This is a genomic window from Mesoterricola sp. JemC181 (assembly GCF_055384585.1).
This window is the reverse complement of the sequence record NZ_AP045076.1, coordinates 2,885,009-3,106,916: the sequence shown is the minus strand read 5'-3', so window position 1 is coordinate 3,106,916 and position 221,908 is coordinate 2,885,009. Positions and strand designations below refer to the sequence as shown.

Annotated in this window: 199 protein-coding genes, 2 tRNA genes, 3 pseudogenes and 2 riboswitches (2 of these 206 cut by a window edge); of the genes and pseudogenes, 106 read left to right on the top strand and 98 right to left on the bottom strand. The window is 68.9% G+C overall.

Annotation, left to right across the window (positions count from 1 at the left end; all coding sequences use genetic code 11):
* Positions 1–583 carry the 3' portion of a caspase family protein gene (locus ACZ5MC_RS13655; protein WP_464516043.1) on the top strand. Its footprint begins 926 nt before the window's first position, so 583 of the gene's 1,509 nt are visible here — the last part of the coding sequence; the start codon falls outside the window, past its left edge; its stop codon occupies positions 581–583.
* A gap of 121 nt (positions 584–704) precedes the next feature.
* Positions 705–1,094 carry a YybH family protein gene (locus tag ACZ5MC_RS13650; RefSeq protein ID WP_306601056.1) on the top strand — a complete coding sequence of 130 codons (390 nt, stop codon included), beginning with the start codon at positions 705–707 and terminating at the stop codon, positions 1,092–1,094.
* A 362-nt stretch (positions 1,095–1,456) separates the two neighbouring features.
* Here ACZ5MC_RS13650 and ACZ5MC_RS13645 read toward each other — a convergent pair whose 3' ends face one another.
* On the bottom strand, positions 1,457–2,317 hold the full coding sequence (locus ACZ5MC_RS13645; protein WP_464516042.1) for a hypothetical protein: 861 nt from the start codon (positions 2,315–2,317) through the stop codon (positions 1,457–1,459).
* Between the two features lie 510 nt (positions 2,318–2,827).
* Between ACZ5MC_RS13645 and ACZ5MC_RS13640 the strand changes: the two genes are divergently transcribed.
* Positions 2,828–3,259 (top strand): hypothetical protein, encoded by a 432-nt coding sequence (locus ACZ5MC_RS13640; protein WP_464516041.1) that lies wholly within the window; start codon positions 2,828–2,830, stop codon positions 3,257–3,259.
* Between the two features lie 196 nt (positions 3,260–3,455).
* Positions 3,456–4,289 (top strand): diguanylate cyclase, encoded by an 834-nt coding sequence (locus tag ACZ5MC_RS13635; protein WP_464516040.1) that lies wholly within the window; start codon positions 3,456–3,458, stop codon positions 4,287–4,289.
* 41 nt (positions 4,290–4,330) lie between these two features.
* Here ACZ5MC_RS13635 and ACZ5MC_RS13630 read toward each other — a convergent pair whose 3' ends face one another.
* Entirely contained in the window at positions 4,331–5,182 is an 852-nt protein-coding gene (locus ACZ5MC_RS13630) for a class I SAM-dependent methyltransferase (RefSeq protein ID WP_464516039.1), read from the bottom strand.
* A gap of 346 nt (positions 5,183–5,528) precedes the next feature.
* Between ACZ5MC_RS13630 and ACZ5MC_RS13625 the strand changes: the two genes are divergently transcribed.
* The 3 genes from ACZ5MC_RS13625 (at position 5,529) to ACZ5MC_RS13615 (ending at position 7,010) form a co-directional block, all read left to right on the top strand.
* Positions 5,529–5,960 (top strand): helix-turn-helix domain-containing protein, encoded by a 432-nt coding sequence (locus ACZ5MC_RS13625; RefSeq protein ID WP_464516038.1) that lies wholly within the window; start codon positions 5,529–5,531, stop codon positions 5,958–5,960.
* Between the two features lie 320 nt (positions 5,961–6,280).
* A complete protein-coding gene (locus ACZ5MC_RS13620; protein ID WP_464516037.1) occupies positions 6,281–6,700 on the top strand; it encodes a hypothetical protein in 420 nt (139 codons plus the stop codon).
* Complete coding sequence (locus ACZ5MC_RS13615) at positions 6,693–7,010, top strand: transcriptional regulator (protein WP_464516036.1); 318 nt, start codon at positions 6,693–6,695, stop codon at positions 7,008–7,010. Before ACZ5MC_RS13620 ends, ACZ5MC_RS13615 begins: the two co-directional genes overlap by 8 nt.
* Before the next feature lie 39 nt (positions 7,011–7,049).
* On the opposite strand, the gene ACZ5MC_RS13610 is transcribed toward ACZ5MC_RS13615, so the two are convergent.
* Positions 7,050–7,766, bottom strand: coding sequence for a cytochrome b/b6 domain-containing protein (locus ACZ5MC_RS13610; protein WP_464516035.1), 717 nt, complete (start codon positions 7,764–7,766; stop codon positions 7,050–7,052).
* Between the two features lie 158 nt (positions 7,767–7,924).
* On the opposite strand from ACZ5MC_RS13610, the gene ACZ5MC_RS13605 reads away from it, so the two are divergent.
* From ACZ5MC_RS13605 to ribB, 7 genes are all read left to right on the top strand, one after another.
* Positions 7,925–8,485 (top strand): helix-turn-helix transcriptional regulator, encoded by a 561-nt coding sequence (locus ACZ5MC_RS13605; RefSeq protein WP_464516034.1) that lies wholly within the window; start codon positions 7,925–7,927, stop codon positions 8,483–8,485.
* Between the two features lie 173 nt (positions 8,486–8,658).
* Positions 8,659–10,395: a sigma-54 interaction domain-containing protein gene (locus ACZ5MC_RS13600; RefSeq protein ID WP_464516033.1), complete on the top strand. Its 1,737-nt coding sequence runs from the start codon at positions 8,659–8,661 to the stop codon at positions 10,393–10,395.
* A 315-nt stretch (positions 10,396–10,710) separates the two neighbouring features.
* Positions 10,711–11,811: a sigma-54 interaction domain-containing protein gene (locus ACZ5MC_RS13595; RefSeq protein ID WP_464516032.1), complete on the top strand. Its 1,101-nt coding sequence runs from the start codon at positions 10,711–10,713 to the stop codon at positions 11,809–11,811.
* 149 nt (positions 11,812–11,960) lie between these two features.
* Complete coding sequence (locus tag ACZ5MC_RS13590; RefSeq protein ID WP_464516031.1) at positions 11,961–13,979, top strand: fibronectin type III domain-containing protein; 2,019 nt, start codon at positions 11,961–11,963, stop codon at positions 13,977–13,979.
* 97 nt (positions 13,980–14,076) lie between these two features.
* Complete coding sequence (locus ACZ5MC_RS13585) at positions 14,077–16,101, top strand: M1 family aminopeptidase (RefSeq protein WP_464516030.1); 2,025 nt, start codon at positions 14,077–14,079, stop codon at positions 16,099–16,101.
* A 231-nt stretch (positions 16,102–16,332) separates the two neighbouring features.
* Positions 16,333–17,064 carry an SAM-dependent methyltransferase gene (locus ACZ5MC_RS13580; RefSeq protein WP_306601040.1) on the top strand — a complete coding sequence of 244 codons (732 nt, stop codon included), beginning with the start codon at positions 16,333–16,335 and terminating at the stop codon, positions 17,062–17,064.
* A gap of 86 nt (positions 17,065–17,150) precedes the next feature.
* Positions 17,151–17,301, top strand: a riboswitch (FMN riboswitch).
* 3 nt (positions 17,302–17,304) lie between these two features.
* Positions 17,305–17,928, top strand: a complete 624-nt coding sequence (gene ribB, locus ACZ5MC_RS13575) for a 3,4-dihydroxy-2-butanone-4-phosphate synthase (RefSeq protein WP_306601039.1) — start codon at positions 17,305–17,307, stop codon at positions 17,926–17,928.
* A gap of 2 nt (positions 17,929–17,930) precedes the next feature.
* Here ribB and ACZ5MC_RS13570 read toward each other — a convergent pair whose 3' ends face one another.
* From ACZ5MC_RS13570 to ACZ5MC_RS13560, 3 genes are all read right to left on the bottom strand, one after another.
* Entirely contained in the window at positions 17,931–18,695 is a 765-nt protein-coding gene (locus tag ACZ5MC_RS13570) for a hypothetical protein (RefSeq protein ID WP_306601038.1), read from the bottom strand.
* A 3-nt stretch (positions 18,696–18,698) separates the two neighbouring features.
* Positions 18,699–20,273, bottom strand: a complete 1,575-nt coding sequence (locus ACZ5MC_RS13565; protein ID WP_306601037.1) for a methyl-accepting chemotaxis protein — start codon at positions 20,271–20,273, stop codon at positions 18,699–18,701.
* Positions 20,274–20,348: 75 nt separating this feature from the next.
* The gene (locus tag ACZ5MC_RS13560; RefSeq protein ID WP_306601036.1) at positions 20,349–20,561 is read right to left on the bottom strand and encodes a hypothetical protein; all 213 of its coding nucleotides are present in this window, start codon (positions 20,559–20,561) and stop codon (positions 20,349–20,351) included.
* Between the two features lie 518 nt (positions 20,562–21,079).
* Here ACZ5MC_RS13560 and ACZ5MC_RS13555 point away from each other — a divergent pair.
* Together ACZ5MC_RS13555 and ACZ5MC_RS13550 are read left to right on the top strand one after the other, a co-directional pair.
* Positions 21,080–21,739 (top strand): hypothetical protein, encoded by a 660-nt coding sequence (locus tag ACZ5MC_RS13555; protein WP_464516029.1) that lies wholly within the window; start codon positions 21,080–21,082, stop codon positions 21,737–21,739.
* Between the two features lie 4 nt (positions 21,740–21,743).
* Positions 21,744–24,776: a diguanylate cyclase gene (locus ACZ5MC_RS13550; RefSeq protein ID WP_464516028.1), complete on the top strand. Its 3,033-nt coding sequence runs from the start codon at positions 21,744–21,746 to the stop codon at positions 24,774–24,776.
* Between the two features lie 39 nt (positions 24,777–24,815).
* Here ACZ5MC_RS13550 and ACZ5MC_RS13545 read toward each other — a convergent pair whose 3' ends face one another.
* Positions 24,816–27,521, bottom strand: a complete 2,706-nt coding sequence (locus tag ACZ5MC_RS13545; protein ID WP_464516027.1) for a PAS domain S-box protein — start codon at positions 27,519–27,521, stop codon at positions 24,816–24,818.
* A gap of 166 nt (positions 27,522–27,687) precedes the next feature.
* Positions 27,688–29,610: a sensor histidine kinase gene (locus ACZ5MC_RS13540; protein ID WP_464516026.1), complete on the bottom strand. Its 1,923-nt coding sequence runs from the start codon at positions 29,608–29,610 to the stop codon at positions 27,688–27,690.
* Between the two features lie 181 nt (positions 29,611–29,791).
* Here ACZ5MC_RS13540 and ACZ5MC_RS13535 point away from each other — a divergent pair, with 181 nt between their 5' ends.
* On the top strand, positions 29,792–30,067 hold the full coding sequence (locus ACZ5MC_RS13535) for a hypothetical protein (RefSeq protein WP_306601031.1): 276 nt from the start codon (positions 29,792–29,794) through the stop codon (positions 30,065–30,067).
* On the opposite strand, the gene ACZ5MC_RS13530 is transcribed toward ACZ5MC_RS13535, so the two are convergent.
* The 3 genes from ACZ5MC_RS13530 to ACZ5MC_RS13520 all read right to left on the bottom strand — a co-directional run bounded on the left by ACZ5MC_RS13530 (position 30,060) and on the right by ACZ5MC_RS13520 (position 35,727).
* Positions 30,060–33,221, bottom strand: coding sequence for a serine/threonine-protein kinase (locus ACZ5MC_RS13530; protein WP_306601030.1), 3,162 nt, complete (start codon positions 33,219–33,221; stop codon positions 30,060–30,062). The genes ACZ5MC_RS13535 and ACZ5MC_RS13530 overlap by 8 nt on opposite strands.
* A gap of 53 nt (positions 33,222–33,274) precedes the next feature.
* Positions 33,275–35,155 (bottom strand): sensor histidine kinase, encoded by a 1,881-nt coding sequence (locus ACZ5MC_RS13525; RefSeq protein WP_464516025.1) that lies wholly within the window; start codon positions 35,153–35,155, stop codon positions 33,275–33,277.
* A 230-nt stretch (positions 35,156–35,385) separates the two neighbouring features.
* Positions 35,386–35,727, bottom strand: a complete 342-nt coding sequence (locus tag ACZ5MC_RS13520; protein WP_306601028.1) for a hypothetical protein — start codon at positions 35,725–35,727, stop codon at positions 35,386–35,388.
* 218 nt (positions 35,728–35,945) lie between these two features.
* Here ACZ5MC_RS13520 and ACZ5MC_RS13515 point away from each other — a divergent pair, with 218 nt between their 5' ends.
* From ACZ5MC_RS13515 to ACZ5MC_RS13490, 6 genes are all read left to right on the top strand, one after another.
* The gene (locus tag ACZ5MC_RS13515) at positions 35,946–36,587 is read left to right on the top strand and encodes a hypothetical protein (RefSeq protein WP_464516024.1); all 642 of its coding nucleotides are present in this window, start codon (positions 35,946–35,948) and stop codon (positions 36,585–36,587) included.
* 26 nt (positions 36,588–36,613) lie between these two features.
* Positions 36,614–37,120, top strand: a complete 507-nt coding sequence (locus ACZ5MC_RS13510; protein WP_306601026.1) for a hypothetical protein — start codon at positions 36,614–36,616, stop codon at positions 37,118–37,120.
* An 18-nt stretch (positions 37,121–37,138) separates the two neighbouring features.
* Positions 37,139–38,131 (top strand): sensor histidine kinase, encoded by a 993-nt coding sequence (locus tag ACZ5MC_RS13505; RefSeq protein ID WP_306601025.1) that lies wholly within the window; start codon positions 37,139–37,141, stop codon positions 38,129–38,131.
* On the top strand, positions 38,122–38,877 hold the full coding sequence (locus tag ACZ5MC_RS13500) for a LytR/AlgR family response regulator transcription factor (protein ID WP_306601024.1): 756 nt from the start codon (positions 38,122–38,124) through the stop codon (positions 38,875–38,877). The genes ACZ5MC_RS13505 and ACZ5MC_RS13500 overlap by 10 nt, the downstream gene beginning before the upstream one ends.
* A gap of 114 nt (positions 38,878–38,991) precedes the next feature.
* Positions 38,992–39,165 carry a hypothetical protein gene (locus ACZ5MC_RS13495; protein ID WP_306601023.1) on the top strand — a complete coding sequence of 58 codons (174 nt, stop codon included), beginning with the start codon at positions 38,992–38,994 and terminating at the stop codon, positions 39,163–39,165.
* A 93-nt stretch (positions 39,166–39,258) separates the two neighbouring features.
* Positions 39,259–40,641 carry a lipopolysaccharide biosynthesis protein gene (locus ACZ5MC_RS13490; RefSeq protein ID WP_464516023.1) on the top strand — a complete coding sequence of 461 codons (1,383 nt, stop codon included), beginning with the start codon at positions 39,259–39,261 and terminating at the stop codon, positions 40,639–40,641.
* Here ACZ5MC_RS13490 and ACZ5MC_RS13485 read toward each other — a convergent pair.
* Positions 40,627–42,831: a rhamnan synthesis F family protein gene (locus ACZ5MC_RS13485; protein ID WP_464516022.1), complete on the bottom strand. Its 2,205-nt coding sequence runs from the start codon at positions 42,829–42,831 to the stop codon at positions 40,627–40,629. The genes ACZ5MC_RS13490 and ACZ5MC_RS13485 overlap by 15 nt on opposite strands.
* Positions 42,828–43,754, bottom strand: coding sequence for a 2OG-Fe(II) oxygenase (locus tag ACZ5MC_RS13480; RefSeq protein ID WP_464516021.1), 927 nt, complete (start codon positions 43,752–43,754; stop codon positions 42,828–42,830). The genes ACZ5MC_RS13485 and ACZ5MC_RS13480 overlap by 4 nt, the downstream gene beginning before the upstream one ends.
* Here ACZ5MC_RS13480 and ACZ5MC_RS13475 point away from each other — a divergent pair.
* Entirely contained in the window at positions 43,753–44,586 is an 834-nt protein-coding gene (locus tag ACZ5MC_RS13475) for an alpha/beta fold hydrolase (protein ID WP_464516020.1), read from the top strand. The genes ACZ5MC_RS13480 and ACZ5MC_RS13475 overlap by 2 nt on opposite strands.
* On the opposite strand, the gene ACZ5MC_RS13470 is transcribed toward ACZ5MC_RS13475, so the two are convergent.
* The 4 genes from ACZ5MC_RS13470 to ACZ5MC_RS13455 all read right to left on the bottom strand — a co-directional run bounded on the left by ACZ5MC_RS13470 (position 44,556) and on the right by ACZ5MC_RS13455 (position 47,498).
* A complete protein-coding gene (locus tag ACZ5MC_RS13470; protein WP_306601018.1) occupies positions 44,556–45,245 on the bottom strand; it encodes a hypothetical protein in 690 nt (229 codons plus the stop codon). The two genes, ACZ5MC_RS13475 and ACZ5MC_RS13470, sit on opposite strands and share 31 nt — an antisense overlap.
* Positions 45,246–45,298: 53 nt before the next feature.
* Positions 45,299–45,760, bottom strand: coding sequence for a VOC family protein (locus ACZ5MC_RS13465; RefSeq protein WP_306601017.1), 462 nt, complete (start codon positions 45,758–45,760; stop codon positions 45,299–45,301).
* A 149-nt stretch (positions 45,761–45,909) separates the two neighbouring features.
* Positions 45,910–46,623: a class I SAM-dependent methyltransferase gene (locus ACZ5MC_RS13460; protein ID WP_464516019.1), complete on the bottom strand. Its 714-nt coding sequence runs from the start codon at positions 46,621–46,623 to the stop codon at positions 45,910–45,912.
* 2 nt (positions 46,624–46,625) lie between these two features.
* On the bottom strand, positions 46,626–47,498 hold the full coding sequence (locus ACZ5MC_RS13455) for a tetratricopeptide repeat protein (protein WP_306601015.1): 873 nt from the start codon (positions 47,496–47,498) through the stop codon (positions 46,626–46,628).
* Positions 47,499–47,738: 240 nt separating this feature from the next.
* On the opposite strand from ACZ5MC_RS13455, the gene ACZ5MC_RS13450 reads away from it, so the two are divergent.
* Together ACZ5MC_RS13450 and ACZ5MC_RS13445 are read left to right on the top strand one after the other, a co-directional pair.
* A complete protein-coding gene (locus ACZ5MC_RS13450; protein ID WP_464516018.1) occupies positions 47,739–48,509 on the top strand; it encodes a hypothetical protein in 771 nt (256 codons plus the stop codon).
* Positions 48,510–48,598: 89 nt separating this feature from the next.
* Positions 48,599–49,288 carry a YkgJ family cysteine cluster protein gene (locus tag ACZ5MC_RS13445; RefSeq protein ID WP_464516017.1) on the top strand — a complete coding sequence of 230 codons (690 nt, stop codon included), beginning with the start codon at positions 48,599–48,601 and terminating at the stop codon, positions 49,286–49,288.
* A gap of 48 nt (positions 49,289–49,336) precedes the next feature.
* On the opposite strand, the gene ACZ5MC_RS13440 is transcribed toward ACZ5MC_RS13445, so the two are convergent.
* Entirely contained in the window at positions 49,337–51,229 is a 1,893-nt protein-coding gene (locus tag ACZ5MC_RS13440; RefSeq protein ID WP_464516016.1) for a hypothetical protein, read from the bottom strand.
* 151 nt (positions 51,230–51,380) lie between these two features.
* Here ACZ5MC_RS13440 and ACZ5MC_RS13435 point away from each other — a divergent pair, with 151 nt between their 5' ends.
* Both ACZ5MC_RS13435 and ACZ5MC_RS13430 read left to right on the top strand, forming a co-directional pair.
* Positions 51,381–52,310 carry an ion channel gene (locus ACZ5MC_RS13435; RefSeq protein WP_464516015.1) on the top strand — a complete coding sequence of 310 codons (930 nt, stop codon included), beginning with the start codon at positions 51,381–51,383 and terminating at the stop codon, positions 52,308–52,310.
* Between the two features lie 149 nt (positions 52,311–52,459).
* Complete coding sequence (locus ACZ5MC_RS13430) at positions 52,460–52,663, top strand: hypothetical protein (RefSeq protein WP_306601010.1); 204 nt, start codon at positions 52,460–52,462, stop codon at positions 52,661–52,663.
* Here ACZ5MC_RS13430 and ACZ5MC_RS13425 read toward each other — a convergent pair.
* Together ACZ5MC_RS13425 and ACZ5MC_RS13420 are read right to left on the bottom strand one after the other, a co-directional pair.
* Positions 52,656–53,081: a hypothetical protein gene (locus ACZ5MC_RS13425; protein ID WP_306601009.1), complete on the bottom strand. Its 426-nt coding sequence runs from the start codon at positions 53,079–53,081 to the stop codon at positions 52,656–52,658. The two genes, ACZ5MC_RS13430 and ACZ5MC_RS13425, sit on opposite strands and share 8 nt — an antisense overlap.
* Positions 53,082–53,133: 52 nt before the next feature.
* Positions 53,134–54,432: an EAL domain-containing response regulator gene (locus ACZ5MC_RS13420; RefSeq protein ID WP_306601008.1), complete on the bottom strand. Its 1,299-nt coding sequence runs from the start codon at positions 54,430–54,432 to the stop codon at positions 53,134–53,136.
* Between the two features lie 223 nt (positions 54,433–54,655).
* On the opposite strand from ACZ5MC_RS13420, the gene ACZ5MC_RS13415 reads away from it, so the two are divergent.
* From ACZ5MC_RS13415 to ACZ5MC_RS13385, 7 genes are all read left to right on the top strand, one after another.
* The gene (locus ACZ5MC_RS13415) at positions 54,656–54,844 is read left to right on the top strand and encodes a hypothetical protein (protein WP_464516014.1); all 189 of its coding nucleotides are present in this window, start codon (positions 54,656–54,658) and stop codon (positions 54,842–54,844) included.
* 50 nt (positions 54,845–54,894) lie between these two features.
* Positions 54,895–55,500: a carbonic anhydrase gene (locus ACZ5MC_RS13410; protein ID WP_306601006.1), complete on the top strand. Its 606-nt coding sequence runs from the start codon at positions 54,895–54,897 to the stop codon at positions 55,498–55,500.
* 70 nt (positions 55,501–55,570) lie between these two features.
* Positions 55,571–57,385, top strand: coding sequence for a sensor domain-containing diguanylate cyclase (locus ACZ5MC_RS13405; protein WP_464516013.1), 1,815 nt, complete (start codon positions 55,571–55,573; stop codon positions 57,383–57,385).
* A 30-nt stretch (positions 57,386–57,415) separates the two neighbouring features.
* Positions 57,416–58,552 (top strand): alkaline phosphatase family protein, encoded by a 1,137-nt coding sequence (locus tag ACZ5MC_RS13400; protein WP_464516012.1) that lies wholly within the window; start codon positions 57,416–57,418, stop codon positions 58,550–58,552.
* A 115-nt stretch (positions 58,553–58,667) separates the two neighbouring features.
* On the top strand, positions 58,668–59,099 hold the full coding sequence (gene tnpA / locus ACZ5MC_RS13395) for an IS200/IS605 family transposase (protein WP_306600627.1): 432 nt from the start codon (positions 58,668–58,670) through the stop codon (positions 59,097–59,099).
* A gap of 237 nt (positions 59,100–59,336) precedes the next feature.
* Positions 59,337–60,371, top strand: coding sequence for an IS630 family transposase (locus ACZ5MC_RS13390; protein ID WP_464516011.1), 1,035 nt, complete (start codon positions 59,337–59,339; stop codon positions 60,369–60,371).
* Between the two features lie 220 nt (positions 60,372–60,591).
* Positions 60,592–61,011: a GxxExxY protein gene (locus ACZ5MC_RS13385; RefSeq protein WP_306598196.1), complete on the top strand. Its 420-nt coding sequence runs from the start codon at positions 60,592–60,594 to the stop codon at positions 61,009–61,011.
* A 58-nt stretch (positions 61,012–61,069) separates the two neighbouring features.
* Here ACZ5MC_RS13385 and ACZ5MC_RS13380 read toward each other — a convergent pair whose 3' ends face one another.
* Positions 61,070–61,567 (bottom strand): protein-tyrosine phosphatase family protein, encoded by a 498-nt coding sequence (locus ACZ5MC_RS13380; RefSeq protein ID WP_306601002.1) that lies wholly within the window; start codon positions 61,565–61,567, stop codon positions 61,070–61,072.
* A 277-nt stretch (positions 61,568–61,844) separates the two neighbouring features.
* Between ACZ5MC_RS13380 and ACZ5MC_RS13375 the strand changes: the two genes are divergently transcribed.
* Together ACZ5MC_RS13375 and ACZ5MC_RS13370 are read left to right on the top strand one after the other, a co-directional pair.
* Positions 61,845–64,403, top strand: a complete 2,559-nt coding sequence (locus ACZ5MC_RS13375) for an ATP-binding protein (protein WP_464516010.1) — start codon at positions 61,845–61,847, stop codon at positions 64,401–64,403.
* A 12-nt stretch (positions 64,404–64,415) separates the two neighbouring features.
* Positions 64,416–65,015, top strand: a complete 600-nt coding sequence (locus ACZ5MC_RS13370; RefSeq protein ID WP_464516009.1) for an FMN-binding negative transcriptional regulator — start codon at positions 64,416–64,418, stop codon at positions 65,013–65,015.
* On the opposite strand, the gene ACZ5MC_RS13365 is transcribed toward ACZ5MC_RS13370, so the two are convergent.
* Both ACZ5MC_RS13365 and ACZ5MC_RS13360 read right to left on the bottom strand, forming a co-directional pair.
* Positions 65,012–66,460: a Kelch repeat-containing protein gene (locus ACZ5MC_RS13365; protein ID WP_464516008.1), complete on the bottom strand. Its 1,449-nt coding sequence runs from the start codon at positions 66,458–66,460 to the stop codon at positions 65,012–65,014. The genes ACZ5MC_RS13370 and ACZ5MC_RS13365 overlap by 4 nt on opposite strands.
* Positions 66,461–66,468: 8 nt before the next feature.
* Positions 66,469–67,575, bottom strand: a complete 1,107-nt coding sequence (locus tag ACZ5MC_RS13360) for a M20/M25/M40 family metallo-hydrolase (protein WP_464516007.1) — start codon at positions 67,573–67,575, stop codon at positions 66,469–66,471.
* A gap of 113 nt (positions 67,576–67,688) precedes the next feature.
* Here ACZ5MC_RS13360 and ACZ5MC_RS13355 point away from each other — a divergent pair, with 113 nt between their 5' ends.
* The 3 genes from ACZ5MC_RS13355 to ACZ5MC_RS13345 all read left to right on the top strand — a co-directional run bounded on the left by ACZ5MC_RS13355 (position 67,689) and on the right by ACZ5MC_RS13345 (position 70,206).
* Complete coding sequence (locus ACZ5MC_RS13355) at positions 67,689–68,402, top strand: carbonic anhydrase (protein WP_306600998.1); 714 nt, start codon at positions 67,689–67,691, stop codon at positions 68,400–68,402.
* A gap of 123 nt (positions 68,403–68,525) precedes the next feature.
* A complete protein-coding gene (locus ACZ5MC_RS13350; RefSeq protein WP_464516006.1) occupies positions 68,526–69,566 on the top strand; it encodes an IS630 family transposase in 1,041 nt (346 codons plus the stop codon).
* Positions 69,567–69,786: 220 nt separating this feature from the next.
* The gene (locus tag ACZ5MC_RS13345; protein ID WP_306598196.1) at positions 69,787–70,206 is read left to right on the top strand and encodes a GxxExxY protein; all 420 of its coding nucleotides are present in this window, start codon (positions 69,787–69,789) and stop codon (positions 70,204–70,206) included.
* Positions 70,207–70,340: 134 nt separating this feature from the next.
* Here ACZ5MC_RS13345 and ACZ5MC_RS13340 read toward each other — a convergent pair whose 3' ends face one another.
* Positions 70,341–70,646, bottom strand: coding sequence for a hypothetical protein (locus ACZ5MC_RS13340; protein WP_306600996.1), 306 nt, complete (start codon positions 70,644–70,646; stop codon positions 70,341–70,343).
* The gene (locus ACZ5MC_RS13335; RefSeq protein WP_306600995.1) at positions 70,643–71,224 is read right to left on the bottom strand and encodes a DNA-3-methyladenine glycosylase I; all 582 of its coding nucleotides are present in this window, start codon (positions 71,222–71,224) and stop codon (positions 70,643–70,645) included. Before ACZ5MC_RS13335 ends, ACZ5MC_RS13340 begins: the two co-directional genes overlap by 4 nt.
* A gap of 129 nt (positions 71,225–71,353) precedes the next feature.
* Between ACZ5MC_RS13335 and ACZ5MC_RS13330 the strand changes: the two genes are divergently transcribed.
* Positions 71,354–71,857: an outer membrane beta-barrel protein gene (locus ACZ5MC_RS13330; protein WP_306600994.1), complete on the top strand. Its 504-nt coding sequence runs from the start codon at positions 71,354–71,356 to the stop codon at positions 71,855–71,857.
* On the opposite strand, the gene ACZ5MC_RS13325 is transcribed toward ACZ5MC_RS13330, so the two are convergent.
* The 6 genes from ACZ5MC_RS13325 to ACZ5MC_RS13300 form a co-directional block, all read right to left on the bottom strand.
* Positions 71,854–72,993: a glycoside hydrolase family 64 protein gene (locus tag ACZ5MC_RS13325; protein WP_464516005.1), complete on the bottom strand. Its 1,140-nt coding sequence runs from the start codon at positions 72,991–72,993 to the stop codon at positions 71,854–71,856. The two genes, ACZ5MC_RS13330 and ACZ5MC_RS13325, sit on opposite strands and share 4 nt — an antisense overlap.
* Positions 72,994–73,084: 91 nt before the next feature.
* Positions 73,085–74,911 (bottom strand): mechanosensitive ion channel domain-containing protein, encoded by a 1,827-nt coding sequence (locus ACZ5MC_RS13320; protein ID WP_306600991.1) that lies wholly within the window; start codon positions 74,909–74,911, stop codon positions 73,085–73,087.
* 54 nt (positions 74,912–74,965) lie between these two features.
* The gene (locus ACZ5MC_RS13315; RefSeq protein ID WP_464516004.1) at positions 74,966–75,601 is read right to left on the bottom strand and encodes an HAD family hydrolase; all 636 of its coding nucleotides are present in this window, start codon (positions 75,599–75,601) and stop codon (positions 74,966–74,968) included.
* 8 nt (positions 75,602–75,609) lie between these two features.
* Complete coding sequence (locus ACZ5MC_RS13310; RefSeq protein WP_306600988.1) at positions 75,610–77,433, bottom strand: TRAP transporter large permease; 1,824 nt, start codon at positions 77,431–77,433, stop codon at positions 75,610–75,612.
* Entirely contained in the window at positions 77,430–78,422 is a 993-nt protein-coding gene (locus ACZ5MC_RS13305) for a TRAP transporter substrate-binding protein (RefSeq protein ID WP_464516003.1), read from the bottom strand. The genes ACZ5MC_RS13310 and ACZ5MC_RS13305 overlap by 4 nt, the downstream gene beginning before the upstream one ends.
* Positions 78,419–79,339, bottom strand: a complete 921-nt coding sequence (locus ACZ5MC_RS13300) for a TRAP transporter TatT component family protein (protein WP_464516002.1) — start codon at positions 79,337–79,339, stop codon at positions 78,419–78,421. The genes ACZ5MC_RS13305 and ACZ5MC_RS13300 overlap by 4 nt, the downstream gene beginning before the upstream one ends.
* Before the next feature lie 155 nt (positions 79,340–79,494).
* Here ACZ5MC_RS13300 and ACZ5MC_RS13295 point away from each other — a divergent pair, with 155 nt between their 5' ends.
* Genes ACZ5MC_RS13295 through ACZ5MC_RS13285 form a run of 3 tightly spaced genes read left to right on the top strand, consistent with a single transcriptional unit; the run spans position 79,495 to position 82,594 of the window.
* Entirely contained in the window at positions 79,495–79,893 is a 399-nt protein-coding gene (locus tag ACZ5MC_RS13295; protein ID WP_464516001.1) for a GntR family transcriptional regulator, read from the top strand.
* Positions 79,894–79,922: 29 nt separating this feature from the next.
* Positions 79,923–80,765, top strand: coding sequence for an ABC transporter ATP-binding protein (locus ACZ5MC_RS13290; RefSeq protein WP_464516000.1), 843 nt, complete (start codon positions 79,923–79,925; stop codon positions 80,763–80,765).
* Entirely contained in the window at positions 80,762–82,594 is a 1,833-nt protein-coding gene (locus ACZ5MC_RS13285) for a PQQ-binding-like beta-propeller repeat protein (protein WP_464515999.1), read from the top strand. Before ACZ5MC_RS13290 ends, ACZ5MC_RS13285 begins: the two co-directional genes overlap by 4 nt.
* Here ACZ5MC_RS13285 and ACZ5MC_RS13280 read toward each other — a convergent pair.
* Complete coding sequence (locus ACZ5MC_RS13280; RefSeq protein ID WP_306600982.1) at positions 82,591–83,316, bottom strand: OB-fold nucleic acid binding domain-containing protein; 726 nt, start codon at positions 83,314–83,316, stop codon at positions 82,591–82,593. The two genes, ACZ5MC_RS13285 and ACZ5MC_RS13280, sit on opposite strands and share 4 nt — an antisense overlap.
* Before the next feature lie 131 nt (positions 83,317–83,447).
* Here ACZ5MC_RS13280 and ACZ5MC_RS13275 point away from each other — a divergent pair, with 131 nt between their 5' ends.
* Entirely contained in the window at positions 83,448–83,798 is a 351-nt protein-coding gene (locus ACZ5MC_RS13275; RefSeq protein ID WP_306600981.1) for a response regulator, read from the top strand.
* Position 83,799: 1 nt separating this feature from the next.
* Here ACZ5MC_RS13275 and ACZ5MC_RS13270 read toward each other — a convergent pair whose 3' ends face one another.
* Positions 83,800–84,576: a GNAT family N-acetyltransferase gene (locus tag ACZ5MC_RS13270; protein WP_306600980.1), complete on the bottom strand. Its 777-nt coding sequence runs from the start codon at positions 84,574–84,576 to the stop codon at positions 83,800–83,802.
* 144 nt (positions 84,577–84,720) lie between these two features.
* On the opposite strand from ACZ5MC_RS13270, the gene ACZ5MC_RS13265 reads away from it, so the two are divergent.
* Positions 84,721–85,122, top strand: coding sequence for a hypothetical protein (locus ACZ5MC_RS13265; protein ID WP_464515998.1), 402 nt, complete (start codon positions 84,721–84,723; stop codon positions 85,120–85,122).
* Here ACZ5MC_RS13265 and ACZ5MC_RS13260 read toward each other — a convergent pair whose 3' ends face one another.
* A complete protein-coding gene (locus ACZ5MC_RS13260; protein ID WP_464515997.1) occupies positions 85,123–86,250 on the bottom strand; it encodes a glycosyltransferase in 1,128 nt (375 codons plus the stop codon).
* 52 nt (positions 86,251–86,302) lie between these two features.
* Positions 86,303–86,644, bottom strand: a complete 342-nt coding sequence (locus ACZ5MC_RS13255; RefSeq protein ID WP_306600977.1) for a hypothetical protein — start codon at positions 86,642–86,644, stop codon at positions 86,303–86,305.
* 121 nt (positions 86,645–86,765) lie between these two features.
* Here ACZ5MC_RS13255 and ACZ5MC_RS13250 point away from each other — a divergent pair, with 121 nt between their 5' ends.
* The 4 genes and pseudogenes from ACZ5MC_RS13250 to ACZ5MC_RS13235 form a co-directional block, all read left to right on the top strand.
* On the top strand, positions 86,766–87,167 hold the full coding sequence (locus ACZ5MC_RS13250; protein ID WP_306600976.1) for a thiol-disulfide oxidoreductase DCC family protein: 402 nt from the start codon (positions 86,766–86,768) through the stop codon (positions 87,165–87,167).
* A 51-nt stretch (positions 87,168–87,218) separates the two neighbouring features.
* Positions 87,219–87,920: a hypothetical protein gene (locus ACZ5MC_RS13245; protein WP_464515996.1), complete on the top strand. Its 702-nt coding sequence runs from the start codon at positions 87,219–87,221 to the stop codon at positions 87,918–87,920.
* Between the two features lie 102 nt (positions 87,921–88,022).
* Positions 88,023–88,991 carry an SRPBCC domain-containing protein gene (locus tag ACZ5MC_RS13240; RefSeq protein WP_464515995.1) on the top strand — a complete coding sequence of 323 codons (969 nt, stop codon included), beginning with the start codon at positions 88,023–88,025 and terminating at the stop codon, positions 88,989–88,991.
* Between the two features lie 341 nt (positions 88,992–89,332).
* Positions 89,333–90,412 (top strand): annotated as a pseudogene (locus ACZ5MC_RS13235) (IS110 family RNA-guided transposase); the annotation flags it as partial.
* A 562-nt stretch (positions 90,413–90,974) separates the two neighbouring features.
* Here ACZ5MC_RS13235 and ACZ5MC_RS13230 read toward each other — a convergent pair.
* From ACZ5MC_RS13230 to ACZ5MC_RS13220, 3 genes are all read right to left on the bottom strand, one after another.
* Positions 90,975–91,280, bottom strand: coding sequence for a carboxymuconolactone decarboxylase family protein (locus tag ACZ5MC_RS13230; protein ID WP_306600972.1), 306 nt, complete (start codon positions 91,278–91,280; stop codon positions 90,975–90,977).
* A gap of 37 nt (positions 91,281–91,317) precedes the next feature.
* Positions 91,318–92,355 (bottom strand): helix-turn-helix transcriptional regulator, encoded by a 1,038-nt coding sequence (locus ACZ5MC_RS13225; RefSeq protein WP_306600971.1) that lies wholly within the window; start codon positions 92,353–92,355, stop codon positions 91,318–91,320.
* A gap of 66 nt (positions 92,356–92,421) precedes the next feature.
* Entirely contained in the window at positions 92,422–94,005 is a 1,584-nt protein-coding gene (locus ACZ5MC_RS13220) for a methyl-accepting chemotaxis protein (RefSeq protein ID WP_306600970.1), read from the bottom strand.
* A 223-nt stretch (positions 94,006–94,228) separates the two neighbouring features.
* Here ACZ5MC_RS13220 and ACZ5MC_RS13215 point away from each other — a divergent pair, with 223 nt between their 5' ends.
* A complete protein-coding gene (locus ACZ5MC_RS13215) occupies positions 94,229–95,536 on the top strand; it encodes a dicarboxylate/amino acid:cation symporter (protein ID WP_306600969.1) in 1,308 nt (435 codons plus the stop codon).
* Positions 95,537–95,645: 109 nt separating this feature from the next.
* Entirely contained in the window at positions 95,646–96,260 is a 615-nt protein-coding gene (locus ACZ5MC_RS13210) for a PAS domain-containing protein (RefSeq protein WP_306600968.1), read from the top strand.
* Here ACZ5MC_RS13210 and ACZ5MC_RS13205 read toward each other — a convergent pair.
* The 4 genes from ACZ5MC_RS13205 to ACZ5MC_RS13190 form a co-directional block, all read right to left on the bottom strand.
* Positions 96,246–96,995, bottom strand: coding sequence for a phosphatase PAP2 family protein (locus ACZ5MC_RS13205; RefSeq protein ID WP_464515994.1), 750 nt, complete (start codon positions 96,993–96,995; stop codon positions 96,246–96,248). The two genes, ACZ5MC_RS13210 and ACZ5MC_RS13205, sit on opposite strands and share 15 nt — an antisense overlap.
* Before the next feature lie 24 nt (positions 96,996–97,019).
* Positions 97,020–97,913, bottom strand: coding sequence for a hypothetical protein (locus tag ACZ5MC_RS13200; RefSeq protein ID WP_306600966.1), 894 nt, complete (start codon positions 97,911–97,913; stop codon positions 97,020–97,022).
* Positions 97,914–97,972: 59 nt separating this feature from the next.
* Positions 97,973–99,634 (bottom strand): AMP-binding protein, encoded by a 1,662-nt coding sequence (locus tag ACZ5MC_RS13195; RefSeq protein ID WP_373432567.1) that lies wholly within the window; start codon positions 99,632–99,634, stop codon positions 97,973–97,975.
* Positions 99,635–99,714: 80 nt separating this feature from the next.
* Positions 99,715–100,269, bottom strand: a complete 555-nt coding sequence (locus tag ACZ5MC_RS13190; RefSeq protein WP_306600964.1) for an XRE family transcriptional regulator — start codon at positions 100,267–100,269, stop codon at positions 99,715–99,717.
* A 192-nt stretch (positions 100,270–100,461) separates the two neighbouring features.
* Between ACZ5MC_RS13190 and ACZ5MC_RS13185 the strand changes: the two genes are divergently transcribed.
* The 14 genes from ACZ5MC_RS13185 (at position 100,462) to ACZ5MC_RS13120 (ending at position 110,907) form a co-directional block, all read left to right on the top strand.
* On the top strand, positions 100,462–101,010 hold the full coding sequence (locus tag ACZ5MC_RS13185; RefSeq protein WP_306600963.1) for a hypothetical protein: 549 nt from the start codon (positions 100,462–100,464) through the stop codon (positions 101,008–101,010).
* Between the two features lie 10 nt (positions 101,011–101,020).
* Positions 101,021–101,560, top strand: a complete 540-nt coding sequence (locus tag ACZ5MC_RS13180) for a hypothetical protein (protein ID WP_306600962.1) — start codon at positions 101,021–101,023, stop codon at positions 101,558–101,560.
* 43 nt (positions 101,561–101,603) lie between these two features.
* On the top strand, positions 101,604–103,952 hold the full coding sequence (locus ACZ5MC_RS13175) for a collagen-like triple helix repeat-containing protein (protein ID WP_306600961.1): 2,349 nt from the start codon (positions 101,604–101,606) through the stop codon (positions 103,950–103,952).
* Positions 103,953–104,175: 223 nt separating this feature from the next.
* Positions 104,176–105,006, top strand: coding sequence for a serine hydrolase (locus ACZ5MC_RS13170; protein WP_306600960.1), 831 nt, complete (start codon positions 104,176–104,178; stop codon positions 105,004–105,006).
* Between the two features lie 103 nt (positions 105,007–105,109).
* Entirely contained in the window at positions 105,110–105,610 is a 501-nt protein-coding gene (rpiB, locus tag ACZ5MC_RS13165; protein ID WP_306600959.1) for a ribose 5-phosphate isomerase B, read from the top strand.
* A 127-nt stretch (positions 105,611–105,737) separates the two neighbouring features.
* Complete coding sequence (gene deoC / locus ACZ5MC_RS13160; RefSeq protein ID WP_464517788.1) at positions 105,738–106,385, top strand: deoxyribose-phosphate aldolase; 648 nt, start codon at positions 105,738–105,740, stop codon at positions 106,383–106,385.
* Between the two features lies 1 nt (position 106,386).
* Positions 106,387–107,028, top strand: coding sequence for a BMC domain-containing protein (locus tag ACZ5MC_RS13155; RefSeq protein WP_306600957.1), 642 nt, complete (start codon positions 106,387–106,389; stop codon positions 107,026–107,028).
* Positions 107,029–107,058: 30 nt separating this feature from the next.
* Positions 107,059–107,349 (top strand): ethanolamine utilization microcompartment protein EutM, encoded by a 291-nt coding sequence (gene eutM / locus ACZ5MC_RS13150; protein ID WP_306600956.1) that lies wholly within the window; start codon positions 107,059–107,061, stop codon positions 107,347–107,349.
* A gap of 18 nt (positions 107,350–107,367) precedes the next feature.
* Positions 107,368–107,658 carry a EutN/CcmL family microcompartment protein gene (locus ACZ5MC_RS13145; protein ID WP_306600954.1) on the top strand — a complete coding sequence of 97 codons (291 nt, stop codon included), beginning with the start codon at positions 107,368–107,370 and terminating at the stop codon, positions 107,656–107,658.
* A gap of 17 nt (positions 107,659–107,675) precedes the next feature.
* Positions 107,676–109,061: an aldehyde dehydrogenase family protein gene (locus ACZ5MC_RS13140; RefSeq protein WP_464515993.1), complete on the top strand. Its 1,386-nt coding sequence runs from the start codon at positions 107,676–107,678 to the stop codon at positions 109,059–109,061.
* A gap of 19 nt (positions 109,062–109,080) precedes the next feature.
* Positions 109,081–109,677 (top strand): BMC domain-containing protein, encoded by a 597-nt coding sequence (locus tag ACZ5MC_RS13135; RefSeq protein WP_464515992.1) that lies wholly within the window; start codon positions 109,081–109,083, stop codon positions 109,675–109,677.
* Positions 109,668–109,928, top strand: a complete 261-nt coding sequence (locus ACZ5MC_RS13130) for a EutN/CcmL family microcompartment protein (protein WP_306600951.1) — start codon at positions 109,668–109,670, stop codon at positions 109,926–109,928. Before ACZ5MC_RS13135 ends, ACZ5MC_RS13130 begins: the two co-directional genes overlap by 10 nt.
* A gap of 10 nt (positions 109,929–109,938) precedes the next feature.
* Entirely contained in the window at positions 109,939–110,208 is a 270-nt protein-coding gene (locus ACZ5MC_RS13125; RefSeq protein ID WP_306600950.1) for a EutN/CcmL family microcompartment protein, read from the top strand.
* An 81-nt stretch (positions 110,209–110,289) separates the two neighbouring features.
* Complete coding sequence (locus ACZ5MC_RS13120) at positions 110,290–110,907, top strand: fused DSP-PTPase phosphatase/NAD kinase-like protein (protein ID WP_306600949.1); 618 nt, start codon at positions 110,290–110,292, stop codon at positions 110,905–110,907.
* On the opposite strand, the gene dmeF is transcribed toward ACZ5MC_RS13120, so the two are convergent.
* Both dmeF and ACZ5MC_RS13110 read right to left on the bottom strand, forming a co-directional pair.
* Positions 110,888–111,799, bottom strand: coding sequence for a CDF family Co(II)/Ni(II) efflux transporter DmeF (gene dmeF / locus ACZ5MC_RS13115; protein ID WP_306600948.1), 912 nt, complete (start codon positions 111,797–111,799; stop codon positions 110,888–110,890). The two genes, ACZ5MC_RS13120 and dmeF, sit on opposite strands and share 20 nt — an antisense overlap.
* Positions 111,800–111,802: 3 nt before the next feature.
* A complete protein-coding gene (locus ACZ5MC_RS13110; protein WP_306600947.1) occupies positions 111,803–112,297 on the bottom strand; it encodes a ferritin in 495 nt (164 codons plus the stop codon).
* A 217-nt stretch (positions 112,298–112,514) separates the two neighbouring features.
* On the opposite strand from ACZ5MC_RS13110, the gene ACZ5MC_RS13105 reads away from it, so the two are divergent.
* The 3 genes from ACZ5MC_RS13105 to ACZ5MC_RS13095 all read left to right on the top strand — a co-directional run bounded on the left by ACZ5MC_RS13105 (position 112,515) and on the right by ACZ5MC_RS13095 (position 113,598).
* A complete protein-coding gene (locus ACZ5MC_RS13105; protein ID WP_306600946.1) occupies positions 112,515–112,958 on the top strand; it encodes a hypothetical protein in 444 nt (147 codons plus the stop codon).
* 86 nt (positions 112,959–113,044) lie between these two features.
* A complete protein-coding gene (locus ACZ5MC_RS13100; protein WP_306600945.1) occupies positions 113,045–113,266 on the top strand; it encodes a VF530 family protein in 222 nt (73 codons plus the stop codon).
* Positions 113,267–113,283: 17 nt separating this feature from the next.
* Positions 113,284–113,598, top strand: a complete 315-nt coding sequence (locus ACZ5MC_RS13095) for a DUF134 domain-containing protein (protein ID WP_464515991.1) — start codon at positions 113,284–113,286, stop codon at positions 113,596–113,598.
* A 266-nt stretch (positions 113,599–113,864) separates the two neighbouring features.
* Here ACZ5MC_RS13095 and thiE read toward each other — a convergent pair whose 3' ends face one another.
* From thiE to ACZ5MC_RS13065, 6 genes are all read right to left on the bottom strand, one after another.
* Complete coding sequence (gene thiE / locus ACZ5MC_RS13090; protein WP_306600943.1) at positions 113,865–114,476, bottom strand: thiamine phosphate synthase; 612 nt, start codon at positions 114,474–114,476, stop codon at positions 113,865–113,867.
* Entirely contained in the window at positions 114,473–115,279 is an 807-nt protein-coding gene (gene thiM / locus ACZ5MC_RS13085; RefSeq protein ID WP_306600942.1) for a hydroxyethylthiazole kinase, read from the bottom strand. Before thiM ends, thiE begins: the two co-directional genes overlap by 4 nt.
* Before the next feature lie 14 nt (positions 115,280–115,293).
* A complete protein-coding gene (locus ACZ5MC_RS13080; RefSeq protein ID WP_306600941.1) occupies positions 115,294–116,265 on the bottom strand; it encodes a thiopeptide-type bacteriocin biosynthesis protein in 972 nt (323 codons plus the stop codon).
* Positions 116,266–116,425: 160 nt separating this feature from the next.
* Positions 116,426–117,022, bottom strand: a complete 597-nt coding sequence (locus ACZ5MC_RS13075) for a class I SAM-dependent DNA methyltransferase (RefSeq protein WP_306600940.1) — start codon at positions 117,020–117,022, stop codon at positions 116,426–116,428.
* A 22-nt stretch (positions 117,023–117,044) separates the two neighbouring features.
* Positions 117,045–117,515: a PaaI family thioesterase gene (locus ACZ5MC_RS13070; RefSeq protein WP_464515990.1), complete on the bottom strand. Its 471-nt coding sequence runs from the start codon at positions 117,513–117,515 to the stop codon at positions 117,045–117,047.
* A gap of 370 nt (positions 117,516–117,885) precedes the next feature.
* Positions 117,886–118,260, bottom strand: coding sequence for a NifB/NifX family molybdenum-iron cluster-binding protein (locus ACZ5MC_RS13065; RefSeq protein ID WP_464515989.1), 375 nt, complete (start codon positions 118,258–118,260; stop codon positions 117,886–117,888).
* 165 nt (positions 118,261–118,425) lie between these two features.
* Here ACZ5MC_RS13065 and ACZ5MC_RS13060 point away from each other — a divergent pair, with 165 nt between their 5' ends.
* The 3 genes from ACZ5MC_RS13060 to ACZ5MC_RS13050 all read left to right on the top strand — a co-directional run bounded on the left by ACZ5MC_RS13060 (position 118,426) and on the right by ACZ5MC_RS13050 (position 124,476).
* Positions 118,426–119,916: a glutamine synthetase family protein gene (locus tag ACZ5MC_RS13060; protein ID WP_464515988.1), complete on the top strand. Its 1,491-nt coding sequence runs from the start codon at positions 118,426–118,428 to the stop codon at positions 119,914–119,916.
* Positions 119,917–119,982: 66 nt separating this feature from the next.
* Positions 119,983–121,032, top strand: coding sequence for a TlpA family protein disulfide reductase (locus ACZ5MC_RS13055; RefSeq protein ID WP_464515987.1), 1,050 nt, complete (start codon positions 119,983–119,985; stop codon positions 121,030–121,032).
* A 393-nt stretch (positions 121,033–121,425) separates the two neighbouring features.
* Positions 121,426–124,476: a carboxypeptidase regulatory-like domain-containing protein gene (locus tag ACZ5MC_RS13050; RefSeq protein WP_464515986.1), complete on the top strand. Its 3,051-nt coding sequence runs from the start codon at positions 121,426–121,428 to the stop codon at positions 124,474–124,476.
* A gap of 34 nt (positions 124,477–124,510) precedes the next feature.
* Here ACZ5MC_RS13050 and ACZ5MC_RS13045 read toward each other — a convergent pair whose 3' ends face one another.
* Positions 124,511–125,578: a hypothetical protein gene (locus ACZ5MC_RS13045; RefSeq protein ID WP_464515985.1), complete on the bottom strand. Its 1,068-nt coding sequence runs from the start codon at positions 125,576–125,578 to the stop codon at positions 124,511–124,513.
* Between the two features lie 13 nt (positions 125,579–125,591).
* On the bottom strand, positions 125,592–127,583 hold the full coding sequence (locus ACZ5MC_RS13040; protein WP_464515984.1) for a TonB-dependent receptor plug domain-containing protein: 1,992 nt from the start codon (positions 127,581–127,583) through the stop codon (positions 125,592–125,594).
* A gap of 640 nt (positions 127,584–128,223) precedes the next feature.
* On the opposite strand from ACZ5MC_RS13040, the gene ACZ5MC_RS13035 reads away from it, so the two are divergent.
* Positions 128,224–129,084, top strand: coding sequence for a DUF3034 family protein (locus ACZ5MC_RS13035; RefSeq protein WP_464515983.1), 861 nt, complete (start codon positions 128,224–128,226; stop codon positions 129,082–129,084).
* A gap of 2 nt (positions 129,085–129,086) precedes the next feature.
* Here the strand turns inward: ACZ5MC_RS13035 and ACZ5MC_RS13030 are convergent, their stop codons facing one another.
* Positions 129,087–130,955, bottom strand: a complete 1,869-nt coding sequence (locus ACZ5MC_RS13030; RefSeq protein ID WP_464515982.1) for a sigma-54-dependent Fis family transcriptional regulator — start codon at positions 130,953–130,955, stop codon at positions 129,087–129,089.
* A 432-nt stretch (positions 130,956–131,387) separates the two neighbouring features.
* On the opposite strand from ACZ5MC_RS13030, the gene ACZ5MC_RS13025 reads away from it, so the two are divergent.
* From ACZ5MC_RS13025 to ACZ5MC_RS12970, 12 genes are read left to right on the top strand one after another with little or no spacing between them, the layout of a single operon-like run.
* Positions 131,388–131,864, top strand: coding sequence for a 4Fe-4S dicluster domain-containing protein (locus tag ACZ5MC_RS13025; RefSeq protein ID WP_306600929.1), 477 nt, complete (start codon positions 131,388–131,390; stop codon positions 131,862–131,864).
* A 2-nt stretch (positions 131,865–131,866) separates the two neighbouring features.
* Complete coding sequence (locus ACZ5MC_RS13020) at positions 131,867–133,672, top strand: aldehyde ferredoxin oxidoreductase family protein (RefSeq protein ID WP_306600928.1); 1,806 nt, start codon at positions 131,867–131,869, stop codon at positions 133,670–133,672.
* Positions 133,672–133,944, top strand: a complete 273-nt coding sequence (locus ACZ5MC_RS13015; RefSeq protein WP_464515981.1) for a MoaD/ThiS family protein — start codon at positions 133,672–133,674, stop codon at positions 133,942–133,944. Before ACZ5MC_RS13020 ends, ACZ5MC_RS13015 begins: the two co-directional genes overlap by 1 nt.
* Before the next feature lie 25 nt (positions 133,945–133,969).
* Positions 133,970–136,900 carry a proton-conducting transporter transmembrane domain-containing protein gene (locus ACZ5MC_RS13010; protein ID WP_464515980.1) on the top strand — a complete coding sequence of 977 codons (2,931 nt, stop codon included), beginning with the start codon at positions 133,970–133,972 and terminating at the stop codon, positions 136,898–136,900.
* Positions 136,888–137,346 (top strand): NADH-quinone oxidoreductase subunit B family protein, encoded by a 459-nt coding sequence (locus ACZ5MC_RS13005; protein ID WP_306600925.1) that lies wholly within the window; start codon positions 136,888–136,890, stop codon positions 137,344–137,346. The genes ACZ5MC_RS13010 and ACZ5MC_RS13005 overlap by 13 nt, the downstream gene beginning before the upstream one ends.
* Complete coding sequence (locus ACZ5MC_RS13000) at positions 137,343–138,230, top strand: respiratory chain complex I subunit 1 family protein (RefSeq protein WP_306600924.1); 888 nt, start codon at positions 137,343–137,345, stop codon at positions 138,228–138,230. Before ACZ5MC_RS13005 ends, ACZ5MC_RS13000 begins: the two co-directional genes overlap by 4 nt.
* Entirely contained in the window at positions 138,230–138,742 is a 513-nt protein-coding gene (locus tag ACZ5MC_RS12995) for a 4Fe-4S dicluster domain-containing protein (RefSeq protein ID WP_306600923.1), read from the top strand. Before ACZ5MC_RS13000 ends, ACZ5MC_RS12995 begins: the two co-directional genes overlap by 1 nt.
* Positions 138,739–139,137 carry an NADH-quinone oxidoreductase subunit C gene (locus ACZ5MC_RS12990; protein ID WP_306600922.1) on the top strand — a complete coding sequence of 133 codons (399 nt, stop codon included), beginning with the start codon at positions 138,739–138,741 and terminating at the stop codon, positions 139,135–139,137. Before ACZ5MC_RS12995 ends, ACZ5MC_RS12990 begins: the two co-directional genes overlap by 4 nt.
* Positions 139,134–140,210, top strand: coding sequence for a hydrogenase large subunit (locus ACZ5MC_RS12985; protein ID WP_306600921.1), 1,077 nt, complete (start codon positions 139,134–139,136; stop codon positions 140,208–140,210). Before ACZ5MC_RS12990 ends, ACZ5MC_RS12985 begins: the two co-directional genes overlap by 4 nt.
* Before the next feature lies 1 nt (position 140,211).
* Positions 140,212–140,553, top strand: coding sequence for a hydrogenase maturation nickel metallochaperone HypA (hypA, locus tag ACZ5MC_RS12980; protein WP_306600920.1), 342 nt, complete (start codon positions 140,212–140,214; stop codon positions 140,551–140,553).
* A 21-nt stretch (positions 140,554–140,574) separates the two neighbouring features.
* The gene (locus ACZ5MC_RS12975; RefSeq protein WP_306600919.1) at positions 140,575–140,793 is read left to right on the top strand and encodes a hypothetical protein; all 219 of its coding nucleotides are present in this window, start codon (positions 140,575–140,577) and stop codon (positions 140,791–140,793) included.
* 8 nt (positions 140,794–140,801) lie between these two features.
* Positions 140,802–141,785 (top strand): DUF6976 family protein, encoded by a 984-nt coding sequence (locus ACZ5MC_RS12970; protein ID WP_464515979.1) that lies wholly within the window; start codon positions 140,802–140,804, stop codon positions 141,783–141,785.
* 652 nt (positions 141,786–142,437) lie between these two features.
* Here the strand turns inward: ACZ5MC_RS12970 and ACZ5MC_RS12965 are convergent.
* Complete coding sequence (locus ACZ5MC_RS12965; protein WP_464517787.1) at positions 142,438–142,806, bottom strand: GxxExxY protein; 369 nt, start codon at positions 142,804–142,806, stop codon at positions 142,438–142,440.
* Positions 142,807–143,077: 271 nt separating this feature from the next.
* A pseudogene (locus tag ACZ5MC_RS12960) lies at positions 143,078–143,803 on the bottom strand (IS630 family transposase); the annotation flags it as partial.
* 273 nt (positions 143,804–144,076) lie between these two features.
* Here ACZ5MC_RS12960 and ACZ5MC_RS12955 point away from each other — a divergent pair.
* Together ACZ5MC_RS12955 and istB are read left to right on the top strand one after the other, a co-directional pair.
* The gene (locus ACZ5MC_RS12955; protein WP_464515978.1) at positions 144,077–145,498 is read left to right on the top strand and encodes a Mu transposase domain-containing protein; all 1,422 of its coding nucleotides are present in this window, start codon (positions 144,077–144,079) and stop codon (positions 145,496–145,498) included.
* The gene (gene istB, locus ACZ5MC_RS12950) at positions 145,495–146,271 is read left to right on the top strand and encodes an IS21-like element helper ATPase IstB (RefSeq protein ID WP_306599781.1); all 777 of its coding nucleotides are present in this window, start codon (positions 145,495–145,497) and stop codon (positions 146,269–146,271) included. Before ACZ5MC_RS12955 ends, istB begins: the two co-directional genes overlap by 4 nt.
* 379 nt (positions 146,272–146,650) lie before the next feature.
* Here istB and ACZ5MC_RS12945 read toward each other — a convergent pair whose 3' ends face one another.
* Positions 146,651–147,106 carry a helix-turn-helix domain-containing protein gene (locus ACZ5MC_RS12945; RefSeq protein WP_464517786.1) on the bottom strand — a complete coding sequence of 152 codons (456 nt, stop codon included), beginning with the start codon at positions 147,104–147,106 and terminating at the stop codon, positions 146,651–146,653.
* Between the two features lie 123 nt (positions 147,107–147,229).
* The gene (locus ACZ5MC_RS12940) at positions 147,230–147,706 is read right to left on the bottom strand and encodes a hypothetical protein (RefSeq protein ID WP_306600916.1); all 477 of its coding nucleotides are present in this window, start codon (positions 147,704–147,706) and stop codon (positions 147,230–147,232) included.
* Between the two features lie 374 nt (positions 147,707–148,080).
* Here ACZ5MC_RS12940 and ACZ5MC_RS12935 point away from each other — a divergent pair, with 374 nt between their 5' ends.
* Positions 148,081–150,231, top strand: coding sequence for an immunoglobulin domain-containing protein (locus ACZ5MC_RS12935; protein ID WP_464515977.1), 2,151 nt, complete (start codon positions 148,081–148,083; stop codon positions 150,229–150,231).
* Between the two features lie 46 nt (positions 150,232–150,277).
* Here the strand turns inward: ACZ5MC_RS12935 and pepT are convergent, their stop codons facing one another.
* Positions 150,278–151,561 carry a peptidase T gene (gene pepT / locus ACZ5MC_RS12930; RefSeq protein WP_306600914.1) on the bottom strand — a complete coding sequence of 428 codons (1,284 nt, stop codon included), beginning with the start codon at positions 151,559–151,561 and terminating at the stop codon, positions 150,278–150,280.
* Between the two features lie 200 nt (positions 151,562–151,761).
* Between pepT and ACZ5MC_RS12925 the strand changes: the two genes are divergently transcribed.
* Positions 151,762–153,078, top strand: a complete 1,317-nt coding sequence (locus ACZ5MC_RS12925) for a M48 family metallopeptidase (RefSeq protein WP_464515976.1) — start codon at positions 151,762–151,764, stop codon at positions 153,076–153,078.
* A gap of 7 nt (positions 153,079–153,085) precedes the next feature.
* Here the strand turns inward: ACZ5MC_RS12925 and ACZ5MC_RS12920 are convergent, their stop codons facing one another.
* Genes ACZ5MC_RS12920 through ACZ5MC_RS12910 form a run of 3 tightly spaced genes read right to left on the bottom strand, consistent with a single transcriptional unit; the run spans position 153,086 to position 155,162 of the window.
* A complete protein-coding gene (locus ACZ5MC_RS12920; RefSeq protein WP_306600912.1) occupies positions 153,086–154,258 on the bottom strand; it encodes an MFS transporter in 1,173 nt (390 codons plus the stop codon).
* 44 nt (positions 154,259–154,302) lie between these two features.
* The gene (locus tag ACZ5MC_RS12915) at positions 154,303–154,698 is read right to left on the bottom strand and encodes a DUF1801 domain-containing protein (RefSeq protein WP_464515975.1); all 396 of its coding nucleotides are present in this window, start codon (positions 154,696–154,698) and stop codon (positions 154,303–154,305) included.
* A gap of 26 nt (positions 154,699–154,724) precedes the next feature.
* Positions 154,725–155,162 (bottom strand): SRPBCC domain-containing protein, encoded by a 438-nt coding sequence (locus ACZ5MC_RS12910; RefSeq protein ID WP_464515974.1) that lies wholly within the window; start codon positions 155,160–155,162, stop codon positions 154,725–154,727.
* A 523-nt stretch (positions 155,163–155,685) separates the two neighbouring features.
* Here ACZ5MC_RS12910 and tnpA (ACZ5MC_RS12905) point away from each other — a divergent pair.
* Entirely contained in the window at positions 155,686–156,117 is a 432-nt protein-coding gene (tnpA, locus tag ACZ5MC_RS12905; protein ID WP_306600627.1) for an IS200/IS605 family transposase, read from the top strand.
* Positions 156,118–156,340: 223 nt separating this feature from the next.
* Here the strand turns inward: tnpA (ACZ5MC_RS12905) and ACZ5MC_RS12900 are convergent, their stop codons facing one another.
* The 4 genes from ACZ5MC_RS12900 to ACZ5MC_RS12885 form a co-directional block, all read right to left on the bottom strand.
* Positions 156,341–156,808: a CoA-binding protein gene (locus ACZ5MC_RS12900; protein WP_464515973.1), complete on the bottom strand. Its 468-nt coding sequence runs from the start codon at positions 156,806–156,808 to the stop codon at positions 156,341–156,343.
* 40 nt (positions 156,809–156,848) lie between these two features.
* Positions 156,849–158,573, bottom strand: a complete 1,725-nt coding sequence (locus ACZ5MC_RS12895; RefSeq protein WP_306600908.1) for a sensor histidine kinase — start codon at positions 158,571–158,573, stop codon at positions 156,849–156,851.
* Between the two features lie 100 nt (positions 158,574–158,673).
* Positions 158,674–160,719, bottom strand: coding sequence for a diguanylate cyclase domain-containing protein (locus tag ACZ5MC_RS12890; protein ID WP_464515972.1), 2,046 nt, complete (start codon positions 160,717–160,719; stop codon positions 158,674–158,676).
* Positions 160,720–160,818: 99 nt separating this feature from the next.
* On the bottom strand, positions 160,819–162,039 hold the full coding sequence (locus tag ACZ5MC_RS12885) for a chloride channel protein (protein WP_306600906.1): 1,221 nt from the start codon (positions 162,037–162,039) through the stop codon (positions 160,819–160,821).
* A gap of 16 nt (positions 162,040–162,055) precedes the next feature.
* Positions 162,056–162,119, bottom strand: a riboswitch (Fluoride riboswitch).
* Positions 162,120–162,220: 101 nt separating this feature from the next.
* Here ACZ5MC_RS12885 and ACZ5MC_RS12880 point away from each other — a divergent pair.
* From ACZ5MC_RS12880 to ACZ5MC_RS12870, 3 genes are read left to right on the top strand one after another with little or no spacing between them, the layout of a single operon-like run.
* Positions 162,221–162,958 (top strand): hypothetical protein, encoded by a 738-nt coding sequence (locus tag ACZ5MC_RS12880; protein WP_464515971.1) that lies wholly within the window; start codon positions 162,221–162,223, stop codon positions 162,956–162,958.
* A complete protein-coding gene (gene chrA / locus ACZ5MC_RS12875) occupies positions 162,955–164,052 on the top strand; it encodes a chromate efflux transporter (RefSeq protein WP_306600904.1) in 1,098 nt (365 codons plus the stop codon). The genes ACZ5MC_RS12880 and chrA overlap by 4 nt, the downstream gene beginning before the upstream one ends.
* Positions 164,053–164,105: 53 nt before the next feature.
* Entirely contained in the window at positions 164,106–164,330 is a 225-nt protein-coding gene (locus tag ACZ5MC_RS12870) for a hypothetical protein (protein WP_464515970.1), read from the top strand.
* On the opposite strand, the gene ACZ5MC_RS12865 is transcribed toward ACZ5MC_RS12870, so the two are convergent.
* Positions 164,327–165,097, bottom strand: a complete 771-nt coding sequence (locus ACZ5MC_RS12865; RefSeq protein ID WP_464515969.1) for a sensor histidine kinase — start codon at positions 165,095–165,097, stop codon at positions 164,327–164,329. The two genes, ACZ5MC_RS12870 and ACZ5MC_RS12865, sit on opposite strands and share 4 nt — an antisense overlap.
* A gap of 619 nt (positions 165,098–165,716) precedes the next feature.
* Between ACZ5MC_RS12865 and ACZ5MC_RS12860 the strand changes: the two genes are divergently transcribed.
* Positions 165,717–169,586, top strand: a complete 3,870-nt coding sequence (locus ACZ5MC_RS12860) for a PAS domain S-box protein (RefSeq protein WP_464515968.1) — start codon at positions 165,717–165,719, stop codon at positions 169,584–169,586.
* An 8-nt stretch (positions 169,587–169,594) separates the two neighbouring features.
* On the opposite strand, the gene ACZ5MC_RS12855 is transcribed toward ACZ5MC_RS12860, so the two are convergent.
* From ACZ5MC_RS12855 to ACZ5MC_RS12810, 10 genes are all read right to left on the bottom strand, one after another.
* Entirely contained in the window at positions 169,595–170,497 is a 903-nt protein-coding gene (locus tag ACZ5MC_RS12855; RefSeq protein ID WP_464515967.1) for a DUF2231 domain-containing protein, read from the bottom strand.
* Between the two features lie 3 nt (positions 170,498–170,500).
* The gene (locus ACZ5MC_RS12850; RefSeq protein ID WP_464515966.1) at positions 170,501–171,283 is read right to left on the bottom strand and encodes a DUF5777 family beta-barrel protein; all 783 of its coding nucleotides are present in this window, start codon (positions 171,281–171,283) and stop codon (positions 170,501–170,503) included.
* Between the two features lie 8 nt (positions 171,284–171,291).
* Positions 171,292–171,645 (bottom strand): c-type cytochrome, encoded by a 354-nt coding sequence (locus ACZ5MC_RS12845; protein WP_306600898.1) that lies wholly within the window; start codon positions 171,643–171,645, stop codon positions 171,292–171,294.
* 20 nt (positions 171,646–171,665) lie between these two features.
* A complete protein-coding gene (locus ACZ5MC_RS12840) occupies positions 171,666–175,628 on the bottom strand; it encodes a CxxxxCH/CxxCH domain c-type cytochrome (protein WP_464515965.1) in 3,963 nt (1,320 codons plus the stop codon).
* A 138-nt stretch (positions 175,629–175,766) separates the two neighbouring features.
* Positions 175,767–176,456: an ABC transporter ATP-binding protein gene (locus ACZ5MC_RS12835; protein WP_306600896.1), complete on the bottom strand. Its 690-nt coding sequence runs from the start codon at positions 176,454–176,456 to the stop codon at positions 175,767–175,769.
* Positions 176,453–177,637, bottom strand: coding sequence for an ABC transporter permease (locus ACZ5MC_RS12830; protein ID WP_464515964.1), 1,185 nt, complete (start codon positions 177,635–177,637; stop codon positions 176,453–176,455). Before ACZ5MC_RS12830 ends, ACZ5MC_RS12835 begins: the two co-directional genes overlap by 4 nt.
* Positions 177,634–178,248, bottom strand: a complete 615-nt coding sequence (locus ACZ5MC_RS12825; RefSeq protein WP_306600894.1) for a hypothetical protein — start codon at positions 178,246–178,248, stop codon at positions 177,634–177,636. Before ACZ5MC_RS12825 ends, ACZ5MC_RS12830 begins: the two co-directional genes overlap by 4 nt.
* A gap of 10 nt (positions 178,249–178,258) precedes the next feature.
* Positions 178,259–178,660, bottom strand: coding sequence for a FixH family protein (locus ACZ5MC_RS12820; protein WP_306600893.1), 402 nt, complete (start codon positions 178,658–178,660; stop codon positions 178,259–178,261).
* Between the two features lie 21 nt (positions 178,661–178,681).
* A complete protein-coding gene (locus ACZ5MC_RS12815; RefSeq protein ID WP_306600892.1) occupies positions 178,682–180,298 on the bottom strand; it encodes a type 1 periplasmic-binding domain-containing protein in 1,617 nt (538 codons plus the stop codon).
* A 104-nt stretch (positions 180,299–180,402) separates the two neighbouring features.
* On the bottom strand, positions 180,403–181,110 hold the full coding sequence (locus ACZ5MC_RS12810; protein ID WP_306600891.1) for a response regulator: 708 nt from the start codon (positions 181,108–181,110) through the stop codon (positions 180,403–180,405).
* Positions 181,111–181,441: 331 nt separating this feature from the next.
* Between ACZ5MC_RS12810 and ACZ5MC_RS12805 the strand changes: the two genes are divergently transcribed.
* From ACZ5MC_RS12805 to ACZ5MC_RS12790, 4 genes are all read left to right on the top strand, one after another.
* A complete protein-coding gene (locus tag ACZ5MC_RS12805) occupies positions 181,442–184,957 on the top strand; it encodes a multicopper oxidase domain-containing protein (protein WP_306600890.1) in 3,516 nt (1,171 codons plus the stop codon).
* 79 nt (positions 184,958–185,036) lie between these two features.
* The gene (locus ACZ5MC_RS12800; protein ID WP_306600889.1) at positions 185,037–185,720 is read left to right on the top strand and encodes an FKBP-type peptidyl-prolyl cis-trans isomerase; all 684 of its coding nucleotides are present in this window, start codon (positions 185,037–185,039) and stop codon (positions 185,718–185,720) included.
* A 109-nt stretch (positions 185,721–185,829) separates the two neighbouring features.
* Positions 185,830–188,730: a PocR ligand-binding domain-containing protein gene (locus tag ACZ5MC_RS12795; protein WP_464515963.1), complete on the top strand. Its 2,901-nt coding sequence runs from the start codon at positions 185,830–185,832 to the stop codon at positions 188,728–188,730.
* Between the two features lie 161 nt (positions 188,731–188,891).
* Positions 188,892–189,554 (top strand): response regulator, encoded by a 663-nt coding sequence (locus ACZ5MC_RS12790; RefSeq protein WP_464515962.1) that lies wholly within the window; start codon positions 188,892–188,894, stop codon positions 189,552–189,554.
* Here the strand turns inward: ACZ5MC_RS12790 and ACZ5MC_RS12785 are convergent.
* The 12 genes from ACZ5MC_RS12785 to ACZ5MC_RS12730 all read right to left on the bottom strand — a co-directional run bounded on the left by ACZ5MC_RS12785 (position 189,551) and on the right by ACZ5MC_RS12730 (position 205,396).
* Positions 189,551–191,353, bottom strand: coding sequence for a PAS domain-containing sensor histidine kinase (locus ACZ5MC_RS12785; protein WP_464515961.1), 1,803 nt, complete (start codon positions 191,351–191,353; stop codon positions 189,551–189,553). The two genes, ACZ5MC_RS12790 and ACZ5MC_RS12785, sit on opposite strands and share 4 nt — an antisense overlap.
* The gene (locus ACZ5MC_RS12780) at positions 191,350–193,635 is read right to left on the bottom strand and encodes a serine/threonine-protein kinase (RefSeq protein ID WP_464515960.1); all 2,286 of its coding nucleotides are present in this window, start codon (positions 193,633–193,635) and stop codon (positions 191,350–191,352) included. Before ACZ5MC_RS12780 ends, ACZ5MC_RS12785 begins: the two co-directional genes overlap by 4 nt.
* A 342-nt stretch (positions 193,636–193,977) precedes the next feature.
* Positions 193,978–194,868, bottom strand: coding sequence for a UbiA family prenyltransferase (locus tag ACZ5MC_RS12775; protein ID WP_306600884.1), 891 nt, complete (start codon positions 194,866–194,868; stop codon positions 193,978–193,980).
* Positions 194,868–195,644, bottom strand: a complete 777-nt coding sequence (locus tag ACZ5MC_RS12770; protein ID WP_306600883.1) for a DUF116 domain-containing protein — start codon at positions 195,642–195,644, stop codon at positions 194,868–194,870. Before ACZ5MC_RS12770 ends, ACZ5MC_RS12775 begins: the two co-directional genes overlap by 1 nt.
* Before the next feature lie 7 nt (positions 195,645–195,651).
* Positions 195,652–197,124, bottom strand: coding sequence for an MlaD family protein (locus ACZ5MC_RS12765; RefSeq protein WP_464515959.1), 1,473 nt, complete (start codon positions 197,122–197,124; stop codon positions 195,652–195,654).
* Positions 197,121–197,918 carry an ABC transporter ATP-binding protein gene (locus tag ACZ5MC_RS12760; protein WP_306600881.1) on the bottom strand — a complete coding sequence of 266 codons (798 nt, stop codon included), beginning with the start codon at positions 197,916–197,918 and terminating at the stop codon, positions 197,121–197,123. Before ACZ5MC_RS12760 ends, ACZ5MC_RS12765 begins: the two co-directional genes overlap by 4 nt.
* 7 nt (positions 197,919–197,925) lie before the next feature.
* Positions 197,926–198,702, bottom strand: coding sequence for an MlaE family ABC transporter permease (locus ACZ5MC_RS12755; RefSeq protein WP_306600880.1), 777 nt, complete (start codon positions 198,700–198,702; stop codon positions 197,926–197,928).
* 61 nt (positions 198,703–198,763) lie between these two features.
* A complete protein-coding gene (glmU, locus tag ACZ5MC_RS12750) occupies positions 198,764–200,164 on the bottom strand; it encodes a bifunctional UDP-N-acetylglucosamine diphosphorylase/glucosamine-1-phosphate N-acetyltransferase GlmU (RefSeq protein ID WP_464515958.1) in 1,401 nt (466 codons plus the stop codon).
* 9 nt (positions 200,165–200,173) lie between these two features.
* A complete protein-coding gene (locus ACZ5MC_RS12745) occupies positions 200,174–202,006 on the bottom strand; it encodes a PAS domain-containing protein (protein WP_464515957.1) in 1,833 nt (610 codons plus the stop codon).
* On the bottom strand, positions 202,003–203,091 hold the full coding sequence (locus tag ACZ5MC_RS12740) for a PdxA family dehydrogenase (protein WP_464515956.1): 1,089 nt from the start codon (positions 203,089–203,091) through the stop codon (positions 202,003–202,005). The genes ACZ5MC_RS12745 and ACZ5MC_RS12740 overlap by 4 nt, the downstream gene beginning before the upstream one ends.
* A gap of 2 nt (positions 203,092–203,093) precedes the next feature.
* Positions 203,094–203,579, bottom strand: coding sequence for an Hfq-like protein (locus ACZ5MC_RS12735; RefSeq protein ID WP_306600876.1), 486 nt, complete (start codon positions 203,577–203,579; stop codon positions 203,094–203,096).
* A gap of 146 nt (positions 203,580–203,725) precedes the next feature.
* On the bottom strand, positions 203,726–205,396 hold the full coding sequence (locus tag ACZ5MC_RS12730; RefSeq protein WP_306600875.1) for a two-component system sensor histidine kinase NtrB: 1,671 nt from the start codon (positions 205,394–205,396) through the stop codon (positions 203,726–203,728).
* Positions 205,397–205,473: 77 nt separating this feature from the next.
* Between ACZ5MC_RS12730 and ACZ5MC_RS12725 the strand changes: the two genes are divergently transcribed.
* On the top strand, positions 205,474–205,914 hold the full coding sequence (locus ACZ5MC_RS12725) for a Fur family transcriptional regulator (RefSeq protein ID WP_306600874.1): 441 nt from the start codon (positions 205,474–205,476) through the stop codon (positions 205,912–205,914).
* 36 nt (positions 205,915–205,950) lie between these two features.
* Positions 205,951–206,025: transfer RNA gene (locus ACZ5MC_RS12720), tRNA-Gly, on the top strand.
* A gap of 105 nt (positions 206,026–206,130) precedes the next feature.
* On the opposite strand, the gene ACZ5MC_RS12715 is transcribed toward ACZ5MC_RS12720, so the two are convergent.
* Positions 206,131–206,277 (bottom strand): hypothetical protein, encoded by a 147-nt coding sequence (locus ACZ5MC_RS12715; protein WP_306600873.1) that lies wholly within the window; start codon positions 206,275–206,277, stop codon positions 206,131–206,133.
* Positions 206,278–206,800: 523 nt separating this feature from the next.
* On the bottom strand, positions 206,801–207,049 hold the full coding sequence (locus ACZ5MC_RS12710) for a hypothetical protein (RefSeq protein WP_306600872.1): 249 nt from the start codon (positions 207,047–207,049) through the stop codon (positions 206,801–206,803).
* Positions 207,050–207,238: 189 nt separating this feature from the next.
* On the opposite strand from ACZ5MC_RS12710, the gene ACZ5MC_RS12705 reads away from it, so the two are divergent.
* From ACZ5MC_RS12705 to ACZ5MC_RS12690, 4 genes are all read left to right on the top strand, one after another.
* Positions 207,239–209,263 carry a PocR ligand-binding domain-containing protein gene (locus tag ACZ5MC_RS12705; RefSeq protein WP_306600871.1) on the top strand — a complete coding sequence of 675 codons (2,025 nt, stop codon included), beginning with the start codon at positions 207,239–207,241 and terminating at the stop codon, positions 209,261–209,263.
* Positions 209,264–209,315: 52 nt separating this feature from the next.
* A tRNA-Cys gene (locus tag ACZ5MC_RS12700) sits at positions 209,316–209,390 on the top strand.
* A 193-nt stretch (positions 209,391–209,583) separates the two neighbouring features.
* Entirely contained in the window at positions 209,584–210,015 is a 432-nt protein-coding gene (locus tag ACZ5MC_RS12695) for a DUF1801 domain-containing protein (protein ID WP_464515955.1), read from the top strand.
* Between the two features lie 149 nt (positions 210,016–210,164).
* On the top strand, positions 210,165–212,675 hold the full coding sequence (locus ACZ5MC_RS12690) for a CHASE domain-containing protein (RefSeq protein WP_464515954.1): 2,511 nt from the start codon (positions 210,165–210,167) through the stop codon (positions 212,673–212,675).
* Between the two features lie 144 nt (positions 212,676–212,819).
* On the opposite strand, the gene ACZ5MC_RS12685 is transcribed toward ACZ5MC_RS12690, so the two are convergent.
* The 8 genes and pseudogenes from ACZ5MC_RS12685 to ACZ5MC_RS12650 all read right to left on the bottom strand — a co-directional run bounded on the left by ACZ5MC_RS12685 (position 212,820) and on the right by ACZ5MC_RS12650 (position 219,855).
* On the bottom strand, positions 212,820–213,239 hold the full coding sequence (locus tag ACZ5MC_RS12685; protein WP_464515953.1) for a GxxExxY protein: 420 nt from the start codon (positions 213,237–213,239) through the stop codon (positions 212,820–212,822).
* A gap of 220 nt (positions 213,240–213,459) precedes the next feature.
* Positions 213,460–214,500, bottom strand: a pseudogene (locus ACZ5MC_RS12680) (IS630 family transposase).
* 129 nt (positions 214,501–214,629) lie between these two features.
* The gene (locus ACZ5MC_RS12675; protein ID WP_464515952.1) at positions 214,630–215,640 is read right to left on the bottom strand and encodes an alpha/beta hydrolase family protein; all 1,011 of its coding nucleotides are present in this window, start codon (positions 215,638–215,640) and stop codon (positions 214,630–214,632) included.
* Positions 215,641–215,673: 33 nt separating this feature from the next.
* Positions 215,674–216,537, bottom strand: coding sequence for an efflux RND transporter periplasmic adaptor subunit (locus ACZ5MC_RS12670; protein WP_306600844.1), 864 nt, complete (start codon positions 216,535–216,537; stop codon positions 215,674–215,676).
* Positions 216,538–216,551: 14 nt separating this feature from the next.
* Positions 216,552–217,214, bottom strand: coding sequence for an ABC transporter ATP-binding protein (locus ACZ5MC_RS12665; RefSeq protein WP_306600843.1), 663 nt, complete (start codon positions 217,212–217,214; stop codon positions 216,552–216,554).
* Positions 217,215–217,217: 3 nt separating this feature from the next.
* On the bottom strand, positions 217,218–218,345 hold the full coding sequence (locus ACZ5MC_RS12660; protein ID WP_306600842.1) for an ABC transporter permease: 1,128 nt from the start codon (positions 218,343–218,345) through the stop codon (positions 217,218–217,220).
* An 83-nt stretch (positions 218,346–218,428) separates the two neighbouring features.
* Positions 218,429–219,049, bottom strand: coding sequence for a TetR/AcrR family transcriptional regulator (locus tag ACZ5MC_RS12655; RefSeq protein ID WP_306600841.1), 621 nt, complete (start codon positions 219,047–219,049; stop codon positions 218,429–218,431).
* A gap of 89 nt (positions 219,050–219,138) precedes the next feature.
* Positions 219,139–219,855 carry a DUF6515 family protein gene (locus ACZ5MC_RS12650; protein WP_306600840.1) on the bottom strand — a complete coding sequence of 239 codons (717 nt, stop codon included), beginning with the start codon at positions 219,853–219,855 and terminating at the stop codon, positions 219,139–219,141.
* A gap of 153 nt (positions 219,856–220,008) precedes the next feature.
* Between ACZ5MC_RS12650 and dinB the strand changes: the two genes are divergently transcribed.
* Both dinB and ric read left to right on the top strand, forming a co-directional pair.
* Positions 220,009–221,142 carry a DNA polymerase IV gene (dinB, locus tag ACZ5MC_RS12645; RefSeq protein WP_306600839.1) on the top strand — a complete coding sequence of 378 codons (1,134 nt, stop codon included), beginning with the start codon at positions 220,009–220,011 and terminating at the stop codon, positions 221,140–221,142.
* A gap of 72 nt (positions 221,143–221,214) precedes the next feature.
* A protein-coding gene (gene ric, locus ACZ5MC_RS12640) for an iron-sulfur cluster repair di-iron protein (protein ID WP_306600838.1) crosses the window boundary here: on the top strand, positions 221,215–221,908 show its 5' portion. The gene runs 29 nt beyond the window's last position; 694 of the gene's 723 nt are visible here — the first part of the coding sequence; its start codon is at positions 221,215–221,217; its stop codon lies off the right edge, out of view.

The following is a 221,908-nucleotide window of genomic DNA, read 5'->3' as shown; positions in this document are numbered from 1 at the left end:
CCGGCTTTACCCGGCCAGCTATGACCTGGATACGAGGCGCCTGCCGGTGGACCTGAAGATCGAACCCTGGGCCGCCTCCCACGTGCGCCAGACCAAGGGAATCCTCGAACTGGATCGGGCCCGGGCCCGGGCCTTCTGCGCCGAGGGGGTGGAGTTGCCCTTGGTGGCGCGCTTCGGGGTGGTGTCCGGGAAGCTGGGCCCGACGGTGGTGTCCGTGCTGGCCGCCGCCGGCAGCGAGCCGGTCCGGGGACCGCTGAAAGGCCGGTTGTGCTTCTTCCGTCCCAAACACCTGATCATGGGCGCGGCAGCGACCTACGAGGTGGAAATCGGGGGGCGGCTGGTCGGGGTTCTCCGCCCCGGAGAATCGTTCACACTGCGTATGCCTCCGGGCCAGGTGAAGGTGCAGGCCTTCTCGGTCCAGTCCCGGTCGCGCGGGCTCCCGTACCTGCTGGACGTGGAGGTGGTGGCCGACCGGACCGTACACGTGATCGCGGATCTGGGGGAGGTTGCGATCGTGCCGCCGCCCAAGGGCGAGGCCGCGACCCAGGCCCTGAAAAACCTGGGGGAGAAAGACCTGGATTGAAGGAGCCGGTGCAGGATCCGGGCCTACCCAGGCCAAGGCCATCGAAACCGCCGGCAGGCGGCGAAGGGGATGGCGGTGGGGCGCGTGGATAGGCGATACCCTTGACAAGGGAGTCAAGTCCATGCACGAACTCGAAGCAATCATTCACGCCGCCGATGATGCCATCAACCGGGAGGACCTGGACGCCGTGATGGCTTTCTATGCCGAGGATGCGACCCTCGTGGTCCGTCCCGGCTTGAACGCCACCGGCAAGGACCAGATCCGGAAGGCCTTCACGGCCATCGCGGAGCATTTCAACCACAGCCTGCATGTCACTCAGGACAAGCTGGTGGTCATCGAGGGCGGGGCCACGGCGCTGGTTCTAGGCAAGGCCGAGCTCCGCGCCAAGGACCCCTCGGGGGCCCAGGTCCTCATCGCACGGGAGGCCACCTACGTGTTCACGCGGGATGGGAGCGGTGCCTGGCGATGCGCGGTGGACAACTCATACGGTACCGGCCTGCTCATGGCCTGAGCGGGGAGTGGGGCGATCTTCCGTGACGCCCGGATTCCGGCCGTGATCCCGGCGTGGCGGCTTCGAACCCAAGGGCAGACACCCCTGAGAGGGTGTCTGCTAAAAGGAAGGCCCCGCGACGGCGTCCAGAGGCCCGATTATCGAGCGCAAGGCCCGCAGGAAGTATAAGTCATACTTTCAAGGGTCTTGCACACGAGAAGCGGGCCTCTGGGCGCCGCCCTACGGGTGATGGCAGCGGCCACGGCAGTCCAGCGTTCCACTCGTCGACCGATTACCCGAATCGCTCTCCTCGCGGTCCTTGTCCTGCCATGGCCGGTGCCATCATCGCGGGGCCTTCCTTTTAGCAGACACCCTCTGAGGTCCTACTTGAAGGTCACCTGTTCGGGGGAAGAGAGGGAGAACGTGACCGTCTGGTGCGCGGGAATGCGGATCACCGTCTCGGCGGTTCCGGCGGCCAGGGCGGTTCCGGCCACGGCACCCGCCGCCGCGCCGCCCAGGGCGTGGTCCCCCTGGTGGTTCTTGCCCGTAAGCAGCCCCACCAGGGCGCCCAGAGCCGCCGTGCCGCCGATGAACTTGGCGTCCCGCTTGCCGCGGCTGTCGCCCACGACCATGTAGGTGCCCGCATCCACCACGTCGTTGCCCACCGTGGTCAGCCGGATGCCCAGACCGCCGGTTCCGCTCGATAGACGGCCGGCGGGCAGGCTCTGGGCCACCACCCCGCTGACGGCCGTGCCCGAAGGCCAAACCACGGTGTTCCCAACCTGGACGGCCTCCGCCAGGGTGCCCGACCAGGGATCGCCCGGCTGGTTTCGGTCCGTGGTCAGTTCGGCGCCCACCGTGACGGTGAGGCGCGCGCCGGCCGGAACCTCGATCATGGCGTGGCGGGGGCGCTCCTGGGCCGGGATGGAGGCCGCGGTGTCCGCGTCCCTGCGGCGGTCCGCTGCGTGCCGCCGGGCCTCCGCCAGTTGACGGTCCAGGGCCCGCAGGTGCGCCGCGGAAATCTGGTTGACGGCTTCCTGGTTCCCCGTGGTGACGTTCTTGCCATCCTTCATGTCGCTGACCTGCTTCTCCAGGGCGGCGACCCGGTCCTCCGCCGCCTTGGTCTGAAGCTGCGCCGCCACCTGGGCCTGGACGGCGGCATCGCTGGCCTTGGGTTGGCAGGAGATTCCGGCCACCAGAAGCAGGGCCAAGGAGGTGGGAAGTGGAACGTGGGAAAGGGTCATGACTTCTCCTGGGGCAGGGGGTGGCTGACGGGTCCGGGTGGCCCGGAAAGGGGGAACGACGCACCAACTGGGCCAAACTGTAACTATTTATAAAATTGGTTTTATGGTTGAACTTTCCGGTCCTGTCCGGCCTGTTGCCATCACTTTGAAGGCATTCCCCCCCGTAAAGGAGGAGCGCCAGGGCCATTGCACGCGCGGTCCTTCCATAGGCATCTCCGTGGCCACGGGTTCCCTGCCGGAGAGGGTGCGCGGCGGCCTTGTCCTCCGTGTTGGAGGTCCCGGAGGCGGTCCGCCTCACGCCTCCCGGGTCGTACCTTGGCCGTCGCCCCGGACAGGTGATTGTGATGGAAAGTGCGCTTCCATTTTGATGAGGAAGCCGCCCGGCAGGAGAAATTGTGAATTTAAATATCTTAAATAATAGGTCTTAAGCAATGGCTCAGGATTTGCTGAACGGTGGAGTCCCCCCGCCAGACGTCCTGGAACCCAGGGGTGGCACCCCAGGAGACCCCTATGAGAATCACCCGAACGGCATTGACGACCCTTGTCCTGACCCTTTCCCCCGCTGCGGTCTTCGCTGCGACCGGGCTTTTCACCCACGCCACCGCCATGAATGTTTCCCCGGACATTCCGGCGGCACAAGGCAAGGTCAAGTTCAGCAAGACGGATGATGGAAACATCGCCATCCATCTCTCGGTCAAGTACCTGGCGGATCCCCAGAAACTGAACCCGCCCGCGGCCATCTATGTGGTCTGGGTGGGCCAGGGAAAGGATGCCGTGCCGCAGAACGTCGGAGCCCTCAAGGTCGAAAAGGACCGTGAAGGCACCCTCAAGTCGGTAACCCCGCTCCACGCGTTCCAGCTGTTCGTCACGGCCGAGGCCAATGGCCAGGTCCAGGAGCCCGTGGGAACCAAGCTGCTCTGGATCGACTACAACTCCGACTAGACAACCTGGATCGCCCTCTCCCGGAGCAAGCGGCGCCGAAGAGGCCGTTCCGGGGGAAGTGCACCCCATACCCTGGCCTTCATCCTGCCGATGCCCGGGAACCCCTTCGGGTTTCTCCTGCGGGCAGGATGGACTCACGGAGGGTGGGGAGCCCTGCCGCGACGTTCCATCAAGAACCCCTGTGGAGGCCACGCCGATGGACCCGATCGAATCCCACCCCAAGCCCGGCAAGACTCTGGATCGCCTGCTTGACCAGAACGAGCGCGTCAAGGACCTGGTTGAAGGCTGTGCCGAGGACCTGACCTCCGTCAACACGTCTCTCAAATTGGAACTCGCTGACCATGACCCGGGGCATGGAATAAAACAGGCCCTCGTGCAGAGCGAAGTCATTGAAGAGAAGGTGCACGAAGCGTCCGAACAGCTGGCAGACGTCAACCTGGCCTTGAAGGAAGAGGTGGCCGACCGGGGCATCCTGGAAGAGGAATTGTCCAAGGCCCTGGCGGAAGGGGAAAAGGACCGCCATGCCTCCCTGCATGACCCTTTGACGGGTCTGCCCAACCGCGCCCTGTTCCTGGACCGGCTGGAGCACGGCCTGGCCCAGGCCCATCGCCACACCTGGAACCTGGCGGTGCTGTTTCTGGACCTGGACGATTTCAAGCAGATCAATGACACGTATGGGCACGACATCGGGGATATCGTCCTGAAAATGGTGGCGGACCGCCTCCAGGAACACAGCCGCAGCGACGATACGGTAAGCCGCCACGGAGGTGACGAATTCATGTATCTGCTGATGGCGGTACGGGAGGAGAACGATGCCGTCCTGATTTCCCGGAAATTCATCGAGGCGATCGGGGCTCCGTGCCTGGTGGTCGAAGGCGGCAAAAACATCAGCCTCCGCATCAAGGCAAGCATCGGGATCTCCGTATTCCCGAAAGACGGCCAGACCGCGAAGGAGTTGATCATGAAGGCGGATGCCGCCATGTATGAGGCGAAACGGACGAAGGCGGGCTATTCGCTTTCGGAGTCCTGACGGGTCCGGTCCAGCCGATCGAGGCTGGATCCCGGTCCCCACTACGGCTTGCATCGAGCGGGAAGAGCTTCCGGTTCCAACCACTCCCGCCGGACCTGATCCGGCATGCTGTAGGCGTCCTTCTTCTCCAGGAACATGGTGACGCAATCCAGGTACATGAAAATGGAAAAGGCAAACCAGTCCCGGACGGGCCTGCGGCGCAGGCGGTAGCGGTACCGTGGCGCCAGACCGAGGAGGGACCGGAACTTTTGGAAGTAGTAGTCCTGGGAATATGGAAAGGAAATCCGCAGGTGATGTTCCTTGGCCAGGGCGAAGGCTTGCCTGGTGGGCATGTAGTGGGTGCAGAGCCGGAGGAAATCGGCGTATTTCTCGGTGTACTCCTCAAGGGGGTAGCGGTCGCGACGCCTCCGGTAGAGGCCGAAGCCAAGCCTGCTCATGAACCGAATATAGCCCATCAGGAATTCGAAATTCTGGATCCGGTGGACCCAGGGCAGACCCAGGTGACCTTCCTGGATGTTGGTCCTGAATGGGAACAGGTTGGCGGAGAAGCCTCCTTCGCACAGGACCCGGTAGATCTCGCCGAAGACCAGGCTGGGGTATTCCACGTGCTCCATCACCTGGTTGGTCAGGATCACCTGGAAGAATCCATCGGGGTAGGGCCACGGTCCTGTAGCGGAAATGACGCGTACGAAACCCGCCCAGGGAGCCTCGGGCTGTTGGTGGTTGAGGTAGGCCAAGGTCGTGGCCAGCAGGTCCGGGCCATGGCCATGGTACTCCTCGACATCATGGCCCCAGATCTCGAACCGCTTCTCGGGGTAACGGGCGGTGAGGATCTCATACAGATAGGCCATCAGGTGGCCGTTGCCGCAGCCCAGATCCAGGATCCGGATCACCGGCTCCCGTTCGAAGCGCCCCAGCTCCGTCATCACGATTGCCAAAAGGTGCAGATGGGTGATGGACTCGGGTTTCGGTTCCATGGACAAAAACCCCACTCCCCCGGCGCTGGCGTCCGGGCCAAAGGTGAAACCCCTGAGTTTGAAGCACCGTGGATTTAAGTCTGGAGCTAATCAATAAGTTCAAATTCGGGCTCTGTCAAGGCGCGGCCGCCTGGTCCACGATCTCGCCCTTGCTCGCCCTTTGATGGAAGGCCCGAAGGAGGGTGCTTTCCGCGGCCCAGGTCCAAGGGCATGTATGATTGGTTTCTGAACATTTGGATTATCGACGAGGAAGGGACTCCCCATGCCAAACATCGCTTCTGCTCTCAAAGAGGAAATTGCCAGGGTCGCGAGGAAGGAGATCCGCAAGGAGACGGAGGGACTCAAGAAGGCCGTTGGCCAGTTTCGAGCCGAAATCTCCACCTTGAAGCGGAGGGTCGCGGATCTTGAGAAGGTGGCTGCCCGTCTGAGCAGGACCGCCGGCATTGAGAAACGGGCCAAGGCGGATCCGGCGCCTCGTGTGCGGTTCAGCGCCAAGGGACTGGTCGCCCTCCGGCAGCGCTTGGGCCTGACCGCCGCCGAAATGGGAGCGCTCCTGGGGGTTTCCGCCCAGACCATCTACAACTGGGAAGCGGAGAAATCCAGCCCGCGTCAAAAGCAGCTGGAAGCCTATGCGGGCGTGCGGGGCCTGGGCAAGAGGCAGGTCGCGGCCAGGCTCGCGGCCATGGCAGGGTAGGGGCCGCCTCCGACGGGGCGGGCTTGGGCGGGGGACCCGGCCTGGGGTCCACCCGGGTGACGAACCGGTTCGAGTTTTCTATGGCAATACAATCTGGTTTGTAATACAAACTAGATTGTGTTGCACGGAGCCCCCCCATGGCCACGCCCCATCCCACCCCTTCGTCCGCGCTCCGTGCCGCCTACCGGGACGGTGCCCTGGATTTGGCCTGTGCTGCGGGCTTTGCCGGCCTGATCGCAATGTGGCAATTTCCCTACCCGGGGCACTTGGGCCTTCTTCGACTGCCCCTCGGGGTGCTCGTCGGGGGAGGGGTGGGCAGGATGGTGTTCGCCGTCCTCAGGGCCCGGGTCTTCGAACCGAGGGCGGGCTTCGCCAGGGCCGCCCTGTGGCGGAACCGCTACCCGATGGTGGCTCTGGCAGCCCTGGTGTCGGTGTTCACCCTGGCGGCGGCCCTGCGTGTCCACCGGGTGCTCCTGGTCGGTGCCGGCGAAGCCGAGATGGCGAAGCTGATCACCCGCGTCTTCTACGTGATGTTCCTGCCCCTGCCCCTGTTCCTGACCGGCCTCTTCCTGAAGCTGCGCCGGTTCCTGGGCTACGCCGCCTTCTGCCTCCTCATGATCCTGCTCCACCTTGGGGGCTTCCCGTTCGGGAGTTCCTGGTTCGTCTTCCTGCCGGTCCTGATGGTCCTCACGGGCTGCGGCCTCCTGGCCCGCTTCCTCCGGGAGACCGCCCATGCCTGAGATGCCGCCCTCCCTGGTCGGCCTGGACAAGGCGCTGCACGAGCCCGCGAGGCTTTCCATCGTGGGTTGCCTGTGGATGCTGGAGGAGGCGGACTTCACCTTCCTTTCCCAGCAGGTGGGCCTCACCGTGGGCAACCTCTCCTTCCATCTGGCCAAGCTGGAGGCCGCGGGGCTGGTGCGCATCGAGAAGCGGTTCCAGGGCAAGGTCCCCCGGACGACCGCGGCCCTCACCTCCGAAGGCCGCAGGCTCTTTCGCACCTACCGCAAATCGCTGCTGGCCTTCCTAACCGTGCTTCCGGACGGATCGTGAGGACCCGGGTTCCGGGCAAGGACCTTCCTCACGGGGGGGTCAGTCGTGGTCCTCATGCTCTGCCGGGCCCTGCCGGTCCTTCCCGTCTTCTCCCACCGACAGGGGCGTCGTCGCACCCGGGAGGAGAAGGGTCCGTTTTCGCGTGTCCAGCCCTTTCCAGAGGAGCGTCCCCCCGCCGGCAAGGGCGAGGAGGAAGGCGACCGCGATGAAGGGACGGGAGGAGGGGATGGCCTCGCCCTGGGGCAGGCGGCGCCGGCCATGGACCATGCTCAAGGCGATGGCTTCACGATGGCGGCGGGTGTACCAGGCCAGGCCAAGGACGTGGAGGGCGACCACCGAAAGCATGGCGTAGGCCAGGACGGCATGGACCTCCTCGGCCCATTTCCCGCCGAGGCCCATGGCGATGCCGGTGGCTGCGAGGGCCAGGGGCAGCAGCAGCATGGCAAGGGCCGCATACCCGGCGGCGGGGTTGTGGCCATCCGTCGGCCGGTCCTGGCCCGCCAGGGCTTCCTTCAGATAGCGCGCGAGGCTGGAGGGCCGGAGCGGGAACGAAGCGAACCGGGACGGCCTGGAACCCACGAACCCCCACACGAGCCGCAACAGGATGGCGAGCCCGAGGAGCAGCCCCACGGCGGCGTGGACCGGGAAGACCCTGCCATGTTCCGAACTCGCCACGGCGATGGAGAATGCGCCCAGGAAAAGGCCGGCCATGGCCCAGTGGAGGACCCGGGTCGGCCAGTCCCAGAGCAGGCTCAACGCCTCCTCCTGTCCTGCCTGGGTATCCGGAAGATTGGGGTCGGGTTGGTGCGGCATTCGGGCCTCCATGAGACCCCCAGACTCGGTCACGAGGGGCCGACCCGCCATCCGACGGATGTCGCATCGTCGCCTATACTGTTGAGAATCAAAGGAAAGAAATGTCGAGTCAGACAGAAGGCCGATGGCCCCCCCGGGCCGGTTTCAGCGCCATCCTGGTGGTGATCGCCGGGTTGCTGGTGGCCGATCTGGTCACGGACCGGGCCCAGCATGCCACCGGACCGACCCACCTGCTGGTGGAAGCGATCGCCGCCCTGGCGGCCCTGGGCGCCGCCGGATGGGGGCTGATGGCCCTGAGGACCCGGCGGGAGGAGGTCCGGCGGCTCACCGCGGACCTGGCTGCCACCCGCCGGGAGTCCCGGCATTGGCAGGAGGAGGCCGGAACCCTGGTGCGCGGGCTTTCCCTGGCCATCGACCAGCAGTTCGACCGGTGGGGGTTGAGCCCGGCGGAACGGGAGATCGCCCTGCTTCTGTTGAAGGGGCTTTCCACCCGGGAGATCGGGGAACTGAGAAACACGCGCGAGGCCACGGCGCGCCAGCAGGCCCAGGGGGTCTACCGGAAGGCGGGGCTGGTGGGGCGGGCGGAACTGGCGGCGTTCTTCCTGGAGGATCTGTTGGCGCCGAATGGGGGACTGCCCGCATCCGGACCCCGGGAAACCTGAACCCGGCCGGGTTTAATCAGACGGACCGAGAGACAGGCGCAGCCTTGGGGGTGGTCTTTCCCCATGGGGGGTGAGATTCTGTCTGGCATTATTTCGCCCCGTGAAGTCTCGATGTCGTGATTTTTCACTGCCCCGGAATCCAGGAACCTCATCGAACGCCATGGAGGGAACCGATGAAGAAGCTCCAGGCCCTTCTGAACGACCTCCGGGAGGAACTCGAACGGGAGACGGACGATGCGTCCGAAGCCCACCTGGCTGGGGGTACCCTCATCTCCTCCCGGCGCCTTGTGGTCGCGAAGGATCGGTTGAAACCCATCGTGGACGGCCTCCTGGAGCACCAGCGCGTCCTGGAATCCGTGGAGCAGGTCCGCGCGGAGGAACTGGAGCGGACCCGGAGGATCTCCCAGTTCCAGGCCGCCGAACTCCACGCGATCATCGAGTCCCTGCCCGATGCGGTCCTGGTCGCGACGAAGGACGCCGTGGTCCTGTGCAATTCCTCGGCCCTGAGGATGCTGGGCGTCGAATCCCTGGAGGACCTCCCGGAGGAAGCCCGCCGGGGCTTCCCCTTCCCGTACCGCCGGGCCGCCACCGGGTTGCCCATCCTGCCGGAGGACGCTCCCCTCGCGCGGGCCCTGAAGGGCGAAACGGTCGCCGAGGAGCTGATCCATACCGACCCGCGGACGGGGGCGGAGCGGATCCATCGCAGCTCCGCGGCCCCGGTCGTCCTGGAGGGGGACGTCCTCGGCGCGGTCGCGGTGGACACCGACATCACGGCCATGGTGATGGCCCGGATGGACGTGGAGGCGCTGAACGCGAAGCTCGATCAGCGGGTGCGGGACCGCACCCGGGAGCTGACCGTGGCCAAGGAGGCGCTGGAGCGGGCCCTGGCGGAGGTGGAAGCCCTGAAGGAGCGGCTGGAGGCTGAAAACAGCTACCTCCATTTCGAGGATGACCGGCGGTACAACTTCGGCGAAATGGTCGGCAAGAGCGGTTCGCTGAAGGAGGTCTTCCACAGCATCGACGCGGTCGCCCCCCAGGATACGACCGTGCTCCTGCTGGGTGAGACGGGGACGGGCAAGAGCACCCTCGCACGCGCCATCCACGCCCGGAGCGCGCGCAGGGACCACCCCATGGTCGTGGTGAACTGCACGTCGCTGCCGGGCTCCCTCATCGAGAGCGAGCTGTTCGGCCGCGAGAAAGGGGCCTTCACGGGGGCCCATGCCCAGCAGATCGGGCGCTTCGAATTGGCCGACAAGGGAACGATCTTCCTCGACGAGATCGGGGACCTGCCCTGGGAGCTGCAGGCCAAGCTCCTTCAGGTACTGCAGGAAAAGGAATTCTGCCGCCTTGGCAGCCCGCAGGTGATCAAGGTGGATGTCCGGATCATCGCCGCCACCAACCGCGATCTCCGGGAGGACCTGGCCAGCGGGCGCTTCCGGGAGGACCTCTACTACCGGCTGAGCACCTTCCCCGTGGTCATCCCCCCCCTGCGCCAGCGCAGGGAGGACATCCCGCTCCTGGTTGAGTCGGCCATCCGGAAGTTCAGCCGGGAAACGGGGAAGAAGATCGAGAACATCTCGGCCGCAACCATGAGCAAGCTGGTCAATCATTCCTGGCCCGGGAACATCCGGGAGCTGGAGAACGTCATCGAACGCGCGGTCATCATTTCGCAGGGCTCGACGCTGCAGGTCATGGACACGTTCGAGGCGCTGGCGCAGGAACCCGTCGCGGGCGAGATCCCTCTCAAACCTCTGGTCGAGATGGAGCGGGCCCACATCATCGCGGCCCTCCGCCAGACGCATGGAAGGATCGACGGCAAGGACGGCGCGGCGCTGATCCTGGGCCTGAATCCGAGCACGCTGCGGGGGCGGATGCGCAAGGAGGGCATCCAGCGATTCGAATGGATGTGACAAAGGCACGAATGCCCCTCGGATTCGGTTGAATTTGGCGGAACCCGTCGAATGCGGCGAGGCCGCGGCCCCTCGTCCCGGGCCGGTTTCCGGCCGCAATCCATGCCATTCCAACGAAAAGGCCTTGTTGCGGCTGTTGGCACAGGTCTTGAACAGGAATGCCCCGCTGGCCCGGATCCAGGGGGGCACGCCGACCGGGCGATCCCATGACGACCCTCCAGCATCTTGAGGAGAATTTTCATGTTCGCTCAATATCGAAACTCCGGAACACCCTGCAGCCATGCGCCACGCCCATGCGGCTTCGCGGCCACGACCGTGCTTCGCCGGCGATCGGAGAAGGCCGGCCTGGATCTGCCGCGCCCGGATGATCTCGACCATGCCATGGCCCGCCTGGTGCCCGATCCGATCCAGCTGGCCCTTGGTCTCTTCGCCATGAGCCCCGCGATGGCCGGCATCCTGGACGTCGCCCGGCGCGTGGCCAGAGTGGATTCCACCCTCCTGATCACGGGGGAGACCGGCTCCGGAAAGGAGCAGGTGGCACGATTCATCCACGAGAAATCCCCGCGGGCGGCGGGACCCTTCGTGGCGTTCAATTGCGGCGCCATCAGCGAAGGCCTGTTCGAGAGCGAGCTGTTCGGCCATGCGCGGGGCGCCTTCTCCGGGGCCATCCAGGACCGGCCGGGGCTTTTCGAGGCAGCCGACCATGGAACGATCCTCCTGGACGAGATCGGCGAGATCTCCCTGGCCATGCAGGTCAAGCTCCTGCGGGCGATCCAGGAGCGGGAGATCCGCAGGATGGGCGAAACCCGGACGCGCCCCATCGACGTCAGGATCATGGCGGCCACCAACCGCAATCTGGCGGGCGAGGTCGAGAAGGGCGGCTTCCGGCAGGACCTGTTCTATCGCCTGAAGGTGGTGGAACTGGCCGTACCGGCCCTCCGGGAGCGCCGGGAGGACCTCCTTCCCCTGGCCCTGTTCCTCCTCGCGGGCAGGGCGCTGGCCATGGGCCGGGAGATCAAGGGGATCGAACCCCTGGCGGCCCGTGGACTCGTAAGGTACCCCTGGCCGGGCAATGTCAGGGAACTGGCCAACGCGATGGAACGCTCCATCGCCCTGGGCGTCACGGACCGGGTGGAATACGAGGATCTCCCCGAAGAGATCCGCTCGGCGGCCGATGCCGCCCGTTCCCGGGAAGGCCCGCCGCCCGAGGCCGTGCGGCCCCTTTCCGAATCCATGAAGGACTGCATCCTCGCGGCCCTGGCCTACCATGGAGGCAATCAGGTGCGCACGGCCGAACAGCTCCAGATCGGAACCGCGACCCTGTACCGGAAGCTCAAGAGCTACGGAAGCATCGTCAATGAGCGCGCGGCCAGGACGCCTCACCTGGCCGCCTCCGACCTCCCTTCCGCCTCCTGAGGTCCGGGGGGAAGGCCGTTCCCGCCGGGTGCCGCACCTGGGCCAGCGCGATCGCGTCCAGGGGGCTTCCGGCGCGTTGAATGCTTGTCTTCGGCCAAGAGGAGGGTCAGACTTGGGATATTCCATACATTCAATCCTGGAGAAAACTCATGGCCCGGCCCTCGCTCTGGTTTGTGGTCCTCTTCGGCATGCTCTCACTGCTGGGATTGTCGGGTTGCGGCTCGGGCGGTGGCGGGGGAGGCACGCCGGCCCTGAACGGTCCCACCAGCCTCCAGGTGAGCGGGGACCTGAGCGTCTCGTACTACCTCGAATTCCGCTGGACCGCGCCGGCGAATAAATTCGATGGTTATGAATTCGAACTGGCCCTGGGCAGCGGCTCGTTCACCAAATTGGGATCGGACCTCCTCCCGCCCGCCTGGACCAGTGCCTACGCCACCTTCGATCCCTCCGCGCTGCCGGAGGACTCGGAGGTCCGGTTCCGGATGCGCGCCGTCCTGGGAACGGCCGTTTCTCCTTACAGCAATGTGGTCACTGCTCCCACCGGGCTGATGAAGCCCGTTTTCAACAGCGCCGTCAGCGGTGACGATGGAATCGCCCTGAAGTGGACCAACACCAGTTTCGTGGCGGATGCCCTGACCCTGGAGCGGGGCACGAGCACGAGCTACGGAGGGACCTGCGCCTGGTCCGTGATTCCCGGGGTGCCGTTCGGAGCCACCTCCTACCTGGATACCCAGGCACCCGAGAGCACCTACCTCACGTATCGCGTGACGTACTCCAAGGGGGCCAAGTCCGTGCAGGCGATGAGCTATACCGTGTCCACCAGCCTGAAGGCCCCCACCTCGCTGGCCGCCACGCCGATGGTTGAAGGGGTGAGCCTGACCTGGGAGAACCGCAGCGCGGGCGCGACCGAAGTGGTGGTGGCCAGGGCCAGCGGCGTGACGTCCTCCCCTTCCTACCAGGAAGTCGCCCATCTCGCCCCCACCGCCACCTCCTACCAGGACCTCCTGCTGGCGACCGGCTTCTACACCTACCGGGTCGAGGCCCGCAAGGAGAGCTCCTCGGCGGCCCCCAGCCTTCCTGTGCAGGTGGCGACCCTGCCCAGGCCGGGCTCCCTGTCCCTGCTGGCCCCCACCCTCAAGCCGATGCCCCCTTCGGTGATGGGCGCCATGGATTCCAGCGGGGACTGGATCTTTGCGCAGAATACGAACAACACAACCTTCGGGATCGCCACGCCCTCCGGGACGGGCTGGGTTTCCAACCCCCTGGCCAATGCCTGCTTCCTCGTCGATCCGATGCTCAGGCTGGATTCCCATGATCGTCCCCACACCGTGTATCTCCGGAAGGTCATGCAGGGCAGTGAGGAAGTGGCCATCACGCACGCGTGGTTCGACGGCGCGGCCTGGCAGTCGGAAGAGGTGGCGCGCAGGACCCTCCGTTCCGCAACAGACGGCATCACGTTCACCTTGGACCGGGCGGACGGTCTTCACCTGGTCTGGCTGAAGGATTCCAGCACCCCGATGGGGCTCGAGTACGCCTACAAGGGCGGGGACGGCGCCTGGACCACAGAATCCTTGAACGTGGTCACCCCGGTCCTCACCACCGTCGATTCGTTCCGGCTGACGACCGACGCCAGCGGAGTTCCGTACGTCCTGCTGGGGGCCTGGCAGGACATCTACCTTCTCCAGCGCCAGGGGCCGAACCAGTGGCAAGGGGAACAGGTCCCCGGCGCCACCGCTTCCTTCGGGGTGCAGGCCTCCCTGGATTTCCTGATCAGCTACCGGGGCGACATCCATGTCTTTTTCCTGCGCCGCCACGATCCTTTCGATTTGGCCACCTACGCGGATCTGTGCGATATCCGGAAGGCGGGCGGGGCCTGGACCCCCGTCCAGTCGGTCGCCACCACGGGATTCACGGGCTACAGCCCGTTGAGCTACTTCGCCAAGTCCCTGAAGAGCGACCGGATCGCCGTCCGCTTCCAGAGTTCCGCCGGACAGCAGCTTCTGACCTTGGACCAGGACATCTGGTCGACCATCATCCTGGGGCCGGCCGAATCCAACCGCCCCTATCTCGGTTTCGACCGGAACGACAGGTTCTATCTCTTGCAGAGGCTCGGCTATTCCTGGAGCACGGAGCCTTCCACCTGCGTGCTCTATTCGGAAGCGCCCTAGCCCCGCCAACCGCGGGCTTTCCGCTTCAGGATCTCGATCCGGCGTGAATTCCGGTTCTGTTCCAATGCGCCAAGAACCCATTACATGGGAGAGACCGATGCGGTGGCCAGTCGTTCTGCAGGAAGCGATCCTTTGCGCCGGGCTTTTGCTTGGGGGTTCCCGGCCCCTGGCCGCGGACGGCCTGGACCGGGTCCGGGCCATGGTCCAGGCCGTGCCGGGGGAACCGGGATCCCTCGTCTCCAACCAGGAGATCCTCGTGGGCCAGGGGCGCATCCGTATCGAAAGCGCCGTGATGGTGCCGGTGCGGAGCGGCGCGGTCCAGGTTGGGGTGTATTTCGAAGGCAGGGGAGAACTGGCCTATGGATCCAGGGAGCCCCTGGAGCTGGCGGTGATGAGGACCAATCTGGCCTGGAACACGAAGGTCAAGGCCATCATGGACGGCAACGTGCCGGTGGTCACCATCCCCTTCCGCAGGCTGTTCCTGGCCAGTTTCAACGTGAAGCTTCCGGCCCCAGGGACCGGGGCCGTGCTGGACGATCCTGGAGCGTTCGGGAAGCTCAGGACCCATTTCCGCACTTCAGACCTTCCCCCTCTGGAACATGCCTTCGCCTTTGCCAAAGGCAATGACGATGGGCGTCCATGGGCGATGGCGGTCATGGAAGGGCCGGATGGGTGCTGGCAGTACGCCTTCGATCCCTACCTGGCCGAAACGGAATCGCTCCACGTGCTTCCACGGCCGCGCAAAACGTGGATGGCCCCGGAGGGGGTGGTCGTCTCCAGCCAGCCCCTGGGCTGGTCCTATCGCCAACCGAAAACGGAACCCGTGATCCTGACGGACGTGGGGATCGACCTTCTCACCCACGACAACGAGAACGTGGTGCTCCAGGTCCAGGAGACCTACCGGATCCAGCGCCCGGGAACCCGGATCCTGGCGCTCGATCTCCTGAGCTTCTTCCAGAAGCCGAACCTGAACGCTCCGGAGCTTCGGCCCCTGAAGCTCACGTCCGTTAAGGACGATGCCGGCAAGGCCCTCCCCTTCTCCCACCTCAACCACCGGCTGCTGGTGGAGCTCCCGGCGGCCCTGCCGGCCGGTTCGATGGTGAAGCTGGCCTTCGCCATCGAGGGTGATTTCCTCATCCATCCCAGAGGCGACAATTCCTGGAAGCTGGGAACCTCCGCCTGGTTCCCCCAGTCCGGCCTGGGAGGGGACCTCTACACCGTGCGCTGCCGCATGAAAGTGAAGAAGCCCTTCCTGCCCATCGCGTCGGGCGAGAACTGCGTCCGTCGCGTCGAGGGGGACTACAACCTCCTGGAGACGTCCTTCGATCGGCCGATCTGCTTCTTCGTGGCCCTGGCGGGCAGCTACGCCCTGACGGAGGAAACCCGGGACGGCATCACGCTGCGGGTCGCCAGCTACGACACGGCGGGTTCCAGCGTCCCCCGGATCCTGGGCCTGGCCAGGACCGCCATCCAGTTCTACCAGTCCTTCCTCGGGCCCTTCCCGTTCAAGGAATACACCATCGTCCAGGTCAACTCCTACGGGTACGGGCAGGCGCCGCCCCACCTCATGTTCCTCACCAACGAGGCCTTCGACATCGAGCACAGCCTGCTCCGGGACTGGTCCTCGCAGGACCTGAACCGCCGGTTCCTCCACGAGATTGCCCACGCATACTGGGGCAACGCCGTGCATTTCCCTTCCGAGACCGAACAGTGGCTGAGCGAGGGCTTCGCGGAGATCTGCGCGGGGCTCTTCATGAATGCCTCGCGTGGGGAAGGGGCCTACGCGACCATGGTGGCCCGCTGGAAGTCGGATGGAGAGGAATCCAGCCGACTCTCGAGCATCCCGATGGCCAACCGGCTCTACGACAAGGATTTCCTGGTCTCGTGGCGGACGCGCCAGAATCTCCTCTACGACAAGAGCGCCGCACTGCTGAGCACCATCCGGGAGCAGATCGGGGACCCGCAGTTCCGGCTGTTCCTGAGGGCCTACCAGAGGAACTTCGCCTGGAAGCAAGGCAGCACCCATCATGTGGTCGGAATGCTCAGGTTCCTCACCAAGCGGGACTTCGCTCCGCTTTTTGACGCCTGTTTCTGGGGGGAGGCCCTGCCGGGCAAGAACTGAGCGACCGATCGGTCCGCGGCCCCGTCGCTTCGTCCCGGCATTTCTGTTATCGTGATCCCCGGAGATTGGATGCGTTCCCAGAACACCTTGAACCAGGAGCCGGTGCCGGCCGCTTCGTAGGCGAAGCGGATGGCAGGCGCTTACTTCACGGGGCCTTGATGGTCCCGCGTTCAAGATGCAACTTGGGAGAATCCCATGCTTCAACACCCTCCTTTTCCTTCCATGCCCTTCATGGAATCCTTCGCTCCGCTCCTGCGCCTGTTCAAAGGAATGACGCGCAAAGGACCGGGCAGCGAGGCTTCGACGCTGCGGGCCCTGGCCCTTTGTCCCCTTCCGGAAAGCCCGGTGGTCGCCGACCTGGGCTGCGGATCGGGCGCTTCCGCCCTGGTGCTCGCCCGGGTCCTCCAGGCACCCGTCCTGGCCCTGGACGCGGACGGCACCGCCCTGGACGATCTCTGGGGCCTGGCCCAGGCGAAGGGCCTGTTGCCGCTCATCCAGCCACGCACGGGGGACCTGGCGAACCCCGGAATCGCCCCGGAGAGCCTCGACCTGCTGTGGTCCGAAGGGGCCATCACCCACCTGGGCTGGGCCGTTGGCCTCCGCATCTGGCGGGAGCTGCTTCGCGCGGGCGGCGTCATGGCGATCACCGACGCGACCTGGTTCGAGGACGACCCGCCAGAGGAGGCCCGGCGCGCCTGGTCCGCGTGGTACCCCGCCATGGACACGGAGGCCGGCAGCCTCCGGACCGCCCGGGACCTGGGCCTGAAGGTGCTCGGCCACTTCCGGCTTCCCGCCCGGGACTGGTGGGCCTACTTCGACCAGGTGGAAGCCCAGTGCCGAAGGTGGGAAGGCGACGAAGGCCTCGCCGAGGTCATCGCGGCCAGGCGCAGTGAAAGGGATCTCTACCGCAGGACCGGGCACAGCTACGGCTACGTCTTCTCCGTTCTGCAAAAAAACGGATAGCGGGCCCCGGTCCCGGACGCCGTGGGCATTTGCCTGCAAGGGCAGAGAGGGGTCATACTGCTGGCGTTGCAAGTTCGGCAACGTACCATTTTCTTCAGGGCGGGGTGAAAGTCCCCACCGGCGGTAGGGTCGGGTCCGAGGACCTGCCGAGCCCGCGAGCGCCCGTCAACCACGGGGTCAGCAGATCCGGTCCGAGTCCGGAGCCGACGGTCAAAGTCCGGATGAGAGAAGGAGTGACTCATGCCTTATGGCGACGTTGAAGGTGCCGTCCGTGCGTTCAGGGCGGGCAGGGGGGTCGTCCTCGTGGATGACCCCGGACGCGAGAACGAGGGGGACCTGATCATCCCCGCCGAGATGATCAGCGAACGGATCATGGCCATGATGATCCGCGAGTGCAGCGGGATCGTCTGCCTCTGCATCGAGGAGGACGTGGCGCGCAGGCTCGATCTTCCCCAGATGGTCGAGGTCAACGAAAGCAGGAACGGGACCGCCTTCACGGTCTCCATCGAGGCCAGGGAAGGCGTCACCACGGGCGTCTCGGCCCGCGACCGGGTGGCGACCATCCGCACGGCCATCAGGCCGGAAGCCGTCCCCGGGGACCTGGCAAGGCCCGGCCACGTGTTTCCCCTGCAGGGGCACCCCTCCGGCCTGAAAGGGCGGCAGGGCCACACGGAGGGCTCCATCGCACTGGCCCGCCTGGCGGGCTTCCGGCCCATGGCCGTGCTCTGCGAACTGATGAACCCGGACGGCACCATGATGCGAGGGCCGGAACTGGAACGGTTCGGGCAGGAACACGGCTTCCCCCTCCTGACGGTGGAGGCTCTGGTGGAAGCGACGGATTCCGTGCCGGTTCCGGCGGGGTGAGCTCAATCCCGCGGTCCGGCCGCCGGGAGGGCATAGGCCTGCCGGATCAGGTCGAGGCCGACGTCCAGATCGGCCTCGCCGACGTCCAGCGGGATCCCTAGGATGTCGGAGAGGCGTTCACGGTGGATCCCCAGGCGGGCCGGGCTCGGTTCCTCCGTGAAGAACCTGCCGGCTTCCGAAGGCAGGAAGGTCCGCTTGAGGGGGTTGAGGAATCCGGCCCGATCAACGTCGACGAGAATGGCCCCGGCGATGCATTCCCGGAGGTCGCCGGCGGGAATCAGCGTGAAGGGAGCCATGCGCACGCCGGGCGCCAGGGGCGCGAGGCCGTACAGGTCGGTCCAGATGCGGGCATCCGCCTTGTCGTCGATGCGGAGGAACGCATCGGTCAGGGGCAGGCGGGTTCCGTTCCTCGTGAAGGAGAACGGGGCCGAGGGCGGGATCCGGAGCGCATGGTAGCCCAGGGCCAAGCCCCCCGGCCGGAAGGTGACGGGGGCGGGGCTGCCCTCGGCGAGGTACCCGTAGATGCCCATGGCGAGCATCACCGCCCACGGAGGCGCCTGCCTGAAGGCCACGCCCCCGAAGATGATCGGCATGAACCAGGGGTTCGTCGCCCGGGTTCCAGGGTGGTCCGCGAAGTGCCGCTCCAGGGCGGACCCGCATTTCCTGCGGTCCTCAAGGGAGAAATCGAAGGTGGCGCCGCTTTCCAGGAAAAGCCGCCTGACCGTTCCCGGAAAGGGCTGTTCGATGAAAAAGGACTGCCCGGCCATTCGTCACACCTTGAAACCATGCGCCAGGTCGCGCAGCTTGCTTGAAAGCGAGGCCAGATCGTCGATGGTGCGCTTGGTCTCGCCGATGCTGGCGGCCAGCTGGGTGGCGGCCGAAGCGTTGCGTTCGGTCAGGTTGGCCGTCATGCTCACGGCCTTGTTCACGTCCTCGCTCGCCTTGGCCTGCTCCTCGATGGCCAGCGTGATGGCGACCACCCCGGAGGCCCGCTCCCTGGCATTGTCCCGGATGGCTTCCAGGCCCTGGACCACCTTCTCCACGGAAGCGGATCCTTCCCGCACCCACTGGCCGCTCTCCTCGATGAGCGTGCGGATTTCCTTGGCCGCTCCGGCGCTGCGCTCGGCCAGCTTGCGGATCTCCTCGGCCACGACGGCGAAGCCCTTCCCCTGCTGGCCGGCCTTGGCCGCCTCGATGGCCGCGTTCAGCGAAAGCAGGTTGGTCTGCCGGGCGATGTCCGCGATGACCGTGGTGATGCGGCTCACGCTCTCGGAACTCTGGCGGATCCCGTCCATGGTCTTCGTCGTATCGGCGGCGAGGACGATGGCGCCTTCGGTCACCTTCTGGGACTCGGCCGCCAGGGACGTGGCGATGGCCAGGCGGTCCGAGACCGCCCGGATGGAGGCGGTCACCTCCTCCAGGGCCGAGGCCGAGGACATCATGGCCTCACGCTGCTTGTCCGAACTCCGGCTCAGGTCCAGGGTGGTGTCGTTCAGTTCCCCCGCGGCGGCGGACAGCTCCGTGGTGCCCGAGGCGGCCTGGGCGGAGACGTCCATGATGCCCTGGATCACGGCCCGGAGATCCTTCTCCATGTGGGCCATGGCCCCCAGCAGGCTGTCCGGGTTCCCCGAGTGCCTGATGTTGATCCTGAAATCCCCGGAGGCCATCTGGCGCACGGTGTCCGTGGCGTAGGCGGGGTCGCCTCCCAGCTGCCTGAGGATGCTCCTGGAGAGCCGCGTGGCCACGAGGGTCATCCCCGCCAGGAGGATCCCCCCGATCAGCAGCTGGCGCCAGGCCTGGGACCAGAAGGCCGCCTGGATGTCGTCGGTGAAGAACCCGATGCCGATGGCCCATTTCCAGGGCTTGAACTCGATGAGCCCATTCAGCTTGGGGAACAGTTCCTGCCCGCCCGGCTTGGCGTTCCTGATTTCCATGAAGGCGATCCGCTGGTTCGCGAGCAGCTCCCGGCCCACGACCCCCGAGGGCCGGCCGTCGGGCATCTTGAATCCGGGGTCCACCTTCCCGACCCGCGCCGGATTGACGTGGACCCGCATGATGTCCTTGTCGTCCCGCACGAAGTAGTAGGTGTCCTCGTGACGCAGGGAGAGAAGGACCTCCGTGGCCCTGGCCTTGGCCTGTTCCTCCGTGAGCTCGCCCTTCTGCGCCAGCTCGTGGAAATGGGCGCAGACGTTCTCGGCGGTGTAGAGCAGGGTCGAGATCTGGGAGCGGCGCTCCTGGTTCAGGCTGGAATTGAGGGACGTCAGGCCCAGCAGGGCCAGGACCGCCAGGCTGGCCGATGCGCAACCTACGATCAGCCAAAGGCGTGCAGGGAGGGACAGGTTCATATTCGATCCTTGGATTCTGGGCGGCGGCTAGATATAGCACGCCTCATTGACAAGTAAATTCTTCTTTTGATTTTTTCAGGATTCCAGCGGCCTGGTCCTCGGCACCGCTGACCGGGACTTGTCCCAGGCGGAGAGCAGGGCGCCTCGCCGTTCCTCATTCCAAGCCTTGGCCGCTCCCTGCAGGGCGGAGGAGGCGTCGCCGATGATCCGGTCGTGTTGGGTGATGAGCCAGTGGAGCTCCATTTCGCTGAGCAGGACCGGAACATAAGGCCGGATGGTTCGTTTCATCGATTCTCCAAGCGGGGGGGGACAAGAGGTCCGCATGGCCCATGGGCGAAGGGGCCGCTGAGGGTATGAAGGAAATTCGTGAGGCCTTGAAGCAGACATCCAGATGGCCATTGCCCATCGGGGGGATGGGCATCCGCGTCGGGTCCCTCAAGCGTCCTGCTGGCCATGGCACGGGGCGGTGCACCTGGCCGGGCGGATCCCGGGGAAGCATCTGAATCCGATCTCTCCGCCACGCTTGCTCGCAGGACCAGAAGTGGAAATTATTGCCGACTTGAGCCTGGATTGCAAGCCCTGCATCGATTCTTGAGGAATTTTAAGCGTGGCCGGAATTCCTCCCGGGTATTTTCTCCCGCTGCCTGGGTTATCACCATGAGGTGCTTGGCCGGCAGGGGTGGAGGCCGGGCCGGGTACCGCCGCCCCGGCGGTATTCCTCTGCCTAATTGTTCCATTCGTCACACTTCTGCAACATGTTTCTGGGAGACTGGAAGGGTATCGAATTGAGGTTCTAAATGATGTCCATGCGTATTTTGGGATTGGCCTTCGGGGTCCTGGCCATCGGCCATTGTGCGGGCGAAGTCGTGGTGCTGTTCGGTAGTTCGGTGCTTCGGAATGGAACCCTGCAGTCGACGGCGGTGGGGAGCATCCAGCAGCGGGCCCCGCGGGAGGGCGCGCCGATGGCCGGACGGGCGATGCTGAAGGACGCCGCGGGCAAGGACTTCGAGGTGGCCTGCGAGGTGGAGATGTATGCCCTCGGCGGCGACCGGGGCGATACCGCCTCCTGGCGGGTGGAAGTGCCGGTGGGCACCACCCTCCGGAGCCTGAAGGTGGTCCGCGGAAACCAGGTCCTGGCCCGGCTGGAGACCCCCCTCGACCTCGCGCCGCCGGTCATGGAGTTCGTCGATTCGGCCAACGGGGCCGGTGCGTCCGTCGATTGGGTGCTGCTCCGTCCGGGGAAGTTCGCCGCGTCCTCCATCTGGTTCCGGTGGTCCTGGGATGAGGGCGGGTCCTGGATGAACTCCCCCCGGATCCTCTCCGACGATTCCGGCACGGGGCAGCTGAAGCTGGAGCCGGTCGCGGGCGGCCTTCCCGGTGGCACCCTCCTGGAGTTCTGGGTCCCCCAGGACCTCAGCCTGACCCGGGTCCGTCACCGGATCGCCGGCCGTTTCCGGCCCCTGTAGTCCGATGGGGTTCCAGCCGTTCATCCGCTCCGCGGCATTCCTGCTGGTGGCTTCCCTCGGGCCCCTCCCGGTCCTGGGAGGGGCCCCGGGGGTTCCCCCGGAACAGACGCCCTTCCAGAGCTACGGGAACGGCCAGGGCCTGGAGAACCTCTCCATCTGGTGCCTGGAACAGGATTCCGACGGGTTCCTCTGGGCGGGCACCGAGGACGGCCTGTTTCGTTATGATGTCCAGAAGTTCCAGGCCTTCCGCGGCGAATCGGGCCTCCAGGACGTCTGGGTGCGGGCCCTGTGCGCCGCCGAGGGCCGCCGGCTCTGGATCGGCACGGCCCGGGGGCTGGCCCTGAGGGACCAGGGGAGGATCCAGGCCCTCGGCCCCGGGCAGGGGATCCCCCAGGCGGAGGTCTTCGCCCTGGCCCTGGATTCCCGCTCCCTTCTGTGGGTGGCGACGGAACGCGGACTGTTCCGGCAGCGCCCCGGGCGGATGACCTTCGAACCCGCGCCGGGCTGGCGGGGGGAGGAACCGGCCCGCTGCCTGGGCCGTGCGGGGAACGCCATGTACGTGGGGTCCCAGGAGCGCCTGTTGCGGTACGGCCCGGAAAGCGAGGGGCCCCCGGCGGAGGTGGCGGGACCGTGGCGCGAAAGGCTGGACGCCGTTCTCCAGGACGGCGGGGGACGGTTGTGGGTGCGTTCGCGGAGCGGGCTCTGGATGCGCCCGGGCGAGGCCGGTCCGTTCCAGGACCTGTCGCGGCGCGTGGGGCCGGCCGCCTACGACGGCTGCCTCAAACTGACCCCCGCGGGGACCCTCCTGATTCCGACCGTGGATGACCTGGTGCGCGTCCGGGACGGGCGCTGGGAGCATCTGGGCCAGGCCCGGGGCCTGCCCACGCCCTTCGTCAACCGCGCGCTGGAGGACCGGGAAGGCTGCCTCTGGATCGGCGGCCTGGGCCTCCACCGGACCCTGAGCCGGGAGGCCTGGGGGCAGTACACCTATCAGAACGGCATCGCCGGGGGCGTGGTGTGGTCCATCACCCATGACCGGCAGGGGCGGCTCTGGGCCGGAACGAGCAACGGCCTCTGCGAGACCCGGGACGGGCGATGGGCCCTGGTGCCCGGCACGGCCAACCAGGCCTTCCTCGCCCTGGCGGTGGCGCCGGACGGCGCGCTCTGGATGGGAGGCGCGCCGGCCCGGCTGCGGCGCTGGGTTCCCGGCACCTCCCGGTGGCAGGAATGGCCCCGGCCCTCGTCGACCATCATCAGCCTGGCGTTCGACGACCGGGGCGTGCTGTGGGTGGCGACCCGGCGCCAGGGGCTTTTCCGGGTGGTGGAACGGGGCGCGTCCTTCGCCGTCGAGCCCGTCCCGCTCCCGGGGGCCGTGCCCGGGGAGAAGACGACGGCCCTTTCCATCGGCGCGTCGGGCCGCATCTGGCTGGCCAGTTCGAACGGGCTCCTGGTGCTGGAGGACGGCCGCTGGCGGCGCCTGGGCAAGGCGCAAGGCCTGGTGGACCCGGATGTGCGCGCGGTCTATGAGCGCTCCGGCGGGGACCTCTGGGTCAGCTACCACGATACGCAGGGGCTGAGCCAGTACCGGTACGAACCGGGCCGGCTCGTCCTGGTGAAGCATGTCGACGCGGCGGGCGGCTTCACGGCGCGGAAGGCCTACTTCATGCGCCAGGACACCCTGGGCCGGCTCTGGGTGGGGACGTCCCAGGGGGTCGTCCGGTACGACGGCGTCCGCTTCCAGGAATTCGGGACCATGGATGGCCTCCCCGGGGACGAATGCAACGGCAGCGCCTTTCTCGCCGAGCCGGGCGGGGATGCGTGGGTGGGAACCCTGGGGGGCCTTGCGAGGTTCCACCAGGACAGGTTCGCGGGTTCGGCCCCGCCGCCCGCCGCCTTCGTCCTGTCGGCGACCTACGGAAGGACGCACCTCGCCTTCCCCTTCGAGGGAATCGCGGAGGTCCCCAACCGGGACGCGACCCTCGAATTCCACGTCACGGGACTCACCTACCTCAACGAGGGCAGGGTCCTGAACCAGGTCCGCCTCGTGGGGCTGGAGGACGCCTGGAGGACCACGAAGGTCCGGGAGGTCCGGTACGCCAACCTCCCTCCCGGGGCGTACCGGTTCGAGGTGCGATCGGGCCTGGCCGAGGGATCCTGGGGCCCCGTCGCCTCGTTCACCTTCCGGGTGCTGCCGGCCTGGTACCAGGCCTGGTGGTCCCGCCTCCTGGGGGCGGCGGGCCTTCTGGTCCTGGGCTTTTTCGCGCTGCGTCTGAGGCTGAAGGCCATGCGGGAGCGGAACCGGGACCTGGAGCGGGTCGTGGAGCTGCGCACCGTCGCGCTGGCCGAGGCCAACGAAGCCCTTCAGCAGCTCACGGTAACCGACCCCCTCACCGGCCTCAAGAACCGCCGGTTCCTGGACCTGACCCTGGAGGAGGACCTGGCCCTGGTGCGCCGGGACCACCGTTCCACGCCCGACGGCGGGCGCCTGGGGGGCAACGTGGACATGGTCTTCCTGATGGTGGACATCGACCATTTCAAGGGTGTGAACGACGGCCATGGCCATGCCGCGGGCGATCACGTGCTCCGGCAGGTCCGGGACCGGCTGCAGGAGGTCGCCCGGACTTCCGATACGGTGGTCCGTTGGGGCGGCGAGGAGTTCCTGGTGGTGGCCCGGCGCCTGGACCGTTCCCTGGGCGCCACGCTGGCGGCCCGGATCCTTGAATCCATGCGTTCCAGGCCTTTCGACCTGGGCTCCGGCCTGGAGACCTCCCTCACCTGTTCCGTGGGGTTCTGCCCCTATCCCCTGGTCCCCGCCCATCCCGATGACGTGGCCTGGCCACGGGTCGTGGAGGTCGCGGACCGGTGCCTCTACGCCGCCAAGCAGAGCGGACGGGATGGGTGGGTCGGCCTGCGGGGCCAGTGCGACACCGTCGAGGCCGTCGGCGCGTTCCTGGGGTCTCCGGAAGACCTTGCGGCCCGGGAAGGCCTCGGACTGGCCACCAGCTTCCGGGACGTCGCCGGGCTGCGGTGGAGCTGATGGCCGGGCTCAGAGGGTGTCTGCTGAAAGGAAGGCCTCTCAGACCCCGGGCATCTTCCCGAGCCTGCCCAGGGACTGCTCCAGGTCCTCGAGGCTGAAGGGCTTGGCCAGCATCGCCACGCCCGGGTAGGCGTCCAGCAGTTCCAGGGCCGCCGTGTCGCTCCGGCCCGTGGTGAGGAGGACGGGGATGCCCGGGCGCAGGGCCCGCAGGCGGGGCAGGGTGCCGGAGCCCCCGAGGCCGGGCATGTTCATGTCCAGGATCACCAGGTCGACCTCCAGTCCCTGGACCAGGCCCGCCAGGCCCTCCTCGCCGCAGGCCGCGGACGTGGCCCGGTGGCCCAGCGCCTCCACCACTTCCTGGATGGAGGTCCGGACCAGTTCGTCGTCGTCCACCACCATGATGCGGAGGGGCCCTGCCTCCTCCGCCGGGAAGGGGCCGGGGCCGGCGGCGGGGGCAGGGTGGGGGTCCCCCGCGGGGAACCGCAGGCTGACCAGGGTCCCCGACCCCGGTTGGCTGCGGATGTCCAGTTCCCCCTGGTGGGCCTTGACGGTGCCGTAGACCATGGAGAGGCCGAGCCCGGTCCCCTTGCCCTGGGGCTTGGTGGTGTAGAAGGGCTCCAGGGCCCTGGACAGGACTTCGGGCGTCATCCCGGTGCCATTGTCCTCGATCTGGATCTCGACCCACCGGCCGTCGACGTTGCGGGTCCGGAGGGTCAGGGTGCCGGCGTCGGGCATCGCGTCCCGGGCATTGACGCAGAGGTTCAGGAACGCGTTGGCGATCGCCCCGGCGTCGCCCCGGACGGGGTGGAGGACCGGAGCCAGGTCCCTCTCCACGCGGACCTCGGCCAGGTGCGTGCCTTCCAGGAGCTCGAGCTCCTCGAGCAGGATCGCGTTCAGGTCCAGGCTCCGTTCCTCGGCGGGGGTGGCGCGGGCGAAGGTGAGCAGCCGCCGGACCATCTTCCCGCCCCGGACGGCGGCCTTGGCGATGGTCTCGAGGGTGCGCCGGCCCGGACTGCCGTCGGGCAGGGACTTCAGCCTTGCGGTGGCGAGGCTGAGGATGGCCCCGAGGACGTTGTTCATGTCATGGGCGATTCCCCCCGAGAGGTTGCCCAGGCTCTCCATCTTCCGGGCGTGCGCAAGCTGCTCCTCCAGGGATTCCCGGATCTCCCGGGCGCGCTTGTGCTCGGTGATGTCCTCTTCGAAGGCGATGAAGTTCGTGATGGCGCCGGAAGCGTCCCTCACCGGCGCGAGGGTGGCGCGTTCCAGGTAGGGTTCGCCGTTCCTGCGCAGGCTCGGGATCTCGCCTTCCCACACGCCGCCCTGGACCAGGGCTTCGCGGATCTGGACCAGGGCCTTGAGCGGGGTGGAGGGCGCTTTCAGGAAGAGCGGCGTCTGGCCGAGGACCTCGTCCCGGGAATAGCCGGTGACGTCCGTGAACCGGGGGTTCACGTACTCGATCCTCCACGCGGCGTCCATGATCACGATGCTCAGCGGGCTCTGTTCCACCGCGGTGGAGATCCGCAGGAGGGAGGCCTCGGCCTGCTTGCGCTTGGCGTCGAGGTCCAGATGCTCGAGCGCGAAGGAGACGTCGCTGGCGGCCTCCGCCAGGAGGGCCACCTCGTTGCGGCCGAACCAGCCGCATTCGTTCGCGTAGACCATGAGGACGGCGCAGACCTCGCCGGCCTTCCGGACGGGGAACGCGGCCGCGGCCTTGAACCCGGTCCCGTCCGGGGCGAAATCGTTCTCGATCACGGGACGGCCTTCCCGGAGGGCCAGGGCCGCCGGGCCCGATTCCCCGCCCCCGGGGCCGTCGAGGCAGCCCTGCGCGTCGCCGCAGCGGCTGGCGATCCGGATCTCCCCGTTCGCGGCCCAGCCGATCCAGGCGAAGGCGAAACGGCCCTCCCTGACCAGGGCCTCGCTGATCCGGTCCATCAGGGCTTCCGGGGTGCGGGCCCAGACGATGGCCTGGTTGACGTGGCTCAGGGCGGCGTAGAGCTGGGTCATGCGCTCGAGCTGGCGCGCCTGGGAACGGAGGTCCGTGATGTCCCGGGTCATCGTCAAGGCGCAGGGAACCCCCTCCACCTCGATCGTGCTGGCGGAAACCAGGCCCGTGAGCACGCCGCCGTCCTTGCGCCGGAACTGGGCCTCGAAACCCAGGACCTTCCCGTCCCGGTGCAGGAGCTCCCGGAAGCGCGCCCGGTCCCGGCTGTCCACCCAGATGCCGACCCCGCCGGGCTGGGAGGACCGGCCCAGGATTTCCTCCGTGCCATAGCCCGTGGTCTGCATGAACCCTTCGTTCACCGTCAGGTAGACCCCGTCCGAAAGCCGGGTGATGGTCACGCTGTCCGGGTTCCCGTGGAAGCTCCGGCTGAACTTCTCCTCCGAGGCCCTGAGGGTCTCGGTGGCGAGCTTGCGCCGGGTGATGTCGATGAAATTGACCAGGACCCCGCCGCCGTCGAGGGGTTCCGCCGTGACCTCCAGCCATTGCCTGCGGCCGTCCTTCCCGGCCCAGACGAGTTCCCGGCCCCGCACGGGCCGTCCCGTCCTGAGGGCGACCCGGCCGGGAGCCTCATCCAGGGCCAGGATCGCCCCGCCGTGTTCGAAGAGGCCCGTCTGGCTTCCTTCCAGGCCCTCGGCCAGGAGGGTTTCCCGGTCCAGCCCCAGGATCCGGGAAGCGGCCCGGTTGGCTTCCAGATACCGGCCCTCGGGATCCAGGAGCAGCACGCCCTGGCTCAGGGCGTCCATGAGGGGCGTCCAGCCCGCATGTGCAGAGCGGGCCTGTCCCTCCTGGGGATCAGATAAGCGTGGAGTGAGCACTTCACGTCCTCGGGAAAAGGGGTGGTGATAAGCCGCGAAGTTCCCAGGTCGATTACAAAAGGCCTGGAGGCCCCGGGCTGCTGGCACCAGGGTCTCACTTTGTGTATGGGGATGCCAGACCTTCTTCTGCTTTGGCGGCGGCCCGCGTCTCCCCGCGCTTGCGGAGGGAACAGGGGAATTCGATCCGGAACGCGGTGCCCTCGCCAGGTACGGAATCCACCCGGATGCTCCCGCCGTGGGCGGCCACGATGTTGGCGACCATGGCCAGTCCGAGCCCGGTGCCCTTCCCGCGCGCCTTGGTGGAGAAGAACGGTTCGAAGACCCGCTCCATCACCTCCCGGGTCATGCCGCAGCCGGTGTCCCGGACTTCCAGGCAGACGTTGCCCTCCGAGCGGAAGGTGCGGAACGTGAGCAGGCCGCCTTCCGGCATGGCGTCCCGGGCGTTCATTCCCAGGTTCACCAGGACCTGCTGGATCTTCTGGGGCTCGCCGAACATGACGGGCGACTCGGGGTCCAGGTCCTTCCGGACCTGGATGGACGGTCCGGCGACGGGGCCGAGCAGGGCCACCACGTGCTCCACCGAGACGTTCAGGCTCATCGGCTCGCGTTCGCCGGGGTCGGGGCGGCTGTAGTCCAGCAGCCCGCGCAGGACCTCGCTGCACTTGGCGGCGGCCTCCTCGGCCTGCCGGAGGCGGGGCTGGAGCGCGGGATGATCCTCGTACAAGGTCTGGCAGAGGGCGATCTGGCCCAGGACCACCGCCAGCTGGTTGTTCACGTCATGCATGATGCCCGGAGCCATCATCCCGACCGAATCCACCCGCTGGCTGTGCTCCACCTGGTTGAGCAGGCGGTTGCGCTCCTGGACCGCCCGGCCGGCGACGCGCAGCTGCTGCCCGACCTGTTTGATCTCCCAGACATCGGATTGATAGTCCTCGCTGGACCCGTCGTCGGTGGAGGGCGAACTGGCCTCGAGCGCCAGGTCCCGCATGGGGCGCACGAACCGGCGGTGGACGTCCAGGAGGCTCCAGGCCACGCCCAGCACGATCGCCAGGGCCAGGACGAAGACGGCGATCCGCCGCGGCCGCAGCCCGGGGAAGAGGTCCTCCTCGGGAATCGCGACATGCAGGTTCATCCACGGCTTTCCGGGGACGGCGTACGCGCCGCCGGCCGCGATGAAGGCGCCCACCGGAGCCCGGACCGCGTTGGGGCCGGCCGGCTCCGCTTCCGGGAAGGATGGCGGCACCGGCATCAGCTGGTGGTCGACGCGCGCCCCCGGATCGAGCATTTCGGGAATCCTGGGCGGGACCAGGAGCCGTCCCCCCGCGTCCGACACGACCATGCGGGTGCCCGGGGTCGGCTGGTGGTCCCAGATGAACTGGGTCAGCTCCTCCAGGGAGACGTCCACGCCCACGACGCCTTCCAGCCGGCCGCGCGCGTCCCGGACCGGAACGACGTAGGAGAAGCCGCCGGCCCGGGTCGTGAAGAACCGGTAGGCCTCAGGCGTCCAGGCGGGTGCGCCCAGGGCCGCGCCGAACCGGTACCAGTGGCGTTCCTGGGGCCGGTAGGTCTCCCGGTCATTTCCCTGCCCGGCCACCCATTGCCCTTCCCGCAACAGCAGCCGCCTGGAAACCAGGCCCGCCCGGAAGAGGATCAGGTTCCATTCCCCATCCTTTTTCACGATGCAGGCGGAATCGCCATCCTCCCGGCCCAGGATGAGGTTGGTGACCATGCCTCCCTTCTCGAGGAAGGCGATGACGCTCTGCAGTTTCGCGGGGTCCTCCAGGCTGGCGTGTTCCTGGGCCCACCAGGCGCCCAGGGCGAGGCCGGTGGTTTCCGCACGGGACAGCTCGCGGGCGATGGTCCGTTCCATCTCGGCCAGGGAGGCCCTGGCGCGGGCCTGCACCTGGGTCCTGGGGGAATGGACGAGCCCCCACCACCAGAGTCCCCAGACGGCGGTGGAACACAAGGCGGTAAGGAGGATGGCCTTCCACAGCACCATGCTATTGGGTCGCTGCATCGATCGGTTGCTCCGTTCGGGCCGAAACCCAGGCGAAAGGGGTGGTTATTGCGAGTGAAATGGCGGCAATCTCCCCCATAATACGTGGTTGTTCCCTCCGTTTCGTTTAATTCAAACATGACGCCCGTGGTCCCACTGGCTGGGGACCCGAATTCCTCAACCCCCTTTCCATGGAGAATCCATGCCCACCCGCCCCAAGCTTCTGAAGATCACCCTCACCTACGAGCAGGAAGGCCGGCCCGTGACCGTGGAGGTGGACCCCGCCAAGGCTTCCGCCCTTTTCTGGACGGACCACACGGTCGAGAACCTGCTGGGCAGCTACTACCGCTCCGGCTTGCCCAATCCGACCGGCCAGACTCCTTCCGGCGTGCTGGAGGCCTGGAATACCGCCAAGGCGGACGGCACGCTGCCTGTCGTCATGATCAAGTACCCCGAGTGCGGAACCGGTCCTATCTGAGCCGCTCCAGGCGGGCCCGGGCGGCGGCGGCGACCAGGGGACCGAGTCCGGTGCCGCGCCGGTAGGCCTGCCGGGCGCGCTCCAGGGCCCGGGCCCGCCGGTCCTCCGCGGCCTCCGCCGCGGCCGAGAGAACCTCCAGATCGCCCAGGCGGAGATACCCTTCGCCGTAGGACGGATCGAGCTCCACGGCCTTCCGGGCCGCCCGGAGGCCGGATTCCCGTACGCCGGCCCGGGGGACGGCCGAGGCCCAGGTCGCGTACAGCTCCGCCAGGGCGGCCCAGGTCACCTTGTCGCTGGAGATCCGGAGGTACCGCAGGATGTCGGCCTCGGCCCGCTGGAACAGGGGCATCATCCGGGCCGGCGGCTGGTGCGCGAGCAGCCACCGGATTTCCACCAGGTCGCACAGGGCGCGGAAGAACCGGGGGAAGGGGGCGCGGGGGTTCCGGCGAACGGCCTCGGCGAGGTCGAGCCGGGCGGCGGCCAGTTCGTCCAGGGGGGACCGGCCCTGGGCGAGTTCCGCCTTGGCCAGGGCCAGGTGGCAGCCCGACAGGTCCACGAGGGCGGCCACGAAGTCGCCCTTCACCGCCACGGCCCGCTCGAGGGACACCCTGGCCTGGGCCAGGGCCTTCCGGGGATCCTGCCCGGCGGCCAGCTGATACTCGCCCAGGAGCTTGGCTGCAAGGCCCAGGTAGTAGTGGCCGTCCACCAGGTTGGGGTCCAGCCGGATGGCCTGTTCCAGGGCCGTGATGGCCGTCTCGGCGCTCCGGGAGGGATCCCGGCCGTGGGCCAGTTCCTGCTCGGCCCACTCCTCGTGGGCGGCCCCCAGGCCGACGTGGAAGGTCGCCAGGTCCGGGTACGCCTTGACCGCCCGTTCCATGAGGGTGCGGGCGGCCGTCCAGGACGCGGTGGCGTCCTGGCCCCGCTGGGCCCTGTAGACCATGAGCCGGAGGTGGATGCGGCTCAGGGCGGGCAGGAGCAGGGGATCGTTCGGCGCTGACGCCACCGCCTTTTCCCCCGCCTCGATGGCCTGTTCCCAGGGACCGACGGGGTCGCCCCCGGTGCGCCAGCGCACCAGGGCGGTTTCGCCGAGGGCCGCCATGCGGGTTTCCTGGGCTCCCGGGTAGGCGGGGTCCTGGCGCAGGACCTCGGCGGAGGCGGACAGGGCCCGGTCCAGCTCCTCCGTGGGGTCCTGCCCCTTGTTGTTGAGGGCGCGGGCCCGGCCGAAATGGAACCACGCCTCGAGGGCCTGGGTGCCGAGGCGGGACGGATCCAGGACCTTGGCCCGGTCCAGGGCCGCGAGCCCCCGGGCGAAGGGCACTGCGGCGTCCTCGCCGTGAAGCCAGTGCTTGTCCATGGCCAGCCGCCAGGCGCGCGCTTCGGCGAGGAACAGGTCGGGGTCGCTGGGGGCCATGGCCTGGGCGGACTGGAAGCAGGCGACCGCGGCTTCCAGGAGGCCCCGGAATGCCTCCGGGCGGGCCGTCCCGGCCTGGTCCAGGAGGATGTCCCCTTCGAGGCCCTTGGCCTCGTAGAACCAGGGGGTCTGGCTGAAGGAGGCCCGGGCCCGGGCCAGGGCCTCGTCCAGGCGGCGGCCGTAGAAGGCGAGCAGCGCCAGGGTGTAGTCGGGGGATTCCAGAGCCGCGCTCCGTCCCTGCTCCAGGTTCCTTATGGCCGCGCTCCGCAGGCCCTGGTCGGCGGCCCGGAGCCGGGCCTCGCGGACCGCGGGGTCGGCGACCTTCCGGATCTGGTCCAGCTCGGCCAGGTACTGGTAGCCCAGGATCCGCCCGTGCATGTAGAACGCCTCCGGGGACCGGAAGCCCTTGGCCAGGGCCCTGTCCATGTAGGCCGAAGCCCGGGCGAGGTCGCCCATGGCGAGGTGCCCCCGCGCCAGGGCGTAGCAGGCCGGGCCCGCCATCACGTTGGAGGGGCCGGCGACGTTGGGCTCGAGCTGCGCCATGCGCCAGCGGACCTGGGCCATCTCCTGCTGGATGTCGTGGGCCGGGAGGAGGTGGGCATAGCGCATGAGGGATTCGTAACGTTCCGCCTCCTGGCCGAAGCGCTGGGCCCACCAGGCCTGGGCGGAGGCGGTGCGCCGGGCCTGGACGTTGACGGCCACCAGGGCCAGCACCGCGGCCAGGGCGGCCGCGGTCACGGCCACGAGCGCCTTGTGCTTGCGGGCGAGCTTGCCCGCCTGATAGACGAGGGTGGGCGGATGGGCCAGGATGGGCTCGCCCTCCTTGAACCGCCGCAGGTCCTCGGCCAGGGCCAGGGCGGAGGCGTAGCGCCGCCTGGGCTCCTTCTCCATGCACTTCTCGACGATGGTCGCCAGGTCCCGGGGAAGGGACGGGACGGCTTCGCGCAGGGGGACGGGCGCCTCCTCCAGGGTGGCCTTGAGCCAGGAAAGGCCGGTTCGTCCCGCGAAGGGCGCCTGGCCGGCCAGGAGGGCGTAGAGGGTGGCGCCCATGGCGTAGATGTCGGTCGGGACGCCCACCTGGTCTTCCAGCCCCGCGGCCTGCTCGGGGGCCATGAAGCCGGCGGTGCCGATCACCAGGCCCTGCTGGGTGAGGCCCGTGCTCTCCAGGGACCGGGCCAGGCCGAAATCCAGGATGTAGGGCTTCAGGCCCCGCTCGTCCTCCTCGACCATGATGTTGGCGGGCTTGAGGTCCCGGTGCACGAGGCCCTGGCGGTGGGCGGCGTGGATGGCGGCGGCCACGGTCTCCATCACCGAGGCCAGGTCCGGCAGGCTGAGGTCCTTCCGGGCGGCGGCCAGGGTCCGGCCCTTGATCAGCTGCATGGCGATGAAGGCCTGGCCGTTCAGCTCGCCCACTTCATAGACCTTGCAGACGTTGGGATGGTCGACCTTGGCCTGGTTCTGGGCTTCCTGGATGAACCGGCGCATGCGCCGCGGGTCGTCCCGGGCGAGGAACTTCAGGGCGACCTCCCGCTTGAGGACGAGGTCGAAGGCCCGGTAGATCCGTCCCATCCCGCCCTCGCCCAGGAGCTGGAGGTCCGCGTAATGGGTCCAGGACGCGGGCTGGATGGTGGCGGCGCCCGGGTTCTCGCCGAAGAGGGTGGGCTGCGAGCCGAAGTCCGGGGCCGTTTCCGGACCCCCGACAGGCACTCCGCCTTCCCCGATGTCCCCCCCCTGTGCGTCCACGTTCCGTTCCAGTGTTGAACCCAGTCTACCCTCCGGCCGGAGCAAACATCCATTCAGACCGTTGCCGGCCGGCCCTCCCGCGAGGTCCGCTCCGCGCCCTTGCGCAGCGAGGGCGGCAGCTCGATGCGGAAGGTGGTCCCGGCGCCGGGCTCCGAATCCACCTGGATCCGCCCCCCGTGGCCGGTCACGATGTTGGCGACCATGGCCAGGCCGAGACCGGTGCCCTTCCCGGGCTCCTTGGTGGAGAAGTAGGGCTCGAAGATGCGCCGCTTCACGTCGTCGCCCATGCCGCAGCCCGTGTCCCGCACTTCCAGGCAGGCGTTCCCCTCGGAGGAGAACGTCCGGAAGCTCAGCAGGCCGCCAACGGGCATGGCGTCCCGCGCGTTGATGCCCAGATTCACGATGATCTGCTGGATCTTGACGGGGTCCCCGAACAGCATCGGCAGCTCCGGATCCAGGTCCAGCTCCACCCGGATGCCCTTGCCCAGCACGCCCCGCAGCAGCCCGATGCCGGTCTCCAGGGACGTGTTCAGGTTCATCAGCACGCGCTGGCCCGGATCCGGGCGGCTGTAGTCCAGGAGCCCGCGCAGCACCTCGGCGCATTTGATGGTCGCTCCCTCCGCCGCCCGAAGACGGGGCTGGAGGGCGGGGTGGCCCTCGGACTGGCTCCGGCAGAGCGTGAGCTGGCCGAGCACCACGGCCAGATGGTTGTTCACGTCGTGCACGATGCCCGGCGCCATCATGCCCACCGAATCCATCCGCTGGTTGTGCTCGGCCCGGCTCAGGAGGAGCTCCTTCTCCTGGACGGCCCGGCCCGCGTCGCGCAGCTGCCGGCCCACCTGCTCGAGTTCCCAGATGTCGGAGTGGTAGTCCTTCCCCGGGGCGCTTCCGGACCCGGGCAGGCCCGCCTCGGCCGCAAGCTCGCGCATGGGGCGCACGAGGTGGCGGTGCAGGTCCAGGAGGCTCCAGGCCACACCCAGGACCAGGGCGAGGGCCAGGAGGAAGGTGGCGATCCGCCGGCGGTGAAGGCCGGGGAAGAGGTCCTCCTCGGGAATGGCGACCTGCAGGCGCATCTGCGGCGTTCCCGCGGAGGAATACGCGCCGTCCGCCCTGACGACGGCCGCGCTGGAGCCCGGGCGGCTGTCGCCCGGGGGCGTGGACGGCGTCAGCTGGTGCCTGAACCGGGTCCCCTGGTCGAGCATCTCCGGGGTCCTGGGCGGGACCAGGAGCCGGCCGGACAGGTCCGTCACCATCAAGCGGGCGCCGGGGGTCGGCTGGTGCTCCCAGATCAAGGCCGTCAGCTCCTCCAGGGAGACGTCCACGCCGATGACGCCCTCGAGACGGCCCTGGGAATTGCGGACCGGCACCGTGTAGGTGAACCCTCCGACCATGGAGGTGTAGTAGCGGTAGGCCTCCGGCGTCCAGGCCGGGCGGGCGTGGGCCGCCCCGAACCGGTACCAGTAGCGCTGCCGGGCATCGTAGACCTCGCGGTCATCCGCGGGACCGGGCACCCATTTCCCCGAACGCATCATGAACCGTCTGGGATGCCGGCCCGCCCGGTATAGGACCAGGTTCCATTCGCCGTCCCTCCTCACGACGCAGGCCGAATCGCCGTCCTCCCGGCTGAGGATGAGGTTGGTGATGATCGCTCCCCGTTCCAGGAAGGCGATGACGCCCTGCAGTCGCGCGGGGTCGTCCAGCCGGCCTTCCTCCCGGGACCACCAGGCGCCGAAGGCGAGGCCGGTGGTTTCGGCCCGGTTGAGCTCGCGGCCGATGGTCCGGTCCATCTGCACCAGGGATTGCCGGGCCCGGTCGCGGACCTGGGTCCTCGGAGAATGGACGAGGCCCCACCACCAGAGGCTCCAGATCCCCGCGGCGCACAGGGTCGTGAGGACGATGGCTTTCCACAGCACCATGCTATGAAGGCGGGGCATTGGCTGGCGTCTCCGTTCCGATCGAGTCTTCGGCGCGGAAGGGCCTGGATGTTCAGGAAACCGTCGGCGGAGACTTCCCCAAGGGTAGCAAGTCGGGCAAATGGAACCAGTACTTTATATGGGCCCGGACGCGGCCAGGAGACCTTCAGCTTCGGTCCGGTCCTCGCCTTCGGGGACGCCAGGTACGTGGGGCCCTCAAGGCAGGCCCCGGTCCTTCGGCCATCCAGGGCTCAGGACGGCTTGACCGGCCAGGTGAACCACGCCTCGGCGTCGGCGTCGCAGCAGCGTTCCCAGGACTTGCCTTCGGTGAAGAACTCCTCCCGGTCCCGGTCGCAGGCCTTGAACGCCACCAGGCGGTCCTGGGGCTTGGGCGGCGCGGGCATGTGCATCCAGTGGGTGGGGAAGCAGGGGACGGTGAACCCGTTCCCGTCCTGGTCCCGCAGCCACTTCCCGTCCTGGCAGCGCATGGCGACGGCGAGCATGCCGTCCTCGTCGCCCGGTCCGAAGGACCCGCGTCCGATAAGAATGCTCCCGTCCTTCGGGGCGGTTGCGATGTGCCGCCATTCACTCATGGTCACCTCAAACTACCTGTTCGTCCTATTATGGCCGGAGCTCCGGGTGCATCGGTCACAACGGCCCCATCCCCGTAGGTTTTTTGCCTCCATTCGTCGCGCGATAGGTGGGGTTGGTCCGATCGTTTCCCTCCCGGGGTCATTCTTCGTTCATGGTGATTTGGGCGGGCACCGCCCGGCCTTCCTGGTCCGAAGTCCTCTTCCCGAAAGGAGACCCCATGTTGCGCAGTCCCTTGACCCTCCTTCCCCTTCTCCTGCTGGGGCTCGGCCCCGCCCTGGGGGCCCAGCTGCCCGTCCAGTTCGGGGGGGCCGTCTCGGTGGACGCGCCCCTTTCGGACCTGAGGACGGATCTCAACGACAAAGTGGGGCTCGGCACCAGCTTCCAGGTCACCGTCAGGACCGGGGAGCGCCTGTCGGTGCGCCCCCGCCTGGACCTGGATCTCTTCCGGGTCTCCCGGTACCATCGGCCCTTTTCCAACTACGTGCAGGAGCGCACCTTCTTCTCGGCCGGGGCCGGGGCGGACCTGCTCTACGCCTTCGACGGCACGGCCGGGAATGGCCTCTATTGCCTGGCAGGGGCCGGGGTGCTTCAATGGTTCCAACATTTCACCATTACGGACCATTGGAATCACGACCCGGACGGCAACTACCGCTCGGACACCCGGAAAAACCGCGTGAGCCCCTGGGCCGCCCTGGGCCTGGGCTACCAGGTCAACCGGCACCTGGGCTTCGAAACCCGGGCCGTGCTCTCCCAGTACGATCGTCCCGCGGCCGGCGGCCTCCAGGTCCCCACCGGCGAGGTCCCGACCGAACTCCGCAAGGCCCTCAACGTCCAGTTCGCAGTGACGGGGAGATGGTAATGGTCTTTCAACCCAGGAGAGGCGACATGCTCCTTTCTCGAAGCGTCCTGTTTGCGGTCCTCCTCATGGGGATCCCCCTGCCGGCCCAGGAACCCGCCGGTGGCCGTCCGCCCGAAACGGTGTTCCTCCGGCTCAACCTGGGCGGCGGACAGGCCACCCAGGACGGGGCCCGCCACGGGAACCTGGAGCTGGGCGGCGACCTCCTGCTGTCCGCGAACGCCTCCCAGCGGTACGGGCTGAGGGTCTCCTCCCTGGATCTCGACGTCGGAGGCAGGCACGAGCGCTACCTCTGCACGGGCGTCGTGCTGGAGATGGTGGTGCACCGGTGGCTGCGCATGGAGATCGGCACGGTCGGCTTCATCGGGAGGGGGGACCGGAGCGGGACCAATCCCTTCGGCCTGGTCTCCTTCGTGGGGTACGAGAAGCGGGCCGGCGCCCTCACCTGGTCCATCGGCTACGACTCGAAGTACGTCTTCGGCCGGCCCGCGATCACCGTCAACAATCTCGGCATCGGGGTCGGTGTCCATTTCTAGGAAGACAGGATCGAACCCATGGACTGGAATCCCGACATCCGCCCCTTCCAGGGGGCCTTCCTCCGCTGGGTGCCGAGGGCCGTCCTGCTCGGGGGCATCCCCAGCGCCCTCGCCCAGGCCCTCCTTTCCGGACCGGTGCCCCATTACCTGCTTCTCAGCTTCTGCGTGGGCTCGGTGTGCACCGTGGTCCTGTGGGGGAGCTACGAGGCGCTGAGCCCCTGGATCCTCGCCCATCCACCCCGGCTCGACCCCGGCTGGGCCGCCATCCTCTCGCTGGGCAAGTGGATGCTGGTGTACCTGGTCCTCGTCGGGGTCCTGCTCTTCACGGCCGACCACGTCCTCCACCTCCAGCTTTCGGCCTTCTTCGTCGTGACGATGGGTCTCCTGCTCTCGAGCCTGGTGGTCAGCGTGCGGAGCACGTCGTCCCAGGTGGCCATGGCCCGCGCCCTGGAACAGTCCAGCGCCCGCGCGAACCTGCTGGCGCTCAAGTCCCAGCTCAGCCCGCACACCCTGTTCAACGCCCTGAACGCGGCCGCCTCCCTGGTCTCGAAGGCGCCGAAGGATGCGGAGCGCGCCATCGAACACCTCTCCCTCCTGCTGCGGAAGATCCTGGAGGCCCTGGAGCGGGAGAACTGGACGCTCGGCGAGGAGTTCGACCTGCTCCGCCACCTGCTGGAACTGGAGAAGCTCCGGTTCGGCGCGCGGCTGAATTTCGTCCTCGACCTGCCGGAGGCCAGCCGGGGGCGGTCCATCCCGCCCCTGCTCCTGCTGCCCCTCGTGGAGAACAGCCTCAAGCACGGCTTCCGTCCGAAAGTGGGATCCTGCAGCCTCCACCTGACGGTGGAGGGACCCCTGATCCGCCTGGTGGACGACGGGGTCGGGCGCCAGGCGGGCGCGCCCGAGGGCATCGGCCTGCGCACGGTCCGCCACCGCCTGGAAGCGATGGGCGGTCGGTTACAATGGCCGGACGTGGATTCCGGTTGTGTCGTGGAGCTGAGGCTGTGTCCCTGAACTATGCCCTGATCGAGGATGAACCCCTGGCGCGCTCCCGCGTGCAGGACATGGTGGAGGAGCTCAGGCCGGGCAGCTGCTGCCTGGGCGAGGCCGAGGACGGCATCTCGGGGCTGGCGCTCCTGCGCCGGATCCAGCCGGAGGTGCTCTTCCTGGACATCGAGTTCCCGCCCGCGGGCGCCTTCGGGCTGCTGAGGGCCGCCCGGGCCGAGAACCTGAAGCTTCCGCCCATCGTCTTCGTCACGGCCTACGGCGACCACGCCATCGAGGCCTTCCGCTGGGAGGCCTGGGACTACCTCATGAAGCCGCTGGTCACGGAACGGCTGGAGGAGACCCTGAGGCGGGTGGAAGGCCGCCTCCTGGCCCAGCCCGACGTCGCGGTGCTCCTCCAGGCCATGGAGGCCGTGCGGAAGAAGGAGGCGCCCGAGCGGTTCATCGTCACCCGGAAGGGCCGCCTGCGCGTGCTCGCCTGGAGCGACGTGAGCCACCTGTCCACCGAGAACCGCCTGCTCTTCGCCCACACCGCCGAAGGCCGCTTCCCCCTCGACCGCACCCTGGACGAGCTGGAGGCCATGCTCTCCCCGGCCTTCTTCCGCTGCCACCGGGGGGCCATGGTGGCCGTGGCGGCCATCAGGGAACTGGCCGTCGAGACCGGGGGGGGCGGCGAATTGACCACGTCCGGCGGCGAGCGCATCCCGGTGAGCCGCGAACGCATGCCCGCCCTCCGCCGGTGCCTGAACGGCTGAAGGCTGGCCATCGGCGCCTGGGAACCTCGGCCATCCCTCGCATTCCCTCGCCTCAACACATGGTGCTCCGGGGTTTTTCGGCCTAACTTGGGGAGTCTGGCCACAGGAGGTCCCATGTCTTCCACTACGACGCCCCTGCTGCATATTTCCTTCGACTTTGCGGAAACGCTCCTGCTCCGGCTGGATGCTGCGGCCAAGGCGACCGGCGATCCTTCCTACCTCGAGGCCGCGAAGATCCTCCAGGCCGAGATCGACGCGCAGATCCGGATCGTCCAGCCGGAGCACTGATCTCTGCGCCAGCGGAGGCGGAGGGCATCGCCAGGCCTGGTCCTGGTGCGCGCGTCCCGCTTGACATGGCCGCCTCGATGCCGACGATGAGGCATGCGCTCACCGTCCGCCCCTCCGAGCCTACCTCGCGGCGAGGGGCCTGAGGGTTGGCGGGCGGCCCTGGCCAAGGGCGCAGGCGGGTGGCTGGCCCAGGGCAGGGCCGCGTTCATGGGCCATGGGGAGCTCTTCGGGTCCGTGGCCGCGCTCTCCGGGGGCAGCATCTCCACCTCGCTTCTGGGGGCGCTGGGCGGCCTGCTGGTGGCGCGCTTCCTCGGACCCGAGGAGACCGGCCTGTTCCGGGTCTTCACCCTTCCGATCATGTATCTCACCTTCCTTCAGCTGGGCACGTTCGACGGTATCGGGCGCCAGATCCCCTTTTACGCCGGAACGGACAGGCAGGACAAGGCCGAGGCTGCGGCCTCGGTCGCCGGCGCGTGGAACGCCGGTGTTTCGGGCCTGGCTTCCTTCGTTTTCCTGGTGTTCGCCTTCATGGCCCTTCTCCGGAATGACTTCATCGCCCTGGCGGGGTGGACGTCCCAGGCCGTTCTCTGCTGGAACGTCTATTACGGGGGCTACCTTAACGCGACCTACCGTGCGACCCACCAGTTCGTGGCCATGGCTCGGATCCAGTTCCTTCAGGCGGCGATGGGGTTCGGACTGGTCTTCATCCTGCCGTTCACGGGCATCTACGGCCTCTGCATCCGGGCTGCGCTCCCCGCCATGGCCGGAATCTGGCTCTACCACCGGTTCCGCCCCCTGAAGGTGCCGCTCCGGCTCGGCCGGGCCGCCCTGGAGGAAGTGGTGGGAATGGGCCTTCCCTACAGTTTCTGGAACGCACTCTACACCACCGTCTGGATGGCGACCGAGAGCGTCCTGATCTTCTGGCTGGGCGGGGCGGGCGGGCTCGGCCTGTTCGCCGTGGCCTCGGTTCTGCGGGAAGGCATGCTCATCGTTCCCCAGGCGGTCAACCAGGCCATGACCCCCCGCGTCGTTGCGGCCTATGCGCGTGACGGCAGTGTCAGGCTCGCCTATGCCGGGTCCCTGCCGTTCGCGATCGGACTGACGGTCGTCATGGTGCCCCTGGTCCTCCTGGGCTCGTCCCTGCTGCCCCACCTGGTGCCCCTGGCGATCCCCCGCTACGTGGACGGGATCCCGATCATGAAGGTCTGCCTCTGGTTCTCCGTGATCAAGGCCGGCTCGTTGCCCTTGAACACGCTGTTCGCCACGGGGCGGTCGTGGCCCTATGGCCGGGGCGTCCTGGCCGGGCTGGTGGTGTTCCCGGTCAGCGCCTGCCTGCTCGGGCCGTACCTGGGCGGTACCCTGGCGGTGGTCACGGGGTCCCTCCTGGGGCGTCTCGCGCGGACCCTGGCGGCCTATGCGGAAATCGCCCGGATGATGCGCCAGGAGGCGCGGGATGCGGCGTCAACCGGGAAGTAGCAGGAACTGCATCTCCTCCCGCCGGGTCAACCTCACCAGCTCCCGGTTCTCCCCGCTCTGCAGCGGATGGGCGATCTTCAACCAGGAATAGCCCGAGCCTTCACAGATCCGGAAGAACAGGTGTTCGATCAGATGGGCGAGGGTTTCACCGGTCTGGCCCAGTTCCGGTGCGAAGTCCGTCAGGGTGAGGCCCGCGTCCAGAAGCTTGCGCAGGGACAGGGACCGGCCCCAGAACATGGATCCGGCCGGAAATTCGATCCGGCGCCGGAAGTCCAGTTCCAGGCCGATCCGGCGGTGAAACTGCACCGCCAAGTCGTAATCCGAGGTCAGGGTAGGCTGGGGTCGGATCCATTTCGGGTTCTGGGGTCCGATCATCCCGACGTTCGGCAATTCATGGAATATCTCGAATACGCTGGAAACGATCCCCGCGGATCCCACGAGCGTGTCCAGGAGGTATTTCCGCCAATGCGTGTAGGGCTTGCCGTAGGGTGACCGCTTGCCGTGGATGTGAAGGAAAAATTCATAACGGTCGAAGACGTCCGCACACGTGATGAGCATCGGCGCGATATCGCGCCCGCGGTTCTCGGCGAGCCTCACCTCGATCCGGCCCTGGTTCCAGTCCAGGAAGGCCTTTTCGATACTCCGGCGCTTCACCTCGGTGTCGGTCGTGATGAACAGATCGAAGCCGAAAGGGATGTGCAGCAGGTAGGTCCGGATCTCATCGGCCAGGGTGTCGTAGTACAGGTGGCAGACCACGGCGATCGACGGAGCGGGACGGTCCGTTCCGCCCAGCCACGGCAAGGGGGTGACCAGGGCGCTTTCATGGATCACCGAGTGGTTTGCATCCCGGCGTTGCCGGTACCGGGCCAGGAGCTGGAAGGAGACGCTCCACCAGGCGAGTTTGATGGCGCGGATCACGGCGAGGTGGATCCGGGGATGCCGGATGGCCAGGGCGGGGAAGCGCAACCGGGTAATCCGCGCGTCCAGGCGCCATTGCCGCCGGGTATGGGACCGCTGATAATCCTTGTCCACCTGCCTGACGTAGGGGGCGGGAGGAGGTTTCCCGTCCCGGACCGAGGAAAGCGCTTCGAGGATGAAACCCTTAATGGCCGAATAATCATCCGAGGGGCCGGGGGCGTCCGGGACCGGGGAACCGCAGATGCGCTCGGCGATGGCGGGCAGCTGCCCCTCGAAGGCATGGAAATCCGGGAAGCAGAGGCCCGTTCCGCAACATTCATAAAAGCCCCTGATCTTGTCCAGGGATCCTCCCGCGTAGGAGAAATGCGGCACCCCGTAGGTGTGGGCCAGGATGGCCCCATGCAGGCTGGATCCGAGAAATCCCCGGGACCCGGCGATGGCCGCGACCCTCTGCAACACAGATCCGAGGCCGGTCCCCTGGCGGGCGTACCTGAAATGGAAACGCTTTTCCAATCGGGTCAGGACCATGCCCTCGCCGCCGGTCCTGCCCATCTCCATCAGCACCACCGGGAGGCCCGTCCTCTGCTCCAGCTGCAGGAGCGCCTGCCCGATCGTCCCTACATCCGCACCCGGCGCCGCGTTGGTCTGGAAGCACAGGTACCCCGACTCCGCCAGGTTCGGGGGGACAAGCGAATCCTTCCGGCCGAGAAGCTCCGTCCGGGAATGGATGTGGGCCAAGCCACGCACCAGGTCGGGAAGCACCCGGAGGTTTGCCGGAACCAGGGCGGAGAGCCGCCTGGCCGACACGCGGTCCCGCACCGCGGCAAGGCGGAGCCGGGAGAAGCTGTTGGCAAGGTAGGCCCTGAAATCGGCCTCCAGGGCGAAGGGAACGCCCGCCATCAGGAGCACGAGCCGGGGATCCGGGCGTCGTGTCGGCGACATCAAGTGCGAGAACCCCAGGTTGGAGCCGTTCGGTCCGTAGATGGCAGCCAGGGAGCTGTCGTCATCCCGCACGATGTCACCGCCCCCGATGAAGATCAGATCGAAGGGGTTTTCCGAATCCAGCCGGTCCAGGTCGCCGAGGGGCAGGGTGCCGATCTGGTCGCGGTACAGGGTACCCTCCGGGAGTCCCTGGGGACTGAAGAACGAGCACTCGATGGGCATTCCCCATTCGCTGCCCACTTCCGCGAGGATCCGGCTGAATACCACGGGAAACAGCAGGTCGCCCAGGTTATCCACATCGAATGTGCCGACCTGGGCGATGCGGATCATGGCAAACCCTCCACGCGCCGCTTCACCGCCCGCACAAGCTCGGCCACGAAGGCCAGAGGGGCCATCTCGCCGGTGGAACGCCGGACCTCCGGCGGCGTCCACATCGAACTGGCGGAACCCGGCGAATGGAAGATCACGTTCACGGCGCGGCGGTGGTCGCAGGACACCCGGGGCACCGAATGCCAGGATGCATCGGAACGCACCAGTACCGCGGAATTGCCCACGACCGGGACGATTTCCTGGAACACGTCGGTTTCCAGGGGCGAGCGCAGGATGCGAAGGCCTCCCCCATCCTCGGGGGTCCAGGCCCGGTTGAAGTAGAGCACATGGGTCACCAGCTTCGCGGGCAGGTCAAGGTGCGGCCCCAGCCAGGCCCCAGGCCCATAGTCCGTGATATTGGCCTCCATCACCGCGGCCCTGAGATCCAGCCCAGTCAGGTGCATCATCGCCTGGCGGTATGCGGGTGAGAGAATATCCCCGGCCAGGCCGCGCCAAGCCGGGCTCAGGCTGGCCGCATGGGAAGGACCTTTCCGGCCCATGTGAACCAGGGAGCGGGCGCGGTACCGATAGCCCTTCTCGCCGTCGTAGCCCGCGATGTCCTTGAAATGATCCGTGGGGAAGGAGGCGAGGAGCGCATCGGCATCTCCGGGTTCGAACAACGGTCCGATCGCGGCCCACGAAAAGGGGACCTCCTCCAGGGGATGTCCAGAAATTTTCGGGATGTTCAACATGGCAAGGGTCCTGGATGGTTGGCTCGGTGGACCTGCAAGGGAACCCTTCTGGTGCAAATTTAGCTTTGCAAAGATACGTTTCTTGTTGAATTCGTCAATACAGAACAGCCTTCGGGCGCACGGGCGGTTCTCGGACGGAATGTTGCTGGCCCGTTTGCCGGATACCCTGGTGACCAAAGCGGAGTTCCCCATGCGCCTTCGGTCCCTTCTCCCCCTGGTCCTGGCAACGGGCCTTCTCGCCTCGGTGCCTTCGTTCGTGCGGGAAGGCAAGGGGCCTGGCGTCCTGCTGGTGCACGGGCTGGGCGGGAACCGGGAGGTGTGGGCCGAGGTGGCCTGGGCCCTGGCCAAGGATCACACCGTGGTGCGGGTGGACCTGCCGGGCAGCTCAGGATCCGACGGGCCGGCCGTCGTGGACGGGGCGGCGGCCTTCGAGCCGATCGCCGGGGAACTGGCCGCCCTGGTGCGCCGGGAGCAGCTGGAGCCCTGCCTCATCGTGGGCCACTCCATGGGCGGGCCCCTGTCGGCGCTGGCGGTGCTGCGGGACCCCGGGGCCTTCCGGGGCCTGGTGCTCGTGGACAGTTTCCTGGGGGTGGTGCCGGCGGGCTTTTTCGATGGGGCGGTCAAGGCCCTGGAGGCGGACCCCCGGGGCGCCCTCCAGTCGTTCTTCAAGCCCATGACGTCAGGGGAGGCCCAGGGCGCGCGGGTGCTGGCGGAGGCGCTCCAGGTGCCGGTGCCGGCGATCCAGGCCTACCTGCGGGGCATGACCGTGGATTCCCTGAAGGGACGCCAGGGGAGCCTGAAGCTGCCGGTGGCGCACTTCAAGGCCGGGACCGAGGACCCGGACCCCGCCCGGCGCAAGGCGGCGCTGGCCTTCTTCGGTTTCCAGGACCTGCCCGACTTCCGGACCGTGGCCTTCCCCAAGGCCAGGCACTGGGTCATGTGGGACGAGCCGGCGATGTTCCTGGACGCGCTGCGGGCCTTCGATGCCGGCCTTCACCTGCGCTTGCCGAAGACCTCCAGGTAGTCCCGCACCGCCTCCGGGTCCCCCTCCCGGCGGATGGGACCGAGGAAGTCCTCGTAGCTGTGCTCCGCGAATTCGCCGCCGTGGGACATGTTGGCCAGGATGTAGCCCATGAACTCCTCCTGGCGGTGCTGGATGTACTTCTTGAAGGGGCGGGTGAGGGTTCCCAGGAGGGCGCTGTCCAGGGCCGTCCAGGTCTGCAGGCGGCTCTGGAAGCCCTTGGGGCCGCGCCAGTAGGAGTAGATCACCACCATCTTCGCGCCCACGGCGAAGGGGTTGCCCATGCGCCAGCGCTCCACCCGCCCGTCGATGAGGTAGACCCGCTTGCCGGGCTCCCGGTAGGCGAGGGTCAGGGTTCCCTTGAGCCCCCGGGTGTCGTCCACGATCAGGCCGCTGGAGGGCAGGGGGAAGGCGAAGAGCCGGGGCGCGAACTGGCACTCCCGCCACATGGCCGCCGCCAGCCGCGGGTGGTCGAACAGCTTCTCCATGGTCGACACCCGCACGTCCACCGGGGGGGTGGTCGTCTGGAAGGAGAACTGGGGCTTCCGGAGGATCTCCTCGGCCAGGATCCGGTTCGGCAGCTCCATCCTGTCCAGCGGGACCTGCCCGCAGAGGGAGGCGGTGACCAGGAGCAGGGCGAGGGAGCGGCCAGCGATATCCATCCTTTTACCCTAGCCCGATGGCCGCGCCGTCGCCATGCCGCATTCCGCACCGGTCAGTGGGCGGCCATCATCCGGTGCTGGATCTCCTCCGGCGTCAGGTCCTCCTTGTGGGTGGCGATGTGCCAGACATGGCCGAAGGGGTCCGTCAGGGAGCCGGTCCGGTCGCCGTAGAACATGTCCTCCACCTTGCGGGTCTGGGTGGCCCCGGCCTTGAGGGCCGTCTTGAACACCGCATCCACGTCCTCCACGTAGACCATGAGGGTCACCGGCGTGGCGCCGATGGTCTTGGCGGATAGGGCGTTCATCGACGGGACCTCGTCGGCGAGCATGACCCGGGAATCGCCGATCTGGATCTCGGCATGGGCGATGGTGTTGCCCGGCCCGTCCATGCGGAATTTCTCCGTCGCTCCGAAGGCCTTCTTGTAGAAGGCGATGGCCTGGGATGCGTCATGCACCACCAGGTAGGGGGTCACGGTGTGGTAGCCCTTGGGGATGGGTCGAACCTGGCCTTTCATGGGTCCTCCTTGGAGTGGGGCCGGGCCCTTGCCCAGTTCCCCGTCCTTGGATGCCGGAGGGATCGCTTGCGGGTGGGGTAGGAATCGTGATTTTTCCGGTCATGGTTCACTGTCCGTCCGCACGGTATGGAGGTCACATGACTTCGGCGTCAGGCAGGCGGGGCCCCTTCCACGGGTTTGCGCTTCCACCAGAGGCCCGTCCACTCCGGCAGCACCACCCCGTCCCGGTCCTCGAAGTCGAAGTCCTTGCGGAAGAACCCCCGGGTCAGGGTCCGGGCCTCCTCCAGGGAGCTGAAGCGGAAGTCGGTGCGCAGGACCCGGCGCTGGAACCCCATGGCCTCCCAGTGGGCGTAGAGGGCGGCCAGGCCTTCGCCGGGCGCCCCGGGGGATGGGGTGCCGGTGCCGAGGGTCTCCAGGAGGACGGCGGCGCCGCCGGGGCGCAGGACCCGGAACAGCTCGCCCACCCACTGCCCGGTGCGCTCCGGCCAGTCTGCGGGGTGCCAGGCCACGGCGTGGCCGAAGGCCCAGCCCTCCAGGGCGAGGTCGGCCCAGCCGTCCTCGACCGGGAGGCGGCCGTGCCCGGCCACGGCCAGCGCCACGGCGGGGAAGGGGGCCAGGCCCGGCCGCGCCACCTCCAGCATGGCGGGGCTGGCGTCGAAGGCGCGGAGGGCGGCGGCATGGGGGGCCAGGAGGCGGGTGAGGCGGCCGGTGCCGGCGCCGCATTCCACGATGCGCGCGCCCCGGCAGGGGGCGACGGCCTCCAGGGCGGGCAGGAGCGAACCGGCCTCGTCCTCGCAGGCGACGAGGCGGTCATAGGCGGCCGCGCGCAGGGCGTAGGTCTCCTCGTAATGGTCCCGGAACATGGCTAGGAGGCTGCCGTCTGTTCGGCGACCGTTTCCGCCTGGAGGGCGAGGGTCCGGGGATCCCCGGGATGGCGCTCCAGGATCTGGCGGTAGATCTGGTGGGCGACGTCGTACTCGCCGCCCAGGCGCTGGACCTTGGCCAGGCCCATGAGGGTGGCCTTGTCGAACCCGGAGACCAGGCTCCGCTCGAACATCTCCTGGGCCCGGTCCAGGAGGCCCAGGCGCAGGAAGCAGTCCCCGGCCCGGGTCAGCACCTGCTGGCTGGGGTCCCGGCGCAGGAGCTCCTCCCAGAACGGCCGGGCCTCCTCGAAGCGGCCCAGGCCGCGCAGGCTGTCGGCCAGGCCGAAGATGGCGAAGGTGTTGCCCGGATCATGGGCCAGCGCGAGGCGGTAGCAGGCGGCGGCGCGGTCGAAGGCCTGCGCCTTGCGGTGGATGTTGCCCACCAGGGTCTGGACGTTCACCTGGGCGGGATTCAGCTCCAGCAGGGGCTCCCAGCAGGCCAGCGCCTCGGCGGGCTCGTCGGCCTTGTGGTGGAGGTCCCCCAGGCCCATGAGGGCGAAGCGGTTCCGGGGTTCCAGGGCCAGGGCCCGCCGGTAGTGGGCCACGGCCAGCTCGCGGTGGCGGGACTTCTTGTGGGCGTCGGCCAGGCGGCAGTGGGCTTCCGCGTCCACGGGGCTGGTCACCAGGTAGTGCTCCAGGATCTCGATGACCTTCCCCGTCTCGCCCAGGCCGCGGTAGGCGTCCGCCAGGGAGAGATGGGCGCGCCGGTTGGCCGGGGCGAGCTCCAGCGCCCGCGCGTAGTAGGGCACGGCCGCCTGGTAATCCCGGGCTTTCCGGCGTTCGTCACCGCACTGGAGGAGGTCTTTGGGGTTCATGGGGGACCGGGGAAGGGGCGGAATGCCGCATCCATTGGGGTTGGTTATTGGATTGCCACTAGCATAGTTGATTCCGCGGGCCGGCACTTGACTTGATGCGGGGATGATCGTCTAATTCTGTCCGCTTCGTCGCACCGGTCCCGAAGGGCGCATCCATCCGCACCTTCAACCAGAAATAACATGCGGACGCGTGCAGGCCCACCGGGGATTTCCCAACCCTTCTTTTCCAAGGAGTTCCCCATGAAATTCCGTACCTTCGCCGTGGCCGTCCTCGCGGCCGGATCCTGCTTCGCCGCCAGTCCCTTCGACGGCACCTGGGTTCTGAACCCGGCCCGCAGCGTCTTCACGGGCGACACCTTCACCTACCAGGCCACCCCGGGGGGTGGCATCCACTTCTCCAACGGCAGCACCGCCGAGTTCGACTTCACCCTGGACGGGAAGCCCTGCGCCACGCCCTGGGGCAATCAGGTGACGTGGACCCGGGTCGGGGAGAACGCCTGGAACCGGGAGTGGACCTTCGGCGGCAAGGTGATCCAGAAGGGCCTCACCTCGGTTTCCGGCGACGGGAAGCTCCTGTCCAGCTCCTACACGGAATTCCGCCCCGACGGCTCCAAGGTGGAGTCCTCCGAAGTGTACGAGCGGGTGTCGGGAGGGCCCGGCCTCCCGGGCAAGTGGAAGAACGTCAAGAGCGTGCCCAGCACCGCGACCCTCATCGTGGCGGTTCCGGCCCCGGGCAGGATCCGGTTCGAGATGCCCGAGTACCAGATGACCGAGGAGGGTCCCACGGACGGGACGGCCATCCCGGTGATGGGGCCGACCGTCGCCAAGGGCACGACGGACGCCTGGAGGGTGGTGGACGCCGGCACGTTCAGCTTCGAGTCCCGGATGGGGGGCAAGGTGATGACCCTGGGGACCCTCGGACTGGCGGCGGACGGGAAGTCGCTGACCTTCACGTTCTGGGTGCCCGGCAAGGAGGACGAGAAGGCGACGGCCGTCTACGAGCGGAAGTAGGGGTGTGACGCGCGGTACGCCCCGGATCCGGATGCGCCCGCAGCGGGGCATCCGCCGGGGATTCCGGATACCCTGGCCAGGGAGGCGCGATGGAGGACCCCCGCAGATGGGTCGAGGACCATGTCATGAGGGACGGCGACATGCTGTTCTACGGGAACCTCTACGACGAACTTGCGGAGGCCGGGGCGGACGTCTTCTGGGAGGAACTCAAGCGCGCCGCGGCGCCCTACGCCGCCGGCGGCGGGGACCGCGCCCGCGCGGCCCAGGCGCGGGTGGACGACACCATCCGGACCCTGCTCGCGCGGGACGCGCGGTTCGCCTATCCGGCCCCGTTCTGCCACAAGGGCTGCGCCAACTGCTGCCGCCAGCTGGTGTACTGCACCGGCGAGGAGGCCCGGGAGATCGATGCCCACTGCAGGGAGCACGGCATCCCCATCGACTACGCCAGGATCGAGCGGCAGCTGCGCTACGTGGACTTCGACGCCGCCGGCGACCACACCGGCGCCACCACCTGGGACGACCAGCCCGATGCGGACCGGTCCTGCGTGTTCCTCGGCCCGGACCGGGCCTGCGCGATCTGGCCGGTGCGGCCCCTGGTGTGCCGCGCCCAGCTGGCGGAGGGCACGGACGCGCACTGCAGGCCGCACAACGGCGTCCCGGATCCGGAGGCCGCGGGGATCACCTACGTGGAGGTGAACTACCAGATCAGCGCCATCTTCACCATCCACCGGGACTCGGTGAAGAAGACCATGGGAAGGCTCCTGCTGGATCTGCGCTAGGAGGGTGGCCCGCAAGTCCGGGACACGGACGAATACCTGGCCGGGCTCCTAACGCTTCCTGTCCTCCTCCAGCAGCGCGAAGAGCTTGTCGGTCTTGGTGCGGGGCAGGCGGAGGTTCTGGATGGCGTTGGTCACGCCCACGCCCGCGCGGGAGGCGCCTTCGCGCAGCACCTGGAGGCAGTAGGCGTTCAGGAGGTCCCGGTGGCGGGCCACGGACTCCCGCGTGAGCAGGCGCAGGGCGGGCTTCCGGCCGGGCTCCGCGGGCTCCAGGGGCACCTCGGGCAGGGCCTGGGAGAGGGCGTCGGTGATCCTGGGGAGCCAGCTCCGCAGGTCCGGCACCACGGGCCCGCCCAGGACCAGCAGGGTGTCCATCGTGTCGAAGAACCCCAGCACCTCCTGCATGGCGGTGTCCAGGAGGCCGTCGCCCTGCTTCTGGAGGATGTTCCAGGCGATGGGGACGTTGCGGAACAGGGTGTCGCCCACGTGCAGGTGGATGGACATGGCCACGTGGAGCATGTAGAGGATGCGGAAGTTCTTCACCTCCTCGATGGGGGCCTTCAGGGCCGCGGCGCCCCGCTGGGGGCTGTTGAAGAGCAGGCCGGGGTTGATGCCCAGGACGTCCAGGAAGAAGTGGCGGTTGGCCAGGAGGTGCAGCTGGGCGTCGTTGCCCGCGGTGGACGGGTGGGTGGCGGCGATGAAGGCCAGGAGGTCGTCGAAGTAGGCGTTGTCCCGGAAGGTGGCGTGGGCGATGAGAAACAGGATGTTGCGGATCTTGAGGTCCAGGTCCCCGAAGACCACGGCGCGCTTGTTCTCGGAATACTGCGCCTTCCACCCCAGGAAGATGTCGGCCTTGAGCATCTCCAGGAACCGGAGCACCTCGCGCTCCTGGAGCAGGTTCACGGCGTTGCCCACCTCGACGGCGTTGTAGGTCCTGGGCAGGACGCTGCCGGGGTCGTCCTTCTTCAGGTAGGCCAGGGCCTCGGCGTTGGAGATGCGCCGGGGGAACACGGGCTCGATCTTGCCCAGGCCGAAGGGATAGTTCTGGATGCCCTCCAGGGCATAGGCCCCGTAGATGCTGGAGCCGGCGGTGAGGTCCTGGGCGAAGACGGCCTGCAGGCGCGCGCGGGTCTCCGGGGTGTCCTGCACCCCGAAGAGGTCCAGGTAGTTCGAGGCGAAGCCCAGGCCGAAGGCGGCGGCGGCGTCCAGCAGCTCAAGCCGGGTGGCCTGGGGGATGTCGCGGAAGGGCGGGGCCAGGTCCGGGTCGCGCAGGCACTCCAGGGTGCCGTAGGGGTCGGCCTGGAGGAGGGACCGGAGCACCTGGGCGTAGGCGCCCGGGTCCTGGCGCACGGCTTCGGGGACGAGCCGCAGGTGGTGGTGCTTCACGTGGACCTGGAAGCGGGAGCGGGCCTGTTCGAAGCGCCGCTGGAGGTCCTGGGCGCCCTCGTCTCCCCCGGAATGGTAGAGGATCTCGATCTTCTTCTGCTCCTCGAAGTCCAGGGCCGGCTGGCCGGCCAGGGCCGCCAGGACGACCGCGAGGGTATCCTCCAGCGATCCGAGGGCCGCGTGGTCCAGCAACTCCAGGGTCTTGCCCGGCTCCTCCCCCGCGCAGGCCAGGGCCGCCAGGAAGCGCCGCTCCGGGGCCAGGTCGAAGTGGGGCAGGAACTCCATGACCACCTTCGCGAGGCCGTCGCCGGGGCCCAGGAGGGCCAGGAGCCACCGGCCCTCCTCGCCCGCCGAGGCGAGGGTCCGGGTCACGGCCTTGGGGTTGTGGTTGCGGCCTTGCATGCCGTTGAGGCGCAGCTTGGGGACCTGCTCGCCGAAGGCGGCGGACCGGGCGGGATCGGCCTCCAGGTCCCGGCGCGCCTGGCGGCGGACCTCCTCCAGACGGCGGAGGGCCTCATCCTGGGTCCTGGATTGATCGAGTTCTTCCGGGGTGTTCATCCAATGCGCCTTCCTGCAACGGTGACGGGAGATGCGAACACCCAGGGTAGCAGTGCGGAGGCCTCCGGTCCCTTTTCTGCGGCGCAGGGCTATGTGATCAAAACAGGACCATTTGGCCACGCAGCGGCGGGAAGTGGTAGCCTGGGGCCCCATGACCGCCCCCTCCGCTTTCGACAAGCTCCCGCCTGGCGACGACCTGGGCCTGGGCCTGCGGTCCGGCGCCCGGCGGTGGATGAACAAGGACGGCAGCATCAACGTGCGCCGGGTGGGCCTGCCCTGGTTCCGCCCCTACGAGCTGTACCATCGGCTCATCACCATGGGGGGCGCCCGGTTCCTGGCCCTGCTCTTCCTGGGCTACCTGCTCACCAACCTGGTGTTCGCCGGCGTCTACCTGGCGGTGGGCATGGAGCACTTCATACGGCCCGGGGGGAGCGGATTCGTGGACAGGCTGCTGGACGCCTTCTTCTTCAGCGCCCAGACCCTGACCACCGTGGGTTACGGGCACATCAGCCCGCAGAGCCACCTGGCCAGCGCCGTGGCGGCCCTGGAGTCCCTGCTGGGGCTCCTGAGCTTCGCCCTGGCCACCGGGCTGCTCTACGGCCGCTTCTCCCGCCCCCACGCCCAGATCCGCTTCAGCCGGCATGCCCTGGTGGCCCCCTACCGCGGCGGCAGCGGCTTCATGTTCCGGTTCGTGAACAAGCGCAGCAACCAGCTCATCGAGGTGGAGGCGACCGTGGTCCTCTCGCGGCTGGACCCGGAGACCGGCACGCGGCGCTTCCACACCCTCGCGCTCGAGCGGAGCCGCATCAACCTGTTCCCCGCCAACTGGACGGTGGTGCACCCCATCGATGACGCCAGTCCCCTCGCCGGCATGGACGATGCCGCCCTGCGAAAAATTAATGCGGAATTCATTGTCCTGGTGAAGGCCTTCGATGACACGTTCTCCCAGACCATCTACCAGCGCACGTCCTACACCGCCGAAGAGGTGCTGTGGGGGCCGCCGTTCGCGCCCATGACGCGTCCCGCGGCGGATGGCGCCCTGGAGCTGGACATCGACCTGGTGGACGGGGTGGCGGGCTGATCCTGCCGGGTTGACACGGCACCTCAGGGGCCGATACTACCCGTGCTCCATCCGACGCGGGCCCCCGCCCGCTGAGTCAGCCCCCGGCCACGGGGGTTTCTGTTTTTCGGGACCGTTTGTAGGATTCCGATCCGCCAGGTGAGACTGCCATGAACGAGAAGCGAACATCCTCCGAGACCGTGCGCTGCAACTGGTGCTTCCTCATCAACCCCGGCAGCGGCTGGATCGCCGAGCGCCGGAGGAAGGCGGCCGGACGGTACGCCAACGTGATCTGCAGGAAGTGCGTGAACTTCTTCTTCGGCGGGGTGGTCCCTTCCACCGACATGCGGGGCGTCCGGATCCGGGTCAATTGAGGGATTTCCTGAAGGTGTAGGACCGGATGACCCCGTCCGGGCCCGTCCGGACGTTCAGGTAGCGCGTCCGGGACTGCGGCGCCTGCCGCAGGGCCACAGGCGCCGGCGTGCCGGGGGCGACCCGGGGTCCCTCGAACGCATGGATGAAGCCGTTGCCCGGGCCCATCTGGATGGGGGCGGGCCGGTTCTCGATGTTCTGCGGCGCGGCGGGAGCCGCGGGCGGGACGGGGGCCGAGGCCACGTCCACGATCTCGAAGACATAGGTCGCGCCATCGGCTTCCTGCCGGACCAGGCTGGGCCGGAGGGCGCTGTGCGACAGGAAGGCCTGGATCCCCTTGCCCACGTAAGGATCGATCTCGGGATGGGGACGGGCGCAGGCCAGTCCCAGCAGGGCTAGGGCAGTCAACCATCGGACCATGGGGCGCTCCATTCCCGGGCGCTCGTGCGTCCGTATCCTCAGTGTGCCACGGTCAGGCGCGGGGGACGGCGCGCCGGTCATGGCCGGGCTGGAAGGTATCCAGGTGGGGGCGCTCCTGGCGGCTCCACTCGGGCAGCTGGCCCGCCGGCATGGGCCGCGCCAGGAAGTAGCCCTGGCCGCAGTTGCAGCCCAGGCTCTTGAGGACGTTCCAGCCCTCCTGGGTCTCGATGCCCTCGGCGACGGTGTGCAGCCGCAGGTCGCGGGCCAGCCGGAGGAGGCTCTTGGCCAGGATGGCGTGCTTCTTGGACTTCCCCAGCTCCCGGGTCACGGACATGTCGATCTTGAGTTCGGTGAAGGGGATGCGCTCGAGCTGCTCATAGGTGGCGTAGCCGGTGCCGAAGTCGTCGATGCTCAGGCGGAAGCCGCGCATGCGCAGGCGGGCCAGGTTCGAGAGGGAGTGGCCCAGGTTGGCGGTGCTGGCCGATTCCGTCACCTCCAGCACCATCTTCTCCGGTTCGAGGGAGTGGGCCGAGACCGCGTCGAAGATCCGGTCCGCGAACCCCTCGGTGCTCAGGGAGGACGCCGACAGGTTCACGGAGAAGTCCGGATCGATGCCGTCCTTCTGCCATTGGGCCCGCTTGGCGGCGATGTTCTGGAGGATCTGGAGGGTCAGCTCGGACATGGCCTCCGGGGACTCTTCCAGCTGGGGAAGAAAGCGGCCGGGGCGCAGCAGGCCCAGCTCGGGATGCTGCCAGCGGATCAGCGCCTCCACGCCCTTCATCCGGTTGTCCTGCATGGACACCTGCGGCTGGAAGTAGCACTCGAATTCCTGGTTGCGCATGCCGGTCCGGATGTCCTGCAGGGGCAGGGTCTCGTGGCCGGGGGCCCGGGGGCCCGAGGCGGCCAGGCCCTCCGTGAAGTCCTGGGACGCCAGGAGGTTCACCAGGTCCTGCAGGGTGGCCGGCTTGGACAGGACCCCGACGCAGGGGAAACCGTAGCTCCGGGACATGTGGCGAACGGTCTCGATGATGCCGGTCTCCAGCCCGCTGGTGATCACGAGCTGAGGGGTCAGCCCCAGGCCGGCGATCCGCCCGATCAGGGCCACGCCGTCCATGCGGGGCATCTGCAGGTCGCAGAGGATCAGGTGGAAGTCCGGTTCCTCCGCCAGGATGCCCAGGGCCTCGATGCCGTCGGCGGCCTCGGTCACCTGGGCCGGGCCCAGCTTGCGCACCATGGCGGTGAGCTGCAGCCGCGCCATGCGGCTGTCGTCGATCACCAGCACCTTGCGGTCCTGGATGCACGGGCAGTGCAGGTCGGTGCCGTTGCCCAGGAAGTCCTCAGGTTGCGTCATGGTCGATATCCATTTGGTGAGCGAGGGCCACCGGTTCGTCATCGGACAGATCGTCGGGCCCTGCACCCAGCATAACGATTGTCTGTGCGGCTGTCAGGCTTGGAATTTCAGCAAGTGTACAACCGGAAAGGTCATGAACGCCGGCGCGCCGTGAATAATCCGTGGCCCGGCCCGGGTACCTTCCGTTAAGCTTCTCTCCATCCGTTCGCCTACTGGAGTTCCAATGAGCCGTCGCCACAGGCATACCCCCCGCATCGGCGGCAGCGCCCCCGAACGCCGCAAGACCCTGTTCGACCGCCGCCAGCGCAGCCCCATGTACCGCTTCGTTTATGGACTTACGCTGCTTCCGCTGGGGCGCCTCCTGAACGCGATCTCGGGCGGCCGGGTTCCTGTACGGGCGGGCGACAACTGAAGCTTGCCCCGGGACCTCCACCTGGCCTACCGTGAGGTCGAGGACCGTCCATGCGCTTCCTTCCAGCCCTGTTCGAGAACAACCGCAGGTGGGCCCGCGAGCAGGTGGCGCGGGACCCGGCCTTCTTCTCCCGGCTCTGCGCGCTCCACGCGCCCGAGCACCTGTGGATCGGGTGCGCGGACAGCCGGGTGCCCGCCAACGAGATCGTCGGCCTGGCGCCCGGAGAGCTGTTCGTGCACCGGAACATCGCCAACCTGGTGCTGCCGGAGGACCCCAACTGCCAGGCGGTGCTTCAGTTCGCTGTGGAGGAGCTGGGCGTCTCCCACGTCATGGTCACCGGCCACTACGGCTGCGGCGGCGTCCAGGCAGCCTTCGGCCCCCCCGCCCGGGAGCCCCTGGAAGGCTGGATCCAGCACCTGCGCCGCCTGAGGCGGGCCCACGCCTCCGACCTGGCCGCCCTGCCGGATGACGCCGCGCGCCTGCGGCGGCTCTGCGAGCTCAATGTCATCGCCCAGGTGGCCACCCTCCGCCGCCTGCCGGTCCTGCTCGGCGCCTGGGAGCGGGGCCACCAGGTGACCCTTCACGGCTGGATCTATGACCTGGGGGACGGGTTGATCCGGGATCTCCAGGTGAGTTGCGACGGGCCGGCGGCCTGAATTCTCAATATCGGGCCCGTCCGCACCGATAAATTGGCAACCGAGTACGCTTCATCACTTGGAGCCGATTTTGCTGTTTTCCCGACGGACCCGTTCCCTTCGCACCTACCTGTTCCTGGGCCTGGGTTCCCTGGGCTTGGCCTTCCTCTTGGTTTCCCTGGAGTTGCGGAACTTCGTCCACCCCCAGCTGGTGGAGGAGGTGAATGCCCAGGGGCGGTCGCTGGTGCGGTACCGGGCCCAGCAGGAGCTCCTGGTGGTGCTCCTGGAGCAGGAGGCCGATCTGCGGAGCTTCCTGGGGAGCGGCGACCAGGCCTACCTGGAGGCCTACGCCACGGGGGGACGGAATTCGGAAGAGCCCCTCCGGGCCCTGCGCGGGAACCTGCCCGAGAACGCGGGCCCCGCGGACCGGGGGCAGATGGACCGCCTGGCGTTCCTCATCACCCAGTGGCAGGACAAGGCGGCCGTCCCCCTCATCCGGCAGCGCCTCCAGGGCCCCCTGAAGGACCTCCAAGGCGCCCTGACCCAGGAGAACCGCGCCTTCGGCGCCGTGAAGGCGGCCAGCGCCCAGCTCACCCGGCTCCTGGACGCCAGGGACGAGGAGCGGTTCCAGGGCATCGAGGGCACCCTGGCCTACGCCCGCTGGCTGGGCTACTCCACGGAGACCGGGCTCTTCATCACCGCGCTGTTCTTTGCCCGCTGGCTCCTGCTGAGGGTGTCGGTGCCCCTGGCCGACCTGGCCGAGCAGGCGAGAGCCGGCGACGGCTATTCGGAGCCCGGCGAAAACCAGCCGGTCAAGGAGGTCGAGATCCTGGGCAGGGCCCTCTTCGAGCTCGATGTGCGGAACCGGGAGCGGGAGAGCCTTCTGCGCCGGGAGCATGACGAGGCCCTGGCCACCCGGGCCTTCGAGGAACTCGTGCAGCGCCTGACCCGGGAGGACGACCTGCTGGCGGCCCTCGACCAGGCCCTGGCGCGCCAGGTGCAGTCCAGCGCCCAGCGCATCCTCCTGCATCCGGACGAAGGCCAGGGCCTGGTCCCGGCCCTCCCGGCCATGACCGCGGAGGAGGCGGCCCGCCACCCGGTGCTCGCCGAGGCGGACCACTGCCGCGCCTTCCGGCAGACCACCCCCGTGAGCCTGGCGAGCGATGCCGCCACGGCCTGCGTCTGCCCCCTGGGCGTCCCCCAGCGGGGGGCCTACGCCTGCCTGCCCATGGTGGCCTCGGGGCGGATCCTGGGCCTGGTGAACCTGCAGGCGAGGAACCCGGGGCACTGGACCCCGGAGCGCCTCCGCATCGCCACGGCCCTGGTGGGGGCCGCCACGTCGGCCCTCCAGGGCATCCGCGCCCTGGATCTGGCCCGGGAGCGGGCCCTGCGGGACGGCCTCACAGGCGTGTTCAATCGCCGGTTCCTGGACGAGTTCCTGCCCAAGACCTTCGACCAGTGCCAGCGGAACGGACTGCCGTTCTCGCTGCTCATGATGGACATCGACCATTTCAAGGCCTTCAACGACGAGTTCGGCCACGAAGGCGGGGACCAGGTGCTGCGCCTGTTCGCCCAGTGCCTCCAGGCCCATGTGCGCAGCGGCGACGTGGTGGCCCGCTACGGGGGCGAGGAGTTCGCCATCCTCCTCCCGCACGCCGGGGCGGCGTTCGCGCTGGCCCTGGCGGAGCGCCTGCGGATCATCGTCCAGGCGCTCGAACTGCCGGAAGGGGCCTTTCCCCCGGGGCGGCACATCACCATGAGCGTCGGCCTGGCGAGTTACCCCGAGCACACGCGCAGCCAGGAGGCGCTCATCACCCTGGCGGACCAGGCCCTCTACCAGGCCAAGGGACAGGGCCGGAACCGCACGGTGAGCGCGGGCGCCCTGGGTACCGAGCTGCCTGCCTGACGGACGTGAGGACGAGGTATATTAGTAATCATGAAAATACTCATCTTCCTCCTCCTCGCGGCCTGCCTGGGCCTTTCCGCGGCCGGCCCCGTGCTGGTCATGAGCTTCGACGGGCTGGGGGCCACCCAGTTCACGGCCGAAACCATGCCCCGCTTCTGGGCGCTCAGCCAGAAAGGCCAGCGGGGTGAAGGGCGCCCGCCCTTCCCGGCCACCACCTTCAACGGCCACGCCACCCTGGCCACGGGCTGCTGGCCGGAGCACCACGGCATCGTGGCCAACGGATTCATCGATCCCGAACTGGGGCTGGTCGGCCATTCCGCCCGCGCCACGTACCTCCAGCGGGAGCCGCTGTGGGTGGCCGCCACCCGCAGCGGCGTTCGCACGGCCGTCTATGGCTGGCCCTGCGGCGACGCCCCCTGGCAGGGCGTCGCCCCCTGGCGACTCGAGGCCTACAGGGACGGCGTGCCCGACAGCGCGGCCCTGGACTTCACGGAGAAGGCGCTCCAGGACGGGGCCCTCCTGGTCATGACCTACCTGTCCGGCACCGATGCCGAGGGCCACTACAACGGGCCCGCGAGCCCGGAGGTGCGGCGCAAGCTCGGGACGATCGACGCGGAGATCGCGCCGCGGGTGGAGCGGATGCTGGCCGACCACCCGGGCCTGCGCATCCTCCTCCTGGCCGACCACGGCATGGCGGCCATGGGGCGGCGGATGGACATCCGGCCCCTGCTGGGCCAGCCCGCCACGGTGATCGCCCACGGAGGCAGCGCCTACGCCTACCTGAAGGCCCCGGTGTCGGACGAGGCGATGCGGGCCCTGGCCGCGGCAGGCCTGAAGGCCTGGCGCCGCGCGGACCTGCCGGCGGAGTTCCACCTGGCCGCCAACCCGCGCATCGGCGATCTCATCGTGGAGGGCCCGGCGGGAACCTGGATCGCGTCCGCCACGTCACCGCTGGCGGGCGAGAATGAGAAGATCGGCCGGGTCGGCGCCCATGGGTTCGATGCCGGGACCCCGCTCATGAACACCTGGCTGGTGGCCCTGGGCACCGGCCGGACGACCGCACTGCCTGCCGTTCCCCTCTGGGACATCGCCCCGACCGTGGCCTCATGGCTGGACATCCATTGGGCAAAGCAACCGGACGGACAGGTCGTGGAAGGCCTGCGCTAGCAAAACCAGGAGACCCCCCGGCTCTGCCGGGGTGGCAGTAGAAGTTTGACATTTCAGGGAGTCCATCCTGGAATCTCCGATTGTGAGCCGCCAAGCACACGAAAGGAGGTCCAAGATGGACTCGTCGGAAAGTCTAAGCCACTCCCGGTGGGAGTGTAAGTACCACGTGGTGTTTATCCCAAAATGTCGAAGAAAGACGCTCTACGAGAAGTTACGACCACATCTGGGTGAGGTGTTCCGGCAACTGGCCGCGCAGAAGGAATGCCGGATCGAGGAGGGGCACCTCATGGCCGATCACGTCCATATTCTGATTTCGATTCCGCCAAAGTATGCCGTGGCGCAGGTGATCGGGTTCATCAAGGGTAAGAGCGCGATTCACCTCGCCCGCGTGTATGGGGAGAGGAAGCGCAACTTTGTAGGCCAGAACTTCTGGGCGCGCGGCTACTTCGTATCGACAGTGGGCCGAGATGAGACGGTCGTGCGCGAATACATCCGAAAACAGGAAAAGGAGGACGAGCGATTTGAGCAACTGTCCCTGTTTCGCTGACCAGGCACCTCCAAGGTGCCCATCCTATGATTCGGGGCCGCGTTAGCGACCCCGACCAGCCGCTTTGAGCGGCTCACGTTTTAAACCCCCCGGCTCTGCCGGGGGATGTCTTAGTGTAGGCCGCCAGAAATACCTGTAACGCCAATACAGCTCGTCGCATCCAAGCGGCAGGTGAGAACTTTGGCGCGAGTGGGGCGAGTTGATCTAACTGTGGAGCAATTCAGACGCCTTGAGGAAATGGCGCGGAGCCGGACCTTGCCTGCGCGCAGCGTCCTGCGGGCCAAGATTGTTCTTCATCGAGCTTCTGGCGAGTCCTTTCGTGACATCGGCCAGGCTTTGGGCTGTGATCATCGGACTGCTTGGCAATGCCTCAAGCGATGGGAGGAAGCGGGCTTCGATGGCCTCGAGAGGGAACGCCCAGGTCGAGGCCGGAAGTCTTGGGTGATTGCTTTGAAGGGGCAAGAGGTGCTCCATAAGACGACGCAGCCCGTCAATGCCACGCACTGGAGCCGGGCCTCCATGGCGCAGGCCACCGGGGTGAGCGAGAGCACGGTGGGACGCATTTGGCGTCAGAATGGCCTCAAGCCGCACCGCACCGTTGGTTTCAAGTTAAGCAACGATCCTCATTTCGAAGAGAAGTTGGTGGACATCGTGGCCCTGTATCTGGACCCTCCGGAGCATGCCATCGTGCTGAGCGTAGATGAGAAGAGCCAGATTCAGGCCCTGGACCGGATTCAGCCTGGCCTACCGATGAAGAAGGGTCGCTGCGGCACCATGACGCACGACTACAAGCGCAATGGAACGACCACCCTCTTTGCGGCCATGAACACGCTGGATGGTACGGTGATCTCGGCCACGATGCCACGTCATCGCCATGAGGAGTGGCTGAAGTTCCTCAAGCGGCTTGAGCGGGGTACATCGAAGCGACTCGCTCTGCACATCATTTGCGACAACTACGCCACCCACAAACATCCGGCGGTCAAAAGCTGGTTGAAAGGCCATTCGAGGGTCCACGTTCACTTCACCCCCACCAGTTCATCGTGGTTGAACATGGTGGAGCGATTTTTCCGGGACATCACGGAGAACCGCATCCGAAGGGGTATTTTCAGATCCGTCCCGGAACTCGAAGCAGCGATCCACACCTATATCGCGAGACACAATGCCGCTCCGAAACCATTTGTTTGGACCGCGTCCCCGAACGATATCCTCGCCAAGGTGACACGAGCACGGCAGGCCCTCGCGGCCATTCGGACGGCCTCTGCCAAGGGTTGACGGCGAACCTGCCTTTTTCTTTTCCTCGGTATCCTCGGCCTCCTCGGCGCCTCGGCGATGGCTTTCTCAAGTATCAGTCGGCGCAAAGATTACATGCGCCGAAGCACCCGTCGAAAAGCCCATCGCCGAGGCGCCGAGGAGGCCGAGGATACCGAGGAAAGAATTCTGGCCTGAACGTCCCGGCGTGATTGAGCGCACTCCTGACCCGAAGGAGGAAGTCATGGGTCGGCATTGGGGCGAAGATTGGGGCGACAACTATCCCCATCGAGATATCACCGAAGCCATCATCCTCGCTGCCATCAGGGTGCAGATAGTTCTGGGGCCTGGACTCCTGGAAAATGCCTACAAGGCTTGCCTCGCCCATGAACTCAGGTTGGCCGGACACGAGGCCCTACGCGAGGTTCACCTCGACATCACCTACAAGGAATTGTGCGTCGAGAATGCCTACATCATGGATATCGTGGTGGACCACAAGGTGGTCGTCGAGGCGAAGGCCATTGCGAAGTTTTCGGATGCCGACTTCGCCCAACTGAATAGTTGCCTCCACTTTGCAAATTTCGAAGTGGGCCTGCTGATCAATTTTCATAACTGGCCCCTCAAGGACGGGGGCATCAAGCGACTCGTCAACACCAAGCCCTGAACTGGACCAGAGGCGAAGGGGGGGGACAAGGTGTTACCTGTTCTTCTGGCGGCCTACACTAGATCGTGCCGAGATACTTCCGGACGGCTTCATCCGTGCGGGTGATTCGCATGCCCGCCTGCCTGCATGTCTGCAGGGCCTCGGGTGCCGTCATGCCGCGGTCCAGCACCAGCCAGGGGCAGATGGCCGCGGCGGCCCGGTTGCCGGTGGCGCAGTGGACGAGGACGCGGGAACCGGCGGGCAGTCCCTGGAGGATGGCGCGGATGGAGACGAAGTCCGGGGCCGGCGGCGCCTCGGCAAGGGCATAGCGCATGTAGACCGAGCCCAGTTCCTGGATGCGCTCGTTCTCCAGGATCCCCTCGGGGCCCAGCTCGGCGTCGTTGCGGAAGTCGATGACGTGCGTGATGTGGCGCTGCTTGACCAGCTTGTAGAGGTCGGACGTGGGGGGGCCGTTGAGGATGAAAAGGCCCGGGCGAAGCTCCACCAGGACGGTGCGGGGGGGCTCGGGAGCCGCCAGGGCCGGTTGGAGGAGGAGGGCGAGTGCGAGGGGGAGCATGTGCACCTATGGGGAGCCGAGGGGCTTCGGTTGTCCAGTCCATGCCGGTCCCGGGAGCTGACCTCGGACTGACTGCGCAGGAAAGGTCAGGCGGTTCGCCTGATCTCACCTTTCTTATCGGCGATTCAAGGAGTAAGTTGACGATAATTTTCCCATGAATCCTGGAAACCGAATCGAAATTGAAGTAAATCCGCCTTGCTGCCGAATCAAAAATTGAGACAGCAGGGATTTTGGGAGACGCTCAACCATGATTGCCCGTTGGGGATCGAGGGCCTGGATGCACCGGTGGTTCGTTTGTATCCTCGTCGGGTTTGCGTGCGTCTGCTCGTTTGCTTCTCCGGCTCCGCCCCAGGATGTCCTGATCCTGTATTCCTTCAGCCAGAACCTTCCGGCCCAGGGGAAGATCAACGCGGGCATGGGGAAGGTCATCGCCTCGAGGAGGCTGGAGTACGGCACCTTCCATCCCGAGTACCTCGACATCAACCCGCCCCGGGCCCCCGGCCAGCGCGCGCACCTGCGGGACCTCCTGCTGGAGAAATACGCCGGGATGAAGTTCGGCCTCATCATCACGGTCTTCGACCCGGCCCGGGACTTCCTCGGGCGCGAGGGCCGGGACCTGTCGCCGGGGACCCCGGCCGTGACGCTCTTCGGCCAGGAGGGCGCGGGCGTGGAGGGCCGGGAGACGTTCCAGCTGCCCCTGCGCTTCGAGGTGAAGGGCACCCTGGAGCGCGCCCTGGCGCTGTTCCCGCGCACCCGCCACGTGCTCTTCGTCTCGGGGAACGCCGAGTCGAACCTGCGCGTCGAGGCGCAGGCCCGCAAGGCGTTCGCGGCGTGGGAGGGGCGGATCGACTTCGACTACACCAGCGGCCGGAGCGTGAAGGACGTCCTCGCGCAGGCCGGGCACCTGGCGCCGGACACCCTGATCCTCTTCTCGATCGTGACGTCGGACGTCACGGGGGAATTGTTCGTGCCCACGGATGTGGTGCGGGCCCTGACCAAGGGGGCCAATGCCCCGGTATTCAGCATCCTCTCCAGCTTCCTGGGCGAAGGCGTGGTGGGCGGGGAGATGGTGGACCCGGAGACCGCCGGAGCCCTCCTGGGGCAGGCCGTGGTGGAGATCCAGCAGGGGCGACCCTTGCCGCCCCTGTCCCCCCGCGCCTTCGTGCGGCCCATGTTCGACTGGAACCAGCTCAAGCGCTGGGGGTGCGACCTGTCGAGCCTGCCGCCGGATTCCATCCTCGTGAACCGGCCACCGACCCTGTGGGGCCTTTTCCGGCCCTACGTCATCGTCGCCGGGATCCTCTTCGCCATCCTCACGGCCCTGATCGCGGCCCTGCTCGTGGTCAACCGGAACCGGGCCCGGGCCGAACGCGCCCTCGCCGAAAGCGAGCGGCTCATGCGGGAGGCCCAGGAGGCGGCCCTGGTGGGCACCTACGACTACGACCTCGCCACCGGGGTGATCCGGGTCAGCCCCACCCTTTCGCGCATCCTGGGCCAGGATGAGGCGCAGAAGGATTTCCGCACGTGGCTGGAGCTGGTGGAGCCCAGCCACCGGAGCGCGGTGGCCGCGGGGGTCAGACATGCCGTGGCCACCTTCGAGCCCCTGGAGATGGACTATCCCATCCGCCGGCCGGACGGCGAGGTCCGCTGGCTGCACAGCCGCGCCAGGGCGGAAAAGGGCGAGGGCGGACGCGCATCGCGCCTGCTCGGCACGCTCCTGGACATCACCGCGCACCGCCAGATGCAGGAGGAGCTGGAGCACACCCAGCGCCTGGAGAGCCTGGGGAGCCTCGCCAGCGGCATCGCCCACGACATGAACAATGTCCTGGCCTCCATCCAGGCCGTGGCCCAGACCCTCCTGTTCGTGCACCGCGAGAACGCGGACCTGGCGGGCCCCCTGGGCACGATCGACCGCGCGAGCGACCGCGGCCGGAGCCTGGTCCAGGCGCTCACGAACTTCGCCCGCAAAGGGCTCCGCGAAGCCCGGATCCTGGACCTGAACGATCTGGTGAGGGAGCAGGCCGCGATGCTCCGCCGGACGCTGTTCCAGAAGGTGCAGGTCATGGAGGACCTGGACGCCACGCTCCCGCCCGTGCGGGGGGAATCCGGCACCCTGGGCAGCGCCATCCTGAACCTCTGCGTGAACGCCGGGGACGCCATGCCCGGAGGCGGGACGCTCCTCCTGCGCACCCGCCGCGCCGCCGACGGCGGAGCCCAGCTGGAGGTGGCCGATTCCGGCGAAGGCATGCCGCCGGAGGTGCTGCGCCGGGCCATGGAGCCCTTCTTCACCACCAAGCCCTTCGGGAAGGGGACGGGGCTGGGCCTGTCCATGGTCTTCAACACCGTCAAGGCCCACGGCGGCACCGTGCAGATCCAGAGCCGCGTGGGGCAGGGGACCACCATCCTGATCCACCTCCCGGCGGCCCCGCTGGAGGCCCCCGGGGAGGCGCCCCCGTGCGGTCCCGAGGCCCCGTGCAGGCCTCTGCGGGTCCTCCTGGTGGACGACGACGCGCTGATCCGCGACTCGGTCCCCGCCATGCTCGTCCAGCTCGGGCACCATGTGGAGGTCGCCGGCGGCGGCGCCCAGGCCCTGGCGCGGCTGGCGGGGGGACTCGAGGTGGACCTCGTATTGCTGGACCTCAACATGCCGGTGATGGGGGGCGTGGAGACGCTCGTCAACATCCGCGCGTTCCGGCCGGCGCTTCCCGCCATCCTGGCCACCGGCTACCTGGACGACGCCACCGCGGCGCTGCTGGCGGGGATGCCGGACGTGGCGGTCCTGCCCAAGCCCTACACCATGCCCCAGTTCCAGGCCAAGGCGCGGGACCTGGCCTGATACGCTGGAGCCATGTACCTGCCTCCCCACTTCGAGGAATTCCGGCCCGAGGCCCTCGAGGGCCTCATGCGCCGGCATCCGCTGGCCGCCCTCGTGACCTTGGGTCCCGAAGGCCTCACCGCCGACCACATCCCGCTGCTGGCGGGTCCCGCGGGCACCCTGCGCGGTCACGTGGCACGCGCGAACCCCCTATGGCGGGCCGCCGACGGCGCCGAGGTCCTGGCCATCTTCCAGGGGCCCGGGCACTACGTCAGCCCGGGCTGGTATCCCACCAAGCGCGAGGACGGCAAGGCCGTGCCCACCTGGAACTACCTGGTGGTCCACGCCCATGGCCGGCTCCGCGCCCACGACGACCCCGCCTGGGTCCGCGGCCTCCTGGACGCCCTGACCGCGGAGCACGAGGCGGCGTTCCCGGCCCCCTGGAAGCCCGCGGACGCGCCCGGGGATTACCTGGAAAGCCGGATCGCCGCGGTGGTGGGCATCGAGATCGAGGTGACCCGGCTGGTGGGGAAATGGAAGCTCAGCCAGAACCAGCCGGAGCGGAACCGGGCGGGGGTGGTGGAGGGACTGCGGAAGGACGGGGCGGCGGACCTGACCGGCTGGATGGGCTAGAACACTTCCGCGCTGGCGAGGCTCTTCCCGTCGGCGCCCACGCCACCGGCGATCAGCAGGAGGCCGTTGTTCAAATAGGTGGCGGTGTGCCGGGCCCGGGCCGTGGTCATGGCGCCCAGGCTGGTCACGGCCCCATCGGAGGCCTGGCGGTGTTCGGCGGTGGCCAGGGCATGGCCGGTGCCATCGAACCCGCCGGTGATCAAGGTATAGCCTTCGAACTGGAGGTAGCTGCGCCTATGGCCGTACCTAGGGAAAAGCATCGGCGGCCCCGGGCTGAAGAAGGCCAGGGGCGAGACTGCGGCGTCGAAGGTGTAGATCCCGGCGTTGGCGGTGGCCCCTTCGTCGTTGCGTCCCCCGGCGACCACCTCGCCCCCGCCTTCGATTCCCATTGTGCAATCGGCCAGGGGCAGGTTCAGGGGGCCGCTGGAGTGGAATTTCCGATCGGCCAGATCGAAGTACTCGACGCTGGCCAGGTAAGCGCCGTTGAAACCGCCGACCACGTAGCATTTTTGGTTGCCGGGGGGGCTGGCGGCGTGACGCCCTCTCGGGGTGGCCATCGGGCTTGTGGCTGTGGCGACAAAGGTGTCCGGATCGATCAGTTCAGCGCTGGCCAGCCAGCCGCCAGGCCCCTCGCCACCAGCCACGAGGATGGCCGTGCCGAAGGAGGGGGCGGGGAGGTTGAGCATTGTCGAGGTGTGGAAACGGCGGGGCTCGGTCATGGCGCCGATCGGCTTGAACGTCCCGGTGGTCAAATCGTAGGCTTCGATGGTCGAGAGAATCCGGGTACCGTCATCCCCCCCGAGGAACAGGACGATGCCGGGATTCCAACCGGCGACCTGGGCCGTGTGGTGCGTCCGGGGCGAGAGCATGGGTCCGGTCGGGGTGAAGCTGCCCGTGGCGGGGTCATAGATCTCGGCGGTGGCAAGGACGCTGCCGTTGCATGAACCTCCGGCGACAAGGACCCTGCCGTCGGGAAGGGCCGTGGCGGTGTGGTCCTGCCGCGCGGTGGCCATGGAGCCCGTTGGCGTGAACCCGGGGCGGTTGATCGCGATCGTCAGGGAAGAGGCGGTCTGGAGGGTTGCGAAGGTGTTGTCCGGATCCACATACCTGTACGCCACGACGGTGTAGGAAGTCGCGGGGGAGGACGCGATCGGAGCCCCCGAGATGGTGCCGTTGGCCGAATCCATCACGAGGCCCAGCGGGAGGGTCTTGCCGAGTTCAAGGCTGTAATAGAAGCCGCGACCGGAGCTTCCCCCCACCGGCGTCAAGGGGGTGAGTGCCTTCCCGACCGTTAAAACGACTGGGCCAGGGGAATAGGTGAATGGGTTGGGCGGGCCCAGCTTGTCGCTCTTGTGGCAGGCCACCAGGTGGAAGAGCGAAAGCACCAGGGCGATGACCAGGCCCCTGGGGCAACGCGGGAAAGGAAAAGGCCGGGAGCCGTTCAAGGTACCTCCTAGGCGCTCAGCCTCAGGATCTCCACCATCATCGCCACGGCCCGCTCCATGTCCTCCACGAGGATGTGCTCGTCCGTGGAGTGCTCCTGGCGCGCGCCGATGCCCACCACGGCCATCTCGATGCCGTGGTTGTTGTAGATGGAGGCGTCGGTGAACCCGCACATGAGGGCGGGCTGGGCCTGGATGTCCAGCGTGGCCAGGGCGCGGGTGGCCACGTCCACGGTCCAGGACGTGGCGGGGTCGATGCGGGAGGCCCGGCAGAGGTTGTTCACGGTGATCTCCACCGTCGCGCCGAAGGCCTCCACTTCCCTGCGGATGGCGGCCACGAGCTCGTCGGCGAGGGCCTGGCCCTTGGGGTGGTCGAGGCTGCGGCATTCCGCCATGAAGGTGCAGTGGTCGGGCACGCCGTTGCGGATGAGGCCGCCCTGGATGATGCCCACGTTGGAGGTGGTCTCGGCGTCCAGGCGCCCCAGGCGCAGCGCGGCGATGGCGCGGGAGGCGGCCACGATGGCGTTGACGCCCTTTTCCGGTTCCATGCCGGCGTGGGCGGACTTGCCGGTGACCTTCACGTCGATGGCGAAGTACGAGGGGCCGCCGGTGATGATCGTGTCCAGGGTGTCGTTGTCGAGCAGGAAGCCCCTGGTGGCCGTCAGGCGGCTGTAGTCCAGGTTCTTGACGCCCAGGAGGCCCACTTCCTCCTGGCGGCTGATGGCGATCTCCAGGGGCGGGTGCACCGGCGCCACGCGCAGGGTCTCCAGCAGCTCGGCGATGCCGGCCTTGTCGTCGGCGCCCAGGATGGTGTCCCCCCCGGACCGCACCACGCCGTCGGCCAGCACGGGGCGGATGCCCTTGCCGGGCTTCACGGTGTCGCCGTGGCAGGAGAGGAGGATCGGGGCGCCGGAACTGCCCTTGCCGGGAACCTTGGCGATGAGGTTCCCATAGGCGTCCAGGTCCGCGGCGGCGCCCAGGTCCCGCAGGACCGGCAGGAGCCAGGCCATGAACGCGGCCTCCTCTCCCGATTCGCTGTCGATCCGCACCATCTCCATGAACTGGGAGACCATGCGGTCGGTGTCCATCGCTGCGCCGAAGCGGGTGTTGAGGGCCATGGGCCGCCTCCAGATATCGGGGTATGGAGGTGATGGTAGCAAGGAAGCCTGCGGAAAAGGGTGCTCCCCGGGCCGCGATGGGCTAGATTGTTGAAATCCTCAAGGAGATGCCCATGATCCCCTCCCTTCTGGTCGCCGGCCTCTATTTCGCCCTGCCCGCCCAGCACGCCCCAGCGACCGAGGCCCTCTCGCCCGAGACGGCCCTGGCTGAGCTCAAGGCCGGGAACCAGCGCTTCGTGGAGGGCCGCCGCTCCCGGAGCCTGCGCAGCGCCGAGGACCCGCGGGTGCGCGAGCTCCTGGCCGGGGGCCAGCATCCCCTGGCGGTGATCGTCACCTGCAGCGACAGCCGCCTCGCGGACAACTACATCTTCGACCAGGAACTCGGCCGGCTCTTCACCATCCGCGAGGCCGGCAACAGCCCCGACACGCAGGGCCTCGCCTCCGCGGAGTACGCGGTGGAGCACCTGGGCTGTCCGGTGGTGGTGGTCATGGGCCACACCGCCTGCGGCGCCGTGGCGGCCGTGGCCGAGGCCAACGGCAAGCCGCTGCCCGGCAACCTGTGGATCTTCCAGGCCTCCATGGCCGGGCTCCTGGAGACCACCCCCAGGGGGTCGGACGACGTGAAGAGCCACCTGAAGCGCCTGTCCGCGGTGAACGCCCAGCGCCAGGCCAAGGCCATGGTGGCGCGCAGCGAGATCCTGCGGGAGAAGGTGGCCGAGGGCCACCTGAGGGTCGTGGCGGCGCTCTACGACCTGTCCTCGGGCACCGTGACCTGGCTGCCCGAAGTCCAGGAGGCGCACGCCGCCAAGGGGCGCAAGACGCACTAGTGTAGGCCGCCAGAAATACCTGTAACGCCAATACAGCTCGTCGCATCCAAGCGGCAGGTGAGAACTTTGGCGCAAGTGGGGCGAGTTGATCTAACTGTGGAGCAATTCAGACGCCTTGAGGAAATGGCGCGGAGCCGGACCTTGCCTGCGCGCAGCGTCCTGCGGGCCAAGATTGTTCTTCATCGAGCTTCTGGCGAGTCCTTTCGTGACATCGGCCAGGCTTTGGGCTGTGATCATCGGACTGCTTGGCAATGCCTCAAGCGATGGGAGGAAGCGGGCTTCGATGGCCTCGAGAGGGAACGCCCAGGTCGAGGCCGGAAGTCTTGGGTGATTGCTTTGAAGGGGCAAGAGGTGCTCCATAAGACGACGCAGGAACAGCCCGTCAATGCCACGCACTGGAGCCGGGCCTCCATGGCGCAGGCCACCGGGGTGAGCGAGAGCACGGTGGGACGCATTTGGCGTCAGAATGGCCTCAAGCCGCACCGCACCGTTGGTTTCAAGTTAAGCAACGATCCTCATTTCGAAGAGAAGTTGGTGGACATCGTGGCCCTGTATCTGGACCCTCCGGAGCATGCCATCGTGCTGAGCGTAGATGAGAAGAGCCAGATTCAGGCCCTGGACCGGACTCAGCCTGGCCTACCGATGAAGAAGGGTCGCTGCGGCACCATGACGCACGACTACAAGCGCAATGGAACGACCACCCTCTTTGCGGCCATGAACACGCTGGATGGTACGGTGATCTCGGCCACGATGCCACGTCATCGCCATGAGGAGTGGCTGAAGTTCCTCAAGCGGCTTGAGCGGGGTAAGTCGAAGCGACTCGCTCTGCACATCATTTGCGACAACTACGCCACCCACAAACATCCGGCGGTCAAAAGCTGGTTGAAAGGCCATTCGAGGGTCCACGTTCACTTCACCCCCACCAGTTCATCGTGGTTGAACATGGTGGAGCGATTTTTCCGGGACATCACGGAGAACCGCATCCGAAGGGGTATTTTCAGATCCGTCCCGGAACTCGAAGCAGCGATCCACACCTATATCGCGAGACACAATGCCGCTCCGAAACCATTTGTTTGGACCGCGTCCCCGAACGATATCCTCGCCAAGGTGACACGAGCACGGCAGGCCCTCGCGGCCATTCGGACGGCCTCTGCCAAGGGTTGACGGCGAACCTGCCTTGTTCTTTTCCTCGGTATCCTCGGCCTCCTCGGCGCCTCGGCGATGGCTTTCTCAAGTATCAGTCGGAGCAAAGATTACATGCGCCGAAGCACCCGTCGAAAAGCCCATCGCCGAGGCGCCGAGGAGGCCGAGGATACCGAGGAAAGAATTCTGGCCTGAACGTCCCGGCGTGATTGAGCGCACTCCTGACCCGAAGGAGGAAGTCATGGGTCGGCATTGGGGCGAAGATTGGGGCGACAACTATCCCCATCGAGATATCACCGAAGCCATCATCCTCGCTGCCATCAGGGTGCAGATAGTTCTGGGGCCTGGACTCCTGGAAAATGCCTACAAGGCTTGCCTCGCCCATGAACTCAGGTTGGCCGGACACGAGGCCCTACGCGAGGTTCACCTCGACATCACCTACAAGGAATTGTGCGTCGAGAATGCCTACATCATGGATATCGTGGTGGACCACAAGGTGGTCGTCGAGGCGAAGGCCATTGCGAAGTTTTCGGATGCCGACTTCGCCCAACTGAATAGCTGCCTCCACTTTGCAAATTTCGAAGTGGGCCTGCTGATCAATTTTCATAACTGGCCCCTCAAGGACGGGGGCATCAAGCGACTCGTCAACACCAAGCCCTGAACTGGACCCGAGGCGAAGGGGGGGGGACAAGGTGTTACCTGTTCTTCTGGCGGCCTACACTAGCTCTTGGAACAGAATGCATCGCCGAGGTGACTGAGGTTCGCCGAGGAAGGAAAAGGGGAAAGACTACTCATTCACGGGGCGAGCTGGCGCGTCTGGGCGAGCTCGATGAGCTCCTTGATGCGCAGGGCGTCCTTCTTGCGGTGGCCCGCGCTGGTGAGGGGGTCGGTGCCTCCGGTGGACTCGATGAGGATCTCGGACCAGAACACCCCGGTGTTGATGCGCACGCTGGCCACCCGCAGCAGGTGGATGGTCATCTCGTTGCGCGTGAACCACGAGCGCTTCCACCGGGTCACCGCCGTGTCGGTGACTTCGATGCAGGTGGGGAAGAGGCGGTTCCCCCTGGTCCAGCGGCTGGCCTTGAAGGTCTCGGTTGTCATGGCGCCAGTATACGCCGCCAGCAGGTGTCGACGTGATCATCCACCATGCCCACGGCCTGCATGAACGCGTAGATGATGGTCGGCCCCACGAACTTGAACCCCCGGCGCTTCAGGTCCCGGGAGAGGGCCTCGGCCTCCGGGCTCACGGCGGGGACCTCGGCGAGGGTCCGGCGCCGCTCCACGCGGGGCCTGTCCCCGACGAAGGCCCAGAGGTAGGCGGCGAAGGAGCCGAACTCGGCCTGCACGGCCAGGAAGGCCCGGGCGTTGGCCACGGCGGCGGCCACCTTCAGCCGGTTCCGGACGATGCCGGGATCCCGCAGCTGGGCCTCCAGGCGCTCGGGGCCGTAGGCCGCCACCGCGGCGGGGTCGAAGCCGTCGTAGGCGAGCCGGTACGCCTCCCGCTTGCGCAGGATCGTGGACCAGCTCAGGCCGGCCTGGGCGCCCTCGAGGATGAGCATCTCGAAGAGATGGCGGTCGTCCCGGGACGGCACGCCCCACTCCTCGTCATGGTAGGCCACGTAGGCCGGGTCGGTGCCGCACCAGCCGCAGCGTGGGAGGGGATCGGGAGGAGGTTTCATCTTTTTTGAGATCCTCAAGGAATGACGGGGTTTGATCGCGCGTGCCGAACTTCGGCAACCGCATCGGCGCTCTTGGAATATACAATGCTTCCAGAGCCGTTCCTGTCGGCCAATTCCAGGAGACTTCCCTTGAAAACTTCCGGCTTCTTCCTTGCTACGGTCCTGATTGCGGGCTGCGGTTCCCTGGCTTCGGCGGCGGAACCCGTGTTCGGGGTGCAGGGCGCCCTGGCCTTCCCCGTGAACGACCTCACCAACGTGGCCAACCTGGGGCTCCAGGCGGGCGGTCACGGGCGGTGGGACTTCGGGGGCGGCCACGGCCTCATGGCCCGGGCCGACATCACGGTCTTCGGCTCGAAGGACGGCGCCTCCACCACCAGCTTCGGGGTGGGCGCCGACTACACCTGGCACCCGGACCGGAACCGCCGCGGCGTCTACCTCCTGGGCGGCGTTTCCCTGGTCAGCTACGGCACCTCGCTCCACGGCCATTCCGATTCGAGGAACGGCCTGGGCCTCGACCTGGGCGTGGGCTACGACCTGGACCGGCACGTGGGGATCCAGGCCCGCTACACGACGCACAACATCGACAGCGCCACCCTGGCCACCTTGAATCTGGGCGTGACCTACAGCTTCTAGTCGATCCTGAACCCGACGTCCAGCTCCTCCGGTTCAGCCACGTGGATGAGCGTGGCCTGGTCGTTCACGTCGTCGTAGGCGAAGCCGTAGGCCTTTCCCCCCAGCCCGCGCCGGTGCCAGAATCGCGCGTAGGCGTTGGCCGGGCCCGCGGCGTAGTAGCTTGACGCGTCCCGCCATCTCGAGGGCGTCCCCAGGATGTGGCGGTTGAGCATCGCGGCGAGCTGGGCCCCCAGGACCTTCTCCAGGGCGCTGCCCTGGGCCAGGGGGCCGTCGCAGCGGAAGGCCTCGAGGGTGGTGGGCATGCCCCGGATCAGGTGCCTCTCCGGGTCCCCGGGGCGCGTGAAGACGAGGACGCCGCCGGGCTCCACACGGCCCGTGAAGGTGCCCTGGTCCGGGGTGAGGACGAGGGGTTCGCGGCGGTACCGTTCCCACATCTCCCGGATGTAGCCGTCCAGGTGCCGGCGCAGGGGCCCCTCCGGGGCGTGGCCGGGGGCGCGGATGCGCAGGTCCTGGACGAGGCGGCGGAAGGCCGCGGGGACGGTGGCCTTGAAGTCCCGCATCAGGTCCGAGCGGCTCGCGGCGAGCCCCACGGGGCCCGCGACGGTCCCGTCCCGGTCCCGGGCCCGCAGGGTGAGCGGCAGGCCGAACTGGTCCACGCAGGTGGTGTTGGCATGGAGCCCCGAGCGGTCCAGGGCGAACTCCGCCCAGTCGAAGAGGGTGTGGCGGTTGGGGTCCTCCCCGTTGCCCGGATCCGGCTGCACCAGGCCCCCGGTGGCGGCATCCACCCGCAGCCACAGAGGGGCGCCGATGCTCAGGTAGATGCGCCCGCCGCGCAGGTTGAGGCCCGTGTCCAGGTCCACGGCCCCGGGAAGGGGGAAGGAGTAGGCGCACCAACGCCGGCCGGCCAGGGGAACCGTATTGTCGGCGGGGAGGCACGGATGGAAGGCGCCCGCGCCATCCATGCGCAGGAACCGCCCCGCATCGTCCTGGGCGGTGACGGTGACGTAGACGGGGCGCTCCGCCAGGGGGCCCCGCGTGCGGTTGGAGAAGGTCAGGCGCAGGGGCGTCTGGCCGAAGGCGGGGACCAGGAGGAGGAGCAGGGCCAGGATGGAGGCCCTGCGGGCCGCAGGGTGCATGGGGGCTCATTAAAATGGGCTGAAAAGGGGGCCACGAACAAATCCCCCGAAGGGTGGGCCTGCGGCGGTCCGGAGGCAAGTCCTCTTTTTTCTATACGACCGGTGGCTGGGCCGGTTCCTCCCGCTTGCCGTGCAGCATCTCCACCACGGCCTCGTTCAGCTCCTTGCGCAGGACGTTGCGGTCCTGGGCCCGGGTGATGTAGCGGACCCGGATCTCCACGCCGCTGCCGGCGGGGACGATGCTGATGCTGGGCTCGGCCTTGAGGCCCTGGATGCGGTAGCCGCGGTCGGCCCGTTCCCATTCCTTGAAGGCCTGCGCGGCGTTCTCCCCCGTGCGCGCCTCCACCAGGGCCCGGACGCCGTCCACCATGGGGTAGGGGTCCTTGCCGGCGGGCACGTTCACGTTGAGTTCGTCCCACATCCACTGGCCCGCGGAGGAGAAGTTGAAGTAGTGCCCCTCCATGGCGAAGCTGTTCACGAAGGAGACGACCCGGCCCGTGGGGTGCCCGGCGTCGCTCCAGTTCCCCGTCTCGAGGATCAGGGTGCGCAGGAGGCCGATCTCGATGACCTCGCCGCTGACGCCCCGGATCTCCACCCAGTCGCCCACGTGGATGCCCTTGGGGCCCACCAGGATGAACCACCCGAAGAACGAGATGATGAAGTCCTTCAGGGCCACGGTGAGGCCTGCGCCGGCGAGCCCGAAGAGCGTGGTGAGCTGGCTCGGCGTGCCCAGGATGATGAGGAGGATGGCCAGGACGCCCACCACCTGGGCGGCGAACTTCACCACCTTCAGGTTGCGGCTCACGCGCTTGCGGCCGGCGGTGATCCGGCCGAAGATCGCCTCGAAGATGCGCTCGGCGAACCAGATGAGCACCAGGACCAGGACGATCCAGGCGGCGTGCTGGAGGACGGCGTGGGCCGCGGCGCGCTGGTCCAGGCGCACCAGGCTGCCCCAGTCCTGGTAGACCCGCGCCAGTTCCTTCTCGTCCTGGTAGCGCTTGCCCAGGTCCGCCAGGGTGCGCTGCGTCTCGGTGAAGTACTTGAGCGTCATGAGCGTGGCCCGGGCCGTCTCCCGGGAGGTGCCGGCGGCCCCGGCGGCGCCCCGCTCGTTGAGGGCGAAGCCCTTGGCCTGCTTGCGGGCGGATTCCCGGTCCTCCTTTTCCTGGGCGACGTCCTTTTCCAGGGCCTGCTGGCGCGCGCTGAGCTCCTCGGTCTTGGCCAGGGCGTTCCCGCGGGCCTGGGCCAGGAGTCCGGCCTTCCTGCGCAGCCGGTTCCAGGTGTCCAGGCGCTGCAGGAGGCTGCCGGGCTGGAAGCGCGCCGGGGCCCCGGCGGCCTCGTCTTCGGCGGCTTCCTCCTTGGCTGTGAACGAGGCCTTGAGGCGGCGGATCCGGGCGACGGGGTCGGCGCCGAGCTTCTCGAGCATGGCCCCGGTGGCGTCCAGTTCGTCCTTGTCCAGCTCGAGCTGGGCCTTGGCCACCTCCAACTGGTCCTCCAGGTCGTCCTTGTCCTGTTCCCGGGCCGCGGCCACGGCCTTGGTGAGCCGGGCGACGTTCCGCCCGCCCTCGTCCACGGCCCGTTCCTGCTTGTCCTTGGTCGCCTGGAGCTCGCGCACGGCGGGGGTGGGCGGAGGCGCGGCGTAGGCGGCCTGGCGCAGGGCGTCGTTGAAGGCCAGATCCACTTCATGGTCGGCCAGGCGTTCCGCGTCGCGGGCGAACTGCTTCTCCTCCGGGGAGAAGGCGAAGGCGGCCAGGCGCCGGGCGGTGAGGTTGGGCTCCTGGTCCACCTGGGCCTCGGCCCCCTTGGGCAGGGGCTTGGGGGGCGGCGCGGCGTCCGGGCCCCGGGTCTGGTAGAGTCCCGCGCCCACCGCTCCGGCCAGGATCAGGAAGACGACGACCGGGACGAGTCTGCGCAGGTTCATGGGTGGCCTTGGAGAGAGGTTCCCCTCCATCTTAGTCGCGTTCGGGCCCGCGCATCAGGACGCCAGGTGCGACGCCAGCTCCTGGAGGTTCTCCACGGCCAGGTCCCAGGCCTCGCCGCCGGGGGTGCCGAAGCCGTACCGGCACAGGCACCGCTTGACCCCTGCGCGCCTCCCGGCCTCCAGGTCGGTGTGGTGGTCCCCCGCGATCCAGGAGCCCTCCGCCCCGCTCCCGCAGCGCTCCAGGGCCAGGAGCAGGGGCCTCGGGTCGGGCTTGAGGTCCGGGCAGTCGCCCCCCGCGACCACCGCGCCGAACAGGCCGAGGACCCCCAGGCCCTCCAGGATGGGCAGCGTGAACTCCCGGGGCTTGTTGGTGACCACGGCCAGGCGGAACCCCCCGGCACGCACGGCCTCGAGGGCGGCCTGGACCCCGGGGTAGAGCCGGGTGGCATCCAGGAGGTGCCGTCCGTAGTGGCCCCGGTTCAGCTCCAGGGCCTCCTCCAGGCGCCCGGGGCATTCGGGGAGGGACCGGGTCAGCAGCTTCCGGACCCCGTCCCCAACGAAGCCGGCCACCTGGGCCGGTTCCAGGGGCGGCAGGCCCAGGTCCACGCGGGTGAGGTTGACCCCGGTGGCCAGATCGGCCCTGGAGTCCACCAGGGTCCCGTCGAGATCGAAGAGTACGGCGCGCGGCATTCCCCACTCTACCCTTTGCCGGCCCATCGCGGGAGGGTCAGGGAGAGTTCCGGCGCGTAGGTGACGAGCAGGAGGCCGATGCCGAGGATGAGGAGGAAGGGCAGGACGGTGCGGTAGAGGCGGGGCAGGGGGATCCCGAAGCGGCTGGAGGAAAGGAAGAGGTTGAGGCCCACCGGGGGCAGGAGGAAGCCCACCTCGAGGTTGGCGAGGAAGAGGATGCCCAGGTGCACGGGGTGGATGCCGTACAGCGCGCCCATGGGCGCGATGATGGGGGCCAGCACGATGATGGCGGAGTAGATCTCCAGCACGCTTCCCAGCACCAGGAGAAGGACGTTCAGCGCCAGGAGGAAGACGAAGCGGGAATGCACGTGGGCGCGGGTCCAGGCCAGGAGCGCGTCCGGCACCTGGGCGTCCACCAGGTAGCTGGTGAGCCCCATGGCCACGCTCAGGAGGATCAGCACGGCGCCCATGAGGGCCGAGGCCTTGAGCAGCACCCGGGGCAGGTCCCGGGCGGGGTGGAGGTCCCTCGTGATGAAGCACTCCGCGACGATGGTGTACGCCAGGGCCCCCGCGGCGGTCTCCAGCATCGTGGCGCGGCCGCTGGCGAAGAGGCCGATGATCACCAGGGGCAGGAGCAGCTCCCACTTGGCCTTCCAGGTGGCGGCCAGGGCCTCGCTCCAGGTGAAGGCGGAGCGCGGGCCCTCGACCTTCCTCCCCACCCAGATGCCATAGCCCGCGGTGAGCGCGATGAGCAGGAGCCCGGGCACCAGCCCGGCCAGGTACAGCCGGTCCGCGGGCACCACCGTGTCCCGGCTGCTGGCGACGACGCTGTAGAGGATCACCGGGAGGCTCGGGGGCAGCAGCAGGCCGAGCGCGCCCGAGGCCGTCACGAGGCCCAGCGAGAAGCCTTCGGAGTAGCCGTCCTTCCGGAGCATCGGGTACACCAGTCCGCCGAGCGCGATGATGGTCACGCCGGAGCCGCCGGTGAAGGTGGTGAACAGGGCGCACACCATGGCCACCATCACCGCCATGCCCCCCGGCAGGAAGCCCAGCCAGGCCCGGAAGAACCGCACCAGCCGTTCCGAGGCGCCGCTCTCGGCCAGCACGTAGCCCGCCCCGGCCAGCAGCGGGATCGCCGGGAGGGTGGGGGAGGCCACGAGCCGGTAGATCTCGGCCGAGACCGCCGCCACGGGCGTGCCCTGCGCGAAGAAGAGGCAGATGGCCACGCCGCCCAGGGCCACGAAGACCGGCGTCCCCACCAGGAGCGAGGCCAGGATGGCCGCCGCCGCGATCCAGGCCTTCGAGGCCGCCTGGGGGGGCAGGAGGCCCGCGGCGAAGGCGAGGGGAACGGCCGCCAGGGCCGCGGCGCGGCCCCGCCAGGTGCCGTGGGCCCGGTAGGCGAAGGTCAGCGCCATGGCCGCAAGGGCCAGGGGCATGATGGCCTCCGGGGCCCACTCGGGGATGCCGATGGAGAGCATCCGCGGGTCGAGACGGTTGGCCAGCACCACCTGGGCCGACGCGTAGGCCAGCAGGGCGGCCACGGCCGCGGAGACGGCCCCGGCGGCCCAGTGCGCCGCCCGGCCCAGGCGGCCCTGCCCCAGCCACTGGGAGGTGGAGAGGGTGAGGTGCTCGCCCTGGCCGGTGGCGGCCAGGGCCCCCACGAAGGTGAGCCAGAGGGTCAGGACCTGCACCAGGTCCGCGGCCCCCGGCACGTGGAAGCCGCCCAGGCTCCGCCCCGCGGTGTCCACCAGGGGCAGGAGGCACAGCGCCAGGAAGCTGGCCACCAGGACGATGCCTTCGCCGGCGAGGAGCAGCTTCTTGAGGATCCTCATCGGTGGGCGCGCCGATAGGCGTCCCGGTCCTTCAGGGCCTCGTCGTAGGCCTGGGCCGGCACGAACTCGCCGCGAACCTTCCCGGCGGCGCCCGCCACCATCTTCCGCCACAGCTCCCGGCCGTGGGCGTCCACCGGAACGATCTTCACCCCTGCGCCCCGCAGGGCCTGCAGGTCCCGTTCCTCGGTGGCGCGCATGTCGGCCCTCAGGCGGTTCCCGGCGTCCTGGGCGGCCTTGAGCAGGGCGGGGCGGACGTCCGCGGGGACGCGGTCCCACGCCGCCTTCGTGACCACGGTCCCGGCCATGATGATGGCCCACTTCAGGTCGGTCATGTGGGGCGCCTGCTCGTAGTACCGGGTGACCAGGACCACCTGGGGCGAGGTCAGGAAGGCATCCAGGAGCCCGGTCTGCAGGCCCGTCGCCAGTTCCGTGGCCGGGGCGGGGATGGCGTTGAACCCGCCGGTCTTCCAGATCTCCAGGGTCTTCGTGTCGCCGGCCCACTGGAACAGCTTCTGGTGGCGCAGGTCGTCGGGCGTGGCCACGGGCTTGCGCGAGAAGATGCGGACCCAGCCGCCGTCGGCCCAGTTCAGGGGGACGAAGCCCCGGGCCGCGATGCCGGCCTCCAGGCCGGGGCGCATGGCCTCCAGGGTGGCGTACACCTCCTCGGACGTTTCGAAGGCCAGGGGGATGCTCAGGGCGAACACGGACCGGTCGATCTCCGCCAGGCCCTGGGAGGTGAGCACGGCTCCCTGGAGCGAGCCCAGGCGCATCTTGCGCACCACGTCGGGCTCGTCGCCCTGGCGGCCCCCGGGGTAGAACACGACCTTGACCCGGCCGCCCGAGACCTTGGCCCAGGTGTCGCCCATGTCCTTGACGATGCGGAACCATGAGGAGTTCTCCGGAAGGAGGGTGGCCATCTTGAGGGTCACCTGGGCGCCCAGGGGCAGCAGGGACGCGAGCAGGAGGGACGCGATGCGGATGGGTTTCATGGCTGCTTTTCCTCTGGATCGTTGAAGAGTTCGCCGGTCCTGCCCAGCAGCCACCGGGCCCGTCGCTGGGCGACCAGGATGGCGGTGCGGCGGGCGGGATCCCGGTCGGGGTCCACGCGGAGGGCGTCGCCCAGGAGGGCGGTGAATCCGGGGCGGTCCTGGGCTTCCAGGGCGACGGCCTCCGCGAAGGTGACGTAGACCGAGGCCCGCAGGCCCCGGGAGAGGCGCACCGCCTCCTGGAAGTGGGCGCGGGCCTTGGCCGCGGAACCCCCGGCCTGGGCGTGGCCGGCCTCCCAGGCCACGAGGAATTCGTGGACGGCGCCGCCCTCCCAGGCGGGGTCCAGGGCCAGGGCGCGGCGGGCCAGCTTCTCCATGAGGGTCTGGTCCACGGAGAGGCTGGAGTCGGAGACGTCCAGGGCGAAGGCCGCGGCCCAGGCCGCCGCCGTGTAGTAGAGCAGGGGCACCTGCTTGCGGCCGGCCCGGGCCAGGGCGGCGTCCGGGGCCGTCCGCAGCTGGTCCCCGAACCCGGGCAGGGCGGCCTCCAGGCCCCGCAGGCCGTAGCCCCGGGCGCGCAGGTAGAGCTTTTTCGCCCGGGCCCGCAGTTCGGCGGCCCGCTCCGGATCCTTGGCCTCGGCATAGTCCGCCTCGTCCTGGAGGAAGGCGTGGGCGTACTGGGTGAAGCCTGAGCAGGCCGAGAGCAGGAGGCCCTGGTGGGCCGGGCTCTCCTGGAGAAGTCCCTCGACGGTCTTGAGGGCGAAGGGGGTGGCGTCCCGGACCAGCTCCGGATCGTCGTCCGAGGCATAGACTCCCGAGCTCCCGGCAACGGCGTTCCCGATGCGGTCCACGGCCACGCGCCTGATGGAACACCCCATGAGGAGGGCCAGGCAGAGGGGAAAAAACGCTTCAATGAGCCTCATGGGGATCACCTGCCCGACAGCATGACTGCTCCTGGCGCCGGTGCCAAGGGCAGGTCCAGGGGGGCCTGCACCCTCCTGGAAAATAGGAGGTTGACAGCCGATGCCGGGGGATTACTGTATTACTACAGTAACACACTTGGATCGAGAGGCCGACCATGAGAGGAATCCTGCAGGTGGACCCCGCCTCGGCGGTGCCCATCTGGAAACAGATCGAGGAGGGCGTCCACAGGCTCGTGGCCGCGGGCGCGCTGGGGCCGGGGGCGCCGGTGCCGTCGGTGCGGGAACTGGCCCGGGACCTCCAGGTGAACCCCGCCACGGTGGCCAAGGCCTACCAGCGGCTGGTGGAGGCGGGCCTCCTGGCCATGCGCAGGGGCGAAGGCACCTTCGTCCAGGGCGATCCCGCCTCGATGGGGCAGGAGCGCAGGCTCCTGCTGTCCGAAGGGGCCTCGAAGTACGCCGGCCTCGCGCGGAGCCTCGGCTTCCCGCACGCGGAGGCCGCGGCCGCCCTGGACGGGGCCTGGACGGAACTGGAACGCAAGGGGGAGGTCCGATGACCGCGGTTGTGCGATGTGAAGCCTTGACCATGGCCTACGGCCGCACCGTTGCCCTGGCGGGCCTGTACCTGGCCGTGGAGCCGGGCACCGTGTATGCGCTCCTCGGCCGCAACGGCGCCGGGAAGTCCACCTTCGTGAAGGCCCTCCTGGGCCTCGACCGGCCCCGCTCCGGGCGGGCCGAGCTTTTCGGCGCCGATGCCTGGCTCGGCCGGGCCCGCGCCATGGAGCGCACCGGCGTGGTTCCCGAGACGCCCCAGGTGCCGCCGCGCATGACCGCGGCCCAGGCCTCGGCCTTCTGCGGGGGCCTCGCCCCATCCTGGGACGCTGCCGGCGTGGCGGCGAGGCTCGAGCGGTTCGGGGTGGATCCCGGCCAGCCCTTCGGGCGCCTCTCCCGGGGCCAGCAGACCCAGGTCGCCCTTGCCCTGGCTCTGGGCGGCAGGCCGGACCTGCTGGTCCTGGACGACCCGACCCTGGGCCTGGATCCCGTGGCCCGCCGGGACCTCTACCGGGAGGTCCTGGATGACCTGGGGGAGCGGGGCGCCACCGTGTTCGTCACCACCCACGACCTGTCCGGCATCGAGGGCATCGCGGACCGGGTGGGCATCCTCCACCGGGGACGCCTGCTCCTGGACGAACCCATGGAGGACCTCAAGGCCCGCCACCGCCGCATCCGGTGCGGGCCGCAGGACGCCCCGGACCTGGGGCCCCTGGTGCCGGCGGACCTCGCCCAGGGCGCCTTCGGCCTGGAGGCCACCGTCTCGCGGTTCAGCGAAGCCGCCCTGGCGGCCGCGGGCCTTCCGCCCGACGCCGCCGCGGGCGCCTCCCTCGAAGAGATCTTCCTCGCAACCGTCGCCGGAGAGGTGAACGCATGAAGGCGCTCGTCATCGCGAAAAGGGAACTGGCCGAACAGAAGCTGGTGTGGGCCGCGGCGGGCTACGTGGCCCTGGCGGGGATCGTGGTGCCCTGGCTCAAGCCCATGGGCGACATCCGGGGGATCCTGGGGGTGGGGCTCAACCTGGGGTTCGTCGCAGCCATGTCGGCGGTGCTGGGCGCCTCCATGATTCCCGGAGACCTGCAGGGCGGGAGGATGGGCTTCTACTTCGCCCGCCCCGTATCGGCCGGCACGGTGCTCCTGGGACGGTTCCTGGGCGCGTGGCTCCTGGTGGTGGGCGGCGGGCTCCTGGTGGCGCTGCCCCAGGCCGCGCTGGTCCCCCGCAACGCCGCAGGCCTGGGCGCGGTTGCGGCCTTTTCCTCCGTGGGCTCGGTCTACATCCTGCTCGCCGCCCACGTGCTGGGCACGGTGTTCAGGTCCCGGAGCGCCTGGCTCCTGCTGGACGTCGCCGTGCTGGGGTCCTTCGGCGCGTCCATGACCTGGATGACCGGGCGCATCGCCGAGGGCGGCGCCTTCCGGGCGCTGCCCTGGTTCCTGGGCGCGGCCACGCTTCTGGTGCTGCCGGTCCTGGCCGTGTCGGTCCACCTGCAGCTGTCCCGGGGAGGCGCCGACCTGCGCCGCGGCCACAAGGTCCTCTCGGTGTCCCTGGCCCTGGGCCTCGGGGCGATCGCTCTTGCCGGGGCGGGCTTTTGCGCCTGGGTCCGATCCGGGGGTCCCTCCACCCTTTCCACGTTCTGCGTCGTGGACATCGCCCCCACCGGCGGCTGGATCACGGTCCTGGGCGAGGGCCGTTTCCACAGGCAGGCGTTCCTCCTCGACACCGCCACCGCCGCCACCGTCGGCGGGGAGCCGGGAGGCCTCTTCTCACCCGACGGCCGCCGCTACGTGGCCTGCGACCTGAGCAGGTCCCAGGTGGTGGACATCGACCTGGGCCGGACTCCACCCAGGGTCCAGCCCCCCTGGGACCTCTCCATTCCGGGGCCCCAGGGATGGAGCCATGTCCGTGCCCTTTCGTCCGAGGGGCGCCTGGCGGTGATCATCACCCCGGATTGCCTCACGGTGGCCGATGTCCAGGCCCGCAAGGTGCTCCACCAGTCCAGGGGGAAGCGCGAGTTCCTGGGATCCCGCTTCGCCTTCCTTTCCGGGACGCTGCTCAGGGAATTCGGCCGCGCCAAGGACGGCTCCGCGCCCATCCGGGAGCTGGACCTGGCCACCGGCGTCTGGACGGAAACCGGCAGGATGCACGGGACCGGCCAGCCCATCCCCGACGCGACGGCCAGCCGGGTCATGGTCTCGGCCGCCGACGGCATCCTCGTCTGTGACGGCCGCACGGGAGAGGAGCTCTGGCGGATCCCGAGCGGGAAGGGCCGGCAGATCCGGCCGCGCTTTTGCGGGGACGGCTCCGTCGCCGTCCTGGAGGAAGGTCCGGATGGGCTGGCGCTGCGGGTGCTGGACGGTTCCGGCCGGGAACGCTGGAACCGGCCCCTGGACGGTTCGAAGGGGATGACCGCAGCGCTGCTGCCGGAACCCGGGACGGGCCGGGTGCTCGTGGCGCTCGCGGAACCCGGCGCCTCCCCCGGGGGCATGGCTGGCCGCAAGGGCCGCGTGGTCGCCGCCGACCTGGACAAGGGCGCCCTGGAAACGGTCTCCGGGGACGGCTCCCTGGCGCTGGGCCTGTTCACCCGGAATGCGGAAAGCCCGCTGGCCAGCCGCCTGCGCGTGGGCGCCGGCGGCGGGCTCCACCTCGCCGGGCCCGGGGGATCCTCCCGTACCTTGATCCCCGGGGCCCGGTGGGGGTGGAGCAACTAGCGGACGATCTTCGCGTCCTCGATGATCACGGGGTAGGTGTAGCCCGAGCCGAAGTCCTTGCCGATGCGCACGACGCCCTTGACGGTCACGACCTCGCCCACCCGGGACCCGTCCTGGGTGGTCACGGCGATGTCGTTGTCCTTGGCGGCGTCGGAGCCGCTGCCGTCCCGCAGGTGGAGCCAGTTGCGGCCCATGATGGCCTCGTTGTACTTCACGACCTTCCCCTTGACGGTCACGGTCTTCTCCTTGAGCCCGGCCTTCTGGGCCCACACTTCGGCGACGGTGCGGGCGTCGGCGCCGGCGGCCTTGGCCACCTTCTCGTCGGGGCCGGCGGGGGCGGCGGGGGCCTTGGGCGGCATCCCCATGCCCATGCCCACGGGGGCGGCGCTTTCGGCGCCGGCCAGGGTGCCCATGAAGACCCGCTCGAAGGTGCGGTGGAGGGAGGGGGACTCGAACTTGTCCATGGTGATGGAGATGTTCACGGTGACCGGCGCGCCCACCTTGACGTCGGCGGCGGGCACGGCGGCCCACACCTCGCCCTGGGCGGCCTTCAGGCGGAGGTAGGTGTATGGCGGGGCGGGGACGGTCTCGAGCACGGTGCCCTGGAGGACGCCCTTGGCCGCGGGAACGGAGGCGGTGGGCGCCCCGGGCTTCGATTTCGAGCAGCCGAGGCCGGCCAGCACGAGGGCGCCGGACGTGAGCAGGGTGGGAATGATTCGCATTTTCGGGACTCCTGGGGGTTTCGGCCGCTTCGCCAGGCTCCAGGATACCGCATGCCCCGCAAAGGCGGTTTCCGGGCGCCGTAACGGGGGTATCCTGGGGCTGATCCCTTTCCCGCTGCCAGAGGTGTTGCGTGAACATTCTTCTCGTGGACGACGATGACCTCATCCTTGCCTCGGTGCCCAGCCTGCTGGGGATCCTCGGCCACCACGTGGAGTCGGTGGACCGCGGCGCCAAGGCCCTGGCCCTGCTGGAAGCCTCGCCCGAACCCGATCTGGTGATCATGGACGTGACCATGCCCGACATGGGCGGAGTGGAGACGCTGAAGCGCCTGCGCGTGCTCAAGCCCAACCTCCCGGTGCTCCTGGCCACCGGCAACGTGGATGCCGCCGTGGAGGAGGCCCTGCGGGGCGACCCCCACACCCGGGTCATCCCCAAGCCGTTCACCCTCGGGCAGATCCGGACGGTCCTGGCGGAAACCTAGCCTACTCGCACGGGGACGGGCTCCGTGCCATCTCCAGCTTCGGGTAGCCCGCGCGAAAGCCGCAGGCCTCGTAGGAGCCCTGGCTCGGCGTGCCGGGAAGGGTGGACGCGCAGGCCAGGTCGCAGCCGGCCTTGCGGGCCCGGTCCAGGCGCGCGGCGATCAGCGCCTTCTGGATCCCGCGCCCCCGGAACCGCGGGAGGACGGCATCCCCGCTGAGCATGGCCACGCCCCCGGCGAGGCCGAGCATCCCGCCTCCGGCGGGCTCCCCCTCCACGAAGGCCAGGAAGCCCCAGGCGTCCTCCACGTCGAGCGTCGTCCGGAAGGGAGGCTCCAGGTCCCGCCAGTCGTCGGTGTCGGAAAATCCCGCACCGACCAGGCGGCTGTAGAGGTCCGCCTCCCCGGGCTCCGCGACCCGGATGCCCTCCGGGGAGACCGGGGCGTCCGCGAGGGACCGCACCCAGAGCTGCTGGAACTGCGCCACCCGGTAGCCCCGGGACGCCAGAAGGATCCAGAGGGCGGGGTCCGCGGCGGGACTCAGCTCGAGGACGACCGGGTGGCCGCCCTGGCCGAGGAACGCCTCCGCGGCCACCAGGTCCGCTTCCGAAACCGGATCCACCAGCCCCAGGGCCTGATTGAGGGGATGCCCCTCGCCCCGCCAGTGGGCGAAACCGCCTCCCAGGGGACGGCTGGCGCCCCCGGCGGCCCGGGTGAAGCGGTCGTTCTGCAGGGCCTGGGCGCGCTCCAGGCGGCGGGCGGGGGCAGGGGATCGGCTGTTCATGGGGTCTCCAGGCCGGGGTCTCGCGCAAGCTTACCAGGGCGCCGGGCGGCTGCCCGCGGCCATCCGGCCGGGACCGGGGCCCGTTGGGCGGAGAGGCGCAACCTCGGGGCCGCCCGGGCCATCTTCTGCCGCAGGAGGCACTCCGTGAAACAAACCCTCATCCTTCTCGCCGGCCTGCTGCTGGGCCTGGCGCTCTTCGCCCAGGAGCCCGGGGGGCCGCCCCCTTCCGGCGAAGGGCGCCCGCCCGCGATGCCGTACGATGCCGCCCGGGAAGTCACGCTCCAGGGCACCGTCACCGCGGTGCAGCTGGAGACGCGCGGACCCGGCGCGTTCGTGACCCTCACCTTCCAGTCGGGCTCCACCACCTGGGAGGTCCTGGCCGGTCCCGAATGCGCGCTGAAGCGGGCTGGCCTGGTCCTGGCGCGGGGCGACGCCCTCACCCTCGTGGGCGTGGGCCAGGGCTCGCAGTTCCTGGCCCGGACCCTCGCCCGAGGCGAGGTCGCGGTGACGCTCCTGGACGCGCAGGGGCGCCCCTCCAGGCCCTGATCAAAGGCGGACCTCCCGCCCCCGCCAGTGGTTGACCCCCCTGACGCGGTCGCCCAGGGCCCACAGGATGCCGCAGGCCATGAGGAAGCCGTTCACGGGCCAGAAGGCCCAGGCCCAGTCCGGTCCGCGTCCGGTGAGGCGCCTGTGCACCACGGCCATGGCCGCGGGCACGCCCGCCCAGAGTGCGGCCCCCGCTCCGGGATGCCCGGCCAGGGCGAGGAGGACGGGCGCGAGGGAGGCGCCCAGGACCCCGGCCAGGCCCAGGGGCACCAGGGGCACCAGGACCGGGAAGGCCAGGGCGTTCTTCCGCATGGCCCGCACCAGGTCGCCCAGCCCGTGGTACATGCGCAGGTGGAGCCCCGGGCCGCCGAGGGCCACCCGGTTCGTGAAGCCCGCGAGCTTGACGCGCCTGGCCAGCATCATGTCGTCGATGGCCTCCATGGGCGCTCCCGCGTGGCCGTCCACGGCGTCGTAGGCGACCCGGCGCACCAGGGTGAACGCGCCGATCCCGCAGTGGGCCCAGGCGCCCGGCACCGGGACCCTCCGGAAGGGGATCGCCACCAGGAAGCCCAGGAAGGCCCAGGGCAGGAACACGCGCTCGGCGAAGCTCTCCGTGTCCACGGCGGGCACCAGGGCCAGGAGGTCGGCGGGGTGCTCATCCAGGAACGCGAAGGCCCGGCCCAGGAGGTCCGGGGGGGCCTGCACGTCGGCATCGGCGAACAGCAGCCACTCGGCCTCCAGGGCCTCGGGCTGCTGGGAGGCGAGGTGCAGGGCGTGGTTCTTCCCCAGCCACCCCGCGGGCAGGTGGTCGTTGCGCAGCGCCCGCAGCCGGCCCGCGTGGCGCGCGCCGCGGTCCGCGAGGATCCCGGGCGTGCCGTCCGTGGAGCCGTCGTCCACCACGAGGATCCGGAGCCCCGGGAGGTCCTGGGCCAGCCAGGAATCCAGGGCCTTGCCCAGGTCCTTCCCTTCGTTCCGGGCCGGAATGCACAGGGCGACCCGCGGCGCCGCACCGCGCGCCGGGACCCCTTCAAGAGCGGGCAGGTCCCGCATGCGCGCCAGGGCCGTCAGGAGTCCGAGGCCCCAGGGGCCTGCGAGAAGGGCGAGGAGGGGCCAGCCTGCGAAATCCATGATGGCAGTTTGTCCGCGCCGCTCGATCCGGCGAATGGAAAAGCGGCGGAAATCAGTGCCCGCAGCCGCAGCCTTCGTCCCCGCCGCAGCAGGAGCCCGCGGCCTCCTCCTCGCCTGCGCATCCGCATTCGCCGCCGCAGCAGCCGCCTTCGGGCTCGGCGCCGCCGGTGAGGTAGCCCTCGGCCATCTCCACCAGGTTGCGGTGGGGGGCCATCTTCACCTGGAGGGCGATGTTCACGGCCTGGATGCGGTCCTCCCTGGGAATGCCCAGCTTGTGGAGGCGGAAGTTGTGGCGCTGAAACGCTTCCTCGTTGTTGGCGGCCATGGCGGCGCCCAGGGCGATGAGCTCGGCGACGGCTTCCGTGACGAGGGTGGCTTCGGTTTCGGGTCTCAAGGGGCCTCCTGGGCTGTCCGGCCGGGGGGCGGCCTCCCCTTGATCTTGAAGGAAGGAACGGCCCCTGGCTACCACCCGCGGGGAAAATGCGGAGGCGGTCACACCGGGTTACACTGCTCCCATGGCCACCCCGCGGGAAGCCCCGGACCTCCTGTTCTACGACGGCGGCTGCGGACTGTGCCACGGTCTGGTGCGCTTCCTGGCGCGGCGGAGCGGCACCTGCCGCTTCGCGCCCCTGGGGGGCGCCACCTTCCGGGAGCGCTTTCCGGAGGCGGACCCGCCCGCGAGCGTGGTGGTGGTCCACGGGGACCGGGTGCTGCTGCGGTCCGAGGCCGTGCTGCACCTGCTGCTCGGCCTGGGTGGAGGCTGGACCCTCCTGGCCCGGCTGGGCGGACGTGTGCCCAGGGGGCTTCGGGACGGGGCCTACGATGTCGTGGCCCGGGCGCGCAACAGGCTCTTCAGCCGGCCGGAATCCGCCTGTCCCCGGGTCCCTCCTTCCATCCAGGCACGATTCCTGCCTTGAACCGGCGGCCCAGCGGGTTTTCTGGCACTATGGAAGGCGATACGAGATTCCATGCTTTTCCCCATGCTCCTTGCCATGCTCCTGTCCCGGCCGCCCCAGGCGGCTGACGGCCCCACCCTGGACACGGCCGCCGTGCTCCAGCAGTTCCCCCTGAACAAGGGCGCCTCCTGGACCTACGCGGGGGAGGCCGAGTGGACGATCCCGAACACCCACAAGGTGCGCGCCGGCCGGGTGCGCAACGTGATGGAGGTGCTGCAGTTCATCCCCGGCGAAGGGGGCTTCGCCGCGGTGGTGCGGGGCTTTCCCATGGACCTGGCCTGGTACGAACCCGGGAAGGGCAATTCCATCTCCGTTATCATCTGCAGGAAGGGGCGGCTCTACCAGGAGTCCTCCCGCAGCCTGAAGGGCGCCACGGTCAAGGCCCGCCAGCTCCTGGCCGACCGCGCCTACCCGCCGCCGGGCGCGGAACCCTTCCTGGATCTGCCCCTGCGGGCCGGCAAGACCTGGGCCAAGGCCCCGGGCAGGGACGACAACATGTACGCCTGGGTGGTGGAGGGCAGCGAACCCAGGCCGTTCTCGGCTCCCGGGGTGGCCCGGGGAGCGGCCTTCCCCGCTTTCACGGCCTCCTTCAGCACGAATCCGGACCAGCGGACCCTGGAATTCGCGCCGGGAATCGGCATCACCGGCTTCGCGTACGAACACCACGGGGCGGTCGCCCGCACCCGGGTTCGCTTGGTTGCGCACAGGCCCTGAGCTCCGTTGACTTGCCCGTCCGGGTGGTCTAACCTCGGTCTGCCCCGGCCCACGATCGAGCCTGAGTCGCAACCGCAACGCCGCGGATTGAAAGGAGCCCCCATGGCCGAACGTCCCCGTCCCCTCGTGGAAACCCTGGACCGGGAGATGGCCGTCTCCCGCCTGATCGAAGCGCCCCGGGACCTGGTGTACGCGGCCTGGACCGATCCCGCCCAGGCGGGCCTGTGGTGGGGGCCCAACGGCTTCACCACCACCATCCGCGAGATGAACGTGCGCCCGGGGGGCCTCTGGCTCTTCACGATGCACGGCCCCGACGGCAGGGACTACCCCAACCGCATCTGCTACCGGGAGCTGGACCCGCCCCGGCGCATCGCCTACGACCACGGCGCCGGCGTGGCCGGCGAACCCGGCCAGTTCCAGGCCGTGGCCGCGTTCGAGGAGGTGGGCGCGGGCACGCGGGTCACCCTTCGCGCGGTGTTTCCCACCGCGGAGGAGCGGGACCTGGCGGTGCGGGAGTTCAACGCCGTCGAGGGGGGGAACCAGACCCTGGCGCGGCTGGAGGCCCACGTGGCGCTGCGCATGGAGCCCGACCCCTTCGTCATCACCCGCGTGTTCGACGCCCCCCGGGACCTGATCTTCAAGGCCTGGGCCGAGGAGGAGCGCCTCGCCCATTGGTGGGGCCCCCGGGGTTTCGCCCTGGAGGTGGCCTACCTGGACTTCCGCGACGGCGGCGGCTTCCACTACGGGATGAAGGCGCCCGAAGGCTTCAGCATGTGGGGCCGGATCCAGTACCGGGAGATCGTCCCCCCGTCCCGCATCGTCACGGTGCTTCACTTCTCCGACGAGCAGGGCGGAATCACCCGCCACCCCATGAGCGCCACCTGGCCGCTGCGGACCCTGAACGTCCTCACCCTGGCCGAGCAGGGCGGAAAGACCCTCCTCACCCTGGAATCGGTCCCCTTCCAGGCGACGGAGAAGGAGCGCGCGACCTTCCGCGAAGGCCACGCCTCCATGGTCAACGGCTACACCGGCACGTTCGACATGCTGGACCAGTACCTTTCGAGAATCTAGACATCATGTATTGGCCTCCCATCCGATGAGGGGCTCGGTGACATAGGCATCCGGGGGCTCTGCCCCCGTGCCCCCGGGATTTTTCGCATGCCGCCCAAAAAATAGGCAAAGGGCCGGAGGTTCTCCGGCCCGCCCATTTTCCGGGCCCGGGACGGCGCTCAGGTCGCATCCCTGCGGAGCCTTATCCTCCGCCCGGCTGCCCCAAGGGTGGTACCCGGATGGAGCTTCGGCAAGGCCTCCGGTTTTCCCGAAAAGGGCCTGCCCTATCTCAAGCAACGCGGATTAAGCTCGGTGCGCCAAACAACCCACCGGCTCAGAGCCGTTATTGAGGAGGGCAGGCCATGGCAGTCTATAGCAAATTCGTCGGGATGGATGTCCATAAGGAGACGATCGCCGTCTCCGTGGCGGAAGCCTCTGGAGGCGAGGTCCGCTACGTGGGGGAGTTCCGGAACAACCCCGAAGCAGTCACGAAGCTGATTCGGCAGCTTCGCAAGGGAGAAGCGTCGCTGTTGTGCTGTTACGAGGCAGGGCCCTGTGGCTATGTCCTTCATCGCCAACTCCTGGGAATGGGGGTAGCCAACCAGGTGGTGGCGCCGTCCCTGATTCCCAAAAAACCTGGAGATCGGGTCAAGACGGATCGACGGGATAGTCAGACCCTGGCCCGGCTGCTCAGGGCCGGCGAGCTGACGGCGGTCTGGGTCCCAGATGAAACCCAGGAGGCCCTGAGGGATCTGACCCGAGGCCGGGAGGACCTGAAGCACCTGGAACGCCAGGCCAAACAGCGCCTGCAGGCCTTTCTCCTGCGCCACGGCAGAATCTACGAGCATGAGAAGAAGTGGAGCCGAATGCACTTCCGGTGGCTGGAAGACGTGAAATTCGACCAGCCGGTCCAGCAGGTCGTGTTCCAGGACTATCTGGATACGCTCCAGATGCTGAGCCGGAGGGTGGAGGCATTAGAGGAGCAACTTGAAGCCGCCGGCACTGCTTCTGGATTCGCGGCGGTGATCGAAGGGCTGATGGCCCTGCGCGGGATCAGCCGGATCGCGGCGACAACCACCATGGCGGAGATTGGCGACCTGCATCGGTTCAGGACCGCCCCTCAGTTGATGGCGTTTCTGGGCCTGGTCCCAAGTGAACACTCAAGTGGAGCCAAGCACTCCCGCGGCGGCATCACCAAGACCGGGAATGGGCACGTCCGCCGAGTCCTGGTGGAGGCGGCCTGGACCTATCACCATCCCGCCCGGAAGACAGCACACCTCCAGCAGAAGGCGAAGCGGGCCCCGGAAAGAATCCAGGAAATCGCCTGGAAGGCCCAGGTGCGGCTCTGCGGCCGCTATCGCCTCCTGGAGAGCAAGGGCAAGCTCAAGGTCAAAGTCTGCACAGCCATTGCCAGGGAACTGGCGGGCTTCATCTGGGCCATCGGTCAGGCCTTCCCCGGTCCCGATCCCGCGTCACCGGGGGCGAATACAGAGTCGCAGTGCATCGGCAGCAGAACGGGCAACGGTGGGAGAACCCTCGGTGCTCCTATGTAGGCGTCCAGCGATGGAATGACCCTCAACTCTAGAGCAAGGAAGCTCCCCGACGAATCGGTTGTCATGCCGGTAACCAACCCGCGAATATCAGACTGATCAACCGGCGGAATGCCGTCCGTTCTGCTCCCCATGCACTGTCAAACTAAAGAGGTCTGGCACCCTTGACAGGCCAATACATATCAGGAGCCTGTCTACGTAATAGGAGGCCCCGCGACGGCGCCCGGAAGCGTGATTATCGAGCGCAAGGCCCGCAGGAGGATTAGGTCAATCCTTCAAGGGACTTGCAAACGATAAGCGCGCTTCTGGGCGCCGCCCTTCGGGTGATGGCAGCGGGGCCAGCAACTCTGCGTCAGGCTCGTCAACCGCAGTCCCGCTGCGGCTTTCCTCGCCTTCCTTGATTTGCTAGCCCCGGTGCCATCATCGCGGGGCCTCCTATTACGTAGACAGGCTCCTAGCGCGATTCCCGGAACCGCTCCATGGCCTCCATCATGCGGGGAAAGCCCGCGGTGGGGGCGATGAGGAGGATGGCGTGCTCGATCTCCTCCTCCGTGCAGCCCGCGGCCTGGGCCTTGGCCATGTGGGTGAGCTGGGCCTTGGCGAGGCCCTGGGAGGCGGAGACGGCGAGCTTGATGAGCCAGCGCGTCTTCTCGTCCAGGGGTCCCCCCCGCTCGTGCACGGCCTTGCCGTACCGCTCGTAAGCTTCGTAGATCTCCGGGTGCTTGGCGATCATGGCGTCCAGGTTCTCGCGGATCTTCATGGCGGCCTCCAGCGACAAGGTACGACCGTTCGGGTCCTCAGTCGACCCGTTCGTACGTGGCCACGGCCTTCCTGAACTGGGCGTGGATCTCCTGGCGCAGGAACTCCGGCGCCAGCACCTCCGCCGCCGCGCCGAACTGCATCAGCCAGCGGGAGGCGCCGTTGGGGTGGGTGGCCTTGAAGGTCACGCGCGCCGACGCGCCGTCCTTCGACGGAAAGGTCTGGAACTCTGGCAGGGCCGGGGGGGCCTCCTTGAAGGCCTGGATCCAGTGGGGCCCCCGGATGAGGGCCTCCACCAGGAAGGGGTCCTCGGCGCTGGTCCAGCCGCCGATCTGGTACCTGGCGACCCGGGCCATGAGCTCCTCCGGGAAGCTGCCGGTGCGGGACGTGACCTTGACGCTCACGATGCGGTTCTGGCGCAGGTGCTTGGGCAGGCTCCCGGCGGGGTCCCACACCAGGAGGAAGGTGCCGCCGGAAAAGAGGTCATGGGTCAGGGCGTAGGGCACCACGTGGTGCACGCTGGCCGCGGCGGCCCCCGCGGCCTGGTAGACCACGTCCGTCTCCTTCTGGCCCTCCAGGGCCTTGAGGATGGGCTCGAGGATGTCGGGCGACTCGATGGGGTCGTCCACGCCGCCCTGCACGCGGATGGCCTTCTTGAGGTTCTCGAAGAGCCGGCGGTCCCGGGTGGACATGCGCTCGCTGGCGAGCTCCTCCAGGGCGTCCAGCTGGTCCTGCCAGAGCAGGGTGCCGCACTGGGCCAGGGAGAGCCCCGCCACCCGCAGGGCCATGCGGGCCTCGCTGGAAACGTGCTCGTCCCAGGTGGGGCCCTTCTTCAATACGAAGTGGATCACCGCCGGGCTGCCCCGGCGCACCCGGTCGAACCGGGCCCCCTGGTCCTCCAGCACGAGGATGGCGCGATCCACGGTGCGCAGGCTGCGGCCGCCCATCTCCACCCGGAGCTTCTCCCGGCTGATGCCCTCCGCGCCGGCCTCCCGCAGGAGGGCCAGGGCCTCCCGGAGCCGGTCGGAGCCCACGAGGCCCTGGGTCTGGATCATGGAGGACTTGGGCGGGGTCATGGCGTCTCCAGGGGGATCGGCACCGAGCATTTCACACAACGGCGCGGTTTGCCAGTCCCTGTCGTTCTAGGTCTTGAACCTCGCCACCAGGTCCGCGAGCCCCTCCGCCGTGGCGGCGAGCTGGTCGGAGTTGGCGCTGGTCTGCACCACCGTGGCGCTGAGCTGGGTGCTGGCGCTGGCGTTGGAGACGGCCTTGTCCGCGGTGGCCTCCACCAGCTGGGCCACCTCGGAGCTGGCCTTGGCCTGTTCGGCGGTTGAGGTGGTTATCTGGAGGGCCATGGAGGTGACGTGGCCGATGTGCTCCCGGATCTCCCCCAGGGCGGCGACGGCGTCCTGCACCGTGGTGCGGCCCTGGACCACGGCGTGGTTGCTGGTCTCGATGAGGGCGGCGATCTCCCGGGCGGCGTGGGCGCTGCGCTCGGCGAGCTTGCGCACCTCCTCGGCCACGACGGCGAAGCCCTTGCCGAGCTGCCCGGCCTTGGCGGCCTCGATGGCGGCGTTGAGGGACAGGAGGTTGGTCTGGCGCGCGATCTCCTGGATCACCTTGACGGCGTCCACCACGCGGGTCGTGGCCTGCTCCACCTGGGCCATGGCCTGGATGGCGGCCTTGCCGGAGACGTCGCCGGCCTCGGCGGCGGTCACGGCGGCCTCCGTCTGGGTCTGGCTGGCGCGCACGTGGCCGGCCACCTCGTGGATGGAGGCGGAGAGCTCGGTCATGGCCGAGGCCATGCGCTCCACGGAGACCCGCTGGTCCTCGGCGTTCTGGGCCAGCTCCTGGCTGGTGGTGGCGATCTCGTGGGTGGCGGAGACGAAGCCCGAGGCGTTCATCTGCACCCGCAGGCCGTCGAAGCGGATGCGGTTGACCATGCCCTTGAGGTGGGACTGCATGCTGCGGAGCGTGGCCATGAGGCTGGCCTCGTCCCCGGCGTGGGTCTCGATCTCCACGCGCATGTCGCCTTCGGCCATGCGCTTGACCACCTCGATGGCCTGCTCCGGGTTGGCCCCGAGGCGGATGCGCATGCCCCGCATGGCCAGCCAGGCCATGAGCAGGCTGGCCGCGAGTCCGAACACCGTGGCCGCGGCCCGGGGCGCGACGTTCGCCGCGGAGGAGGTGGCGATGGTGGCCCCCTGGATGAGCAGGAACAGGCCCATCATGGAGAAGAAGGCCACGCGCAGCTGGGTCGTGGCCGGCATCCTCGGAAAGGGCTCCCAGCGCCGGACGACGGTGTCCTCCCACCGCTTGCCCTGGTTGAGGAGCCTGTAGACCCGCTCGGCCTCGCGGATCTGCGACCGGCTCGCCTTGCTGCGGATGGAGACGAAGCCCTTGAGGACGCCCCGCTCGAAGATGGGCGTGACGTTGGCGTCCACCCAGTAGAAGTCGCCGTTCTTGCAGCGGTTCTTCACCAGGGCGTACCAGGGCTTGCCCGACTTGGCCGTGCGCCACAGGTCCTCGAAGGCCGCCGACGGCATTTCCGGGTGGCGGACCATGTTGTGGGGCTGCCCGATGAGCTCGGCCTCGGTGAAGCCGCTGATGCGGATGAACTCGTCGTTGACGTAGGTGAGCCGCCCCTGGGGGTCCGTCATCGAGACGATGAAGGCCCCTTCCTTGAGATGGATCTCGTTGGCGGTGATGGGTAGGTTCGTTCGCATGGGTCCGATCCGAAAAACCGCGCCTGAAGGCCCCCCGCGCAGGTGGGCGGGGGATACCCTAGTCTCTTCGGCCGGCCCCCGCTTTGCGATGATTTTCGGCTAGGTAAATTTACGTACCTGGAACCGTCCCCTCGAAGGGAAAAATCCCCGGGAAGCGTGCCCGGCGCGGCGGCGGCCCCCATGTCATGCTTGGGCATCGTCCCATCGTTCCCCCGGAGCCCCCGTGATTCGCAAGCCCTGGTATCGCTCAAGCACCTTCTGGATTTTTTTCGGTCTGCTCATGGGCGTCGTCCTGGGCGGCTTCCTGCCCGCTGACCGTCACCCGGTCGCGTATGAATCTTTTCGGTTCCTGAGCAAGGCGTTCATCAGCCTCATCAAGAGCATCATCGTCCCCATCCTGGTGGCCACGGTCATCACCGGCATCGCCCAGACCGGGGACATCAAGGCCGTGGGGCGCATGGGCGGGAAGGCCCTGCTCTATTTCGAGGTCATCACCACCCTGGCGCTCTTCATCGGGCTGTTCGTGGCCAACTGGCTCCACCCCGGCTCGGGCCTGCCGCTGAAGGCCACCGAGCACGTGGTGCTGGCGGCCCAGAAATCCGGGTGGGAGGTGGCCCTCCACGCCTTTCCCACCAACTTCTTCAAGCACGCCGCCGAGGCCGACGTGCTTCCGGTGGTGGTGTTCTCGGCCCTCATCGGCATCGCCCTCACGCGCGTGCCCGACAAGGGGCGGCCCGTGCTGGCCTTCTTCGAAGGGCTGGCCCAGGTCATGTTCAAGTACACCGACATGATCATGACCCTCACCCCGCTGGGCGTCTTCGGCGCCATGGCCTACAACGTCAGCCACATGGCCGCGGGCCAGGCCGTCAACGGCGTGTTCGTGCAGGGCTGGGCGGCCGTGGCCCACCTGCTGGGGCAGTACGCCAAGCTGGTGGGCAGCCTGTATTTCGCCCTGATCCTCCTGGTGGTGCTGGTGTTCATCCCGGTCATGCTGATGTTCCGCATCCCGGTGGCGGGCTTTTTCCGGGCCATCAAGGACCCGGCCCTCACCGCCTACTCCACCGCCTCCAGCGAGGCCGCCCTGCCCAAGCTCCTGGAGGAGATGGTGCGCTTCGGCGTCCCGCGGCGGGTGGCCAGCTTCGTTATCCCCACGGGCTACAGCTTCAACCTGGACGGGTCGACGCTCTACCTGGTGCTGGCCAGCCTCGCCATCGCGCAGGCCGCGGGCATCCACATGACGCTGGGCCAGCAGATCTCCATGATGGTGATGTTCATGCTCACGTCCAAGGGGGTGGCCGGCGTGCCCCGGGCGACCCTGGTGATCATCGCCGCCACCTGCGCCAGCTTCGGGCTTCCCGGCGAGGCCGGCGTGGCGATGATCCTGGCGGTGGACGAGATCATGGACATGGCGCGCACCACGGTCAACGTCACCGGCAACGGCCTGGCGAGCGCGGTCATCGCCAGGTGGGAGGGCGTGTTCCGCGAGGAGGAGGCGGAGGCGGAGGGCGGGGAGCTCCAGCCCTCCACTTGAACGGATCATGACCGCTGGATCCCCGGGGAAAGGAGCGAGGCTCTTTCTTTCCCCGCGGCGCGCGGGAATCGATACCATGACTGCCACCCCACCGCCTCAGGGAGGCACCATGCCCTTCGTCGAACCCGTGCTCGAGCCGAGCGAATACGCCGTCCTCGTCGAGCAGGCCCCCATCCTCATCTGGAGGGCAGGGACCGACGGCCTCTGCAACTACTTCAACGCCCGCTGGCTGGCCTTCACCGGGCGCACCATGGCCCAGGAATCCGGCAACGGCTGGGCCGAGGGCGTGCACCCGGAGGACCTCCAGCGCTGCCTGGACATCTACCTGGACCACCTCGGCCGCCACGCCGTGTTCGAGATGGAGTACCGCCTCCGCCGCCACGACGGCGCCTGGCGCTGGATCTCGGACCGGGGCGCGCCCATGTTCGGGCCTGACGGGGCCTTCGGGGGCTTCATCGGCAGCTGCACGGACATCACCGATCGGGTGGAGGCCCAGGAGGCCCTCGCCGCGGCCCAGGCCACCCGGATCCACACCCTCCACGGCCTGCTGCCCATCTGCATGTATTGCAAAAAGATCAAGAACGACGACGGCTACTGGGAGGTGCTGGAGAAGTACGTCCGCGACAATTCCGAGGCCGACTTCTCCCACGGGCTCTGCCCCGACTGCTTCCCCACCTACGTGGCCCGGCTCCAGGAGGAGGCGGACCGGCTACTGGGGCAGTGACCTCGCGGTCCTGATCTCCTCGGCGCACGCCGCCAGGGCCTCGCGGAAGGCGGGGTTGGCCTTCATCCCCTTGACCGCGATCGCCGCCAGGTGCATCCCGCCCACGTCGTCGGAGGGGAAGTGCATGCCCGCGAACATGCGGCTCCAGGCGGCCTTGTGGGCCCATTCCTGCATGGCCTCGCGCCGGTCGGGGACCAGGTCCGACACGAGCTCCGCCAGGATGAAGATGGAGGTGGAATGGCCGCTGGGGTAGGAGTAGAAGCCTGCGGGGGGCTCGCCCACGGGGAAGGGCAGGATCTTCACGCAGGGCTTCACCCGGGCGTCGAAGTAGGGGGGGCGGAGCCTCCGGAACTTCAGCTTGGCGACCTTGTTGAGGCTTTCCCCGTCCCCCAGGGCCTCCTCCAGAAGCCGGGCGCAGCGGGGCAGGGCGGACCGGGTGAACCAGGGCCCGACGGCGGCGCCGGCGCCGAAGATGTCCAGGTGGTCCAGGGCCCGGGCCCAGGCCACCTCGGCCTCCGTGCGCCACGCCTGGAGCTGGAGGATCGTCTCCAGGTCAGCGTCGGCGGCCAGGGTTCCCGGAAGGGGCGGCGCGGGCAGGGCGGACAGGTCCAGGGCGGCGGGGTCCACGAAGTTGCGGGTTGCCTCCGGGTACCTGCCGCGGGCGGCCTGGGCGAAGGCCGGGGGCCACGCCGCGAGGAGCAGCAGGGGGAGCGCCAGGATTCCGAGTGCCTTCATGGTCCGTGTCCTTCCGTGGGGGGCTCAGCGGCCCGTTTGGATGGCGGCGGGGCCGGTCATGCCCCGGTCCACCTTCGAATAGTCCAGCTCGCTGCCCCGGGCGCTGTGGGGGATGAGGTACACCCCCAGCATCGCCGCCGAGGCCAGGGCCACCGCGACCCGCGCGGGGCCGCGGCGCGCCGCCCACAGGACGGCGCAGGCCAGGGCCCAGGCGCCCCACATGAGCACGGTCTTGTTGTCGGTGAGGTCCCCTCCGAAGGGGAATCCGGTCCAGTAGGCGCCGAAGGCGTGCTTCTGCACGAAGGGCCCCAGCACCAGCCCGCCAGCGGTGAGGCAGGCAAGCGTGGCCCAGGCCTGGGAGGCCATGTCCGAGGCCCCCGCCACCGCGGCGAGGCCGGCCCGCACCCCCACCATGACCCCGAGGAACATCATGGCCACGTGGGCGACGAGCAGGGGCGCCGGCACGTGGTCCTTGAAGCGGATCACGATGGCCCCGCCCTCCGGGGGCACCGTCACCGGGCCTCCGGGGCCCTCCAGGCGGAGGACGTATTCCAGCTTCCCGGCGGCGGGCTGGCGCGGCAGCAGTGCCGCCAGCTCCTTCCGGCCCCGGTGGTCCTCGGCGCGCAAAGGCACGGAGGTGAAGGGGTCCGCCGTGCGGAACCGCCGGTAGCGGAGGACGCCCGTGACGCCATGGCCCGGGTCCGGAAGGGCGATGCGTTCGTCCTGGCCGCTGTCCCCGCTGCGGGACACCTTGTAGGCGTGGGTGGCCCCCGCCATGGCGAAGGCGCCGCGCCGGGGGTGGGTGGGCCCGGTGAGCCGCTGGTAGACCATCGACCCCACCATCACTGCGGCCGCCGCCGCCCATAGCAGGGCCTTGACCAGCAGGCTCGTGGGGCGTCGATAGGGACGTGGGGGCATGGGGCCTCCGGAAGGCGGACCTGGGGAAAGTGATCCCCAATACTACCCGTATTTCCCGCCTAGGCCTCCGGCCACCGCCGCGCGGCCTCCTCCCGCAGCCGGTACTTCTGGATCTTCCCGCTGGCCGTCATGGGGTAGGCCTCCACGAAGGCCACGTACCGGGGGATCTTGTACCACGCGATCCTGCCCCGGCAGAAGTCCTGGACGTCGGCCTCCGACAGGTCCGCGCCGGGGCGGAGGATGATGAAGGCCGCGCACTGCTCGCCGTACTTGGCGCTGGGCACGCCCACCACCTGGACGTCGGAGACGCCCTCCAGGTGGTGGATGTACTCCTCGAGCTCCTTGGGGTAGATGTTCTCGCCGCCCCGGATGATCATGTCCTTGAGGCGGCCGGTGACGCGGTAGTAGCCCTGGGCGTCCATGGTGCCGATGTCGCCGGAGTGGAGCCAGCCGTTGGCGTCGACGCACTGGGCGGTCTCGGCCGGCATGCGGTAGTAGCCGGACATGGTGGTGTAGCCGCGGCTGCACAGCTCCCCCGGCTCGCCCACGGGAGCGAGCTCCCCGTTCTCCGTGATCACCGCCATCTCGATGCCGGGCATGGCCCGGCCCACGGTGGCGCACTTCACCTCGAGGCTGGGTTCGTCGTAGCGGGTCTGGGTCACCACGGGGCTGGATTCCGTCAGGCCGTAGCAGATGGTCAGTTCGTCCATGTGCATGCGCTCCACGCAGGCGCGCATGGTCTTCACGGGGCAGGGCGAGCCGGCCATGATGCCGGTGCGCAGGCTCGTGAAGTCGAACTTGGGGAAGAGGGGGTGCTCCAGGACGTTGATGAACATCGTGGGCACGCCGTAGAGCGCCGTGCAGGCCTCGCGCTCCACGCTCATCATCACCGTCACCGGGTCGTACTTCTCCAGGAGGACCATCGTGGAGGCGTGGCTGACGCAGGCCATGACGCCCAGCACGCACCCGAAGCAGTGGAAGAGCGGAACGGGGATGCACACCCGGTCCTGGTGGGTCAGGTGCTGGTTGAAGCCGATCCAGAAGCCGTTGTTGAGGATGTTGTGGTGGGTGAGCTGCACGCCCTTGGGAAAGCCCGTGGTGCCGGACGTGTACTGCATGTTGATGACGTCGCGGCAGTCCAGCTCCGCCTGGCGGGCCTGGAAGTCCTCCTCCGTCACGGTGCAGGCCAGGGCCAGGACCTCGGGAACGGCGTACATGCCCCGGTGCTTCTGGGCCCCCAGGAAGACGACCCGCTTGAGGTGCGGGTAGCGGGGCGACCGAAGCTGGCCCCGCGGCTGGTCCTTGAGCTCGGGCACCAGCTCGAACAGGGTCGCCACGTAGTCCGTGTCGCGCACCCCCTCGATGATGAAGAGGTTCTCGGTCTCCGACTGCCGCAGGAGGTAGTCGATCTCGGTGGACTTGTAGTTGGTGTTCACGGTCAGGAGGACCGCGCCGATGCGGGCGGTGGCGAACTGCAGGGTCACCCAGTGGGGGACGTTGGTGGCCCACACCGCCACCTTCTCGCCCTTCTTCACCCCGAGGGCCATGAGGCCCTTGGCCATGAGGTCCACCTGGTCCGAGAACTGCCGCCAGGTCAGGCGGTAGTCGCGGTCGGCGTACACCACGGCGTCCTGCCCCGGATGGGCGGCCACGGCCGCGTCCAGGGCCTGGCCGATGGTCAGCTCCCGGGTGACGGGGACCCCCTCGGGGGTGGGGCCCATGGATGCGGACGCCGGGAAGGGCCCCTCCACGGGGGCGGTGCCTCGCGGGGAGGCCAGGGAGAAGCTCACGGGACCTCCGGTCAGAAGGGCTGGAAGATGACGGCGTAGATGGAGGCCGGCCGGCCCCCGCCCGCGAACACGACGTGGGGGACGATGGAGTTGTAGTACATGGTGTCCCCGGGCCGGAGGGTGTGGGTGGCGTTGCCGTAGCGGACCACCACCTCCCCGTCGGCGACGAGGAGGAACTCCTCCCCCTCGTGGCTGGAGGGGGTCCCGGGCTCCTCCGGTCCGATCTCGATGAAGAGCGGCTCCATGTGCCGGTCGGTCTTGCCGCGGCCCAGGGAGAAGTAGCGGTAGGGACCCGTGACGGCGTCCGGGACCTCTCCTTGGCGGTCCTTCGCCCGGACGATGAGGGGGTCCTCCCGGTAGTGGTCGTCCATGAACGTGCCCAGGCGCTGTCCCAGGGCCCGGGCGACCTTGAGAAGGAGACCCAGGGGCGGATAGGCGCGACCCTCTTCCACCGCCTCCACGAGCCCGGCGCTGACGCCCGCGTTGGCGGCCAGCTCCTCCCGGCTCAGGCCCAGGCGCTCCCGGAAGGTCGCGACCCGCCTTCCGAGTTCCATGGCTTCAGGCATGCTCGCCTCCCTTGGGTTGAATGTGGAGCCTTCCACGGCGGACGGCGACCGGCATGGAGGACTTGGAAATAATAAACAATAGAGATTTGGGATCAATCGATATAACTTTTATCAATTCACACCAAAGCCAGGCGAATCGGGACCGGAGGCATCATGCGGCATTCGATAGGGTTGGCCGTCCTCGGAGCACTGATGGCGGGTTCGGCCTTTCTTGGGGCGGCGGAGTCCCCCTGGATCGGCATCCAGGCCGGCGCCGCCGTGCCCGTGGAGAACAAGCTCCGCACCACCGCGGGCGCCGGTTTCCAGGGGGGCGTCCACCTCGACTGGAACCTCGACCCGACCCACGCGGTGCGCCCACGGCTGGACTTCATGGGCTTCGGCGCCCGGCACCAGGCCGTCACCACCCCCTTCATCCAGCGCATCGACACCAGGGTCCAGGCCATGAGCCTGGGCGTCGAACTGCTCTTCCGCAACGACGGCCCCCGGGGGAAATGGGCCATGGGCCCGGGCGTCTACGCCATCCGCTGGAGCGTGAAGAGCACCAACGAGCTGGAAGTCCCCGGGGCCGGCGTCGCGCGGCTCTCCGGCACCAGCCACTGGACCCGGGCCGGCCTGGGCTTCGCAGTCACCCGCCGGTTCCGCCCGGGCCTGGAGCTCGAGGCGCGCTGGATCGCCAGCCATTACGGCTACGAGGATCTCCAGGCCCGCGTGGGCACCGTCGGCATCATCTGGACCTTCTAGGGGAACGACCATGATCCTGCTTCCCGAATCCCCCGGCATTCGCCGCCGCCTGCTGGCGGGGGCCCTCGCGGCCTCCGGCATGGTGGGCTGCATCATGGGGGGCGACAAGGCCCCCGGCGACCAAGCCGGGCAGTTGAACGGCCGGTTCAACATCACCCCCCCTTCCGCCCAGGTGCTTCTGGGGCAGACCTTCCATTTCTCAGCCAGTTCACCCTGGGGCGGAGGCACCACCTGGACGGTCCTGCCCGCCACCGCCGGCACCATCGACGCCGCGGGGACCTTCACGGCCGCCGCCACCGCCGGAACCTGCCAGATCGTGGCGATGTACAACAACGACCCGCGCTACACCGCCACCGCCTCCGTCCACGTCCTGGCCGCGATCCCGGCCCACGTGAACCCCTCCCTGGTGCAGGCCTCCGGCAGGCTCCAGGTCCAGGGGACGCTGCGCAACGGCATGGTGGCGGGCGAAGCCTTCCCCGCCCGGAAGTCCGCGACGGCCGACGGGGTCCAGCAGGTGCGCCACGGCTTCGAACCCCCCACCCACAACTGAATCCGGTTCCCATCCTCCCCGGTCCCATCCTCAGGCGGCTCCCATGCGATTCCCTCTCCTCTCCTCCTCCATGGCGATGATCATCGGCCTCGGCCCGGCGGCCCTGCCCGTTCTCGCACAGCAGGCCGCGGACGCCGCGCCCCTGCCGCAGGTGGCCTACCAGGGCCGGCTCCTGGACGGCACCACGCCGGTCACCGGCACGCGCGTCTTCACCTTCTCGATCCTGGATTCCGGCGGCATCGAGCTGTGGAATTCCGGGAACCAGTCCCTGGAGGTGGAAGGGGGCCTCTACGGCATCGTGCTGGGCACCTCGGGCATGCCCGCCATCCCGCCGGCCGTGCTGAGCCGCTCCGGCCTGAAGCTCCACCTGACCATCTCGGGCGTCGCGCTCTCGCCCGACGTGGACCTCCTGCCGGCCTTCCAGGCCCGGAGCGCCTGGGACCTCGTGGGCGCCTTCAGCGGCGACCTCACCGGCACCCAGAGCCTGACGAAGGTGGGCAAGCTGCAGGGCTTCCCCATCGACCTCACCACCGCCGCGCCCACCGCCGGGCAGGCCCTGGTGTACAACGGGACCTCCTGGACCGCCTCGTCCGTGGCCGGCACCGCCGGGCCCGCGGGCCCGATCGGTCCCACGGGCGCGACCGGGCCCATGGGCCCCCAGGGCCTGCCGGGCGCCACGGGCCTGACCGGCGCAACCGGACCCGCAGGCCCCGCCGGGGCCAGCCCGATGACCCTCGCCGGCTCCAACGTGGTGTTCACCACCGGCTCCCTGGGCCTGGGGGTCAATCCCCCCAACGCCAGCGCCCTCCTGGACCTCTCCAGCACCACCAAGGGCTTCCTGATGCCCCGCCAGACCCAGGCCCAGCGCCTCGCCATCGCCACGCCCGCAGCGGGCCTGATGGTCTACCAGACCGACGGCACCTCCGGCATCTATCAGTACAATGGCGCGGCCTGGGCCCAGGTGGGCGCGGCCGGCGGCGGAGGCACCGTCACCAGCGTCGCCGCGGGCACCGGCCTCACCGGCGGCCCCATCACCGTCAGCGGCTCCCTGGCCCTGGCCAACACCGCCGTGACCCCGGGCTCCTACACCCGCGCCAACGTCACCGTCGACCAGCAGGGCCGCCTCACCGCCGCCAGCAACGGCGCCGCCGTGAACCTGGCCACCGACGTCGCCGGGACCCTCCCGGTTGCCAACGGCGGCACCGGCGCCGCCACCGCGCAGCTGGCCCTCAACGCCCTCGCCGGGTCCACCGCCTCCGGTCAGTACCTCCGGGGCAACGGCACCAACGTCACCCTGTCGGCCATCCAGGCGGCAGACGTGCCCCTCCTGAACCAGAGCACGACCGGCAACGCCGCCACCGCCACCCTCGCGACCACCGCCACCACGGCCACCAGCGTCTCGGGCACCGTGGGCATCGCCAACGGCGGCACCGGCGCCACCACCGCCGCGGCCGCCCTGGCCGCCCTGGCCGGCGGCCACACGTCCGGCCAGTTCCTTCGGGGCGACGGCACTGGTGTCGTCCTGGCGGCGATCCAGGCCGGTGACCTCCCAACCGTGATGACGGGCACGGCCGCCAACGTCACCGGCATCGTGGCCCTGGCCAACGGGGGCACCGGCGCCGCCACCCAACAGGCCGCCCTCAATGCCCTGGCCGGCGGGGCCACGGCCAGATCGTTCCTCCGCGGGGACGGCACCAATGTCACCATGGCGCCCATCCAGGTCCTGGATGTTCCCACGCTCAATCAAAGCACCACCGGTAACGCGGCCACCGCCACGACCGCCGGGAACGTCTCCGGCATCGTTGACGTGGCGCATGGCGGCACCGGACTCACCAGCCTGCCCCCGAATGCCGTCCTGGTCAGCAACGGCGCCGGAGCGATAACGACCTCGTCAGTGTCGGGGCCGGAGCAGGACGGTGACATCCTTGCGGTCGTCGGCGGCGTCTGGACGCGGGTTACCCCTATGACGCCCCTCTTCTCCAGCGTGACCGCCCTGGCGGACTACGGCTTCTTCTTCGTCTCCGGCGCGACCCCCGCCTTCAGCGTGGTGGGCACCACCCTCCGAGGCCTCTCGGTCTCGGGCGGCCAGGTGGTCCTGGGCGCCAACAAGACCTACGAGATCAGCGTCACCCTCTCGGCGTCGGGCTTTTCGCCGGCGAACGGACTCACCTACGGCCTTTTCGACATGACCACCGGTCCCACCCTGATCAGCAACCAGGTCTTTTTCGGCACCACCGCCGCCAGTCCCGTGCCGGTCCCGGCCGGCACGACCCAGACGATCCTGGCCATGATCACGACCACCGTCCCCACGAACATCCTCCTTTCCATGACCCAGACCGGCGCGGACACGCCGGCGCTCACGGGAAGGATGATCGTCCGGGAAATCCAATAGACTCCGCATTCCCAGTTGTGATCATGGCCTCGGCCCTTTCGGCCGATAGGTTGGGAAATTGCCGGCCGGGTTGCCCTGACCGAATGGTATCTTAATTGCTACCAGGTAATTCCCTGTTCAAGGGTCCGACCCTTCCCTCCTGTCCCCCCCAACCGCCCCTTCGAGAGCCGATATGACCTTGTTCAGATCAGGGAACCTCGCTTGTCTGGCCGCTTTAGCCGTGGTGACCTGCACCTCCCTCGGCGCCAAGGCCGACCAGCGCCTCGCCCTCCACAGCGCCTCGGTGCTGGTGCAGGACCAGAAGACGGGGGAGCCCATCCTCCAGAAGCACTGCGACGACGTCCTGCCCGTGGCCTCCCTCACCAAGCTCATGACGGCCATGGTCATCCTGGACAGCAAGGTGGGCATGGACGAGCGCCTGACCATCCTGGAGGAGGACAAGGACATGCTCCGCCACAGCCACTCCCGGCTGCCGGTGGGCACCGTGCTCACGCGCTCCGAGGCGCTCCAGCTGGCCCTGATGGCCTCCGAGAACCGGGCCGCCCACGCCCTGGGCCGCACCTTCCCGGGCGGCGTGCAGGCCTTCGTGGCCGAGATGAACGCCAAGGCCCGGGCCATGGGCCTGGCCACCGCCCGCTTCGAGGACCCCACGGGGCTCTCCTCGGGCAACCGGGCTTCGGCCTGGGACATGGCCCGCATCGTGGACGAGGCCTACCGGCACCCCCAGGTGCGGGCCTTCTCCACCCGCACGAGCGCCACCGTTGCCTACAAGAACCGCTCCATCGAGTTCCACAACAGCAACATGCTCCTGGCGAGCTCCCGCTGGCGCATCGGGCTTTCCAAGACCGGCTTCATCGAGGAATCGGGGCAGTGCCTGGTCATGCAGGCGCAGCTTGCGCAGCGCCCCGTGCTCATCGTGCTCCTGGACGCCACGGGAAGGCACTCCCGCTTCGACGACGCCAACCGGATCCGCCAGTGGATGGAGGGGCCCGAGCCCGAACGCCCGCGCCGCCACCGCCGCGCCCGTTTACGGGTTGTCTCCTCCAGGAGGTAGTGCTAGGCTTGTTTTTCCCCCGACAGGTAAAATTTTTTCCCTGCACCGGGCCTACCGCGGACCGAAGCTGTCCGCCGCTCTGAACCTTTCCGTACGGACTTCCATGGATCCCCAGCGGGTCGAACAACTTGTCTCTGAAGTGGTGCGGGAGGTCCTCTCCCGGCGCGGAACCCAGCGGCGGGTGGCCGTGGGCTCCGACCACGGCGGCTTCGACCTGAAGAAGCGCCTTGCGGGCGTGCTGGAGGCGCGGGGCTTCGCGGTGGTGGACGTGGGCTGCCCGGACAAGACGGCCTGCGACTACCCGGACTTCGCCAAGGCGGTGGCCCAGGCGGTGCTGGGGGGCGCCTGCGAGATGGGGATCATGATCGACGGGGCGGGCATCGGCTCCTCCATGGCCTGCAACCGCTTCCCGGGGATCCGGGCCGCGCTCTGCTACGACATGAAGACCATCCTGAACTCCCGCCAGCACAACAACGCCAATGTCCTCACCCTGGGCGCGGGGGCCAACCCGCCCGAGGCGGTCGAGCAGATGGTCCTCACCTGGCTCGCGACCCCCTTCGAGGGCGGACGCCACCAGAAGCGCGTGGACAAGATCGAACGATGAACGTGGAGTCGAGATGGATGAAAAGAAGCTGGTAGACCTGATCACCAAGGAAGTCCTGAAGGCGCTGGACGGCAAGGCTCCGGAGGCGTCGAAGGCCCCGGGCGCCATCGACACGGCCCTGGCCGCGATGATCGACCACACCCTGCTCAAGCCCGAGGCCACCGCCGCGGAAGTGGAGACCCTCTGCGCCGAGGCGCGGCAGTACGGCTTCTGGTCCGTGTGCGTGAACACCTCCTGGGTGTCCCGCTGCCGGGACCTGCTCCGCGGCTCCAAGGTCAAGGTCTGCTGCGTGGTGGGCTTCCCCCTGGGCGCCATGGACAGCCGGACCAAGGCGTACGAGACCCGCGAGGCCATCGCCAACGGCGCCGACGAGATCGACATGGTCCTCAACATCGGTGCGCTCAAGTCCGGCGACCTGGCCCTGGTGGAGAAGGACGTGCGCGCCGTGGTCCAGGCCGCGCGCGGCAAGACCACCAAGGTGATCCTCGAGACCGGGCTCCTCACCGACGAGGAGAAGGTCGCGGCCTGCACCATCTGCAAGAACGCCGGCGCGACCTTCGTGAAGACCTCCACGGGCTTCGCCAAGGGCAGCGTCGCCACCGAGGCCGACATCGCGCTGATGCGCCGCACCGTCGGGCCCCGCATGGGCGTGAAGGCCTCGGGCGGCGTGCGCAGCCTGGCCGACGCGAAGAGGATGATCGCCGCGGGCGCCACGCGCATCGGGGCCAGCTCGGGCGTGGCCATCGTCACCGGCGGCGAAGGGAAGGGGTACTGACATGAGCGACGGCACCCTCACCCTCCGGGCCTACTGCTTCATCGACTCGCTCCAGCCGCAGCTGGCCGCCTTCGTGGGGCTGGGCTCCCGGGGCTTCCCTCCCCTCAAGGAGCAGGCCTCGGTCTACATCGAAGTGGCCCCCGGCATCGCCATCAACAAGATGACCGACGTGGCCCTCAAGGCCGCCAACGTTCAGCCCGCAGCGCAGGTGGTGGAACGCACCTTCGGCATGCTCGAGGTGCACGCCTACGACAAGGGCGAGGTGCGGGTGGCGGGCGAGGCCGCCATCGGGAGCTTCGGCCTGGTGGAAGCCGACCGCCTCACCCCCTACGTGGCCACCTGCGAGGTCATCCGGTCCGTGGAGCCCATGCACGCCCAGATCATCAACCGCAACCGGTACGGGCACATGATCCTGCCCGGCCAGTCCCTGTTCCTGTTCGAGTGCGACCCGGCCGCCTACGCGGTGCTGGCCGCCAACGAGGCCGAGAAGGCCGCCGACGTCTCCCTCATCGACCTCAAGCCCTACGGGGCTGTGGGGCGCCTGATGATGGCCGGAAGCGAGTCCGAGATCGACAGCGCAATGAAGGCAGCCATCGACGCCATCAATTCCATCCACGGCCGTCCGTACCGGACCAAGGCCTGATCCAACCACCCCAACTCCAGGGAGAGACCCATGAGTGAAGCGCTCGGCATGATCGAAACCAAGGGTTTCGTCGCCATGGTTGAAGCCAGCGACGCGATGCTGAAGGCGGCCCGCGTGCAGCTGGTCGGCTACGAGAAGATCGGCGGCGGCTTCGTCACCGCCATCATCCGCGGCGACGTCGCGGCGGTGAAGGCCGCCGTGGAGGCCGGATCGCTGGCCGCCCAGAAGGTCGGCGAGATCGTGTCCGTCCACGTCATCCCGCGTCCCCACGAGAACGTGGACTCCGTCCTCCCCCTGGGCCGCACCGAAGCGAACGCCTAGGTTCAACGGAGGCGGGCCATGTTGATCGCCAAAGTGGTGGGCGACGTCGTCGCCAGCCAGAAGGTCGGCGCCCTCGCCGGCCACAAGCTGCTCCTGATCCAGCCGGTGGACCCCAAGGGCGCGCCCAAGGGCAACCCCATCGTCGCCTCGGACAGCGTCGGCGCCGGCTCCGGCGAATGGGTGCTCGTGTGCCAGGGCTCCTCGGCCCGCATGACGCCGGTGAGCGAGGGCAAACCCGTGGATGCCGTCGTCATCGGCATCGTGGACGCCATCCAGTTCGAGGGCTCCGAGGTCTACACGAAATCCTGACCCCCAGAGGCTGAGCTATGGAAATCGATCGCGCCCTGGTCTCGAGAATCGCCGAACGCGTCCTCCGCGAACTGGAGGGCGCCCCGGCGGCGGGACCGCAGATGGGCTGCTTCCCCGACATCCCGTCGGCGGTCCGCGCCGCCGAGGCCGCCTTCCAGGCGTTCCGGGCCATCGGGCTGGAGCGGCGCACGGAGATCATCCAGGAGCTGCGCGTGGGCCTCCGGCGCCATGCCCGGGAGATCTCCGAGCTCGCCGTGAGCGAGACCGGCATGGGCCGCGTCGACGACAAGGTCAAGAAGAACCTCCTCGTCATCAACAAGACCCCCGGTCCCGAAGTGCTCCGGGCCGAGGCCGTCTCGGGCCAGCACGGCCTGACCCTGGAGGAGCTGGCCCCCTGGGGCGTCATCGGCTCCATCACGCCCTCCACGAACCCCTCCGAGACCGTCATCAACAACGGCATCGGCATGCTCTCGGCCGGCAACGCGGTGGTCTTCAACGCCCACCCCGGGGCCAGGCGCACCAACGCCTTCACCATCGACCTGATCAACCGCCTCCTGGTGGCCGAGGGCGCCCCGGCCAACCTCCTCACCTGCGTCACCGAGCCCACCCTGGAGACCGCCGCCGAACTCATGAAGGCTCCCGGCATCCGCCTCCTGGTGGTCACCGGCGGCCCCGCCGTGGTCAAGGCCGCCTTCGCCTCGGGCAAGAAGGTCATCGCCGGCGGCCCGGGCAACCCCCCCGTGGTGGTGGACGAGACCGCGGACCTGGAGCAGGCCGGGCGCGGCATCGTCGCCGGGGCCTCCTTCGACAACAACGTGGTGTGCATCTGCGAGAAGGAGGTCATCGCCGTCGAGGCCATCGCGGACCGCCTCAAGGCCTGCATGGTGGCCGCGGGCGCCTACGAGCTCCGCGGCGCCGAGATCGCCGCCGTCGAGCGGACCGTGGTGGACGGGCGCCACCCCCACAAGAACTTCGTGGGCAAGGACGCCACCCACATCCTGAAGGCCGCCGGCATCGCCTTCACGGGCGAGCCCAGGCTGATCTTCGCCGACGTGCCCTTCGACCATCCCTTCATCCAGGCCGAGCTCCTCATGCCCGTCATCGGTTTCACCCGGGCCAGGGACGTGCATGAAGCCATCGACATGGCCCTGAAGGCCGAGCACGGCTTCCGCCACACCGCCAGCATGTACTCCAAGAACATCGACCACCTGGACAAGATGGCCCGCGCCGTGGACTGCTCGATCTTCGTGAAGAACGGGCCGAACTACAACGGCCTGGGCTTCGAGGGGCCGGGCTCCACCTCGTTCACCATCGCCTCCCCCACCGGGGAGGGGCTCACCAACGCCGCGCACTTCGCCCGGCGCCGCCGCTGCACCCTCAAGGACCACTTCCGCATCGTCTGATTCTGCGACTGGACCCCCCATGGCCACTCCGAACCCGAACCTGGTCCCCACCCTCGGCATCCTCGAGCTCTCCAGCATCGCCAAAGGCCTGCAGGTGGCCGATCTGATGCTCAAGAAGGCGGAGGTGCGCCTGCTCAAGGCGGGCCCCGTCGGCTCCGGGAAGTTCATGATCCACCTCACGGGGGACGAGGCCGACCTCCTGGAGGCCGTGGAGGAGGGGCACCTGCACTCCGACCCCTTCCTGGTGTCCTGGACCTACATCCCCAACCTGCACCCCCAGGTGCTCGCCGCGCTCCAGAAGGAGAAGGGCACGGAACTGACCACCGACGCCGTCGGCATCGTGGAGGGCCAGGCCCTGGCCGCCCTGGTGCAGGCCGCGGACCGCGCCGTGAAGACAACCGCCGTGCGGCTCCTGGAGCTCACCTACAACCTGGACCTGGGCGGCAAGGGCTACTTCACCTTCACCGGCGACCTGTCCGAGGTGGAGGCCGCCCTGGCCTCGGCCGAGGAGCTGCTCCGGGAGGAGGCGGCCTTCGTGCACAGCGAGATCCTGGCCCGCCCCCACGACATCATCCAGGGCCTGGTCCTGGAAGGGCTGGAGAGCTCATGCTTCTAGCGCGCGTTAAGGGCCTGGTGGTGGCCACCCGGAAGCTGGACTCCCTGGCGGGCTTCACCTTCCGCATGATCCAGGGCGTGGACGCCGAGGGCCGGCCCGTGGGCGAGCCCCTGGCCGCGGTGGACCTGGTGGCCTCGCGGGACGGGGACCTGGTCATGTACATCGACGCCCGGGAGGCCCCCAAGGCCCTCCCAGGCGGCTACGGGGCCATCGACGCCTGCATCGTGGGCCTCGTGGACTCGGCCACCTGAGGAGGGCGCCATGTTCATCGCCGAAGTGCTCGCGCCCGTCGTCGCCACCGAGAAGCTGGCCTTCTTCGCGGGGCGCAAGCTCCTGCTGGTCCGGGAGGTGCTGGAGGACGGCACGCCCGGGGACCGCACGATGGTCGCCCTCGACGGCGTCCAGGCCGGGCCCGGGGACCGCGTCCTGGTGGCGCGCAACGGCGGGGCCGTGGACGACGTGGTGGGGCTGAAGGACTGCCCCGCCAACGTGGTGATCATCGCGCACGTGGACCGGGTGGAGCGGCAATGACGGGGCGGGACGCGCGATTTGCGGTTCCGGCGGGCTCCGGCTTTCGGCACAATGGTTAGGTAAATCAAAGGAAGCCGGAACATGCCAATGCCTGGGTCCAGGTCTGGACCGTCCTCGCTCTTCAGGAAGCTCGCCCTGGCGGCCCTGGCCCTCGCACTGGGCCTGGGCTCCTGGTCCCTCTACTTCATCCATGTGCGCCACCGCCTGGGCACCGTGACCCTGGGACAGGTGTACCAGTCGGGAGCCATGCCCCCGGCCGAACTCCAGCGCCTGGCCAGGACCCTGGGGCTGAAGTCCGTCATCGATCTGCGAACCTTCAACCCCGGCGAGGACAGCACCAACACCACCGACCTGGCCACCATCGGCCAGGAGGCCCAGGCCCTGGCCGACGTCGGCGTGCGCCACATCCACCTGCCCACGCCCCAGGTGCCCACGGACGCCACCGTGGACCGCTTCCTCCTGGCCATCCGCGATCCCGCCAACCGCCCCGCGCTCATCCACTGCTACCACGGCATCGGCCGCACCGAGCTGTTCGTGGCGATCTACCGCATGGAATTCGAGCAGTGGTCCAACGAGCGCGCCCGGGCCGCCACGCGGCTCCTGCTCGCGGGCAGCAGCTTCTCGGATACGGCGGAGAAGGGACGGTTCCTCATCCGCTACAAGCCCCGCCTGGCCAGCCTCATCCCAGTTCCACGGTGATGTGCACGAGTTCGGCGTGGATGCCAACGGCGGCGCGCACCGCCGCCGGCGTCAGGTCCTGGGGGCCGCCCTCCAGCGCGAGGATGCAGGCGTAGCTGGCCTTCCCCACCCGCCACACGTGGAGGTCCGTGATGCGGCCCCATTCGGGGTGGGCGCCGGCCACCTCGCGGATCTCCTCCACCACCGGGTGGTCCATCTCCGCGTCCAGCAGGACCCGCGTGGTGTCGCGCAGGAGCCCCACGGCCCAGACGGCCACCAGCACCGCGCCCGCGAAGCCCATGACGGGGTCCAGCCAGGCCCAGCCCATGGCCAGGCCCCCGGCCAGGGCCAGGATGGCCAGCACCGAGGTGGCCGCGTCGGCGATGACGTGGACGTAGGCCGAGCGGAGGTTCAGGTCGTGGGCGGGGCGGCCCCCGCCATGGTCGTGGCCGTGGTCGTGGGCCCGGCCCAGGATGAGGGCGCAGACGACGTTCACCACGAGGCCCGCCCCGGCCACGGCGATGGCCTCGCGGTAGTGGATGGGGGCGGGCTCGAGCAGCCGCTGCGCGGAGCCCAGGACCATCCAGGCCGCCACGCCGAGCAGGAACAGGGCGCTGGCGAAGCCGCCCAGGATCTCGATCTTCCAGGTCCCGAAGGCGAAACGGCGGTCGCCGGCGTGGCGCCGGGCCAGGGCGTAGGCCAGGGCGCTCACCCCGATGGCCACGGCGTGGGAGCTCATGTGCCAGCCGTCGGCCAGGAGGGCCATGGAATTGAAGCGCCACCCGGCCACGATCTCCACGGCCATCATGAGGGCCGTGATGGCCATCACGAGGCGGGTTCCTCGTTCCCCAGCCTGGTTGCCCTGATCGAAGAGATGAGTGTGGAGAGCCAGGCTATCGGATTCTCCGCTCATACCCTACTTGGCCACCCGCTTGCCCATGCGGGAGTCCAGGTACCAGATGCCACCCCCCTGGTCGCCCACGGCGCGCAGGTGGTCCACGATCTGGCCTACATTCGCTTCCTCCTCCACCTGCTCGGTGACGTACCACTGGAGGGTGATCTCGCTGGCGTAGTCCTTCTCCGACCGGGCCAGTTCGAACAGGGCATTGATCTTCCCGGTGATCCCCTTCTCGTGCTCGAGGGTCTTCTCGAAGACCTGGATCACGCCGCCGAAGTCGGTCGGGGGCGCCGCGATGGGGTGGAGCTCCAGTCTGCCGTTGCGGTCCAGCACGAACTGGATGAGCTTCATGGCGTGCGCCGTTTCCTCGCCTGCCTGAATCCGCAGCCAGTGGGCGAAGCCCTTGAAGCTGAGTGCGTCGCAGTGCGCGCTCATGGCCAGATACAGCTGGGCGGAGAACTGCTCCAGGTTGATCTGGGTGTTGAGGGCGGCCTGCATCTTCGGGCTGATCATGGCGGTTCTCCTTGGAGGTGGACTCATTGTAGCCAGAGGCGGCGGCAATGTTGCATTTCCCCGTTGGGGTCCTTGCGGAGGGGGAGTAATGCAACATCATGGAGGCGCGACCGGCATCCGCGCAGAAAAAGCCATTGAAAATAAAAGACTTTCCAAATTGGAACGAAATATGCCAAACCTATTCCAGCGGGCGACCCGCCCCCTTAGGAGAATCCCAGTGAGATCCTACGCGCTCCCCCTAACCCTCCTCCTCGGCCTCAGCCCCTTTGCCGCCCAGGCCCAGGTGCACATCGGCATCCAGATCGGCCTGCCCGTGGCGCCCCGGCTGGAGGTCATCTCCCCCGGCGTCTCGGTGGTGGCAGGTTTCCCGGAGGAAGTCTTCTTCAACGACGGGTGGTACTGGTGCCGCCGCGAGGACGGCTGGTACCGCGCCCGCAGCCCCCGGGCCCGCTTCGACTGGGTCGAGGCGCGCCGCGTGCCCCGCTACATCGTGGAGGTGCCCCGGGGCCACTACCGGAACTGGCACCGCGAGGATTCCCGCGGCGTATGGATGCCCCCCGGCCAGCGCAGGAAGATGGAGCGCAGGGAGGACCGCCGCGAGGACCGTCGCGAGGAGCGCCGCGAGGAGCGCCACGACGAGCACCGGGAGCACCATCACTAGGTGACAATCCCCACCCGGCCGTGAATGATGGAGGAGGGCCGGACGCGACCACCGCGTCCGGCCCTCTCTCGCGCCCGGAGCCGCCCATGACCCAAGCCCATCCCAAGGACCCCCTCCACGGCCTGACCCTGGAGGCGATCCTGACGGTCCTGGTGGACCGCGTGGGCTGGGAGGGCATGGGCCGGGCCGTGGAGATCCGCTGCTTCAACGTCGACCCCAGCCTCAAGTCCAGCCTCGCCTTCCTGCGCAGGACCCCCTGGGCCCGGCGCAAGGTGGAGGAGCTCTACCTGGCCCTCAAGCAGGGCTGACCCCCCGGAGGCCCCACGTGCCGCGCCGCCCCTGCTGCAAACGAGTCGAGGAACTGCCCGGAGTGCGCTACTTCAAGCCCCGGGGGGTGCCCCTCATGGACCTGGAGGAGGTGAGCCTGGCCTTCGAGGAGCTGGAGGCCCTGCGCCTGGCCCATCAGGAGGGCCTCTACCAGCAGGAGGCCGCCGAGCGCATGGGGGTCTCCAGGGCGACCTTCGGCCGCGTCCTGGACGCGGCCCACAGGAAAGTCACCCGGGCCCTGGTAGGGGGCCTCGCCCTCCGCATCGAAGGCGGCGCCTACACCTTGGATGAAGAGGTGGAACCAAAACCCTAGCGATCGGGCCCACCGGTGGGTGTGCCAAGGAGCATGGTCGGCTGGTCCGCCGTCCTTCTTCCATCCCCGGCTGAAGCTTCTTCAGGTGAGCCGGCAGATTGCGAATGGGGAGTTCCATGGCCATCCAGGGTGGTTCAGCTGCGACGGCGTGAATGTTGGCCAGTCCGAGGGGGGCTCCTGCCGGAGAAGTGGAACTGGAGGTCAAGGACGTCCCAGTAAACAGCATCCGGCACGTGGCAAGGAATGCTCGCCGAGAAAGCTATGGATCAGTTGGTGAATCTCCTGAGAAGCTCCCGGCAGGCCTGTTCCGGTTCCTCCGCCGAGCAGATTGCCGACACCACCGCCGCCCCGTGGGCGCCGGCCTTCGCCACGGCGGCGATGGTCTCCAGGTTCACGCCCCCGATGGCCACCAGGGGATGGCGGGAGAAGGCCCGGATGCGCGCCAGTCCCTCCAGGCCCCAGGCGCCGAGGGTATCGGTCTTCGTGGGCGTCGCGAAGACCGGGCTCACGCCGAGGTAGTCCACGGGTTCGTCCTGGGCGCGCTCCACGTCCTCCCAGGTCTCCACGGAGAGGCCGATGAGGGCCCCGGGCATGAGGCGGCGCACCAGGGCGCAGGGCATGTCCTGCTGGCCCACGTGGACCCCGTCGGCCCCGGCGGCCAGGGCCACGTCCACGCGGTCGTTGATGATGAGCGGAACCTTCCAGGGCGCGAGCAGGGCCTTGAGGCGGACCGCCTCTTCCACGAAGGGGCGGGTGGCCAGGTCCTTCTCCCGCAGCTGGACGCTGGCGGCGCCGCCCCGCACCGCGGCCAGGACGATGGCCTCCAGGGACCGGCCGCGGCAGAGGCCGCGGTCGGTGACGAGGTGGACGCCGTTCACGCGACGTCCGAACGCAGGCGCCCCTTGAGGTCGGCCTCGGTGAGGCGGTGCAGGGCGTCCAGGAAATGCAGCTGGAGGGTGCCGGGGCCGTCGGCCTTGGCGGCGGCGATCTCCCCGCAGACGCCCATGACCGCCATGGCCTGGGCGGCGGCCAGGACCGGGTCGGGAGTCACGGCGGCGAAGGCGCCGCACAGGGCCGAAGCCGTGCAGCCCAGGCCCGTGACGCGGGTCATGAGGGGATGGCCGCTGTGGATGCGCACGGTCCGGGCCCCGACGATGAAGTCCGTGGCGCCGCTCACGCACACCGCCGAACCGTGCGCCTCGAAGAGGGCCCGGGCCGCGGCGACCGCGTCCTGGGACGCGTCCAGGCTGTCCACGCCCTTGGTGCCCGCGCCGGCGCCGCAGATGGCCATGATCTCGGAGGCGTTGCCCCGGATGATGGCGGGCCGGAAGGCCGCCAGGAGCTCGCGGACGGTCGTGGTGCGGTACCGCGTGGCGCCTGCGCCCACGGGGTCCAGCACGATGGGGATGCCGCGCCTCGTGGCGCATTCCGCGGCCAGGAACATCGCCTTGACCCAGTCGCGGCTGAGGGTCCCGATGTTGAGCACCAGGGCGGAGGAGATGCCCACCATGTCCTCCATCTCCTCCTCGGCGTGGGCCATCACCGGCGAGGCGCCCAGCGCCAGCAGGGCGTTGGCCGTGGTGTTCATGACGACGTAGTTGGTGATGTTGTGCACGACGGGGGCCTGGGCGCGGACGGCCGTGAGGGCCTCCCAGGTCTTCAGGGCTTCGGATTCGGGCATGTGGGGTTCCTTTCCTAGCCCACCATCTTATCCCGCGAGAGGCCGACCCGGGCGAGCTGGGAACGGTAGACCCGCCCCAGGAAGTCCGACAGGACCCGTTCGTGGGCGCCGTGGGACGCGCGGATGTAGCGGTTCACCAGCAGGTGCGCCAGGCTGGAGGCCAGCTCCTCCAGGGGCTGCGAGAGCCTGCCCTCCACGGACGCCCCGGCCAGGCGGTTCAGGCAGGTGCGCTGGCGGTGGAGGCGGGGGTCCGGCAGGATGGCCGGGGAGCGCTGGCCCGGGCCCGGAATCCAGGCCTCCAGGTCCCTGCGCAGGGCCTGGTACCGCTCTCCCAGGTGGAGGCGCGGCCCGCCGTCGACGTCGGGGCAGAGGCCGTCCCTCATGGCGTCCACCACCCTCAGCTTGCCCGCGAGGCTCAGGCCCAGGTGCGAAAGGAGCGTGTCGAGGCCGCGGAAGGCCTGCTGCCACCGCAGGCCCGCGCCCGCCTCCCTCCCGCACGCCCGCAGCAGGTCCAGGACCCGCTCGCTGTCCTGCTCGAACCAGGCCTCGGCGAGGAGCATGCCCTCGAGGCCGCCGAACCGCTCGATCTCCCTTTCGTACGTGTCCACCTGGAGCTTCCAGCAGGTGCCGGACCTCAGGTGGGGGGCCAGGATGCGGCGGATCAGGGGCAGCAGGTTCCCGCCCAGCTGGGAGGGCACGCCGTGGAAGCGCAGGCGGAGGTGGGGCCCGGAGTCCGTTCCCCGCACGAAGAACCACCGGTCCCAGGCCTGGACCGTGATGCCCCGGAGGGTCGCAAGCAGTTCGGAAAGGATGGAGTCCGCGTCCTCGGGGCCGACGTGGATCCTGACGTCGAGCCACTCGGAGCCCGGCGGACAGGACCTGGCCTCCTCCAGGCCCCACTGTGGGCCGGGGCGGAACGGCCCGGGAGGCGCCTGGCAGACGAGGTCCGGGTCGAAGGGGGACGTGGGGGCGGTCGGGTGGGCCATGGTAGGAAATTCCATCGGGAAATCCGCCGGCGGCGGGCAAATGATGCCCCAAGCCTAGGACTGGTCGCGTTTCCGCCCTTGGAATTTTCCCGAACGGTCGTATTCGGGGGCTGAACGGTCGCCCTTTGCCCTTCCGGAGGGGGACGCGCCCGGGGGCGCTTCAGCCCTTCGTTCCCAGGGCCAGGAAGACGGAGTAGTCCCGCCCCTCCTTGGTGGTGGTGCACGCGGTCTCCACCCGCACGTCCCGGAATCCCGCCTCGCCAAGCCAGGCCTCCACCCGTTCCCGCGCGAACCCCAGGTGGAACACCCCGCCGGCCCCGCCGTGGAAGCTCCCGTCCTCCGTGTCCAGGTCCGCCAGGGCCACGCGACCCCCTTCCCGCAGGTGCCGCGCGAACCTCCGGAAGAGCTCCGGGACGTCGGGGATGTGGTGCAGGGTCATGCTGCTGACGATGAGGCTGTAGGGCCCGCCCAGGTCGGTGTCCCCTTCGGGATCCAGCAGGATCTGGGCCACCGGGGCCTTCTCCGCCAGCGCCCCGAGCATGCCCGGGGAGGTGTCGGCCCCCGTGATCGACCCCGCCAGCGGCGCCAGCTCCAGCGTCACGAGCCCCGTGCCGCACCCGAAGTCGAGCACCGAATCCGCGGCCGAAAGGGGGACCCGCGCCCGGATCGCCGCCGCCACGGCCCGGGCCATGACCACGCGCCGGTCCTCGAGATCCCAGTCCTTGGCCGCCTGATCGAAATGTCCGGTGCCCGTCATGTCGCCTCCCATCCCATCCTGGTCAGAACTGTCCGAACCCCTCCCGCATCTGCGCCGCCACCACCTCGCCCCGCGCCGTGACCTTCCCCAGCGCCGACACCGTGGCCTCCACCACCACCTTGCGTCCCTCGATGCGCTTGACCTTCCCGCGGATCTCCAGCTCCACCCCCAGGGGCGTGGGCGCGACGTAGTCCACGTGCAGGGAGGCGGTGACGAAGCGGTAGGCCGGCAGCGTGTCCATGGCGCGGCCCTCCTGCCGGTACATGGCGGCAGCCGCCGTGCCCGTGGCGTGGCAGTCCACGAGGGAGGCCAGGAGGCCCCCGTACACGAACCCCGGAACCGCCGTGTGCTCGGGCCGGGGCGTGAACCGGGTGACGGACTCCTCGCCCTCCCAGCGGGTGCGGATGCGCAGGCCCAGGGCGTTGAGGCTGCCGCAGCCGTAGCAGTGGGAGACGTTCTCGGGGTAGTAGTCCTGGAAGGCGGGTTCGGGCATGGAGCCTCCTGCTGCCTCCAGTCTAGAGGGTGTTTTAGAAATAGAAGGCCCCGCGACGGTGTCCAGAAGCGCGATTATCGTGCGCAATGCCCGCAGGATGGATTGGGTATCCATTCAAGGGTATTGCACACGATAAGCGCGCTTCTGGGCACCGCCCTCCGGGTGATGGCAGCGTGCCCGCCAACTCTGCGTCAGGCTCGTCGACCGATGTCCCGCATCGGTTTTCCTCGCCTTCCTTGATTTGCCGGGCACGGTGCCATCATCGCGGGGCCTTCTATTTCTAAAACACCCTCTAAGGTCTGTTTCCTTCTTTCCTCACCGAGGTGGCCGAGGGGCCGAGGTTCGCCGGGGAAAGCAAGGCGGGTGCGTTCTAGTGGTGGTGGCCGCCGCCGCAGGTGAATTCGCCGGAGAAGACCTCCAGGCCGCCCTCGAGAAGGGCCTTGACCGCCGCGCCGACCGTGGGCGCCCCGGTGCCCCGGTACACCTCGATGCCCGCCTGGTTGAAGCCCATGAGGGGCCGCCTGCCCAGGCCGCCGGCGATGAGGGAGGTCACGCCCTGCTCCGCGAGGTGGGCCACGGCCGCGAGGCAGCCGCCCTGTTCGTGGGGCACGGGGGGCACCGTGGCCACCCGGGTGACGGTGGCGCCCTCCACGTCCACCAGCGTGTAGAGGTCGCAATGCCCGAAGTGGCCGTGCACGCCGGCCTCGAGGCCGCCGGGGAAGCTGGAGGGGATGGCGATGCGCATGGTGGGGCTCCTTGGTAATTATTGTGGGCATATGCTCTAAATAGTGCAAGGCCGATCCGGCGCTGTGATGGGTGTCACAGGAACTGCCGCGCGGCCAATCGTTTACTGGCCTATCCTGGCATTTCCGGCCCGGCAATCCTGCCAACTTCCTCAAGGCTCACGGACATGAACGACCAGCTCGCCCTGAACCCCAACAAGATCGTCAAGGCGCTCCAGAAGCCCGCCGAGGATTTCACCAAGCAGGACATCGTCCGCTTCATCGAGCAGAACGACATCCGCATGCTGAACTTCCGCTACGTGGCGGGGGACGGGCGGCTGAAGAAGCTGAACTTCGTCATCAACAGCAAGGCCCACCTGGAGAAGGTGCTCTGCATGGGCGAGCGGGTGGACGGCTCCAGCCTCTTCCCCTTCGTGTCCGCGGATTCCAGCGACCTCTACGTGGTGCCCCGCTTCCGCACCGCCTACGTGAACCCCTTCACCGAAGTGCCCACCATCGACGTGCTCTGCAGCTTCTTCGACAACCACGGGGACCCCCTGGAGAGCGCCCCCGAGTACATCCTCCAGAAGGCCCAGCGCACGCTGAAGGAGCGCACCGGCCTGACCATGGAGGCGCTGGGCGAGCTGGAGTACTACCTGTTCTCCGAGATCGACTCCATCTACCCCATCGTGGAGCAGAAGGGCTACCACGAGTCCCATCCCTTCTCCAAGTGGGGCCTGGTGCGCCGGGAGGCCATGCAGGTCATCAGCGAGATGGGCGGCAACATCAAGTACGGCCACGCCGAGGTGGGCAACATCATCTCCAACGGCACCGAGATGGTGCAGCACGAGATCGAGTTCCTCCCCGTGCCCATCGAGCAGGCCGCTGACCAGATCGTCATGGCCAAGTGGGCCATCCGGGAAGTGGCCTACAAGCACAACCTGGAGGTGAGCTTCGCCCCCAAGATCATCGCGGGCCAGGCCGGCAGCGGCCTGCACATCCACACCCGCTTCATGAAGGACGGCCGGAACATGATGGCCGACGACGCGGGCCTCACCGAGACCGCCCGCAAGGTCATCGCCGGCTACCTCATGAGCGCCGAGTCGCTCACCGCCTTCGGCAACACCGTGCCCACCTCCTTCCTGCGCCTGGTGCCCCACCAGGAGGCCCCCACCAGCATCTGCTGGGGCGACCGCAACCGCTCGGTGCTCGTGCGCGTGCCCCTGGGCTGGCAGGGCGTGGGCGACCGCATGCTCCTCAAGGCCAATCCCCAGGAGCCCGCCAACGGCGTGCGCGCCTTCGAGAACAACCAGACCGTCGAACTGCGCAGCCCCGACGGCAGCGCCAATGCCCACCACCTCCTGGCCGGCATGGCCGTGGCCGGCCGCTTCGGCCTGGAGCATCCCGACGCCCTGAAGGTGGCCCAGGAACTCTACGTGCGCGCCGACGCCACCAAGGTGGAGGGCCTCAAGCAGCTGCCCGCCTCCTGCTTCGAGTCCGCGGACTGCCTGGCCCGCGACCGCGCCCGCTACGAGGACGGCGGCGTCTTCCCCGCCGGCCTCATCGACTCCCAGATCCGCAACCTCAAGGCCTTCGACGACCTCAACATGAGCGAGAAGATCTTCGGGCACGCGGATTCGCTCAAGGATCTGGTCAACCTGCACCTGCACTGTGGTTAATAATTTATAGTTTAGTTTATCCATGGATAAGCTATACAATGACCCGGTGATCCCCCTGGAGCCCCCATGACCTTCTCCGCCCGCACCTTCCTCATGCTTGGCCTCTGCGTGCCGGTCCTGGCCGCGACGGCACCCGGCGAAAGCGCCGAAGCGGCCGCGGTCCTCCAGGCGGCGGCGGCCAAGGGCCAGGCCGTGGCGAAGGCCCGGGCCGCCCACATCGAGGCCGGGCGGAACTCCATCGATTTCAAGGCCGACGTGACCCGGGAACTGGCCGGAATCTCCGCCCGGCTGGCCACCGAGACCCAGGCCCCCGCGCGCCAGGCCCTCCTGGTGGCCCAGCTTTACTATCTGCGCCTGGCCCGCCAGACGCCCTCCGCCGAACAGGTCGCCTTGACCCTCAAGGAGGTTCCCGCCACCGCTCCCGCGTGGGCGCTGGACAAGGGCCTCCTGCCCGCCCTGGGGACCTGGGCCCCCAAGGCCTCCGCCGCCTACCTCGCCGAAGCCCGGGCCCACCAGCCCGACGGCCCCACCCGCCGGAGCCTCCTCTTCGAGCACTTCACCGAGATGGTGGACACGGGTACCGAGGCCGACTGGAAGCCGTCCTTCGAGGCCCTGCAGAAGGACTTCCCCGGCTCCGCCGAGGCCCTCAAGGCCCAGGACCGGCTCACCGCCGAGCTCAAGACCGCCGTGGGCGTCCAGGCTCCGGCCTTCAGCGCGACCTCCCTGGAAGGCCTGCCCATCACCCTGGACACCTTCAAGGGCAAGTTCGTGCTCATCGACTTCTGGGCCACCTGGTGCCCCGACTGCCGCGCCGGCATGCCCTTCATGATGAAGGCCTACGGCCGCTTCAAGGACAAGGGCCTGAACATCCTGAGCCTCTCCTTCGACCGGAAGGTGGAGCACATCGCCCCCTACCGGGCCAACCCCGCCACCTCCATGCCCTGGAGCCACGCCTTCCTGCCCCAGGGGTTCAAGAACCCCATCAGCGAGGCCTACGGCGTGCGCAGCATCCCCAAGCCCGTGCTCGTCGGGCCGGACGGGCGGGTCATCGCCACCGGCGGCGACCTGCACGGCGAGAAGCTGGAGCGGACCCTGGAGCGGATCCTGGGGAAGTGAACCCGATCGCCCAGGCGAGGCCGGTAGCACGATGAAGGATCCATAAGCAAGGCTCCCTAAACGCTGCCTTCAGCGGGAGCCGCATCCCGTTCTGACTTCAGACACGTCATTCCTTCGCAATGCGTTCCCGGCCCCCCAGCGTTCATGCCTTTTCCTTGGGAATCCGGCAGGATGGTCCATTGCCCATTCGCCCGGATTCTCCTGAAGGAAAGCCGGACGCCGGGGCGCAGAGCTTTCGCCGGGGCGCAGATAACCGGAATCTCCACACCCGGGGAAACCCGGCGGACCCCGAATGAGACCCTTGACGGGCGAGATGAAGTATTGTTATTGTTCAATTCTTACATTTCTTACTATTCCGCCTTTTCTTATCAACAAGCACGACAGGAGGCCCCGATGCCGCTTCCCCTCTCCTCCCGCAGCCGGGTCGCCCTGCTGATCCTCTCCGCCGGTGCCATCCTGCCGGCCGCGCTGGCTGGCGAGGGAACCCTCGCCATCCGGGTCCTGAATTCCAAGGGCGCGCCGGTGGCGGGCGCAACGGTCGTGGCCTCCAGCCCCACCCAGATCGGCGGCGCCCGCCGCCTCACGACCGACGCCCGGGGGCAGGTGCGCTTCATCCGGCTCAGCCCCGGCGGGTTCAGCGTCCAGGTGGAAGCGGCCGGGCTTCAGGCGGGCGGCCTCAAAGGCGTGCTGGTGAAAGTCGACCAGACGACCAGCGCCGATGTGGTCCTGCCCGAGACGGCGGGCGCAACGGTCGTCGTCTCGGACACCATCCACCGGCTGGACGTCACCACCGTCACCACGGGCACCCAGTTCACCCAGGCCGACCTCACCGAGCTGCCGGTGGGCCGGGATCAGCTCTCCACCATCGCCCTGGCCCCGGGCGTCCTGGGCCTGCCCACCAATTCCACCGGGAGTTCGGCCAACCCCGGCCTGATCTTCGGGCTCAACCGGACTAGCGGAGGCAGCGCCTCCGGGGGCGCCAACGGGGCCCGCAACAACACCTATCTCATCGACGGGGTGGACGTCACGAACCCCGAGACGGGCACCGGCCGGACCCAGCTGCCCCCCGAGCTGATCCAGGTGCAGGACATCAAGACGGGCGGGATCACCGCGGAGTACACCGCCCGGGCCGGCCTGTTCTCGAACGTGGTCACCCGCAGCGGCGGCAACGAATTCTCGGGCGGGCTCAGCGTGCAGTACCGCTCCCCCTCCCTGCAGAACAAGCCCGCGCCCGGGCGCTTCGACGTGAGCAAGCGGACCACCAAGGACCTGAACGCCTGGGTCCTGGGTCCCCTCGTCAAGGACCGTCTCTGGTTCGTCGTGGACGCCCAGAAGATCACCGACACGGTGGAGGTCCATCCCCCGGCCAGCAACGCCCTTTTCGCGGGCGAAAGCCGCACCGGGACCCTGGCCGACGCCTCGAAATTCTTCGCCAAGGTCACCTGGCAGATCGCCGATCATGACCAGGCCAGCGCAAGTTTCAACCGGGATCCCCTGAAGTTCGACAACCTGTCCAACCCCAACACCCGGACGAACCGGGGAGACCAGTCCCAGCAGGGCGGCACCCGCTACCTGATCACCTACTCCCACCAGTTCGAGAACGTGGTCCTGGACCTGCGGGCCTCCCGCAACAAGGAGGAGAACAGCACCGTGGCCCTGTACTCCGACCTGGGCCCCCTGAACACCCTCCTCTCCGCCACCCCCATCACGGGAACCCAGAAAAACCTGGGCAACAGCGCCTCCCAGGACATCCGGGAGGACGAGCGCACGGAATTCAGGGCCGACCTGACCTGGCTCTTCAAGGCCGCGGGCAGCCACACCTTCAAGGCGGGCTACCAGGTGGGAGAGGAATCCCTCAACCGCTCCACGGGCATCGCCCAGGGCGTTTCCTACGAAAGCTACATCAATCCCGTGACCTGGGGCGGCACCGCCGCCTACGGTGGCAACGTCAACAGCTTCAAGAGCAAGATCGTCTCCGCCATCAACGCCAACCCGGCCCTGGTGGCCTCCCTGAAGGCCGCGGGGTTCGCCCCCACCGGCGCGGGCGGCGCCTTCCTCAGCACGGACCTCAACGCCTACGTCTTCAACAGCGCCAACCCCAGCGGCGGGTACGCCAGCTACCGCAACGTCGTGGAGTCCCTGAACCCCAGCAAGCCGAAGATGGACAAGAAGGGCTTCTACATCCAGGACCAGTGGCAGATCGGCGACTTCACCTTCAGCCCCGGCGTGCGCTTCGACGACTACACCTATGTGGCCGATGACGGGACCAGGCTTTTCCACACGGGCTACAACGTGGCCCCCCGCATCGGCCTCACCTGGGACGTGCGGGGCGACGGGCGCACGAAGGCCTACGGCTATGCCGGCCGCTACGTGGACCCCATCAAGCTGGATATGGTGCGGTTCACGGGGAGCCTCACCAGTTCGGTGACCCTGGAGCAGGCCTTCATCCAGAACCAGTGGCTGACCTTCAACGCCCGGGGCGGCAAGAAGACCCTGGACGCCGTGTTTGCGGACAACTTCAAGTTGCCCAAGACCGACGAGCTGCGCGTGGGCTTCAGCCAGGAGCTGGGCGAGGCCTGGAGCGCGGACGTGGCGGCCACCTGGCGCCGGGACTACGACATCATCGAGGACTTCGACATCACGCTGTTCACGGACAAGGCGGCCCTGGAATCGGAGGCCCGGAGCGTGTTCGGCATCGGCGCCAGCCCCAGCGCCGCCCAGCAGCACGCCATCGACCTCTACCGCAACCTCGCCCTCGATCCCTCCACCTTTGCCGGGGGCGGCTACTCCGGCGCCCAGAACGTCGCCCGGGCCAAGGCCGGCGCCCTGAACTACATGCTGGCCAACCTCCCCGGCGCGGAGCGCAAGTACCGCAGCCTCGAGCTCACCCTGAACCGCAAGGCGGTGGACAACTGGTCCGGTTTCGCGACGCTCAGCTTCGTCAACGCCACGGGCAACAGCTACAGCTCGGGCGATGCCGGACGGCAGGGCGACAACGCGCAGTGGGACGAGCGCCTGCCATACATGAACGGGCGGCTTGCCGGTTCAATCTCCTGGGCCTTCAAGGCCTACGGAGCCTACCACTGGGACAGCGGCCTGGTCGTGGGGGCGAACTTCCTCTCCTACTCGGGTTTCGCCTATGCCCGGGGCATCTCGGGCGGCGGGCTCGAGGCCGCGCCCGCCGTGGACCAGGTGGACAGCTCTCGCCAGATCCACTGGACGCCCCGGTTCTACCAGCTGGACGTGCGGGTCAGCTACAGCCGCAAGCTGTTCGGCCAGGTCAAGGGCGAGGTCTACGCGGACATCTTCAACATCCTGGACCGTCAGGGAGCCACGGGCCTTTCGGAGTCGAACAACCTCTGGAGCGCCGCGCCGGTGGCGGATTCGCCCTACCAGTACCAGGCCCCGAGGAACGTGGTGGTGGGGGCGAGGATCACGTTCTGAGGCCTTCAGGCGCAGCCGATCCAAGGCCCTGTCTTCACCGGAAGGCGGTGATGATCCGGATCTCCTTCACGATGCGCACGTCCCGGTCGATGTAGAAGTCCCCCCGGGGCACCACGTGGTAGCGCCCCGATCCGGCCCCCAGGGCCTCGCCGTTGATCCGGTCGGCCAGGAGGGCACCGCGCCCGTCGAAGACCTCGGTGCCGGAGTAGACGGAGCGGTAGCCGTCCGCGGCGGTGACCAGGACGCAGGTGGAGCGGGGATCCGTGCCGGCCGGGAGGAGCGGCTTCAGGAGGGAGCCCAGGTCGGCCCCGGTCGAGACGCGCAGGCCGTGGTAGCCCATGCCCTCCCCGAAGGCCGCGTCCCGGTACCGGGCGCTGGCGGCCGCCTGGAAGCGCTCCCGGTCCAGGCGCACCCGGGCGCCGTCCGGGCCCACCAGCTCGGGCGCGTCCACCAGCGCCTTCTTTCCGCCGGCCTTGTCGGCCACGACGGGAATGCCCACCTGGCGGATCTCCACCTCGGCCACGTCCTCCACGAACCGGCCGCCGAAGCCGTCCTGGGGGAACACCAGGCAGAGCCCCTTGGGCATGGACAGGCCCAGGAGCCTGCCCTGGCCGTGGCAGGAGGCGCAGCTTTCCAGCTTGAGGGCATCCCGGGCCGCGGGGGGCTGGAGGGCGATGGGATCCACCGCGCTCCGGCCCAGGGGGTCGTGGTGGTGGGGCAGGATGAACCGGGCCTTCTCGGCGAGGAGGGGGCCGCCGTCGCCCGCCAGGAAGAGCTCGCTCCAGGCGAAGAGGGCCTTCCGTCCGTCCCGGCCCGTGACCACGATGAAGGTGTCCAGGGGGCGGTCGAAGCCGTCGTCGGTGCTCTTGGCGGGCTTGAAGGACGCCAGGACGTCCCGCAGGGACCAGCCGTCGATCTCCAGGGAGCAGCGGTAGGAGCCGTCCGCGTGGGCGAGCTTCACCAGGCGCCGGTACCGGGGCAGGTTCCGGGTCGCGGCGGCGCGGAGGAGGCCCTCCCTGGGCACGCAGCCCCGGACCTGGACGGGGTGGGGGGCGGCGGCGCCGAGGGCGGCGCAGAGCAGGGGGATGAGGGGCTTGAACATGGAACCTCCCGGTTCAGAAGTGGTAGCGGACATTGGCGAACCACATGCGCCCGGGCAGCGGGTAGCCGGTGGAGAGCTGGTAGGCGCGGTCGAGGACATTGGTGAAGCCCGCGTCCAGCTGCACGGCGGCCACGGGCTTCCAGCCCAGGCTCAGGTTGGCGGTGGTGAAGCCGCCCAGCCGGGCGGTCACGGACTGCTTGGCGAGGTTGGCGTAGCTGTCCCACAGGGCGTCCTGGCTCTGCACGGAGGCCAGGACGTGGAGGGACGGCAGGACCTGCGCCTTCACGAAGCCCGACAGGCGGTTCCTGGGGGTGCCCGTGAGCTTGACGGCGGGGTAGGTGACGTTCCTCCGGTCCAGGTAGGTGTACCCGAGGCCCGCCTGGAAGGCCTCCGAGGGCTTGAAGGCCGCCGAGACCTCGCCGCCCGTGTGCCGCACTTCCCCGATGTTCTGCATCTGCATCATCCCTCCGGGCACCGGCATGCCCTGGATGAGATCCCGGATCGTGCTTGAGAAGAGGGCCGCCTCCAGCTGGAACCGGGTTCCCAGGGCCAGCTTGGCGCCGGTCTCCAGGTTGAGGGAGCGCTCCGGGGCCAGGCCCGGGTTGTCGATGTAGGTGCCCAGGCGCAGCGAGTAGCGGTCCTTGAGGGTGGGGAAGTGCTCCTTCTGGGCCACGGTGGCGTAGACCTGCAGGGAGGGCGCGGCCCTCCAGAACAGTCCGGCCTGGCCGTGCCAGTAGGCCCGGGGCTGCGGCCGGGTCCAGTTGCCCGAGGCCACGGGACGAAGCTGGTCCCACCCCGCGCCCAGGGACAGGTCCCAGGCCGGGGCCAGGGAGACGCTGTCCTCGAGCCCGGCGGACAGGTAGTGGTCCTCGAAGTGCGTCCACCCCGCCGTGGACGCGATGGCTCCGGTGCCGTCCCGGTGGACGTCGGTCTTCGTCTGCAGCACCGCCCGGAGGCTGTGGGAAGGGACGAGGGTGGTCTGGAATTCCGCCAGGGCGCCGTGGGTGAAGTCGCGGTAGAAGCTCCTGCCCGTGGGCTTCAGGTTGCCGGTGGTGTTGATGGTCGTGTAGGTGGCGTCGGTGTAGCCGACGATGGTGTTCTCGTAGGTGTCGTAGTAGGCCCGCAGCTTGAGGTCGCTCTGCGCGCCCAGGGCCGTGCGGGTCGACAGCGAGGCGCTCTCCTTGTTCCAGGTGGGCCACTGCCAGTAGTTCGCCGTGATCTGCGGGTTGGTGCCCACCGGATTCCCCTTGCGGCCCTGCTGGTTCTGGTAGGCCACCACGTACTCGTCCGTGGCGTTGGGGGTCCAGCCCGCTTTCAGGGAGGCCTTCTTGTCGCGGGTGAAGGAATTGTCCCGCCAGCCGCCGTCCTCGCGCACCGTGGGCGCGAAGCCGGAGGGAAGGCGCCAGTGGTCGCTGCTGAGGTAGGAGGCGCCGGCCTGCAGGTAGTACGACGCCTGGCGCGTGCCCGCATTGAAGGCCGCGCGCTGCCCGCCGCCCTCCGCGACCCCCGCCGCCACGTCGCCTTCGAGGGCCCGGGTGGGCCGCCGGGTCACCATGTTGATGGCGCCGCCCAGGGTGTTGGGCCCGTACAGGATCGAGCTGTAGCCCTTGGCCACCTGGATCTCGGCGAGATCGAAGGTGGTGAACCGGCCGTAGTCCATCTCGCCGTCGTAGGGCACGTACACGGGGATCCCGTCCACGAACACGGGCACCTGGCGCGAATCGTTGCCGCGCACGTAGAGCATCTGCTCGTTGCGCGAATTGACGGTGAGGTTCACCCCGGGCAGGGCCGTGAGGGCCGCGCCCACGGTGTCGAGGTTGAGCGCGCGGATCTGCTCGGCGTCCAGGCGGGTGTTGACCGTCTCCAGGGCCTCCTGCTTGTCGGTGACGACCACCGTGACCTCCCCGAGCTTGAACGCGCCGTCCTTGGGGGCAGGTTTGGCGGCATCCTTGGCCGGGGTCTCGGCGGGCAGGATGGATCCGCCCATGCAGACCAGTGCGATCATCAGGCGTGTTGGAAGACAACGGGGCATTTTGACTCCTTAGGGCTTCGTCGAAAGGGATCGACCGGATGGATTTTGGATGGGTACGTTATATCCTTAAGGATATATCGAAGCCAAGCCTTTTTTCGTTCCGGGAATCGAAAGAGAACCAGATCCCGTGGGCCTCTGGAGCGTGTCGCACGAGTGTCGCGGCGGTGTCGCCGCAACTGTTGCCGATTGCGACGATTCGCAGGAACTGGGGCACCTCGTCCGGCCTGGCCGAAGGAAGGTGGGCCCGGAGCGGGTGCCACGCGACCGCATTGAATCGAATTAAGTCTATGTTTTGAAAGTTTTAGATATGCCTGAAGCGGGACTGTGGCCCGTCCGCGCCCCCGCAATGGCACAGTTGCTGCAAGATTAGAGAGATCACCTGTAAATTGAGCGTTTTTGCAACACCCAACCCAAACTATTGATTTCGGCGGACAGAACTGAATTCCGGCGGGCATCGCCCTGTTCCAATGTCCGGGCCGAAGGGTCATGTCGAAGTCTAAATCGAGAAATAAAAGTTTTTAATAGCAAAATTCAGCTTCGCCACTTTTCCTGGCCAAGGCGCAGGAACCCGCTCCACTCCCCCACTATTACCCATCCTCCAAAGGAGAGCTCCATGAACTTCGCCATCCCCACCTCCCTCCCCAGGCGCCCGCGGTGGCTCGCGGCCGCGGCCTTCCTCGCGTGCGGCGCGGCCCAGGCCGGCGCGCCCCTGGTGGGCCTCGACGGGGTCGGCGGCATCGCCTTCAATCCCCTGGCCTACGTCACGGGCACTCCCGTCGCGGATTCCTTCGTGGGCAAGCCCGTCGTGGGCATGTGGTACATCAGTCTGGGAAAGGCCGCCATCGACTGGACCACCTTCGGGGTGGCCACCTCCCTGGGCAAGCGCGTGGAGGTGTCCTACGGCTTCGAGGCCGCCGCCGTGGAGAAGCTCGAGGGGATCCACAAGAACACCTTCGCCGCCAAGGTCCTCGTCCTGAACGAGAACGCCGGCGGGACCGCCTGGGTCCCCGCCGTCTCCATCGGCGCCAAGCACAAGAACACCACCTTCCATGTGAGCGGCGCCACCAAGTCCGACGGCATGGACTACTACCTGGTGGCCACCAAGCTCATCACCCAGCTGCCCAAGCCGGTGCTGGTATCGGCGGGCGTGCAGTCCACCCAGGAACAGGTGACCGGCCTCATCGGCTTCAACAAGGAACGGGCGACCATCGTCTACGGCAACGTGGATATCATCCCCGCCAGCTGGCTCTGCCTCGGCGTGGAGTACCGCACGGGCCCGGACTACGGGAAGGCCGGCGGCAACTACAAGGACGCCAGCTACTACAACCTCCACGCCGCCTACTTCGCCACCAAGCAGCTCACCTTCGCCGGCGCCTACACCTATGCCGGGAAGAACACCTGGAACGGCGGGGAGTCGGGCGACAAGCTCGGTTTCGGCGGCGGGTTCGTCGTGAGCATGCACTACACGTTCTGAGATCAGGGCCTGGGTCGTCCCAGCATCCGGTAGAGCGTGCTGCGGTGAAGGCCCAGGGCCTTCGCCGCAGCCGTCATGTTGCCCCTGTTCGCGGCGATCGCCTGCTCTACGGCCTGGCGGGTGAGCGCGTCCAGATGCAGGGGAGCCTCGGCCGGTGCGGCCGGGGCGGGGGCCTTGGAAACCGTCCGCCCGCGGCGGTACTCGGGCGGCAAGCCCTCCAGGGAGATGACCTCTCCATCGTCCGCCAGGGCGACCAGGGTCCGCAGGAGGTTCGCCAGTTCGCGCAGGTTCCCCGGCCAGGAATGCGCCTGGAGCGCCGCCCGGGCCTCGGCCGTGAGCGCGATGCCGCGCTCGCTGGCGCCGCTGCCCTGGAGCAGGGTGTCGAGCAGGGCGGGGAAGTCCGCGCGTTCCCTCAGGGGCGTCAACCGCACGCAGAAGTGATGGAGGCGGTAGAACAGGTCCGGGCGCATGCGGCCGGCGGCCACTTCCGCCTCCAGATCCCGGTGCGTGGCGCAGACGGGCACGAAATCCACCAGGGTGGACCGCCTCCCGCCCAGGGGCGCCACCTCCTTGTCCTGCAGCACCCGCAGGAGGCGCGCCTGCATGGCCAGCGGCATGTCGCCGATCTCGTCCAGGAAGAGGATGCCGCCATCGGCCTCCTTGATCTTGCCGGGGTTGCCCTTGTGCCGGGCGCCGGTGAAGGCGCCGTCCTCGTACCCGAACAGCTCGGATTCGATGAGGCCCTCGGGGATGGCGGCGCAGTTGAGCATCACCAGGTTCTTGTGGCCCCGGCGGCTGGCGGCGTGCAGGGCCCGGGTGAACATCTCCTTGCCCGTCCCCGTCTCGCCCAGGATCATGACGGGCACGCCCGAGTTCACGGCCCGCACGGCCAGGTTGAGCTGCTCGCGGCTGGAGGCGTCCCAGTAGACGCCCGCGGGGCCGCGCTGGCGCGCGGGTTCCGGGGGGGCGCTGCGCGCGGGCTTCTGGCCGAAGGTGCGGGCGAAGATCCGGCGTCCGTCGCGCATGACCAGCGGCACCGCGAGGTCGTCGGGCATCGCCCCGGAGAAGAGATGCTGGAAACGCACCTGCCGCAGGGAGGCCCAGTCCAGTCCCAGCAGGGTGATGGCGACCCGGTTGGCGGCCACCAGGACGTCCCCTTCGAAGAGGAGGATGGCTTCCTGCCAGGTGCCCAGCAGGGCGGGGTTGGAATGCAGGGTGAGCATCCGGCGCCCGCGCAGGTCCAGGGAGAACCACCGGTGCTCGATCTGGGCGACGGCCATCTGGATGAGTCCGCGCGCATACCCGGGCGCCAGGCGCGCGTCGCCGGAGATGTCCAGCACGCCGGCCATCTCGCCGGTGGGGGTCAGGACCGGCACCGCGCTGCAGGTGAGGATCTCGTTGGACTGGCAGAAATGCTGGCAGCCGCGCACCAGCACGGAGCGGTGCTCCGTGAGGGCCGTGCCGATGGCGTTGGTGCCGCGGGCCTGTTCGCTCCAGTTCACGCCGGGCTGCAGGGCCACCTGCTCAGCCTTGTGGAGGAAGTCCAGGTTGCCGCGGCGCTCCAGCACCATGCCGTCGGCATCGGTGAGAAGCACCAGGCCCGGCGTGTCCTCCATGCACTCGCCCAGGGCGTCCAGCTCCGTGGCCGCCAGCCCCAGCAGCGTCTCGCTGCGCTCCCGGGCCAGGCGCAGCTCCCGCTGCATCACGGGCTCCGAGACCTCGGGCCGCTCCAGGGGAACCCCCAGCACCGCGCAGCGTTTCCACGAGCTCACCAGGGGCCCGGGAAGCCAGGGCGGAACCTCCCCGCGCTCCAGGAAGAGGAAGCGAGCCTTGCGGATGGCGGCGCGGTCGTTGGATTCTTGGTTGAGCATGCCGTGGTTGCAGCCTTGTGGAAGTGAGGCACCCGAAGCTGATCTGAACCTGTCTGGCTGGGACAATCTTATAAGGTAAACGTGCGGGCCGTATATGCCAGTATTTTCGCGGTGTCGCAGGCGCTGTCGCGGGAAGTGTCGCCGAATGCGACAGTTGGTTCAGACGGGGATAACCCGCGTGCGACGTTATATTTGGATGGATACAGAGGATGGCCGCTAAGTGGCGGATTGAAACTGCATGTAAACACGATGGTTGGGTCGTCTATTGGCCGGGAGAGCGCCCAGGGGCCCTTCCTTGGCATGGATAGTGCTTCGTCAGGGGAAACGGAATGGGCTCTCCACGGAGTTCAAGAAAAACCTAACCTGCAACGCGCCAAAGCGAACCCGGCCAGGGGCCGGGAGGGCCGGAGGCGCAGATCACGGGAGCGACTCATGACAAAACTGCTCATGATCCATCCGGACAAATGTACCGGGTGCAAGAACTGTTCTCTTGCCTGTACGTTCGGTCACGAGGGCCAGTTCCGCCCCGCCGGCACGCGGGTCCACGTGTACACCTGGGAGCGGGAAGGCTTCTCGGTGCCCATGATGTGCCAGCAGTGCGACGACGCCTCGTGCATCAAGGTCTGCCCCACCGGCGCGCTGCACCGCCCCCAGGGCGGGGACGTGGTGGTCTACGAGAAGGCCAAGTGCATCGGCTGCCGCATGTGCACCATGGCCTGCCCCTTCGGCAACGCCGTCTACGACGGCGCCACGGGCTCGATCCTGAAGTGCGACACCTGCGGCGGGAAGCCCGAGTGCGTGCGCATGTGCCCCAGCGGGGCCCTGGAGTACATCGACGACAACATCTCCACGCGATCCCGCAAGAAGTCATTCGCCGCCAAGTTCAAAGCGGCCATCCAGGAGGGTTGAACATGTACGGATGGGTCGGCAAGGTGCTTCGCGTGAACCTCACGACGGGAGCCATCAGCAAGGAAGCCACCAACCCCAAGGACGCGGCCCTCTTCCTGGGCGCGCGGGGCCTGGGCACCAAGATCCTGACCGACGAGGTGGATCCCAAGGTGGATCCCCTGTCCCCGGAGAACAAGCTCATCTTCGCGCCGGGGCCGTTCTCGGGGACCTTCGCGCCCTCGGGGGGCCGCTACAACGTCGTCACCAAGGGGCCCCTCACGGGCACCATCGCCGCCTCCAATTCCGGCGGCTCCTTCGGACCCGAGCTGAAGTACGCGGGCTACGACCTGGTGATCCTGGAAGGCCGGGCGCCCAGCCCCGTCTACCTGTGGATCAAGGACGACGTGGTCGAGCTCCGGGACGCGACCCACCTCTGGGGCAGGCAGGTGCCCGAGACCACGGAAATGCTGCGCGCCGAAACGGACGAGGAGGCCAAGGTCGCCTGCATCGGGCCCGCCGGCGAGAAGCTGGTGCTCTTCGCTTCGATCATGAACGAGATGCACCGTGCGGCAGGGAGGACCGGCGTAGGCGCGGTCATGGGCTCCAAGAACCTCAAGGCCGTGGTCGTGGTGGGCATGGGCGCCGTGAAGGTGGCCGACCCCAAGGGCTTCATGGCGGCCGTGGACAAGGCCCGGGAGGCCGTGCGCCTGCACCCCGTGGGCGGCGCGGGCCTCAAGGCCTACGGCACCGACGTGCTGGTCAACATCCTCAACGAGACCGGCGCGCTGCCCACCCGCAACTTCCGGGACGGGCACTTCCCCACCGCCAACAAGGTGGGCGGCGAGACCCTCACCGACACGCTGCTGGTGCGGGCCAAGGGCTGCTATTCCTGCGTCATCAGCTGCGGGCGCGTCACGAAGATCTCCAACCCGAAGTACCGGGGCGAAGGCGAGGGCCCCGAGTACGAGGCCGCCTGGGGCTTCGGTCCGGACTGCGGCATCGACGACCTGGAGGCCGTCACCAAGGCCAACTTCCTCTGCAACGAGTACGGCATGGACTCCATCACCGTGGGGGCCACCATCGCCTGCGCCATGGACCTCTTCAAGGAAGGCCACCTGACCCTCGAGGACACCGGCGGCATCGACCTCAGCTTCGGCAACGCCGCCACCATGGTGGAGCTCACCCGCATGATGGGCGAGCGGGAAGGCTTCGGGGACAAGCTGGCCCTGGGCTCGTACCGCCTCGCGGAACTCTATGGCCACCCCGAGTTCTCCATGACGGTCAAGAAGCAGGAGATGCCCGCCTACGACCCCCGCGGCATCCAGGGCATCGGCCTGAACTACGCCACCACCAACCGGGGCGGCTGCCACGTGCGCGGCTACACCATCGCGGTGGAGGTGCTGGGCAACGGCGCCAAGCTGGATCCCCATGTGACGGACGAGAAGCCCTTCTGGGTGAAGCTCTTCCAGGACCTCACCGCGGCCGTGGATTCCTCGGGCGCCTGCCTGTTCGGAACCTTCGGCATGAGCGGCGAGGACTTCGCGTCCATGCTCTCCACCATCACGGGCGTGACGTACACCCTGGAGGACTACCTCCGGGCCGGCGAGCGGGTCTGGAACCTGGAGCGGCAGTTCAACCTGAAGGCCGGCTTCACCATGAAGGACGACAACCTGCCCGAGCGCCTGCTCAAGTCCCCCATCAAGACGGGACCCTCCAAGGGGGAGGTGAACCGCCTGGGCGAAATGCTGCCGGAGTACTACAAGCTGCGGGGCTGGGACGACCAGGGTGTGCCCACGGCCGAAAAGCTCCGGGAACTTTCCCTCGTCTGATGCACGTCAAATACTTCGCTGACGTCCGTCGCCTCTCGGGCTGTTTCGAGGAGGACTGGACCCAGCCGGCCGCCACGCTCGGCGAGCTCGTCCAAGGGCTCGCCGGGCGTCACGGTCCGGACTTCGGGGAGCGGGTCCAGCCCTGCGGAAGCCTGAGCAGCACGATCATCGTCCTGGTCAACGGCCAGAACATCGTTCACCTGGAAGGCCTGGCCACGCGCCTGGACCCCGGGGACACCGTGGCCTTCTTCCCCATGGTCGCCGGGGGTTGACCGCACCTCGCCTGGAGAACCCGCCTTGAACGACAAGCTCCTGATCCTCCTTCCCCTGGCCGCCCTCCTGGGCGGCATGCTTCTGCAATGGCTGTTGGCCGGCCTGCTCACCCCGAGGGGGAAGGGCCGGCTGGCCTTCGCGGCCGTGCTGGCCTCCCTGGCGGGGGTCCTGGCCGCCTGGCCGCGAATCCTCGCGGGGGGGACCCTCGACGCCGCCTTCGGCCCCTGGGACGGTCCGATCCGCCTGACCTACCACGTGGACGGCCTGTCGCTCCTGTTCGCGCTCATGGGGGCGGGCATCGGCGCGGCGGTGCTCCTGTACGCCGTGTCCTACATGGAGGACGAGCGGGCCACGACGCGGTTCTACTCCCTGGTGCTGCTGTTCATCGGGGGGCTGGTGCACCTGGTGTACACGGCCGACCTGTTCCTGCTGTACCTGAGCTGGGAGGTGGTGGGCCTGTGCTCCTTCCTCCTGGTGGGCTTCTGGTACCGCAAGGAGGAGGCCGCCTACGGCGCCCGGAAGGTGCTGACCATGACCCACCTGGCGGGGTACGGCCTCCTGGGGGCCGTGATCCTGCTGTACGGCCGCACGGGATCCACCCTCTGGACGGATCCCAAGGTCCAGGGCGCCTTCACGACAGGCCTGTTCCTCCTGGTGCTGGTGGCCTCCCTGGCCAAGTCGGTGCAGTTCCCCCTGCACACCTGGATCCCGGACGCCATGGCGGCCCCGACCCCGGTGAGCGCCCTCCTGCATGCCGCCTGCTACGTCAAGGCGGGCGTCTACCTCATCGCGCGGCTCCATTCCTTCGGCACCTGGCCCGCGGGCTGGGGAACGCTGCTGGCCTGGCTGGGCGCCACGACCATCGTCGTGGGCGCCCTCCTGGCCCTCGCCCAGAAGGACCTCAAGCGCCTCCTGGCCTATTCCACCGTGAGCCAGATCGGCTACATGATGCTGGGGCTGGGCCTGGGAACGCCCCTGGCCGTGGCGGCGGGGCTCCTGCACTGCCTGAACCACGGCCTCTTCAAGGGCGGGCTCTTCCTCTGCGCGGGCGCGGTGCAGCATGCCACCGGCACCCGGGACATGGACCGCCTGGGCGGGCTGGGCCGGCAGATGCCCCGGACCATGGCCCTCTGGCTGGTGGTGGCCGGGAGCATCGCGGGGGTGCCGCTCCTCAACGGTTTCGTGAGCAAGTGGCTCCTGTACGACGCCGCCCTGGAGGCCGGGCGGCCCATGCTGGCCCTGGTCCCGTGGATCGGCAGCATCCTCACCGTGTTCATGTTCCTCAAGGCCACCACGGGGGTCTTCCTGGGCTCGGGCACCCGGGAGACCGAGCACGCGCACGAGGCCTCCGGCGGCATGCTCGCGGGCATCGGCGCCCTGGCGGCCGGCTGCGTGATCCTGGGGGTGGCTCCCCAGCTGGCCATCCGCTTCCTCATCAATCCCCTGATGCCGGCCCTGGGCTACGCGCCCCTGGCGGGCGTGGGCTGGTTCGGCCTGACGGCGGGGCAGGGGAGCTGGTACGCCTCGGCGGGCCTGGGGCTCGGCCTCGTGGCGATGGCCTTCGGACTGCTGGTGTATGGGCTGGCCCGCCCCGCCCGGGGCGTGGTGGCCGTGGGGGCCGCCGCGGTCTTCTCCGGCGGGGAGCCCCTGGGTTCCATGGGCCGCCTGGGGGCCGGCGACTTCTCCCGCATCGTCGCGGACGCCCTGGCGCCCTTCTTCCGCCTGGCGGACGTGGACCGTTACTACCTGGGCGCCTGGCATGGCCTGAACCGCCTCGGGGCACGGCTCGACGCCCTCTCCCGCCTCGCCGAGGGCAACGCGCCCGTGCTGCTGGCGGCCTTCTGCGCGGCCCTGGGGGCCTTCGCCGGGTTCCTGCCCACCGGTCCGGCCGCGGTTCCGGAACTCCCCGTCCCGGGGCTCCTGGCGGCCTCCGTGGGCCTGGCCTGGGTGGGGTTGACCGTGGCCACGGGCCTCAAGCGTTTGCCGCACTTCCTGGCCTCAGGCGCCCTGGCCCTGGCCGGCCTGCTTCTGGCCCACGGGCTTTTGCGGGGCGTCCTCCTGGAGGCGGCGGCCGTGGCGGCCCTCCTCGCCCTGACGCGCAAGGAGGGGTCCCGGGCCTACCTGGCCGCGATCGTCCTTTCCGCGGTGGGCACCCTGGGCGGCGCCCTGGCCGCCGAACACGGCCACCCCCGCCTGGCCATGGCGCTCCTCCTGCCCGGCCTGGGCATCAAGGTGGGCCTGGTGCCCCTGTCCCTCTGGCTCACCCGGGTGGCCGAGAGGGCTCCCGCGCTGGTCACGGGCCTCGTCATCGCCGTGGTGGACGTGGCGGCTCTCGCCGAGCTCCTGGCCCAGCCGGGGCTCTTCACGGGCGCGCCCTGGATCGCCTTCGGCCTCCTGTCGGCGGTGGCCGGGGCCTTCCTGGCCCTGGGCACGGACAACCTGAAGCGGTTCCTCGCCTATTCGACCATCGTGGACATGGGCCTGATCACCCTGGCCGTGGCCCTGGGCGGCCCTTTGGGCCTGCGGGGCGCGGTCCTGGGGGGGGCGGTGCACGCCCTGGCCAAGGCGCTCCTGTTCGTCGCCATCTCCGTGCCCGAGGCGGCGGGCGTCTCCCTGGAGGGGCCCCGCGGCCTGGCCGCGCGGCACCCGCTGCCCGCCGCGGGCTTCCTGGTGGGGGCGCTGGCGGTGGTTGGCGTGCCGCCGACCCTGGGCTTCGCCGCCCACTGGCGGCTCTTCAGCGCCTCGGCGGGGCATCCGGCCCTGCTGGCCTCGCTGCTGGCGGTGACCATGCTGTCCGTGGCGGTGTACGCCCGGGCCATCGCCCGGTTCTGGTGGGGCGGGGAATCCACGGAGCCCGCTCCGGGGTGCCCGGCGGCGCCCCGGTTCGTGATCATCGTGCTGGCGGGCCTCCTGCTCGTCCTCGGCTTCAGCGGGAGGATGCCATGGGCGTTCTAGAACCCCTCGTGCTCCGCCTGGTGGACCGGGCCCGGCGCAAATCGGCCTGGCTCTTCCACTTCAACGCCGGCGCCTGCAACGGCTGCGACATAGAGCTGGTGGCCTGCCTCACGCCGCGCTACGACGTGGAGCAGCTGGGCATCCGCCTGGAAGGCAGCCCCCGCCACGCCGACATCCTCTGCGTCACGGGCCCGGTCACCCGCACCACCCGGGAGGCCCTGGCCACCATCCATGCCCAGATTCCCGACCCCAAGGTGGTGGTGGCCATCGGGTCCTGTCCGGCCTCGGGCAACGTCTTCGCCGGGAGCCCCATGATCGACGGCCCGCTGGACCGCATCGTCCCCGTGGACCTCTACATTCCGGGCTGCCCGCCCCGGCCCGGCGCCGTGGTGCAGGGCATCGCGGAGGCCATCGAACTCCTGGTGGCCCGGAAGGAGGCCGTATGACGCCGACCCGTCTCCTCCTGGCCCTGCTGGTGTTCCCCGGGGTCCTGTACGCCGTCCCCATGGGCTGGCTCATGCAGGCCAGCGAGCGCAAGGTCGTGGCGCGGCTACAGGGCCGCATCGGCCCGCCGCTCACCCAGGGCTTCTACGATTTCGTCAAGCTCCTGGCCAAGGCCCCCGTGCCCCGGGCCGAGCCCTTCCTGCTCACCCTGCTGCCCCTCCTGGCCGTGGGCGCGACCCTGGGCGCCCTGGCCCTGCTGCCGGTGTGGACGGGGGGCTTCACCGGGGACCTGATCCTCTTCGTGGGGCTGCTGGAATTGGCGCCCCTGTGCGCCGTCCTGGCGGGCTTCGCCTCCCGGTCGGTGTACGGGGAGGTGGGCGCCGTGCGCGAGGCCGTCCTGGGCATCAGCGTGAACGTGCCGTTCCTGGCCGCCCTCCTGGCCCTGGCCACCGCCTCCGGCAGCCTGCAGCTGGCCCAGGTGGCCGGCGGGGCGCCCTGGCTCGTGCGGGGCCCCGCGCTGGCGGCCCTCCTGTGCTGCCTGCCCGTGAAGCTGCGGCTGAACCCCTTCTCGGTGGCCAACGCCGAACAGGAGATCCTCGCCGGGCCCCTCACCGAGTTCGACGGTCCCCGCCTGGCCCTGTGGGAACTGGCCCACGGGCTGGAGTGGGTGGTCCTCGCCGGATTGGTGGCCTCGCTGGCCGTTCCCGGGCGGGGCGTCGCCTTCGTGCTGGTGTCCCTCGCCGTGGTCCCCCTCCTGGGAACCCTGGCGGCCGCCACCGCCCGCCTCAAGATCAACCAGGCCGCCCGGTTCCTGTGGACCTGGGCCGCCCTGGCCGCGGCCGCGTCCGTGTTCGCGGCCCTGGCCATCCGCCATGGGAGGCTCTGATGTACCACATCCTGCGCCGCATGGCCGGAAACCTCGCGAAGGGGCCCGCCTCCCTGCGCTTTCCCGCCGATGTGCCGCCCCCGCCCGGGCTGCGGGGCCGGGTGCGCATCGATTCCGGCCGCTGCCTCGCCTGCGGCATCTGCTCGTACGTGTGCGTCGGCGGGGCCATCACCGGGGCGGAACGGCAGGGCGCCTACGAATGGTCCTACGACCCCGGCCGCTGCAGCTTCTGCGGGCGCTGCGAGGACCATTGCCCGGGTTCGGCCCTCTCCATGGAGCCCGCGGCGGTTCCCTGCTACACGGCGCCCGGGGCCCTGGCGGTTTCGGCCACCGTGGCCTTCCCGGCGTGCCCGGAATGCGGGGAGCCCAACCGGCACATCACCGAGGAATGGATCGGCAAGGCCTTCCAGGCGCCCGCCGGGGAGACCCGGGAGCTCCTGGGCCTGTGCGTGCGGTGCCGCCGCAAGCGCCTCGCCCTGGCCATGAAGCAGTCCAACGGAGGCGAACGATGAAGACGCAGGGCATTCGAGAACGCTGCGGCGGGGACTGGGTCCACCGGTCCGACGGCTGGTGGCGGACCCTGACCCTGGATCAGGTGGTGGCCGCGGCCGGGGTCCTGAAGGCCGGGGGGGCCCGCTTCGCCTCCCTCCTGGTGCGCCCGGTGGATGGCGGGCTCCGCCTCTCGTGGCACTGGGACGTCCAGGGGACGCTCCTTTCCCTCCAGGCCACCGCGGCGCCGGGCGAGCCCATCCCCAGCCTGGGGGGCCTGTGGCCCTGCACGGACTGGGCCGAGCGGGAGGCACGGGACTACTACGCGGTGACCTTCTCCGGACGGGAGAGCACGCCGCCTTTGATGCTTCGCGACGGGGACGCCCCCGGCGTGCTGCTCGCCGGGAGGACCTCATGACGTACCGCATCCCCGTCGGGCCCTACCACCTGGCCCTGGAAGAGCCCTACAAGATCGAAGTGGAGTGCGAGGGCGAGAACGTCGCCGGCGCCCGGCTCACCGTGGGCTACAACTTCCGCGGCATCGAGTGGCTGGCCGAGCACAAGAACATCACCCAGAGCATCGCGCTCATGGAGCGGGTGTGCGGCATCTGCTCCAACGTGCACTCCATGACCTTCTGCCTGGCGCTGGAACGCATCGGCGGCGTGGAGGTGCCTGCCCGCGCCCAGCACATCCGGGTGGTCATGGCCGAGCTGGAGCGGATCCACTCCCACATCCTGTGGGCCGGCGTCGCCGCGGAGCTCACCGGCTTCCACACGCTATTCATGACCTGCTTCCAGCTCCGCGAGCGCGTCATGGACCTGCTGGAGCTCATCTCGGGCAACCGGGTGAACTATTCCATGAACCGCATCGGCGGGGTGAACCGCGACCTCGACTGCGAATCCGCGATCCTGGCCGGCATCCGCGAGATCCGGGCCGGCCTCCTGGAGACCCTCGTGCCCGTCTTCACCACGGACCGCACCGTGGCCGCGAGGTGCGCGGGGGTGGGCCGCCTGACCCTGGAGGATGCCCGGAATCACGGCGCCGTGGGTCCCGTGGCCCGGGCCTCCGGGGTGGACCAGGATCTGCGCCGGGACGCGCCGTACCTGGTCTACGGCCAGCTGGACTTCGAGGTGCCCGTGGGCCGGGGCGGGGACGTCCTGGACCGGGTCGTCGTGCGCGCCCGGGAGCTCCTGGCCAGCTGCTCCATCGTGGAGCAGGCCCTGGAGCGCATGCCCGCGGGCCCCATCCACCAGGGCGACCTCTACGCCGTGGCCCCCGGCGAAGCCGTCATGCGCATCGAGGCCCCCCGGGGCGAGGTGTTCTACTACGTCGCCTCGGACGGCACCGACCTTCCGGTGCGGGTGAAGGTGCGCACCCCGACCTTCCTCAACATCCCCACCGTGGTGCCCATGCTCAAGGGCGCGGCCCTGGCCGACGTCCCCCTGATCCAGGGCTCCATCGATCCCTGCTACTCCTGCACGGACCGGTAGGATGCACGAACTCGCCCTCATGGCCGGGATGCTGGAGATCATCCGCGGCGAAGCCCGCGCCCAGGGCTTCACCCGGGTCTCCAGGGTCGTGCTGGAAATCGGCCGGCTGGCCGGGGTGGAGCCGGAGGCCCTGCGCTTCGCCTTCGACGTGAGCGCCTGCGGCACCGTGGCGGAGGGGGCGGAACTGGAGATCGAGGAACCCGAGGGCAGGGCGGAATGTTCGGACTGCCTGCGCATCGTGCCGGTGGGTTCGATTCGCGGCGGGTGTCCCTCCTGCGGCGGGAATTCCCTGAAGGTCATCTCAGGCAAGGAAATGCGCGTGAAGTTCCTGGACGTCGACTAGCCCTTCTCCCAAGGAGCCCCCTTGATCCCCGCAAAATCCAGCCCCTGCTGGCGCCAACTGGTGACCGGCCAACGCCCCCTCCAGACCGAGATGCTCGGCCTCCAGATGCTGCTCAAGCGCATGCAGAGGCGAACCCTGGGCCCCCACACCGAGGCCGACGTGGCCTCCGCGGCGGAGGAGGTCCACGCCTTCTTCGTCAAGTACCAGGGCTCCCTCGCCAACGAACTCCGCTCCCTCTAGGAACCCCGATGATAAACGCCATGTATTCCCGCACCGAAGCCGAAGCCCTGATCAAGACCGGCCGCTTCCTCGCCCTTGCCGCGGACGAGGCCGTGCTCCGGCAGCTTCCCCCCGGCAACTGGATCGGCGGAACCACTCCCTACTTCGTCGGGGAGGAGGGCGGGCTGATGTCCCGGGAGCTCGTGCACGTGACCGAACTGGCCGAAGCCGGTTCCGCCGCTACCCTGGCGGAATACGACCGGGCGGGTCTTCCGCGCATCGCCGGGGAAGGTCCGGAGAACGGGTTCACCCTCGTGATCATCCCCGCCCTCAGCGACCTGCACCGGGAGTACGCCTCCGGAGCCGACGAATACCCCGGCATGTTCATGACCCCCATCGTCGGCTGGATCGCCGGCGTGCACCTGGACGACCTGGGCAAGGTCACGCCCAAGGTGGTCAACGGCCGGACGGGGAAGGTGTCCGACGCCATGGCGGTCGCCCTGCACGTGCCCTTGCCGGCGCGCCAGCTGGCCATGATCCGCATCCTCAACCTCTTCCACCCGGGCGACGGGGACGTGCTGACCTTCCCGAAGGACGGCTTCACCGCCGCGGATTGCCTGGTCAACGGTCAGCCCGCCAACTTCGCCGAGTACGTCGCCGAGCAGAAGCTCGACCTCGCCCGCCCCCTGGTGGCGGACTACAACGGCGCCCGGGTCAACACCTCCTTCCAGTCGGTGGAGCCCGGCGTGGTGCATTTCTACGCCCCGGTCTTCACCGGAGTCGACTACCGGCACGCGGCCCCCGTCGGCGACTACGTCCAGGAGCTCAACGCCCTGGTCGCGGGCCTCCAGGCCGCCCCCCGCTTCTCGTGCAACTGCATCCTCAACTACCTGTTCGGCAAGCTGGAAGGCCGCAGAACGGGCGAGCTCACGGGACCCGTCACCTTCGGGGAGATCGGATACCAGCTGCTGAACCAGACGCTGGTGTACCTGGAAGTCGTGAACAAGTGGTAGCAGGATCTGCCGCTGTGTCCGCCTCGACCCCCCCGGGGCCAGGCCGGGCGCCGCGGCGGGTCCAGGGCCTGTTTGCAGTCCAAGTCAAGAGGGAGCCACTCCAGTCGTGACGCCACCTTGCAGGGATGGCGCGCAGCTTTCTTACGGAGGAGATGTGGGAGCGCATGGTGGCCTTGGCCTGCATTCAGACGAGGCTTCGGATCCAGCCAAAGAGGCTTTCATCCCTTTCCATTCCCGTCCATGGACGGGGATAATAGGGGATGAGATCGGTCAGGCAGATCCCTGCCTTTGCTGCGAATCCTCGGCTGGAAACACACCCTAGGAGCCTGTCTACGTAATAGGAGGCCCCGCGACGGCGCCCAGAAGCGTGATTATCGAGCGCAAGGCCCGCAGGAGGATTAGGTCAATCCTTCAAGGGACTTGCACACGATAAGCGCGCTTCTGGGCGCCGCCCTTCGGGTGATGGCAGCGGGGCCAGCAACTTTGCGTCAGGCTCGTCAACCGCAGTCCCGCTGCGGCTTTCCTCGCCTTCCTTGATTTGCTAGCCCCGGTGCCATCATCGCGGGGCCTCCTATTACGTAGACAGGCTCCTAGTGTAGGCCGCCAGAAGAACAGGTAACACCTTGTCCCCCCCCTTCGCCTCGGGTCCAGTTCAGGGCTTGGTGTTGACGAGTCGCTTGATGCCCCCGTCCTTGAGGGGCCAGTTATGAAAATTGATCAGCAGGCCCACTTCGAAATTTGCAAAGTGGAGGCAGCTATTCAGTTGGGCGAAGTCGGCATCCGAAAACTTCGCAATGGCCTTCGCCTCGACGACCACCTTGTGGTCCACCACGATATCCATGATGTAGGCATTCTCGACGCACAATTCCTTGTAGGTGATGTCGAGGTGAACCTCGCGAAGGGCCTCGTGTCCGGCCAACCTGAGTTCATGGGCGAGGCAAGCCTTGTAGGCATTTTCCAGGAGTCCAGGCCCCAGAACTATCTGCACCCTGATGGCAGCGAGGATGATGGCTTCGGTGATATCTCGATGGGGATAGTTGTCGCCCCAATCTTCGCCCTAATGCCGACCCATGACTTCCTCCTTCGGGTCAGGAGTGCGCTCAATCACGCCGGGACGTTCAGGCCAGAATTCTTTCCTCGGTATCCTCGGCCTCCTCGGCGCCTCGGCGATGGGCTTTTCTACGGGTGCTTCGGCGCATGTAATCTTTGCGCCGACTGATACTTGAGAAAGCCATCGCCGAGGCGCCGAGGAGGCCGAGGATACCGAGGAAAAGAAAAAGGCAGGTTCGCCGTCAACCCTTGGCAGAGGCCGTCCGAATGGCCGCGAGGGCCTGCCGTGCTCGTGTCACCTTGGCGAGGATATCGTTCGCGGACGCGGTCCAAACAAATGGTTTCGGAGCGGCATTGTGTCTCGCGATATAGGTGTGGATCGCTGCTTCGAGTTCCGGGACGGATCTGAAAATACCCCTTCGGATGCGGTTCTCCGTGATGTCCCGGAAAAATCGCTCCACCATGTTCAACCACGATGAACTGGTGGGGGTGAAGTGAACGTGGACCCTCGAATGGCCTTTCAACCAGCTTTTGACCGCCGGATGTTTGTGGGTGGCGTAGTTGTCGCAAATGATGTGCAGAGCGAGTCGCTTCGACGTACCCCGCTCAAGCCGCTTGAGGAACTTCAGCCACTCCTCATGGCGATGACGTGGCATCGTGGCCGAGATCACCGTACCATCCAGCGTGTTCATGGCCGCAAAGAGGGTGGTCGTTCCATTGCGCTTGTAGTCGTGCGTCATGGTGCCGCAGCGACCCTTCTTCATCGGTAGGCCAGGCTGAATCCGGTCCAGGGCCTGAATCTGGCTCTTCTCATCTACGCTCAGCACGATGGCATGCTCCGGAGGGTCCAGATACAGGGCCACGATGTCCACCAACTTCTCTTCGAAATGAGGATCGTTGCTTAACTTGAAACCAACGGTGCGGTGCGGCTTGAGGCCATTCTGACGCCAAATGCGTCCCACTGCCCGACGACACTGAGTAGTCCCCACTGCGGACAATTACACTTCCCCATCGGCTTGCCCATTCCGGGATAGCCATGGGGACTCAGATGTCGGCACGGTACCCCATGGCCACCTGGCCTTGGGGAAGGCGGTGCCATGGGTCGGGTCACGGATCAGCAGGTGAGGCGTTTGAACGAGGAAATGGCGAAGCATGGCCAGGTCGGCAGGGCGGCGATGATGGCCAATATGGACCGTAAGACGGCGCGGAGTTACATACGGGCCAAGCAGTTTCCTTCGGAGATGCCGACGGAACGGGCCTGGCAGACCCGGGCGGATCCGTTCGCGGCGGACTGGCCGGAGGTTGCGGGCCGCCTAGCCGAGGCCCCGGAATTGGAGGCCAAGGGCCTGTTCGAGCACCTGATGCGCCAGCGGCCAGGGGTCTACCAGGAGGGCCAACTCCGGACCTTCCAGCGGCGGATCCAGGTCTGGCAGGCCCAGTTCGGCCCCGACAAGGAGGTGTTCTTTCCCCAGGACCACGTGCCGGGCGAAGCCATGCAGACGGATTTCACCTGGGCAACGGAGCTGAACGTGACGATCCATGGCGAGCCGTTCCCCCACATGCTCTGCCATGTAGTGCTGCCCTACTCCAACTGGGGCTGGATCACCGTGTGCCAGTCGGAGTCCATGCTGGCCCTGCGGCGGGGGATCCCGGCGGCCCTGGCCCAGCTGGGCCGGATCCCACTGTTCAGCCAGACCGACAACTCCACTTCCGCGACCCATAAGATCGCCGCCAGCGCTGCGGTCGAGGTGGAGATCACGGGGTCGGGAGAGGAGAAGTCCACGATTCACAGGACCCGCAGCCGGAAACCCCGGGCCTATAACGACGACTACTGGGACATGATGACCGGGCACTACGATGTCCAGGTGCGGACCATCAGCGTGGGCAAGTCTGAGCAGAACGGCGACGTGGAAGCCTCGAACAATGCCCTCAAGCGGCGCCTGCACCAGCACCTGCTGCTGCGCGGCCACCGGGATTTCCCCTCGGTGGAGGCGTGGGAAGCCTGGGCCCAGGGGGTCTGCGTAATGGCGAACGCCCGCCGCAAGCGGGTTCCCGAAGAACTGGCCGCCATGCGGCCCCTGCGTGTGGAGGCGTTCGCCGAGTTCGACGAATGGCGGATCAAGGTAAGCGAGGAAAGCACGCTGCTGGTGAAGCGGAACACCTACTCGGTGCCCCCGAAGCTGCTGGGCAAGTGGGTGCGGGTGCGGCTCTACGAGATGACCCTGGAAGTCTGGTTCGCGGACCGGCGGTTGCTGGTGATCCCCAGGCTGCTGGGGGAGTATCGGACTCGCATCGACTACCGCCACGTGGTCAAGGCGATGCTCAAGAAGCCGGGCGCCTTTGCCCATTACCGGCATCGGGCGGACCTGTTCCCAGGCCCGGTTTGGCATCAGGTCCTGGAGGCCCTGCAGAAGGGCCTGGGTGAGCGCCGGGGTGAGGTCGCCTACCTGCGCAACCTCAATCTGGCCGCCGAGGAAATGGAATGCGATGTCGAGGCGGCCCTGGTGCTGCTGATGGCAGAGGGCATCATCCCGGAACCGGCGCGCGTGCAGGACCTGATGGGGCTGGGCAGACCCACCGAGATTCCGGACCTGCCGCCCCTGGTGGTGGACCTGGGCGGGTTTGACGCGTTGTTGACGGAGCGGCTGGAGGAAGCGGTATGAGCAAGGAAGCGCGTCGGCAACTGGGGGACATGCTGCGGGAACTCAACCTGACCGGGGTGGCGGCAACCTACGGAGAAGCCGGGAAACGGGCTGAGAAGGAGGGCTGGGCTTTCGACCGGTTCCTGCACCACCTGATGGAACTGGAACTGGAGCAGCGGCGCCAGAAGCGTCTGGAACGGGTGCTCAAGGCCGCCAAGCTCCCGGTCGGAAAGACCCTGGCAACCCTCAAGCAGGACCTCCTGCCCGCGAAGGTCCGCCGACAGATGGCGACCCTGATCGAAGGCGGGTTCGTCGACCGGGGCGAGAACCTGCTGGCCTTTGGCCTCCCGGGCCGGGGCAAGACGCACCTCGTCTGCGCCCTGGGCGCGGAATTGATCCAGCGGGGCTACAAGGTGTATTTCACGCCAGCCTACGCCCTGGTCCAGCGCCTGCTGATCGCCAAGCAGGGCCTGGGCCTGGAGCGCGAGATGCGCCGGTTGGACGCATTCGACGCGATCATCATTGACGACATCGGCTATATCCAGCAGACCCGAGACGAGACCGAGGTTCTGTTCACCCTCCTGGCTGAGCGCTATGAGCGGCGGACCGTGATCATCACCTCGAACCTGGTGTTTTCCCAGTGGGACCGGATATTCAAGGACCCCATGACGACGGCCGCGGCCATCGACCGAATCATCCACCACTGCGTGATCCTGGAACTGAACGGCACCAGCTACCGGGCCGACGCGGCCAAGGCGCGGATGCCCCAGCCTGAGGAATCCGCAACAGCCTGACCCCCCCAGACCCCCCCCGGCGCCGGTCCCTGCTCGGGCGCGGATTTCCCATGGAAGGCGGGTCCCCTCCCATGGAAAACCGCAAAGGGCGCGGTTTCCCACGGGCCCCGCCCCCCATTCCACGGGAAACCCGCCTCCCTCGGCCTGCGGCTGGAAACCGCTAGCGCGGTTCCCACAGGGGCCAGCGCCAAGGGCGCAGCAGCAGCGGGTGTCCATTTGTAATTGTCGTCGGGTCTGCTTTTACCACCCGTGTCTATGGCGATGTCAGGGAAGAACAGGTAAGCCAGCGGCTCCGCCGCGCCCTGGCGATGGGGAATTGTAATTGTCGTCGGGTCGGTTTTTCCCTCATCCGGTATCCGACCGCGGGCACACCGTTGCCTCACGTAAGGACCCGACCGAAATCCCAAGTCCACGCTCCTAAAAACTTGGTAAGCCGGCTGCTACGCAGCGGCCCCTCGATGGGGAATTGTAATTGTCGTCGATGGGGAATTGGCGTTGACGTCGGGCATCCCACCGTGCTCTCGCTCACCCCGATGGCCTGCGCCATGGTGGCCCGGCTCCAGTGCGTGGCATTGACGGGCTGTTCCTGCGTCGTCTTATGGAGCACCTCTTGCCCCTTCAAAGCAATCACCCAAGACTTCCGGCCTCGACCTGGGCGTTCCCTCTCGAGGCCATCGAAGCCCGCTTCCTCCCATCGCTTGAGGCATTGCCAAGCAGTCCGATGATCACAGCCCAAAGCCTGGCCGATGTCACGAAAGGACTCGCCAGAAGCTCGATGAAGAACAATCTTGGCCCGCAGGACGCTGCGCGCAGGCAAGGTCCGGCTCCGCGCCATTTCCTCAAGGCGTCTGAATTGCTCCACAGTTAGATCAACTCGCCCCACTTGCGCCAAAGTTCTCACCTGCCGCTTGGATGCGACGAGCTGTATTGGCGTTACAGGTATTTCTGGCGGCCTACACTAGTTCCAATGCGCCTCGGGATCCCACCTGAAGCCCACCGTCACCATCGGTATCCGGGCTGCCGGATGGATTCCATAGAAGTCCCGGATGATCGCCGTTCCCAGCTCCGCGATGCCCTGGCCGGTGATCCGGAGCTGGCGCACCTGGTTCTGCTCGCACTCCTCGACGTGATAGCCAAGTGCCGTCGCCATTTCGGCAATCCTGGACTTGTCGGACAGGTTCCTGTGGCCAACGAGGACCCAATCCAGGCCGACAACGCCGTGGTCGATGGAAAACTGGAGCTGGACTCCTTCCCCGCCGGATGGGAGCGTAAGAACGCTGGCGTTCCCCTCCCGAGCGGAAACCTGAAGCTGGGCCAGGATTTCGGGGATCTCTGACGAAGCTACGTGATGCGTCGCCGGCGAGCGGCGGCGGAGGGCACGGATCAAAAGTCCAATGGAAACAATAATAATACTAAGCAGTAGAAGGAGCTTCACGGGATTCCTTTCGCCCGGTTGATCGTCCCGGACGCCAGCAGGGGACGTGATCGTCATTTAAGTAGCTGGATAAAATTAAGGTTACCACTTCCAGCCAGGGGGGGGTGCGCATCCTCGTCTCCCCATAGGCACGGGAAGCGGATCCCCCCCAGGAAATGACCAATCCATGGGCGACTGGGACGCTAAATCAATGGTGTATTCCTGATTGGATCTATAGACATTAAATCCAAAACTTTTTTACCTTAGTATTTTCAGAATGTTGGATCTTTTTTCTCATGTGCAACCCTTGCACTCCTTTACCTCCAACCGATATTGGGCGACTCCTGAGACCGCCCCCCGGTCCCTCGACACCTTCCCCTTCCCATGAGGTGCCTGTGCGAAGACGACTCCTACCGCTCCTCCTGGCCGCAGCCAGCATTCTCCCCGGCCAGTCCACCCAGAAGCTGCCCAATAACACCGGCTCCAGTAAATACGTCGTATTTGCCTGGAACGACCTGGGCATGCACTGCCTCAATCCCACCTACGACAAGGCGGTGATCCTGCCCCCGTACAACACGATCCAGGCCCAGGTGGTCCAGCGGGGCAATCCGCCTGTCGTGGTGACCACGGGCGTCAACCTCAGCTACAGCATCCTCGGCAACACCACCTCTTCCAACAAAGGCAACTTCGGCCAGTTCTGGACCAACGCCTTCAAGCTGTTCGGCGCCAGCCCCGCCCTGGACCATGGCCTGAACCTGGATGATCCCTCGATCTCGAACGGCCTGTCCGGCGCCATGATCGCCAAGGGCAACCGTTTCGTGGTGAACGGCATCCCCCTTACGCCCATCAATGATGCGGGGGTCTGGAACCCTTACCAGACCGGCCTCATCACCGTGAAGGATGCCAGCGGGGCCACGGTGGCCAGGACCCAGATCGTGGTTCCGACCTCCGATGAGATCAACTGCGCGAAATGCCACGGCAGTGCCGACCCTCTGGGCGACATCCTGCACAAGCACGATGCGAAGCACCTGACCAACCTGGTCAGCAGCGCCCCCGTTCTGTGCGCAAGCTGCCACGGAAGTCCGGTGCTCAACCAAACCGGCCGCGGCTCCGCCGGCACATACCTGTCCGAGGCCATCCATGGGTCCCACGCGACCCGTGGCGCCGCGTGCTACGACTGCCACCCCGGCGCCTCCACCCGGTGCAATCGCTCGCTGGCCCATACGGACGCGACCGGCGCCTGCACGAACTGCCATGGTTCCATGGCCAACGTCGCCGCGACCAGCTTGACCAAGGCCCGGACGCCCTGGGTGAATGAACCGAGCTGCAGCCAGTGCCACACCAACGTTCCCGGGGTGGACACCGCCGGCGTGCTGTTCCGCAATGCCTCCGGTCACGGCAACATGGCCTGCACCGCCTGCCACAACTCGCCCCACGCCATGCTTCCCAGCAGCCAGGCCATGGACACCTTCACCGCCGCCCAGTACCAGGGCACCGCCGCCGCCCCGAAGGCCATCGGCAGCTGCGGCGCCTGCCACGCCTCGAACCACGGCGAAGGGTTCAGTGACTGGCGCTCCGAGCACGGCAGCACCGGAACCTCCACGGAATCCGCCTGCAACGTCTGCCACACGGGCTTCCAGAACCCGGTGCAGGTGAACTTCCCCCACGGGTTCCAATGGAACGCCCGCACCGCAACCGTGGGCTCCGGCCCGGTCAAGAACGTCCCCGTGACCGAAACGCCACTGCCCGGCGCGCCGGTGATCGCCACCCAGCCCAGGAGCCTGACCGTCACCCTGGGGCAGACTGCGACCTTCAGTGTCCAGGTCTCGGGCACCACCCCCGTGACCTATCAGTGGTTCAGGAACAGCGTGGCCGTCGCGGGCGCAACCGGGGCCGCCTACACCACGCCGGCGGCCGTGGTTGCCGACAATGGGGCGGTCTTCACGGTGGTCGTGAAAGCTGCCGGGGGCAGCGTGACGAGCCAGCCCGCAACCCTCACGCTGGTCGTCGGCACGGTTAGCGCCCCAGCGATAACCGCTCAACCCGCCAATCTGACCGTGAGGGCGGGGGCCACCGCCACCTTCTCCGTGACGGCCACCGGTTCGGTGCCACTGACTTACCAATGGCGGAGGAACGGCGTCGCCATCCCCGCCGCGACCGGGTCCAGATACACCACGCCCGCCACCGTCCCGGGCGACTCCGGAACGAAGTTCACGGTGGTGGTGACCAATTCCGCCGGTTCGGCCATCAGCGACCCCGCGACCCTGACGGTGACGACCACGGGCACCGCCCCCCGGATAACCACCCAACCCACGAACCAGCAGGTGCGCGTGGGCCAAACCGCCCGGTTCACCGTGGTGGCCACGGGTTCGGCACCCTTGCGTTACCAGTGGTACAAGAACGGAACGGCTGTTGCCAACGCCACAGCGGCGACCTACTCCTTCGCGGTGGCCCCGTCCGACCGTTACGCCCGGATCCATGTGATGGTCGCCAACCCTTATGGCTCCGCCAAATCCAATACGGTTTGGGTTTCGACCGGCGATTGACTGCTTCCTCCGTGAATCGTGGGGCCGGTCCACCGGCCCCACGATCCTAGGCTTCCTTCCCCGACTTCTCCACCCACACCCCCAGCAGCTGCACGCACACCTCCACCGCCGCCGCCATCCACTCCAGGGACACCCACTCCTGCACGGAGTGGAAGCTCTGACCGCCCGCGAAGATGTTCGGCGTGGGCAGGCCCATGTAGGACAGGCGGGCCCCGTCCGTGCCGCCGCGGATGGCCCGGCGGATGGGGGTGATGCCCTGGCGGGTCACCGCCTCCAGGGCGTAGTCCAGCACCTTGGGATCCTCGGCGATCCTGTAGATCATGTTCCGGTAGGATTCCTTGATCTCCAGCTGGATCGACACCCCGGGGAAGGAGCCTTCCGCATCGCGCTGAAGCTTCCGGAGTATCTCCTCGCGGCCTTCCAGCTCCTCCTCGGTGAAGGCCCGCACCAGGAGCTTGAGCTCGGCCCGGGTGACGTCCCCGGTGAGGGAGAAGGGGTGGAGGTAGGGCTGCCGGTCCTCGGTGGTCTCCGGCAGGCTGTCGGGAGGCAGCAGCTCCACCAGCTTCGCCGCCACCCGCACGGCGTTGACCATGACGCCCTTGGCGTAGCCCGGGTGCACGTCGTGCCCGGTGATGGTGAAGATGGCCGTGTCCGCGCAGAAGGTCTCGTCCTCCACCTCGCCCAGCACGGAGCCGTCCAGGGTGTAGGCGTACTGCGCACCGAAGGCCGCCACGTCGAAGTGCTCGGTGCCCCGGCCCACCTCCTCGTCGGGGGTGAAGCCGATGCGCAGCTCCCCGTGCAGGAAGTCCGGATTCCGCCGCAGCCAGGCCAGGAGGGTCAGGATCTCGGCGATGCCGGCCTTGTCGTCGGCGCCCAGGAGGGTCGTGCCGTCCGTGGTCACCAGGGTGTGCCCCAGGCACTGGGCCAGGGTGGGGTTGTGGTCCGCCACCAGGGTCTCGCCGGCGCCCAGCACCAGGTCGCCCCCCTCGTAGCCCCGGATGATCCGGGGCTTCACGTTGGCCCCCGGAGTGGCGTGGTAGGTGTCCAGGTGGGCCAGGAAGCCCACCACCGGCACCTTGCCGAACGCCGGATGGCCCGCGGGCAGATTGGCGGGAACCCGGGCCGTGACGTAGCCCCACTCGTCCATGGCCGCGCCCGCGCAGCCCAGGGCCTCCAGTTCCGCCACCAGGATCCGGGCCAGGTCCTTCTGCTTTTCCGTGGAGGGGAAGCATTCGGCGTTGTCGTCGCTGCGCGTGTCCACCGCCACGTACCGGAGGAAGCGGTCCAGGAGGTCCTGCTGTTCGGAGGCGTCAAGTTTCCAGATGGTCATCGCGGGACTCCCGCGCCGGACCGGGCCGGCGGATGGCGTGCGCCCGGGGATGCCCGGGGCGAAGGTTGGGTTCACGCTAGTCTAACCCGGCAGGCGGCGGCCCGGCTTGCCCCGGCGCGCGGCCGGGTCCAGAATGGGCCATACCTCCAAATGCAAGTTCATCGATGGGCGCGCGCGACGCCGCCCTCCCGGGAGACGCCATGAAAAAGAAATCCGTCTGGGCGATCCTTGCCGCCTGCCTGGCGCTTGGCCTCGGTCTGGGCTTCACCGCCAAGGTCCGCGCGGGCGCGGCGTCCCGCGAGGCGGCCATGATCCGGCCCGTGGACGACGCCTGGCGCGCGGCGCTGCCCCGGGATCCGGAACAGGCCACGGCGGCCTACCTGGCCCGGATCTCCCCCGAGGCCCGCGGGCGTTCGGACGCCTACTTCACGGGAGGCTACTGGCTTCAACTGGGGAGCTTCCTGGTCACCCTCGGCTCCTTCGGGCTTCTGCTGGCCACCGGCGCCTCCGCGGCCATGCGGGAGTTCGCCGAGCGCGCCACCCGCCGCCGGCCCCTTCAGACCATGCTCTACGCGGTGCTGTTCCTGGCCGCCACCTGGGTCATCCAGCTGCCCCTTGGCGTGGCCGGCGACTTCATCCGGGAGCACCGGTACGGCATGGCCACCCAGTCCTTTCCCCATTGGATGAAGGACCAGGTGGTGGGCCTGCTGGTCTCCACGGTCATCCTGGCCCTCGCCCTGGCCGCCCTCTATGGTGCCCTCCGGCGGTTCCCCCGCACCTGGTGGATCTGGGGCACCGGCGGGGGCGTGCTGGTCCTGGCCTTCGTGATGTTCATCGCCCCGGCCTTCATCGACCCGCTCTTCAACGCGTACAAGCCGCTTCCGGAGGGCCCCGCCCGCCAGGCCATCCTCTCCCTGGCCCGGGCCAACGGTGTGCCGGCCAAGGATGTCCTCTGGTTCGACGCCTCCCGGCAGACCAACCGGGTCAGCGCCAATGTGAGCGGCATCCTCGGCACCACCGCCGTGCGCCTCAACGACAACCTCCTCAACCGGTCCACCCTGCCCGAGATCAAGGGCGTCATGGCCCATGAGCTCGGCCACTACGTGCTCAACCACCTGTACAAGGCCCTGATGTTCTTCGCGCTGGTCCTGCTGGCCGGGTTCGCCTTCGTGGCCTGGGCCTTCGAGGCGCTGCGCAGCCGTGCCGGGTCCTGGGGCATCCGGGACATCGGCGATCCTGCGGGGCTGCCGCTCCTGGCGGGCCTGTTCACCCTCTTCATGTTCGTCCTGACGCCGGCGCTGAACACCGATACCCGCGTCCAGGAGACCGAGGCCGACCAGTTCGGGGTGAACGCGTCCCTGGAGCCCGACGGCTTCGCCGAGGCGCAGCTTAAGCTGGTGGAGTACCGGAAGGCGGATCCGGGCCCGGTGGAGGAGTTCCTCTTCTTCGACCATCCCAGCCCCCGCAAGCGCATCCTCACCGCCATGCGCTACAAGGCCGAGCATTTCCCCAGGTGAAGCCCGGTCAACCCGCCCGGTCCCCGACCAGGTGCGGCGCCAGCGCCACGGCCAGGGGCAGGGTGGCCAGGGCCGTGAGGGCGGTGGCCGCGGCGGCCCAGGTCACCCCCACCGCGTCCCCCAGCAGGCCGTAGAGGACCGGCGACAGGGCGCCGCTGCCGATGGTGCCGGTGTAGAACAGCGCGAAGGCGCGCTCCGTCCGGTCGGTGGCGGCCAGCTCCGGGACGGTGCCGTAGAGGACCGAGGAGGTGCCGTTCAGCATGATCCCCAGCAGGGGCAGCACCGCCAGCGCCGGCGTCAGGGGCAGGGCAAGAAGGAGGAGGATGGCCGCGGCCGTGCCTCCCTCCGTGAGCGCGACGGTCCACAGCACTCCGATCCTGCCTCCCAGCCAGCCGCAGCTGAACTTCCCCCCGGCGCCGCCCAGGAACACCAGGGCGAGGCCCAGGCCGACCGTGGGCAGGCCCGCGCCCTTGGCCTTGAGCAGGAACGGCAGGAACGTCAGCAGCCCCATGCGCACCGCACTGTCGATGACCCCGATGGCGAAGAGCAGCGGAAACCCGCCCCGTCCTCCGCCCCGGCGCGGGGTCTCCGGCCCCAGGGCGCTGCCGGCCTGCGGGGCGTCCGGAAGGAGCAGGCCGATGGCGAGGGCGGCGCAGAGGCCGAACGCCGCCATCAGCCCCAGCATCCCCCGCCAGGGCATCCGCATGAGCAGCAGCGCGGCCGCGGCGGGGAAGGCGGCCTTGCCCAGGTCGCCCGTGAAATTGTAGATGCCCAAGGGACCCCGCGCCTTGTCGCCGTAGGCCCGCGCCACGGCCGCCGAGCCCACCGGGTGCTGGGTGCTGGACCCCGCGCCGGCCGCGGCCAGCGCCAGGCAGAGCCCCGCCAGACTCCCCGTGAAACCCGCGAGCAGGTAGCCCAGGGCCGTGAGCGCCGTGCCCAGCGCCAACACCACCCGCCCGCCCAGGCGATCCGCAAGGAATCCGGCGGGCACCTGCAGCCCCGCCATCGCCCCCGAATAGAGGCCGCGCATCATGGCGATCATTCCGTAGCCCAGCCTGAATTCCGCCTGCCACAGCGGCAGCAGCACGAAGATCGTGTCCGTGTAGCCGTCATGCATCGCATGGGCCATGCCGGCGACGAAGAGGGTGCGCCGTCCACTGGAGCGATCCGCTGGGGTCATGGGGCCACTATATCAGGGGCCGCGGGCGTGTCAGGCGCTCCGCGCTAACCGGGGTCCTTGAGGAGGTTGAGGGCGGCCGCTTGGCGAACGAGCGCCTTGAAGGCGGACGCGTCGACCTCTTCGCCTTCGCGGATGTCGATGGCCCGGCGCGTCTTCCCCTCCAGGCTGGAGTTGAAGAGCCGTTCCGGGTCCTCCAGGGACGCGCCCCTGGCGAAGGTGAGCTTCACGACGCTCTTGTAGGATTCGCCCGTGCAGATGATGCCCGCGTGCGACCACACCGGGTTGGCCCACTTCCATTCCTCGACGACGTCCGGGTCCGCCTCCCGGATGAGTGCGCGCATCCGGCCCAGGGCCTCCCCGCGCCAGTCCCGGAGCCCGGCGATCCGGTCGGAGATGAGTTCCGATGCCGATGGATCCTGGGCGGTTTCCGCCTTCTTCATGCACTCCTCCCTTGCCCCCGCAGGGGTCAGACGCCCCCCGGCCCGCGTGCGCCGACCTCGCGCGCCAACCGGTCCAGGTTCTGTTCGTTGGCCTTCTCGAGGAACCCCCTCATGTTCTCCGCGAATTCGGCGTTTTCGAAGACGCCGGTCCAGGAAACGAGGGTCCCGGCCGCGCAGGGCTCCAGGGCGATGGAAAGCTCGAAGTGCGGCAGGTTGACGTGCCGGATCCGGACCAGGGAACCGGGGACGATCTCCTGGAACTCCGACTCGTTCGGATAGCCGGTCCCGTCCGGGCCGTGCATCGTGAACAGCCAAGGTCCTCCCGGGCGGAATTCGAAGGTGCTGAACGTGTTCGTGAACCCGTCCGGACCCCACCAGCGGGCGAGCCGCGCCGGATCCTGGATGGCGGCGAAGACGGATGCGGGGGAGGCCGGGATTTCTCGGGAATGGCGGAAGACCGACATGGGGGCTCCGGGATTTCGAATGGCCAGGATTCTAGCGCATCGGGCTGGCGGCTTCCACATTCCCTGATGCGGGCGGCTGGTTATTGGGAGCCTCGGGGCTGAAAGGGATGTAATGGTGCTTTAGAAGGTTCTTCACGGAATGGAGTGAAGGCTTCGACCCACACTCGCTTTGGCCTGCGCTTGAGAAGGGCCCTGGGACGGGTGGTCGTAGATCGTCCTGATCCCGTCATTAAGGTAGTTCGAAACGAAAAGCCTATCGCCGAGGCGCCGAGGCGCCGAGGATCGCCGAGAAATGATCTTTTTTTTCCTCGGCGATCCTCGGCTCCTCGGCGCCTCGGCGATAGGCCCTTCGACGGAGTTCGCCGGATTCATGGGATAACAAGTCGGCAGCAGCGAACTTCATCCTAGCAAAACCAGGAGACCCCCCGGCTCTGCCGGGGTGGCAGTAGAAGTTTGACATTTCAGGGAGTCCATCCTGGAATCTCCGATTGTGAGCCGCCAAGCACACGAAAGGAGGTCCAAGATGGACTCGTCGGAAAGTCTAAGCCACTCCCGGTGGGAGTGTAAGTACCACGTGGTGTTTATCCCAAAATGTCGAAGAAAGACGCTCTACGAGAAGTTACGACCACATCTGGGTGAGGTGTTCCGGCAACTGGCCGCGCAGAAGGAATGCCGGATCGAGGAGGGGCACCTCATGGCCGATCACGTCCATATTCTGATTTCGATTCCGCCAAAGTATGCCGTGGCGCAGGTGATCGGGTTCATCAAGGGTAAGAGCGCGATTCACCTCGCCCGCGTGTATGGGGAGAGGAAGCGCAACTTTGTAGGCCAGAACTTCTGGGCGCGCGGCTACTTCGTATCGACAGTGGGCCGAGATGAGACGGTCGTGCGCGAATACATCCGAAAACAGGAAAAGGAGGACGAGCGATTTGAGCAACTGTCCCTGTTTCGCTGACCAGGCACCTCCAAGGTGCCCATCCTATGATTCGGGGCCGCGTTAGCGACCCCGACCAGCCGCTTTGAGCGGCTCACGTTTTAAACCCCCCGGCTCTGCCGGGGGATGTCTTAGTGCTGAGTAGCGGATGAGGCTGGCCGCGACTGCCATGGGGATGCCATTGGCATCGGTGATCCATGGGAGGACTGTGCCTGGGCGCCACTGCTTTCCCCGTCCACCGGCCCTAGGTCGGAACCCGGTGGCTGCGTCCCAGCCACCACCGGAAGATCCGGTGCGCCAGGTCGACCGGCTGGCAGTACATGAGCGGACAACCGCCCTCGATGGGTTCCACCCCGTGATCGCGGCAGGCCTGGAGGGCTTCGACGGAGACGCTGCCATCCCCGAAGGACCGGTGGAACCAGATGTGCCGGATGCCCCTGGCCAGGGCGGCGCTGGCCACCCCGGCCGAGACCGACGGGTGCGTCGCGACGATCACGCCGTCCACCGTGCCGGGCACGGACGGGATGTCAGGGTAGCAATCCTGGCCTTCGACCTTGGACGCGTTCGGATTGACCGGAACGACCTCGTAGCCGGACCTTTTGAGCTTCTTGAAGATCGCGTTCGCCGGCGAGGAACCGGCCCGCGAAACGCCGGCGACGATGATTCGCCTGCCCGAAAGGAATGCGGCAACGGCGTCGGGAACCTGGGTCATCGGGATGCTCCTTGTCCTGGATCCGTCGTGGGGTTCCCGGTCAGGGCAGGGCCGGGAACGCCAGGCGGAAGGTGGTCCCCTTTCCGGGGAAGCTCACCACGTCCACCGTCCCGTTCTGGGCCTCCATGAGCGCCCGCACGGAGGCCAGGCCCAGGCCGGTGCCCTTGCCCTCGGGCTTGGTGGTGAAGAAGGGGTCGAAGATGGACTCCTGATCCTCCGGCCGGATGCCGTGGCCGGTGTCGCTCACCTCCAGGATGGCGGCGGAGCCGCCCTCGGCCATGGTGCCGGGGAACAGGCGAATGGCCACCGCGCCGCCCTGGGGCATGGCGTCCTTGGCGTTGCTCACCAGGTTCACGAGCACCTGCTCGAGGGTGGAGGTCTCCACCAGGGCGGCGCAGGTGGCGGGGTCGATGCCCATCGAGAGGGTGATGCTGTCGGGGAGGAGCATCCGCATGATCTCGCGGCTGGCGGCCAGGGCCTCGGCTATGTCCTGGGCGGTGTTGCCGGGGGCGGCCTCCCCGCGCCGGCCGAAGTTCATCAGGCGCTGGGTGGCCCGGCTGGCCTTTTCGGAGATGTCGATGATCCGCTTCACGTCGCGCCGGGTGGGCTCCTGGCCCTCCTCGAGATGGGCGTTCATGAGCTCGGCGGTGCCGCGCAGGGCGCCCAGGAGGTTGTTCAGGTCGTGGGTGAGGCCGGCGCCGAGGGTGGCCAGGGTGTTCATGCGCTCGGTGCGCAGGAGGGTCTCCTGGGCCTTCTCCAGGGCCTGGGTGCGCTGGACGACCCGCTGCTCCAGGTGGCTGTTGGAGGCCTGGAGGTCGCGGATGGCCTGGAGCATGCGGAGCACCAGGAATACCACCATCACCAGGAAGATGCCGAAGGTCTCCCGGGTCACGTCCTCGGGGCGCCAGGCCAGGATCCAGCTCAGCGCGGCGATGCTCGCGGCCATGGGCAGGTAGGGCAGGGACCGGAAGAACCGCCAGGGACCCTCGACCCTGGGATCCCCGCCCTCCGCGGAATGGGGCGACCATGCGGCCAGGCCCTGGCACAGGGGGATCAGGCCGGCCACCACGATCCACCCCTGGCGGTGCACCTGGGGCGGCAGTCCGGACAGCGTCCAGAAGGCCAGCGACGCCAGCCAGGCCACGGCGGACATGGCCAGCCAGCCGAAGGCCCCCCGGGCCCGGCCCAGGTGGCCGGAGGTGATGTACACGACGCCTCCGCCCAGGAGCGCGGCGTTCAGGTAGGCCAGGAAGACCCGGAACCCCATGCCCGTGCCCGCCGAGCGGAGGGAGCTCTGCACGCCCATCACCCACAGCAGGAGCAGGAGGGAGGTGGCGAAGATGAGGCTGTCCAGGAACTGGCGCTTGCCCCGGCTCCGGCGCTCCAGGGGCCTCGGGAAGCTGAGGACCCCCACCACCACCAGCACGCCGGTGGCCAGGTTCAGCAGGGAGGAGACCGCCTCGTAGGGCATCCGAACGCCCAGGGCGACCAGGGCGGTCAGGGCCAGGTTGGTGGTGTCGGTGAGGGTCGACGCGGCCAGGAAGCCCCAGGCGGTGCGCTCGGGGCCGGAGGTCTTCCAGGCGCGCAGGAGGAGGCTGACGCAGGCCAGGGCCTCCAGGAGGCCGTAGGCCGCGGGCCAGGTCCGCTCCCGCAGCTCCGGCGGCGCGGCCAGGTGCGCCAGGGCGACCACCAGCCAGAAGCCGGCCAGGGCCACCTTGGGGGCCAGGGTGCCTTCGGACCGGCTGTCGATGGGGGATTCGGGCAAGGGGAAACCTCGGACGGGCGCCGGGTGCGCCCGGGGCCAAGAAGATATGAATCATTATGGACTATTTCAACAGGCCCTGCCTGGAGGGTCCCCCGGGGGTTCACATATAGGGGAAGTACTTCCGGTCCTCCCGGAACATATGCTGGGAGACCACCTCGTCGGCCACGAACCCGAAGAGCTCGCCCACCTGCAGGGCATCCCGTTCGTAGTCCGCGACCAGGGCCCGGGCCCGGGCGAGGAGGCCGGCATGGCAGGCGGCATGGGCTTCGGCCTGGGGATAGCCCGCGGCGCGGAGGAGGCCCTCCTCGTGCCGGAAATGGCCGGCGAGGTCCCCCAGGAGCCGCTCCATCAGGGGGAGGCAGACCTCCCGGGGCAGTCCCGCCACCACGGCCGAGAGCAGGCTGTTGGCGTCGTCGAACAGGGCCCGGTGCTGGGCGTCGATGGTGGCGTTCCCGCTTTCCGCCGCATCCCGCCACACCAGCCGGACCAGATCGGGGTGGCCCTCGTCCGGCCCGGAGTCGCCCAGGGCGGTTTCGATGCGGTTCCGTCCGCCCTGCTTGGCGCGGTAGAGGGCCTCGTCGGCCAGCATGAGAAGCTTGTCGGGCGAGTGGAGTGCGGAGCCCGCGCGGGTGGCGGTCCCCAGGCTGACGGTGACATGGGCGGATGCGGAATTGCCCTCGTGGGGGATGGCCAGGTCCTCCACGGCCCGGCGGATGCGCTCCGCCAGGGCCTGCGTTCCCTTCGGCCCCGTGTCGGGGAGGACCACCGCGAACTCCTCGCCGCCATACCGGGCCGGGAGGTCCGAGGGCCGCCCGACGGCGGCCTTGAGGGCCCGCGCCAGGCGCCGCAGGCACTCGTCCCCCGCCGGATGCCCGTACCGGTCGTTGTAGAGCTTGAAGTGATCCACGTCCAGGAGGATCAGGGACAGGGGCGACCCGGAGCGCTTGAGCCGCTGGAACTCGGCGTGCAGCACCTCGTCGAACTGCCCCCGGTTGGCCAGGCGGGTCAGGGCGTCGGTCCTGGCGCTGGCCTGGGCGTAGTCCCGCTCGAGGCCCAGCTGGGTGGCCAGTTCCTGGATCCGCATCGCGTCCAGCTTGCTCCCGGTGATGTCGGTGGACATCCCGCAGAGGCCGCGAACGGCCTTCCCGGCGGTCCAGAGGGGAAACTTGGTGGAGAGGAAGTAGCGCTGGCCGTTTCCCGTGGCAAGGCTCTCTTCCGCTTCCACCAGCTTGCCGCCCCGCATGACCTCCTCGTCCACGCGCCGGAACCGCTCCCCCGCGCCGCCGGGGAAGATCTCCTCGTCCGTGCGGCCCAGGGCGTCCCGGCGGGAGCGGCCCGTGACCTCCTCCCACTTGCTGTTGACCAGCTCGTAGCGGCCTTCCAGGTCCTTGACGTAGATGAGGGCGCCGTTGTTCTCGATGACCTCGGAGAGGAACCGGTTGACCTCCTGGAGGTGTTCCCCCGCCTCGCGGCTCTCGGCGTTCAGCCGCTGGTTCACCAGGATGATGAACCCGAAGCTCCAGAGGATGCCCCCCGCGATGGCCGCCAGGTAGGTCGTGATCGGCAGCAGGGTGGTCATGAACAGCCCGTTCGCGGGGAGCCCCAGGAAGGGCGTGGCGGCCCGGAAGACGAAGAAGGCGCCGTGCACCCCGAAGACCACGGAGAGGAAATCGACGGAAGGGGCGATGGACGGGGCCCGGTTCTCGCGGAGGGCGCGCAGGGTCAGCAGGGACAGGATCCCGATGCCCGCCGACAGGAGGACCCGGCGCCCGGAGGGATCGGCCCCGGTGAAGGTGAGCACCGCCGCCGTCGCCAGCGCGCCGCCCATGAAGACCCCGAGCCCGGCGCCCGGGGGCTTGCGGTCGAAGAACTTGAGGACGCCGACGTAGTTGAGCGCCGCCCCGACCATGAAGAGGACGTTGTTGGCGACGATGCCATAGGGGCTGAGGGCGGGCACGGCCCGCAGCGCGTTGGCGACGAAGGCGAGCACCAGGGCGAGGCTCCCCAGGGCCCAGGAGCCCAGGCCGGCCCGGGAGGCGTTGGACCGGTACTGGCCATAGAGGGCCAGCACCTGCAGCACGGAGCCGAGTCCGAGCACGAAGGCCAGGGTGTGGAGGTCCAGGGGGGGCAGGGGGGGAAGGTTCAACTTGGCCTTTCCTCACACGTCTGGGGCATCGGCTGGCTCGGAGGGTTCAGGTTCGGTATCGCCGATCATATACATGCGCCACCGCGCCCACAAGGGGCCTCAGCCGTCCTTCTGCGTGTGGACCCGGGTCCCGCCGTAGATGCCCCGGTGCCCCACGAGGATGTAGGCCAGGAAGGAGGTGATCGCCAGCGGCCCCGCGAACCCGCCCCCGAACAGCTCGATCCCCATGAGGGTGGACGCGATGGGCGTGTTGCTGGCCGCGGCGAACACGGCGATGAACCCCACGGCCGCGATGAAGGGCACCGGCACCCCCAGGACCGGCGCCAGGGCCGCCCCCAGCAGCGCCCCGATGACGAACAGCGGCGTGACCTCGCCCCCCTTGAACCCGAAGCCCAGCGTCACGACCGTGAAGAGGACCTTGGCCGCGAAGGCCCACGGGGGCACCGGCCCGGCCCCCTCGAAGACCCGGGGGAGCCAGACCGTGCCCAGGTTGAGGTAGTCCGTGGTGCGGAAGGCCAGCGCCAGGGCGGCGACCGCGCAGCCCCCCAGGCCGGCCCGCAGGTAGGGGTTGGCCCGGCGGGTCCAGGCGGCCAACCGGTGGGTGAGCTCCGAGAACCCGCCGGCCACCAGGGCCACCGGCAGCGCGAAGAGCGCCAGCTTCAGCCCCAGCGCGGGCGTCAGGCCCAGGGCCGCGGGGTGGAAATGCACGTGGGGGGCCCCCAGGCCCCGGCAGATGGCGTCCCCGGCGAAGCTGGCCATGGTGCAGACGAGGAGGCCCTCATAGTGGATCTTTCCGATGGCGATGACCTCCATGCCGAACAGGGCCCCGGCCACCGGGGTCCCGAACAGCGAACCGAAGCCCGCGGACACGCCCGCCATGAGGAGGAGGCGCTGACGGCTGCGCGTGAGGCGCAGCCAGGCCCAGGGGAGCTTGCCGATGGTCCGGGCGAGGCTCGCGCCCATTTGCACGGCCGTGCCCTCCCGGCCCGCGGAGCCGCCGCCCAGGTGGGTCAGGAGGGTGCCCGCCAGCACCAGGGGGGCCATGCGGGACGGGACCCGACCCTGGAATTCCAGCACTTCGTCCAGGATGAGGGCGCTGCCCCGCTCGGATTCCCCACCCCAGCGGGTATACAGCCAAGCGCTCGCGATCCCGAAGACCGGCAGGAGCCCCACCAGCCAGAGGTGCCCCGCCCGCAGGCGCAGGGTCCCCTCCAGGAGCCACAGGAACAGGAAGCTCGCAGTCCCCGCCAGCAGGCCCACCGCCGTGCCCATCCCCAGATCCCAGGCGGTGCGCGCCGCCCTCCACCGCAGTCCGACCATGCATCCCCCGGGGCCATGCAACGTAGGCGCCATCAGCCGGAAGGGGCGGTTACAGGGTGGACACCATCACCTGAGGGGGATTTTATACCATGGAATCGGCCCGGGGGCACGCCGCCAGGGTCCGGGACCCCTGGACGCCGGCGGCGCATCCCGCCTATGATCGGACGCCAGGGAGGCGGTCATGGCGATGCGCAGGCTCCTGCTGACCGGTCTCGCCCTGGCCAGACTCTCCGCCGGCCCGCCCTTCCGCACCGATGACCCGCAGCCCGTGGACCTGGGCCACCTGGAACTCTATGTCTTCGCCGCGGGCCAGCACGCCTCCGGCATCGGGCCCGCCCTGGAGTTCAACTACGGCATCCTGCCCGACACCCAGTTCCACCTGGTGGCGCCGTTCGCCTACGTCCGGGATCCGGGCCTGCGGACGGGGCCGGGCGATGTGGAGGTGGGCCTGAAGTGGCGGTTCCTCCACGAGACGGGCACCGTTCCCCAGATCGGTGTTTTCCCCTTGGTGGAGCTGCCCGCGGGCGATGCCGCCCGGGGGCTGGGCGCCGGCCACACCCAGGTGTACCTGCCCGTCTGGCTGCAGAAGAGCCTGGGACCCTGGACCACCTATGGCGGCGCCGGCTGGTGGCGGAACCCCGGGGCCCGGAACTGGACCTACGCCGGCTGGCTCCTGCAGCGGGACCTGGGGGAGAAGCTGACGCTGGGGGCCGAGGCCTTCCGCACCACCGCCCAGACGGAGGATGGCCACCCAGCCGCCGGCTTCACCGCCGGCGGCCAGATCAACGTCTCGGAGCGGCACCACCTGCTGTTCAGCGCCGGTCGCACTGACGGGCAGACCTTCTTCTACGTGGGCTACCAGCTCACGGCCGGTCCCTTCGGCAACCTGGCCGACGGGTTCCGCCGGGCCCGCCCATGACGGGTCCCCTGCTTGAAGTGGCCGGCTTCTTCCTCCGCCTGGGCTTCACCGCCTTCGGAGGCCCCGCCGCCCACATCGCCCTCATGGAGCAGGAGGCCGTGGGCCGCCGGGAATGGCTGACGCGGGCGGACTTCCTGGACCTGCTGGGGGCGGCCAACCTCATCCCGGGGCCCAGTTCCACGCAGCTGGCCATGAGCCTGGGCTACCGCCGGGCGGGCTGGGCCGGGCTCGCGCTGGGCGGGGTCTGCTTCATCCTTCCGGCGTCCCTCCTGACCTTGGCGCTGGCATGGGGTTACGTGCGCTTCGGCCGCCTGCCCCAGGCGCAGGGCCTCCTCTACGGCATCAAGCCGGTTGTGCTCGCCATCGTGTTCCAGGCCCTGTGGAACCTGGGCCGGACGGCCTTCCGGACCCGCCTCCTGGCGGTGCTGGGCGGCCTGGCGCTGGCCGCCGCCTTCCTGGGGCTCCATCCGCTGGTGGTGCTCCTGGGGGCCGGACTGGCCGCCGCCGTCCGGGTGATGAAGCCGGGGACCGCCATCGCCTGGCTGCCCATGGCCGCCGGGGGCGCCCTGCCCGCCGTGGGCCTGGGGAGCCTGTTCCTCTTCTTCCTCAAGCTGGGGTCCGTGCTCTTCGGCAGCGGCTACGTCCTCCTGGCCTTCCTCAAGGCGGACCTGGTGGACCGGTACCGCTGGCTCACCCAGGCCCAGCTCCTGGACGCCGTGGCGGTGGGGCAGGTGACGCCGGGTCCGGTGTTCACCACCGCGACCTTCATCGGCTACGTCCTGCGGGGCTGGCCGGGGGCCCTTGCCGCCACGGTGGGGATCTTCCTGCCCTCGTTCTTCTTCGTGGCCGCCCTGGGGCTCCTGGTTCCCAGGCTGCGCAAGTCAGCCGGCATGGCCGCCTTCCTGGACGGCATCAATGTGGGGGCCCTGGCCCTCATGGCCTCGGTGACCTGGGCCTTGAGCCGGGCCGCCGTGGTGGATCCCTGGACCGCCGCCCTGGGGGCGGCCAGCGGCTTCCTGCTCATCCGGTTCAAAGTGAATCCCACCTGGCTGGTCCTGGGGGGCGGGGGGGTGGGCCTGCTTTTGTTGAGATAGGCTCTCAACCTTTCCTCCCGCCCGCTCCTCTCATGGACAACCGGGAGGACCCCATGCCCATGACCCGAGCCCTCACCCGCCTCGCCATGCTCCTGGGCGCCTGCATGACCGTTGCCTCGGCCCAGGCTCCCCGGTGGCCCCGCACGGACGCGCCCGGCCACATCCGGCGCTCGGCCCGGGACGAGGGGTGGACCCGGCGCCTGCGGTTCACCCAGGCCCGGCGGAACGCGCTCCGGGACGCCAGGATCCGCGCCGGCACCGCAGGCCCGGCCTGCTAGGCGGGGGGCAGGAACACCTTCATCCGCGTACCCTTCCCAGGCTCCGTCTCCACCCGGAGGCCCCCGCCGTGTTTCCTTAGGATCCCCATCACCGCCGGCAGGCCCAGTCCGCGGTCCATGAACTTGGTGGTGAAGAAGGGATCGAAGGCTCTTGCCAGGACCTCCGGCGTCATCCCGGTCCCCTCGTCGGCCACCTCCAGGAAGGCGCAGGGTCCGGGGGCCATGGGGACGATCCATTCCGCCGCTTCCCCGCCCTCCGCCAGGCCCGGCCCGGTGGACACCGTGATGCGGCCTTTCCTGCCATCGGGAAACGCCTCCTGGGCGTTCAGGAGGAGCTGGGCGATGACCTGGGCCAGCAGGGCGGAGTCGCCGATCACCCGGGGGGTATCGCGGGCCGGTTCGCAGACCAGGTCCACCTGCGGGGGAAGGGGCGGGGCCTGGCGCACGGCGTCCCGGACCAGCTGATCGAGGTCCACCTGGGTGAACCGGAACACGCCTTTGCCCGTGAAGGCCTGGAGCTGGCCGATCCGGGCTGCGGTCCTCTGGGCGGCCTGGTCGATGCCCCGGAGGTAGCCGGCCATTCGGTCATCGGGCTCGATGGCCATGCGGGCCAGGGTTGCGTTCCCGATGATGGCGGTGAGGAGGTTGTTGAGGTCGTGGACGATCCCGCTGGCGAGCGCGTTGAGGGCCTCGGCCTTCCGGGACCGGAGCGCAGCCTCGAAGGCAGGGGTTCTGCCGGGGTCGGACGAAGCCGGGTCATTCAGCACCTGCTCTCCTGTCGAAACCAAACGCCCGTCGTGATTCCGGCACCCTGTCCGGCAGGGGCGCATGGTTGCGCCCTCCCCCGGAAACCGGCTTCGTTGGATGGTCCTTTGCGGCCATTCCGTTTCCTGCCCGAAGTGCTGGCAGTGAAAGTATAAGATGGACCAATTCGAGATGTGCAAAATCAGGTCTTTGATTTTTTCTTATCGTGGCAGCGTGAATTTATAAATAATTTCACATATAAAACTCCATGGGCAATTTATCTAGCGGGTTGGAGTGGATGAGAAAATGGAACACTAGAGCGAACGCGTGAAAAACGCGATATTTATGTCGCATTATTATGATCAGTCAATTTGTTTGAGCCTGTTTGCGAGAATCGAACCTGGATTCGATTTCCAATTGAAGGAAGAAGAGTTCATATTGCCAAAGATTAATCAATTTGATAATCATGCCTGAAATGCAGACTCAATCCTGATGCCTGGCAGTCGCCCGCTCGCCTGATTCATCCCAAATGCATCATGTGTTGCCAATCACATTGGAATTCATGTTGCATTTCTGGAAATCCGAACATTATAGATAGCCATCGATCCGCCTTGTGCACACCGGTACTTTTCAGGAGGTTTCTTGACCACGGATGCGGGTCCATTCCCAGGGCCGGCCCCACGGAAGGGCCCGGGCATTCCGGGCTCCGGTCCGGGGCGGCTCGCGACCCTGGCATGGCTGCCCATTCCCCTCATCCTCGCCGCGGAACTGGTCCTGCTGCGGGCGGAACTCCGCACGCCCTACGGTTCGGCTTTCCTCTTTCTGCATCTCAACTTCCTGTTCCTGATCCTCACGTCGGCGCTGGTGATCCATCGCCTGGGCCGCCTGTACCTGCGCTCGGGGGAACCGGGGCTTCTCCTCCTGATGGGCGGGGCCCTGATGCAAGGCGCCTGGGCGATCCTCGCGTCCCGTCCAGACTTCGGGGAAGGCCCGGGCGTGGAACGCCTCCAGGCGGTGTGCCTCTGGGCCGCCTCCCATTGCCACCTGGCGGCGGTGCTCCTCCTGGCCCGGCCCGGCGCGTCCCCGCGGTCGCCCCGGGTCTGGCTGGCGGTGGCGGGGGTGGCGACCCTGGCCCTGGGGGGGTGGCTGGGCCTCCGGGTTCCGGCCTGGGGCCCCGCCGGGCTGGGTTCCGGAATGGCCGTCTCCACCCTTGCCGCACTGCTGGCCGCTGCCGGGATCCAGGCCGTCCGGGACCGCCGGGCCCCGTCCGTCTTCGGCCGTTTCTACGCCGCGGCCCTTGCCCTGTTCGCGCTGGGCGCCTTGGGCCTGACCCTCGACCCGGTTCCCGGCGGCCTCCTGGGCTGGACCGGGCACTGGGCCCAGTTCCTGGGCGGAGCCTACCTCGTCCTGGCCGCCCTGGGCCGGGGCGGGCCCGCTCCGCAGGCCGGGCGCGCCTTCCTCCTCCTGCGCCGCATGGAACGGTTCTGGCCCCTGGTGGTGCTTCTCATCGTGGCGGCGGCCTGGGGGTTCCGGGCCCTCTTCCTGTCGGGGCTGGAGGCCAGCCACCCGTTCATCACCTTCTATCCGGCCGTCCTGCTCGCGGCCTTGGCGGGGGGCCTGCGGGGCGGCCTCCTGGCCACCCTGCTCTCCGGCTTCGTGGTGGACTGGTACCTGATCACCCCCGGCAGCCTCGTGGACAACGACCCCGCCCAGCGCGCCGAGCTCCTGGTGTTCCTGGTGGGCAGCTGCCTGATCACGTCCGTGGTGGGGTCGATGCTCAAGGCCCGGGCCCGGGCCTCCCAGGCCGAGACCCGGGCCCAGGTCGCGGCCGAACGCGCGGCCGCCGCGGAGGCGCTCCGGGACCGGGAGACCCGCTTCCGCCTCCTGGCCGAGGCCACCTCCGAGGGCATCGCCATCCTGGACGGGCGGCGGATCGTGGATGCCAACGACCGCTTCTGCAGGATGCTGGGCCGGGACAAGGAGGCGATCCTGGAAGCGGAGCTCGATGCGATCCTGCCGGGGCCGGACCGGGCCGGGGCCCTGGACGCCGTCCTGGAGGGGGATGGCCGGATGGGCGAGCTCAGTGCCCTCCGGGGGGACGGCACCGTCCTCGACCTGGAGGCGACCTCCAGGCCGTTCATGTTCGAGGGCCAGGCCCGGCGCATGGTGGCCCTGCGGGACGTCACCGCCCGCCGGAAGGCCCAGGCGGTGGCCGAGCGCTACCACCTCATCGCCAGGCACGCCCGGGATCCCCTCATCCTGGTGGATGTGGAGGGCCGGGTGGAGGAGGCCAACCAGGCCGCCGTGGATTTCTACGGCTATGCCCACGACGAGCTTGTGGCGCTCTCCATCCAGGATCTGCGGGTGGACGAACCCGGGATCGTCCGCCGGCAGATCCTCGAGGCCCGGAACCACGGCACCCTGTTCGAGACCGTCCACCGGCGCAAGGACGGCACGCAGGTCCAGGTGGAGGTGAATGCCCGGAGCATCACCCTCGAAGGGCAGGAGCGGATCCTGAGCGTCATCCGGGACATCTCCGAGCGCAAGCGCATGGAGGGGGAACTCCTCCAGACGGCGGCGAGAATGCAGGCCTTCATGGCGGCGACGACGGAATCCATATGGCTCTTCAGCCCCGAGGGGCGGGTCGTCCTGGCCAATCCCACCGCGGCCCTGAGGGTGGGGCGCTCCCAGGAGGAACTGGTGGGCAGGTTGATGGACGAGTTCGTCCCCCCGGACGTCGCCGCCGCGCGGAGGGCCGTCCTGGCGCGGGTCGTCGCCACCCGCGAGCCCATGGGATTCGAGGATGAAAGGGACGGCATCTCCTTCCATCACTCGTTCTACCCGGTGCTCGACATGCTCGGCCAGGTGTCGGGCGTCGGCAGCTTCACCCGGGACATCACCCAGGCCAAGCGCTCGGAGGAGACCCTGCGCCGGAACCACCACCGTCTGGAGACCCTCGCCGCCGCCATGGCCGCCCTTCTCCACCAGGAGGATCCCGAAGCCCTCATGGAGTCCCTGGCCCGGCAATGCATGGTGGCGCTGGACTGCCAGGTCTTCCTGAACCTTCTCGCCGGACCGGCAGGTGACCTGCGCCTCTACTCCAGCAGCGGCCTGCGCCCGGAGGATTCGGCGAGCTTCGAGGCCGCCTGCTCCAGGGCGCCGGACTGCGCGTGCGACGCCCGGGAGGACGCGCCCGTCCCGTGCGGCCCGGGTTTCTGCCCCCCCGCCCAGCTCGCCTCCGAATACGGGATCAAGGCCTTTGCCTGCCGCTCCCTTCTGGGCAGCGACGGACGGATCTTCGGCACCCTCGCCTTCGGCGCCGAAAGGGAGGCCTTCAACGAGGGGGACCTGGCCCTCATCAACGCCCTCTCCACCCACCTGGCCATCGCACTCGAGAAGAAGAAGAACAAGGAGGTCCTCCGCCTTTCCAACGAGGACCTGGAACGCCGCGTGGCCGAACGCACGGCCGAGGTCCAGGGGCTGGTCAGCCGCCTGCGCGCGCTGGCCCTGGAGCTCACCCAGGCCGAGCAGCGCGAGCGCCAGCGCCTGGCCCTGGTCCTCCACGACCACCTCCAGCAGCTTCTGGTGGCCGCCAGGATGAAGGTGGAGCTGATCCAGCTCTCGGGAGGTGAGGACATTCCCGCCCGCTTCGGGGAGGTGGACGCCATCCTGCGGGAGGCCATCGAGGCGTCCCGCTCCCTGGCGGTGGAGCTGTGCCCGCCCATCCTCCAGCAGGGCGGCCTCCTGGCCGCGCTCACCTGGCTCGCCCAGCGCCTGGCCGCGCAGTCGGGCTTCCAGGTGGACATCCAGGCGGATCCCGGCACCGAGCCGGCGGAGGAATCCCTGAAGCTCCTCCTGTTCAATTCGGTGCGGGAACTCGTGCTGAACTCCGCGAAGCACTCCGGGGTGAAGGAGGCCAGGGTCACGCTCACCCGGGAAGGCGGCGGATGGCTGAAGCTGGTGGTGGCCGACCAGGGCCGCGGCATCGACCCGGCCCCGCTGGCCCTGGGCCGGGGGGGCTTCGGCCTGTTCAACATCCAGCAGCGGCTCGCCCACGTGGGCGGCCGCATGGAGATCGTGGGCGGCCCAGGCGAGGGCACCCGCACGACGATCTACGCCCGGAACGAGGCGAAGGTGCCCCTGGCCGAGGGCGCCGGGGGCCAGGGTGCGCGGATCGCCATCCTCCTGGTGGGGGGCCATCCCGCGCAGCGCGGGGTGCTGGAGGACCTCCTGGCGGAGGAGGACGACCTGGACGTGGTGGGGGTGGCGAAGGACGGGGAGGAGGCGCGGGACCTGGTGCGAAGGCTCAAGCCGGATGTGGTGGTGGTGGATGCCGGCGCGGCGGGGCCGGTCGGGGCGGATCTGGCGCGCACCCTCTGGCGGGAAAGCCAAGGGATCCGCATCATCGGGTTCTCGTTCCATGCGGAGGCGTCCGGGGGTGCCCTGCGGGGACCGGCTTCAGACCTGTTGAGGGCCATACGGGAGACCCAGGGCTCCCCCGGCCCCGCCTGAAGGCCGGATCAGGGCCGCGCCTTCCCCGCGGCATGGCAGCCGGCGCAGGCTTCCAGGGCCGGGTGGGGGCTCCGCCAGTAGACCGAATCCTCCCCCCCGAAAGCCGCGCGCTCGCCCTCGGGAACGCGGGGCCAGTAGAGGGCGAAGGCCTGGGTGCCGTCGGCCTTGGCCTCGCGCATGTGGAGGGGACCGGGAAGGCCCAGGGTCCACGTGGTCAGGACGGCGTAGGCCCCGACGGGAAGCGGCCTTCCGGCGGCCAGCGCCTCGCTGCCCGAGGCGGTGACCCAGGAGCGGGCCTCCCGGCCCCCGTGGGCCCTGCTGCGGAAGGGCGCCGCCTGCAGCGGCTCCAGGCTGGCATAGTCCAGGGCCCGGAGGGGGAGTTCCGCCTCGGCGTCGTTCTTCTTCGCGTTGATGGCCTCCGCGGCGGCCTTGTTGGTCTCGGCGTCGCCGAAGACCATCACGCCCCCCTGCTTGCCCACGTACCCCCACGTCCCGGCCCACAGGACCGTCCCCAGGAGGCAGGCTCCGGTCCAGCGGGCATCCCCGGGCTCCCGGCAGGCCCTGCGCAGGAGCAGCACGCACAGGATGCCGAGGACGGCTCCGGCCAGGGCGTTCACCTCGTGGGACCGCAGGGTCCGCTGGAGCGCCTGGCCCTGGGAGGAGACGACCGGCAGGAGCCTTCCGGCGGGGATCAGGTTGAGCAGCCGGCCCCAGTAGAGTCCGCTGGCCATGGTCAGGAGGCCTCCGCCGAGGGCCACCAGGGCCACCCGGAGGGCCATGCGCCGCCAGGTCTGGGGGTACCGGGACCGGTAGGCGGCCGCGATCATGAAAGGCAGGCACACCACCAGGCCCAGCGGTACGTGGACGAAGGCGGGATGCTCCCTGGAGAACAGCTCGATGGGGCCCGTCATGGCTCAGAAGGTCCTTTCCACGTTGAACCCCAGGGCCCACTGGCCGGTGGAGCGCGCGCCCCCGCCGTAGTCCCCGGACAGGACCTGGTTGGCCGTGGTGCCTGAGGTGGTGGTGCCCACCAGGGTGAACCGGTGCTTGAAGGTCTTGTAGGTGAAGCCCGCGGCGTAGCCCGGTTTGAAGGCCTTGTCGATCTTCGAGGGGCGCGGGTAGTACTCGGCCACGAAGCCCAGCTTGTCGGTGAAATCGATGCGCAGTCCCGCTCCCGCCGTGAAGACGGCCTTCTTCCGGGTGGTGGTGCGGCTCAGCCAGGTGGGAACCACCGTCAGGATCCCGAAGTCCCCGAGGAAGACTTCCGTGGGCAGCTGGCAGGCGGCGCCGGTGAGGCCCACGGTGCCGAGGGGCGTCTCGGCGCGCCTGACCACCTCGTCGAACCGCTCGGCCCGGAGGGCCATGCGCACGACGTCGGCGTTGAGGAGCCGCTGCTGGAGGGCGAACGTGAAGGTCTTGTTGTCCGCCGTGCGGTAGAGGATCACGTTGAGGCCCTTGACGGGTTTGAATCCGAAGTCCACGCCGAAGCCCGGGTAGGCGTAGCCGTCCAGGCCGTAGGCGTCCCTGCCGTGGCCGGAGGCGGGCGTGGAGAAGCGGTGGGTGAAGGCGATCCCCAGGTCCCAGAACTGCATCATGTCGCCCGTGGGCAGGTTGACTCCCAGGGGGTACTCGGAGGACTCGCCGAAGAGGAGGCCCGAGGCCAGGCACAGGGCGGCGGTTCGCAGGCGCGGGGTCATGGGTGCTCCTAGCGCCTGGCGCCGAAGGGACGGATGATGTCGGTGATCATCTTCTGGGCCTGCTCGGGGGTCATCTTGCCCTTGAAGGCCGGCATCTTCTCCTTGCCTTCCAGGGTGATGCGGACCCAGTCGGAATCCTTCTTGCGGCCCGCCTTGCGGCTGTCGGTGAAATCGAAGCCGTTGTCGGGCAGCTGCTGGCCGGCGTTGTCGCGGCCGTTGCCGTTCACGCCGTGGCAGCGGGCGCACACGTCCAGCCAGTACTTGGGGTAGTCGCCCCCGAAGGGGGGGGCCTCCTTCTTCGGCTGGGCGGAAAGGGTCTGGAAGGTTGCGAAGGCGATGAGGGCGATGCGGGCGATGAGCATGATGCCTCCTGGAATACGGCCTACCAGCCGCGGTTGGTGTGGTTCTCGCCGTGGCAGGTGAGGGTGCAGGTCCTGCTGGTGGCGTTGTAGACGGTCCGGCTGCCGAGGTACTGGATGGTGTCGCTGGCCGGGCCCTCCATCTGAGGCGTGTCGAGCCTCGTGAAGTGGGCCAGGGCTCCGGGGGTCCCGTTGGCCATTCCATGGCAATCGGTGCACTTGGCGCTGACCTCGGAGCCCAGGTGCGTGCCGTGGTGGCCGGAGTAGTAGCTGTTGTTCTCCGGAACGCCAAGGGACGTGCCGCGGGCGTGGCAGGCGCGGCAGCCCGCGTCGCCGGTGGCCCCGGTGGAATCCAGCGTCCCGGTCTGCCAGCTGGGGGCCGCCAGGGCGCCGTGGCAGCTCACGCTGGTGCAGGTGTAGGCGGTGGGGCTGAAGGACGCGGCGCCGGCCTTGGCGTTGTAGGTCGCGGAGAAGCCGGTGGGCGCGGGCGGCACCCTGAGCGCGTCGGCGCCGGGGCGGGCGTTGGCGTGGGTGTAGTGGTTCAGGGTGCCGGCGTCGTAGTTGGTGTGGCAGGAGCCGCACTGGCCGGTGACGGAAGGCAGGGCGTTGTGCTTGGCATGCCTGCCGGGGAGATCCGGGAAGGCCGCGCCCGCCGGCGGCCGGGCGTGGCAGGAGGCGCAGTTGGCCACCGCGAGGGGCGACCCCGCCTGGTGGCACACGGTGCACAGGGGTGCGGTGGACAGGGGGGAGGCGCCCGTGACCCCGTGGCAGGAGGCGCAGCCGGAGGCGAAGGCGGCCTGGGAATTGGCGCCGGTGTGGCCCGTGCCCAGGTAGGGGACCGGGTGGGAGGGGCCGCCGTTCCAGCTCGAGGCGGCGTGCGCGTGGCCGTGGCAGGTGACGGTGCAGGTGCGGTTGGCGGCGTCGTAGGCGTTGGCGGAGCTTCCCGGCAGCAGGATGGTGTCGCCGGCGGGGCCCTCCATCTGGGGCGTGTCCAGGTGGGCGAAGTGGTTGGCGGCCCCGGGCGTGCCGTTGGTCAGGCTGTGGCAGTCGGTGCACAGGGCGCCCACGCCGGAGGCCAGGTGGAAGCTGTGGAGGCCGGACCAGGCGGCGTTGTTCTCGGGCGTGGCCTGGGCCGTGCCCACCTGGTGGCACTGGCGGCAGCCGCCGTCCGTGGTGGCAGCGATGGTGCCCGTGCCCCAGGCCGGGGTGGTCACGCCCCCGTGGCAGCTGACGTTCGAGCAGGTGAGGTTGCTCGCGTTCATGGCCGCCGCGCCCGCCTTGGCGTTGAAGGTGGCCAGCAGCCGCACCGGCGCGGGGGGCACCCGCAGGGTGTTCAGCCCGGGCCGGGCGTTGCCGCGGTCATAGTGCGCCTGGGAGCCCGCGTCGAAGGTGTCGTGGCAGGTGGAGCAGAGCCCCGTCACGCGCGCCAGGGCGTCGTGCTTGGCGTGGGACCCCGCCAGGTCCGGGAAGGCGCCGCCCGCGGGGGGCTTGCCGTGGCAGGAGGCGCAGGCGGCCAGAGCCAGGGGCGAGCCGGCCTGGTGGCAGAGGACGCAGGTGGGGGCCGAGGCCAGGGGCGGCGTTCCCGTCACGACGTGGCAGGTGCCGCAGTCGGAGGCGAAGCTGGCCGGGGTGGCGCCGGTGTGGAGCGCGCCCAGGAAGGGGACGGCGTGATTGGGCTGGCCGGGGCCGGCGGCGTGGCAGGCCACGGCGCCTGCGGCGCTGGCGAAGCAGCTCGGGGCCGCTGGAAGGGGGGCGGTCCGGCCCTTGGCGTAGTCATGGCACACGGGGCAGGCGTTGTCCCGGTTCTGGGCGTCCCGGTGGGAGGGCACGTAGCCGGGGAAGGTCTCCACCGGCGCGGGGGCCCAGATGGTGGAGTGGGAGGAGGCGGGGGCGTGGCAGGCCGCGCAGGACGTGGGCGCGGAGCCTCCGGCGAACCCGGGGGTTCCCGGGATGCCGTGGCAGGCCTGGCAGGCCAGGAGGTCCTTCTTGGCCGCGAGGCCGTGGAAGGCGGTGCTGGTGGCGTCCCGCCACCCGGCGCCCAGGGGGTGGGGGGCGTCCTCGGGACCGTGGCACATCGTGTTGTTGAAGCAGGTGGGCACGGTTCCCGCCGGGGCGGGCTGGGCCGGGTGGCCCGGGGGGTTGCTGGAAGAGCCCGCCAGGTGGCACTGGGCGCACACGGCGGCGTTGGAGGGATCGGTGGTGCTGTGGGTGAGCCCGGCGGCGTCGTTCCAGGGCCTGGGCGCATGGGGGGCGGGAACGCCGTGGCAACTCTGGCAGGACACGGTGGAGGCGCCGCCGGCGAAGGTCGGCCCATGGCAGGCCTGGCAGGACCGGAGCCCGCCGCCCCCCGGGCCCTGGAGGGCCTTGGCCCGCGGGCCGTGCGTGGCCGCCAGGTTGTACCCGGTGATGGTGCCATGGTGGCAGGCCGCCGTCATGCAGCTGGGAATGGCGCTGGGCGCCGCAGGCACGGTCATGGCGTGGCAGACGGTGCAGGTGGCCTGGGGGGCGAGGGCCTGGCCCGGGTGGACCGCCAGCCAGCCTGTGGCATGGTAGGTGCCCGCGGGGCTGGCCCAGGTGGACCCCGTGTGCTGGTACCCGTGGCAGGTGAGGGTGCAGGACCTGTTCGCGGCGTTGTAGACAGAGCGGTTCCCGGCGTATTGGATGGTGTCGCCGGCGGGACCCTCCATCTGCGGCGTGTCCAGGTGCGCGAAGTGGTTGAGGGCGCCGGGCGTGCCGTTGGCCATGGCATGGCAGTCGGTGCACAGGGCGCCCACCGGGGCCCCCAGGTGGAAGGCATGGAGGGGCGTCGCCGCCGCGTTGCTCTCGGCCCCGCCCGCGGCGTGGCACTGGCGGCAGCCCGCGTCCGAGGCGCTGTCGAGGGTGCCCGTGCCCCAGGCCGGGGTGGTCGCGCCGCCGTGGCAGCTGACGTTGGAGCAGGTGACGGCGGCTCGGTCGAAGGCGGCCGGCCCGGCCTTGGCGTTGAAGGCCGCCGGAACCTGCACGGCCCCGGGGGGCACCCGCAGGGAATCCAGGCCGGGCCTCGCGTTGCCGCGGTTGTAGTGGGCCAGGGAACCGGCGTCGTACGACGTGTGGCAGGGCGTGCAGGTCCCCGTCACCCCGCCCAGGGCGTCGTGCCTGGCGTGGGCCCCCTTCACGTCCGGGAAGGCGCTGCCCGCGGGCGGCTTCCCATGGCACGACGCGCACCCGGTCCGGGTGAGGGGCGAGCCCGCCTGGTGGCAGGCGGAGCACTGCGGGGCGGAGGCCACGGGCGACGCGCCGTCGAGGGCGTGGCAGGTGGCACAGCCGGCGGTGAAGGCGGCCTGGGTCGCGCCGGCGTGCAGGGGCCCCAGGAAGGGCACCGGGTGGCTGGCGGTGTTGGCCCCATGGCAGAGCGTGTTGTTGTAGCAGGTGGGCACCGTGCCCGCCGGGGCGGGCTGGGCGGGGTGGCCGGCGGGGTTGGCCGGGGCCCCCGCGAAGTGGCACCGGGCGCACACCGCCGCGTTGGAGGGGTCCGTCGTGCTGTGGGTGGCCAGGCCGTTCCAGGGCCTGGGGGGATGGGGGGCGGCGACCCCATGGCAGCTCTTGCAGGAGACCGCCGAGCCGCCTCCGCCGAAGTCCGCACCGTGGCAGGCCTGGCAGGACACGAGCCCGCCGCCGGTGGCGTCCTGGGCGGCCTTGGCCCGCACGCCGTGGGCGGCCGGGAGGCCGAAACCGGGCAGGGTCCCATGGTGGCAGGCGGAGGTCATGCAGCCGGGAATGCCGCTGCCTGCCTTGAGGACGGTCGTTTCGTGGCAGGTCCTGCAGTGATCGAGGCCCGCCAGGGCCTGGGCCGGATGGGCCGTGAGCCATCCGGCGGGATGGTAGCCGCCCGCCGGGGGCTTCCCTCCGCCGCCGCAGCCCGCCAGGATGGCCAGGCACAGCAGGAGGGCCAGGGCCCGCAGGACGGGCCGGGGCCTGGATTCTCCACCTCTGGATCGGACTGGCATGGCCACGGGCCTCCGGTCGGGAAATGTGTCGACGCCCCAGTTTAAAAACCGGCAGGGGCCTGCCTATGGGGGGAATCCCCCATTCTCCCGGGGGGGGATGCTGTATTTCCCCTCCCGGAAGGAACGCCCCTCGCCGGGCTACGCGGCGTGCACCCGGCCATCCCGGATCTCCAGGCACCGGTCCGCGATCCTGGCCAGCTGGGCATCGTGGGTGACCATGATGATCGTCAGCCCCTCCACCCGGTTGAGGCACTTCAGGGTCTCCCCGATCTCCTCCATCCGCCGGGAATCGAGGCTCCCCGTGGGCTCGTCGGCCAGGAGGATCTTCGGCCGGTTCACCAGCGCCCTGGCGATGGCCACCCGCTGCATCTCCCCGCCCGAGATCTCCCTCGGGAGGTGGTTCCGCCGGCCTTCCAGCCCCAGGATCCCCAGCAGCCGGTCCACGTCTCCGGCGCCATCCGGCCGGGGGCAGAAGGCCAGGGGGACCGCCACGTTCTCCCGCACCGTCAGGGTGGGAATCAGGTGGAAGTTCTGGAAGATGTAGCCGAAGACCGCCCGCCGGACCCGCGTGAGTTCGGTTTCGGCCAGGGGCCGGCCTTCCCCGTGCATCCGCCTGCCGGCGAGCTCGAGTTCGCCGCTGGTGGGGTTGTCGAGGCAGCCGAGCAGGTTGATGAGGGTGGTCTTGCCGGACCCGGACGGGCCGGTGACGGCGACCACCTCCCCGGCCCGGATCGCCAGGGAGACGTCGTCCACGGCCCTGATGTCCTCGCTGCCCCTCCGGTACACGCGGGTCAGGCCCCTTGCCTCGAGAACGGTGGTGCTCGTCATGATTCACCTCGAATGGTGTCCAGGGGCTTGACGCGGCCGGCCTTCCAGGCCGGGTACAGACCGCTGAGCAGACCGACGGATACGATGATGGCCACCGTCAGCAGGACCTGGCGTGCGTCGATGTCCACCAGGCCGCCCCGGGGGGCATAGGGGAGCACCTGGCGCGCCAGGCCATCCGTGACGCGGGCGAGGCCCAGGGCCGCCGCGACCCCGGCCAGGGCCCCGCTGGTGCAGAGGATCAGGGTCTCCGTCCACACCAGCAGGAACACGTCCAGGGGCATGGCCCCCATGGTCTTGAGGATCCCGATCTCCTGCAGGCGCTCCAGCACGGACATGAGGATGGTGTTCACCACGCCGATCATGGCGATGAGGGTGGCGATGAGGGCGATGGACAGCACCATCACCCGCGCCGTGGCGATGAGCTTCAGGATCGTCTGCCGCACCTGGGTGAAGCTCACCACCTGCACGTCGGGGAGCCGGTAGAGCCTGGCCTCCAGGGCGGCCAGGTCCATGCCGGGGCGGGTGCGGATGCCGATGGTGGTGATGCTGGGGGTGCCGGCGATCTTCTGGAGGCGGCCCAGGGGCAGGAAGATGGTGCCGTCGTCCTGGGTGCCGGTGCGTTCCAGGATGCCCACGACCTTCAGGGGGACGTTCTTCTCGGGCACGAGGGTCAGGTCCCCGACGCTGCGCTGTTCCAGCTCCGCGGCCTCGTGGCCCATGACCACCTCCTCGGCGTCGTTGTCGCTGAACCAGGCGCCGCGCTCGAAGCGGAGGAAGGGCTTCATGGCGGGGAAGGTCGCGGGATCCACGCCGAAGTACCCGGCGATGCCCCCGTTCTCGCCCTTGTTGGGGTCGAAGTAGGCCTGCATGAGGATGGGGGTGATGCCTTCGACCTCGGGTTCCCGGCGCACGGTCTCCACCAGGGCGGGGTCCATGTAGCGCAGGCCGCCGCCGCCCTGGAGCATCAGGGTCGCGGCCTCGTACGGGCAGCCCTTGGCCATGACCATGAGCTGGTAGCCGAGGTTCCCGATGTCCCGGTTCAGGGCCTCCTCGTAGCCGTGGTTGAAGCCCAGCAGGCTCACCAGCACCCAGGAGGAGAGGGCGATGCCGCCCAGGGTGAGGAGGCTGCGGGCCTTCTTGCGGAAGAGGTTCTTGTAGGCGATCTGGAAGAGGCTGATCATGCCGGGTCCCCCGCGTGGGAATAGAAGCAGGCGTCCATGAGGACCAGGTTCTTGTAGAGGCCCCTGAGGACGCCGAAGAAGTCGGTGTCCATGCCCGGCACGGGGTTCCGGATCTTCGCCAGGCGTCCCGTGCCCTTGCCCAGGACCGGGTCGAAGGTCCTGAAATCGCGCAGGGACAGCGCCGTGAACTGCCCCGCGAAGGCCGGGTCGCGCAGCTTCGGGGCGAGGGGGCCGGTCATCTTCTGGATGTAGAAGGTGATGACCCTGCCCTGGAGGTCCAGGGCCAGGAACACCTGGATGACGCCGAACTGGCCCTTCTGGTTGATGCCGTGGATGTAGCCGGCCCGGGCGTCGCCCTTGAAGATCTCGTAGAGGGTGTAGGGGACCTCCAGGGGCTCGTAGAGGGGGCGGTTGGGCTCCCCGAGCCGGCGGAGGACCTTCTGCAGGTCCGGGCCGGTCACGGAGAAATAGGTCGTCTTGAAGCGGGTGGCCCCCGGGAACAGCCGGGGGACGTCGGTGGCGGGACTGTTCAGGTCGCAGGTGATGGCCGCGGCCGCGGGCAGGGTCAGCAGCACCGGGGCGATCGCCAGGCGGGGCCAGGTCCGGGTCATGGGCGCTCCCTCAGATGTCGAAGAGGTAGGCGCCGCGCAGGAGGGTCTTCCCGCCCCGCTCGAAGGTCAGGCGGACCTCCCAGTCCCCGGGCATCACCAGGTTCACGGGAAGCAGGTAGACGCCCTTGGAGGACACGGAGAACGCCTTGCTGCCCGTGCTGTGCGCGCCCCGCATGGAGGGCATGTCGGCGTCGCCCCGCACGGTGAAGGAGGTGTCCCTGGTGCCGTCGCGGCGGAGGATCTCCACCCGCAGGGTGGCGGTCCCCAGCTTGGGCGCCTTGGTGAAGCCGTAGACGAAGGAGGTCTCGGCGTCCAGCGGGATCCGGTCGCCGGGCCTGGCGAGGCGGACGTAGTCCGACGGGGCGGGGACTCCGGCGAGCAGAGCGACGAGGGCCGGGGCGAGGAGGTTCATGGGGGCTCCAGGGAGGGGGGGCTAGTAGAGGCCCCAGGTTTCGTTGGGATCGAATCCGCGCGCGGGACCGGGCTGGAGGCGCACGACGTGGCAGCCCTCGGACAGGTGGCGCAGGCCCGGGGAGAAGTTCAGCAGGTCGTAGTCGGTCGCGTCGGCGGCGGGGGCGGCGTCCAGGGTGTCCAGGAGGTAGTCCCGGTAGTAGTTCCGCTCCATGCGGGCCAGCGCCTCCGACAGCACCTTCATGGCGTCCTCCATGCGGGAGGCGATGCGCCGGTCATTGGCCTGGAAGGGCTTGTCCACGACGGCCCCCACCCGCGCGCCCATGCGGGGCGGCAGGGTCTTCGGGCCGGGCTGGCGGTAGGGGTACACCACCCGGGTGAAGCCCCGGGCCGCTTCCGGCAGGTCCCAGAGCCGCTCGGCCAGGAGGGTGGAGGACATGAACACCTGGGGCGGGGAGGTCCTGGCCATCGCCTCCAGGGCCCGGTACGCGTCGGGGCCGGTCCACATCAGGAGGGCGGTGTCCTTGTCGGCCTTGACCGGGCGGGAGGGGTTCCAGGGGATGGACTGCACGGGGGTCCGGCCCGCCCAGGCCTCCTCGAAGCCCTTGGCCAGGAGGGCGGCCTCGGATCCCGGCCCCAGGATCTGGACGACCCGGGCGGGGGGCGCCTGCGCCAGGAACCGGGCCGCGGACGCGCCCTCCTGGTGGTAGCCCCTGGTGTAGTAGAAGGTGTAGGAACCCTCCAGGCCGGGCTGGTCGGTGATGGGCAGGACGCAGGGCAGCCGGAGGTCCTCGCAGAACCGGTGCACCGGCTCCCAGGTCCGGGTGGAGATGCCGCCCAGGAGCGCGAACACGGGTTCCTGGGCGTAGAAGGCCTCCAGCTGGGCTTGCCAGGTGGCGGGCTCGCCCTTCAGGACCCAGGTGGCCAGCCTCCATTCCCGGAAGCCGATGCCCATGAGCTGCATGTTGAGCATCTGGCCCATCTTCTGCCGGGGGTTGGGGCGCAGGTTGCTGTGGGAGCGCAGCGATCGCTCGATGGCGCCGGTCATGGCGGCGCGGTCCGCGGCGGGCACCTCCTCGGTCACGACCGTGGCGAAGGTGACGCTTTTGTCCGTGACGCCGGGCGCGAACGCGGAGGAGAGCCGGCCGAGATACTGGACCAGGGGCGCCAGATCCGCATCGGAGGCCCGGTAGCGGGGCATGGCGGGGCCCAGCTCGCGTCCGGAGGGGTCCACGCCCTTGACGAGGGCGTCCATGAGGGAGCGTTCCGTGTAGGCGGGCCTGAGGGGCGCGGTCTTGAACCGCGCGGGGACGAGGGCCTCCCGCTCCTCCTGCGTGAGGCCGGTGAAGTGGAGGTACAGGGGCTGGAACAGGGTCCGGCCGTTGATGGCGCGCACGCGCACGCCGTCCTCCTGCATGGGCGGGATGCCGCTGCGGCCGTGGCAGCCCGCGCAGGCGAACGCCGTCCCCGGGACCCGGGTGCCGGCCTTCATCACGGCCTGGAGAGGCTGGCCCGAAGGAAGGAGGCCGTCCCGGTACATTCGCTCTCCCAGGTCCAGGGGCCGTCGGGGCTCCGCGGCGGGGACGGGCCCCGCCAGGAGCGCCGCCAGCAGGAGTCCGTTCAGGATTCGGGTGTTCACGGGGGCCTCGCTTTCCGGGGAATCGGATACCCAGCAAGGTAGGTGATCCACCCCCCGGCGCCCATGGGGGTTTTCCCCCATACTGGCCCGGGGAAAATCCGTATCTAGTCGGGCCTTCCGGACCCTTCGGCGGGGCCGGGGAGAGGACGGGCCGCGGAGACGAGCCCCTTCTCGATGGCGAAGGCCGTCAGGGCGGACACGTTGTGGATCATGAGGCGCTTCATCAGGCTGCCCCGGTGCTTCTCCACGGTCTTGGGGCTGATGCACAGGTAGGCGGCGATGTCCCGGGTGCGGTAGCCCTCGGCCACGAGCTTGAGCACCTCCCGTTCGCGCTGGGTGAGGTCCTCGTAGGGCGTGCGCCGGGGGGCGGGCTGCTGCAGGCGCAGGAAGGCGGCGACCACCGTGGTGGCGATCCCGGGGCTGAGGAAGCGCTCCCCCCGGAGGAGGCTCGCCACCGCCTCCAGGAGTTCGGCGGCGCTGCCATCCTTCAGGAGGTAGCCGTTGGCTCCGGACTTGATGGCCTCGAAGACCCAGTCCTCGCCGGTGTGGGCGGTCAGGATGAGGACGCAGGTCTGCTCCCGGATCCGCTTGATCTCGCGAAGGGCTTCGAGACCGTTGGTGCGGGGCATGGACAGGTCCAGGATCACCAGGTCGGGCTCCAGCTCGGCGACCAGGCGGATCGCTTCGCGGCCGTCCCCGGCTTCCCCGACGATCTCGTAGCCGGTCCGGGATTCCAGGATCGAGCGCAGGCCGTCCCGGAGAAGGGTGTGGTCTTCGGCGAGTACCAGGCGGTGCTTCCTAGGGTTGATCAAGGGAGGGCCTCCAGGGGGGTGTCGTGCAGGCAAGGTAGTCCCGGCCCCGCGCCATTTCCATACCGGGGCACCCAATTACATGCTTTCCCGTCCCCATATGGGGGGATCCCCCCATAGTGGCCGTCCGGGGCCCGGCCTACCTTTTGGCATGCGAAAACCTGCCCATGAGAAAGGGACCACCCGGATGTCCATCGCCGATCCGAATGCGGAACGAACCTGGGAGCGCGTCCGGGCGCGCATCCGCGGACCTGGAGGCCTATGAGATAACCCCACCCCCGGCTCCCCCCCTTGATCGTGCCAAGCCCACCTGCTTCCTTCACGGAGAACTCCCATGAACAAATACCAAGCCAAGGCCAAGCCTGCCCGCCTCACGCGAACGGTCACGATCTCGGCCCTCCTCTGCCTGGGGTCCACGCCGCTGCTCTACGCGCAGTACGTCGCCCCGCCCCCGCTCGCCACCGGCGTGGACTACACCAAGCCCAACTTCGCCTACAGCCCCATCCTCAGGAAGTTCGTCGACTCGCTGCCGGGCCTCACGGCGGCCGGCGCGAACAACCTCGGCCAGTACATCCCCGTGGCCGTGGCCGACCTGACCACCTTCGCCGGCACCGCCAGCTACGAGATCGCCCTGGTGGAGTACTCCGAGCAGATGCACTCCGACCTGGGCCCCACCAGGCTGCGCGGCTACGTGCAGGTGGAGACCCCGGGCACCCTCGCCGCCATGGCCGCCATGACCCCCGCCATGGTGAGCAAGCATGTCCCGCTGCCAGGCGGCAAGTTCGGCATCGACAACCCCAGCTACCTGGGCCCCACCATCGTGGCCACCAAGGGCGTGCCCACCCGCGTCACCTTCGACAACCTGCTCCCCACCGGCGCGACCGGCAACCTCTTCATCCCCACGGACGTCACGGTCATGGGCGCCGGCATGGGTCCCGACGGCACCAACTATCCCCAGACCCGCGCCACGCTCCACCTCCACGGCGGCGACAACCCCTGGATCAGCGACGGCACGGCCCACCAGTGGATCACCCCCGCCGGGGAGGCCGGTTCCCTCCTGAAGGGCGCCAGCCAGCAGAACGTCCCCGACATGCCGGTGCCCGCCAACGGTTCCGCCACCTTCTTCTGGCCCAACGGGCAGTCCGGCCGGCTCATGTTCTACCATGACCACGCCATGGGCATCACCCGCCTGAACGTATACGGCGGCGCGGCCGCGGGCTACCTCCTGGTGGATCCCACCGAGCGGGCCCTGAACGCCTTCGCGCCCGGCGGGGAAGTGCCCCTCATCATCCAGGACAAGACCTTCGTGAGCGACGGCACGGTTCCCGCCGGCTTCACCGGCACCGCCAGCCCCGCCACCACCGTGGTCGACCCGCTCTGGGCCTCCGGTCCCTGGGGCCAGACCAAGGGCAGCCTCTGGTTCCCCCACGTCTACATGCCGAACCAGAACCCCAACGACCTCTCCGGCGCCAACCCCCTGGGCCGCTGGGACTACGGCGCATGGTTCTGGCCCGTGTTCCCGTCCATGGTGCCCCCGGCCACGTCCATCGTGCCCGAGGCCTTCATGGACACGCCGGTCATCAACGGCACCGCCTATCCCTACATGAGCGCCAAGCCCACGGCCTACCGGTTCCGCATCCTCAACGGCTGCAACGACCGGTACCTCAACCTCCAGATGTACGTGGCCGATCCCTCCGTGACGGGACCCGGCGGACTCACCGAGGTCAAGATGATCCCGGCCGTCAAGGGCACCGGGGTCGCCGCCGGCGCCCTGGATCCGGGGACGACCTGGCCCGCCACCTGGACCGCCAACGACACCGTCGGCATGACCCCCAACATCCTGGACAACCGGTTCGGCGGCGTGCCCGATCCCAGCCCCAGCCTGATGGGCCCCTCCTTCATCCACATCGGTTCCGAGGGCGGCATCGCCCCCGCGCCCGTGGTGCTCCCCAACACGCCCATCGGCTACGAGAACAACAAGCGCAGCGTCACCGTGCTGAACACCCTGGAGCACACGCTCTTCCTCGGCCCCGCCGAGCGCGCCGACGTGATCGTGGACTTCTCCCAGTACGCCGGGAAGACCATCATCCTCTACAACGACGCCCCGGCTCCCGTGCCTGCGGGCGATCCCCGGTACGACTTCTACACCGGCGGGCCCGATATGACCAGCCAGGGCGGCGCCCCGCCGACCCTGCCGGGCTACGGCCCCAACACCCGGACCATCATGCAGATCCGGGTCGACGCCAACGGCGCCGCGACGGTCCTGGACCCCGCCACCCTGGCGGCGCCCATGGCCGCGGCCTACGCCACCGAGGACGCCCCCATCGTGCCGGCCAACACCTACGCCCGCATCTCCGACACCAGCATGAACATCAACGGGGTCGTGTATCCCCTGCAGCCCAAGGCCATCCAGGAGCTCTTCGATCCCTTCGGCCGCATGAACGCCACGCTGGGCGTGGAAGTGCCCTTCACCACCGCCACCATCCAGACCACGATCCCCTTCGGGTTCGCCGATCCCGTCACGGAGGTCTTCCCCGACAACACCGTCCAGCTCTGGAAGATCACGCACAACGGCGTGGACACCCACGCGATCCACTTCCACCTCTTCAACGTCCAGGTGGTCAACCGCGTCGGCTGGGACGGCGCCATCAAGCCGCCCTATCCGGAGGAGATCGGCTGGAAGGAAACGGTCAAGATGAACCCCCTGGAGGACATCGTCGTCGCCCTCCACGCCAAGTCCCCGGCCGTCAACTTCAAGATGCCCAACAACATCCGGCCCCTGGATCCCACGATTCCCATCGGCAGCTCCACCAGCTTCCTGGGCGTGGACCCCAACAACAACCCCGTCACCATCGCCAACAAGGTGGCGAACTTCGGCGCCGAGTACACCTGGCACTGCCACCTCCTGGGCCACGAGGAGAACGACATGATGCGGCCCATGTCCGTCGCCCTGACGCCGGACGCGCCCACCGCCCTCACCGCCGCCATCACGGGCTCGGGCCGCTCCAAGTCCGTCGTCCTGAAGTGGGTGAACAGCGCCTTGAACGCCACCGGGTTCACCATCCAGAAGTCCACCGATCCCCTCTTCCTCGCGGTGGGCACCACCACCATCAGCCTGGGCAACGTGACCACCTACACCGACGTCATCGGCAACACCTCCACGGTCTACTACTACCGCGTGATGGCCAACAACCTGGTGGGCAGCGGCGTGGTGGGCTTCCCCAATGCCATGGCCAGTTCCGCCTACACGGCGGCCGTGGCTTCGAACATGCCGCTGCCTCCCGCGGCGCCCACGAACCCGGCCGCGGCCATCCAGACGGCCCGGTCCATCCGCATCACCTGGACCGACAACTCCAACAATGAAACCGGCTTCACCATCCAGCGGTCGGTCAACGGCGGCGCCTTCACCCTGCTGGTCGTCACCGCGGCCAACGCGACCGCCTTCACGGATGTCAGCGTGTCCACCGGCAACACCTACGCCTACCGGATCGCCTCCACCAACGGGGCCGGCTCCTCGGCCTTCGCGGGTCCCGTGTCCGTCCTCCTGGCTGCGCCGGCCGCGCCCACCCGCGTCGCCGCCGCCGCGGTCCGGGTCACCAACAACAGCGACCGGGTCACCCTCACGTGGGTCGACAACTCCACCAACAACACCGCCTTCAACATCCAGCGCGCGACCAACGCCACCTTCACGACGGGCCTGAACAACTACAGCGTCGCAGGCAACATCACCAGCTTCGTGCAGAACGGCCTGCCCCGCGGGGCCCGGTACTACTACCGTGTCCAGGCGGTGAACGCTGCCGGAAACTCCGCCTGGGTGAACGCCGCCCCCGCGCCGGTCGTCACCCCCTGAACCTGACGTGCAGTGACCTGCGGGGAGGGCTCCGGCCCGCCCCGCAGGCGTTCCCTACGCCCCGCCCCAAGGAGGAGAAATGTCGTCACGATGGGTTGCGCTCCTGGTCTCCGGTCTCCTGCTGTCCTCCCTGGGCGCGCAGGAGCTGGCCTCGGACAAGGAGAAGCAGAGCTACGCGGCCGGCGTGGACATGGGCAAGGCCCTCCGGCGCCAGGGCGCCGAACTGGACATCCAGGCCCTCCTCCAGGGGCTGCAGGACGCCTACGCGTCCGGCGGACTCAAACTGACCGAGAAGGAACTCCAGGCGGCCCTCAACGCCCTCCAGACCGAAATCAAGCTGCAGCGGGCCCGGCCCCTCCAGATGGTGGCCAACCGGAACCGCAGCGAAGGGGAGGCCTTCCTCGCCAGGAACCAGGGCGAACCCGGCGTCGTCGCCCTGGCCAGCGGGGTGCAGTACAAGGTCCTCGCGGAAGGGAAGGGGCCCCTGCCTTCGGAGGGGGACGTCGTGTCCTGCAACTACCGGGGCCTGCTCCTCGACGGTACGGAATTCGACAACACCCTCCGCCGGGGGGAGCCCGCCAGCCTGGGGCTCAAACAGACCGTTCCCGGTCTCCGCGAAGCCCTGCAGCGCATGCCGGTCGGCTCCAAGTGGCAGATCTGGGTTCCTTACGCTTTAGCCTACGGCGAGAAGGGCGCGCTGCCCAGGATCCAGCCCTACGCGACCCTCTGCTTTGAGCTGGAGCTGCTGGGCATCCGCAATTGATGACTTGAGCGCAGGACGGCCCGGAGCGGACGGTCCCCTCTGGACGGGGCCCTCCACTCCGGGCATCCTGTTCGTCTCTCACCCCTCACCCCGCCCCCGGAGCGCGGCCATGAACCTGTCCTCGCCATGGAAGGCCGACCCGGTGATTCCGCCGATCCAGGCCATCCTGGACGTGCCGGCCCTGCGTGCCCTGCTGGAGCGCTTCCGGGCCCTCACCGGGGCGGTGGCCGCCATCCTCGACCTCGAGGGCCGGGTCGTGGTCGAAACCGGCGGGCAGGACGTGTGCCTCCGGTTCCACAAGGTCCACCCCGGCACGGCAGCCCTCTGCGCCGACTGCAGGCTCCGCCTGGTCCAGGGGGCCGCGCGCGGAGAGCGGGTGGCCGAAAAATGCGGCAACGGCCTCTGGGACGTGGTGACGCCCCTGTACGCCGGGGAGGTCCAGATCGGGAGCCTGTACACCGGCCAGTTCCTGTATGACGACGAGGAGGCCGGCCTCCAGGACTTCCGCGCCCGCGCCGGGACGTGGGGCTTCGACGCGGAGGACTACCTGGCCGCGGCCGGGCAGGTGCCGCGGTTCAGCAGGGACGCGGTCCGGCGCCACCTGGACTTCCTCCTGGAACTCGCCGGGCTCGTCACGACCTTGAACCTGGGGCAGATGCAGTCGGAGACGCGCCACCGGGCCCTGTTCGACACGGCCCAGATGGGGATCGTCTACCAGGACACCACGGGCTTCGTCCTATCGGCCAATGAGGCGGCCCAGCGAATCCTCGGGCGCTCCCTGGAGGACATGCAGGGCACGACCGGGATCAACCCCCTGTGGCGGTTCATCCGCGAGGACTTCAGCGAATTCCCCACGGGGGAGCGCCCGTCCTTCCTGGCCCGGCGCACGGGGCGGCCCGTCAACGACGTGACCATGGGCCTGCTCGATCCCGGTTCGGGGGCCATCGTCTGGCTCAATGTCAGTTCCGTCCCCCTTTTCCGTCCCGGGGAGGCCGTCGCCTTCCAGACCTATTCCACGTTCAAGGACATCACCCGCCGGAAGGAGGCCAATGCGGAGGTGGCCCGCCTCCATGCCCTGCTCCGGGAATCCCAGGCTCTGGCCCGGGTGGGCGGCTGGGAGATCGATCTGATCGCCAACACCCTCCATTGGACCGAGGAGACCTACCGGATCCACGAAACGAGCCCCGGGGAATTCACGCCCACGGTGGAGTCCGCGCTCTCCTTCTACGCCCCGGAGTCGCTGCCCAAGGTGCGGGAGGCGGTGCGCAGGTCCATCGAACTGTTCGAGTCCTTCAGCCTGGAGCTGGAACTGATCACCGCCAAGGGGCGCAAGATCTGGGTCCACGCCACCAGCCGCCCCGTCCAGGTGAACGGCAGGACCGTGAAGGTGTTCGGAGCCTTCCAGGACATCAGCGCCCGCAAGGAAGCCGAGGCCACCCTCCAGGTCGAGCGCGATCTGCTCCAGGCGGTCATGGACGGAGCGCCGAATTCCCTGCTGGCCTATCTCGACCGCGACTTCCGGTACCTGCGGGTCAACTCCGCCTACGCCGCCCGCTGCGGCTGCCGCCCGGAGGAACTGGTCGGCCTGAACCACTTCGACCTCCACCCCGACCCGGTGAACGCCTTGGCCTTCCAGGGGGCCCTGGAGGCCGGGGAAACGCGGGAAGCCCGGGACCAGCCCATCCGGTTCCGGGAGTCCGCGGCGCCCGGAACGACCTTCTGGGACTGGACCCTCGCGCCGGTGAAGGACCCGGGTGGGCAGGTGGCCGGACTTGTGTGGTCCCTGTTCGAGACCACGTCCCGCCTTCGCGCCGAGGAGGCGCTGCGCCACCTGAACGAGGAGCTGGAGCGGAGGGTCAGCGAACGCACCGGGGAGTCGGAGCAGCTGGCCTCCGAACTGAGGGCGCTGGTGGCCGAACTGGCCGGCACCGAACAGCGCGAGCGCAAGCACCTCGCGGATATCCTCCACGATCACCTTCAGCAGTTCCTCGTAGCCGCCCGGTTGCAGCTCACCCTGGTGCCGGGGGAGAAGAAGGCCGGTCTTCCGGCGCGGGTCCAGGTGGTGGATTCGATCCTCCAGGAGGCCCTGGCCGCCTCCCGGTCCCTGGCGGTGGAACTCTGCCCGCCCGTGCTCTCCCAGGCGGGGCTGGTGCCCGCGCTGGTCTGGCTGGCCCAGCGAACGGAGGAATCCAGCCTTTTCCGGGTCCACGTCCGTGCCGGCAGCCCCATCGAACCCAGGTCGGAAACGGTCCGCTTCCTGCTCTTCCAGTCGGTGCGGGAACTGCTCCTGAACGCGGTCAAGCATTCCGGCGGCAAGGAGGCCTGGCTGACCCTCGACCGCCTGGAGGGGGGCTGGATCCGGATCACCGTGGAGGACCGGGGGCGCGGCTTCCCGCCCGGCATCACGGCCTCCCGGACGGATGGCTCCTTCGGGCTCTTCAACATCCGTCAGCGCCTGGGCTGCCTGGGGGGCCGGGTGGAGATCGAGAGCCATCCCGATCAAGGGGTGCGGGTCACCCTCCTGGCCCCGGAGGATGACGGGGCCGGCGAACGCCCCGCCGCTCCCGTGCCGGCATCCCCGCCGGCAGGGGCCGTCGCGGAGCCGGCCGGGGCCCAGGGCTCCCGGATCCGGATCCTGCTGGTGGACGACCACCGGATCATGCGGGAGGGCCTGCTCAGCCTGCTCCAGATCGATCCGGACCTGGAGGTGGTCGGGGAGGCCCAGGATGGCCAGCAGGGGCTGGACCTGGCCCGCCAGCTGAAACCCGACGTGGTGGTGACCGATCTCACCATGCCCGTGATGGACGGCCTCGTCCTGACGCGGATCCTCCACCGGGAGATGCCCGCCACGAAGATCCTCGGCCTGTCCATGAGCAACGAGCCCAGCGCGGCCAGCGCCATGCGCGAAGCGGGCGCCGCCGGGTACCTCACCAAGGGCGGACCCTCCGGCCACCTGATCCGTGCGATCCGGGCCTGCAAGCTCGAGCCTGAAGGCACGTGGGTCACCTGAGTTGCCGGTTGGTCGGTCGCATGCTAACCCCCTGTGTTTCCATCTCCTTCCTTGAAAGTGCTTGCCGGCAGGCCTACCATGGGGAAAACAATCTCCATGAATTTCGTTGCCGGCGCCTTCCCGGGTCCAGTCCACGGTCCGGGTCCACCTCGGGGGACGTGATGAATCCAAACCAGACGTGCCGGGTGATCCTCGCCGAGGACCACAACCTCCTGCGGGAGGGGCTCCGGGAACTCCTGGTCCGAATGCCCGGGGTCGAGGTGGTCGGCGAGGCCGTGGACGGCCGGGAGGCCATGCGGCTGGCTTCCGAGTTGCTGCCCGACCTGGTGCTGCTGGACCTCTCCATGCCCCGGACCAACGGCCTGGAGGCCCTCAAGGAGATCAAGCGGGTGAACCCGAGGATCAAGGTCCTGGTGCTCACCGTCAGCAAGGCCGAGGACCAGGTCTACGCGGTCCTCCAGGCCGGCGGGGATGGCTACGTGCTGAAGGACACCAGCAGCGCGGACCTCTTCGCGGCCATCCGGAGCGTGCTCGCCGGCGAGCGGTACCTGAGCCCCGCGGTGGCCACCGTGGTGGTGGGACTGTACCTGAACTCCAAGGATGGGCAGGTGGTGCGCCCGACCTACGACGTGCTTTCCGACCGCGAACGGGAGGTGCTCAAGCTGGTGGCCGAGGGCCACCGGTCCAAGGAGATCGCGGAGTTCCTCTGCATCAGCCCCAAGACCGTGGAGAAGCACCGGGCCAACCTGATGGTGAAGCTGAACGTGCACAACATCTCGGGGTTGACCGCCTACGCGATCGAGAAGGGGCTCGTCTCGGCCTAGATCGGCAGGCTGACCTTCACCGACGTCCCCCGAAGGGGCTCCGTGTCCACCTGGATGCTCCCGCCGGCGCCCTCCACCAGGCACCGCACCACCGTCAGCCCCAGGCCCCGGGCCCCGTCGCGGGTGGTGAAGTAGGGGTCGAACATCTGGTCCTTCACCCGGGGCGGGATGCCCGGGCCGTTGTCGCGCACCTCCAGCACCAGGCGCGGGGACTCCGTCCCGGCGGGTTCGGGCGCGGCCAGGAAGGTTCGCACGCGGATCTCGCCCTGGCCGTCCAGGGCCTCCCGGGCGTTGCGCAGGAGGTTCATGAGGACCGGTTCAAGGCGCCCCGGGCTGATGGGGAGGAACGGCAGGCCCGGTTCCAGGTCCCACCCCAGCGTGATGCCGGGCCCGGCGATCCCCTCGGCCCAGGGGCGGACCCGCTCCACCACGGCGTTGAGCTCCAGCAGCAGGTCCGGCGCGGGCTCGCACAGGGCGGCCCGGCCGGCCTGGTCCAGGAGGCCGGCGAGGATCCCGGCGCAGGCCTGGGCCTCCTCCAGGTGCGGCCCCCCGGCGGAGATGGCGCCCAGGTGGATGCGCAGGTTCTCCAGGGGCGTGCGCAGGGCCCGGGCGAAGTTGGAGGCCAGGGTGGTCATCCACCGGGTGCGGGACCGGGCCTCCGCCTCCAGGCGGGCCAGGCGGCCCTCCGTGATGTCCCGGAAGGCGCCTCCGCGGCGGCCCCCGGGGTCCCGGCTCAGCACCCACCCGGTGCGGATCCAGGCGCCGGCGGCGGTGCGCAGGCGCACCTCGAGCTCCGAGCCGGGACCTTCCAGCGCCGCCCGCAGTGCCGGGGCGTCCTCGGGGTGGGCCAGGGCGGCCAGGGCGTCCAGGGTCCGGGGCAGGTCCCGGTCCTCCAGGCCCAGCAGCTTCCCGGCGGCTTCCGACAGCGCCAGGACCCCGCCGGCCTCGTGCCAGAGCACCAGCCCCGCGCCCGCCGCGGCCTCCAGGAGGGGGCGCTGGGCGTTGATCACCAGTTTCAGGCGCTCGGCGCTGCGCTCGCGGTCCGTCACGTCCCGGAAGCTGAAGACCCTCCCCACGGTCTCGCCGCCCTGGCGGTAGGGCCGGCCCGCGCCTTCGATCTGGCGGTCCTCGATGGACTTCAGCAGGCCCAGGGTCTCCCGGTCGGACTGGGCGCCCAGGTGGCGCACCTCGTCCATGAACGCGCCGGGGTCCTGGAAGTGGTCCATGAGGAACTGGAGCACCTTGTCCATCTCCATGGTGGCCAGGATGTACTCCGGGATGCCGCAGAGGCTCATGAACTTGCGGTTGTAGGTGGTGATCCGGCCCGCCAGGTCCCCCACGAGGATGCCTTCGGAGGTGGCGTCGAGAATGGCCCGCAGGAGCGAACCCAGGCGCGCGTTCGCGCTCTCGGCCTCCTTGCGCATGGCGGCGTCCCGCACCTCCGCCAGGGCGCGGCGCACCATGGAGGGCAGGCGGCGCAGGTGGTCGCGGGGCACGTAGTCCGTGGCGCCTGAGCGCAGGGCCGCCAGGGCCCGCTCCTCCCCGTCGTCCCCGCACAGGAGGATCACCGGGACCCCGGGATGCAGCCGCGCGGTTTCCCGGAGGCACGCCGCGTCCTCCGGGGTGTCGAAGTCCAGGATGACCAGGTCGAAGCGGATCCCGCCCCGGAGCGCGCTAAGGAAGGCCGCGGCCCCGGCGACCCAGGTGGATTCACAGGGGATGTAGTCCCCCGCCAGGAGGGCGGCGACCGCCTTCCCGACGTCCTCCCGGGGCGTCGATTGGAGGATCCTGGCCTTCACGGGCGCCCCCTGAGCCGCGCCTCCAGGGCCCGTCCGGGGAGGGAGCCGGGGTTGAGCTGGAGGGCGGCGTTGATGAAGGTCCGGGCCTTGCGCAGGCTGGCTGCGCCGTCCTGCCCGTGGGCCGCCTCCCACTCCGCGCGCACCAGCCAGGCCTCGCAGGCGCTCTGGGAGGCCGTCCAGGAGGGGTGGTCCGTGACGGGGATCCGGGCCAGGGCCTCGCCCAGGGTGGGCCCGGGGTCCACGCCGCGGGAGGCTTCCACCCGGGCCTTGAAGATCAGGGCATCGCGGCGCAGGTCGCGGGACAGGAAGGGGCCGGGGTCGGCGACCTTCAGGCACTCCTGCAGGGCCGGACCGGGGTCCTCCCCGCGCTGGAAGGCGGCCTGGGCCTGCAGCAGGAGCACCGCCATGCGGCCCATGCGCAGGGCCCGGGTGAGCGGCTCCTTCAGGCGGGTGCCCTGGAAGATCATGGCCTCGTCCAGATCCTCCCGCGCATCGCGGCCCAGGTCCCGCAGCCTCATGACCTTGAGGATGCGCAGCCCGAGCCAGTCGTCCTGGAGCCCGGGGTCCCCGGGGTCCAGCCGGAGGGCCTGGCGGCACTGGGCCTCCAATCCGGCCAGGGCCTCCAGGGTGAGCTGGCCCTGGTCCAGCTGGAGCCCGGCCAGGCTCCTGGCCGACTCCAGGGCGGCGTGGTGGGCCAGCGCGTCGCTGGGGGCCAGGGCGATGCAGCCCTGGGCGGCCTCCAGGGCCTCGCGGTACTTCGCCTGGGCTCCGGGGAGATCCCCGCCGTCCCGGGCGGCATGGCCCAGGGCGCACAGGCTGGTGGACGCCAGAGCCACCGCCTCCACCCGCCAGGGGTTCGCCTTGGCTTCGGCCAGGCCTTCCGCGGCGGCCTTGGGGTCGTCCCGGCGCAGGCGGGCCGCGAGGGCCTGCCCGAAGGCTTCCCCCTGGCCGGTGAGGCCCCGGCCCTGGAGGAGGAGGGTTTCCAGGCGGCCGATATCGGGCGGGTCGCCCAGGCCTTCTCCCAGGGTGGCCTCGCTCCCCAGGGCATGGGCCAGGACCCGGGCGTAGGCGGGGCCCCGGCCGCCGGCGTCCCAGGCCCGCTCGGCCTCGGCCCGGGCCCGGCCGTAGTCCCTCAGCAGCAGGGCGGCCCGGGCCAGGGCCAGGTGGCCGGGACCGGCTGCGTCCCCGGCCTTCATTTCCGCCTGGAGGGTCTCCATGCGGGAGCGCGCCCGGATCAGGGCGGGCCGGAGGTCATGGAGGGGCTGGGCCCGTTCCAGCTGGAGGTCCCGCTCCATCTGCCCGATCTCCACCTCGAAACGGTGGGCCAGGAGCGCCTCCCGGGCCTGGGCGTGGCCGAGGTAGAGTCCGGTGGCCGTGCCGCCGCACAGGAGCCCGCCCGCGCCCAGGGCGTAGGGCAGGACCGCGGCCACTTTGGAGCGCGACCGGCGCCAGAGGCGGCCCAGGGGACCGGGGAGGGTGGCGTTGACCTTCTCCCCGTTCACGTGGGCCCAGAGGTCCTCCGCCAGGCTGGCCGCGGTGCCGTAGCGGAGCCCGGGGTCGGGCTGGAGGCACTTGATGAGGATGTTCTTGAGGTCCCGGTGCACCTCCCGGTTCGTGGGCAGCTCGATGGTGCGCTTCCTCCCGCCGGGCCCGCCGGCCGTGGCCAAGGAGCCGGCTGGAGGACGGCCATACACCAGGTAGTGGAGGGTCCCGCCCAGGCAGAACACGTCCGTGGCCGGTCCGATCTGGGCCCGGTCGCCCCGGAACTGCTCGGGAGCCATGTAGGCCGGGGTCCCGATGATGCCGTTGCTGGCCGTGAAGGCCGGCTCGTCCAGGGCCATGGCCAGGCCGAAGTCGCAGATGTAGGGCACCCAGCGGCCGTCCTCCCCCCGCTCCAGGAGGATGTTGGAGGGCTTGAGGTCCCGGTGGATGAGCTTGAGCCGGTGGGCCGCATGCACCCCCTCGGCCACCTGCGCCATGAGGGTGACGGCCTCCTCCGTCGCCAGGTCCGGGCGCGCCTGGTCCAGGTTGAGTCCCCTCACCAGTTGCATGGCGATCATGACGGTGCCGTCGGACACCTCCACGTCGTAGACCCGGCAGATGTTGGGGTGGGCCACCCGGGCGTGCACCTGGGCCTCGTGCATGAACCGGATCACCGCCGTGGGGTCCATGTTCCGCAGGATCTTGAGGGCCACCACGCGGCAGAGCACCACGTCCCAGCCCTCCAGCACCTCGCCCATGCCGCCCTTGCCCAGAAGCGGGCCCAGGACGTACCGGCCCATGCGGGGGCATTGGGCATCCAGCCACATGGGTTGTAGGTTCAGGACATCGTGGGCCATGGACAATCTGATGAGCTTGTCATTGCCCTAGTATGCTGTGACAGAGACTCAGTGCCAATAGGGTTGTGGACACAGGCATCCATGCCGAATGCCAACGCATGAATGCATCAGGCCCTTCCGGAAAAGATTACTCGCGCCGAGGCACCCGGCAAAAAGCCTGACGCGCGCCGAGGGGACCGAGGATCGCCGAAGGAAATGCCCAAAAGCCTTTTGCAGATCAGCACATTCGGATGGATGGGGGTGGCTGGGGGGATACAAAATTTCCAACGAATGGGGAAAAGGAAGTCACCGCGGCCAGAGCAGAAGCAGAATGCTTACATCGGTAATGGCCCAGGCGGTCAGGCACCGGTACATTCCCGCTTCATGCTGTGCGTTGGTGAACGTCCGCCATTTCGCCCACCAGGGGAGGAGCACGCCCAGCCAGGCACCCAGTGAAATAAGCATCGGCAAGGGGCTCCGGCCGGACTGCAGGGCGGCCCAGGCGAACCACAGGTGCGCGGCGGCGGCCAGGCCCGCGGCGAAGCCCAGGCTGGGACCCTCGCCCAGGACGATGGCCAGGGTGCGGTCGCCCCGGGCGCGGTCCTCGGCGATCTGGTAGAGCTGGGTGGCGGGGTACAGGGCCCCGAAGAGGAACGCGAAGCCGATGACCACGCTCCGCATGCCGGGGGTGACGGGCAGGCCCGTGAGGCCCCAGCCGGCCAGGGGGGCCAGGGCGCCGAAGCCGAGGCAGTTGATCACCAGGTCCCAGCCGGCCCGGGCCTTGAGGCGCGCGGGGGGGACCGAGTAGAGGACGGACATCGCCACGCAGGCGGCGTTGCTCCAGGCGAAGACCGGCGGCAGCAGGAAGCCCAGGAGGAGCGAAAGGGCCAGCATCGCGGCCGACATGTGCAGCAGGTACCGGGGCGGCTTGGGCGGGGCCTTCAGGTAGCCGATGTCCCCCTCGTCCTTGTCGAAGGCGCTGTTGATGGCCAGGGTGCCGCCGTTGAGCAGCGCCACGAAGACCACCCAGCCCAGCAGGGCGGGCTTCAAGGGGGTGCGCCAGCCCGTGGCCAGCAGCGCCCCCAGGAGGAAGTGGGCCGACATGATGGGCCACTCCATGGGGCGCAGGTGGAGGAGGTACGCGGTGGCCTCGGGCCCCGCGATCCGCTCGAAGGCGCTGCGGACGGGATAGGCCACTAGGCGATGCCCTCCCGGCGGAAGGGGACGACCCGCTCGGCCTCCCTGGGCTCCACGAGGTTTTCCATGGCGGCCAGGAGGTGGGGGACGGAGAAGGTGGTGTCCACGCACATGCGGTGGGGCAGCTGCAGGGGGATGACGTAGCAGGGCACCTCGGGGAGCTTCACCAGCCCCTTGAAGAGCCGGTCCGTGCAGCTCACGGCGACGATGAGGTCGGGACGGTACTCCCGGGCCTCGCGGTAGGCCTTGTGGCTGCGGTTGGAGATGCGGGTCTCCCAGCCCAGGTTCAGCTTCATGGGCAGGAAGTCGCCCACGGGGCACAGGCCGCACTCGTAGCAGCTCGTCAGGTCCGTGAGCACGTCGGCCTTGCAGCGGGCCATCTGGATGCAGTGGGGCAGGAGCACCAGGGCCTTCCTGGCCTTGGCGTCGCGGAAGAGGCCGCGCACCTTGTGGTTGTTCCAGGCGCAGAAGGAGAGGATCCAGGCGTCCTCCATCCCCAGGCGGCGGAAGAGGGGGCGCAGGGCCCACACCCAGCCGGCATCCCAGCGCTGGATGGCGGTGCGGGCCCGGGCGTAGGCCCGGCCGGTCTTGAAGGTGGGCCACACCTCGCCCAGGCAGCCCATGGCCCCGAGGATGAGCCAGCCACGCGGCCAACCGAGGCGGGCGGGCTCGATGACCGCCAGCGCCATGAGCACCGCGGCCAGGGCCAGGGGCACGCCCCGGCGCACGGCGATGAACAGCCGGGTGCTTTCCAGGGGCAGGGGGCGCTGCGTCATCCCGCCATTATTTACCAACGCTGGCCAGCCCCACAAGCTTTTTGAGGTCCTCGTCCTTCCAGCGGATGCCGCCGCCCACGAAGAAGGTGCGCAGGTCGGAATTGGCGATGTCCTGGAGGCCGGCCATGGCGTAGAACCCCTTGTAGAACTGGTAGCTCGTGCTCAGGCGGTAGCGGGGGTTGGGCTTGTCGGCGCGCTTGGTGAAGTCGTAGGCGACGCCGCCGAAGCGGAAGCGGTCGTTGAAGGCCCGGAACTCCGCGCCCACGCCGCCCTTGCCCTCGACGAGGCCGGCGGTGAAGACGTAGTTCTCGGCCAGGCGCTTGGCGAACTGGGCCGAGACGGTGAAGGCCTGGTCGACGTTGATGGTCCGCTCGGAGACCGAGACCTGGGTGGGCAGGCCCGTCTTCGGGTCGACGATGGTGGCGGTGTGGGTGGAATCGGAGATCTTGCCGTCGGGGGTGGAGGAGAGCTCGAGCGCGTACCAGTGGTCGCGGGCGGGAACGATGTCGATGCCGATGCCCACCTTGGAGTCGCCGCGCTTGGTCCAGCGGGCCGCGTTCAGGTCCAGGTTCAGGTCCATGGACTTCCAGCCGCCCAGCATGGAGTTGACGTTGTCCACGGCGAGGTTGATCTTCTGCACGGTGGTCTCGTCGTTGAGCAGCTTGCCGATGGTGCCTTCGCCCCGGTTCATCTTTCCGGTGATCTGGTTGACGTTGTCGACGGTCACGTGGAGGTCGGCGGAGAGCTTGTGGACGTCCTTCAGGATGCCGTTGAGCTCGGGCCGGCCGTCGTTGACCATGGCGTTGAGGTTCTTTCCGAGGTCCTCGAACTGCTGGGCCAGCCTGGGCAGGCGCTCCCTCAGCTCGGAACTCATCTGCTGCACGTTGGCCATGGTGGCGTTGATGGCGCCGTGGTTCTCCTGGCTCATGGCCCGGAATTCGGCGGTGAGCACGCGGATGTTGTCCACGATCTCGTCCAGCTTCATGCGGCCCTCCTCGCCGCCGATGCTCTTGTTCAGGGCGCCCGTGATGCTCTTGACGTCCAGGCTGATGGAGCCGATGGACTCCATGATCGTGTCCATGCCCATGCCGGCCTTGCTGGGGATGGTGCCGTCGGTGGGCAGGGCCCCGGCCTCGGGGTGCCCGGGGTCCAGTTCGATGTACTTCTCGCCCAGGATGCCGATGGAGCTCAGCGATGCTGACGCGTCCTTGTAGAGCTTGAACTCGTGGGGCAGGGAGAGGACGACCCTGGCGGTCTTGCCCTGGAGCTCGATGGTGGTCACGGCGCCCACCGGCACGCCGGCGACCCGCACCTTGCTCTGCAGGCTCAGGCCGGCCACCTGGGCGAAGGACGTGGCGATGTGGTTCTGCCCGTTGCCGGCGAAGAGCTCGAGCTTCTCCATGCGTAGTATCAGGATGCCCAGGACGCCTATGCTCGCGACGAAGAACGCTCCGACTTTCGTTTCAAGTTTCATGCTCATGGGTGGGCCTCGGACGGGGAAGGCTTCTTGGAGGGCGGCGGCGGGTCCTGGAGGAAGGGACCGTCGGCGTCGCCCCGGAGGAACTGCTGGATGACCTCGTTGGGGTTCACCTTGAAGTCGTCGGGCTTCTGGACCGCAAGGCATTGGCCCCGGAAGAGCAGGGCGATGCGGTCGGCGATGGCGAACGCGCTCTTGAGGTCGTGGGTGATGGTGATGCTGGTGACGCCCAGTTCCCGCTTGAGGTCCATGATGATCCGGCCGATCACGTCGGTCATCACCGGGTCCAGGCCCGTGGTGGGCTCGTCGAAGAGGAGGATCTTGGGCTTGAGGGCGATGGCCCGGGCGAAGCCCACGCGGCGCTTCATGCCGCCCGAGAGCTCCGAGGGGCGCAGCTTGTTGGTGCCCTTGAGGCCCACGAGGTTCAGGCACTCGTCCACGCGGTCCAGCACTTCGCCCCTGGTCATCCTCGTGTGGCGCTTCAGGGCGAAGCCGACGTTCTCCTCCACCGACATGGAATCGAAGAGCGCGGCCATCTGGAAGCACATCCCGATCTCCTTGCGCGCCTCGAAGAGCTGGTCCCGGGTCATGTCCTGGATGACCTTGTCCGAGATGGCCACGTGGCCGGAGTCGGGCTTCAGGAGGCCCATGATGCAGCGCAGGAGCACGGTCTTGCCGGTGCCGGAGCCGCCCAGGATGACCAGGCTCTCGCCCTCCTCCACCGCCAGGTTGACGTCGGCGAGGACCACGAGCTTGCCGAAGGCTTTCGAAAGATGGGAGACGTCGATGACAGGCACGGTTCGCTCAGACGAGGAGGAGCTTGGTGAGGAAGAAGTCGGTGACCAGGATCCAGAGGCTGGAGGTCACCACGCTGGAGGTGGGCGCGTTGCCCACGCCCTCGGCCCCGCCCCGGGTGCGGTAGCCCCGCCAGCACCCCACCATGGAGATGATCAGGCCGAACGACAGCCCCTTGATGAGGGCGATGATGAGATCCCTGCCCTTGATGAGCTTGAAGAAGTCCTGGCTGTAGACGAAGGCGCTCTGGCCCTGCACCCACACCAGCAGGACGTAGCCGCCCAGGTAGCCCACGTAGATGGCCAGGCCCGTGAGCAGCGGGAGCATAACGAGGCTCGCAAGCACCCGCGGCACGAAGAGGTAGTGCACGGGGTCCGTCGCAAGGCATTCCAGGGCGTCGATCTGCTCGGTGACCTGCATCGTGCCCAGCTCGGCGGCCATGGCCGAGCCCACGCGTCCGGCCATCATGAGCCCGGTGATCACCGGGGCCAGCTCCCGCACCACCGCGAGGCCCTCGACCTGCCCGGCCAGGCCCTCGGCCTGGAACTGCTTGAACCCGAAGGAGAGCTGGACGGCGAACACCATGCTCACGGCCACGGAGGTGAGCACCACCACCGGCACGGAGTTCACGCCCACGGCCTGGAGCTGGTAGAGGAAATTGGGTCCGTCGAAGGGCTTGCGGAAGAACCCCGCGAAGGTCCGGAGGCCCAGGGTCACGAGGTCGCCCACGTCCCCGAGGATCTCGATGATCTTCGCGCCGATCTGTTCAAGGAGCCTGCTGATCATTCGGTACCTGGGAGGGGGTGGGGGGGGTGGGAGGAGCCTTGGTCACTTGTACAACTGTAGCCTAACGCTTCATTCCTTGCTTGATCGCCTTCAGCCGGGCCCTGAGGCGGCTGGCCCCCCCCTCGCGCACGGTCAGCGGGGCCCGCGTCAGGGCGATGGCGTCCGCGGGCACGTCCTGCGTAAGCGTGGAGCCCGCCCCGATGAGGCAGCCGTCCCCGAGGGTGATGGGGGCCACCAGCTGGCAGTCCGAGCCCACGAAGACGTCCTTGCCGATGACGGTGCGGTGCTTGTTGACGCCGTCGTAGTTGCAGGTGATGAGACCGGCGCCGATGTTGGTGCGCTCGCCCACCTCGCAGTCGCCGAGGTAGCTCAGGTGGTTGGCCTTGGAGCCCTCATGCATATGGGTCTTCTTGGTCTCGACGAAGTTGCCCATGTGCACGCCCCGGTCCAGCACCGTGCCTTCCCGCAGGTGCGCGAAGGGCCCCAGCATGGCGCCCGGGCCCACCTGCGACAGGTTGATGACGCAGTAGGGGCGCACCTCGACGCCTTCGGCGAGGGTGCTGTCGGTGATGACGCAGCCCTGGCCCACCTGGGAGCCGGCGCCCACCGCGACCGCGCCTTCAAGGCGCGCGCCGGGCGCCAGGAGGACGTCCTGGCCCAGCTCCACCCGGGGACCCACCAGGGTCGCGGCGGGATCCAGGAAGGTCACGCCCGCCTCCATCCAGGCGCGGTTCACCCGCTCCTGGGCGAAGCGCTGGAGCGCGGCCTGGTCGACGCGGGAGTTCATGCCCATCATCTCGGCGGGCTCGCAGAGGTCCACGGCCACCCGCACCCTGGAGGCCACGTCCACGACGGCGTCGGTGAGGTAGTACTCGCCCTGGGCGTTGGCGTTGGTGAGCCGGCCGAGGGCCTCCCGCAGGGGCGCCCAGGGCAGCGCGTAGGCGCCGCCGTTGACCCGGCGGATGGCCCGCACGGCCTCGGAGGCGTCCTTGTGCTCGACGATGGCCCGCAGGGCGCCGTCCGCCTCCACCACGCGGCCGTAGCCCGCGGGGTCGTCCATGTCCATGGCCAGGACGGAGGCCTCGGCGCGGGTGAGGGCCGCGACGGTCTCCCGGCGGATGAGGGGCACGTCGCCGCAGAGGATCACCACCCGCTCGGCGCCGAGGCGGTCCAGTTCGGGAATGGCCCGGGCCACGGCGTGCCCGGTGCCCAGGGGTTCGCCCTGGTCCACGGTGGTCGCGGGGCAGGGCAGGAGGCCCGCGGCGGCCCAGGAGGCCAGGGCCGCCTCCACCTGCTCCCTGCCGTGGTGGACCACCACCACGGCGTGGCGCACCTCCTCCGGAAGGGCGCGCAGCACCCAGAGCAGGGACGGGTCGCCGAGGATGGGGTGGAGCACCTTGGGCAGGGCGGACTTCATGCGCTTGCCGAGGCCGGCGGCGAGAACGAGGGCGATGGTCGGCATGGGATGCTCCTACTGCAACAGGGCCAGGATACAAGGAATGAAATCAGGCCCGGGAAACGGCTTCTCCAGGAGCGCGAGGCGCCTGGGGGCGCGCCCGCCCTGGGGCAGGGGGCGGCCGTCGTCCAGGAGGAGGGCGGGGAGGTCCCGGCCGCCCAGGCCGCACAGGCGGCTCTGCCAGCGCTCCAGGGCGCGGGTGCGCTCCAGGACCAGGACGTCGGGGGGTGCGTGGCGATGCGACGCCTCCAGGAGGGCCCGCAGGTCCCCGAAGGGCGCCGGGGCGCCGCCGGCCTCGGCCACGGCGGCGGCGAGCTCCTTGCGCACGGCGGGGTCCTGGTGGACGATCCCGATCCGCCGGCCTTCGAGGAGCCCGGGGGCCGCCTCGGCCTCCGCGGGCAGGCACGGCAGGAGCACGCGGGGCGTCAGGAAGCCGCGGTCGTCCTGGTTCACCTCCAGGATGCCGGAGCACTCCTGCACGGTCTTGTGCAGCCAGCTGAGGCCCAGGAAGTCCCCCTCCCAGTCCGCGCCCGGGCCGGCCAGCTCGAGCTCGAGGCGCGCCCAGGGGCGCCCGGCGAGGGTCATGGCCGAAAGGGACAGGGTGACCACGCCTTCGCGCAGGCCCTGGCGGCCGTGGAGGAGCATCTGGGTGGCGGCGCGGCGCAGGGGCTCCTCCTCCAGCAGGAGGGTGACCGGTTCGATGCGCAGCGCGGCGGTGATCCCCTCGGGGAGCATCAGCCGGAGGCGGGGCAGCATGGCCTCCAGGGCCGGAACGGCGGGGAGGCGGTGGGGCGCGGCGTGGCGTGGCGGGGGGGCCGGGGGGTAGAGCGGAACGACGCCGTCGCCCCGCAGGGCGAGGGTGCCCGGGCCGGTGTCGGCGATCCACACCAGGGCCATGTTCCGGTCGAAGGCCACCGCCTCCAGCCGAACGGTCTGGAAGCCCGAGTCGCGCCGCACCAGGGTGGCCATGGCCCGGCCCCGGGAGTCCTGGAGGAGCTCGGCGCGCAGGCTGTCCCACGTGGGCGCCTCCTGGCCCTGGAAGAGGTCCTGGACCAGGAATCCCTTCATCTGGTAGCGCGGCAGCCCCACCAGGCGGCTGAAGGCCGTGTTGGTCTCCAGGAGCATGCCCTTCTCGTTGACCAGGAACATGGGCTGGCGGGCCTCGATGGCATAGGCGAGGGTGGGCCCCTCGGGGGGGCGGTCCCCCTCCAGGGCCGAGAGGGCCGTGCGGAAGCCGTCGCCCCGCCCTTCCACCCAGATGCCCTGGTCCCTGAGCCAGGCCAGCTGATGGAGCGCCACGAGCCCCAGCAGGACGCCCGCGAGCAGCGACGCGGCCCAGGAGAGCGGCGGGGTCCCCAGGGTGAACACGTGGTAGATGGCCGTGGCCGTCAGGAACGCGGCGCCGCCCGCCGCGGGCATTCGGATGGCAAGCCACCGGCCCTTCGTGAGGCGGTACCCCAGGTCCGAGAGCAGCAGCCAGAGGCTCCCTTCCAGCATGGCGGTGCCCCAGAAGGCCAGCACGCTGCGCATGTCCATGCCCAGGGTCGTGCCCAGGAGCCAGGCGAAGAAGGTCGCCCCGCCCACCCCCACCGCCAGGCGCCGCACGCCGTTGCGGCCGTCGCGGTTGGCCTGCAGGAAGAAGGTGAAGCCCAGCAGGGCTCCGCCCAGGTGGGCCGAAGGCAGGCCCCGCGTGCCCAGGGCGGGCCAGGGGATGGCGAGGATGGCCAGGATTCCGCCCAGGAAGTAGCCGTAGCTAAGCCCGACGCGCCCCTTCCACCGGAAGGTGAGGAAGCCCACCCAGGGCGGGACCGCCAGCAGGAGCGCCAGGAGCAGGTCCTGGCTCCTCACGCGTCCCCCCTGGCGCGGCGCGCCAGCCTTGCCGCAAGGGAGGCTGCCTGCAGGAAGTTCGCGGGGTCCGCCTGCCAGAGGCCGGCGATGCCGAAGGCGGTGCCGTGGTCGGGTGAGGTGCGCACGTAGGGCAGGCCCAGGGTGAGGTTCACCGCCGTCTCCGGCTCCAGGACCTTGATGGGGATCAGGCCCTGGTCGTGGTAGAGCGCGACCACCAGGTCGAACTCGCCGCGCCAGGCCCGCAGGAAGACGGTGTCGGCGGGGTGGGGTCCGGAGAACGACAGGGTGTCCCCCGTCCGGGCGGGGCGTCCCGGATAGAGCTCCCAGCCCGCGGGGGCCGGGCCCGGCGGGAAGGGGGAGGGCAGGCCGGACCAGGCGCCCGCACCGCAGGCGGCTTCCGCGCGGGCCAGGGCGCGCACGAGGAGCTCCTCCTCGTGGCCGAAGGCGCCGCCTTCGCCGGCATGGGGGTTCAGGGCGCACAGGGCGATCCGCAGGTTGGGGCGGCCCGCGAGCTGCGCGAAGCGGTCCGCGGCGAACGACAGGGTCTCGGCCACCGCGGCTTCGTCGAGCTCCTCGATCACCGAGCGCAGGCTCTGGTGCACGGTGTGGAGGACGACGCACAGGCCCGGGCTCGCGAAGGCCATGCGCGTGATGGGCGAGCCCGCGAGCGCCTGGAGGAACTCCGTGTGCCCGGGGATGGCGAAGCCCGCCGCGTGGGCGGCGGCCTTGGAGAGCGGCAGGGTCACCAGGGCGTCGCCGAGGCCGGCCTGCACCCGCAGGGCGCCGGCCCGCACCCCCTCCACCGCCGCGAGGCCCGAGGCCGCGCCGCCCCGGCCCAGGGTGAGGTCGCCCGGCATGATCTGCGGCGTGGGGTCGATCCAGGGGATGCGGCAGCCGCCGGTGACCAGGTGGTCCCCATCCCAGGCGAAGGGCACGGGGCCGCCCGCGAGCAGGTCCACGCCGGCGCGGGCGCCGGCCACCACGACGGAGGCGCCCGAGGCCAGCTCCGGGAGGGTGCGGAGCAGGAGCTCAGGGCCGATCCCACAGGGATCTCCAAGCGTGACCACGATGCGGGGCAGGGGCATGATCAGTCGTAGAGGGGCAGTTCCACATCGGGGGAGGACGCGTCGTCCTTCTTGCCCCCCCGGCTGCGGCGGATGCGGGGCTCCTCGTCCGCCTTGTAGAGGTACTTGATGTTGTGCTTGGGGACGACCACGTTGGGTTCCTTGACGCGGTTGATCTTCAGGCAGTGCTTGTCGTACCACTCGATGACGCCGCGGAGCTTCTCGTCGTCCTGGAGCACGATCACCATGGGCGTCTTGGCCTGCATCTGCTTGAGGTAGTAGAAGCTCTCGGCGTTGGTCTGCTCGGGGGGCGCGATCTTGCGACGGGGGCTGCTGGTGCCCTGGGGCAGGCTGGCCGCGTCGGGGTTGGGCCCGCCGCTTCCGGCGATGACGGCCTCCGCCGGGGGCTTGACCACCGTGGGCGCATCGGCCGGGGTCGCGGCCTTGGGGGTCCGCCCGATTTTTTCCTTGATGGCGGTCAGGTTGGGGCGTATGAGCTTGCGATTCATCGTGAATCCTGAAAACACTTAAAAGGCAAGGGTTGGTTGATCCTCTTGAGGAATTCCCCTACCCCGGGACCGACGTCAAAAAGTAATGGCAATGTCCCACCTTCCAGGGGAATTGGCAAGGTTTTCCGGCCCCTTCCGACAAATCATTACTGATATTTCGCGACCGGGGAAAAGGTTCCCGGAGCCAGCGGAATTTTCAAGGTCACCGTGGTGCCCGCGCCCACCTCGCTCTCCACCTGGATGGCCCACCCCATCTGCTGGACGAACTGGAATACCAGGCTCATGCCCAGCCCCGTCCCCTCCTCGAAACCGCTTGAGAAAGGCATGAAAATCGTCCGGCGGCGCTCCTCCGGCATGCCGCAGCCATTGTCGGTCACGGTGGCGCTCACGAAGGTCCCCTGGATGCGGAACCCCACGCGGATGGCGGGCGCCGGCTCGTCCCGCACGGCCTTGCGGGCGTTGCTCAGGAGGTTGATGAAGACCTGGTGCACCCAGGCGGGATCGCCCAGCACCATGGCGGGGGGCGGCTCCTCCACCTCCAGGGCGAGGCCCGCGGTGCGGGGGTCGGTCTCCCAGCTGGCCTTGAGCTCGTCGGCCACGCCGCCCAGGGCGATGGGCTGGATGCGCACCGGCCGGGGCCGGGTGAAGTCCAGGAAGTCCGTCACGATGGTGCTCACGCGCTCGGACTCGCGCAGGAGGATGGTGAGCACCCGCTCGGTCATGGCCCGGGGCGGCTCGCCCTGCTTGAGGAGCTGGACGCAGCCGAGGATCGAGGCCAGGGGGTTGCGCAGCTCGTGGGCCATCTCGCTGGAGAGCTCGCCCACGGTGGCCATGCGCTCGGAGATGCGCGTGCGTTCCTCCAGGGCCTTGATGTCGGTGAGGTCCTGGAAGACCAGGAGGTGCCCGGTGGGCTCGCCCTCGAAGCCCAGCAGCGGGGCCAGGTTGCCGCCCACGATGCGCCGGTCGCCGTCGGCGGCCTGGAAGCTGATCTCGAAGCGCTGCTCCTTGACCTGGTGGCCGAGGTCCTGCAGGTCCCCGAACCCGAAGGGCCCGATGGGCGATCCCGGCACGAGGCTGGAATGGAGGATCTTCTCCGCGGCCGGATTGGCCGACGTGATCCGGCCCTGCAGGTCGGCGGTGATCAGTCCCGAGAACATGGAGTCGAAGACCCTCCGGTACAGCGCGCTCAGCTCGTCCACCGCCGCCTCGCTGCGGCTCAGGTCGGTGCGCAGCCCCTCCATGTGGCTGCGGATCACCACCACCACCAGGGTCGCGCCGAAGATCTGCAGGGACGCGAACCCCAGCAGGTAGGCCAGCTGGTACGGTTCCACCCCGATGGGCCCGGAGTGGCCGAAGGGCGGCAGCGTCCCGGAGGTGAACAGCATGACGCAGGCGATGTGGGCCGCGGAGCTGAGCAGGCCCACCGCCACGATCTCGGAGATGTGCAGGTAGAAGGCCGAGGCCAGCACCGGGAAGATGTAGATGGTGGCGAGCCGCTCCTGGTCCACCCCGTGGAAGGCGATGATGAGGGTGACCAGCGCCAGGTCGAGGATCAGGTTGATGCGGATCCACGCGGGCGCCGGCGTGGCGAAGGGGGCGCCGCTGCGGGTGTGGCTGCGCGCCGCCTCCCAGACGCTTTCCAGGAACAGGGCGCCCAGCAGGGCCAGGTAGAGGCCCTCCGCCGGGGCCGGGCCCTCCCAGGGCAGGGCCAGGTGGAGCACGGCCAGGCCGAAGGAGGCCGCCAGCCTGAAGGCCAAGGGCAGGAAGGGCGGCGCGGTATCCCTTGCCGCTTTCGGGACCGTCTCCTGGGGCGTCATGGGGTAAGGATGCCTCCCCCGGCGGGTTTTTCAGAGAAAAATGTCTCAGGGAACGCCTTTTTTGGCATTCTGGGACCATGTCCCACGCCGAGCATGCCCATCCCCAGACCCCCTCCCTGAGGGCCGCAGGCATGCGCCAGACTCCGCAGCGGGAGGCCATCCTCAAGGTCCTGCAGACTTCCGACCGCCCCCTGACGGTGGAGGAGATCTGGGAGCGCCTCGAGAAGGGCCGTTCGGGCGTGCCCACCGTGTACCGGAATTTGGAGCGCTTCGTGACCGAAGGCTGGGCGGAGAGCCTCCAGGGGCAGGACCAGGTGATGCGCTTCGTCCTGTGCCGCTCCTCCTCCCACCACCACCACCTTTCCTGCGAGTCATGCGGCCGGACGGTGGAGGTGGACGCATGCGGCATCGAATCCAGTCTCGCCGGCATGGAAAAGATGAGCGGGTACCGCATAACCCGCCACCAACTCAGCCTCTTCGGCATCTGCCCCGCCTGCAGCGGAGCAAATCAGGGTTGACGTTCCGGCCGAATGTGGTAGTCTTGAATCTCCCCCGCGGGTGTAACTCAGTGGTAGAGTGCAACCTTGCCAAGGTTGAAGTCGAGGGTTCAAATCCCTTCACCCGCTCCAAAAAACAAGGCCTCTTCGGAGGCCTTGTTTTTTGCCATGACCACGACGGATCCGGGCGCCTTCACGATGCAGGGCTTTGATCCCCTTTGGAGGCCCTGTACCGTTTCAAGGCCGGTCGTAGCTCTTCGGGGGGGGGGTGGATTCCCGGGGCACGGGCCGATGGGCGCCGCCCAGGTCGATGCACTGGGGGCAGACGCTTACGCGGTACTTGACGTGGTATTCCCTGCGCTCCCGCATCCAGAACGGGTTCACGAAGATCCTTCGACAGCCTGTGCATTGGACAGTGTGCGGCGAGGTACGCGACATGACGTCTCCTCCTACCCAACCTGCGGTGTCCCCCCAATTTAGGCGAAATGGTCAGCGGCGCGAGGCCCGGGCGGGAAAAATCCTCAGGTCGAGGAAGCTGATCCGGACGGAACCGCGCGCGCGGCCGTCGGGCCTGATCCGCTCCCCGCAGGTCACGGCCCGGCGGTTGGCGGCCACGCCGGCGAGGGACCCGTCCCCGCGCGGGAGGCGCCCCCTGGGGGCCGGCCGGAGGCCAGGGTCGCCTGGACCGCTTTGCAGGCTTCCCTAAGATCATCGGGAGGGATGAAGGCCTGGACCCGCTTGCCGATGAGGCTGGCGGGCGTCCTCCGGATTCGCAACCACGAAGGGTCCCTCCCGGTGCATGAGGAAGCCCACCGGACGCTCCTCCGCCACGGTTCGGAAGGGCTGCCCGCTTTCGGCCGGCTCCCGCTGCCGGGGGGGCACGACCACGAACCATGGGTGGTTTCCATCACCGCTCCGAGGCCCGGAACTCACGTTCGGCGCGCACCCGCAAGGTGAGGCGGACTTCAGCTCCATCCAGCCTGTGGGCGGGCCCGCACAGCCACCCGGCATGCCCGGCGGCTGTCGCCTGCCGCCAGGATTCCACCACCCCGGCGCCACGGCAGGCCGGACAGCGGCCCGAGAGGTGCCGGTCCCCCTCGGGAAACCGGAGGAACCCCATTCCTCCGCAGAGGTTGCATGCATCCAGGACGGCCACGGGACCTCCTTGGAGGCGGGGGGATGTCCCAATATACGGTCCTTCCGGCGCCCCCGCCCACCCCTGGGGACGGGATTGCGATTAGGCATAAAGGCGCAATGTTCATGAGCCCGCTGCTGGAATGAGCCTATTATTTGCCTAGGTGGTCCCCTCTTTGCCAGCCACGCCGTCTTCGTCCGGGAGGCTCCCTTGCCTGAGGCCCCACGCCTCCAGGAAATCCTCGACCTGCCCAGGCTCCAGGTCCTTCTGGACGCCCTGTTCGAGTCGGCTGGGATTCCGTCCGCCATCATCGGCCTGGAAGGCCAGGTGCTGACGGCCTCGGGCTGGCAGGAGGTCTGCGCGAAGTTCCACCGCCTTCATCCGGACGCGGCCAGGGATTGTCTCGCCAGCGACCTGGGCCTGGCCGCCGGGCTCACCTCCGCCGGGAAGGCGCAGGCCACCTGCCCGCGCGGCCTGGTCGACGCCGCTGCCCCCCTGGTGGTCGAGGGGAGGCACCTGGCCAACGTCTTCACGGGGCAGGTCCTCCTGGAGCCCCCGGACCCGGAGGCGGTGAAGGCCCAGGCGGCGGCCTTCGGGTTTGACGGGGCGGCCTACGGGGAGGCCTTCGCCCGGGTGCCGGTCCTCACCCGCGAGCTGATCGACCGGCACCTCGGCTTCATCACCCGGCTCGCCGAATCCATGGCCAGCCAGGGCATGATGCAGCGGCGCACTCAGGAGGCCCGGGCGTCGCTGGAGCTGAGCGAGGAGCGCTCCCGCGCGATCCTCCGGACCGCGATGGACGGCTTCTGGACGGCGGACCACGGCGGCCGGATCCGCTCCGTGAACGACGCGTACTGCGCCATGAGCCTGTATGCCCGCGAGGAGCTCCTGGGCCAGCCCATCGCCCTCGTGGAGGCCCAGGAGGGCCCCGGGGAGATCCTCGACCACATCAAGGCCATCCGCACCGGGGAGAACAACCGCTTCGAGACCGTGCACCGGCGCAAGGACGGCAGCCTCATGCCGGTGGAGCTCTGCGTGCAGGCGCTGCCGGACGGCGACGAGCTGTTCGCGTTCATCCGGGATATCGGCCCGCGCAGGCGCGCGGAGGCCGAGACCCTCCGGCTCCAGAACCAGCTCCTCCAGTCCCAGAAGATGGACAGCCTTGGCAGCATGGCCGGCGGCATCGCCCACGACATGAACAACGTGCTGGGCGCCATCCTGGGGCTGGCCTCGGCCAACCTGGGGGCCCAGCCCCCGGGCAGCCCGGCCCGCCTTGCCTTCGAGACCATCATCAAGGCGGCCCAGCGCGGCGGGAAGATGGTCAGGGGCCTGCTGGACTTCGCCCGGGCGCGGCCCGCGGAGGAGCGGGAGCTGGACCTGAACGAGCTGCTCCACGAGGAGGTGGCCCTCCTGGAACGCAGCACCCTGTCCCGGGTCGACCTGCGCCTGGACCTGGATCCGGCGCTCCGGGGCATCCGGGGGGACCCCGGCGCCCTGGTGCACCTGCTCATGAACCTCTGCGTGAACGCCGTGGACGCCATGGGGGACGCCGGCACGCTCACGCTCCGCACGCGCAACGCCGACAACGACTGGGTGGAGGTCGTCGTGGAGGACACGGGGTGCGGCATGAGCCCCGAGGTCCTCGCCCGGGCCACGGACCCGTTCTTCACGACGAAGGACGTGGGCAAGGGCACCGGCCTGGGGCTCGCCATGGTCTTCCGCACCGTGAAGGCCCACCGGGGCCAGCTGGACATCCAGAGCGAGCCGGGCGCCGGAACCCAGGTGCGGATCCGTCTGCCCGCCTCCGCCGCGGCCCCGGGCCGCCCGGAGCCCGCCGCCCCCCGCCCCGCCGGGGACGCCGCCCCCATGAACGTGCTGGTGGTGGACGACGACGAGCTGATCCGCTGCACCATGCAGGTGCTCCTGGAACTCCTGGGCACCTGTCCCTCCACCGCCTCCACCGGCGAGGAGGCCCTGGAGGCCCTGACCCTGGGCCCGCTGCCCGACGTGGTCATCCTGGACATGAACATGCCCGGCCTCGGGGGCTCGGGCACCCTGCCGCGCCTCCGGGAGCGCTGGCCGGTGCCGGTGCTGCTCGCCACGGGCCACGTGGACCGGGCCGTGCTGGACCTCGTGGACCGGTTCCCGGCCGTGGTTCTGCTGCCCAAGCCCTACAGCCTCGACGATGTGAAGCGGGGCCTGGAAGCCGCCAGGGCGCTGGCGCCCGGGGTGTGATCCCGACTTTGGGGGAGCCGATCCGGGCAGGCTGTGGTAGCCTATGGGCTATGGCGCCGTAGCCAAGTGGTAAGGCCGCAGACTGCAAATCTGCCATTCATCGGTTCGATTCCGATCGGCGCCTCCAGTAGATGAAGAAGCCCGCGAGACCAGATCTCCGGGCTTTTTTCCCAGGTCTCCAATCCTGCCATCCTGTTCCCGCGCCCCTGGCCGGCGGTTGCGGCGGGGTTGACCGCACTCCCGTAGAACCGATACTTTCCCTGCACGGCCCGAGGCGGGCAATTTCCCGCAGATACAGCCCCCGATCCCGGGGGCTTTTCATGTATTTTCTTCCCATGGCTGAGAACAAGACCCAACCCACCCAGGCCAGCGTGGAGGCCTACCTCGCCGGAATCGCCGATGGATCCAGGCGCGACGACTGCCGGGAGCTGGTCCGTCTGATGACCCGCGTGACCGGCTATCCGGCAGTCATGTGGGGGTCCGGCATCGTGGGCTTCGGAAGCTATCACTACAGGTACGAGAGCGGCAGGGAAGGGGACTCCTGCCAGGTGGGTTTCGCCTCCCGGAAGGGCGATATCAGCATCTACCTGATGGCCGGTTTCCCCGGGCGGGACGAACTCCTCGCGAAGCTGGGAAGGCACAAGGTGGGCAAGGCCTGTTTGTACGTTCGACAGCTCGGCGACCTGGACCTGGCGGTGCTGGAGCGGCTCGTCGCCGGGTCCCTGGCCGAGGTGCGGCGCCGGTACCCCTGACGGGACCGCCGGGGTTCCCGAACGCACCTTCCGGGATGGGGCGTACCGGGAAATGGCCAAGGTTCGCGGGGGCGATTCGGCCTATAGTTGGATGATCGCACCCATGCCCAGCTGTCTGCCAGCTGGTTTCTTCCCAAGGACGCCTGATCATGGTTCCCGACGAACCGAAGCTCGCCGTGCGCGCTTTCCGAGGCTTGTGGCCCCTGGCGGGGCTGCTCTGCGGCGTCCTGCTCACGCTGGTGGCCTGGTCCATGAGCCGGCAGGTGGAGCGGACCCGGATCCGGGACCTCCAGAGGGACCAGGCGCGGTCGCTGGCGATGCAGCTGGAATTCCGGATGAAGAGCCTGGAGGAGGTGCTGCGCGGCAGCGCCGGGTACCTCGGGCGCGGGGCCCTCCCCGGCCGCGGGGAGTTCCGGGACTACGTGGAAGGGCTGGAACTCCCCACGCTGCACCCGGGGGCCCAGGGGCTGGGGTTCGCGGAGTGGATCGCGCCCGGTGACCTGGAGGCCCACACAAGGCGCATGCGCCGGGAGGGCTTCCCGGACTACCGCGTCGAACCCGGCGGCGCCCTGGCGCCCGGGCAGGACGGATGCAGCGCCATCATCTACCTCGAGCCCATGGACGCCCGCAACCGGCGGGCCTTCGGCAAGGACATGTCGGCCGACCAGGTGCAGCGCGCTGCCATGCTCCGGGCCCGCGACCAGGGGGTCCCGCTCATGTCCGGGCCGGTGACCCTCTACCAGGAGACCGCCACCGACGTGCAGGTCGGCACCCTGTTCTATGCGCCCGTGTACGACCGGCGCCTGCCCCGGGACACCGTGGCCCGGCGCAGGGCGGCCTTCCGGGGCTGGACCTACCTCCCCTTCCGCATGGGGGACCTGGTCCGCGGAACGTTGGCCCAGGAACGGGTTTCGGCCGACGTGGCCCTGGTGGACGGGCCCGCGCAGGGCGGGGGGCCCCTGCTCTTCGAATCCGTCCCGGACTTCGCCCGTGGCGGGCCCGCGCTGGAGCGCTCGTTCCCCGTGGGCGGCCGGGTCTGGACGCTGCAGGTGCGCTCCAATGCCTCCTTCTTCGCCGGGGCGGGCAGCAGGGGCCACTGGGAGATCCTGGTGGCGGGCCTGGCCCTGAGCCTGGGATTCGCCACGGTCCTGTTCCTGGGCCAGGGAGCGGCGCACCGCGCACATCGCATGGCGCTGAGCATGGCCGAGGAGCTCCGCATGACCGGGGCCCGCTTCGGGACGCTGTTCGAGAAGGCGCCCGTGGGCATGGCCATCGTGAACAGTGTCACGGGAGGCTTCCTGGCGGTGAACCCGCGTCTGGGGCAGATCCTGGGCTATGCCCCGGGCGAGCTCCTGGAGCGCACCTTCCAGGACCTGAGCCACTCCGACCACGTGGCGGCGGATCTGGCCTCCCTTGGGGACGTGATCTCCGGGAAGGTCGAGGAGTTCGCCAAGGAGAAGCGCTACCTCCACAGCGACGGCCACGTGGTCTGGGGGCGCCTGAGGGTGGTCCGCCTGCCCTTGGATCTGGGAGGGGTGCCCCATCACCTGGCCCTCGTGGAGGACATCACCGGCCACATGCGGGCCCTGGAGAACCTGCGGGAGAGCGAGGCCCGCTTCCGGAACCTGGTGGAGAACGCGGTGGATCCCATCGTCCTCTTCGATCCGGAGGGCCGCATCCTCCTGGCCAACCTGGAAGCCTCGAGGCTCACCGGGTATTCCCGGGAGGAACTGGCGAACCTGCGGGTGCAGGACCTTTCCCCCGACATGCCCATGGACGCGTACGCCGGCATCTGGAACGCCCTGGCCTTCGGCGAGTCGAGGCGCTTCGAGGGGCGCACGCGGCGCAAGGACGGCACCTCCTTCCCCGTGGAGGTCCGCATCGGCCTTCTGCCTCCCGGCGAGCCCCGGCAGATCCTCTCCATGGTCCGGGACCTCAGCGCCGTGGACCAGGCCGCCCAGAGCGAGCTGCGGGCCCGCAAGGCCGAGAGCCTGGTGCTCATGGCCGGAGGCATCGCCCACGACTTCAACAACGTGTTCCAGGCCATCCAGTCCAACCTCGAGATCGCCGGGTTCATGACCAAGGGGAACGTCGACCTCGCCCTGATCCTGGACCAGGCCCGGGCCGCCCTGGGCAGGGCCGTGACCCTCTCCCGCAAGATGCTGGACTTCTCGGGCCGCGGCATCGTGCGCCTGGAGCCGATGGAGCTGGAGGATCTGCTCGATCGCGTTCCCCTGAAGCCGGGCCTGATGCTCGAACGGGACTTCCATGCCGTGCCCCCCATCCTGGGGGATCCCGGCAAGCTCGAGCAGGTCGTGACGGCCATGTTGGACAACGCCCTGGAAGCCGGGGCCTCGCGGGTCCGCCTGCGGCTCCGCACCCATGCCGGCGCCGGGGCCGGCACGCACCAGGGCGTGTGGCCCCTGCCCCAGTTCCACGCCCCCGGCACCGTGTGCCTGGAGGTGCAGGACGACGGTCCCGGCGTGGCCCCGGACAAGCTGCACCTGATCTGCGACCCCTTCTACACCACCCGCGAGCCCGGCCGGGGCCTGGGGCTGGCGGCCGCCGTGGGCATCCTGAAGGCCCACCGGGCGGGGTTCCATGTGCAGAACGGGGAAGGGGAGGGACTCGTCTTGCGGATGTATTTCAGGACGGCCTAGGCAGCCAGAAGGACAGGTAACGCTCTGCTTCGCCCCTTCGCGTCAGAGGTCAGCTGGATGAAACGGGATGAAATGGCATTAACTAGTGTAGGCCGCCAGAAGAACAGGTAACACCTTGTCCCCCCCCTTCGCCTCGGGTCCAGTTCAGGGCTTGGTGTTGACGAGTCGCTTGATGCCCCCGTCCTTGAGGGGCCAGTTATGAAAATTGATCAGCAGGCCCACTTCGAAATTTGCAAAGTGGAGGCAGCTATTCAGTTGGGCGAAGTCGGCCTCCGAAAACTTCGCAATGGCCTTCGCCTCGACGACCACCTTGTGGTCCACCACGATATCCATGATGTAGGCATTCTCGACGCACAATTCCTTGTAGGTGATGTCGAGGTGAACCTCGCGTAGGGCCTCGTGTCCGGCCAACCTGAGTTCATGGGCGAGGCAAGCCTTGTAGGCATTTTCCAGGAGTCCAGGCCCCAGAACTATCTGCACCCTGATGGCAGCGAGGATGATGGCTTCGGTGATATCTCGATGGGGATAGTTGTCGCCCCAATCTTCGCCCCAATGCCGACCCATGACTTCCTCCTTCGGGTCAGGAGTGCGCTCAATCACGCCGGGACGTTCAGGCCAGAATTCTTTCCTCGGTATCCTCGGCCTCCTCGGCGCCTCGGCGATGGGCTTTTCGACGGGTGCTTCGGCGCATGTAATCTTTGCGCCGACTGATTCTTGAGAAAGCCATCGCCGAGGCGCCGAGGAGGCCGAGGATACCGAGGAAAAGAAAAAGGCAGGTTCGCCGTCAACCCTTGGCAGAGGCCGTCCGAATGGCCGCGAGGGCCTGCCGTGCTCGTGTCACCTTGGCGAGGATATCGTTCGCGGACGCGGTCCAAACAAATGGTTTCGGAGCGGCATTGTGTCTCGCGATATAGGTATGGATCGCTGCTTCGAGTTCCGGGACGGATCTGAAAATACCCCTTCGGATGCGGTTCTCCGTGATGTCCCGGAAAAATCGCTCCACCATGTTCAACCACGATGAACTGGTGGGGGTGAAGTGAACGTGGACCCTCGAATGGCCTTTCAACCAGCTTTAGACCGCCGGATGTTTGTGGGTGGCGTAGTTGTCGCAAATGATGTGCAGAGCGAGTCGCTTCGACGTACCCCGCTCAAGCCGCTTGAGGAACTTCAGCCACTCCTCATGGCGATGACGTGGCATCGTGGCCGAGATCACCGTACCATCCAGCGTGTTCATGGCCGCAAAGAGGGTGGTCGTTCCATTGCGCTTGTAGTCGTGCGTCATGGTGCCGCAGCGACCCTTCTTCATCGGTAGGCCAGGCTGAGTCCGGTCCAGGGCCTGAATCTGGCTCTTCTCATCTACGCTCAGCACGATGGCATGCTCCGGAGGGTCCAGATACAGGGCCACGATGTCCACCAACTTCTCTTCGAAATGAGGATCGTTGCTTAACTTGAAACCAACGGTGCGGTGCGGCTTGAGGCCATTCTGACGCCAAATGCGTCCCACCGTGCTCTCGCTCACCCCGGTGGCCTGCGCCATGGAGGCCCGGCTCCAGTGCGTGGCATTGACGGGCTGTTCCTGCGCCGTCTTATGGAGCACCTCTTGCCCCTTCAAAGCAATCACCCAAGACTTCCGGCCTCGACCTGGGCGTTCCCTCTCGAGGCCATCGAAGCCCGCTTCCTCCCATCGCTTGAGGCATTGCCAAGCAGTCCGATGATCACAGCCCAAAGCCTGGCCGATGTCACGAAAGGACTCGCCAGAAGCTCGATGAAGAACAATCTTGGCCCGCAGGACGCTGCGCGCAGGCAAGGTCCGGCTCCGCGCCATTTCCTCAAGGCGTCTGAATTGCTCCACAGTTAGATCAACTCGCCCCACTTGCGCCAAAGTTCTCACCTGCCGCTTGGATGCGACGAGCTGTATTGGCGTTACAGGTATTTCTGGCGGCCTGCCCAGCTGCTACCTGCCCAGATGCTTTGCCAGGAACTCGTACATCGCCTTGCGGGCCTTGCGCGCGTAGGACGTGTCGATGCGGTCCCACCCGTGCCCTCCCGGCGCGTCCTGCTCGATCTTCGAATCGAAGGCCTTGCCCGCTGCCTTGAGGTGGGTGATGAGCTGCTCCACCTCCACCACGTCCACGTCCCGGTCGTTGGTGGTGCTGGTGACCATGAGGGGGAGCCTGAGCTTGTGGACGTTCCAGATGGGGCTGCGCCGGCGCAGGAGGTCCACGTCCTCCGTGGGCGGCTTGCCGAACATGCTCTTGACCGTCGCGTCGTCGCGGTATTCCTCCCCGGCGTAGGCCACGCGGGCCAGCAGGTCGCTCACGGGCACGCCGGCGTAGATGCAGGCGAACTTGTCCGGGTGGTCGAAGCCGGCCATGAGGCTGATCATGCCCCCGTGGCTCCAGCCCACCAGGGCCACGCGCTTCGGGTCCACGGGCAGCTCCTCCACGGCCCAGTCCCGGCAGGCCACCACGTCGTCGTTCTCCAGGCCCCCGTAGTCGATGGCGTCGTGCAGGCCCTTGCCGTAGCCCGTGGAGCCGCGGTATTCGGGCGCCACGACGATGTAGCCCCGGGCCACCATCTCCCGCACCAGGTGCGCGTGGTAGGTGCCGAAGTCGCCGTGGACGCCCCCGTGGCTGAGGAGGATGGCCGGATGCTTCCGGGCCCGGTCCAGGTTCTTCGGGACGAAGGTGTACGCGTAGATCCGCAGGGGGTGGCGCTCGTTCCGGATGCCGTAGGTCTCCTTGCCCTTGGGGTTGGGCGGGCCCGTCAGGATGACCTTGTCCACCTCGACCACGTCGGAAAGGCGCAGCCAGAACAGGGCGTCGTCGGCGGACTTGCGCACCTGGTCCAGCTCCCACGCCAGGCTCTCCACGTGGGCTTCGAGGCGCTTGATGCGCGCTTCCGGCGTTTCCTGGGCGGGCAGGGCGAGGGCGAGGGCCAGGGCGAGCGGGATGGAGCGGAACATGGGGCCTCCAGGCCTCGTTTTGCGAGGGACGAACTACTTTAGCCCACTCCCGGAGGCGATGGCCAGTTCCACCCGCTGGCCCAGCTTCAGGCGGGCCTCCCGGGGCAGGGCCACCTTCACGAGGGCGACCCGGATGTCCGAGGGCCGGGCGGGGTCCAGGGGCTTGAGGCGGCGCAGGGACACGGCCGCAGGCACCTCCTCCACCCGTCCCGCCAGGGTGCCGGCGGTGCCCTCCACCTCGATGGCCACCTCCCGGCCCACCGCCAGGGAGGGCAGGTCGTACTCGTCCACTTCGGCTTCCACCCGCAGGCGGTCCAGGTCGGCGATGCGCACCAGGCGCCCCCCGGGGGCCAGGAGCTCGCCGGGCTGGGCCAGGCGCTCCACGATGACGCCGGAAAAGGGCGCCACCAGGGTGAGCTTGGCCAGGGCGGCCTCCAGCTGGGCCGCGGTGGCCAGCGCCGCCTCCCGGCGGGCCCGGGAGAGCCGGAGCTGGGAGTCCGCGTCGTCGAAGGCGCGCTGGCCCACGACCCCCGCGGCCAGGAGGCGCTGCTGGCGCCGCAGCTCCAGGTCCAGGAAGCGGCCCTCGGCCTCCAGCTCCCGCACCCGGGCGCGGGCCGAGGCGAGGCTCGCCTCCTGCTCCCGGGAATCGAGGCGGGCGAGTACCTGCCCCGCCCGGACGCGGTCCAGTTCACGCACGGGGAGCGAGGCCAGGCGCCCGCCGTACTCGGCGGAGACCACCAGGTCGGCCCCGGGGTAGGCGGCCACACGGCCTTCGCAGCGCAGGGCGGAAGGCGCCGCGGGGGCGGGCTGGGGCCGGGCCTGGGCGCGGGGATAGAGCGCGAAGGCGGTGAGGGCCAGGGTGGAGAGGCCGGCGAGGACTAGGGGCAGCTTGCGCATGGGGGGCTCCTTTCTTAGGCCTGGAACCGGCCGTCCCGGATGCGCAGCACCCGGTCGGCGATGTCCTGGACCTTGGGGTCGTGGGTGACGATCAGCACGGCGCGGCCGTGGTCCGTGGCGAGGTTCCGGAAGAGCCGCAGCACCTGGCTGCCGGAGGCGGTGTCGAGGTTGGCGGTGGGTTCGTCGGCCAGCAGCGCCTGGGGCCTCCCGGCCATGGCCCGGGCGATGGCCACGCGCTGCTTCTGGCCGCCGGAGAGGTCCCGGGGCAGGTACCCGGCGCGGTCCGCCAGGCCCATGGTCTCGATCCAGGTGCGGGCCTCCTCCCGGATGCCCTCCCGGGGGAAGCCCTTCACCTGCAGGGCGTACTGGACGTTCTCCACCGCGTTGAGGGAGGGGAAGAGGTTGTACTGCTGGAACACGAAGCCGATGTGGCTCCTGCGCAGGGCCGCAAGGCGCCCGGGCCGGGCGGCCTCGCCCGCGACCCGCACCTCCCCCCCGGTCGGGCTCAGGATGCAGCCGAGGATCTGCAGCAGGGTGGTCTTGCCGGACCCCGAGGGGCCCTCCAGGGCGACGACCTCCCCGGGCTCCAGGTCCAGGGAGAGGCCGTGGAGGATGCGTACGGGCTCGCGCCCCTCCTGGTAGTCCTTGATGATGCCGGTGGCGGAGAGGACGGGCATGGTTCAGCTCCTGAAGACGAGGCCGGGGTCGATGCCGGCCACCTTGCGGAAGCTGAGGCCGGCGGAAAGCACGCACATGAGGAGGGTTCCGCCGCCCACCAGCGCCCACACCCGCATTGGCAGGATGAGCTGGAGGCCGAGGGCGGCCACCGCGGGCCTGAGGCCCAGGACCATGAGGCCGCCCAGGGTGAAGCCCAGCACCGCGGCCACCGCGGCCTGGCGGCCCAGGAGCAGGTAGATGTCGGCGTTGGAGCCGCCGATGGCCTTGACGGTGCCGAACTCCTTGAGGTGGTCCATGGTGGAGGTGTAGAGGGTCTGGGCCACCACCACCACGCCCACCAGCACCCCCAGGAACACCGCGGTGAAGGCGTTCATGCCGATGCCGGTGTTGTTGATCCAGTAGGCGTCGGAGCGGTCCGCCCAGTCCCGGGCGGTGTAGACGTCGTTGTGGGGCAGGCGCCGCCCGATCTCCGCGCGGAGCGCCTTCAGGTCCGCGCCGGGCGCGGCCTTCACGAGGATGTAGGTGGTGCTGCCCGACAGGAGGTCCGGATTGAGCTGCTGGACCAGGCGGTAGTCCATGAAGGACACCGGCGTGGTGGTGAACGACACGGCGCCGCGGGAGCGCCCCGCATAGCGCATGCGCACGCCCTGCACCTGGCGGTAGTCGCCCGCGGCGAACGCGCCGATGCGCCGCGCGGCCGAGGCGTCGGTGACGATGTAGTTGCCCCGGCGGAGGTCCTCGACGCTCCCGCTCTCCATGTCCCAGGGCAGGTTCCAGGCGCGGAAGTCCTCCAGGGCATAGGTGACCGTGCCTTCCGTGGCGCCGGTGGGGAGGGTGGCGTTCACGAAGGTGACGATGAGGTTGTCGGCCCGCGCCACCCCCGGGATGGACCGCACGCGGTTCACATAGGTCTCCGGGAAGGTCTGGGCGAAGTCCACGTTGGGGGTGTTGCGGGACGTCACCCAGATGTCGGCGGGGATGTGGCGAACGATCACCGAGGAGTTCCGGACGAGGCCCAGGAACAGCCCCACCTGCGAGAGGATGAGCTGCACGGCGAAGGCCACGCCGGCGACGGTGATGAGGAACCGCATGCGGTCGTGCAGGAGCATGCGCAGGGCGAGGTCCACCATGGGGGGACTCCTTGCGGGAAGGGTTGGATGTGCAGCTCGCGCCGCGCGGCGGGCGCCGCGGGGCAGGGGGGAGATGGAAGGTCCTACCGGCGGATGCCCCGGATCAGGACGTCGGTCATGGCCTCGATGCGCGCCTGGACGGGGGTCCAGGCCACCCACGCGTCGTCCTTGTGGGTGATGGCCAGCGACATGAGGCCATGCATGCCCGACCAGACCACCTGGGCGGCCAGGTCGGGATCGGTCCAGTCGGGGCGGAGGAGGCCGGCGGCGATGGCCTCCTCGAGGGTGGAGCGCAGCAGGGCGTAGGCGTCCACTTCCGGATTCCCCTTGCCGTCGCCGCCGTGCTCGGGCTTGGCCTGGGGCGGGTTCATGAACATCAGCCGGTAGTGGTGGGGGTACGCCAGGGCGAAGGCGGCGTAGCTGAGGCCGATGGCGCGCACCCGGTCCAGGGGGTCGGGAATGGCGATGCCCCGCGCCAGCTCCTCGCCGAAGGCCCGGAAATCCTCCTGGCACAGCTCCCGGATGAGGTCTTCCTTGTCCTTGAAGTGGAGGTAGATGGTGCGGGGGCTGTACTCGATGGCCTCGGCGATGGTGCGCATGGTGACGGCGTCGTAGCCGCGCTCGGCGAAGAGCTCCCGGGAGACGTCCAGGATCTTCCTGCGCAAAAGCTGCTTTTCTCGTTCGCGTCGATCGGTGGGACCCACGGGGCGCCTCCAGGCTACCCCACCAATTTAGGAAACACTGTTTACCAAGTCAATGGCGATTACAGAAAAAACTTCGTTTCGGTCCCGGGTCAGTCCACCGAGTAGCCGCGGTCCTCCAGGTACGACCTCAGGGCCTTCTGGTAGGCCCTGCGGGCCCGGGGCGTCCCCGGGTCGGAGGGATCGCTGAACGCCGGGTCGTAGCCGCTGACCTTGCGGGCGTGGCGCTGGGCGTCGGCGCGGTCCGCCTTCATCTTCTCGGCGCTCTGGCCTTCCCTGGGACTGACCAGGAGAGCGTCGTGCTCCGGTGCGGCCGGCGCGGCGCGGCGGGCCTCCTCCCGCTCCGGGGGATCGGCCACCACGTAGCCGCCCGAAGGAGAGTCGGTGTAATAGACGTCCTCGTAGGTGTAGTAGCGCAGGCCGCCGTAGTAGGCCGTGGCGAACCCGAAGGGCAGGACGTCCAGGTAGAGGCCGATGGGGGGGTAGCAGCCCAGGTAGGCGCCCCGCCAGGGGCGGTACCAGAGTCCGCCGTGCATGTAGTAGGGGGACCCGCCCCAGCGGTAGGTGGCGTAGCCCCGCGGCAGGATGCCCACGGAACCGTAGACGCGCAGGCCGGGGCTGCCATGGAAGCCGCCGGGGTGGACCCGGAAGCCGCCGCCGGAGTGGAAACCGCCACCGGAGTGGAAGCCGCCGCCGCGCCCGGCCGATCCGCCGCCCCGGAACCAGGGCTGGCCGGCGAAGGCGGAGCAGGCGATGAGGGAAAGGGCCGCGAAACGGAGGATGGTGGGGAACCTGCTGGAAATGGCCATGGTCCGCTCCTTTCGTGATGTTGGACCCCCGCGGTCCGGTGGGGGTTGAGTCCACCGTCAAAGATGCGGCGAAAGACGCGCGGGTTCAATCCTTGGCTCGCGGCGAGGACGCCGGTTCGCTATAATTTCGTCATCCCGCCCGGGGCGACGCCTATGCAGCCGACAGACACAGTGGATTCCGGCCCTCCCCGGCGCATCGCGCACCTGGACATGGACGCGTACTTCGCCTCGGTGGAGCTCCTCAAATTCCCGGAGCTCAAGGGCCTGCCCGTGGTCATCGGCGGCCGCCGGCGCCCCGCGGAGGAAGGGTTCCAGCGCCTGAGGGACTACCGGGGGCGGGGCGTGGTCACCACCTGCACCTACCCGGCGCGGGCCTTCGGGGTGCGCTCGGGCATGGGCCTCATGAAGGCCGCCGCCCTGGCCCCCGACGCCATCCTGCTGCCGGGGGACTACGAGACCTATTCGCGGGTGTCCCGGGCCTTCAAGGCCGCCGTGGCGGAGATCGCGCCCAGCATCGAGGACCGGGGCATCGACGAGATCTACATCGACCTCACGGAGGTGGAGGGAACTTCCGCGGAGCTGGCCCGGCGCCTGAAGGAGGCCGTGAAGGCCGCCACCGGCCTCACCTGCTCCGTGGGAATCACGCCCAACAAGCTCCTCTCCAAGATCGCCTCGGAGCTCCAGAAGCCCGACGGGGTCACGATCCTCGGCCTGGAGGACATCCCGGCCCGCATCTGGCCCCTGCCGGCCTCGGCGGTCAACGGCATCGGGCCCAAGGCCTTCGGGAAGCTGGAGGCCATGGGGATCCGCACCATCGGCGACCTGGCGGCGGCCGATCCCGCGCTGCTCCTCCAGCGGTTCGGGCAGAGCTTCGGCGCCTGGCTCTCCGAGGCCGCCCACGGCCGGGACGGGCGCCCCCTCACGATCGTGCGGGAGGCCAAGTCCATGAGCCGGGAGACCACCTTCGAGCGGGACCTGCACCCCCGGGAGGACCGGGAGCGGCTCACCGCCATCCTCCTGGACCTCTGCGGGCGGCTGGCCCAGGACCTGGAGCGCAAGGGCCTCGCCGCCAAGACCGTGGGCGTCAAGCTCCGCTTCGACGACTTCTCCATCCTCTCCCGGGACGTGACCCTGGCCTGGGCCGTGGCCTCCGCCGACGGCCTGCGGGACGCCGCCCGGGACTGCCTGCGCCGGGTGACCTTCGACCGCCGCCTGCGCCTCCTGGGGGTCCGGGCCGGGTCGCTGGTGAAGCCCGGCGCCGGGGGAGCGCCCCGGCCCCTCTTTTAATTCCGCCCTCTTGACCTCCGTCAAGGTTAGTTGACCGTTCCGGTCGGATATTGGTCTACGGAGGGACCCACAATGTCCAGCACCATCACCCCGGCAACCCGCATCGGCGACATCGTCCTCGAGCACCCCGCGACCATGCGCCTCTTCGAGCGCCACAACATCGACTACTGCTGCGGCGGCCACCGCACCCTCGCCGAGGCCTGCGCCCACGCCGGGCGCCAGGTGTCCGACGTCCTGCCCGCATTGGAGGGGCTGGATGCCCCGGCCGCCGAGCCCCTGGATCCCAAGGTCCTGGCCGCGGGCAGCATGACCGCCCTCATCGCCCACATCGAGTCCACCCACCACGTCTTCACCCGGGAGGAGCTGAACCGCGTGGCCCCCCTCATGGAGAAGGTGGCCCGGGTCCACGGCGCCAACCATCCGGAGCTGGCGCGGGTGGCCAGCCTCTTCACGGCGCTCTACGACGACCTCATGCCCCACCTGCAGAAGGAGGAGCAGATCCTCTTCCCCTTCATCCGGGGCCTGGAGTCGGGCGCCCCCGCCTGCGACAGCTGCTTCGGCAGCGTGCGCGGCCCCATCAGCGTCATGCAGAGCGAGCACGAGGCCGCCGGCGACGTCCTGCGGGAGATCCGCGAGCTCACGAAGGACTACACCCTGCCGGACGACGCCTGCGGCAGCTTCCGGTCCCTGTACATGGGCCTCCGGAACCTGGAGGAGGACCTCCACCTGCACATCTACCTGGAGAGCCACATCCTCTTCCCCAGGG

Excerpts from the sequence above, each read along its gene's own strand:
- ACZ5MC_RS13545 (WP_464516027.1), bottom strand. The coding sequence starts at position 27,521 with ATGGACGCCCTGAGCCAGGGCGTGCTGCTCCTGGATCCCGAGGGCCGG.
- ACZ5MC_RS12900 (WP_464515973.1), bottom strand. The coding sequence starts at position 156,808 with ATGACCCAGGTTCCCGACGCCGTTGCCGCATTCCTTTCGGGCAGGCGA.
- ACZ5MC_RS12670 (WP_306600844.1), bottom strand. The coding sequence starts at position 216,537 with ATGCGCAAGCTGCCCCTAGTCCTCGCCGGCCTCTCCACCCTGGCCCTC.
- tnpA (WP_306600627.1), top strand. The coding sequence starts at position 58,668 with ATGGACTCGTCGGAAAGTCTAAGCCACTCCCGGTGGGAGTGTAAGTAC.
- ACZ5MC_RS12730 (WP_306600875.1), bottom strand. The coding sequence starts at position 205,396 with ATGACGCCCCAGGAGACGGTCCCGAAAGCGGCAAGGGATACCGCGCCG.
- ACZ5MC_RS13400 (WP_464516012.1), top strand. The coding sequence starts at position 57,416 with ATGAAAATACTCATCTTCCTCCTCCTCGCGGCCTGCCTGGGCCTTTCC.
- ACZ5MC_RS13335 (WP_306600995.1), bottom strand. The coding sequence starts at position 71,224 with ATGAAACCTCCTCCCGATCCCCTCCCACGCTGCGGCTGGTGCGGCACC.
- istB (WP_306599781.1), top strand. The coding sequence starts at position 145,495 with ATGAGCAAGGAAGCGCGTCGGCAACTGGGGGACATGCTGCGGGAACTC.
- ACZ5MC_RS12725 (WP_306600874.1), top strand. The coding sequence starts at position 205,474 with ATGTCCCACGCCGAGCATGCCCATCCCCAGACCCCCTCCCTGAGGGCC.
- ACZ5MC_RS13290 (WP_464516000.1), top strand. The coding sequence starts at position 79,923 with ATGGCCTACGGCCGCACCGTTGCCCTGGCGGGCCTGTACCTGGCCGTG.
- ACZ5MC_RS13245 (WP_464515996.1), top strand. The coding sequence starts at position 87,219 with ATGCTTTTCCCCATGCTCCTTGCCATGCTCCTGTCCCGGCCGCCCCAG.
- ACZ5MC_RS13210 (WP_306600968.1), top strand. The coding sequence starts at position 95,646 with ATGCCCTTCGTCGAACCCGTGCTCGAGCCGAGCGAATACGCCGTCCTC.
- ACZ5MC_RS13590 (WP_464516031.1), top strand. The coding sequence starts at position 11,961 with ATGGCCCGGCCCTCGCTCTGGTTTGTGGTCCTCTTCGGCATGCTCTCA.
- ACZ5MC_RS13225 (WP_306600971.1), bottom strand. The coding sequence starts at position 92,355 with ATGACCCCGCCCAAGTCCTCCATGATCCAGACCCAGGGCCTCGTGGGC.
- ACZ5MC_RS12650 (WP_306600840.1), bottom strand. The coding sequence starts at position 219,855 with ATGGCCATTTCCAGCAGGTTCCCCACCATCCTCCGTTTCGCGGCCCTT.
- ACZ5MC_RS13035 (WP_464515983.1), top strand. The coding sequence starts at position 128,224 with ATGAACTTCGCCATCCCCACCTCCCTCCCCAGGCGCCCGCGGTGGCTC.
- ACZ5MC_RS13285 (WP_464515999.1), top strand. The coding sequence starts at position 80,762 with ATGAAGGCGCTCGTCATCGCGAAAAGGGAACTGGCCGAACAGAAGCTG.
- ACZ5MC_RS13310 (WP_306600988.1), bottom strand. The coding sequence starts at position 77,433 with ATGAGGATCCTCAAGAAGCTGCTCCTCGCCGGCGAAGGCATCGTCCTG.
- ACZ5MC_RS13025 (WP_306600929.1), top strand. The coding sequence starts at position 131,388 with ATGACAAAACTGCTCATGATCCATCCGGACAAATGTACCGGGTGCAAG.
- eutM (WP_306600956.1), top strand. The coding sequence starts at position 107,059 with ATGAGTGAAGCGCTCGGCATGATCGAAACCAAGGGTTTCGTCGCCATG.
- chrA (WP_306600904.1), top strand. The coding sequence starts at position 162,955 with ATGACGGGTCCCCTGCTTGAAGTGGCCGGCTTCTTCCTCCGCCTGGGC.
- ACZ5MC_RS13625 (WP_464516038.1), top strand. The coding sequence starts at position 5,529 with ATGCCAAACATCGCTTCTGCTCTCAAAGAGGAAATTGCCAGGGTCGCG.
- ACZ5MC_RS13650 (WP_306601056.1), top strand. The coding sequence starts at position 705 with ATGCACGAACTCGAAGCAATCATTCACGCCGCCGATGATGCCATCAAC.
- ACZ5MC_RS13000 (WP_306600924.1), top strand. The coding sequence starts at position 137,343 with ATGACGCCGACCCGTCTCCTCCTGGCCCTGCTGGTGTTCCCCGGGGTC.
- ACZ5MC_RS13155 (WP_306600957.1), top strand. The coding sequence starts at position 106,387 with ATGAGCGACGGCACCCTCACCCTCCGGGCCTACTGCTTCATCGACTCG.
- ACZ5MC_RS13315 (WP_464516004.1), bottom strand. The coding sequence starts at position 75,601 with ATGCCGCGCGCCGTACTCTTCGATCTCGACGGGACCCTGGTGGACTCC.
- ACZ5MC_RS13060 (WP_464515988.1), top strand. The coding sequence starts at position 118,426 with ATGAACGACCAGCTCGCCCTGAACCCCAACAAGATCGTCAAGGCGCTC.
- ACZ5MC_RS12840 (WP_464515965.1), bottom strand. The coding sequence starts at position 175,628 with ATGCCAGTCCGATCCAGAGGTGGAGAATCCAGGCCCCGGCCCGTCCTG.
- ACZ5MC_RS13015 (WP_464515981.1), top strand. The coding sequence starts at position 133,672 with ATGCACGTCAAATACTTCGCTGACGTCCGTCGCCTCTCGGGCTGTTTC.
- ACZ5MC_RS13005 (WP_306600925.1), top strand. The coding sequence starts at position 136,888 with ATGGGCGTTCTAGAACCCCTCGTGCTCCGCCTGGTGGACCGGGCCCGG.
- rpiB (WP_306600959.1), top strand. The coding sequence starts at position 105,110 with ATGGATCCCCAGCGGGTCGAACAACTTGTCTCTGAAGTGGTGCGGGAG.
- ACZ5MC_RS13080 (WP_306600941.1), bottom strand. The coding sequence starts at position 116,265 with ATGGCCCACCCGACCGCCCCCACGTCCCCCTTCGACCCGGACCTCGTC.
- ACZ5MC_RS13505 (WP_306601025.1), top strand. The coding sequence starts at position 37,139 with ATGGACTGGAATCCCGACATCCGCCCCTTCCAGGGGGCCTTCCTCCGC.
- ACZ5MC_RS13250 (WP_306600976.1), top strand. The coding sequence starts at position 86,766 with ATGGCCACCCCGCGGGAAGCCCCGGACCTCCTGTTCTACGACGGCGGC.
- ACZ5MC_RS12880 (WP_464515971.1), top strand. The coding sequence starts at position 162,221 with ATGGCGATGCGCAGGCTCCTGCTGACCGGTCTCGCCCTGGCCAGACTC.
- ACZ5MC_RS13350 (WP_464516006.1), top strand. The coding sequence starts at position 68,526 with ATGGCGCGGAGCCGGACCTTGCCTGCGCGCAGCGTCCTGCGGGCCAAG.
- ACZ5MC_RS12740 (WP_464515956.1), bottom strand. The coding sequence starts at position 203,091 with ATGCCCCTGCCCCGCATCGTGGTCACGCTTGGAGATCCCTGTGGGATC.
- ACZ5MC_RS13540 (WP_464516026.1), bottom strand. The coding sequence starts at position 29,610 with ATGCAGCGACCCAATAGCATGGTGCTGTGGAAGGCCATCCTCCTTACC.
- ACZ5MC_RS13435 (WP_464516015.1), top strand. The coding sequence starts at position 51,381 with ATGACCGCCCCCTCCGCTTTCGACAAGCTCCCGCCTGGCGACGACCTG.
- ACZ5MC_RS13075 (WP_306600940.1), bottom strand. The coding sequence starts at position 117,022 with ATGACGGGCACCGGACATTTCGATCAGGCGGCCAAGGACTGGGATCTC.
- ACZ5MC_RS13440 (WP_464516016.1), bottom strand. The coding sequence starts at position 51,229 with ATGAACACCCCGGAAGAACTCGATCAATCCAGGACCCAGGATGAGGCC.
- ACZ5MC_RS13345 (WP_306598196.1), top strand. The coding sequence starts at position 69,787 with ATGGGTCGGCATTGGGGCGAAGATTGGGGCGACAACTATCCCCATCGA.
- ACZ5MC_RS12825 (WP_306600894.1), bottom strand. The coding sequence starts at position 178,248 with ATGACCCGGACCTGGCCCCGCCTGGCGATCGCCCCGGTGCTGCTGACC.
- ACZ5MC_RS12795 (WP_464515963.1), top strand. The coding sequence starts at position 185,830 with ATGAACCTGTCCTCGCCATGGAAGGCCGACCCGGTGATTCCGCCGATC.
- ACZ5MC_RS13565 (WP_306601037.1), bottom strand. The coding sequence starts at position 20,273 with ATGAACCTGTCCCTCCCTGCACGCCTTTGGCTGATCGTAGGTTGCGCA.
- ACZ5MC_RS13570 (WP_306601038.1), bottom strand. The coding sequence starts at position 18,695 with ATGGCCGGGCAGTCCTTTTTCATCGAACAGCCCTTTCCGGGAACGGTC.
- ACZ5MC_RS13205 (WP_464515994.1), bottom strand. The coding sequence starts at position 96,995 with ATGAAGGCACTCGGAATCCTGGCGCTCCCCCTGCTGCTCCTCGCGGCG.
- ACZ5MC_RS13480 (WP_464516021.1), bottom strand. The coding sequence starts at position 43,754 with ATGGGGAACTCCGCTTTGGTCACCAGGGTATCCGGCAAACGGGCCAGC.
- ACZ5MC_RS13125 (WP_306600950.1), top strand. The coding sequence starts at position 109,939 with ATGTTCATCGCCGAAGTGCTCGCGCCCGTCGTCGCCACCGAGAAGCTG.
- ACZ5MC_RS13555 (WP_464516029.1), top strand. The coding sequence starts at position 21,080 with ATGCGTATTTTGGGATTGGCCTTCGGGGTCCTGGCCATCGGCCATTGT.
- ACZ5MC_RS12920 (WP_306600912.1), bottom strand. The coding sequence starts at position 154,258 with ATGACCCCAGCGGATCGCTCCAGTGGACGGCGCACCCTCTTCGTCGCC.
- ACZ5MC_RS13070 (WP_464515990.1), bottom strand. The coding sequence starts at position 117,515 with ATGCCCGAACCCGCCTTCCAGGACTACTACCCCGAGAACGTCTCCCAC.
- tnpA (WP_306600627.1), top strand. The coding sequence starts at position 155,686 with ATGGACTCGTCGGAAAGTCTAAGCCACTCCCGGTGGGAGTGTAAGTAC.
- ACZ5MC_RS12695 (WP_464515955.1), top strand. The coding sequence starts at position 209,584 with ATGTATTTTCTTCCCATGGCTGAGAACAAGACCCAACCCACCCAGGCC.
- ACZ5MC_RS12685 (WP_464515953.1), bottom strand. The coding sequence starts at position 213,239 with ATGGGTCGGCATTGGGGCGAAGATTGGGGCGACAACTATCCCCATCGA.
- ACZ5MC_RS13515 (WP_464516024.1), top strand. The coding sequence starts at position 35,946 with ATGTTGCGCAGTCCCTTGACCCTCCTTCCCCTTCTCCTGCTGGGGCTC.
- ACZ5MC_RS12690 (WP_464515954.1), top strand. The coding sequence starts at position 210,165 with ATGGTTCCCGACGAACCGAAGCTCGCCGTGCGCGCTTTCCGAGGCTTG.
- hypA (WP_306600920.1), top strand. The coding sequence starts at position 140,212 with ATGCACGAACTCGCCCTCATGGCCGGGATGCTGGAGATCATCCGCGGC.
- ACZ5MC_RS13055 (WP_464515987.1), top strand. The coding sequence starts at position 119,983 with ATGACCTTCTCCGCCCGCACCTTCCTCATGCTTGGCCTCTGCGTGCCG.
- pepT (WP_306600914.1), bottom strand. The coding sequence starts at position 151,561 with ATGACCATCTGGAAACTTGACGCCTCCGAACAGCAGGACCTCCTGGAC.
- ACZ5MC_RS13460 (WP_464516019.1), bottom strand. The coding sequence starts at position 46,623 with ATGTTCCGGGACCATTACGAGGAGACCTACGCCCTGCGCGCGGCCGCC.
- ACZ5MC_RS13605 (WP_464516034.1), top strand. The coding sequence starts at position 7,925 with ATGTCGAGTCAGACAGAAGGCCGATGGCCCCCCCGGGCCGGTTTCAGC.
- ACZ5MC_RS13260 (WP_464515997.1), bottom strand. The coding sequence starts at position 86,250 with ATGGATTTCGCAGGCTGGCCCCTCCTCGCCCTTCTCGCAGGCCCCTGG.
- ACZ5MC_RS13040 (WP_464515984.1), bottom strand. The coding sequence starts at position 127,583 with ATGATCGCACTGGTCTGCATGGGCGGATCCATCCTGCCCGCCGAGACC.
- ACZ5MC_RS13280 (WP_306600982.1), bottom strand. The coding sequence starts at position 83,316 with ATGCGAATCATTCCCACCCTGCTCACGTCCGGCGCCCTCGTGCTGGCC.
- ACZ5MC_RS13415 (WP_464516014.1), top strand. The coding sequence starts at position 54,656 with ATGAGCCGTCGCCACAGGCATACCCCCCGCATCGGCGGCAGCGCCCCC.
- ACZ5MC_RS13585 (WP_464516030.1), top strand. The coding sequence starts at position 14,077 with ATGCGGTGGCCAGTCGTTCTGCAGGAAGCGATCCTTTGCGCCGGGCTT.
- ACZ5MC_RS13550 (WP_464516028.1), top strand. The coding sequence starts at position 21,744 with ATGGGGTTCCAGCCGTTCATCCGCTCCGCGGCATTCCTGCTGGTGGCT.
- ACZ5MC_RS13305 (WP_464516003.1), bottom strand. The coding sequence starts at position 78,422 with ATGAAACCCATCCGCATCGCGTCCCTCCTGCTCGCGTCCCTGCTGCCC.
- ACZ5MC_RS13495 (WP_306601023.1), top strand. The coding sequence starts at position 38,992 with ATGTCTTCCACTACGACGCCCCTGCTGCATATTTCCTTCGACTTTGCG.
- ACZ5MC_RS13045 (WP_464515985.1), bottom strand. The coding sequence starts at position 125,578 with ATGTTCAAGCCCCTCATCCCCCTGCTCTGCGCCGCCCTCGGCGCCGCC.
- deoC (WP_464517788.1), top strand. The coding sequence starts at position 105,738 with ATGATCGACCACACCCTGCTCAAGCCCGAGGCCACCGCCGCGGAAGTG.
- ACZ5MC_RS13615 (WP_464516036.1), top strand. The coding sequence starts at position 6,693 with ATGCCTGAGATGCCGCCCTCCCTGGTCGGCCTGGACAAGGCGCTGCAC.
- ACZ5MC_RS12780 (WP_464515960.1), bottom strand. The coding sequence starts at position 193,635 with ATGGGCCGGTACGTCCTGGGCCCGCTTCTGGGCAAGGGCGGCATGGGC.
- ACZ5MC_RS12885 (WP_306600906.1), bottom strand. The coding sequence starts at position 162,039 with ATGGTCGGACTGCGGTGGAGGGCGGCGCGCACCGCCTGGGATCTGGGG.
- ACZ5MC_RS12850 (WP_464515966.1), bottom strand. The coding sequence starts at position 171,283 with ATGACCCCGCGCCTGCGAACCGCCGCCCTGTGCCTGGCCTCGGGCCTC.
- ACZ5MC_RS13390 (WP_464516011.1), top strand. The coding sequence starts at position 59,337 with ATGGCGCGGAGCCGGACCTTGCCTGCGCGCAGCGTCCTGCGGGCCAAG.
- ACZ5MC_RS13560 (WP_306601036.1), bottom strand. The coding sequence starts at position 20,561 with ATGAAACGAACCATCCGGCCTTATGTTCCGGTCCTGCTCAGCGAAATG.
- ACZ5MC_RS13455 (WP_306601015.1), bottom strand. The coding sequence starts at position 47,498 with ATGAACCCCAAAGACCTCCTCCAGTGCGGTGACGAACGCCGGAAAGCC.
- ACZ5MC_RS12830 (WP_464515964.1), bottom strand. The coding sequence starts at position 177,637 with ATGATCAGCCTCTTCCAGATCGCCTACAAGAACCTCTTCCGCAAGAAG.
- ACZ5MC_RS13135 (WP_464515992.1), top strand. The coding sequence starts at position 109,081 with ATGGCCACTCCGAACCCGAACCTGGTCCCCACCCTCGGCATCCTCGAG.
- ACZ5MC_RS13110 (WP_306600947.1), bottom strand. The coding sequence starts at position 112,297 with ATGATCAGCCCGAAGATGCAGGCCGCCCTCAACACCCAGATCAACCTG.
- ACZ5MC_RS12985 (WP_306600921.1), top strand. The coding sequence starts at position 139,134 with ATGACGTACCGCATCCCCGTCGGGCCCTACCACCTGGCCCTGGAAGAG.
- ACZ5MC_RS13200 (WP_306600966.1), bottom strand. The coding sequence starts at position 97,913 with ATGCCCCCACGTCCCTATCGACGCCCCACGAGCCTGCTGGTCAAGGCC.
- dmeF (WP_306600948.1), bottom strand. The coding sequence starts at position 111,799 with ATGAGCGGAGAATCCGATAGCCTGGCTCTCCACACTCATCTCTTCGAT.
- ACZ5MC_RS13130 (WP_306600951.1), top strand. The coding sequence starts at position 109,668 with ATGCTTCTAGCGCGCGTTAAGGGCCTGGTGGTGGCCACCCGGAAGCTG.
- ACZ5MC_RS13240 (WP_464515995.1), top strand. The coding sequence starts at position 88,023 with ATGGCCGAACGTCCCCGTCCCCTCGTGGAAACCCTGGACCGGGAGATG.
- ACZ5MC_RS13340 (WP_306600996.1), bottom strand. The coding sequence starts at position 70,646 with ATGACAACCGAGACCTTCAAGGCCAGCCGCTGGACCAGGGGGAACCGC.
- ACZ5MC_RS12870 (WP_464515970.1), top strand. The coding sequence starts at position 164,106 with ATGCCCATGACCCGAGCCCTCACCCGCCTCGCCATGCTCCTGGGCGCC.
- ACZ5MC_RS13370 (WP_464516009.1), top strand. The coding sequence starts at position 64,416 with ATGTACCTGCCTCCCCACTTCGAGGAATTCCGGCCCGAGGCCCTCGAG.
- ACZ5MC_RS12835 (WP_306600896.1), bottom strand. The coding sequence starts at position 176,456 with ATGACGAGCACCACCGTTCTCGAGGCAAGGGGCCTGACCCGCGTGTAC.
- ACZ5MC_RS12805 (WP_306600890.1), top strand. The coding sequence starts at position 181,442 with ATGAACAAATACCAAGCCAAGGCCAAGCCTGCCCGCCTCACGCGAACG.
- ACZ5MC_RS13385 (WP_306598196.1), top strand. The coding sequence starts at position 60,592 with ATGGGTCGGCATTGGGGCGAAGATTGGGGCGACAACTATCCCCATCGA.
- dinB (WP_306600839.1), top strand. The coding sequence starts at position 220,009 with ATGCAGCCGACAGACACAGTGGATTCCGGCCCTCCCCGGCGCATCGCG.
- ACZ5MC_RS12665 (WP_306600843.1), bottom strand. The coding sequence starts at position 217,214 with ATGCCCGTCCTCTCCGCCACCGGCATCATCAAGGACTACCAGGAGGGG.
- ACZ5MC_RS13050 (WP_464515986.1), top strand. The coding sequence starts at position 121,426 with ATGCCGCTTCCCCTCTCCTCCCGCAGCCGGGTCGCCCTGCTGATCCTC.
- ACZ5MC_RS13450 (WP_464516018.1), top strand. The coding sequence starts at position 47,739 with ATGAAATTCCGTACCTTCGCCGTGGCCGTCCTCGCGGCCGGATCCTGC.
- ACZ5MC_RS12735 (WP_306600876.1), bottom strand. The coding sequence starts at position 203,579 with ATGAATCGCAAGCTCATACGCCCCAACCTGACCGCCATCAAGGAAAAA.
- ACZ5MC_RS13470 (WP_306601018.1), bottom strand. The coding sequence starts at position 45,245 with ATGGATATCGCTGGCCGCTCCCTCGCCCTGCTCCTGGTCACCGCCTCC.
- ACZ5MC_RS13065 (WP_464515989.1), bottom strand. The coding sequence starts at position 118,260 with ATGCGCATCGCCATCCCCTCCAGCTTCCCCGGCGGCCTCGAGGCCGGC.
- ACZ5MC_RS13425 (WP_306601009.1), bottom strand. The coding sequence starts at position 53,081 with ATGGTCCGATGGTTGACTGCCCTAGCCCTGCTGGGACTGGCCTGCGCC.
- ACZ5MC_RS13600 (WP_464516033.1), top strand. The coding sequence starts at position 8,659 with ATGAAGAAGCTCCAGGCCCTTCTGAACGACCTCCGGGAGGAACTCGAA.
- ACZ5MC_RS12790 (WP_464515962.1), top strand. The coding sequence starts at position 188,892 with ATGAATCCAAACCAGACGTGCCGGGTGATCCTCGCCGAGGACCACAAC.
- ACZ5MC_RS13320 (WP_306600991.1), bottom strand. The coding sequence starts at position 74,911 with ATGAACCTGCGCAGACTCGTCCCGGTCGTCGTCTTCCTGATCCTGGCC.
- ACZ5MC_RS13100 (WP_306600945.1), top strand. The coding sequence starts at position 113,045 with ATGACCCAAGCCCATCCCAAGGACCCCCTCCACGGCCTGACCCTGGAG.
- ACZ5MC_RS13535 (WP_306601031.1), top strand. The coding sequence starts at position 29,792 with ATGCCCACCCGCCCCAAGCTTCTGAAGATCACCCTCACCTACGAGCAG.
- ACZ5MC_RS12925 (WP_464515976.1), top strand. The coding sequence starts at position 151,762 with ATGAAAAAGAAATCCGTCTGGGCGATCCTTGCCGCCTGCCTGGCGCTT.
- glmU (WP_464515958.1), bottom strand. The coding sequence starts at position 200,164 with ATGCCGACCATCGCCCTCGTTCTCGCCGCCGGCCTCGGCAAGCGCATG.
- ACZ5MC_RS12755 (WP_306600880.1), bottom strand. The coding sequence starts at position 198,702 with ATGATCAGCAGGCTCCTTGAACAGATCGGCGCGAAGATCATCGAGATC.
- ACZ5MC_RS12970 (WP_464515979.1), top strand. The coding sequence starts at position 140,802 with ATGATAAACGCCATGTATTCCCGCACCGAAGCCGAAGCCCTGATCAAG.
- thiM (WP_306600942.1), bottom strand. The coding sequence starts at position 115,279 with ATGCCCGAATCCGAAGCCCTGAAGACCTGGGAGGCCCTCACGGCCGTC.
- ACZ5MC_RS13525 (WP_464516025.1), bottom strand. The coding sequence starts at position 35,155 with ATGCCCCGCCTTCATAGCATGGTGCTGTGGAAAGCCATCGTCCTCACG.
- ACZ5MC_RS13140 (WP_464515993.1), top strand. The coding sequence starts at position 107,676 with ATGGAAATCGATCGCGCCCTGGTCTCGAGAATCGCCGAACGCGTCCTC.
- ACZ5MC_RS13645 (WP_464516042.1), bottom strand. The coding sequence starts at position 2,317 with ATGACCCTTTCCCACGTTCCACTTCCCACCTCCTTGGCCCTGCTTCTG.
- ACZ5MC_RS13420 (WP_306601008.1), bottom strand. The coding sequence starts at position 54,432 with ATGACGCAACCTGAGGACTTCCTGGGCAACGGCACCGACCTGCACTGC.
- ACZ5MC_RS13300 (WP_464516002.1), bottom strand. The coding sequence starts at position 79,339 with ATGAGGCTCATTGAAGCGTTTTTTCCCCTCTGCCTGGCCCTCCTCATG.
- ACZ5MC_RS13375 (WP_464516010.1), top strand. The coding sequence starts at position 61,845 with ATGCACCGGTGGTTCGTTTGTATCCTCGTCGGGTTTGCGTGCGTCTGC.
- ACZ5MC_RS13185 (WP_306600963.1), top strand. The coding sequence starts at position 100,462 with ATGGCGGGTTCGGCCTTTCTTGGGGCGGCGGAGTCCCCCTGGATCGGC.
- ACZ5MC_RS13355 (WP_306600998.1), top strand. The coding sequence starts at position 67,689 with ATGATCCCCTCCCTTCTGGTCGCCGGCCTCTATTTCGCCCTGCCCGCC.
- ACZ5MC_RS13020 (WP_306600928.1), top strand. The coding sequence starts at position 131,867 with ATGTACGGATGGGTCGGCAAGGTGCTTCGCGTGAACCTCACGACGGGA.
- ACZ5MC_RS12765 (WP_464515959.1), bottom strand. The coding sequence starts at position 197,124 with ATGAGCATGAAACTTGAAACGAAAGTCGGAGCGTTCTTCGTCGCGAGC.
- ACZ5MC_RS13620 (WP_464516037.1), top strand. The coding sequence starts at position 6,281 with ATGGTGTTCGCCGTCCTCAGGGCCCGGGTCTTCGAACCGAGGGCGGGC.
- ACZ5MC_RS13145 (WP_306600954.1), top strand. The coding sequence starts at position 107,368 with ATGTTGATCGCCAAAGTGGTGGGCGACGTCGTCGCCAGCCAGAAGGTC.
- ACZ5MC_RS13030 (WP_464515982.1), bottom strand. The coding sequence starts at position 130,955 with ATGCTCAACCAAGAATCCAACGACCGCGCCGCCATCCGCAAGGCTCGC.
- ACZ5MC_RS13475 (WP_464516020.1), top strand. The coding sequence starts at position 43,753 with ATGCGCCTTCGGTCCCTTCTCCCCCTGGTCCTGGCAACGGGCCTTCTC.
- ACZ5MC_RS13195 (WP_373432567.1), bottom strand. The coding sequence starts at position 99,634 with ATGGGCCCCACCCCCGAGGGGGTCCCCGTCACCCGGGAGCTGACCATC.
- ACZ5MC_RS13445 (WP_464516017.1), top strand. The coding sequence starts at position 48,599 with ATGGAGGACCCCCGCAGATGGGTCGAGGACCATGTCATGAGGGACGGC.
- ACZ5MC_RS13360 (WP_464516007.1), bottom strand. The coding sequence starts at position 67,575 with ATGGCCCTCAACACCCGCTTCGGCGCAGCGATGGACACCGACCGCATG.
- ACZ5MC_RS12845 (WP_306600898.1), bottom strand. The coding sequence starts at position 171,645 with ATGCTCATCGCCCGCATCGCCCTCATCGCCTTCGCAACCTTCCAGACC.
- ACZ5MC_RS12945 (WP_464517786.1), bottom strand. The coding sequence starts at position 147,106 with ATGGCGCGGAGCCGGACCTTGCCTGCGCGCAGCGTCCTGCGGGCCAAG.
- ACZ5MC_RS13220 (WP_306600970.1), bottom strand. The coding sequence starts at position 94,005 with ATGCGAACGAACCTACCCATCACCGCCAACGAGATCCATCTCAAGGAA.
- ACZ5MC_RS13410 (WP_306601006.1), top strand. The coding sequence starts at position 54,895 with ATGCGCTTCCTTCCAGCCCTGTTCGAGAACAACCGCAGGTGGGCCCGC.
- ACZ5MC_RS13580 (WP_306601040.1), top strand. The coding sequence starts at position 16,333 with ATGGAATCCTTCGCTCCGCTCCTGCGCCTGTTCAAAGGAATGACGCGC.
- ribB (WP_306601039.1), top strand. The coding sequence starts at position 17,305 with ATGCCTTATGGCGACGTTGAAGGTGCCGTCCGTGCGTTCAGGGCGGGC.
- ACZ5MC_RS13190 (WP_306600964.1), bottom strand. The coding sequence starts at position 100,269 with ATGCCTGAAGCCATGGAACTCGGAAGGCGGGTCGCGACCTTCCGGGAG.
- ACZ5MC_RS12770 (WP_306600883.1), bottom strand. The coding sequence starts at position 195,644 with ATGACGCAGCGCCCCCTGCCCCTGGAAAGCACCCGGCTGTTCATCGCC.
- ACZ5MC_RS13465 (WP_306601017.1), bottom strand. The coding sequence starts at position 45,760 with ATGAAAGGCCAGGTTCGACCCATCCCCAAGGGCTACCACACCGTGACC.
- ACZ5MC_RS13510 (WP_306601026.1), top strand. The coding sequence starts at position 36,614 with ATGCTCCTTTCTCGAAGCGTCCTGTTTGCGGTCCTCCTCATGGGGATC.
- ACZ5MC_RS13640 (WP_464516041.1), top strand. The coding sequence starts at position 2,828 with ATGAGAATCACCCGAACGGCATTGACGACCCTTGTCCTGACCCTTTCC.
- ACZ5MC_RS12660 (WP_306600842.1), bottom strand. The coding sequence starts at position 218,345 with ATGGTGGACCTCGCCCTGCGCATGCTCCTGCACGACCGCATGCGGTTC.
- ACZ5MC_RS12910 (WP_464515974.1), bottom strand. The coding sequence starts at position 155,162 with ATGTCGGTCTTCCGCCATTCCCGAGAAATCCCGGCCTCCCCCGCATCC.
- ACZ5MC_RS13230 (WP_306600972.1), bottom strand. The coding sequence starts at position 91,280 with ATGAAGATCCGCGAGAACCTGGACGCCATGATCGCCAAGCACCCGGAG.
- ACZ5MC_RS13430 (WP_306601010.1), top strand. The coding sequence starts at position 52,460 with ATGAACGAGAAGCGAACATCCTCCGAGACCGTGCGCTGCAACTGGTGC.
- ACZ5MC_RS13295 (WP_464516001.1), top strand. The coding sequence starts at position 79,495 with ATGAGAGGAATCCTGCAGGTGGACCCCGCCTCGGCGGTGCCCATCTGG.
- ACZ5MC_RS12675 (WP_464515952.1), bottom strand. The coding sequence starts at position 215,640 with ATGTTCCGCTCCATCCCGCTCGCCCTGGCCCTCGCCCTCGCCCTGCCC.
- ACZ5MC_RS12990 (WP_306600922.1), top strand. The coding sequence starts at position 138,739 with ATGAAGACGCAGGGCATTCGAGAACGCTGCGGCGGGGACTGGGTCCAC.
- ACZ5MC_RS13380 (WP_306601002.1), bottom strand. The coding sequence starts at position 61,567 with ATGCTCCCCCTCGCACTCGCCCTCCTCCTCCAACCGGCCCTGGCGGCT.
- ACZ5MC_RS12955 (WP_464515978.1), top strand. The coding sequence starts at position 144,077 with ATGCCGACGGAACGGGCCTGGCAGACCCGGGCGGATCCGTTCGCGGCG.
- ACZ5MC_RS13520 (WP_306601028.1), bottom strand. The coding sequence starts at position 35,727 with ATGAGTGAATGGCGGCACATCGCAACCGCCCCGAAGGACGGGAGCATT.
- ACZ5MC_RS13325 (WP_464516005.1), bottom strand. The coding sequence starts at position 72,993 with ATGCACCCTGCGGCCCGCAGGGCCTCCATCCTGGCCCTGCTCCTCCTC.
- ACZ5MC_RS12915 (WP_464515975.1), bottom strand. The coding sequence starts at position 154,698 with ATGAAGAAGGCGGAAACCGCCCAGGATCCATCGGCATCGGAACTCATC.
- ACZ5MC_RS13120 (WP_306600949.1), top strand. The coding sequence starts at position 110,290 with ATGCCAATGCCTGGGTCCAGGTCTGGACCGTCCTCGCTCTTCAGGAAG.
- ACZ5MC_RS12855 (WP_464515967.1), bottom strand. The coding sequence starts at position 170,497 with ATGACGGGCCCCATCGAGCTGTTCTCCAGGGAGCATCCCGCCTTCGTC.
- ACZ5MC_RS12995 (WP_306600923.1), top strand. The coding sequence starts at position 138,230 with ATGTACCACATCCTGCGCCGCATGGCCGGAAACCTCGCGAAGGGGCCC.
- ACZ5MC_RS13270 (WP_306600980.1), bottom strand. The coding sequence starts at position 84,576 with ATGAACAGCCGATCCCCTGCCCCCGCCCGCCGCCTGGAGCGCGCCCAG.
- ACZ5MC_RS13175 (WP_306600961.1), top strand. The coding sequence starts at position 101,604 with ATGCGATTCCCTCTCCTCTCCTCCTCCATGGCGATGATCATCGGCCTC.
- ACZ5MC_RS12800 (WP_306600889.1), top strand. The coding sequence starts at position 185,037 with ATGTCGTCACGATGGGTTGCGCTCCTGGTCTCCGGTCTCCTGCTGTCC.
- ACZ5MC_RS13490 (WP_464516023.1), top strand. The coding sequence starts at position 39,259 with ATGCGCTCACCGTCCGCCCCTCCGAGCCTACCTCGCGGCGAGGGGCCT.
- ACZ5MC_RS12820 (WP_306600893.1), bottom strand. The coding sequence starts at position 178,660 with ATGAACCTCCTCGCCCCGGCCCTCGTCGCTCTGCTCGCCGGAGTCCCC.
- ACZ5MC_RS13485 (WP_464516022.1), bottom strand. The coding sequence starts at position 42,831 with ATGATCCGCATCGCCCAGGTCGGCACATTCGATGTGGATAACCTGGGC.
- ACZ5MC_RS13180 (WP_306600962.1), top strand. The coding sequence starts at position 101,021 with ATGATCCTGCTTCCCGAATCCCCCGGCATTCGCCGCCGCCTGCTGGCG.
- ACZ5MC_RS13635 (WP_464516040.1), top strand. The coding sequence starts at position 3,456 with ATGGACCCGATCGAATCCCACCCCAAGCCCGGCAAGACTCTGGATCGC.